Annotated in this window: 159 protein-coding genes and 1 riboswitch; of the genes, 100 read left to right on the top strand and 59 right to left on the bottom strand. The window is 69.2% G+C overall.

The genetic code is table 11. The annotated features are described in order from the left end of the window. Positions 1 to 125: 125 nt before the first annotated feature. Together MOQ72_RS09485 and MOQ72_RS44395 are read right to left on the bottom strand one after the other, a co-directional pair. Complete coding sequence (locus MOQ72_RS09485; protein ID WP_242182069.1) at positions 126 to 341, bottom strand: biotin/lipoyl-binding carrier protein; 216 nt, start codon at positions 339 to 341, stop codon at positions 126 to 128. A gap of 20 nt (positions 342 to 361) precedes the next feature. Further along, positions 362 to 484: a hypothetical protein gene (locus MOQ72_RS44395; protein ID WP_277953780.1), complete on the bottom strand. Its 123-nt coding sequence runs from the start codon at positions 482 to 484 to the stop codon at positions 362 to 364. 185 nt (positions 485 to 669) lie between these two features. On the opposite strand from MOQ72_RS44395, the gene MOQ72_RS09480 reads away from it, so the two are divergent. From MOQ72_RS09480 to MOQ72_RS09470, 3 genes are all read left to right on the top strand, one after another. Beyond that, a complete protein-coding gene (locus tag MOQ72_RS09480; RefSeq protein ID WP_242182067.1) occupies positions 670 to 1,983 on the top strand; it encodes a glycosyltransferase family 87 protein in 1,314 nt (437 codons plus the stop codon). 498 nt (positions 1,984 to 2,481) lie between these two features. Next, positions 2,482 to 7,047, top strand: coding sequence for a glutamate synthase large subunit (gene gltB / locus MOQ72_RS09475; protein WP_242182065.1), 4,566 nt, complete (start codon positions 2,482 to 2,484; stop codon positions 7,045 to 7,047). After that, positions 7,040 to 8,491, top strand: coding sequence for a glutamate synthase subunit beta (locus MOQ72_RS09470; RefSeq protein WP_242182063.1), 1,452 nt, complete (start codon positions 7,040 to 7,042; stop codon positions 8,489 to 8,491). The genes gltB and MOQ72_RS09470 overlap by 8 nt, the downstream gene beginning before the upstream one ends. 90 nt (positions 8,492 to 8,581) lie before the next feature. Here MOQ72_RS09470 and MOQ72_RS09465 read toward each other — a convergent pair whose 3' ends face one another. Further along, entirely contained in the window at positions 8,582 to 10,183 is a 1,602-nt protein-coding gene (locus tag MOQ72_RS09465) for a BCCT family transporter (RefSeq protein ID WP_242182061.1), read from the bottom strand. 278 nt (positions 10,184 to 10,461) lie between these two features. Next, complete coding sequence (locus MOQ72_RS09460) at positions 10,462 to 10,983, bottom strand: winged helix-turn-helix transcriptional regulator (RefSeq protein ID WP_242182059.1); 522 nt, start codon at positions 10,981 to 10,983, stop codon at positions 10,462 to 10,464. 91 nt (positions 10,984 to 11,074) lie between these two features. Between MOQ72_RS09460 and MOQ72_RS09455 the strand changes: the two genes are divergently transcribed. Next, on the top strand, positions 11,075 to 11,713 hold the full coding sequence (locus MOQ72_RS09455; protein WP_242182057.1) for a dihydrofolate reductase family protein: 639 nt from the start codon (positions 11,075 to 11,077) through the stop codon (positions 11,711 to 11,713). A gap of 67 nt (positions 11,714 to 11,780) precedes the next feature. Here MOQ72_RS09455 and MOQ72_RS09450 read toward each other — a convergent pair whose 3' ends face one another. The 5 genes from MOQ72_RS09450 to MOQ72_RS09430 all read right to left on the bottom strand — a co-directional run bounded on the left by MOQ72_RS09450 (position 11,781) and on the right by MOQ72_RS09430 (position 16,383). Then, positions 11,781 to 12,575, bottom strand: coding sequence for an energy-coupling factor ABC transporter ATP-binding protein (locus tag MOQ72_RS09450; RefSeq protein WP_242182055.1), 795 nt, complete (start codon positions 12,573 to 12,575; stop codon positions 11,781 to 11,783). After that, positions 12,572 to 13,426: an energy-coupling factor ABC transporter ATP-binding protein gene (locus MOQ72_RS09445; RefSeq protein WP_242182053.1), complete on the bottom strand. Its 855-nt coding sequence runs from the start codon at positions 13,424 to 13,426 to the stop codon at positions 12,572 to 12,574. The genes MOQ72_RS09450 and MOQ72_RS09445 overlap by 4 nt, the downstream gene beginning before the upstream one ends. Beyond that, complete coding sequence (locus tag MOQ72_RS09440) at positions 13,423 to 14,193, bottom strand: energy-coupling factor transporter transmembrane component T family protein (RefSeq protein ID WP_242182051.1); 771 nt, start codon at positions 14,191 to 14,193, stop codon at positions 13,423 to 13,425. Before MOQ72_RS09440 ends, MOQ72_RS09445 begins: the two co-directional genes overlap by 4 nt. Continuing rightward, the gene (locus MOQ72_RS09435) at positions 14,190 to 15,002 is read right to left on the bottom strand and encodes a hypothetical protein (RefSeq protein WP_242182049.1); all 813 of its coding nucleotides are present in this window, start codon (positions 15,000 to 15,002) and stop codon (positions 14,190 to 14,192) included. Before MOQ72_RS09435 ends, MOQ72_RS09440 begins: the two co-directional genes overlap by 4 nt. A 205-nt stretch (positions 15,003 to 15,207) precedes the next feature. Continuing rightward, entirely contained in the window at positions 15,208 to 16,383 is a 1,176-nt protein-coding gene (locus MOQ72_RS09430) for a lytic transglycosylase domain-containing protein (protein WP_242182047.1), read from the bottom strand. Positions 16,384 to 16,568: 185 nt separating this feature from the next. On the opposite strand from MOQ72_RS09430, the gene MOQ72_RS09425 reads away from it, so the two are divergent. Continuing rightward, positions 16,569 to 17,006 carry a hypothetical protein gene (locus MOQ72_RS09425; protein WP_242182045.1) on the top strand — a complete coding sequence of 146 codons (438 nt, stop codon included), beginning with the start codon at positions 16,569 to 16,571 and terminating at the stop codon, positions 17,004 to 17,006. 114 nt (positions 17,007 to 17,120) lie between these two features. Next, the gene (locus tag MOQ72_RS09420; protein WP_242182043.1) at positions 17,121 to 17,990 is read left to right on the top strand and encodes a LysR family transcriptional regulator; all 870 of its coding nucleotides are present in this window, start codon (positions 17,121 to 17,123) and stop codon (positions 17,988 to 17,990) included. Here the strand turns inward: MOQ72_RS09420 and MOQ72_RS09415 are convergent. Beyond that, complete coding sequence (locus tag MOQ72_RS09415) at positions 17,905 to 18,861, bottom strand: LysR family transcriptional regulator (RefSeq protein ID WP_242182041.1); 957 nt, start codon at positions 18,859 to 18,861, stop codon at positions 17,905 to 17,907. The two genes, MOQ72_RS09420 and MOQ72_RS09415, sit on opposite strands and share 86 nt — an antisense overlap. A gap of 164 nt (positions 18,862 to 19,025) precedes the next feature. On the opposite strand from MOQ72_RS09415, the gene MOQ72_RS09410 reads away from it, so the two are divergent. Genes MOQ72_RS09410 through MOQ72_RS09395 form a run of 4 tightly spaced genes read left to right on the top strand, consistent with a single transcriptional unit; the run spans position 19,026 to position 22,978 of the window. Further along, on the top strand, positions 19,026 to 19,790 hold the full coding sequence (locus MOQ72_RS09410; RefSeq protein ID WP_242182039.1) for a crotonase/enoyl-CoA hydratase family protein: 765 nt from the start codon (positions 19,026 to 19,028) through the stop codon (positions 19,788 to 19,790). Then, complete coding sequence (locus MOQ72_RS09405) at positions 19,787 to 20,449, top strand: PaaI family thioesterase (RefSeq protein ID WP_242182037.1); 663 nt, start codon at positions 19,787 to 19,789, stop codon at positions 20,447 to 20,449. The genes MOQ72_RS09410 and MOQ72_RS09405 overlap by 4 nt, the downstream gene beginning before the upstream one ends. Positions 20,450 to 20,471: 22 nt before the next feature. Then, entirely contained in the window at positions 20,472 to 22,007 is a 1,536-nt protein-coding gene (locus MOQ72_RS09400; protein WP_242182035.1) for an acyl-CoA synthetase, read from the top strand. Positions 22,008 to 22,021: 14 nt separating this feature from the next. Continuing rightward, the gene (locus tag MOQ72_RS09395; RefSeq protein ID WP_242182033.1) at positions 22,022 to 22,978 is read left to right on the top strand and encodes an LLM class F420-dependent oxidoreductase; all 957 of its coding nucleotides are present in this window, start codon (positions 22,022 to 22,024) and stop codon (positions 22,976 to 22,978) included. A 3-nt stretch (positions 22,979 to 22,981) separates the two neighbouring features. On the opposite strand, the gene MOQ72_RS09390 is transcribed toward MOQ72_RS09395, so the two are convergent. Further along, a complete protein-coding gene (locus tag MOQ72_RS09390) occupies positions 22,982 to 23,674 on the bottom strand; it encodes a histidine phosphatase family protein (protein WP_242182031.1) in 693 nt (230 codons plus the stop codon). A 224-nt stretch (positions 23,675 to 23,898) separates the two neighbouring features. On the opposite strand from MOQ72_RS09390, the gene MOQ72_RS09385 reads away from it, so the two are divergent. The 5 genes from MOQ72_RS09385 to MOQ72_RS09365 are packed head-to-tail and all read left to right on the top strand — an operon-like array spanning position 23,899 to position 29,572. Next, positions 23,899 to 24,663: an enoyl-CoA hydratase/isomerase family protein gene (locus MOQ72_RS09385; protein WP_242182029.1), complete on the top strand. Its 765-nt coding sequence runs from the start codon at positions 23,899 to 23,901 to the stop codon at positions 24,661 to 24,663. A 37-nt stretch (positions 24,664 to 24,700) separates the two neighbouring features. After that, positions 24,701 to 25,036 carry an SMP-30/gluconolactonase/LRE family protein gene (locus MOQ72_RS09380; protein ID WP_242182028.1) on the top strand — a complete coding sequence of 112 codons (336 nt, stop codon included), beginning with the start codon at positions 24,701 to 24,703 and terminating at the stop codon, positions 25,034 to 25,036. Positions 25,037 to 25,066: 30 nt separating this feature from the next. Further along, positions 25,067 to 26,740 (top strand): class I adenylate-forming enzyme family protein, encoded by a 1,674-nt coding sequence (locus MOQ72_RS09375; protein ID WP_242182026.1) that lies wholly within the window; start codon positions 25,067 to 25,069, stop codon positions 26,738 to 26,740. Between the two features lies 1 nt (position 26,741). Beyond that, positions 26,742 to 27,773, top strand: a complete 1,032-nt coding sequence (locus tag MOQ72_RS09370) for a phosphotransferase family protein (RefSeq protein ID WP_242182024.1) — start codon at positions 26,742 to 26,744, stop codon at positions 27,771 to 27,773. 14 nt (positions 27,774 to 27,787) lie between these two features. Continuing rightward, positions 27,788 to 29,572, top strand: a complete 1,785-nt coding sequence (locus MOQ72_RS09365; RefSeq protein ID WP_242182022.1) for an acyclic terpene utilization AtuA family protein — start codon at positions 27,788 to 27,790, stop codon at positions 29,570 to 29,572. On the opposite strand, the gene MOQ72_RS09360 is transcribed toward MOQ72_RS09365, so the two are convergent. After that, a complete protein-coding gene (locus tag MOQ72_RS09360; RefSeq protein ID WP_242182020.1) occupies positions 29,536 to 30,153 on the bottom strand; it encodes a TetR/AcrR family transcriptional regulator in 618 nt (205 codons plus the stop codon). The two genes, MOQ72_RS09365 and MOQ72_RS09360, sit on opposite strands and share 37 nt — an antisense overlap. 624 nt (positions 30,154 to 30,777) lie before the next feature. Here MOQ72_RS09360 and MOQ72_RS09355 point away from each other — a divergent pair. The 6 genes from MOQ72_RS09355 (at position 30,778) to MOQ72_RS09330 (ending at position 37,754) form a co-directional block, all read left to right on the top strand. Then, a complete protein-coding gene (locus MOQ72_RS09355) occupies positions 30,778 to 31,491 on the top strand; it encodes an HNH endonuclease signature motif containing protein (RefSeq protein WP_242182018.1) in 714 nt (237 codons plus the stop codon). A 169-nt stretch (positions 31,492 to 31,660) separates the two neighbouring features. Continuing rightward, positions 31,661 to 32,440: an IclR family transcriptional regulator gene (locus MOQ72_RS09350; protein ID WP_242182016.1), complete on the top strand. Its 780-nt coding sequence runs from the start codon at positions 31,661 to 31,663 to the stop codon at positions 32,438 to 32,440. A 24-nt stretch (positions 32,441 to 32,464) separates the two neighbouring features. Next, a complete protein-coding gene (locus tag MOQ72_RS09345; RefSeq protein WP_242182014.1) occupies positions 32,465 to 34,078 on the top strand; it encodes an OPT/YSL family transporter in 1,614 nt (537 codons plus the stop codon). 19 nt (positions 34,079 to 34,097) lie between these two features. Beyond that, on the top strand, positions 34,098 to 35,162 hold the full coding sequence (locus tag MOQ72_RS09340; RefSeq protein WP_242182012.1) for a 2,5-dihydroxypyridine 5,6-dioxygenase NicX family protein: 1,065 nt from the start codon (positions 34,098 to 34,100) through the stop codon (positions 35,160 to 35,162). A 23-nt stretch (positions 35,163 to 35,185) separates the two neighbouring features. After that, complete coding sequence (locus tag MOQ72_RS09335) at positions 35,186 to 36,457, top strand: alpha/beta fold hydrolase (protein WP_242182010.1); 1,272 nt, start codon at positions 35,186 to 35,188, stop codon at positions 36,455 to 36,457. A 61-nt stretch (positions 36,458 to 36,518) separates the two neighbouring features. Next, on the top strand, positions 36,519 to 37,754 hold the full coding sequence (locus tag MOQ72_RS09330; protein ID WP_242182008.1) for a sensor domain-containing diguanylate cyclase: 1,236 nt from the start codon (positions 36,519 to 36,521) through the stop codon (positions 37,752 to 37,754). 8 nt (positions 37,755 to 37,762) lie between these two features. Here MOQ72_RS09330 and MOQ72_RS09325 read toward each other — a convergent pair whose 3' ends face one another. After that, on the bottom strand, positions 37,763 to 39,130 hold the full coding sequence (locus MOQ72_RS09325; protein ID WP_242182006.1) for a dihydrolipoyl dehydrogenase family protein: 1,368 nt from the start codon (positions 39,128 to 39,130) through the stop codon (positions 37,763 to 37,765). 172 nt (positions 39,131 to 39,302) lie between these two features. Here MOQ72_RS09325 and MOQ72_RS09320 point away from each other — a divergent pair, with 172 nt between their 5' ends. From MOQ72_RS09320 to MOQ72_RS09285, 8 genes are all read left to right on the top strand, one after another. Further along, entirely contained in the window at positions 39,303 to 40,892 is a 1,590-nt protein-coding gene (locus MOQ72_RS09320; RefSeq protein ID WP_242182004.1) for an ABC transporter substrate-binding protein, read from the top strand. Further along, positions 40,892 to 41,848, top strand: a complete 957-nt coding sequence (locus tag MOQ72_RS09315) for an ABC transporter permease (RefSeq protein ID WP_242182001.1) — start codon at positions 40,892 to 40,894, stop codon at positions 41,846 to 41,848. Before MOQ72_RS09320 ends, MOQ72_RS09315 begins: the two co-directional genes overlap by 1 nt. Continuing rightward, positions 41,845 to 42,687, top strand: a complete 843-nt coding sequence (locus tag MOQ72_RS09310; protein WP_242181999.1) for an ABC transporter permease — start codon at positions 41,845 to 41,847, stop codon at positions 42,685 to 42,687. The genes MOQ72_RS09315 and MOQ72_RS09310 overlap by 4 nt, the downstream gene beginning before the upstream one ends. Further along, positions 42,684 to 44,411 (top strand): dipeptide ABC transporter ATP-binding protein, encoded by a 1,728-nt coding sequence (locus MOQ72_RS09305; protein ID WP_242181997.1) that lies wholly within the window; start codon positions 42,684 to 42,686, stop codon positions 44,409 to 44,411. The genes MOQ72_RS09310 and MOQ72_RS09305 overlap by 4 nt, the downstream gene beginning before the upstream one ends. After that, positions 44,408 to 46,399, top strand: a complete 1,992-nt coding sequence (locus tag MOQ72_RS09300) for a CocE/NonD family hydrolase (protein ID WP_242181994.1) — start codon at positions 44,408 to 44,410, stop codon at positions 46,397 to 46,399. The genes MOQ72_RS09305 and MOQ72_RS09300 overlap by 4 nt, the downstream gene beginning before the upstream one ends. Next, on the top strand, positions 46,396 to 47,010 hold the full coding sequence (locus MOQ72_RS09295) for a TetR/AcrR family transcriptional regulator (RefSeq protein ID WP_242181992.1): 615 nt from the start codon (positions 46,396 to 46,398) through the stop codon (positions 47,008 to 47,010). The genes MOQ72_RS09300 and MOQ72_RS09295 overlap by 4 nt, the downstream gene beginning before the upstream one ends. 76 nt (positions 47,011 to 47,086) lie before the next feature. Further along, entirely contained in the window at positions 47,087 to 47,590 is a 504-nt protein-coding gene (locus tag MOQ72_RS09290) for a hypothetical protein (protein ID WP_242181990.1), read from the top strand. A 442-nt stretch (positions 47,591 to 48,032) separates the two neighbouring features. Continuing rightward, the gene (locus MOQ72_RS09285; protein ID WP_372495326.1) at positions 48,033 to 48,575 is read left to right on the top strand and encodes a WXG100 family type VII secretion target; all 543 of its coding nucleotides are present in this window, start codon (positions 48,033 to 48,035) and stop codon (positions 48,573 to 48,575) included. 334 nt (positions 48,576 to 48,909) lie between these two features. Here MOQ72_RS09285 and lipP1 read toward each other — a convergent pair whose 3' ends face one another. Then, entirely contained in the window at positions 48,910 to 49,854 is a 945-nt protein-coding gene (gene lipP1, locus MOQ72_RS09280) for a LipP1 family hormone-sensitive lipase (RefSeq protein ID WP_242181986.1), read from the bottom strand. A gap of 303 nt (positions 49,855 to 50,157) precedes the next feature. Between lipP1 and MOQ72_RS09275 the strand changes: the two genes are divergently transcribed. Together MOQ72_RS09275 and MOQ72_RS09270 are read left to right on the top strand one after the other, a co-directional pair. Beyond that, on the top strand, positions 50,158 to 52,035 hold the full coding sequence (locus MOQ72_RS09275) for a 2-oxoacid:acceptor oxidoreductase subunit alpha (protein ID WP_242181984.1): 1,878 nt from the start codon (positions 50,158 to 50,160) through the stop codon (positions 52,033 to 52,035). Next, positions 52,032 to 53,096: a 2-oxoacid:ferredoxin oxidoreductase subunit beta gene (locus MOQ72_RS09270; protein ID WP_242181982.1), complete on the top strand. Its 1,065-nt coding sequence runs from the start codon at positions 52,032 to 52,034 to the stop codon at positions 53,094 to 53,096. The genes MOQ72_RS09275 and MOQ72_RS09270 overlap by 4 nt, the downstream gene beginning before the upstream one ends. A gap of 46 nt (positions 53,097 to 53,142) precedes the next feature. On the opposite strand, the gene MOQ72_RS09265 is transcribed toward MOQ72_RS09270, so the two are convergent. Further along, positions 53,143 to 53,238, bottom strand: a complete 96-nt coding sequence (locus MOQ72_RS09265; protein WP_242181980.1) for an Imm1 family immunity protein — start codon at positions 53,236 to 53,238, stop codon at positions 53,143 to 53,145. A 256-nt stretch (positions 53,239 to 53,494) separates the two neighbouring features. Between MOQ72_RS09265 and MOQ72_RS09260 the strand changes: the two genes are divergently transcribed. The 14 genes from MOQ72_RS09260 (at position 53,495) to MOQ72_RS09195 (ending at position 69,583) form a co-directional block, all read left to right on the top strand. Next, a complete protein-coding gene (locus MOQ72_RS09260; protein ID WP_242181978.1) occupies positions 53,495 to 55,219 on the top strand; it encodes an amidohydrolase in 1,725 nt (574 codons plus the stop codon). A 105-nt stretch (positions 55,220 to 55,324) separates the two neighbouring features. Then, positions 55,325 to 56,065: a polysaccharide deacetylase family protein gene (locus MOQ72_RS09255; RefSeq protein WP_242181976.1), complete on the top strand. Its 741-nt coding sequence runs from the start codon at positions 55,325 to 55,327 to the stop codon at positions 56,063 to 56,065. Between the two features lie 107 nt (positions 56,066 to 56,172). Then, positions 56,173 to 57,519, top strand: coding sequence for a nucleotide sugar dehydrogenase (locus MOQ72_RS09250; protein ID WP_242181974.1), 1,347 nt, complete (start codon positions 56,173 to 56,175; stop codon positions 57,517 to 57,519). A 14-nt stretch (positions 57,520 to 57,533) separates the two neighbouring features. Next, entirely contained in the window at positions 57,534 to 58,841 is a 1,308-nt protein-coding gene (locus MOQ72_RS09245) for a carboxylate--amine ligase (protein WP_242181972.1), read from the top strand. 10 nt (positions 58,842 to 58,851) lie between these two features. Continuing rightward, positions 58,852 to 60,075 carry an NAD(P)-binding domain-containing protein gene (locus MOQ72_RS09240; protein WP_242181970.1) on the top strand — a complete coding sequence of 408 codons (1,224 nt, stop codon included), beginning with the start codon at positions 58,852 to 58,854 and terminating at the stop codon, positions 60,073 to 60,075. Further along, the gene (locus MOQ72_RS09235) at positions 60,072 to 61,595 is read left to right on the top strand and encodes a sugar transferase (protein ID WP_242181968.1); all 1,524 of its coding nucleotides are present in this window, start codon (positions 60,072 to 60,074) and stop codon (positions 61,593 to 61,595) included. The genes MOQ72_RS09240 and MOQ72_RS09235 overlap by 4 nt, the downstream gene beginning before the upstream one ends. Before the next feature lie 47 nt (positions 61,596 to 61,642). Then, the gene (locus tag MOQ72_RS09230) at positions 61,643 to 62,755 is read left to right on the top strand and encodes a glycosyltransferase (protein ID WP_242181966.1); all 1,113 of its coding nucleotides are present in this window, start codon (positions 61,643 to 61,645) and stop codon (positions 62,753 to 62,755) included. Then, positions 62,755 to 63,726: an NAD-dependent epimerase/dehydratase family protein gene (locus tag MOQ72_RS09225; protein WP_242181964.1), complete on the top strand. Its 972-nt coding sequence runs from the start codon at positions 62,755 to 62,757 to the stop codon at positions 63,724 to 63,726. The genes MOQ72_RS09230 and MOQ72_RS09225 overlap by 1 nt, the downstream gene beginning before the upstream one ends. 13 nt (positions 63,727 to 63,739) lie before the next feature. Beyond that, complete coding sequence (locus MOQ72_RS09220) at positions 63,740 to 64,837, top strand: glycosyl hydrolase family 18 protein (protein ID WP_242181962.1); 1,098 nt, start codon at positions 63,740 to 63,742, stop codon at positions 64,835 to 64,837. A gap of 27 nt (positions 64,838 to 64,864) precedes the next feature. Next, on the top strand, positions 64,865 to 66,226 hold the full coding sequence (locus MOQ72_RS09215) for a glycosyltransferase family 2 protein (RefSeq protein ID WP_242181960.1): 1,362 nt from the start codon (positions 64,865 to 64,867) through the stop codon (positions 66,224 to 66,226). 76 nt (positions 66,227 to 66,302) lie between these two features. Next, positions 66,303 to 66,977: a LuxR C-terminal-related transcriptional regulator gene (locus tag MOQ72_RS09210; RefSeq protein WP_242181958.1), complete on the top strand. Its 675-nt coding sequence runs from the start codon at positions 66,303 to 66,305 to the stop codon at positions 66,975 to 66,977. Next, on the top strand, positions 66,974 to 68,092 hold the full coding sequence (locus MOQ72_RS09205) for a glycosyltransferase (protein WP_242181955.1): 1,119 nt from the start codon (positions 66,974 to 66,976) through the stop codon (positions 68,090 to 68,092). The genes MOQ72_RS09210 and MOQ72_RS09205 overlap by 4 nt, the downstream gene beginning before the upstream one ends. Before the next feature lie 246 nt (positions 68,093 to 68,338). Then, complete coding sequence (locus MOQ72_RS09200; RefSeq protein WP_242181953.1) at positions 68,339 to 68,917, top strand: sensor histidine kinase; 579 nt, start codon at positions 68,339 to 68,341, stop codon at positions 68,915 to 68,917. Positions 68,918 to 68,932: 15 nt separating this feature from the next. Further along, the gene (locus tag MOQ72_RS09195; RefSeq protein ID WP_242181951.1) at positions 68,933 to 69,583 is read left to right on the top strand and encodes a response regulator transcription factor; all 651 of its coding nucleotides are present in this window, start codon (positions 68,933 to 68,935) and stop codon (positions 69,581 to 69,583) included. A gap of 56 nt (positions 69,584 to 69,639) precedes the next feature. Here MOQ72_RS09195 and MOQ72_RS09190 read toward each other — a convergent pair whose 3' ends face one another. The 4 genes from MOQ72_RS09190 to MOQ72_RS09175 all read right to left on the bottom strand — a co-directional run bounded on the left by MOQ72_RS09190 (position 69,640) and on the right by MOQ72_RS09175 (position 74,986). Then, the gene (locus MOQ72_RS09190; protein ID WP_242181950.1) at positions 69,640 to 71,184 is read right to left on the bottom strand and encodes an acetolactate synthase large subunit; all 1,545 of its coding nucleotides are present in this window, start codon (positions 71,182 to 71,184) and stop codon (positions 69,640 to 69,642) included. Positions 71,185 to 71,270: 86 nt separating this feature from the next. After that, positions 71,271 to 72,110, bottom strand: a complete 840-nt coding sequence (locus MOQ72_RS09185; RefSeq protein ID WP_242181948.1) for an alpha/beta fold hydrolase — start codon at positions 72,108 to 72,110, stop codon at positions 71,271 to 71,273. 27 nt (positions 72,111 to 72,137) lie between these two features. Beyond that, entirely contained in the window at positions 72,138 to 73,151 is a 1,014-nt protein-coding gene (locus MOQ72_RS09180) for an aldose 1-epimerase family protein (RefSeq protein WP_242181946.1), read from the bottom strand. A gap of 50 nt (positions 73,152 to 73,201) precedes the next feature. Then, positions 73,202 to 74,986, bottom strand: a complete 1,785-nt coding sequence (locus MOQ72_RS09175; RefSeq protein ID WP_242182085.1) for a glycoside hydrolase family 2 protein — start codon at positions 74,984 to 74,986, stop codon at positions 73,202 to 73,204. 223 nt (positions 74,987 to 75,209) lie between these two features. Here MOQ72_RS09175 and MOQ72_RS09170 point away from each other — a divergent pair, with 223 nt between their 5' ends. The 11 genes from MOQ72_RS09170 (at position 75,210) to MOQ72_RS09120 (ending at position 94,344) form a co-directional block, all read left to right on the top strand. Then, the gene (locus tag MOQ72_RS09170; protein ID WP_242181944.1) at positions 75,210 to 76,934 is read left to right on the top strand and encodes an AMP-binding protein; all 1,725 of its coding nucleotides are present in this window, start codon (positions 75,210 to 75,212) and stop codon (positions 76,932 to 76,934) included. 672 nt (positions 76,935 to 77,606) lie between these two features. After that, positions 77,607 to 79,310, top strand: a complete 1,704-nt coding sequence (locus MOQ72_RS09165) for a glycine/sarcosine N-methyltransferase (RefSeq protein WP_242181942.1) — start codon at positions 77,607 to 77,609, stop codon at positions 79,308 to 79,310. Between the two features lie 75 nt (positions 79,311 to 79,385). Then, positions 79,386 to 80,588 (top strand): methionine adenosyltransferase, encoded by a 1,203-nt coding sequence (gene metK, locus MOQ72_RS09160; RefSeq protein WP_308197860.1) that lies wholly within the window; start codon positions 79,386 to 79,388, stop codon positions 80,586 to 80,588. A gap of 137 nt (positions 80,589 to 80,725) precedes the next feature. Beyond that, complete coding sequence (locus tag MOQ72_RS09155) at positions 80,726 to 81,700, top strand: carbohydrate kinase family protein (RefSeq protein WP_242181940.1); 975 nt, start codon at positions 80,726 to 80,728, stop codon at positions 81,698 to 81,700. A 21-nt stretch (positions 81,701 to 81,721) separates the two neighbouring features. Next, positions 81,722 to 85,288, top strand: coding sequence for a methionine synthase (metH, locus tag MOQ72_RS09150; protein WP_242181938.1), 3,567 nt, complete (start codon positions 81,722 to 81,724; stop codon positions 85,286 to 85,288). Positions 85,289 to 85,338: 50 nt separating this feature from the next. Next, positions 85,339 to 86,796, top strand: coding sequence for an adenosylhomocysteinase (gene ahcY / locus MOQ72_RS09145; RefSeq protein WP_242181936.1), 1,458 nt, complete (start codon positions 85,339 to 85,341; stop codon positions 86,794 to 86,796). Between the two features lie 29 nt (positions 86,797 to 86,825). Next, positions 86,826 to 87,719 (top strand): methylenetetrahydrofolate reductase, encoded by an 894-nt coding sequence (locus tag MOQ72_RS09140; RefSeq protein WP_242181934.1) that lies wholly within the window; start codon positions 86,826 to 86,828, stop codon positions 87,717 to 87,719. 680 nt (positions 87,720 to 88,399) lie between these two features. Then, positions 88,400 to 89,743, top strand: a complete 1,344-nt coding sequence (locus MOQ72_RS09135) for a wax ester/triacylglycerol synthase family O-acyltransferase (protein ID WP_242181931.1) — start codon at positions 88,400 to 88,402, stop codon at positions 89,741 to 89,743. 56 nt (positions 89,744 to 89,799) lie between these two features. Further along, positions 89,800 to 91,257: a carboxylesterase/lipase family protein gene (locus MOQ72_RS09130; protein WP_242181929.1), complete on the top strand. Its 1,458-nt coding sequence runs from the start codon at positions 89,800 to 89,802 to the stop codon at positions 91,255 to 91,257. A gap of 91 nt (positions 91,258 to 91,348) precedes the next feature. After that, on the top strand, positions 91,349 to 92,806 hold the full coding sequence (locus tag MOQ72_RS09125) for a carboxylesterase/lipase family protein (protein ID WP_242181927.1): 1,458 nt from the start codon (positions 91,349 to 91,351) through the stop codon (positions 92,804 to 92,806). Between the two features lie 137 nt (positions 92,807 to 92,943). Next, on the top strand, positions 92,944 to 94,344 hold the full coding sequence (locus MOQ72_RS09120; RefSeq protein ID WP_242181925.1) for an FAD-binding oxidoreductase: 1,401 nt from the start codon (positions 92,944 to 92,946) through the stop codon (positions 94,342 to 94,344). 6 nt (positions 94,345 to 94,350) lie between these two features. Here MOQ72_RS09120 and MOQ72_RS09115 read toward each other — a convergent pair whose 3' ends face one another. From MOQ72_RS09115 to MOQ72_RS09095, 5 genes are all read right to left on the bottom strand, one after another. Continuing rightward, the gene (locus tag MOQ72_RS09115; RefSeq protein ID WP_242181923.1) at positions 94,351 to 96,534 is read right to left on the bottom strand and encodes a thiamine pyrophosphate-dependent enzyme; all 2,184 of its coding nucleotides are present in this window, start codon (positions 96,532 to 96,534) and stop codon (positions 94,351 to 94,353) included. A 136-nt stretch (positions 96,535 to 96,670) separates the two neighbouring features. Continuing rightward, positions 96,671 to 97,621: a LysR family transcriptional regulator gene (locus MOQ72_RS09110; protein ID WP_242181921.1), complete on the bottom strand. Its 951-nt coding sequence runs from the start codon at positions 97,619 to 97,621 to the stop codon at positions 96,671 to 96,673. Between the two features lie 10 nt (positions 97,622 to 97,631). After that, on the bottom strand, positions 97,632 to 98,789 hold the full coding sequence (locus MOQ72_RS09105; protein WP_242181919.1) for a Glu/Leu/Phe/Val family dehydrogenase: 1,158 nt from the start codon (positions 98,787 to 98,789) through the stop codon (positions 97,632 to 97,634). A 44-nt stretch (positions 98,790 to 98,833) separates the two neighbouring features. Further along, positions 98,834 to 99,982 (bottom strand): NAD(P)/FAD-dependent oxidoreductase, encoded by a 1,149-nt coding sequence (locus MOQ72_RS09100; RefSeq protein WP_242181917.1) that lies wholly within the window; start codon positions 99,980 to 99,982, stop codon positions 98,834 to 98,836. After that, positions 99,982 to 101,559, bottom strand: a complete 1,578-nt coding sequence (locus MOQ72_RS09095) for an aldehyde dehydrogenase family protein (RefSeq protein ID WP_242181915.1) — start codon at positions 101,557 to 101,559, stop codon at positions 99,982 to 99,984. The genes MOQ72_RS09100 and MOQ72_RS09095 overlap by 1 nt, the downstream gene beginning before the upstream one ends. A gap of 205 nt (positions 101,560 to 101,764) precedes the next feature. Between MOQ72_RS09095 and MOQ72_RS09090 the strand changes: the two genes are divergently transcribed. The 3 genes from MOQ72_RS09090 (at position 101,765) to MOQ72_RS09080 (ending at position 104,342) form a co-directional block, all read left to right on the top strand. Then, positions 101,765 to 102,703, top strand: coding sequence for an ornithine cyclodeaminase family protein (locus MOQ72_RS09090; protein ID WP_242181913.1), 939 nt, complete (start codon positions 101,765 to 101,767; stop codon positions 102,701 to 102,703). 60 nt (positions 102,704 to 102,763) lie between these two features. After that, positions 102,764 to 103,555, top strand: coding sequence for a serine hydrolase (locus MOQ72_RS09085; protein WP_242181911.1), 792 nt, complete (start codon positions 102,764 to 102,766; stop codon positions 103,553 to 103,555). A 163-nt stretch (positions 103,556 to 103,718) separates the two neighbouring features. Continuing rightward, positions 103,719 to 104,342, top strand: coding sequence for a hypothetical protein (locus MOQ72_RS09080; protein WP_242181908.1), 624 nt, complete (start codon positions 103,719 to 103,721; stop codon positions 104,340 to 104,342). Positions 104,343 to 104,405: 63 nt separating this feature from the next. On the opposite strand, the gene MOQ72_RS09075 is transcribed toward MOQ72_RS09080, so the two are convergent. Both MOQ72_RS09075 and MOQ72_RS09070 read right to left on the bottom strand, forming a co-directional pair. Then, complete coding sequence (locus MOQ72_RS09075) at positions 104,406 to 105,419, bottom strand: TRM11 family SAM-dependent methyltransferase (protein ID WP_242181906.1); 1,014 nt, start codon at positions 105,417 to 105,419, stop codon at positions 104,406 to 104,408. Positions 105,420 to 105,698: 279 nt separating this feature from the next. After that, the gene (locus MOQ72_RS09070; RefSeq protein WP_242181904.1) at positions 105,699 to 106,583 is read right to left on the bottom strand and encodes a MurR/RpiR family transcriptional regulator; all 885 of its coding nucleotides are present in this window, start codon (positions 106,581 to 106,583) and stop codon (positions 105,699 to 105,701) included. Positions 106,584 to 106,714: 131 nt separating this feature from the next. Between MOQ72_RS09070 and MOQ72_RS09065 the strand changes: the two genes are divergently transcribed. The 3 genes from MOQ72_RS09065 to MOQ72_RS09055 are packed head-to-tail and all read left to right on the top strand — an operon-like array spanning position 106,715 to position 109,757. Further along, on the top strand, positions 106,715 to 108,094 hold the full coding sequence (locus tag MOQ72_RS09065) for an MFS transporter (RefSeq protein WP_242181902.1): 1,380 nt from the start codon (positions 106,715 to 106,717) through the stop codon (positions 108,092 to 108,094). After that, positions 108,091 to 108,552 carry a GAF domain-containing protein gene (locus MOQ72_RS09060; protein WP_242181900.1) on the top strand — a complete coding sequence of 154 codons (462 nt, stop codon included), beginning with the start codon at positions 108,091 to 108,093 and terminating at the stop codon, positions 108,550 to 108,552. Before MOQ72_RS09065 ends, MOQ72_RS09060 begins: the two co-directional genes overlap by 4 nt. Then, entirely contained in the window at positions 108,549 to 109,757 is a 1,209-nt protein-coding gene (locus MOQ72_RS09055; RefSeq protein WP_242181898.1) for a metal-dependent hydrolase family protein, read from the top strand. Before MOQ72_RS09060 ends, MOQ72_RS09055 begins: the two co-directional genes overlap by 4 nt. Before the next feature lie 10 nt (positions 109,758 to 109,767). Here the strand turns inward: MOQ72_RS09055 and MOQ72_RS09050 are convergent, their stop codons facing one another. The 3 genes from MOQ72_RS09050 to MOQ72_RS09040 all read right to left on the bottom strand — a co-directional run bounded on the left by MOQ72_RS09050 (position 109,768) and on the right by MOQ72_RS09040 (position 114,761). Continuing rightward, entirely contained in the window at positions 109,768 to 111,951 is a 2,184-nt protein-coding gene (locus MOQ72_RS09050; protein WP_242181896.1) for a terpene synthase family protein, read from the bottom strand. A 138-nt stretch (positions 111,952 to 112,089) separates the two neighbouring features. Further along, positions 112,090 to 113,691: an amidohydrolase gene (locus MOQ72_RS09045; RefSeq protein WP_242181894.1), complete on the bottom strand. Its 1,602-nt coding sequence runs from the start codon at positions 113,689 to 113,691 to the stop codon at positions 112,090 to 112,092. Between the two features lie 251 nt (positions 113,692 to 113,942). After that, positions 113,943 to 114,761 (bottom strand): hypothetical protein, encoded by an 819-nt coding sequence (locus tag MOQ72_RS09040; protein WP_242181892.1) that lies wholly within the window; start codon positions 114,759 to 114,761, stop codon positions 113,943 to 113,945. A gap of 456 nt (positions 114,762 to 115,217) precedes the next feature. Here MOQ72_RS09040 and MOQ72_RS09035 point away from each other — a divergent pair, with 456 nt between their 5' ends. From MOQ72_RS09035 to MOQ72_RS09020, 4 genes are all read left to right on the top strand, one after another. Beyond that, the gene (locus MOQ72_RS09035) at positions 115,218 to 116,411 is read left to right on the top strand and encodes a Glu/Leu/Phe/Val family dehydrogenase (protein ID WP_242181890.1); all 1,194 of its coding nucleotides are present in this window, start codon (positions 115,218 to 115,220) and stop codon (positions 116,409 to 116,411) included. Positions 116,412 to 116,675: 264 nt separating this feature from the next. Further along, positions 116,676 to 116,879 carry a cold-shock protein gene (locus MOQ72_RS09030; RefSeq protein ID WP_242181888.1) on the top strand — a complete coding sequence of 68 codons (204 nt, stop codon included), beginning with the start codon at positions 116,676 to 116,678 and terminating at the stop codon, positions 116,877 to 116,879. Positions 116,880 to 117,071: 192 nt separating this feature from the next. After that, complete coding sequence (locus MOQ72_RS09025; protein ID WP_242181886.1) at positions 117,072 to 118,013, top strand: NAD-dependent epimerase/dehydratase family protein; 942 nt, start codon at positions 117,072 to 117,074, stop codon at positions 118,011 to 118,013. Between the two features lie 148 nt (positions 118,014 to 118,161). Further along, complete coding sequence (locus MOQ72_RS09020) at positions 118,162 to 119,553, top strand: FAD-binding oxidoreductase (RefSeq protein WP_242181883.1); 1,392 nt, start codon at positions 118,162 to 118,164, stop codon at positions 119,551 to 119,553. A gap of 46 nt (positions 119,554 to 119,599) precedes the next feature. On the opposite strand, the gene MOQ72_RS09015 is transcribed toward MOQ72_RS09020, so the two are convergent. The 6 genes from MOQ72_RS09015 to MOQ72_RS08990 all read right to left on the bottom strand — a co-directional run bounded on the left by MOQ72_RS09015 (position 119,600) and on the right by MOQ72_RS08990 (position 124,215). Beyond that, on the bottom strand, positions 119,600 to 119,770 hold the full coding sequence (locus tag MOQ72_RS09015) for an Rv3202a family protein (protein WP_242181881.1): 171 nt from the start codon (positions 119,768 to 119,770) through the stop codon (positions 119,600 to 119,602). A 68-nt stretch (positions 119,771 to 119,838) separates the two neighbouring features. Continuing rightward, complete coding sequence (locus MOQ72_RS09010) at positions 119,839 to 120,783, bottom strand: ADP-ribosylglycohydrolase family protein (protein WP_242181879.1); 945 nt, start codon at positions 120,781 to 120,783, stop codon at positions 119,839 to 119,841. Positions 120,784 to 120,947: 164 nt separating this feature from the next. Then, positions 120,948 to 121,388: a thioesterase family protein gene (locus MOQ72_RS09005; RefSeq protein ID WP_242181877.1), complete on the bottom strand. Its 441-nt coding sequence runs from the start codon at positions 121,386 to 121,388 to the stop codon at positions 120,948 to 120,950. Beyond that, positions 121,385 to 122,347, bottom strand: coding sequence for a 3-hydroxyacyl-CoA dehydrogenase NAD-binding domain-containing protein (locus MOQ72_RS09000; RefSeq protein ID WP_242181875.1), 963 nt, complete (start codon positions 122,345 to 122,347; stop codon positions 121,385 to 121,387). The genes MOQ72_RS09005 and MOQ72_RS09000 overlap by 4 nt, the downstream gene beginning before the upstream one ends. 46 nt (positions 122,348 to 122,393) lie before the next feature. After that, on the bottom strand, positions 122,394 to 123,281 hold the full coding sequence (locus MOQ72_RS08995; protein WP_242181873.1) for a beta-keto acid cleavage family enzyme: 888 nt from the start codon (positions 123,279 to 123,281) through the stop codon (positions 122,394 to 122,396). A 73-nt stretch (positions 123,282 to 123,354) separates the two neighbouring features. Next, the gene (locus tag MOQ72_RS08990) at positions 123,355 to 124,215 is read right to left on the bottom strand and encodes a TetR/AcrR family transcriptional regulator (RefSeq protein ID WP_242181871.1); all 861 of its coding nucleotides are present in this window, start codon (positions 124,213 to 124,215) and stop codon (positions 123,355 to 123,357) included. Positions 124,216 to 124,458: 243 nt separating this feature from the next. Here MOQ72_RS08990 and MOQ72_RS08985 point away from each other — a divergent pair, with 243 nt between their 5' ends. Then, positions 124,459 to 125,907 carry an MFS transporter gene (locus MOQ72_RS08985; RefSeq protein WP_242181869.1) on the top strand — a complete coding sequence of 483 codons (1,449 nt, stop codon included), beginning with the start codon at positions 124,459 to 124,461 and terminating at the stop codon, positions 125,905 to 125,907. A gap of 19 nt (positions 125,908 to 125,926) precedes the next feature. Here the strand turns inward: MOQ72_RS08985 and MOQ72_RS08980 are convergent, their stop codons facing one another. Further along, entirely contained in the window at positions 125,927 to 126,115 is a 189-nt protein-coding gene (locus MOQ72_RS08980) for a DUF397 domain-containing protein (RefSeq protein WP_242181867.1), read from the bottom strand. A 95-nt stretch (positions 126,116 to 126,210) separates the two neighbouring features. Here MOQ72_RS08980 and MOQ72_RS08975 point away from each other — a divergent pair, with 95 nt between their 5' ends. Then, positions 126,211 to 126,423 (top strand): hypothetical protein, encoded by a 213-nt coding sequence (locus MOQ72_RS08975; RefSeq protein ID WP_242181865.1) that lies wholly within the window; start codon positions 126,211 to 126,213, stop codon positions 126,421 to 126,423. 62 nt (positions 126,424 to 126,485) lie between these two features. On the opposite strand, the gene MOQ72_RS08970 is transcribed toward MOQ72_RS08975, so the two are convergent. The 3 genes from MOQ72_RS08970 to MOQ72_RS08960 all read right to left on the bottom strand — a co-directional run bounded on the left by MOQ72_RS08970 (position 126,486) and on the right by MOQ72_RS08960 (position 129,505). Beyond that, a complete protein-coding gene (locus MOQ72_RS08970; RefSeq protein ID WP_277953793.1) occupies positions 126,486 to 127,934 on the bottom strand; it encodes an amino acid permease in 1,449 nt (482 codons plus the stop codon). A 168-nt stretch (positions 127,935 to 128,102) separates the two neighbouring features. After that, positions 128,103 to 128,597, bottom strand: a complete 495-nt coding sequence (locus MOQ72_RS08965; protein WP_242181860.1) for a VTT domain-containing protein — start codon at positions 128,595 to 128,597, stop codon at positions 128,103 to 128,105. Positions 128,598 to 128,779: 182 nt separating this feature from the next. Beyond that, positions 128,780 to 129,505, bottom strand: a complete 726-nt coding sequence (locus tag MOQ72_RS08960) for a FadR/GntR family transcriptional regulator (protein ID WP_242181858.1) — start codon at positions 129,503 to 129,505, stop codon at positions 128,780 to 128,782. A 204-nt stretch (positions 129,506 to 129,709) separates the two neighbouring features. On the opposite strand from MOQ72_RS08960, the gene MOQ72_RS08955 reads away from it, so the two are divergent. The 3 genes from MOQ72_RS08955 (at position 129,710) to dhbC (ending at position 133,894) form a co-directional block, all read left to right on the top strand. After that, positions 129,710 to 131,158 carry an acyl-CoA synthetase gene (locus MOQ72_RS08955; protein WP_242182081.1) on the top strand — a complete coding sequence of 483 codons (1,449 nt, stop codon included), beginning with the start codon at positions 129,710 to 129,712 and terminating at the stop codon, positions 131,156 to 131,158. Then, the gene (locus MOQ72_RS08950; protein WP_242181856.1) at positions 131,151 to 132,488 is read left to right on the top strand and encodes a carboxyl transferase domain-containing protein; all 1,338 of its coding nucleotides are present in this window, start codon (positions 131,151 to 131,153) and stop codon (positions 132,486 to 132,488) included. Before MOQ72_RS08955 ends, MOQ72_RS08950 begins: the two co-directional genes overlap by 8 nt. 161 nt (positions 132,489 to 132,649) lie before the next feature. Continuing rightward, on the top strand, positions 132,650 to 133,894 hold the full coding sequence (dhbC, locus tag MOQ72_RS08945; RefSeq protein WP_242181854.1) for an isochorismate synthase DhbC: 1,245 nt from the start codon (positions 132,650 to 132,652) through the stop codon (positions 133,892 to 133,894). An 89-nt stretch (positions 133,895 to 133,983) separates the two neighbouring features. On the opposite strand, the gene MOQ72_RS08940 is transcribed toward dhbC, so the two are convergent. Continuing rightward, complete coding sequence (locus tag MOQ72_RS08940; protein WP_242181852.1) at positions 133,984 to 135,573, bottom strand: beta-N-acetylhexosaminidase; 1,590 nt, start codon at positions 135,571 to 135,573, stop codon at positions 133,984 to 133,986. Positions 135,574 to 135,729: 156 nt separating this feature from the next. Next, the gene (locus tag MOQ72_RS08935; RefSeq protein ID WP_242181851.1) at positions 135,730 to 137,607 is read right to left on the bottom strand and encodes a propionyl-CoA synthetase; all 1,878 of its coding nucleotides are present in this window, start codon (positions 137,605 to 137,607) and stop codon (positions 135,730 to 135,732) included. Positions 137,608 to 137,936: 329 nt separating this feature from the next. Between MOQ72_RS08935 and MOQ72_RS08930 the strand changes: the two genes are divergently transcribed. The 13 genes from MOQ72_RS08930 to MOQ72_RS08870 all read left to right on the top strand — a co-directional run bounded on the left by MOQ72_RS08930 (position 137,937) and on the right by MOQ72_RS08870 (position 149,625). After that, positions 137,937 to 138,191, top strand: a complete 255-nt coding sequence (locus tag MOQ72_RS08930; protein ID WP_242181849.1) for a hypothetical protein — start codon at positions 137,937 to 137,939, stop codon at positions 138,189 to 138,191. 312 nt (positions 138,192 to 138,503) lie between these two features. Further along, a complete protein-coding gene (gene clsA, locus MOQ72_RS08925) occupies positions 138,504 to 139,100 on the top strand; it encodes a cardiolipin synthase ClsA (protein WP_372495333.1) in 597 nt (198 codons plus the stop codon). Between the two features lie 120 nt (positions 139,101 to 139,220). Continuing rightward, positions 139,221 to 139,607 (top strand): glycine cleavage system protein GcvH, encoded by a 387-nt coding sequence (gene gcvH, locus MOQ72_RS08920; RefSeq protein ID WP_242181847.1) that lies wholly within the window; start codon positions 139,221 to 139,223, stop codon positions 139,605 to 139,607. 118 nt (positions 139,608 to 139,725) lie between these two features. Then, positions 139,726 to 140,193, top strand: coding sequence for a glycogen accumulation regulator GarA (gene garA, locus MOQ72_RS08915; protein WP_242181845.1), 468 nt, complete (start codon positions 139,726 to 139,728; stop codon positions 140,191 to 140,193). 391 nt (positions 140,194 to 140,584) lie between these two features. Beyond that, positions 140,585 to 141,061 (top strand): bifunctional nuclease family protein, encoded by a 477-nt coding sequence (locus MOQ72_RS08910; protein WP_029534961.1) that lies wholly within the window; start codon positions 140,585 to 140,587, stop codon positions 141,059 to 141,061. A gap of 258 nt (positions 141,062 to 141,319) precedes the next feature. Next, complete coding sequence (locus MOQ72_RS08905) at positions 141,320 to 141,889, top strand: MerR family transcriptional regulator (RefSeq protein ID WP_308197859.1); 570 nt, start codon at positions 141,320 to 141,322, stop codon at positions 141,887 to 141,889. 79 nt (positions 141,890 to 141,968) lie between these two features. Further along, positions 141,969 to 142,070: riboswitch (glycine riboswitch) on the top strand. A gap of 176 nt (positions 142,071 to 142,246) precedes the next feature. Further along, a complete protein-coding gene (gcvP, locus tag MOQ72_RS08900) occupies positions 142,247 to 145,141 on the top strand; it encodes an aminomethyl-transferring glycine dehydrogenase (RefSeq protein WP_242181843.1) in 2,895 nt (964 codons plus the stop codon). A gap of 155 nt (positions 145,142 to 145,296) precedes the next feature. Continuing rightward, complete coding sequence (locus MOQ72_RS08895) at positions 145,297 to 145,566, top strand: HesB/YadR/YfhF-family protein (RefSeq protein WP_242181841.1); 270 nt, start codon at positions 145,297 to 145,299, stop codon at positions 145,564 to 145,566. 175 nt (positions 145,567 to 145,741) lie between these two features. Then, positions 145,742 to 146,425 carry an energy-coupling factor ABC transporter permease gene (locus MOQ72_RS08890; protein ID WP_242182075.1) on the top strand — a complete coding sequence of 228 codons (684 nt, stop codon included), beginning with the start codon at positions 145,742 to 145,744 and terminating at the stop codon, positions 146,423 to 146,425. Beyond that, on the top strand, positions 146,422 to 146,763 hold the full coding sequence (locus tag MOQ72_RS08885; protein ID WP_242181839.1) for a PDGLE domain-containing protein: 342 nt from the start codon (positions 146,422 to 146,424) through the stop codon (positions 146,761 to 146,763). Before MOQ72_RS08890 ends, MOQ72_RS08885 begins: the two co-directional genes overlap by 4 nt. Before the next feature lie 2 nt (positions 146,764 to 146,765). After that, the gene (gene cbiQ / locus MOQ72_RS08880) at positions 146,766 to 147,533 is read left to right on the top strand and encodes a cobalt ECF transporter T component CbiQ (protein ID WP_242181836.1); all 768 of its coding nucleotides are present in this window, start codon (positions 146,766 to 146,768) and stop codon (positions 147,531 to 147,533) included. Next, entirely contained in the window at positions 147,521 to 148,300 is a 780-nt protein-coding gene (locus MOQ72_RS08875) for an energy-coupling factor ABC transporter ATP-binding protein (RefSeq protein WP_242181834.1), read from the top strand. Before cbiQ ends, MOQ72_RS08875 begins: the two co-directional genes overlap by 13 nt. Positions 148,301 to 148,389: 89 nt before the next feature. Then, the gene (locus tag MOQ72_RS08870) at positions 148,390 to 149,625 is read left to right on the top strand and encodes a Bcr/CflA family multidrug efflux MFS transporter (RefSeq protein ID WP_242181832.1); all 1,236 of its coding nucleotides are present in this window, start codon (positions 148,390 to 148,392) and stop codon (positions 149,623 to 149,625) included. Here MOQ72_RS08870 and MOQ72_RS08865 read toward each other — a convergent pair. After that, a complete protein-coding gene (locus MOQ72_RS08865) occupies positions 149,613 to 150,593 on the bottom strand; it encodes an ArsR/SmtB family transcription factor (protein ID WP_242182073.1) in 981 nt (326 codons plus the stop codon). The genes MOQ72_RS08870 and MOQ72_RS08865 overlap by 13 nt on opposite strands. 104 nt (positions 150,594 to 150,697) lie before the next feature. Here MOQ72_RS08865 and MOQ72_RS08860 point away from each other — a divergent pair, with 104 nt between their 5' ends. Next, positions 150,698 to 151,978, top strand: coding sequence for an MFS transporter (locus MOQ72_RS08860; protein ID WP_242181830.1), 1,281 nt, complete (start codon positions 150,698 to 150,700; stop codon positions 151,976 to 151,978). 16 nt (positions 151,979 to 151,994) lie between these two features. Here MOQ72_RS08860 and MOQ72_RS08855 read toward each other — a convergent pair whose 3' ends face one another. The 5 genes from MOQ72_RS08855 to MOQ72_RS08835 all read right to left on the bottom strand — a co-directional run bounded on the left by MOQ72_RS08855 (position 151,995) and on the right by MOQ72_RS08835 (position 157,585). Further along, positions 151,995 to 152,870, bottom strand: a complete 876-nt coding sequence (locus MOQ72_RS08855; protein ID WP_242181828.1) for a 3-methyladenine DNA glycosylase — start codon at positions 152,868 to 152,870, stop codon at positions 151,995 to 151,997. 21 nt (positions 152,871 to 152,891) lie between these two features. Next, complete coding sequence (locus MOQ72_RS08850; RefSeq protein ID WP_242181826.1) at positions 152,892 to 154,409, bottom strand: protein kinase domain-containing protein; 1,518 nt, start codon at positions 154,407 to 154,409, stop codon at positions 152,892 to 152,894. A 58-nt stretch (positions 154,410 to 154,467) separates the two neighbouring features. Continuing rightward, positions 154,468 to 155,508: a hemolysin family protein gene (locus MOQ72_RS08845; protein WP_242181824.1), complete on the bottom strand. Its 1,041-nt coding sequence runs from the start codon at positions 155,506 to 155,508 to the stop codon at positions 154,468 to 154,470. Then, the gene (locus tag MOQ72_RS08840; RefSeq protein ID WP_242181822.1) at positions 155,505 to 156,842 is read right to left on the bottom strand and encodes a hemolysin family protein; all 1,338 of its coding nucleotides are present in this window, start codon (positions 156,840 to 156,842) and stop codon (positions 155,505 to 155,507) included. The genes MOQ72_RS08845 and MOQ72_RS08840 overlap by 4 nt, the downstream gene beginning before the upstream one ends. A 182-nt stretch (positions 156,843 to 157,024) precedes the next feature. Beyond that, positions 157,025 to 157,585: a TIGR03086 family metal-binding protein gene (locus tag MOQ72_RS08835; protein WP_242181820.1), complete on the bottom strand. Its 561-nt coding sequence runs from the start codon at positions 157,583 to 157,585 to the stop codon at positions 157,025 to 157,027. Between the two features lie 223 nt (positions 157,586 to 157,808). Between MOQ72_RS08835 and MOQ72_RS08830 the strand changes: the two genes are divergently transcribed. Further along, positions 157,809 to 159,284: a peptide MFS transporter gene (locus MOQ72_RS08830; RefSeq protein WP_308197858.1), complete on the top strand. Its 1,476-nt coding sequence runs from the start codon at positions 157,809 to 157,811 to the stop codon at positions 159,282 to 159,284. Positions 159,285 to 159,387: 103 nt separating this feature from the next. On the opposite strand, the gene MOQ72_RS08825 is transcribed toward MOQ72_RS08830, so the two are convergent. The 4 genes from MOQ72_RS08825 to MOQ72_RS08810 all read right to left on the bottom strand — a co-directional run bounded on the left by MOQ72_RS08825 (position 159,388) and on the right by MOQ72_RS08810 (position 165,248). After that, positions 159,388 to 160,893 (bottom strand): alpha/beta hydrolase, encoded by a 1,506-nt coding sequence (locus MOQ72_RS08825; RefSeq protein ID WP_242181818.1) that lies wholly within the window; start codon positions 160,891 to 160,893, stop codon positions 159,388 to 159,390. Between the two features lie 109 nt (positions 160,894 to 161,002). After that, positions 161,003 to 162,382 (bottom strand): pyridoxal phosphate-dependent decarboxylase family protein, encoded by a 1,380-nt coding sequence (locus MOQ72_RS08820; RefSeq protein WP_242181816.1) that lies wholly within the window; start codon positions 162,380 to 162,382, stop codon positions 161,003 to 161,005. Between the two features lie 115 nt (positions 162,383 to 162,497). Beyond that, the gene (locus MOQ72_RS08815) at positions 162,498 to 164,576 is read right to left on the bottom strand and encodes an FUSC family protein (protein WP_242181814.1); all 2,079 of its coding nucleotides are present in this window, start codon (positions 164,574 to 164,576) and stop codon (positions 162,498 to 162,500) included. Between the two features lie 81 nt (positions 164,577 to 164,657). Further along, on the bottom strand, positions 164,658 to 165,248 hold the full coding sequence (locus tag MOQ72_RS08810) for a TetR/AcrR family transcriptional regulator (RefSeq protein WP_242181812.1): 591 nt from the start codon (positions 165,246 to 165,248) through the stop codon (positions 164,658 to 164,660). Between the two features lie 212 nt (positions 165,249 to 165,460). On the opposite strand from MOQ72_RS08810, the gene egtA reads away from it, so the two are divergent. The 4 genes from egtA (at position 165,461) to egtD (ending at position 169,916) form a co-directional block, all read left to right on the top strand. Next, positions 165,461 to 166,690 (top strand): ergothioneine biosynthesis glutamate--cysteine ligase EgtA, encoded by a 1,230-nt coding sequence (gene egtA, locus MOQ72_RS08805; protein WP_277953785.1) that lies wholly within the window; start codon positions 165,461 to 165,463, stop codon positions 166,688 to 166,690. Between the two features lie 15 nt (positions 166,691 to 166,705). Further along, positions 166,706 to 168,043 (top strand): ergothioneine biosynthesis protein EgtB, encoded by a 1,338-nt coding sequence (egtB, locus tag MOQ72_RS08800; RefSeq protein ID WP_242181808.1) that lies wholly within the window; start codon positions 166,706 to 166,708, stop codon positions 168,041 to 168,043. Between the two features lie 3 nt (positions 168,044 to 168,046). After that, positions 168,047 to 168,805 (top strand): ergothioneine biosynthesis protein EgtC, encoded by a 759-nt coding sequence (egtC, locus tag MOQ72_RS08795; RefSeq protein ID WP_242181806.1) that lies wholly within the window; start codon positions 168,047 to 168,049, stop codon positions 168,803 to 168,805. A 145-nt stretch (positions 168,806 to 168,950) separates the two neighbouring features. Continuing rightward, the gene (gene egtD / locus MOQ72_RS08790; RefSeq protein WP_242181804.1) at positions 168,951 to 169,916 is read left to right on the top strand and encodes an L-histidine N(alpha)-methyltransferase; all 966 of its coding nucleotides are present in this window, start codon (positions 168,951 to 168,953) and stop codon (positions 169,914 to 169,916) included. Between the two features lie 310 nt (positions 169,917 to 170,226). Here the strand turns inward: egtD and MOQ72_RS08785 are convergent, their stop codons facing one another. Continuing rightward, positions 170,227 to 170,385: an HC3 family zinc finger protein gene (locus MOQ72_RS08785; protein ID WP_242181802.1), complete on the bottom strand. Its 159-nt coding sequence runs from the start codon at positions 170,383 to 170,385 to the stop codon at positions 170,227 to 170,229. 250 nt (positions 170,386 to 170,635) lie between these two features. Further along, the gene (locus tag MOQ72_RS08780; protein WP_242181800.1) at positions 170,636 to 172,258 is read right to left on the bottom strand and encodes a PucR family transcriptional regulator; all 1,623 of its coding nucleotides are present in this window, start codon (positions 172,256 to 172,258) and stop codon (positions 170,636 to 170,638) included. Between the two features lie 134 nt (positions 172,259 to 172,392). On the opposite strand from MOQ72_RS08780, the gene MOQ72_RS08775 reads away from it, so the two are divergent. From MOQ72_RS08775 to MOQ72_RS08760, 4 genes are all read left to right on the top strand, one after another. Continuing rightward, positions 172,393 to 173,697 carry an aspartate aminotransferase family protein gene (locus MOQ72_RS08775; RefSeq protein ID WP_242181798.1) on the top strand — a complete coding sequence of 435 codons (1,305 nt, stop codon included), beginning with the start codon at positions 172,393 to 172,395 and terminating at the stop codon, positions 173,695 to 173,697. Then, complete coding sequence (locus MOQ72_RS08770; protein WP_242181796.1) at positions 173,694 to 175,187, top strand: CoA-acylating methylmalonate-semialdehyde dehydrogenase; 1,494 nt, start codon at positions 173,694 to 173,696, stop codon at positions 175,185 to 175,187. The genes MOQ72_RS08775 and MOQ72_RS08770 overlap by 4 nt, the downstream gene beginning before the upstream one ends. A 54-nt stretch (positions 175,188 to 175,241) precedes the next feature. Further along, the gene (locus MOQ72_RS08765) at positions 175,242 to 175,766 is read left to right on the top strand and encodes a GNAT family N-acetyltransferase (RefSeq protein WP_242181794.1); all 525 of its coding nucleotides are present in this window, start codon (positions 175,242 to 175,244) and stop codon (positions 175,764 to 175,766) included. An 84-nt stretch (positions 175,767 to 175,850) separates the two neighbouring features. Next, positions 175,851 to 177,167: a PrsW family intramembrane metalloprotease gene (locus MOQ72_RS08760; protein WP_242181793.1), complete on the top strand. Its 1,317-nt coding sequence runs from the start codon at positions 175,851 to 175,853 to the stop codon at positions 177,165 to 177,167. Between the two features lie 37 nt (positions 177,168 to 177,204). Here the strand turns inward: MOQ72_RS08760 and MOQ72_RS08755 are convergent, their stop codons facing one another. After that, the gene (locus MOQ72_RS08755) at positions 177,205 to 178,710 is read right to left on the bottom strand and encodes an ArnT family glycosyltransferase (protein ID WP_242181791.1); all 1,506 of its coding nucleotides are present in this window, start codon (positions 178,708 to 178,710) and stop codon (positions 177,205 to 177,207) included. 180 nt (positions 178,711 to 178,890) lie between these two features. Between MOQ72_RS08755 and MOQ72_RS08750 the strand changes: the two genes are divergently transcribed. The 3 genes from MOQ72_RS08750 to MOQ72_RS08740 all read left to right on the top strand — a co-directional run bounded on the left by MOQ72_RS08750 (position 178,891) and on the right by MOQ72_RS08740 (position 184,109). Continuing rightward, on the top strand, positions 178,891 to 179,310 hold the full coding sequence (locus MOQ72_RS08750) for a CBS domain-containing protein (protein WP_242181789.1): 420 nt from the start codon (positions 178,891 to 178,893) through the stop codon (positions 179,308 to 179,310). Between the two features lie 144 nt (positions 179,311 to 179,454). Continuing rightward, on the top strand, positions 179,455 to 180,111 hold the full coding sequence (locus tag MOQ72_RS08745) for a response regulator (protein WP_242181787.1): 657 nt from the start codon (positions 179,455 to 179,457) through the stop codon (positions 180,109 to 180,111). A gap of 23 nt (positions 180,112 to 180,134) precedes the next feature. After that, positions 180,135 to 184,109, top strand: coding sequence for a HAMP domain-containing protein (locus MOQ72_RS08740; RefSeq protein ID WP_242181785.1), 3,975 nt, complete (start codon positions 180,135 to 180,137; stop codon positions 184,107 to 184,109). A gap of 203 nt (positions 184,110 to 184,312) precedes the next feature. Here the strand turns inward: MOQ72_RS08740 and MOQ72_RS44390 are convergent, their stop codons facing one another. Then, positions 184,313 to 184,438 carry a hypothetical protein gene (locus MOQ72_RS44390; RefSeq protein WP_277953778.1) on the bottom strand — a complete coding sequence of 42 codons (126 nt, stop codon included), beginning with the start codon at positions 184,436 to 184,438 and terminating at the stop codon, positions 184,313 to 184,315. Positions 184,439 to 184,827: 389 nt separating this feature from the next. Here MOQ72_RS44390 and MOQ72_RS08735 point away from each other — a divergent pair, with 389 nt between their 5' ends. From MOQ72_RS08735 to MOQ72_RS08725, 3 genes are read left to right on the top strand one after another with little or no spacing between them, the layout of a single operon-like run. Next, entirely contained in the window at positions 184,828 to 186,021 is a 1,194-nt protein-coding gene (locus MOQ72_RS08735; RefSeq protein ID WP_242181783.1) for a four-carbon acid sugar kinase family protein, read from the top strand. After that, positions 186,018 to 187,010: a 4-hydroxythreonine-4-phosphate dehydrogenase PdxA gene (pdxA, locus tag MOQ72_RS08730; protein ID WP_242181781.1), complete on the top strand. Its 993-nt coding sequence runs from the start codon at positions 186,018 to 186,020 to the stop codon at positions 187,008 to 187,010. Before MOQ72_RS08735 ends, pdxA begins: the two co-directional genes overlap by 4 nt. A 16-nt stretch (positions 187,011 to 187,026) precedes the next feature. After that, positions 187,027 to 187,809 carry a DeoR/GlpR family DNA-binding transcription regulator gene (locus MOQ72_RS08725; protein ID WP_242181779.1) on the top strand — a complete coding sequence of 261 codons (783 nt, stop codon included), beginning with the start codon at positions 187,027 to 187,029 and terminating at the stop codon, positions 187,807 to 187,809. Here the strand turns inward: MOQ72_RS08725 and MOQ72_RS08720 are convergent. Genes MOQ72_RS08720 through MOQ72_RS08705 form a run of 4 tightly spaced genes read right to left on the bottom strand, consistent with a single transcriptional unit; the run spans position 187,780 to position 191,271 of the window. Next, complete coding sequence (locus MOQ72_RS08720) at positions 187,780 to 189,252, bottom strand: OFA family MFS transporter (RefSeq protein ID WP_242181776.1); 1,473 nt, start codon at positions 189,250 to 189,252, stop codon at positions 187,780 to 187,782. The genes MOQ72_RS08725 and MOQ72_RS08720 overlap by 30 nt on opposite strands. Continuing rightward, a complete protein-coding gene (locus tag MOQ72_RS08715) occupies positions 189,249 to 189,446 on the bottom strand; it encodes a hypothetical protein (protein ID WP_242181774.1) in 198 nt (65 codons plus the stop codon). Before MOQ72_RS08715 ends, MOQ72_RS08720 begins: the two co-directional genes overlap by 4 nt. 15 nt (positions 189,447 to 189,461) lie before the next feature. Further along, complete coding sequence (locus tag MOQ72_RS08710; protein WP_242181772.1) at positions 189,462 to 189,863, bottom strand: hypothetical protein; 402 nt, start codon at positions 189,861 to 189,863, stop codon at positions 189,462 to 189,464. 1 nt (position 189,864) lies between these two features. Next, positions 189,865 to 191,271, bottom strand: coding sequence for an Nramp family divalent metal transporter (locus MOQ72_RS08705; protein WP_242181770.1), 1,407 nt, complete (start codon positions 191,269 to 191,271; stop codon positions 189,865 to 189,867). Positions 191,272 to 191,516: the final 245 nt, after the last annotated feature.

The following is a 191,516-nucleotide window of genomic DNA, read 5'->3' as shown; positions in this document are numbered from 1 at the left end:
ATCCCCTGTGGACAGATCACACAACCCATCCTCAAACCCTTGACAACGTCAACCCGAACTGATAAAGAACCCCCCGCCCCCCCCCCCCGGGCCCCCCCCCGGCCCCCCCCCCCCCCACCACGCGGTTACGCGGCTGAGACGACGACGATGAGGTCGCCTTCGGCTACTGTGTCGCCTTCCGCGACGGCAACGCGGGTCACCACTCCGTCGGATTCGCTGAGCACCGGGATCTCCATCTTCATCGATTCGAGGACCGCCAGTTCTTCGTCGGCCCTCACCGTGGCGCCTTCGGTGACCAGCACCTTCCCGACGCTGGCGACCATTTCGGCTCTGATCTCCATGCCCTTGTCCTCCGCGGTGGTCAGCGGGCGATGATCCGGTCGACCACGCCTGCGTCGTAGTTTCCAGAGTCGAATTCGGAGAAATCAAGCACTTCGGAAAAACCGACGCGGGAGGCGCTGCCCTCCGGGGCGCTCACCGCCAAGCGGCGGAGGCTGGGCGAGTTGCTGGCCAGCGCGCTGGATTCACTCGGCGGAACCGCGCCATAACCCGTTGTGCTGCGGCGAGGCGCGTGCCGGGGCCTGCTCCTGGTGGGTTAGAGTCTTTCGGTTCTTCACTGGTGTTTCCCGCGGCCGGGCGAACTCGGCGTGATCGGTCGATCACGTACCGGTGGTTGATGTCGGTCGCCTGATCGAGAGGACCCAGTTGGCCACGGTGCAGTTCGAGTCCGGCCATGCTGTGCTGAACCTCGGCAACCTCCCGGACCGGCTTCGCGGTTTCGTCGTGAACCACTCCCGCGCCATCATCGGGGTCTCGATCCCGCTACTGGTCGCGTCGTTCGTGCTGTTGGTGCTGCTGCGGCGGGCCGGACTGGTGCCCGGCTCCGGCATCGACTACCAGGTGTACCGCTGGGCGGTGCACACCTGGCTCGCCGGTGGCGACATCATGAACACCGCCCCGACCGTCAGCATCGGGCGAGTGCTGCCGTGGGTGTATCCGCCGTTCGCGCTGCTGCCGCTGCTGCCGTTCGCGCTGCTGCCGTTCGTCGCCGGGCTCCTCGCGCTCTACATCGTCGATCTGCTCGCCATCGGCGCGGCCTTGTACCTGGTCACCCGCCACATGTGGCCGGTGGTGGGGAAGCGGGCCGCGCTCGCGGTGGCGATGGCGTTGCTGCCGTGGGCGCTGTTCCTGGAGCCGGTTTACGCCTCGTTCGGGCTCGGGCAGATCAACATCGCGCTGATGGGACTGGCCGTCGTCGACTGCTTGGCGCGCAACCCGCGCTGGCCCCGCGGACTGCTGATCGGCATCGCCGCCGCGATCAAGCTCACCCCAGCGGCATTCCTGCTGTTCTTCTTGTTTCGCGGGGATTTCCGCGCCGCCCGGACCGCGGTGCTGACGGCATTCGGCGGCACCCTGGTCGGCTTCGCGCTGAACTACCAGGCGGCGGTGGAGTACTGGTTCGGCAAGGGCCCGGCGCACGGGGTCAGCGGATCCGCCTTCCACACCAACCAGTCGATCATGGGCGGGCTCGCCCGCCTGGAACTGCCGAGCGCGGCGCAGAACGCGCTTTGGTTGGTGCTTTCGCTGGCTTGCACGGCTGTCGTGGTGTTCGCGATTCGCCGGGTCGAGCCGGTGCTGGCGGTGGCGGCGAACGGCCTGCTGGCGCTGCTGGTGTCGCCGACGTCGTGGTCGGATCACTGGGTGTGGTGCGCACCGGCACTGCTGGTGATGCTCGGATACGCCGTTCGGCTGCGCAGTCCGGGGTGGCTGCTCGTCGCCGGGGTGACGTTGGTGACCGTGCTCGTCGCGTCGTTCCGGATGCTGCCCACCGGCCCGCCGTGGAACCCGCTGCAGCACCTGTTCGGCAATCCCTACCTGTTGCTCGGGTTGGTGCTGCTGGCATTGCTCGGTCGTTTTGCCCGAAATCAACCGCGATCCACTACGCCGGAAGAACCATTGGAACCGGCGGCGCTCCCGCGCTGATCCAGCCGCGTGGATTAGCCGTTGACCCGGGATTTTCGGCGTTGCACCGGCTCGACTTTGGACGGTCGGCGTGATGAACCCATTGGCATTCGGGTGAATTTCGGGTTCGTGTACGCAACGTGTTCCCGCGATCACGAAAACGGTTGGTTCTGAACCGAATCCGAAGCGGTTGAGCAGTGATTTGGCGGTCCGCAAGAAGATCGTGAACAATGCCACTCGCGACGGGTTAACAGTCGCGTATGGACAATGTTGTGGTGCAGAATTCCCCGGACTCACGGGATTGCGACAACGGTGTCTCAATGACTGGGAGCGCCGTCATCTTCGCTTAACTTCGTGTTACTTAACAGTAGCTTTCCTGGCGCTCGCTATGTAGAGTGCCTCAAACTGACCAAGAGTGCAACGGCGCATCCTTTTGTCAGTGCCCCCAAAGGTTCTTGCCGGATCGCAGTGGGTGAGTCATGCCCTGCTGCGGCCCGCGGCCTGACGACGGGAGGTCCGATGCCCCATTCCCACCATGCAAGAAACTCGGCGCAGCGCGGCGCCGCTGCCCAGGGCCTTTACGACCCGGCCTTCGAACACGACGCGTGCGGTGTCGCGTTCGTCGCCGACCTGCGCGGTCGGCGCAGCCACGACCTGGTCGGCAAAGCGCTGACGGCGTTGCGGAACCTGGAGCATCGCGGTGCCAAGGGTGCGGACCCGGAAACCGGGGACGGGGTCGGCCTGCTGACCCAGATCCCGGACGAGTTCTTCCGCGCGGTCGTGGACTTCGACCTGCCCGAACGCGACGGCTATGCGGTGGGCACCGCGTTCCTGCCCGCCGCGGCCGACGACGCGGCGCAGGCCGTGGCGAACATCGAGCGGATCGTGGCCGAGGAAGGTTTGCGGCTGCTGGGCTGGCGCGAACTTCCGGTGCAGCCGAACTGCGCCGGAACAGCGGCGCGCACGACGATGCCGAGCTTCCGCCAGCTTTTCCTCGGTCACGGTGCCGATGGCGCGCACGGCGAGACGGCGCTGGAGTTCGAGCGGCGCGCGTTCTGCGTCCGCAAGCGCGCGGAACACGAAGCCGACGTGTACTTCCCGAGCCTGTCGGCGCGCACCATCGTCTACAAGGGGATGCTGACCGAGGCCCAACTCGCCGCGTTCTACCCCGACCTGACCGACGAGCGCTTCGCCAGCGCGATCGGGCTGGTGCACTCGCGGTTCTCCACCAACACCTTCCCGTCCTGGCCGTTGGCACACCCGTACCGGTTCATCGCGCACAACGGCGAGATCAACACGCTCAAGGGCAACCGCAACTGGATGCGGACCCGCGAAAGCATGCTGGCCACCGACCTGATCCCCGGTGACCTCCAGCGCGTCTACCCGATCGCGACACCGGAGGCCAGCGACTCGGCGACCTTCGACGAGGTGCTGGAACTGCTGCACCTGGGCGGCCGGTCGCTGCCGCACGCGGTGTTGATGATGATCCCGGAGGCGTGGGAGAACCACGACGAGATGGACCCGGCGCGCCGCGCGTTCTACGAGTTCCACAACTACCTGATGGAACCGTGGGACGGCCCGGCGCTGGTGGCGTTCACCGACGGCACCCAGATCGGCGCGGTGCTGGACCGCAACGGGTTGCGACCGGGCCGTTACTGGGTGACCGAAGACGGTCTGGTGGTGCTGGCCAGCGAGGTCGGCGTGCTGGAGGTCGACGCGGACAAGGTGGTCCGCAAGGGCCGGTTGCAGCCCGGCCGGATGTTCCTGGTCGACACCGACAAGGGCCGGATCATCGACGACGACGAGATCAAGGGCGAACTCGCCGCCGAATACCCGTACCAGGAATGGCTGGACGCCGGCGTGCTGCACCTGGCAGACCTGCCGGAGCGCGAACGCGAGCTGCCCTCGCACGACTCGCTGGTGCACCGCCAGCAGGTCTTCGGCTATTCGCAGGAAGAACTGGGCGTGCTGCTCAAGCCGATGGCCACCACCGGCGCCGAGCCGATCGGCTCGATGGGCAACGACGTGCCCTTCGCCGCGTTCTCCGAACGGCCGCGGCAGCTGTTCGACTACTTCACCCAGCTGTTCGCGCAGGTCACCAACCCGCCGCTGGACGCGATCCGGGAAGAACTGGTCACCTCGCTGGGCACCCACGTCGGGCCGGAGCACAACCTGCTCGACCACCACCCGGCCGCCTGCCGCCAGCTGGTGCTGCCGTTCCCGGTGCTGGACAACGACCAGCTCGCCAAGATCGTGCACCTCAACGACGACGGCGACCGGCCGGGCCTCAAGCCCGCGGTGATCCAGTCGACCTACCGGGTGGCCGGTGGCGGGCAGGCGCTGCGCGCCCGGCTCGACGAGATCTGCGACGAGGTCTCCGCGGCGGTCGAAGGCGGGGCGCACGTGCTGGTGCTCTCCGACCGCGCGGCCGACGTCGAGCACGCGCCGATCCCGTCGCTGCTGGCCACCGGTGCCGTGCACCACCACCTGGTGCGGGAGAAGAAGCGCACCCAGGTGGGGTTGATCGTCGAAGCCGGTGACGTCCGCGAAGTGCACCATGTCGCTCTGCTCATCGGTTACGGGGCCGCCGCCGTTAACCCCTACGTGGCGATGGCGACCGTCGAGGACCTGGTGCGCAGCGGCGCCATCGAGGGGGTGGACGAGAAGCAGGCCACCGCCAACCTGATCAAGGCGCTGGGCAAGGGCGTGCGCAAGACGATGTCCAAGATGGGAGTGTCCACTGTGGCCTCCTACACCGGCGCGCAGATCTTCGAGGCGATCGGACTTGGCGACGAAGTCGTCGAGCAGTGCTTCACGGGCACCACTTCGCGGCTCGGCGGCGTCGGATTCGACGTGCTGGCGCAGGAAGTCGCCGCGCGGCACCGCCGCGCCTACCCGTCCGACGGGGTGCAGGCCCCGCACCGGACGTTGCAGGTCGGCGGCGAGTACCAGTGGCGGCGGGAAGGCGAGCCGCACCTGTTCAACCCGAAGACGGTGTTCAAACTCCAGCACTCCACCCGCACCGGACGCTACGAGGTGTTCAAGGAGTACACCCAGGCGGTCGACGACCAGTCGCGGGAGCTGATGACCCTGCGCGGGTTGTTCAAGTTCCGCGAGGGGGTGCGCGAACCGGTACCGATCGACGAGGTCGAGCCGATTTCCGCCATCGTCAAGCGATTCGCCACCGGCGCCATCTCCTACGGGTCGATTTCCCAGGAGATGCACGAGGTGCTGGCCATCGCGATGAACCGGCTGGGCGGCAAGTCCAACACCGGGGAGGGCGGCGAGGACGCCGAGCGGTTCACCCCGGACGCAGGCGGCGATTCGCGGCGTTCGGCGATCAAGCAGGTGGCCAGCGGCCGTTTCGGCGTGACCAGCGAGTACCTGGTCAACTCCGACGACATCCAGATCAAGATGGCGCAGGGCGCCAAGCCCGGCGAGGGCGGTCAGCTGCCGGGGCACAAGGTGTACCCGTGGGTGGCCAAAACCCGGCACTCGACGCCGGGTGTCGGCCTGATTTCCCCACCGCCGCACCACGACATCTACTCGATCGAAGACCTGGCGCAGCTGATCCACGACCTGAAGAACGCCAACCCGCGGGCGCGGATCCACGTCAAGCTGGTGTCCGAGGTCGGGGTCGGCACGGTCGCCGCGGGTGTGTCCAAAGCGCACGCCGACGTGGTGCTGATCTCCGGCCACGACGGCGGCACCGGTGCTTCGCCGCTGTCGTCGATCAAGCACGCCGGTGGTCCGTGGGAGCTCGGATTGGCCGAGACGCAGCAGACGCTGTTGGCCAACGACCTGCGCGACCGGATCGTGGTGCAGACCGACGGCCAGCTCAAGACCGGCCGCGATGTGCTGATCGCGGCGCTGCTGGGTGCGGAGGAGTTCGGCTTCGCTACCGCTCCGCTGGTGGTCTCCGGCTGCATCATGATGCGCGTCTGCCACCTCGACACCTGTCCCGTGGGTGTGGCGACCCAGAACCCGCAGTTGCGTGAGAAGTTCACCGGCAAGGCCGAATACGTGGTGAACTTCTTCGAGTTCGTCGCCCAGGAAGTCCGGGAATACCTGGCAGCACTGGGTTTCCGGTCGATGGCCGAGGCGATCGGGCACGCCGACCTGCTGGACACCTCGGAGGCAGTGCGGCACTGGAAGACCCAGGGCTTGGACCTCGCACCGATCACGCACGTCCCCGAACTGCCCGCGGGCGCGGCGCGGCACCAGACCACCGCGCAGGACCACGGCCTGGAGAAAGCGTTGGACAACACGCTGATCCAGCTGTGCGAAGGTGCGCTGAAGGAAGGCAGCCAGGTGCGGCTGGACATGCCGGTGCGCAACGTCAACCGCACGGTCGGCACCATGCTCGGCTCGGAGCTGACCCGGCGGTGGGGCGGTGAAGGACTGCCGGACGACACGATCGACGTGACGTTCACCGGTTCAGCCGGGCAATCCTTCGGCGCGTTCCTGCCGCGCGGTATCACCCTGCGGCTGCTGGGTGACGCCAACGACTACGCCGGAAAGGGTCTCTCCGGTGGTCGGCTCGTGATGCGCCCGGACGCATCGGCGCCGTTCGCCGCCGAGCAGAACATCATCGCGGGCAACGTGCTGCTCTACGGTGCGACCAGCGGCGAGATGTTCGTCCGCGGCGTGGTCGGCGAGCGGTTCTGCGTGCGCAACTCGGGTGCCGTGGCGGTCGTCGAAGGCGTCGGCGACCACGGTTGCGAATACATGACCGGTGGTCGGGTGGTGATCCTCGGCGGGATCGGGCGCAACTTCGCGGCGGGCATGTCCGGCGGCATCGCCTACCTGCTGGACCTGGACACCAAGCGGATCAACCCCGAGATGGTGGACCTCGACCCGCTCGACGACGCCGACCGGGAGTTCCTGCACGACCGGGTGCGGCGGCACTACGAGCAGACCGAATCGCAGGTGGCGCGCGGGCTGCTGGCCGACTGGGACACCGCGGTCGAGCGCTTCGGCAAGGTCATGCCGAAGGACTTCAAGCGGGTGCTCGCGGCCCGCAGCGCCGCCGAACGCGACGGGCGCGACGTCAACGAGGCGATCATGGAGGCCGCACATGGCTGATCCCAAGGGGTTCATGACGACGCCGCGCGAAGTGCCGCAGCGTCGTCCGGTGGACGTGCGCATCAAGGACTGGCGCGAGGTCTACCTGGAGTTCGAGCAGTCCAAGCTGCAGAAGCAGGCCGGTCGCTGCATGGACTGCGGGATCCCGTTCTGCCACCAGGGTTGCCCGCTGGGCAACCTGATCCCGGAGTGGAACGACCTGGTGTGGCGGGACGACTGGACGGAGGCCGCGCAGCGGCTGCACGCCACGAACAACTTCCCGGAGTTCACCGGGACGTTGTGCCCCGCGCCGTGCGAGACGGCCTGCGTGGTCGGCATCAACGACGACCCGGTCAGCATCAAGCAGGTCGAGATCTCGATCATCGACCGCGCCTGGGACACCGGCTCGGTCCAGCCGCAGCTGCCGCGCACCCGCACGGGCAAGAAGGTCGCGGTGGTCGGCTCCGGGCCCGCCGGACTCGCCGCGGCGCAACAGCTGACCCGCGTGGGCCACAGCGTGGTGGTCTACGAGCGGGCGGACCGCATCGGCGGACTGCTGCGCTACGGCATCCCGGAGTTCAAGATGGAGAAGAGCCGCTTGGACCGGCGGCTGGGGCAGATGCGGGCCGAGGGCACCGAATTCCGCCCCGGCGTGAACGTGGGCGTGGACGTCACGGTGGAGCAGTTGCGCGCCGAGTACGACGCGGTGGTGCTCGCCGGTGGCGCGACGCAGGCCCGCGACCTGCCGGTCCCGGGGCGCGCGTTGGACGGCGTGCACCAGGCGATGGAGTACCTGCCGTGGGCCAACAAGGTGCAGGAGGGCGACCTGGCGCGCTCGCCGATCGACGCCGAGGGCAAGCACGTGGTCGTCATCGGCGGCGGTGACACCGGCGCGGACTGCGTCGGCACCGCGCACCGGCAGGGCGCGGCGTCGGTGACCCAGCTGGAGATCATGCCGATGCCGCCGAAATCGCGCGGCGAGCAGCACCCGTGGCCGACGTACCCGATGATCTACCGGATCTCCTCGGCGCACGAGGAGGGCGGCCAGCGCCTGTACTCGGTGAACACCCAGGAATTCCTGGGTGACGAGTCGGGTCGGCTGCGGGCGCTGCGGTTGGTGGAGGTGCGCCGCACGGACGCCGGATTCGAGCCGGTGGAGGGCACCGAGCAGGAACTGCCAGCGCAGCTGGTACTGCTAGCGATGGGCTTCGTCGGCCCGGAGCGCGCGGGTCTGCTCGACGACCTGGGAGTGGCGCTGGACCAGCGAGGCAACGTGGCCCGCGACGAGCACTTCATGTCCAGTGTGGACGGAGTCTTCGCGGCGGGAGACATGGGCCGAGGCCAATCGCTGATCGTCTGGGCGATAGCCGAAGGCCGCTCAGCAGCAGCGGGAGTAGACCACTACCTAACCAACCGCAACGTCCTCCCCGTCCCAATCCACCCAACCGACCGCCCCATCGCGTAACCACGCCTTTCGAGGTGAGGGGCACCCGTGACCAAGTAACTGGGTCACGGATGCCCCTCACCTCAACACGCGAACAGCGGATTCATCGGGTCAAGGTGAGCCCTGCACGTGGTCTCGGAACGGGCTTCGCTTGGGATCCTCGCACTCCGGGACGCGCTCGTGCAGCGGTTCGGCGAGCGTGACACGGTCGAGCGGCACCTGGCGATCGTCCGCGTACAGCGCGCGGACCAACCCGTAGCACATCACGAGCATCACCACACTGAACGGCAACGCGGTGGTGATCGCGGCAGTCTGCAGGGCCAGGAGCCCACCGGCTCCCGCAAGCAGCAGTACGGCCGCGACGGCTCCCTCCAGCACGGCCCAGAACACACGCTGAATCTTCGGCGAATCGGTGTTGCCTCCCGAGGTCAACAGGTCGATGACCAACGATGCCGAATCCGACGACGTCACGAAGTACAGCGCTACGAGCAGAATCGCGAGTGCGGTCGTAATCGTCGTGAGCGGCAGTTCGCCGAACAGGCCGAACAACGCGATCGCCGGATCCTCGGCCACCTTGGCGGACAGTTCGCCGCCGGTCGCCGCGTCGACCGAGAAGGCGGTGTTCCCGAAGATCGCAAGCCACAAGAACGTGAAAGCCACGGGCACGAGCAGTACGCCGAAGACGAACTCGCGGATCGTTCGGCCACGCGAGATCCGAGCGATGAACATCCCCACGAACGGCGCCCAACTGATCCACCATCCCCAGTAGAAGATGGTCCACGCTGTCTGCCAACCGGTGCGCGCCTCGGCGTCCGTCCACAGCGTCGTCTCCGGCAGCGTCTGGACATAGTTGCCGACCTGCTGGACAAAGCTCGACAACACATCAGTGGTGGGCCCTGCGAACAGCACGAACATCATGAGGACCAAGCCGATGCACAGATTGGTTACCGACAAACGAAGAATGCCCTTGTCGAGTCCGAGCAGCAATGAGCCGATTGCCGCGAGCGTGATTCCCGCGATGAGCAGCAATTGGACAGTCGACGACTGCGGCAGGATATTCAGGCTCGCCAACCCCGCGTTGACTTGCAGGACTCCGAACCCCAGCGAGGTGGCGACGCCGAACATCGTCCCGAAGACGGCGAAGGTGTCGACCGCGTCACCGAATCGGCCATGGATGCGTTCGCCGAGCAGCGGGTACAGCGCGCTGCGGATCGACAATGGGAGCTGATGTCGGTAGGCGAAGTAGGCGAGCGAGAGGCCCACCACGATGTAGATCGCCCAGGCGTGCAGGCCCCAGTGGAAGAACGTGAACCGCATCGCCTCGGTGCGTGCCGCGGCTCCACCTGGCTCCGCCATCGGCGGATCGGCGAAGTGCGACAAGGGCTCAGCGACGGCCCAGAACACCAATCCGATCCCCATGCCCGCAGTGAAAAGCATCGCGAACCACGTCAGGTAGCGGTACTGCGGCCGACTGTCGGGCGGGCCCAGCCGGATTCGGCTGAAGCGGCTCGCGCCGAGCCAGACGACGAATACGAGAAAACCGCCGACCACGAGGATGTAGTACCAGTCCAGGGACGCCGCAATGCTCTCCTGCACCGCTTCGAAGAATCGGTGCAGAGCGTCGGTCGCGGCGATCCCCGCGATCAGGAAGACGAGGATGACCAGAATGGACACCGCGAACACGACCGGTTTCGTCTTGAGTCGAAGCCGCATCGGATGTACTCCAGCTCTGTTCAATGGCCCCGGACCGGTCTGGCAGCGGTGTTTGACCAGAATGGGGCCTGCCTGAGTGCCGTATGCGGTTGTAGTCCTCGGGAGAAGCTCCTCGTTCGAACCACCGACGAAGCTACCAGCGCCTATGGCAAACGGCGACGCAACACGCGGCTGGCCCAACGAAACTCGGATGCCGTGCGCGTGATCAATTCGTCCAGATCGGACGGTGCTGGATGTGGACGTGGAATCCCCGGCAGGGCGTGTGCAAGGTTGGGTTTTCAGGTGAACCGTCTGAAATCGACCGGGTGGGTCTGTGACTGCACAGTTTCCTCGTAGGCATGCCGCAACCGCTCGGATGCGGTGGGGCGTTTCGGGTTGGCGCGCGCGAGGCCGAGGTGGATCTCGCGCAGTTCGTCCATGAATTCGGCCACTAGTTCAGGGGAATCCGCGAGGATGCGGGCGCGGATCGCGAGCTCTGGAGTTGTGGGGCGATGGCGTAGTCCCCACGCGCCGAGGGCGACCATGACCGGGAGGGTCTGGATGCCGGCTTCGGTGAGGGTATAGGTCGCTTTCTGACCGCGGGCGGCGTCGTCGCGGGTCAGCAGGCCGGTATCGACGAGCTTGTGCAGGCGGCTGGACAGGACGTTGGAGGCGATGCCCTCGTCGTTGCGGGTCAGCAGATCGCGGAAGTGGCGACGTCCACCAAAGATCACGTCACGAAGCACGATCAGCGTCCACGGGTCACCGAGGACCTCCACTGCAGCGTTGATCGCGCAACCGGAACGCGGCGCGTCACGCATCCGTGCCTCCTGGCTGATTGCAACTTGCAACTCGCTGATTGTAGAGTCCGAGACCAGTTGCAGACAGCAATCACTTTCTGGAGATGGGTGCATGGCCAAGACCCGAGTACACAACTTCTTCGTCTCCCTCGACGGCTACAGCGCAGGTGAGACGATCACGCTCGACACACCGATCGGGGGCGCCGAGCGGCTGTTCGAACACTTCGACGGGCGAGTCATCATGGGGGTTGACGCCGTCGATGACCCGATCACCCTCGATCGCGCACTCACAAGCACCTGGGGCCAAGGCATCGGAGCCGAAATCATGGGCCGCGGCAAGTTCGGTCCGCAGACCGGCGCGTGGACCGACGACCAATGGCGAGGCTGGTGGGGCGACGAACCGCCCTTCCGCACCCCCGTAGTGGTGCTCACCCACCACCCTCGTGATTCCATCTCCTTCGACAACGGCACCAGCTTCCACTTTCTCGATGCGACTCCCGCGGACGCACTCGAACACGCTCAAGGTCTCGCCCCTGGTCAGGACATTCGTATCGGCGGGGGTCCCTCCACCGTCCGGCAGTTTCTGCAGGCCGACCTCATCGACTTCATGCACCTCGTCACCGTCCCCATCACGCTCGGTGGCGGAGTCTCGATATGGGACGGGCAGGCGGGCGTTCAGGATCGTTTCACCATCGAGTCAACGACCTCAGCAAGCGGCCTGACACACCAATTCTGGAACCGAAGGGTCTGACCCGGTTTGGCTGGTTTCGGGGAGAAGACGCGGGAGTCGTTCGGGGCGGCGGCCGTTGGCGGTGCCCCTAGCCCATTGTGCTTTCGATGAACTGGTCGACCGTGGTGGCTGGAGGGTGGGATAGGGCTTTGGTTAGGCGGAGGATTTGGGGGCTTTCCAGGGCTGCCGCGTTCACCGCTGCGTCTTTGGTGAAGGCTTCGGTGGTTGGGGCGTCGGTGATGATCCGGCCCTGTGCTAGGAAGATGGTTCGGTCGAAGTTCTCCGCGCAGAAGTCCATGTCGTGGGTTATTGCTACCACCGTTTTGCCCTGCTCGTGGAGGTTCGCGATGATGCTCGCTATGTTGCCGACCGCGTTGTGGTCTTGGCCGGTTGTTGGTTCGTCCAGCACTACGATCGGCGTGTCCATCGCCAGGACCGCTGCTAGGGCTACTCTTTTGCGGTCCGAAAGGGACAGTTCGTAGGGGTGCGAGTCGGCGCGGTCAGTGAGGCCGGTGGCTTCCAATGCCCAGGACACCAGTTCCGTGCGGCGGGAGTCGGCGTAGCCGAGGTTTCGCGGGCCGAATTCCACGTCTTGGCGGACCGTTCGGGCGAACAGTTGTTGGTCCGGGTTCTGGAACAGGTAGCCGACCTTGGCCGCCAGTTGCGCGGTGCTGTGGTCCGCCGTGTTCCAGCCGTCCACCGTCACCGTGCCCGAGGTGGGTTTCACGATGCCGTTGAGGTGGCGCACCAGCGTCGTCTTCCCCGCACCGTTCTGACCCGCGATCGCGACCCGCTCACCCGCGTCGATGCGCAGCGATACCCCGTCCAGCGCCGTCACGCCGTTGGGGAAGCGGTAGACCAGGGACTCGATTTCGATGCTCATCCGGCGTCTCCCAGCGATTCGGTGAAACCGGCGACCGCGGCCGGAAGCGTGACCGGCAGGGGCCGTTCGGTCGGCCAGCGCCCGAGTTCCGCGGCGCGGCGCGCCGCATCGGTGAAACGCGTCGTGCCGACACCCCACTCCGGCACCCGTGGATCGGCCAGCACCTGCTCGGGCGGGCCGTCCAGCCGGATCGAACCGTCGATGAGCACCAGCAACCGGTCGGCGTACTCCGCGAGCTGTTCCAGCTTGTGCTCGACCAGCAGCACCGTGATGCCGGTGTCGCGCAGTTCGTCCAGGGCCGTGAACACCAGGCGGCTGCCCGCCGGGTCGAGTTGCGAGGTGGGCTCGTCGAGCACCAGCACCCGCGGCTGCATCACCAACACCGTGGCCAGGGCGACGAGTTGTTGCTGTCCACCGGAGAGCTCGTACGGCGAGCGGTCCGCGAGATGCGTGATCTGCAGCCGCTCCAGCATCCCGTCGATCCGGGTGACCATTTCCGCCCGCGCCACACCGAGGTTCTCCAGCCCGAAGGCCAGTTCCTCCCGGACGGTGTACTTGGCGCCGGAGATCTGGTTGAACGGGTTCTGCAGCACCAGGCCGACCTCGGTGACCACCTCCGCCAGCGGCGTGTCGGCGACCACCCGCCCGGCGGTGGTGACGTTCCCGGTGAACTCGCCGCCCAGCGCGTGCGGGATGAGCCCCGCCGCGGCGTAGGCCAGCGTCGACTTGCCCGCCCCGCTGGGACCGACCAGCCCGCACACCTGGCCTTCCGGGATGGCCACCGCGATGTCTCGCAACACCGGTGCGGTGCTGGTCGGGTAGGCGTAGTTGAACTCGCTGAACTCGATCACGAGAACACTCCCAGCGCGTTGGCGGCGAGCGCGGCGGCCGCGCAGATCCACAACACCCAGCGCCCCACGCGTTGTCCGGTGGTATCCGCGATGACTTCGAAGTTGGTGCGCCGCGTCGGGGCGCCGAAGGCGCGCGCCTCCATCGCGATCGCACGCTCCTCGACGTCGGTGAAAGCTCCCAGCACCAGCGGGCCGACCAGCGGCAACAGCGTTCGCGCGCGGCGCAGCGGGCCGCCGTCGAGGGCCAGGCCGCGAGCCTGCTGCGCTTGCCGAATCAGCTGGGCGCGGGCCCGGAAGGTGGGAATGATCTGCAGCGTCGCCGACACCACGTAACTGATGTTGGGCGGCAGTCCGCGCTGCACCAGTGCCGTCATCAACGTGCCGGGGTGCGTGGTCAGCAACAGGAACAGGAACGCGTCGACGAGCACCAGCAGCCGGAGTCCGGTCTGGGTGGCGAACAGCAGGCCGTCCTGCTGCACCTCAAGCGGGCCGAGCGCGGCGATGACCGGCCCTTCACCGGGGTAGAACAGGCCCTGCGCGAGGAAGATCAGCACCAGGAACGGCAGGAAGAACTTCAGCGTCACCGAGAAGAACCGACCGAGCACCCCGGCCGTAGCGACCACCGCGACTATCAGCACCCACAGCAGCGCGGGGAACCACACCGGGCTGATCGCGAACGCGGCGATGATCACGACCACCGCGAACACCAGCTTGGTGATCGGGTTGAGCCGGTGCACCGCGGATTCGCCGAATTGGTAGAAGGTCATCGCGCCGCTCCCTGCAACACGGCGGTGCGACGCCCGAACACCCCGTGGTTTCGGACGAACGGCGAGCGTTCCCGGAATCTGGCCGGTAGTGCCGCGAGGATCAGGAAGGCGATCGCGAAGGTCACCACCTTGTCCAGCGGGTCGGTGGCCAGCCCGGTCAGCGTGGCGGCGTCCAGCAGGCTGTTGCCGAACGCCTGGAAGGTGGCCTGCAACGCGGTGCGGCCGGGCGATCCGCCGCCGCCGAAGACGAACGCCGCGATCGGCGCGGACAGCACCCCGGCGATCACGCCGGTGATCAGGCCCGCGGGTAGCGCGGTCCAGAGGCGGCGGAAGGCGCCGATGCGGGCGGCCAGCCCGGCCACCACGCCGATCGCCGCGGCGGCGACCGAGAACGGCAGCAGGGGTGGTGAGATGGTCAGGCCCCAGATGATGTTGGACAGCGCCCCGGTCGCCGCGCCCGCGGCCGGTCCGGCGAGCGCGCCGACGATCACGGTGCCGATCGAGTCCAGGTAAACGGGCAGGCCCAGCATGTTGACCAGTTGTCCGATCACCACGTTGATCGCGATCGCCACCGGCAGCATCGCCACCGTGGAGGTGGGCAGCCGGGCGCTGGCCCCCGCGATCACCAGCAGCGAGCCGATCAGGTAACCGCCGAGCGCGATGAGCGCCGCCGAACTGCCGTGTCCGTTCTCGTGCAGGCTCGACGGCCGCTCGATGAGCAGGTAGAGGTACGTCGCCAGGATCACCGCGGTGCCGATGCCGACGTAGGCCCACGGTGGTAGCCGGTGCCCAGAGTGGACGGTGCTCATGGCATTCCCTCCTGCGCCAGCACGATCGGAGCGCGCCGAGTGGTCCTGGCAGGCGGAACGTCACCAGCGACGAAAGGCGGCTGCGCAACCACTGCAAGCGTTTGCAGCAGCCTGCCACAACGCGAACCGCCGGTAAACCCCGAGTGCAGTTCAAGGGCACACCGGGCGTGATCGCGGTAGGTCGGGAATTCCTACGGACCCACTATCACGTGCTGGGCGCGGTGGTCGTGGCTTCGCCGCTCGGCGGTGGTTGCGAGCTGGGCGGCGGCGGTTCCGAACTCGGCGGCGGAGGAGGCACCGAGGACGGCGGCGGTTCCGACGGCGGAGGCGGTGGTGGTGCGGACGTCGGTGGAGGAGGAGGTGGCGGCGGTGGGGTCGTGCCCGGCGGTGGCGGCGGGGGAGGCGGCGCGGTCGTGCCCGGTGGCGGCGAGCCGGGCGGTGGGGCGGCACCGGGTGGTGGGGCGGCACCGGGTGGTGGTGCTCCCGGCGGCGGAAGCGCAGCGGCGGCCAGCATCGGCGCGCCGGGCGGGAGCGGCGTGAGCGCGAGGACGGCGTCCTCCGGTGGGATCGACGTGTCGTTGGGCGTGGGCATGACGCCTCGGGCGTACGCGTCGGCCCAGGCGAGCACGGTGCGCACGTAGGACTCGGAGTGGTTGTAGCGGAACACCGCTGCGGCCAGCTGGGTTCGGTCGCGCAAGTTCCCGTTGCCAGCGCACAGGTATTGCCCGGCGGCTCGCGCCGCGTCGAAGACGTTGTGCGGGTCGCTGATGCCGTCGTCGTTGCCGTCCGCCGCGTGGCCGCGCCAGGTGGACGGGATGAACTGCATCGGGCCGACGGCGCGGTCCCACGTCGTGTCGCCGTCCAACCGGCCGTTGTCGGTGTCGGGAATGGCGGCCACTCCGGGGCCACCTGCCAATTGCGGTCCCAGGATCGGTGACAACGTCCGGCCGTTGGTGTCCACCCGGCCGGAGCGCGCGTGGTTCGACTCGATGCGCCCGATTCCCGCCAGGACCGACCAGTGCACACCGCAGCCCGGATCGGTGCGTGCGAGCGTCCGCTCAGCTCGCTGGTAGGCGGCCAGCGCCGCGCCGGGAATGCCCAGCGGGCCGACCGGTACCTGGTCCGCCGGTTCGGCGTGCGCGGAGAGGTCCTGGTTGGTGCGCACCTCGTCCAGGAACTCCGGGCTCAGCTGCTCGTCGGCGGGCAGTTCGCCGTCGGTGGCCACATCCGGCGGCAGTTCCGGCGCGGCGCGCGCGGGTACCGGGACGGGTTCGTGCCGGACATCGCCGCGCAGCGACAACACCGGCAGCAGCGCGACCAGCAGGCCGGTCGTCACCGCGGTGAACCGTTCGCCGCGGCTGAACTGGCCGTGCGAATCCAACGCCGATCACCTCCAGGGCACGTCGGCGGTTGACCTTGCCTTACCGAACCGGGTTTGTGAACCACCAGAAGCCGTCCGAACGGGGAACACCAAGCGACGAACAGGCTGCGTCGTTCGGCCCGCTGCGGTGCGGACCGATCGGCCGATCGCCGCCTTGAAAGTGCGTGACCGATGCGTTCTGCTAGTTGGCTGACGATCTTCACCAAGGTTGCTGCCGGAGGAGCGTCGACACGCGCATCCGCCCCCGGCGCTGGCTCTTCCAGGACGCGCTGACCGTGGACATCGCTACCGGCGAGGCGCACTACACGCCGCCGCTGCCGGGCAAATCCTTGGCCATCCGGCTCGATGCGGGCCTGGTGCACTCGCCGGACGGCCGCGGCATGGCCTTCGTCGTCTCCGGCTCGGTCTGGGTGTCCGATGTGGACTCCGCAGGTCGGCCGATCGGAACCGCGAAGCGGGTCAGCGAGGAGACCGGGGACTGCCTGCACACCGTGGACGAGCTCATCGGGGAACCGGCGGCGAAGCCCGCCACTGCCCCGACGCACACCTTCCGCACCACCCCGCGGCAGGCCGGATTCTGGTGGCACCGCGAGGACTACCTCACCGGCCACACCTGCTGCTGACATGGCGAAACGAGTTCGGAAGCGTCTTAGCGCCCGTCTTTGTTCTTGTGTCGAGAAGGCTTCTGAGGTTCCGCTACCCGAAACGAGTTCGGAGACGGGTCTTAAGCTGCCGGTGTGGAACTGCACCAGGTGGAGTACTTCCTGGCGGTCGTCGATCACAAGGGCATCAACGCCGCGGCGAGCGCTCTGCGACTGGCGCAGCCCACCGTTTCGCAGGCGATCCGCGTGCTGGAGCGCGAACTCGGCGTCGACCTGTTCCACCGCATCGGGCGCGGCATGGTGCTCACCTCGGCCGGTCAGGCGTTCGTCGGTCCCGCGCGGCAGGTCCTGCGCGACGTCGTCGCCGCCGAGGGCGCGCTGGTCGATTCCGAAGGACTGCCCCGCGGTCGGCTGGACATCCACGTCGCGGCACCGCTGGCGGTGCACCCCGTCGCGCAGTTGGTCGGCCAGTTCCGGAAGCGCTACCCGAACGTCTCGTTGCGGCTGGCCGATCTGCGCGACGAGGAAGCCGGTGCGGCGCTGATCCGCGACGGCCACTGCGAGATCGTGTTCACCAACCTGCCGGTCGCCGGTCCGGAGCTGGAGGTCGAGGAACTCGGCACGCACGACTACTGGCTGGTGTGCCCGCCCGGCACCGATGTCCCGGCGCGCGATCCGCTGCCGTTGACCGAACTGCCGGACCTGCCGCTGGTGATCGTGCCCAAGAGCACTGGCCGCACCGCCATTGAGCGGGCGCTCAGCGCGGCTCGCAAGCACACCACGCCATCGGCGATCGTGCAGCACCGCGAATCGCTGCTGCCGTTCGTGCTGGCGGGTGTCGGCGGCACCATCCTGGCTCGGCCGATGGCCGAGCAGGCCGCCGCACGCGGCGCGGTGGTGCGTGCCATCGACCCGCCGATCAGCCTCGCCTACGGCGTCCTCTACGACCCCGCGCTGCTTTCTCCGGCGGGGCGGGCTTTCCTCCGCTTGGCGCGCACGCGCTGATCCCAGCTACCGCCAGGAACGCCTCGGCCGCTGGCGAGAGCGGGCCGGGCCGGTGCACGAAGCCGACGCGGTGCCAGGTCTCCGGCGCGGTGGCGCGCAGCACCACACCTTCGAGCTCGCGTTCGGCCAGGTGCCGGGGCAGGAACGTCGCGCCCGCACCGTGCGCCACCAGATCCCAGATGGCCTGCCGGTTGGCGCATTCCACCGCCACTGCCTGCACCGCGGTGTCGAGCACCTCGTCGACCAGGGTGCGGGTGGTGGTGCCGGTGAACTCCAGGACCAGCGGGATGTCCGCGACCGCGTCCAGCGGAACCGGGTCGGGCAGCCGCTCGGCCAGGTCCGGCGGCAGCACCAGCACGATCTCCTGGGTGCCGAGCTCGTGCGCGACCAGCGACGAGTTGCGCTGCGCCGAGTTCGGTGAAGCCAGCCGGGTCAGGCCGAGTTCGGCGTGCCCGCGCCGAACCTCGTCGACGACCCGTGGCGGGCCACCGGGGTCGATGATGTTGAGCAGCACGCCGGGATATCGCCGCTGGTACTCGCCAGCCAACTCCGGCAGCGGATGCGCGGCCAGGGTCGCCAGCGCGGCGATGTCCAGCTGCCCGGCGTCCATGGTGCGCACGCCGTGGACGGCGCCGCGCGCCCGGTCGACGTCCAGCAGGATCCGACGCGCCCGTTCGACGAACGCCTCGCCGTCGGGGGTGAGCACCAGGTGACGTCCGGTGCGGTGGAACAACCGCACGCCCAACTGCCGCTCCAGGCTCCGGATCGCCTGCGACAGCGACGGCTGAGCGATGTAGAGGGACTGCGCGGCCTTGGTGACGCTGCCATGATCGACGACGGCAACGAAGTACTCGACCAACCGCAGATCCACTCGCGAAGAATAGAATTTCCGGGCTTGTTCCGCAGGCGGTTATTGGTGGTGGCTATGGGTGCGTGCGGCGCCGCATCGATGTCAGACCGGCCGGTCGGTCTGGACTGCTGGTTACCAGCGAGCAAGACTGAAAGGCGCTCTTGGCCGCAACAGGAGGAGACAGCGTGGGCGACAGCGTCCTGACCGAGATCGACGACGGCGTCGCGGTCATCACGATCGACCGGCCCGAAGCCCGCAACGCGGTGGACCGCACGGTGGCGGAGGGACTGGCTGCCGCGATCGACGAGCTCGAAGAACGCTCCGACGTGGTCATCGGGATCCTCACCGGCGCGGGCAGCACCTTCAGCGCTGGCATGGACCTGAAAGCCTTCGCCCGCGGCGAGCGGCCGTCGATCTCCGGCCGCGGTTTCGGCGGGATCACCGAACGCCCGCCGTCGAAGCCGCTGATCGCCGCCGTCGAGGGTTGGGCGTTGGCCGGGGGCTGCGAGCTGGCGCTCAGCTGCGATCTGATCGTCGCCTCGCGCGCGGCGAAGTTCGGGTTGCCCGAGGTCAAGCGCGGCCTGGTCGCCGCGGCGGGCGGGCTGCTGCGGCTGCCGAAGGCGTTGCCCTACCAGTTGGCCATGCAGGTCGCGCTGACCGGCGACCCGCTGACCGCCGAGGTCGCCCACGCCCACGGGCTGGTGAACGAGCTCACCGAACCCGGCGAGGCGCTGGCCGGGGCGCGGGCGCTGGCCGCTCGGGTTGCCGCCAACGGACCGTTGGCCATCCGCGTCACCAAGCAGATCGTGGCCGGGGCGGTCGGCTGGACCGATGCGGCGGCATTCGCCAAGCAGGCCGAGATCACCGGGCCGGTGTTCAACTCGGCCGATGCCCAGGAAGGCGCGCGGGCGTTCGCCGAGAAGCGCGCGCCGGTTTGGCGGGGCGAGTGAACGCCTTGCCGGATGACGCCGAATCCGATCTGCGGGACCGCCGCCGCGCGGTGCGCGAACTCGGCGCCGCGTTGCGCGAGCTGACCGAGGCTGCGGTGTCGACGGAGGTCGACACGAGCATCCTGGTCGAGGTCGCCGAACAGGTCCGCGACCTGTTGCCAGCGCTGGCCGAAGTGCGCCGCGAGCGCGGCCAACTGGCCACTGTGGACGATGGGCAGCGGCCCCGGCGGATTTACAACCCGGCGGCCGGACCGGGCAACCCGATCGCACCGCCGATGCGGGTGGAGATCGTCGACGGCGTCGCGATCGGCACCTGCGCCCTCGGCCTGACCTACGAGGGCCCGCCCAGCTACGCCCACGGCGGCATCAGCGCGATGCTGCTGGACCAGATCCTCGGCCACGCGCACGCCGCGAACGGAAAACCCGGTATGACGGCGAAACTGGCGCTGCGCTACCGGCGCCCGGTGCCACTGGAGACACCGTTGCGCATCGTCGGCCGGGTGGTGCGGGCCGACGGGCGCTGGACGAACTCGGTGGCCACGATCAGCACCGCGGACGATCCGGACACCGTGCTGGTGGAAGCCGAAGGCGCTTTCGTGGTGCCGACCGCCGAGCAGTCCCAGCGGCTGTTCGGGGAATTGCAGCGCCTCGTGCGTTGACCGCAGGCCGAGGAGGAGCCGCATGTACCCAGGAACGCACGCCGCCGCGCATCCCGACCGGCCAGCGCTGATCATGGCCGGGTCCGGGGATCGGTTGACCTACCGCGAACTCGACGACCGATCGCTGCGGCTGGCGAACCTGCTGCGCCGCGCGGGCCTGGTGGCGGGCGACGTGGTCGCACTGCTCGCCGACAACTCGATGCAAGCCTACGAGGTGTACTGGGCCACGGTGCGTTCCGGGCTGTACGTGTGCGCGGTCAACAACCACCTGCAGGCGGCCGAAATCGCCTACATCATCAACGATTCCGGTGCCAGCGCGCTGGTGGCGTCGGCGAACTTGGGCGAGCTCGCCGAAGACGTCGCGAACCAGATTCCCGGTGTGCGCGTGCGGTTGGCCTACGGCGGCGCGGTGCGCGGCTACGGCGACTACGAGGTGGGGCTGGCGGCAGCGCCCACCGAAGTGCCCGCGGTGCAGCCGCGCGGTGCGGATCTGCTGTACTCGTCCGGAACCACCGGGCGGCCCAAGGGGATCAAGCCCGAACTGCCGGATCGCCAGGTGCACGAACCCGGTGACACGCTGGTCGAAATCCTGCGCACCGTGTTCGGGTTCGGCGAGGACACCGTCTACCTCTCGCCCGCGCCGGTGTACCACGCGGCTCCGCTGCGGTATTGCGCCTCGGTGCAGGCGCTGGGCGGAACCGTGGTGATGATGGAGCGCTTCGACGCCGAGGCGGCGTTGCAGGCGATCGAGCGCTACCGCATCACGCACAGCCAGTGGGTGCCGACGATGTTCGTCCGGATGCTCAAACTCGATCCGTCGATCCGGGACCGCTACGACCTGTCCAGCCACCGGGTCGCGGTGCACGCCGCCGCGCCGTGCCCGGTGGAGGTCAAGCGCTCGATGATCGAGTGGTGGGGGCCGATCCTGCTGGAGTACTACGCGGCCACCGAGGGCATCGGCATGACGATGATCGATTCCGCGAGGTGGCTGGAAAAACCCGGCTCGGTGGGGCGTGCGGTGCTCGGCGAGCCCCGGATCTGCGACGACGCCGGTCAGCTGCGGCCGCCCGGCGAGGTCGGCACCATCTACTTCGAGCGCGACGAGTTCCACTTCGAATACCTGGGTGATCCGGAGAAGACCCGCTCGGTCAAGCACCCCGAGCACGCCAATTGGGCCACCATGGGCGATCTCGGTTACCTCGACGAGGACGGGTTCCTCTTCCTCACCGACCGCGAGGCGTTCACGATCATCTCCGGCGGGGTGAACATCTACCCGCAGGAGGTGGAGAACGTGCTCGCGTTGCACCCGGCGATCTACGACGTGGCGGTGTTCGGAGTGCCCGACGACGAAATGGGGGAAGCGGTCAAAGCAGTGGTGCAACCGGCGCCCGACGCCGTGCCCGGCCCGGCCCTGGAACGGGAGATCCTCGGATACGCGCGGGACCGGGTCGCGCACTACAAGGCGCCGCGCAGCGTGGACTTCGTCGACGAACTGCCGCGCACCCCCACCGGCAAGCTGGTAAAGGGAAAGCTCAAGGCGCGCTACGCGCGTTCCTGACGGAAAGGATTGTCGTGGCACGACGTTGGGGCATCACGGTCCCGTTGCCGGGGCTGCCGCTGGCCGAACAGCGGGAGCTGATCGCCGAACTGCCGGACCTGGGCTACACCGACGTGTGGTCGACGGAGTCGAATGCCACCGATGCGTTCACGCCGTTGGCGCTGGCCAGCGCGTGGGCGCCGCAACTGCGGCTGGGCACCGCGATCGTGCCGGTGTACACCCGCGGCCCGGCGACGCTGGCGATGAGCGCGGCGACGTTGGCGGCGGTGGCACCTGGCCGGTTCGCGCTGGGCATCGGCACGTCGTCGAACGTGATCGTGCAGCGCTGGAACAGCATCCCGTTCGACGAGCCCTACAAGCGGGTGCGGGACACGTTGCGGTTCCTGCGGAAGGCGTTGCGCGGCGAGAAGGTCACCGAAACTTACGACACCTTCCAGGTGCGCGGTTTCACCGCGGGGTTGGTGGCCGACGAGCCACCGCCGCTGCTGCTCGCCGCCCTGCGGCCGGGCATGTTGCGGCTGGCCGGTCGAGAGGCGGACGGGGCGATCATCAACTGGTTGTCCGCCGATGACGTGCGCAAGGTCGTCCCGCACGTGCACGAGGGTGGTGCGGACAAGGAGGTCGTGGCGCGGATCTTCGTCATGCCGGACACCGATCCCGACACGGCGCGGGGCGTGGCCCGGCGGCAGATCGCGGCCTACCTGAACGTGCCGGTGTACCGGGCCTTCCACGAATGGTTGGGCCGCGAGGAACTCAAGCCGATGTGGCAGGCGTGGGAGTCCGGCGAACGCAAGGCCGCGCTGGCGGCGATCCCGGACAGCGTGGTCGACGAGCTGGTCGTGCACGGCCCCGCCGCGTACTGCCGGGAACGCGTGCAGCAGTACGTGGCCAACGGCGTCACCACCCCGGCGATCGCCCTGCTGCCTCAAGGGGATCCGACCGCCGCCGTGCGCGCGCTCGGCCTGGCTTAGTGCTCAGCTCAGCGCCGTGGCGGTTTTGCTCAGGCCGTCGTCGACGTGGGTGGAGTCGTTGAAGCGGCGGACGATCCAGCGCTCATCGGTCACGACGATCTGGGAGATCGAGCCGTTGTTCGCGCCGAGGAAGGCCAGCGGGCGGGAGTCGGTGGCCAGCGCGAACACCTCCCCGATGACACCGCCGTGGGTGAACACCGCGATGCGCTGGTCCGGGTGCGCGGCGGCGAGGCGTTCGATCGCCGTGCGCACCCGGTTGCGCAGCGATTCGGCGGATTCCGCGCCCGGGATGACGTCCCAGCGCTGTTCGGCGTGCATCCGCTGGATCACCGGGTCGCGCTGGGCGACCTTCTGCCGGAACACCCCGCCTTCCCACTCGCCCAGGTGCACTTCCCGCAGGTCGGGCTCGACCCGCGGGGTCACTCCGAGACGTGCGGCCAGCGGTGCGGCGGTCTGCGCGGTCCGTTGCAGCGTGGTCACGTAGATCGCGTCCAGCGGTTCGTCGGCGAGCCGTTCGGCGACCCGCTGGGCGTGTTCCTGGCCCGCTGGCGCCAGTTCCGGGTCACCCTGCCCGTCGACCAGCCGGAAGGGCCGGTCGGGCCGCGCCGGGGCGGATTCGCCGTGCCGGATCAGCAGGATGTCGGTGGCCCCGGCGGGTGCCGAGAACTGGGCCTGCCGGTACTCCACTTCGGACATGCGAGCTCGCTTTCCGGCCGGTGCGCGCCCGGCCGCGCTGATCGGAACTCGTGGCGAGATCCGCCTTTTCCAGCGCGCCGGATGTTCGCCAAGCGCCGGATCGATGCTTGGGAGCTGGCGTCGCCGGATGCTAACTTAACGAACGATACACGGCTGCTGAGGTGTCGCGCACTGGTGCCGAGACGATGGGACGTGTGAGCACAATGGACAGTGGAGTGCTTCTGGTGAGCCAGGACGGTCCCGTGCTGACGGTGACGATCAACCGGCCGCACCGCAAGAACGCCATCGACGGGGCGACCTGGGTGGCGCTGCACGAGTCGCTTGAGCAGGCGGCGGCCGACGACAGCGTGCGGGCGCTGGTGCTCACCGGGGCGGGCGGTGATTTCAGCGCCGGTGCGGACCTGAGCAGCGACCGCGCCGCGCAGCACCCGTTGCGCCGGATGCACGACATCAACGCCATCGCGCTGGCACTGCACGAATTGCCCAAACCGGTCGTCGCGAAGGTGCGAGGGGTGGCCGTCGGCGCGGGCTGGAACCTGGCGCTGGGATGCGATCTGGTGGTGTCGACCCCGGACGCGCGCTTCTCGCAGATATTCGCCAAGCGGGGCCTGTCGCTGGACTTCGGCGGGTCCTGGTTGTTGCCCCGGCTCGTCGGGATGCAGCAGGCCAAGCGGCTGGCGCTGCTCGGCGAGATCATCGGCGCCGAGGAGGCCCTGGGGCTCGGCCTGGTGACCTGGGTGAAGCCCGACCACGAACTGGACGGGTTCGTCACCGACCTCGCCAACCGGCTCGCCCACGGCCCGCCGATCGCGATGGCACAGAGCAAGCAGATGCTGCACGCGGGCGCGCACCAGAGCTTCCGGGAAGCGTTGGAGAACGAGGCGCGTGCCCAAACGATCAACTTCGCCACCGCCGACGGCCCGGCCGCCCGAGAAGCGTTCATGGCCAAGGCAGAACCGAAGTTCACCGGCGAGTGGCTGCCGGGCTGATGCTGGCAGTGCGGTGCGAGGGAGGACCTCATGGGACGTGCTGGGGCCGGGACGGCTGCGCCGGAACGGCCGGGGACCCGCGGGCGCGCACCTGCTGCACGGTTTCGCGGGCTACCAACTGCTCGACTCGCTGGCAGTGGACTCGGCTGGCAACGTGTGCGTGGCGACGCTGGTGACCGGCGCGATCAGCGTGCTGACCCCGGACGGCGAGCTCAAGGACGTGATCGAGCCGCCGAAGCACGACTTCCACGTGACCAACATCTGCTTCGGCGGACCGGATCTGCGCACCGCCCACATCACCTCGTCCGGCTGGGGAATCCTCTACGCCACCGAATGGGACTGCGCGGGCCTGCGGCTGAACTACCGCGCTTGATCGGACACAGTGGACACCGAGGAGGACATCGTGGCGGAGGATCTGCGAGGACGGCTGCTCGCCGAGCTGACCGGTCCGGGCGGTGAGTTCGAGATCGTGCCGCAGGAGGTCGGCGGCATCGCGATGCGGGTGTACGCGAAAGGTCCGGCGACGCTGCGCGATGTGGTGCGGTTCAGCCAGGGCTACGGGGCGCGCGACTTCCTCGTCTACGACGGCTACCGGTGCAGCTATGCGGAGCACTTCCGGCTGGTGGCAGGCCTGGCGCGGTGCCTGCGCGAGGAGTACGGCCTGACCTCCGGCGACCGGGTGGCCATCGTGATGCGCAACTACCCGGAGTGGGTGCCGATCTTCTGGGCGGTCCAGCTGGCCGGGCTGGTCGCGGTGCCGCTCAACGCGTGGTGGACCGATGCGGAACTGCGCTACGGGCTGACCGACTGCGGCGCGGCGCTGGTGTTCGCCGACGCGGAACGTGCCGCGCTGCTGGATCGGGAGGTCCCGATCGTCGAGGTCCGCGGCGGTGCTTCGGTGCCAGGCGTGCGGGCGTGGGCGGAACTGGTGGCAACGCTGCCTGCGGACGCGGAACCACCAGAAGTGGCGATCGATGCGGACGACGACGCCACGATCCTCTACACCTCCGGCACCACCGGCCGTCCCAAGGGCGCGGTCGGCACCCACCGCAACCACTGCACCAACCTGCTCAACACGCTGGTGAACCGACGCATTCAGCGCGCGCTCGCCAACGGCGGCGTGTTCCCGCCGCTGGCCGCCCCGGACGAGCCGCAGCCCGGCGTCCTGCTGACCTTCCCGTTGTTCCACATCGCCGGGCTGACGTCGCTGTACTTCAGCACGCTGGCCGGGGCGAAACTGGCCACCATGTACCGGTGGGACCGGGAGGTCGCCGCGCAGCTGATCAAGGATGAGCGGCTGACCAGCGCGGCTGGGGTTCCGACCGTGATGCGGGATCTCGTCGAGCAGGGCGGCACCGTGGCCCAGTTGGACGGCGTGAGCATGGGCGGCGCACCGATCCCGCCCGACCTGGTGCAGCGCATCGGCGCGTTGGGCACCGGTGTCGCGCCGTCCAACGGCTACGGCCTCACCGAGACCACCTCGGCGGTGGTCGGCAACGCGGGCGCGGACTACCTCGCCCGGCCCAACAGCGTCGGCCGGTGCGCGCCGGGCGCCGACCTGCGGGTGGTGGATCCGGCCAGCCACGAGGACCTGCCCGATGGCGAGATCGGCGAATTGTGGTTCCGCGGCCCGAACATCGTGCGCGGCTACTGGAACGACCCGCAGGCCACCGCGGAATCCTTCACCGACGGCTGGTTCCACACCGGCGACCTGGGATACGTCGAAGACGGCTGGGTGCACGTGGTGGATCGGCTCAAGGACGTGGTGATCCGCGGCGGCGAGAACGTGTACTGCGCCGAAGTCGAGGCAGCGCTGTTCGAGCACCCCGCGGTGGCCGACGTCGCGGTCATCGGCGTGCCCCATCGCACGCTGGGGGAGGAAGTCGTCGCGGTGGTGAACCTGCGCACCCAGGTCGAGTCGGAGGAACTGCGGTCGCACGTCGCGGCACGGTTGGCGGCGTTCAAGGTCCCGGCGCAGGTAGTGGTGCGCGCCGAGCCGCTGCCGCGAACCCCGACCGGGAAGGTCCTCAAACGGCAGCTGCGCGAGCAGATCGGCACGAGCGCGCTGGGAGGTTGAGGTGGAACTGCGTGGCATCGACCCGGACGCGACCGAGCGGTGGCTGGCCGAGAACGTGCCCGGCCTGCGGTCGCCGGTGACGTTCGCATTGCTCTCCGGCGGCCGGTCCAACCTGACCTACCAGGTCACCGACGCCGACGGCCGGGTGCGGGCGCTGCGCCGACCGCCGACCGGCGGGGTGCTCAGCACCGCCCACGACATGAGCCGCGAGTGGCGGTTCATCTCCGCCTTGCACGGCACCGACGTCCCGGTCCCGGAACCGCTCGCGTACTGCGCCGACGCGTCGGTCACCGGTGCGGAGTTCTACGTGATGGGCTTCGTCGACGGCTGGGTGCTTGCGGAGCAGGACTCGGCGCAGCCGCTGTCGCCGCAGGCGCGGCGCCGTGCGGGTCTGGCGACCGTGGAGTGCATGGCGGCGCTGCACGGTGTCGACCCGGATGCGGTTGGGCTGGGCGACATCGCGCGCCGCGACGGCTACCTGGAACGGCAGCTGCGGCGCTGGCAGCGGCAGGTGCACCAGTCCGGCGCACCGGACCTGCCCCTCCTGGACGCCGTGCACGATGCGCTGGTGCGGAACGTGCCCGAACAGGGCAGCGGCATCGTGCACGGCGACTTCCGGCCGGGCAACCTGTCGTTCGCACTGGACGGCACCGTGCTGGCCGTCTTCGACTGGGAACTGGCCACCCTCGGCGATCCGCTCGCCGACCTGGGCTGGTTGCTGGCGACCTGGGAGGAACCCGGCGACGAACTGCCCTCGGTAACGCCCGGACCCACCGCCGAACCGGGCTTTCCCACCCGCACTGAGCTGGTCGACCGCTACGTGGCGCTCTCCGGGCGGGACGTGTCGGATCTGCCGTACTACGTGGCCTTCCAGCGCTGGCGGTCGTGCTGCATCAGTGCCGGGGTGCGGGCCCGGTACCTGGCGGGTGTGATGGGCGACGACGGCTATGTCGCGGAGTCCCGTGCGAAGGACGAGCTGCGCCAGGCCGAGGTGGCTTGGCAAGCGGTGCGGCAGATCGGGCTGGTGCCATGAGGCAGGAGGGACGTATGACTCGGGCGATTCGCATCGGGAGCTTCTCCGGTTACCTGGGTGATCGGCGCCGCGCTCTGGACGCGGCGATGGCCGGTGACCCGTGCGACGTGCTGATCGGCGACTACCTCGCCGAGTTCACCCTGGCCATGCTGGCGGCCCGGCACCGCAGCGACTCGTCGAAGGGCTACGTCGAGTACTTCCTGGACCAGCTGCGCCCGCACCTGGCGGCGCTGGCCGAGCGCGGCACCCGCGTGGTGGTCAACGCCGGGGGTTTCAACCCGGCGGGCCTGGCCGCCGCGGTGCGCGCCGCGGCCACCGAAGCCGGGGTCCGATTGCGGGTGGCGCACGTCGAAGGCGACAACGTGCTGTCCGCATTGGACGATCTGCGGTCCACCGGGCATGACATGCGGAACCTGGACAGCGGTGCCCCGCTGGCGGACTGGGGAGTGCGTCCGATCGCGGCCAACGCCTACCTCGGCGGCTGGGGCATCGCCGCCGCGCTGCGCGAAGGGGCCGACATCGTGGTGTGCGGGCGGGTCACCGACGCATCGTTGACCGTCGGCCCGGCTGCCTGGTGGCACGACTGGCGCAACACCGATTGGCACCAACTGGCCGCCGCTGTGGTGGCCGGGCACATCATCGAGTGCGGCCCGCAGGCGGTCGGCGGGAATTTCTCCGGATTCACCGACGTGCCGGGCATGGTCGCGCCCGGCTTCCCGATCGCCGAGATCGCTTCCGACGGCACGACGGTCATCACCAAGCACGCCCGCGACGGCGGAACGGTCACAGTGGACACCGTGACCGCCCAACTGGTGTACGAGATCCAGGGTCCGCGGTACTTCAACCCGGACGTCACCGCGCACTTGGACGCGGTGCGGTTGCGGCAGATCGGCCCGGACCGGGTGGAGCTGTCCGGCACCACCGGTTCACCACCACCGCCGACCACCAAGGTCGCGGTGTTCGCCCCGATCGGCTACCAGATCGTCTCGACCCTGTACGCCACCGGCCTGGACATCGCCGAGAAGGTCGCGCTGATCCGCGCCCAGGCCGAATCGATGCTCGACGGCGCGGCGGAGCTCGACGTGAGCGCACTCGGCACGGCCGCCGAAGACCCGGAGCGGCAGTGGGACGCCACGGTCCAAGTGCGGATCATGGCCACCGCCGCAGAACGGGAACCGCTGGCGAAACTGGCCGAAGGACTCGGCGAGCTGTTCCTGTCGAGCATTCCCGGCTTCTACACCGACAGCGCCAGCCGCCAGTCCGCGACGCCCAAGGCACGCATCGACTACTGGCCCGCGCTGCTGGCGATGGACGCCGTGCCGCACGAGGCGGTGCTCGACGACGGCACCCGGATCCCGATCGCCCCACCAGCGGTCACCGAAGAACCGAGCCAGCCGACGCACCCCGAGCCGGCGCCGCTTCCGGCAGCCGAAACGCGGCGGATCCCGCTCGGTCGGCTCGCGCACGCGCGCAGTGGCGACAAGGGCGGCAACAGCAACGTGGGGCTGTGGGTCAGCGATCCCCGGGCCTGGCAATGGTTGCGCGGCCTGCTCAGCACCGAGGAACTGCGGCGGCTGATGCCGGAGGCGAAGGACCTCGACATCGTCCGGCACGAGTTCCCCAACCTCCGCGCGGTGCACTTCGTGCTGAGCGGACTGCTCGGCACCGGAGGCTCCAGCAACCTGCGCGTCGACCCGATCGGCAAGGCGGTGGGCGAGTTCTTGCGCGCCCGCCACGTCGAAGTCCCGGTGGAACTGCTGGATCAGGCGCCGACGATGCGCAGCGCGATGTCGACGTAGCGGTCCGCCAGTTCGGCAGGCTCCACATCGCCATCCGGGTCGTACCACTGCGGAATCGCGTTGCACGCGGCCTGGATCGCGCGCCGCGCCTCGGTGGGGTGCGCGCAGTGGAAGACCCCGCGCCGCTCGCCTTCGTCGATGATGTCCTGGAACAGCCGCGTCGCCGACGCGCGCAGCTCGGCCAGCCGCTGCGTGTGCTCGGGCTCCAGATTCCGGATCTCCCGCGCCGCGATGATGCTTTCCACCCGCCGCCGCACCCGGTATTCCACCGTGGCGCGCACGATCGCGCGCAGCCGCTCGACCGGATCGTCGCCACAGGCGTGCAGGGCCGCGTCGCAGGCCCGCACGTAGTCGTTGACGCTGTCCTCCATCAACCCGGCGAACAGCTCCTGCTTGCTGGAATGCCAGTAGTACAGCGCGGACAGGCTCAACCCGGCCCGCTTGGCGATATCCCGGATGGACGCGCCGTGGTAGCCGCGCTCGGCGAAGATCTCGCGGGCCGCGATGGAGAGCGCGTCGCCCCCCTGGCCGCGCGGGATGGCGGAGCCGTTGTGGGACGAGGAATCGGATGCCGCCGTCACATCGTCCAGGATACGGCACCGGGGTCGTGAAATCCGCATGCCGGGGGTGGGGTTTGTGGGGTGGGTTTGATCTTTTGGTGGTTGGTGGTTGGTTTGGGTCTCGTTTTGGCGGGGGGTTCTGTTTTGGTTTGTGGTTGGGGCTTTTGGAGGTTCGGAGTCCTTTGTGGCCATCCGTCGCGAACGGTGGATTGTGCCTGTTTGGCGGTGGATCGCGGGGATGGCCCCGGTGTGGGATCTCCCTGTCGACCGGGTGGGGTGGCGGTTTTTTGGGGGTGGTGGGGCTTTGCGGGGTCGGGTTTTTGGTGGCTCCGTGGGGTTGGCGTCGCTGTGGTGTGGTGTGGTGGTCGCCGGTCGTGGTGGCTTGGGCCTTGGGGTGGGTGTGGGGAGTGTCGCCTGGCGGCGAGGGATTTCTGTGGCTGGTTGGCGGGTGTGGCTGGTTGGTGGGTGTCGCCTGCGGCGTGGTGTGTGTGGGTTTTGGTGTTGTGGCGCAAAGGTTTCCGTGGGTTCTTGTCGGGGTTTTCACCTGATCATGTGACTGTTAAGTGCGTGCGAATGTGTGTTCGAGTGGGGGACAATGGGGGTATGACACCACTGACGAACGCACAGGATGCGGCTGCCGGGGCGATGCCTCCGCAGTTGGTGGTGTCGTGCTCGGATGCCGAGCTCGTCGCTGGGATCGAAGCGGCTGAGCACGCGATGCGGGATCCGCGTAGCGCTGGGCAGCGCAATGCCGATGGGTTCGCGGCCCTGCTTGATCTCGCTTTGGACTCTGACCAGATGCCGCGCGTGGGAGGTCAGCGGCCGCATCTGACGGTCACCATCGACTTCGCCGACCTGCAACGCGGACTCGGCTTCACCACCGACCACGGCATGCCTGGCACCGTGGAATCCACGGAACGGTCTATTACTGCGGAAAATGTGCGTCGCATTGCTTGCGACAGTGAAGTGCTGCCGATGATCCTCGACGGCGACGGACTTCCGCTGGACGTGGGTCGCAGCAAGCGGACCGCTCCCGTCCACCTGCGTGCTGCGTTGTTGCAACGCGACGGCGTGTGCGCCTTTCCCGGCTGCGATCGGCCGCCGGGAACACCCGACGCGCACCACATCCACCACTGGATCGACGGAGGAACCACCGAACTGTCCAACATGGTCATGCTGTGCGGTCATCACCATCGCACGGTTCACAATCAGCGATGGGAGATCGACAGGCGCGATGATCGGCCCGTGTTCATTCCACCGACCACTGTGGACTTTCGACGAACACCGAGACCAGGTGGCAAGGCTCGGCAATTGGATCTTTCGATTACCCGGGCCGTGGCAGGTTTGCGCCCAGGGTAGGGAAGAGCCGTTCCTGGGCGGCGTTGCGTTGCGCGCATACGTGATCGCGCACCGTGGGGGTTCACTTCGTGGGCTGCCTATTGACAAATGTGCTTGTTCGTCGCACGGTTTCGGCGTCGGTGCGCAAATTGATTCGTCGTTGTGGATATCGCAACGCTGGAGGTTGGGGTTGGCGAGTTCGGGATTGCTGCAGACTGCGGATCGGGCTCTGCAGGTGCTGCTAGCCTTCTCCGATCTGCGGCCCGAATGGGGCGTCAGCGAGCTCGCGCGTGAGCTTGGGCTCGACAAGTCCGTCACCCAGCGGCTGTTGGCGACCCTTGCCAATCGCGGCTTCGTTTTCGCCGATCCGGAGACCCGTCGCTACCGGCTCGGCCCCGCGGTCTCGCAGCTCTCCCGCGTTGCCGAACGCAGCGGCGCGTTGAGTCTCATCGCTCGGCCCGTGCTCGCCAAGTTGGCTCGGGAAACCGGCGAGAGCGCCGTGCTCAACATCGCGCACGGCGGCTCCTACCGGACCGTGGCCGCCGTGGACGCGCGTGGGCCGCTGAGCTACTCCGCCATCGTCGGGCACGTCATGCCTGGTCACGCCGGGTGTTCCGGGCATGTCTTGTTCGCTGGCCAGCCGTTTGAGGAGGTTCGCGAATTGTTCGGGCCCGAACCGCTCACCCGGTACACCGCCAACACGCCCACCACCTACGCCGAACTCGAACAGCGGTGGCAGCAGGTTCGGGAAACCGGCATTTCCGTCTCCGTCGGCGAGTTCGACGCCAACGTCGGCGCTGTCGCGGTGCCGCTGGCGCTCTCCGGTGCGACAGTTGCGTCGATGACATTGATCGGCCCAGCCGAGCGCGTCATCAACCGCATCGACGACCTCACCGCACCGCTGCGTACCGCTGGCGCCGAGCTGTCCCGTCGTCTCGCACCTGGCAGCGCCGGGCCGCGCCCCAGCTGACCGATCCCTCCCGAAAGGTTGCTCATGGCCATCAGCGACCCTTTGACCGACGCCGCGCGGGCACATCCCCGTGCCTTCGAACCGACCGTGCTGGTGATCACCGTCGTGCTCTCCGTGGTCGGCGCCATCATCGGCATGCACCTGATCACCACGCTCGGCATCTCCGCCAACACCTCCGTCATCGGCGCGCTCATCGCGATGATCATCGGCCGGGTCAACCTCGCCGCGCTGCGCAAGATGCGCTCCATCCACCGGCAGAACCTGGTGCAGAGCGCCGTGTCCGGCTCCACCTTCGCCGCCGCCAACTCGCTGCTGGCGCCCATCGCGGTGCCCTTCGCGTTCGGTCGGGCCGACCTGGTGTGGCCAGTGTTCGTCGGGGTCGCCATCGGGCTTTTCGCCGACTCCTACGTGTTGTACCGGCTGTTCAACTCCCGACTGCTGCCCGCGCAGGCCGCCTGGCCGCCCGGCATCGCCGCGGCCGACACCATCATCGCCGGTGACAAAGGCGGTCGGCGGGCCGCTGTGCTGGCCGGTGGCGCCGTCGTCGGGATCGTCGGCTCCTTGTTCAAACTTCCCGTTTCGGCCGCCGGGGTGGCTTTCATCGGCAACATCTGGGCGCTCGGCATGTTCGGCGTCGGGCTGATGTTCAGCCAGTACAGCCCGACCTGGTTCAACGTCGACATCGGCGACCTCTACATCCCGCACGGCGTGATGATCGGTGCCGGTCTGGTCGCCCTCGGGCAGGCCGCCTACCTGATGTTCCACCGCAAGAACCGCGACCAGACCCCCACCACCTCGGTCGACCCCAGCGAACTGCCGCAGGTCGATGAGAAGGCGCTGCGCACCGGCGTGCTGCAGGGCTACCTGCTGTTCGTGGTGGGTGCCGCCGCGGTCGCCCTGGTCGGCGGGTTGATCTCCGAACTCTCCCTGCCGATGCTGATCCTCTGGATCCTGGCCGCCGCCCTGGCCGCGATCATCCACGAGATCATCGTCGGGCTGGCCGCGATGCACTCCGGTTGGTTCCCCGCCTTCGCCGTCACCCTCATCTTCCTGGTGCTGGGGCTGATCGTCGGAGTCCCCGCGGTGGCATTGGCGCTGTTCGTCGGATACACCTCGGCGACCGGTCCCGCGTTCGCCGACATGGGCTACGACTTCAAAGCCGGTTGGCTGCTGCGCAAGGAACACCGGCCCTACGACGTCTTCGAGCGCTCCGGCCGGTTCCAGCAGTACCTCGCCTCGCTGGTCGGTTTCGCGGTGGCCACCGTCGCCGTCGCCATCTCCTGGCAGTCCTTCTTCGGCGACGGGCTGCTGCCGCCGGTTGCCAAGGTCTACGCCACCACCATCCACGCCGGACTCACCGAACCGAACGTGCTGATGACGTTGCTGCTGTGGGCCGTTCCCGGAGCGCTGATCCAGCTGTTCGGCGGCTCGAAGCGGCAGATGGGCGTGTTGTTGGCGACCGGTCTGCTGGTCGCCACCCCGCAGGCGTGCTGGCTGGTCTTCGGCGCGCTCGTGGTGCGGATCGTCTACCGCTGGCGGCGTGGTGACCGGGCCGACGAGGACCTCAACCTGGTCGGCGCGGGGCTCATCGCCGGTGACGCGCTCTACGCGACCGGCCGGATCTTCGAGTCCAAGTGAAATCTGCGGAGGAGTTGTCGTGGAAGTTGTGAGCCGAGTCGAGTCCCGGCTGGAGTACCTGTCGTGGGAGGCCGCGATCGGGGCTCGCAAACTCGTTGAACAGATCATGCTGGTCAAGCCCGGCGAGCAGGTGGTGCTCACCGGGGACACATCGACCGACCGGCGCGTCGTGGAACTGACCGCGCAGGCGGTCGCCGCAGCCGGGGCCACGCCGACCGTGATCTGGTACGAGACCCGGCCGAGCTCGGCGATGGAGCCACCCGCGCCAGTTGCCGGTGCGGTCGCCAACGCCGACGTGTGGATCGAGTTCAGCGTCGCCTACATCATGCACAGCGACGCCTTCCGCGCCGCGATCGCGGGCGGCGCCCGCTACACCAACCTGACCGGCATGGACATCCCGATGCTGGTCGACACCGTCGGCCGCCCCGACTTCGACGGTGTGATGCGGCTGGGCCGCGCGCTGGTCGGACTGCTGGAAGCCGCCGACGAGGTGCGCATCACCGCGGCCAACGGCACCGACCTGGTCGGTCGAAACCAGGGCCGTCCGATCAACCTGCGCGGCAAGCCCGCCGAGAAGCCCGGCGAGACCGTGATGCTCTCCGGGCAGATCTCCTGGAACCCCGTCGAGGAGACCCAGCACGGCACGCTGGTCTTCGACGGCGCGCTGTGGCCACCAGCCGAGATCGGGCTGCTGCGTTCTCCGGTGCGCTGCGAGGTGGCGGGCGGGGTGGTCACCGAGATCACCGGCGGTCGGGACGCCGAGGTGTTCCGCAACTGGATGGAGTCCTTCGACGATCCCAATATGTTCCGGTTGGCGCACTGGTCGCTGGGTTTCAACCCCGGTGTGCTCCAACCGACCGGTCGGATCGTCGAGGATGAACGGGTGTTCGGCTGCGTGGAGATCGGCATCGGCACCAAGGGCGCGTGGATCGGCGGTGAACCGTGGGTCGCCGCGGCGCACACCGACGGAAGCGTGCTCGGCCCGTCGATCCACCTCGACGGCCAGGCCATCGAGATCGACGGCCGCTACGTGCACCCGGAACTGGTGCGCATCTGCCGCGAGATCGGCGCCCCCGGTTACTGATAGCCACTTCGAGGAGACGTCGGATGTCCGCTGTCACCTACCGCCGCCCCGGACTGGTCGCTCGGGATCACGTGTTCCGCGTGCCGTTGTGCTACGACGATCCGGCTGCTGGGGAGATCGAGGTCTTCGGGAGGGAGGTGGTGGCACCTGGCAAGCAGGACCAGGCGCTGCCGTGGTTGATCTACTTCCAGGGCGGACCGGGTGGCAAGGCCGAACGCCCGCTGAGCACCAGCGCCTGGCTGGGCCGGGCCCTGCAGGACTACCGGGTGCTGCTGCTGGACCAGCGCGGCACCGGGCGCAGCACCCCGGCCAACCGCCAGACGCTGGCCGGTATGTCGGCTGCCGAACAGGCCGAGCACCTGAGCCTGTTGCGCGCCGATTCGATCGTTCGGGATGCCGAAGTGCTGCGCAAGCAGCTGATCGGTGACGAGCCGTGGTCGGTGTTGGGGCAGAGCTTCGGCGGGTTCTGCGCGCTGACCTACCTGTCGCTGGCGCCGGAGGGACTGCGCCAAGTGGTGATCACCGGGGGGATCCCGACCCTGACCGGTCACGCCGACGACGTCTACCGCGCCGCGTATCCGCGGGTGCTGCGCAAGAACGACGCCTACTTCGCCCGCTACCCGGCGGACGCCGCCATCGCGCGGCGGGTCGTCGAACACCTCGCCGAGCACGAGGTGATCATGCCGACGGGGGAGCGGCTGACCCCGGAGCGCTTCCAGACCCTCGGCATCCAGTTCGGCCAGGGCTCGCAGTTCGACGCGCTGCACTACCTGCTGGAGGAGGCGTTCGCGGGGGAGGCGTTGTCGGACACCTTCCTGCGCGGGGTGGACCGGGTGGTCTCCTTCGCCGAACGTCCGCTGTACGCCGCGCTGCACGAGGCCATCTACTGCCAGGGCACCGCGTCGGAGTGGTCCGCGCAGCGGGTGCGCGCGGAGTTCGACGAGTTCGACTGGAGCCACGCGGACCGGTTCAACTTCACCGGCGAGATGATCTACCCCTGGATGTTCGAACAGGACCCGTCGCTGGTGCCGTTGCGGGAGGCCGCCGACCTGCTGGCCGCCAAGGCGGACTGGCCGCGGCTCTACGACCTGGACCGACTGGCCCGCAACGAGGTGCCGGTCGCCGCGGCGGTCTACCACGACGACATGTTCGTCGACCGCGACCAGGCGTTGGAGTCCGCGCAGCGGGTGCGCAACGTGCGGGTTTGGGTCACCAACGAGTACGAGCACGACGGGGTCAAGGCCGTTCCGGCGGTGCTGGACCGGCTGCTGGCGATGAACCGCGGCGAGGTCTAACGCACGGTTAGGACACCACGCCGCTGCGTGCCGTCCTCCGGCCCGCTATGGTTCGGTTCTCATGTTCCCCTCGGAGCCGAACTTCGCCGCGAGCGTGCCGTGGCAGCGCGTCTTCGACCAGGCAGAAGCTGCGATGGCGATCATCGACATGCAGGGCCGCTACCTGTACGTCAACGCGGCGCTGTGCCGGATGCTCGGCTACCGGCGCGAGGAGCTGGAGGGCCTGGACTACCGGAACGTCACGCACCCCGAGGACGTTGATCCGGAGGGGCCCGCGGAGTCGCCGGAAGCGCTGGAGAAGCGCTACATCCGCTCTGACGGCAGTGTCATCTGGGCGCTTGTGGTGCGGTCGTTCATCCGGGACGAAGACGGCGGGGCGCTCTACTACCTGTCCCAGATCCAGGACATCACCCGACGTCGCGAGGCCGAACTGCTGTGGCAGCGCAGCTTCGCCAACGCGCCGATCGGCATGGCGGTGCTGGACCTCAAGGGCGCGTGGACCGCGGTCAACGACACGCTCTGCAACATGCTCGGTTACAGCCGCGAAGAGATGCTCTCGATGTCGTTCTCCGACATCACCTACGAGGACGACGAAGAGCAGGGCATGGCCGCGCTCGCCGACCTCGTCTCGGGCGAGGTGGACAGCGCGAGCGTGGAGAAGCGCTACCGGCACCGGGAAGGTCATCCGATCTGGATGCTGATCCGGGCGACCACGGTGCCGGGCGCCGACGGCACCCCCGCGTACGTGGTCAGCCAGTACGAGGACATCGGCGAGCAGCGCCTGGTGGACGCCCACCTCGCGCACCTGGCGCTGCACGATCCGCTGACCGGGCTGGCGAACCGGGCGCTGCTCGCCGACCGGCTCGACCACGGGCTGCAGCAGCTCGCTCGCGGCGATGGCGTGCTGGCCGTGGTGCTCGCCGACCTGGACCAGCTCAAACCGGTCAACGACCGCTTCGGGCACGCGCTGGGAGACCAGCTGCTCATCGCCACCGCGCGCGAGTTGCAGTTGGCGGTGCGGGCCGGTGACACCGTCGCCCGCATCGGCGGCGACGAGTTCGTGGTGGTCAGCCTGCTGCGGGACGAGGCGGCGGCGCAGGCGCTGCGCGAGCGCGTCGAGCGGCACCTGAACGCCGAGGTGGTGGTCAACGGCATCCGGATCCGGTTGTGCGCCAGCGTCGGCCACGCCGCGACCGCCGATCCGGCGCTCGCCCCGGACATGTTGCTGCACGCCGCGGACCGGGACATGTACGTGAGCAAGCGGCGGCGCCGGGAGGCGCGCGGCGGGAGCCGCTGACCGCCGGGTCAGACGTCGAGTTCGGCCAGTGCCGCCTCGATCGCCCGGTGGAACGTCGGGTAGGCGTAGATCATTTCGCGCAGCCGCTGCACCGGGACCTCGGCGTGCACCGCTACCACGAGCGCGCCGATGATCTCGCCGCCTGCGGGTGCGACGACGGTGGCGCCGACCAGCACGCCGCGGTCGGCGTCGGCGACGAGCTTGATGATCCCCTCGTTGCCGACCTTGTGGATGAATCCGCGCGAGGACGCCGGGATCTGGGTGATCCCGGTGCGCACCGGGATGCCCTGCTCCCGAGCGCGGGATTCGGTCAGCCCCACGCTGGCGACCTCGGGGTCGGTGAAGGTCACCGCGGGCATCGCCCGGTAGTCGGCGACTTCGTCGCCGTTGCCGAGGATGTCGGCCGCGGCGATGCGAGCCTGGTACATCGACGTGTGCGTGAAGGCCCCGCGACCGGTGACGTCACCGAGCACCCAAAGCCCCTCGGCGGCGCGCATTCGCCCGTCGACCTGGATGGTCCGGGCGGTTTCGTCCAGTCCGAAGGTCGCCACGCCCAGCGAGCTCACGTCGGTGCGTCGACCCGCCGCGACCAGCAGCCGTTCGGCGGTCAGCACCTCGCCGGTGTCGAAGCGCAGGTGGAACTGGTCGTCGTACTTGATGTGGTCGATGCCGCAGGAGGTGTGGATGCGGATGCCGTCGGCGCGCAGCGCTTCGGTCGCCACCTCGCACGCCTCCGGCTCGGCCGTCGGCAGCAGCCGGGACTGCGATTCCAACAACGTCACCGCGGTGCCGAAGCGGGCGAAGACCTGTGCGAACTCCACCCCGACCGGCCCGGCACCGAGCACCAGCAGGGACTTCGGCGCCTCCCGCGCCCGCACCGCGTCGCGGTTGGTCCAGTACGGACTGTCCGCGAGGCCGTCGATCGCCGGAACCACCGGATCGCTACCGGGGTTGAGCACGATGCCGCGTCGGGCGCGGAACACCTGGTCGCCGACGGTGACTTCGCCGGGCGCGGTGATCCGGCCGAACCCGCGCACCAGCCGACCGCCGAGGTCTTCGAAGCGCCGCACCGCGGCCTCGTCGTTCCAGTCGGCGGTGGCCTCATCCCGGACCCGGTCCGCCACCGGCGCCCAGTCCGGCTCAACAGTGGACCGTCCGGCGAGCTGGGGCACCCGCCGGGCCTCGGCGAGGGCGTCGGAGGCCCGGACCATCATCTTGGTCGGAATGCAGGCGAAGTACGGGCATTCACCGCCGACCAGTCGCGCTTCCACCCCGACCACCGCCAGGCCCGCTTTCGCGAGTTCTCCGGCCAAGGATTCGCCGCCCGGTCCCATCCCGATGACCACCACGTCGACGTCTTCGGCCACCGCACTCACCCCATTCCGTCCTCGGTGCCGCCTCCCAGCGCAACACCGAGTCGTGGGGTGCGCCACCCCGGCGGCTGACCACGGCAACCTATCGGAAGGTTGGATTTTGCGCGGGCAAGCACTATCGTACGTCAACCAACTGAGTTGGACAGTTGTACGATTAATGCTTGGTGGCGAGTAGGTGGACGAACAGCAGCAGGCCCGTGGTGCGGGCCGGATGCGCAGACGAACCCTGTTGGGCGCCGGTCTGGGACTGATGGGCACCGCCGTGCTGGCGGGCGGGTGCGGTGGTGCGGGTGCGGCGCCGCTGCCCACCGCGGCGGCGACCGGTGTGCCACGACCCGGCGGCGTGCTGCGCATCGCGCGGCCGCCCGCGTCGCAGGCCGAGACCCTCGATCCGGCCAGTTCCCTGTCGGCCTACGAGTACCTGGGGGCGTTGTACAACCGGGTTGTCCGGATAGATCGGGACGGCGAGGTCGCGCCGGACCTGGCGGAATCGTGGGAATCCGATCCGCTCGGCATGCGGTGGCGGTTCCGGTTGCGCCGGGACGTGCACTTCCACGACGGAAAACCGTTCACCGCCGCCGACGTCGTCTACACCGTGCGGCGCATCCTCGACCCGGCGCTGTCCTCGCCGCAGGAAGGCGTGCTCTCGCCGCTGCTCGATCCGGCCGGGATCAGCGCACCTGACGAGCACACCGTGGAATTCGCGTTGAAGTCGCCGAACGCGGAGTTCCCCAGCCTGCTCACCGCATACCAGTGCTACGTGGTCCCGGACGGCAGCGGTGCGACCATCGCGCAGACCGGGATCGGCACCGGCCCGTTCCGGCTCGAATCGTTCACCGCTGCTGGCCGCGGGCGAGTGGTGGCCAACCCGGACCACTTCGCCGGTGTGCCGGTGCTGTCGGCCATCGAGTACTTCTCCATCGCTGACACGCAGGCCAGGGCGAACGCGCTGCTGGCGGGACAGGTCCACCTGCTGTCGCAGACGAACCTGGACTTCGCCACCGCGCGGGTGATCAACTCCGCGCCCCGCACCACGATCGCCCGAGCCCCGAACTCCCAGTGGTACGGGTTGCCGATGCTGTGCACCGCACCGCCGTTCACCGATCCGTTGGTGCGCAAGGCGTTCAAGCTCGCTTACGACCAGCAGTCGGTGTTCGACGTGGCGATCCAGCGCGCGGGTGCGCTGGGCAACGACAACCCGGTTCCCCCGGACAATCCGATGTGGACGGACTACCGGGTGCAGCACGATCCGGACCGGGCGCGGGCGCTGCTCAAGCAGGCCGGTCAGGAGAACCTCGCACTGGACGTGTACACCTCCAGCTACGACCCGGTGTTCACCCCGATGGCCCTGGCCTTCGCCGATTCCGCCGCCCAGGCGGGTATTCGGCTCCGGGTGCGCACGGCGTCAGCGGACTCGTACTACTCGCAGATCTGGATGCGGCAGCCGCTGTGCGCCACCTACTGGTACACCGGCCGGCCGATCGACCAACTGCTCAACCAGATCTTCCGGGGTGGCTCGTCCTACAACGAAACTGGCTGGGCCGATCCCGCCTTCGACGCGATGCTCGACGCCGCCCGCCGCGAGATGGACCCGGCACGGCGCCGGGTGCATTACCAGGACGCGCAGCGCTACGTGGTGGACAACAGCGGCTCGATCACCCCGATGTTCGCCGATCGCTTGGTCGGGATCTCCCGCGAGGTGCTGAACTACTCGGAATACGGCTTCGAGTTCGACTACCTGCACATCGGACTCCGGGAGTCGTGATGTTGAAATTCGTGTTGCAGCGGCTGGCATCGGCGGTGCTGACCATCGTGCTGTCGTCGCTGCTGGTGTTCTTCGCGGTCCAGGCGCTGCCGGGCGATGTCGCGACCCAGGTCCTCGGCCGGGACGCCACTCCGGAGGCCGTCGCGGCGATGCGCGAGCAGCTGCACCTGGACGTACCGGCCTGGCAGCGGTACCTGTCCTGGGTCGGCTCCGCGCTGCACGGCGACTTCGGCACTTCGCTGGTCTCCGGTGATCCGGTGGCGGCTGATCTCGGGTTGCACCTGCGGAACACGCTGCTGATCGCGGTGGTGACCATCGTCGTGGCGATCACGGTGTCGCTGGCGCTGGGCGTCATCGCCGGGCTGTACCGCGACCGGTGGCCGGACCTGGCGATCTCCTGGCTGAGCCTGATCGGGATGAGCATCCCGGAGTTCGTCGTGGCCACGCTGCTGGTGCTGGTGTTCTCGGTGACCGTGCCGCTGCTACCGGCGGTGGTGCTCGACGGTCCGAATGCGACAGTCGCCGACCTGCTGCCCGCGATCTGGTTGCCCGCCGCCGCGTTGGGCGTGGTGATGGCCGCCTACATCGTGCGGATGGCGCGCACCAGCGTGATCGACGTGATGGCCACGGAGTTCGTCACCACCGCCACGCTCAAGGGGCTGGGGCGTTGGCGGGTGGTCACCCGGCACGCCCTGCCCAGCGCGTTGCTGCCGACGTTGAACGTGATCGCGATGAACATCGCCTGGCTGGTCGGCGGTGTGGTGGTGGTCGAGAACGTCTTCAACTACCCGGGCGCCGGGAAGTTGATGCTGGAGTCGGTCTACGACCGGGATCTGCCGATGCTGCAAGCGATCGCGCTGCTCGGCGCGTGCATTTACGTGGTGTGCAACCTCGCCGCCGACCTGGCGGCGATGGCGTTGAACCCGAAGTTGCGTACCGGGGGAGGGAAGGCGTGAGCGCATTGCGAACCCGGCTGCCGCTGTCGACGTCCGCGCGCATCGGCCTGGTGATCGTGGGAGTGCACATCCTGCTGGCGCTGCTGGCTCCGCTCATCTCGCCGTACTCGCCGGTGGCCAACGATCCGGCGCAGGCGTTGCTGGGTGGGAGTTGGCAGCACTGGGCGGGCACCGACCAGTACGGGCGGGATGTGCTTTCCCGTGTCCTGCACGGCGGTCAGTACGCGCTGACGGTGTCGTTCCTCGCGACGCTGTGCACGGTCGGGCTCGGCACGCTGATCGGCACGTTCGTGGCGCTGCGCGGCGGATGGCTGGACAACGTGGTGATGCGGGTGCTGGACGCGGTGCTTTCGGTGCCGCCGATCCTGGCGCTGCTGGTGATCGTCACCGTGTTCGGCACCGGTTCGGGGGTGATCGTGCTGGCGGTCACCGTCGTCTACACCCCGGCGGTGGTCCGGGTGGTTCGCGCCGCGGCGCAAGGCGTTGTGCCCGCCGACTACGTCACGGCGGCGCGCGCCCGCGGCGAGCGTGCGCTGCCGATCCTGGTGCGGGAGATCTTCCCGAACATCGTCGACGTGGTGTTCGTGGAGTTCGCGATGCGGGCTTCGTGGGCGGTGCTGCTGATCAGTTCGCTGTCCTTCCTCGGATTCGGGGTGAACCCACCGGCGCCGGACTGGGGGCTGATGGTGGCGGAGAACCGAACCGCGATCACCGTGGTGCCGCTGGCCAGCCTCGCGCCGATCATCGCGTTGGCGACCCTGGTGGTGGGCCTGAACCTGGCCGCCGACGGGTTGTCGAAGGCGTGGGGCGTGGACCGCATTCGGAAAGGAACCGCATGAGCCTCGTCGACGTGCGCGACCTCTCGGTCGCCTACCGCGCTGGCCGCCGTGACGTGACCGTGGTGCGGGACGTGTCGCTGCGGGTCGAGGCCGGGCAGACGCTGGCCCTGGTGGGCGAGTCGGGAAGTGGCAAGTCCACCATCGCCGGGACCTTGCTCGGTCACCTGCGGCACGGCTCCCGGCGGACCGCGGGGCAGGTCCGGATCGCGGACCAGGACGTCTTCTCGTTGTCCGGCAAACAACTCCGGGCCCTGCGCGGCGGGACCGTGGCGATGGTCGCGCAGAACGCGGGCTCGGCGCTGACGCCCTCGATGCGCATCGGAGGGCAGCTGGACGAAGCGCTGCGCGTACACCAGCTCGACGGCGGAGCACGTCGTGGGAGGGTTGTCGAGCTGCTCGAACAGGTGCGGCTGCCGGAGCCCGACCAGCTGGCGAGGCGCTATCCGCACCAGCTGTCCGGTGGCCAGCAGCAGCGGGTGGTGATCGCGATGGCGATCGCGGCCCGCCCGCGGGTGCTGGTGCTCGACGAACCGACCACCGGGCTGGACGTGATCACCCAGCGCGGCATCCTCGACCTGCTGGCCACCTTGGCCGACGAACTGTCGTTGGCGACGGTGCTGGTCAGCCACGACCTCGGTGTCGTGGCGGCGATGGCCGACCACGTGCACGTGCTGCGCGATGGCCGGACCGTGGAATCCGCCCCTGCTGAGCGGCTTTTCGCGGCGCCCGCCGAGCCCTACACCCGGCAGCTGCTGGCCAGCGTGCCGCGCATCTCCGACGGCGGACTCGTCGAGATCGACGCTGACGGCTCGCGGCGCACCAGAGCGCGCACTGCGGTGCCGGATGCCGATCCTGTGGTGGATCTCGACCAGATCCGCGTCGGCTACGGCAGCCGGACCGCGGTCGATGACGTGTCGTTGCAGCTGCGGCGCGGGGAAGTCCTGGCGCTGGTCGGCGAGTCGGGCAGCGGCAAGTCCACGCTCGCGGCGTCGCTGGCCGGTTTGCGGCCCCCGACTGCGGGACGGTTGCGCTACCTCGGTGAAACACCGGGAGACCTGCGGGTTCCAGCCGAAAAACGCCCGCGCGACCTGCGTCGCAAGGTGCAACTGGTGTTCCAGAACGCCGACACGGCGCTCAACCCCCGGCGCAGCGTGCGGGATTCGGTGCGCCGACCGCTGCGCCTGTTCGGCATCGTGCCGCCAGCGTTGCGCGCCAAGCGCACCGAAGAACTCATCGAGTCGGTGCGACTGGACGCCGCGCTGGCGGAGCGCTTGCCCGCGCAACTGTCCGGTGGGCAGCGGCAACGCATCGGCATCGCGCGAGCCCTGGCCGGGGAGCCGGAGGTGATCATCGCCGACGAGATCACCACCGCCCTGGACGTGTCCGTGCAGGCGCAGGTGCTCAACCTGCTCGACGACCTGCGCCGCGAACACCGGCTCGCCTGCCTGTTCATCAGCCACGACCTGGCCGTCGTGCGTGGCATCGCCGACCGGGTCGTGGTGCTGTACCAGGGAAAGGTGGTCGAGCAGGGCAGCACCGAGGCGGTGTTCGCCGGGCCCAACCACCCCTACACGCGCCAACTGCTCGACGCCGCGCTGGAACCAGACCCGCAGGCCACCGGGAGCGCCGGAACGGCCCCGGCCTGGGAACACGACGACCACGACGAGACCTGGATCGACGCCGGGGACGGGCACCTGATCCGGCGCTGGAAGGAGATCGGGTGAGGTACCGGGAGCGCTTCGACCGGGAAGTGCTGGTCGAGGAGTGCTGGATCCCGACGCGAGACGGCACCCGGCTGCACGCGCGGATCTGGCGGCCCGCAGACGCCGTGCCGGTGCCCGCGCTGCTGGAATACCTGCCGTACCGCAAGGGCGACTGGACCGCGCCGCGCGACGCGCAGCGACACCCGTACTACGCCGGGCACGGCTACGCATCGGTGCGGGTCGACCTGCGCGGCAGCGGCAATTCCGAGGGCGTCATGCTCGACGAGTACACCGCGACCGAGCTGGCCGACGGCGTCGACGTCATCGAGTGGCTGGCGGATCAGCCTTGGTGCACCGGGAAGGTCGGCATGTTCGGCATCTCCTGGGGCGGCTTCAACGCGTTGCAGATCGCGGCACTGCGCCCGGAGCCGCTGAAGGCGATCGTCACGGTGTGCTCGACCGACGACCGCTACGACAACGACGTGCACTACACCGGCGGCGCGGTCCTCGGCATCGACATGGCCGCGTGGGCGGGCACGATGCTGGCCTTCACCGCACGCCCACCGGACCCGTCGGTGGTCGGCGACGAATGGCTGAAGATGTGGCGCGAACGCCTCGACGCCGCCGAGCCGTTCCTGCACACCTGGCTGGCGCACCAGGAACGCGACAACTACTGGCGGCACGGCAGCATTTGCGAGGACTACGCCGCCGTGCAAGCGGCAGTGCTGGCTGTTGGCGGCTGGGCGGATCCCTACCGCGACACGGTTTTCCGGCTCGCCGAACACCTTCGCGCACCGGTGCGCGGCATCGTCGGCCCGTGGTCGCACCAGTACCCGGACCGCGGCCTACCACCGGGACCGTCGATCGGCTTCCTGCAGGAAACCCTGCGCTGGTGGGACCACTGGCTCAAGGACGCCGACACCGGTGTCCTGGACGACCCACTGCTGCGCACCTGGATCCCGGAACCGGTCGCGCCGAGCACCTGCTACTCCGAGCGGCCCGGCCGCTGGGTCGGTGACGACGCCTGGCCGTCGCCGTCGGTGCAGGAGATCCGCTACGGCTTCGACGCGGAACTCTCGGGTTCGGCGGTAGTCGTTGCCAGCCCCGAGCACACCGGCATCGACGCGGGCCGGTACTTCCCGTTCGGCAACCGCAGCGACCTGCCGCCGGACCAGCGCGAGGAGGATGGCCGCTCGGTCTGCTTCGACTCGGCGCCGTTGGCCGAACGCGTCGAAATCCTCGGCCGGACGCGGGTGTCGCTGCGGATGGACTGCGACGTCGAGCGCGCCAACATCACCGTGCGGCTGTGCGACGTGGCACCGGATGGTTCGTCGATGCTCGTCACCCGCGGCGTGCTCAACCTGTTGGCCCGCAACGGCCGCGAGCGCGCCGACCCCTGGCGACCGGGCGAGCCGGAGACGGTGACCATCGACCTCTCGGCAATCGGCCACGCTTTCCCGCCAGGACACCGGATCCGGGTCGCGGTGTCGACGGCGTACTTCCCGTGGGTGTGGCCGCACGGTGCGCGCGCCACCGTCGAACTGGACCCGGCCGCGAGTGCGCTGGTGCTACCGGTGCGCGCGGCGGACTCCGACGGCTCGATCTCGTTCGAAGAACCGGAACAGGCGCCGCCGCTGGCAGTGCGGACCGGGGCCGCACCGGATCGGCCCGAGCGGGTGGTGCGCCGGGATGTCGCCAACCGCGAGTGGATCCTGGAAGTCGACCCCAACTACGGCGGCTCGCGAACCTTCCCCGACGGGCTCACCTACACCGAGCAGGCCACCGAGACCTACCGGATCCGCGAGGACGACCCGCTTTCCGCGACCGCGACATCACAGTGGACAATCAGCCTGCGGCGGGCCGATTGGCTGGCGGAGGTCAACACCACGACCGAACTGCGCGCGACCCGAGAGGAGTTCATAGTGGACAGTCGCCTGGACGCCGCCGCCGACGGGGAAACCGTGGTGTCGCGCCACTGGCGGCAGCGGATCCCGCGGAGTTCGGCATGACCGGCCGACGTGCCGTGCCCGCCGAGCAGCGCAGCAGGCATCCCACCGAGGTGCGCCGCCGCCAGGTGGTGCGCGCCGCGCTCGAACTCATCTCCGAACGGGGCATCACCGGGGTCAGCGCCCGAGACATAGCCAGGCACGCGGGCATTTCGCCGGGCACCATCACGTACCACTTCTCCGGGGTGCACGAGATCTTCGCCGAAGCGATAACACTGGAGATCGAGGAGTACTACACGCCGCTGATGGCTGAATTGCGCACCCTGGACCCGCGCGAGGCGCTGCGCGGAGTGATCGACGCGCAGTTCACCGCCGAAACGAAGCGGCACTGGCGCCTGTGGTTCGAGTACTGGCTAACGGGCCTGCACAACGAAGACTTCGTCGACCGCCAAGCCAACCGCTACGCGGCCTGGCACGAGCAGATCCGCGACATCATCGCCGCAGGCCAGGACAGCGGAGCGTTCACCGGTGCTGACGCGGATGAGGTAGCGGTGCGCTTCGTAGCCCTCGCCGACGGTCTAGCCCTGCAGTGGCTACGCGGCGTCCCGCCGCTAACGGGTGCCCAAGCCCGCGACCACCTGCACCGCTTCATAACCGACGAACTGGGCGCGTGATCAGGCCGATTGCGGCCGTTCGCCATGCATCGGCTGTTACAGTGCTCCGCGTTGTCGGGACCGGGGAGTAGCAACGATGGGCCTGTTTGACTGGATGTCCGGGACGAAACACCCGCCTGGTGGGGTCGCACCTCGGTCTGCCGAAGACGTTCGCGCGGCTCTTCTGGCCGTGAACGGCCCGGACAGGCCGTTCGTGGTGCGTGATGGTCAGGCGGACGGGGTGGATCTGGTCGCCGAATGGAAGATCGCCGATGCTCAGTGGTTCGGCTACTTCGGCAACGTAACCACGGTCAACAGAACGCTGATGCGGCTCAATCCGGGGAAGAACGAGGTTCGCGCTGTCGATCAAGAATGGTCGGTCACGTGGATCGGTGATTCGCCGAGACTGACGCTGGCGTCGGAGTTCAGCCGAGGCCAGATCAACAAAAAGTCATTTGTGACATCTCTCAGTAGAGACGAGCACGGCAACGTCGTTAAGACGACTCGCACATTCTCCACCAACGACTTGAAGCCTCCTCTTCGCGATGCTGTCACGGGCTCGGGATGGGTCTGGCGTGGTTTGCTGATCGGCAAGCTCTGAGTTGTTGAGGCTGCTTGACCAGCGATCTCGGTTGATCCGAAAGACACATTCAGTCGTAGGCCAGCGTTTGCTTGGTGGACGCTGAAACCACCTGTGCTGTATAGAAATGCAGGAAAGGCGGAAATATGGGGGATGGATTCAACACCGATCCGGCAATACTTCGAGACGCAGGTTCTCGCATTGTTAACGCGATCGGGGAAATGAAGGGGGGCGATCTGGCGAGCCTCGGCGGCAGATCCGATGCGTGCGGGCATGATGGCGTATCCCGAGCACTCACCGATTTCTGCTCGGCCGTAGAGCTTTCCGCTCAAGTTCTGGTGCAGACAAGCGAGGCAGCAAGTAGCGCACTACATGACACAGCTCGGTCCTACGTCGGTCGCGACCAAGAGGCACAGGCCGCCATTCAGCAGATCGCCAACGAGTTCACTTCTGGGGGCCGGTGATGGTTGAGCTGGGGCAGACCACTGACCCGAAGGCTCTGATTCCTGGGGATCCAGACACGGTTGAAGACATGGCGGCCAAGATCCGTGCGCAGAGCGAGAAGTTCAACGCAGTCGGTGAGGATCTCAAGCATGTCGATGTCGTCGGTTGGTCGGGTGCGGCGAGTGAAGCGTTCATGGACCTCTTCTCGAAAGAGCCGCCGAAGTGGCTGAAATCCAGCGACGCCCTTGACTCAGCAGCGAAGGCACTGATCGAGCACGCGGGAACGCTGCGCTGGGCTCAGGAGCAAGCCACCGAAGCCATTGCCCTGTGGCAAGAGGGCGAGGAAGCTACCGCGAAGGCCAAAGACCAGCAAAATGCTGCTGTCGCCCAGGCAAACGCGCAGAACCGAGCCAACGTCGCCGACGGGCACTCTAACGTCGTCGCTGTCGAACCGTTTTCAGACCCTGGTGAGCCGAATCGATCACTCGACTTCACCAGGCGGGCACAACCGTTTCCTTGTCCCAACGAACCGAATTCGGGTCTAACGAAGCCCCCGGTTTGACCCAGGTCCTGAGGGTTACTACGTGGATTCAAGAGAATCTCACTGAGCTGATCCAGTGTCAGGTGTACCTGTCCATGTCGGACAAAGATCGACCTAGCGAGCGGGCGGTCATCAGGCTGAGTCTCACTGCTACGGAAGATCAGTTCAGCGATGTCGTGGGCGACTTCCAAGAGTTCGTCGCCTCGGTCCAACCCGAAAATCCCGGCGCTAACCCAGGCGCATAACGCTTGTAGACTGTCACTAAATTAAAGCGATCGGCGGGTCTTTGTCGATGAAGGCGCCCTTCACCGCTCAACTGAACGGAGCGTCACTCGCGCTGCTGTGCAAAGCGAGTTCAAGGATGGGCTTTGAGCGCTTCGCGTAGCACCTTGTGGACTTCGGCCATCGCTTCTGCGGCGACCGGGATCTCGTCGGCGCCTCCGGCGAAACCGTGGAACAGGCCCGGACAGTGCTGGACGGTCGTCGGCACGCCCGCTTCCTGAAGCCTTTCGGCGTAGCGCTGTCCTTCGGTTCGCAGCGGGTCGCGTCCGACGGTGAGGACGTGCGCTGGGGGCAGTCCGGCTAGGTCTTCGGCTCGCAGCGGCGAGGCGTATGGCTGGTTCCGGTCGGCGACGTCCGGTACGTACTGGTCCCAGAACCACACCATGTGGCCTTTGGTCAGCAGGCAGTCCGGTGCGCTGTCCAGATAGGACTCATTGGTGAAGTCGTGGTCGGTGACCGGGTAGATCAGCAGTTGGAAGGTCAGCTGCGGGCCACCGCGCTCGGCAGCCAGCAGCGCCGTCACCGCGGCGAGGTTGCCGCCCGCGCTGTCCCCGGCGACCGCGAGGCGGGTCGGGTCGCCGCCGAGTTCGGCGGCGTGTTCGGCGGCCCAGCGCGTCGCGGCGTAGCAGTCCTCGGCCGCCGCCGGGTAGCGGTGCTCCGGGGCGAGCCGGTAGTGCACTGCGATGACTATCGCGCCGGAGCCGTTGGCCAGGGCGCGGGCGGTGCCGTCGTGGCTCTCCAGGTCGCCGAGCACCCAGCCGCCGCCGTGGAAGAACACGACCACCGGAAGTGGGTCGCCGTCGACGCTGGGCCAGTAGATGCGCACCGGGATCTCGACACCCGGCGGGCCGGGGATGCGTCGATCCGCCACCTTCGCCACCGGCGGGCGGGGCCGGTCGGCCGCTCCATCGGCCATCAGTGTCCTGGCCTCGGCCGCGTCGGTGACCGCGCCGCCGAGGTCGGGGAAGTGCTCCTGCATCAGTGCGACAAACGGCTCGGCGTCCGGATGCAACGGCATTGTTTCCTCCAGCGCGACTAGATCGTCGCAGTGATGTAAACCGACGAGGTCGCGTGAAGGTATCGGCCGTTCCGGCGAACGTGCTCCCGCATCATGGGAAGTGATCAGTCGTGTTGCAGATCACAAGAATTCGCGGTACGGGGGACCGGTAGATCCACCGCACGAGCCTGGCCTCGGCACGACCGGTGTGCGCCAACGTGCGGAGGTCAGCGGAGCAAGGCCCACTTCTGATCGGAATAGAAGACGGACCTGTATCGTTTGCCACAGAGTTGCGTTGCCTGCAGGTGAAAGGGAACGGGTCGATTGAGTACGACGAACGGGCACCGGTCGGACGGAACCCGGAAGCTGAACCGGGTGGTCATCCGGTTCGCCGGTGACTCCGGCGACGGTATGCAGCTGACCGGGGACCGGTTCACCTCGGAGGCGGCGGCCTTCGGCAACGACCTGGCGACGCTGCCGAACTTCCCCGCCGAGATCCGGGCCCCCGCCGGGACCCTGCCCGGCGTATCCAGCTTTCAGTTGCACTTCGCCGACTACGACATCCTCACCCCTGGCGACCGGCCGGACGTGCTGGTGGCGATGAACCCGGCCGCGCTGAAAGCCAACATCGGCGACCTGCCGCACGGCGGAATCCTGATCGTCAACACCGACGAGTTCACCAAGCGCAACCTGTCGAAGGTCGGTTACGACAGCAACCCGCTGGACGGCGACGAGTTGGCGCGCTACTCGGTGCACCACGTCGCGATGGCCACCCTGACCCAGGGCGCGCTCGAAGGCACCGGGTTGGGCAAGAAGGACGCCGAGCGCTGCAAGAACATGTTCGCCCTCGGCCTGCTGTCCTGGATGTACCACCGGCCGACCGAAGGCACCGAACGGTTCCTGCGCGAGAAGTTCGCCAAGAAGCCGCAGATCGCCGAAGCGAACCTGCTGGCGTTCCGGGCGGGCTGGAACTACGGCGAGACCACCGAGTCGTTCGCGGTCACCTACGAGGTCGCGCCCGCCAAGCTGCCCGCCGGGACCTACCGGCAGATCACCGGCAACACCGCGCTGGCCTACGGCATCGTGGCGGCGGGGCAGCGCAGCGGACTGCCGGTGTTCCTCGGCACCTACCCGATCACGCCCGCTTCGGACGTGCTGCACGAGCTGGCCAAGCACAAGAACTTCGGCGTCACGACCTTCCAGGCGGAGGACGAGATCGCCGGTGTGGGCGCCGCCCTGGGCGCTTCCTTCGGCGGATCGCTGGGCGTGACCACCACGTCCGGGCCGGGGCTGGCCCTGAAGTCGGAAACGATCGGACTGGGCGTGACGCTGGAACTGCCGCTGCTGGTCTGCGACATCCAGCGCGGCGGACCGTCCACCGGCCTGCCGACCAAGACCGAGCAGGCGGACCTGCTGCAGGCGCTCTACGGCCGCAACGGTGAGTCGCCGGTGCCGGTGATCGCCCCGTGCTCGCCAGCGGATTGCTTCGACGCCGTGCTGGAGGCCGCGCGGATCGCGCTGACCTACCGGACGCCGGTGGTGCTGCTCTCCGACGGCGCGATCGCCAACGGCTCCGAGCCGTGGCTCATCCCGGACGTCGACCAGCTGCCGGACCTGCGGGTCCAGTTCGCCACCGAGCCCAACGCCCTGGACGGTTCCGGGGAGTTCTGGCCGTACGTCCGCGATCCGGAAACGCTGGCCCGCGAGTGGGCGGTACCGGGCACGCCGGGCCTCGAACACCGGGTCGGCGGCCTGGAGAAAGCCGACGGCAAGGGCAACATCTCCTACGACCCGGACAACCACGACAAGATGGTCCGGCTGCGCCAGGCCAAGATCGACGGCGTCCGGGTACCGGACATCACCGTCGACGACCCCGACGGCGACGCCCGCGTGCTGGTGCTCGGCTGGGGTTCGTCGTTCGGGCCGATCGGCGCGGCCTGCCGCCGGGTACGCGGCAACGGCATGTCGATCGCGCAGGCCCACCTGCGCAACCTCAACCCGATGCCGGGCAACTTGGGGGATGTGCTGCGCAGCTACGACAAGGTCATCGTCCCGGAGATGAACCTCGGCCAGCTGGCGATGCTGCTGCGGGCCCGCTACCTGGTCGACGTGCAGTCCTACACGAAGGTCGCGGGACTTCCGTTCCAAGCCGAGGAGCTGCAGAACGTGCTCACCGATGTTGTGCAGGGGGTGTCCGCGTGACCGCAACGGAGCTGGGAATGCCGGTGCTCGGCGGGTTGGCCGGGGTGCCGGTCACCGACGAGCCGCAGAAGGCCAAGGACTTCAAGTCCGACCAAGAGGTCCGCTGGTGCCCGGGGTGCGGCGACTACGTCGTGCTCAACGCGGTGCAGAGCTTCCTGCCGTCGCTGGGGCTCAAGCGGGAGAACATCGTGTTCATCTCGGGCATCGGGTGCTCGTCCCGGTTCCCGTACTACATGAACACCTACGGGATGCACTCCATCCACGGCCGGGCGCCGGCGATCGCCACCGGCCTGGCCACCTCCCGGCCGGACCTGTCGGTGTGGGTGGTCACCGGTGACGGCGACGCGCTGTCCATCGGCGGCAACCACCTCATCCACGCCCTGCGCCGCAACGTGAACCTGAAGATCCTGCTGTTCAACAACCGGATCTACGGCCTGACCAAGGGCCAGTACTCGCCGACCAGCGAGGTCGGCAAGGTCACCAAGTCGACCCCGGTCGGTTCGCTCGACCACCCGTTCAACCCGGTGTCGCTGGCCCTGGGCGCGGAGGCGTCGTTCGTGGCGCGGGTGATCGACTCGGACCGCGCGAGCGTGACCGAGACGCTGCAGGCGGCAGCGCAGCACCGGGGCAGCGCGCTGGTGGAGATCTACCAGAACTGCCCGATCTTCAACGACGGGGCCTTCGACGTCCTCAAGGACAACGAGGAGAAGCAGCGCCGGATCGTCCCGCTGAAGCACGGCGAACCGGTCGTGTTCGGCCCGGAGGATGAGCGCTACGGCGTGGTGCCGAACGGCGACGGCGGCTTCCGGATCTCGAAGCTGTCCGAAGTGGACGAGAGCGACGTGGTGGTGCACGACATCACCAGGGACGACCCGTCCTACGCCTTCGCTCTGTCCCGCCTGGGAGGCCAGGACCTGAGCCCGGCGGTGACGGGCATCTTCCGAGCCGCCCAGCGGCCGACCTACGACGACCTGGCCCGAGCCCAGGTCGACGGAGCGAAGCAAGCGAAGGCTGCGAACCTCCAGTCCCTCCTCACGGGCAACGACACCTGGACGATCTGACGGTTAGCAACACATGAAGCCCCGCCGTGGTTCTCGCGGTGGGGCTTCAGTAGTACTGACCGGGCTGCCACTCGATGTAGGTGGGCCGGGCACCAGTCCGGCAGAATTCCGCGACAGCGGCACGAACCTGGCCAAGCGGCAACAGAAGGCGTGTTGCTCAGCGCCAGCCGGTTGTGTTTCGCCCGTGAGTCTTTCCTGGGTCGTGAGTGCGTGATCGGGCTCCAACCCGCTTTCGCACTCACGACCCTCTTGGGGACCACCGGGGCTGGTGCTGTGCGTAAGCAGGGCTCGGGCTCGGCGGTTGCGGTGCGCTCCGGTGGTTCATTGACTGGTCAATGACTTTGGCCTTACCTTCAGCTGGGAGTTGATCACGCGAGCGCGACCAATGGAGGTCGGCCATGTGCCAGGCGTGCTGTCAGCGTTCCCCGCAGCCCCGGATCTCGCGGGCGCAGTTCCTCAAGCTCGTCGGACTGGCCACTGCGGGGGCCGCGGTCTCCGCCGGTTGCGCGAGCGGTGATCCCGGCGCTGGTCCGCGGACCGGGCGGACGTTGATCGACAACGTGCGCGGGTTCACCCTGACCGCCAGTGGGCCGTACGAGTTCAGCAGCCTGTTGATCGAAGCCGATGGTCGCGTCGGCGGGCTGGACGTCGGCACCGCCGGTGGCGCCGAACGCATCGACGGGCGCGGGCGCGTGCTCATCCCCGGACTGCACGATGCGCATGGGCACTTCGGGCAGTTCGGGGCCAACATCTCGCAGCTCAACCTGGCCGGGACGAAGTCGTTGGCGGAGGCGATGCGAGCGCTGCGCACGTTCGCGGAGCAGCGCCCGGATCGGCCTTGGATCCAGGGGCGCGGCTGGAACGACGTGATCTGGGGGCTCGGCCGGTTGCCGTCCGCGGCGGACCTGGACGCGGTGGTACCCGACCGGCCGGTGTGGCTGGTCCGCGTCGACGGGCACGCCGGGGTGGCGAACTCGGCCGCGCTGCGGCAGGTCGGCGTCAACCGGGACACGCCGACCCCGCCGGGCGGTGAGATCGTGCGCGGGCCGGACGGTGCGCCCAGCGGTGCGTTCGTCGATGCCGCGCAGGACCTCGTCGAGCGGCACCTGCCGAAGCCGACCGTTGACGACATCAAGCAGAACTTCCTCGCCGCGCAACGCAAACTCAACGAGGTCGGGCTCACCTCGGTCAGCGACGCTGGCACCAGCGCGGCCGAACTCGCGGTGCTGCACCAACTGGCCAACGCTGGTGAGCTGACCATCCGCGTCAATTCGTTCCTGAGCTACGACGCGTATCGCGAGCTCGGCGTGCAGGCGCGCGGTGATTCGTTCGTCAACGACATGCTGCGGGTGCGCACCGTGAAGCTCTACATCGACGGCGCGCTCGGCAGCCACGGCGCGGCGATGTTGCAGCCCTACGACGACGATCCGGGCAACTCAGGGCTGCCGCAGATGGATTCCGCCGAGCTGAAGAATCGCGTCACGCAGGTGATGCGGGACGGTTTCCAGGTCGCCACGCACGCCATCGGCGACGCCGGCAACCGGATGGTGCTCGACGCCTACGCGGCGGCCAGCGCCGAGGTCGGCAGCCAGCTGCGGAATCGCATCGAGCACGCGCAAGTCCTGGCGGTGGAGGACATCTCCCGACTCCGGACGAACGGCATCATCGCTTCGATGCAACCGGTGCACGCCACCGACGACATGAACATGGCCGAGACGCGTGTCGGGCACCGGCGGATCGCGGGCGCCTACGCGTGGCGGACCATGCTCGACCAGGGCATCACCATCGCCTCCGGCTCGGACTTCCCGGTGTCGTCGGAAAACCCGTTCGACGGCCTGCACGCCGCGATCACCCGCACCGACCGCGAGGGCCAGCCGGTCGGCGGGTGGTATCCGGAGCAGGCGATGCGCCCGGTGGAGGCGGTGCGCTCGTTCACCCTCGACGCCGCGTTCGCCGCGCACCAGGAACGGGTGCTGGGCAGCCTGGAACCGGGGAAGTGGGCGGACTTCGTCATCCTCGACCAGGACCCGCTGGAGCCGCCGCCCGGCCGGGCCCGCTGGCAGACCGGGACGCTGCAGACCTGGGTGGCCGGTCGCCGGGTGGGTGAGTACGGGGCGTTGTGAGGTTCGTGCTCATTGGGTAGGTCGATTACCGCACCGGAGTGATCCCGATACGGCGCTGGTTGCTTAGCGTTTGCGTGATCTGCTGCCTAGGAAAGCGGCGATGTCATGACGCAGACCGTGAGCAAGTGGACGTCGCAGGACACCGCGCGTCCGTTCCCGTACGTGTTGATGTATCACTCGGTCGCCGTATACGGCCACGATCCGTACCTGGTGACCGTCGACCCGCGCCGCTTCGACCGGCAGTTGGGCTGGCTGCGCCGCAACGGGCTGCGCGGGGTGTCCATGCGGGAGCTGATGCAGGCGCGCCGGATGGGTGACAGCCGCGGGTTGGTCGGGTTGACCTTCGACGACGGCTACGCCGACTTCGCCCACAACGTGCAGCCCGCGCTGGTGCGCCACGGGTGCACCGCGACGGTCTTCGTAATCGCCGGGCGGTTGGGCGGGCGCAACGTCTGGGATCCAGCCGGGCCGCGCAAGCAGCTGATGACCGCCCAGCAGATCCGCGACATGGCCGAGGCCGGTGTGGAGATCGGCTCGCACGGACTGCTGCACCAGCACATGTCCGAACTGGACGATGGTGAACTGCTCGCCGAGGTGGCCGAGAGCCGCGAGCTGCTGCGCGCGATCTCCGGGCAGGACGTGGGTGGGTTCTGCTACCCGTACGGGGACGTCGACGTGCGGGTGATGAACACCGTGGCGGCCGCCGGGTACGACTACGCGTGCGCCATCTGGCGGTCGTCGTTCTCCGGCTGGCACGCCCTGCCGCGCACCTATGTGGGTGATCGGGACGGATCGTTGCGGCTGCTGGCCAAGCGGGTTCGGCACGAGTTGACCAACAAGCGCTGAGCGTTCCTCAAGTTTCGGTAATCGCGCTCCCCCCGCTGTGGGAGTACTGGCCGGTAGTTCCGATGCGACGGTTTCCTCCAGCAGCACGGCGAACTGGGGGAGGGACCGTGAGCGAACACCCGCTGGCCTTGGCGATCAACGGTCGGGAACGACTGCTGGTCGATCGACTGGTCGCATTCGAACCGACCGCGCCCGAACGCACCGAATCGGTGGTCGTCGTCGGGCTCGGCTACGTCGGATTGCCCACCGCCTGCGCGTTGCAGTCGCCGACCGCGCAGGTCACCGGCTTCGACATCAGCGAGGACCGGTTGCGGGCGATCAAGACCGGCGATGTGGATCTGCCCGAGATCGAGCGGCGGCGGATGTCGGCCGCGCTGGCCGCTGGCAACCTGCGGCTGTCCAGCGACCCGTCGGTGCTCTCCGGCGCCGACGTGGTGATCATGTGCGTGCCGACGCCGGTGGACGCCGAGCACCAGCCGGACCTGGCCGCCTTGCGGGCCGCGTGCGAGACCGTCGTGTCATTCGCGCACCGCGGCCAGGTGATCATCCTGACCTCGACCACGTTCGTCGGCACCACCCGGCAGCTGCTGGTCGAACCGCTGCGCGACCGGGGCCTGGAAGTGGGCACCGACGTGCAGGTGGCGTTCAGCCCGGAGCGCATCGACCCCGGCAATTTCGACCACGTGCAACGGGAAACCCCGCGCGTCGTCGGCGGCGTCACCCAGCGGTGCGCCGAGCGGGCCGGTGCGGTCATCCGGCGGATGACCGACTCGGTGTACCTGGTGAGCTCGCCGGAGGCCGCGGAGCTGACCAAGCTCTACGAGAACATCTTCCGGGCGGTGAACCTGGCGCTGGCCAACGAGATCGCCGACGCGTGCGCGGTGCTGGGCCTGGATCCGATCGAAGTGACCATCGCGGCCGGGACCAAGCCGTACGGGTTCCTGGGCAGCTTCCCCGGTCCCGGTGTCGGCGGGCACTGCATCCCGTGCGATCCGCACTACCTGCTGTGGCAGCTGGGCAGCCACGGCCTGGCGGTTCCGGTGATCGAGCAGGCGATGCGTTCGATCGACCAGCGGCCCGGCCGAGTGGTGCAGCGGGTGGTGGAGATGCTCGGCGAAGCGGGCATCGACCACTCCGGGGCCCGAGTGGTGGTCGCCGGGGTCAGCTACAAGGCGGGCGTGCAGGACCTGCGGGAATCGCCTGCGCTGCCGATCCTGGCGGGGCTGCGGCGGCTGGGCATCGACGCGCACTACCACGACCCGCTGCTGCCGGAGATCACCCTGCCCGACGGCGCCCGGATGACCGGTGAGATCGCGCCCCGCGGCCGGGACTGGGACGTCGCGGTGATCCACACCGTGCATCCGGGCATCGACTACAGCTGGGCGCGGGACTGCCCGCGGGTGCTCGACGCGACCTACCAGTTCGACGCCGTACCGCACCGGTGCGTGCTGTGAAGGGGTTGTCGCTGATGGTCCCGTTCGACACGACCACCCCAGCGGTGGTGTTCAAGCTCGACCCGAACGTCATGCACCACGGCGGGCTCGGGGTGATCCGCAGTCTCGGCCGGGTCGGAGTGCCGGTGTACGCGGTGCAGGAGGATTCGCTCGCTCCGGCGGCGCACTCCCGCTACCTGCGCGGTCGGTGGCTGTGGAGCCCGGATCCGGCGGACCGCGAGGCGATCCTTTACGGGCTGGCGCAGCTGGCCGAACGGATCGGGCGGACGTCGGTGCTGATCCCGACCGACGACGCCGCCGCGATCTTCCTCGCCGAGCACGGTGATCCGCTGCGGTCGTGGTTCGAGTTCCCGCAACCGCCCCGAGATCTGCCGCGCCAGGTGGCCGGGAAGTACTCGATGTACGAACTGTGCCGCCGGTTGGGCGTGCCGTGCGCCGAAGCGACTCTGACCGGCACATGGGACCAGGCGCTGGATTTCGCGGCCAAGGTGGGCTTTCCGCTGGTGGCCAAGCTCGCCGCGCCGTGGCGGGCGGATGCGGTCGAGGTGCGCAGCACCACGATCGTCGGCGACACCGAGGAGTTGGCCGAGCTCTACGAGCTTTGCGGCGATGAGGCCGTGGGCGGGCTGATGCTGCAGGAGTTCATCCCCGGCGGGCCTGGCCACGACTGGTTCTTCCACGGCTACTGCGACAGCGATTCGGTGTGCCGCCCGGCCTTCACCGGCGTCAAGGAGCGCTCCTACCCGGCGCACGCCGGGTTGACCAGCCTGGGTCGTTGCGCGCACAACGACGAGCTGCTGCGTTCGGCGACCACGCTGCTGGAAAAGCTGGCCTTCAGCGGCATCGTCGATCTGGACTTCCGGTGGGACGCCCGCGACGAGCGCTACAAGCTGCTGGACTTCAACCCGCGGCTGGGCGCCCAGTTCCGGCTGTTCCACGACAGCGCGGGCATGGACGTCGCACTCGCGTCCTACCTGGACCTCACGGGTCAGCAGATCCGGACCGGGGAGCTGCCGGTGGGGCGGCGGTTCCTGGTGGAGAACTACGACCCGATCGCCGCGCTGCGGTACTGGCGGCGCGGTGAGCTCGGGTTGCGGGCCTGGGCGAAGTCGGTGCGAGGTGCGCACGAGACCGCCTGGTTCGCCCGCGACGACCTGCTGCCGTTCGCGCTGATGTGCACCTGGATGGTCTACCGGGCGGTGACCCGGCCCTGGCGGCGCCGCACCCGCCACCGGGATTTGACCGAACCCCAGTACGTCCCGGGCCGCAACTACGACCCGGACAACACGACGACCAGACGCCGCTGGCAGCGGCTGTACTAGGAGAGGACCGATGAACGATCTTGTCGATGTCGCCATCGTCGGGGCCGGGCCGTACGGGCTGTCGCTGGCCGCGCACCTTCGCCGGGCCAACGTGTCCTACCGGCAGTTCGGGCTGCCGATGAACCTGTGGCGCGCCCACATGCCGCGTGGCATGTACCTGAAGTCGCAGGGCTTCGCCTCGAACCTCGCCGATCCGGACGGCACGCACACGCTGCGCAACTTCTGCCTGGAGACCGGACGCCACTACGCCGACTACGGCGTGCCGGTGTCGCTGGCCGACTTCGTGGACTACGGCGAGTGGTTCCAACAGGGCCGCGGTTTGGAGGTGGAGGAGCAACTGGTCGTCGACATCGACCAGCGGCCGGGCCGGTTCGACCTGACGTTGTCCGACGGGCAACGGGTCGAGGCCAGCCAGGTGGTGGTCGCGGTCGGCGTCGAGTACTTCGCCCGGATTCCGGAAGCGCTCGCGGACCTGCCCACCGACCTCTGCACGCACAGTTCGGTGCACGACGACCTGAGCCGTTTCGACGGCCAGGACGTCATCGTGCTGGGTCATGGTCAGTCGGCGTTGGAGACCGCCGCGCTGCTGCACGAGAACGGGGCCAACGCGAGGCTGGTGGCACGTGCGCCCAGCCTGGTGTGGAACGGCAAACCGCTGCTCCCGGATCGTCCGCTGCGGCAACGGATGCGCGAGCCGGAGGCCGGGTTGGGTTCGGGCCTTTCCACGTGGTTCTACTCCGAGCAGCCGAAGTTGTTCCGGCACCTGCCGAGGGCGACGCGGGTGCACCGGGCGCGCACCGCGCTCGGCCCGGCCGGGGGTTGGTGGCTGCGGGAGCGGGTGGAAGGTCGCTTCCCGGTGCACGTCGGACACCGGCTGGACTGGGCCAAACCCACCGGTGACCAGGTGCGGCTGGGTGTGCGGGTTGGCGGCGAGATCCGCGAGTTCACCGCGGACCACGTGGTCAGCGCCACAGGCTACCCTCCCGACCTCACCCGGCTGCCGATGCTGTCCGGCCGGTTGCGCCGCGCGATCCGCACGATCGCCGGAACTCCGCGCGTCGGCCGGGATTTCGAGTCCTCGGTGCCGGGCCTGTACTTCGCCGGGCCGCTGGTGGCGCCCAGCCACGGACCGGTCATGCGGTTCGTCTACGGCGCGGACTACGCGGTGCGGATGATGACCGGCCGGATCGTCGCGACCACGGCGAGACCGGTCGTCGTCGGGGGTATCGGATGAGCGTGACCGACCCCGAGGTGGCGCCGCCGTGGCCGCTCGCGGCGGGCGGCCGGGAAGCGCAGCGGATCCGGCGAGGGGCCGCGGGCTGGTGGCTTCCGGCGGTCGACATCGCCGTCTTGGCGGTGCTGGTTCCCGGCGCGACCTGGCTGCTCGACGCGGGGTACGCGCTGGCAGTGCTCGCGGTGTTGGCCGCGCAGGGCCAGCACCGGCTGCGGATCTGCCTGCGGGTGTCGGACCAGTTGCCGCAACTGGCGATCGCGTCCGGTGTGCCGCTTCTCGCGCTCCTTCCGTGGCTGTCCGGCGGGAATCTGCTCCTGCTGGGTGGTTCGGGATTCGTCGGTTTGGTGCTCGCCCGCGGCGGTCTCTACGCAGCGCTGCGCGCCGCCTACCGGCGCGGACTGCTGAACGAGCCGACGCTGCTGGTCGGATCCGGTTCGCTGGCCGAGGAAATCGCCGAAGTGCTCGCCGAGCACCCGGAGTTCGGGTTGCGGCGCAGCGGTTTCCTGGACCGACCGGACGATCTGGCGTCGGTCATCGCCGCGCACCGCATCACGCGAGTGCTCATCTGCACCGGGGGCGTCAGCGATGCGAATCTGGTGACCGTGATCCGCGCTTGTCGACCGCTGGCCGCGGACGTGTGCGTGGTGCCCCGGTTGCGCGAGCTGGGCATGGCCCTGCCGCGAGCCAGCCTGGACGAGATCTGGGGCGTGCCCCTGATCCCGTTGCGCCGCTTCGGGCACAGCAGGGCGGGCGAGCTGGTCAAGCGGATCTCCGATGTTGTCCTAAGTGGACTCCTGCTGGTCGTGCTGGGCCCGTTGCTGCTCGTGCTGGCCGCGGCGGTCGGGTTGAGCGGTCAACGGGTGTTCTTCCGCCAGCTGCGGGTGACTCGGTCCGGGCGCACCAGCGAGGTCGTCAAACTGCGCACCGTCAACGGCGACATCGGGCACCGCTGGGCGGTGACCGCCGACCAGTGCAGCACGCTCGGGCGCTGGCTGCGCAACACCCACCTCGACGAACTGCCGCAGCTGATCAACGTGCTGCGCGGCGAGATGTCGCTGGTGGGGCCGCGCCCGGAGCGGCCGTACTACGCGGTGCGCTTCGGCCGGGAGATCCCGCGCTACGCCGACCGGCACCGGATGCCCGGTGGCATGACCGGCTGGGCGCAGGTGCACGGCTTGCACGGCGACACGTCCATTCCGGACCGGGCGCGGTTCGACAACCAGTACGTCGAGTACTGGTCGCCGTGGTTGGACGCGGTGATCGCGGCTCGGACGGTCGCGATCGTGATCCGGGCAGCGGCGCTGACCGGACTCAGTGTCTGTTCTTGGTCTTTGAAGCGGCGCCAGCCGCTTAGCCCACGTACGCCACTGGCACCGCCGCGGGTTCTCAGACCGTGCCCACTGGCGTTCTCTGCGAGGACTGCCACGACGCGGTGTATCGGCATACATGATGTCGGGGATCCCGGAGTCGAGACGGCGTCTGAGGTTCCGCTACCCGCACCGCAAAGCAAAACGAGTTGAAAGACGGCCCTTCTTCGACAGCAACGCTTTTGGGCAGGGGGAAGACGATGAAGGTTCTGCACGTGATCACCGGGCTGGGCGTCGGCGGTGCTGAGCTGCAGCTGCGGTCGATTCTGCAGCACACCAGGCACGACGCCGACGTGGTATCGCTGTACAACCCCGGCGACGTGGCCGGGATGATCACCTCCGACGGGGTGCGGGTGCGCGATCTGGGCATGACCCGCAACACCCAGATGGGCGCCGTGCTGCGGCTGCGCGAGGTGATCCGGGGCGGCCGGTACGACGTGGTGCACACCCACCTCTACCGGGCCTGCGTGTACGGACGGGTGGCGGCCCGGCTGGCCGGGACCAAGGTGGTGGTCGCCACCGAGCACTCCATCGGTGAGACGCACCTGGAACGCCGCCGCATGACGCTCGGGGTGCGGGCGCTCTACCTGGGCACCGACCTGTGCTCGGACGCCACGATCGCGGTGTCGGACACCGTCGCCGATCGGTTGCGCAAGTGGGGCATGCCCGCTCGCAAGATCACCGTCATCCCCAACGGCGTCGACTTCGGCCGGGTCGCGTTCGATCCCGGCGAGCGCGTGCGGGTGCGCCGCGAGCAGGGGATCAGCGACGACGCCTACGTGGTGGGAGTGCTCGGACGGCTGGACCCGAACAAGCGGTTCAACCTGGTGATCGACGCGATGGTGCCGCTGCTGGGCCAGCAGACCAAGCTGCTGATCGTCGGCGATGGCCCGGACCGGGCGCGGCTGGAGGCCCTGGCGCAGGCGCACGGCGTCAGCGAGCACGTGATCTTCGCCGGGCAGCGGCACGACGTCGCCGCGATGCTGTCCGCGCTGGACCTGTTCATCGCCTCCTCCGAGCAGGAGACCTTCGGCCTGTCGGTGCTGGAAGCGATGGCCAACGGCATCCCGGTGCTCTACACCACCTGCCCGGCGCTGGTCGGCATCAACACCGACCGGGCTCGCCAGGTGCCCGGCAACGCCGAGCGGATGCGCGCCGAGATCGCCGCCGAGATCATGGCCGCCCGGCCGCGCGCCGACGAACCGGCGATCCGCGCGAGGTACGGCATCGACGCCGTTACCGACCGCATCGACGACTTGTACGCGACGCTGTGGCAGCGCCGGGGCGGCGCCCTGCCGGTGGGGAGGCCGTGATGCGCGCATTGGTCACCGGCGCCGCCGGTTTCATCGGATCGCACCTGGTCGAACGACTGCTCGCGGATGGCCACCAGGTGATCGGGCTGGACGACCTGAGCACCGGGCGGACCGCGAACCTGCCCGTCGGAGACCCGAACCTGCGGCTGGTGCCGGGCACCATCCTGGACGGCTCCCTGGTGGACGACGTGATGGCCGACGTGGACGTGGTGTTCCACCTGGCCGCCGCGGTCGGCGCGTTCGTCATCCAGGAACGCACCCTGCAAGGGCTGCTGACCAACGTGCACGGCACCGAGAACGTGCTGGACGCCGCGCTGCGGCACGGCGCACGGGTGCTGGTCGCCTCCACCAGCGAGATCTACGGCAAGAACAACAAGGTCGGGCTCGCCGAGGGCGACGACCGGATCATCGGCTCGCCGCTTAAGTCCCGCTGGACCTACTCCGAGGCCAAGGCCATCGACGAGAGCCTGACCTACTCCTACGTGCGGGAGTTGGGCCTGCAAGCGGTGATCGTGCGGCTGTTCAACACTGTCGGGCCACGGCAGAGCGGCCGGTACGGCATGGTCATCCCGCGGCTGGTCGCCCAGGCGTTGCAGGGACGGCCGCTGACGATCTTCGGCACCGGCAAGCAGATCCGCTGCTTCTGCCACGTCGCCGACGTGGTGCCCGCGCTGGTGCGGTTGGTGCGGCTGGACCGCGCGCAGGGCATGGCCGTCAACCTCGGCAATACCGAGCAGGTGTCCATCGAGGACCTGGCCGCGCGGATCATCGCGATGACCGGATCGGCCAGCACCACCATCCAGGTGCCCTACGAAGAGGCGTACGGGCCGGGCTACGAGGACATGCAGCGGCGCGTACCGGACTGCGCCCGCGCGCGCGAGCTGATCGACTTCCGGCCGCGGCACTCGCTGGAGGACATCATCCGCGCCGTGATCGACGAGCAGGTGCAGGCCGAGACCGCTACGGCGTGATGGCGGAGGCGAAATGCGGCAGAACAAACCGCTGCGGCGGATCGGCGGGTCGATCTGGTTGCTGGCGTTGATCACAATCTCGGTACTGGTGGTGGTGTGGATGGTGACGCCCCGACCCACCGGGCCCCCGCCGCCCGGCTCGCTGGCGGTCGCGTCCTTGCCGTTCTGGAACCTGGGCAACGGCACCAAGGTGGTGGTGCAGAACCAGGACACGGTCAACGAGGTGTCGCCCTGGATCTACGGGCTCGACGCGGAGGGCAGGCTGGCCAAGCAGTACCCGCCTGAGCAGACCGCGGAGGTCCAGAAGCAGCTCGCGCAGCTGCGCGAGGCCGACATCCCGATCGTGCCGTCGCTGGCGAACATCACCGACGGCTACTGGGCCTACGAGCCGGTCGCCAAGGTGCTGCACGACCCGGCGCGGATGCACCGCCACGTCGCCGATATCGTCGAACTGGTCAAGCGCGAGGACTACGCGGGCATCGACATCGACTACGAGAACCTGCGCGCGGGCGACCGGCAGGCGTTCACCGCCTTCGTCACCGAACTAGGCCGGGCCATGGACGCCGAGGGCAAAACCCTTTCGGTGGCGGTGTTTGCGAAGGACTCGGACGCCGGTTACGACGAGCGCAACGTGGCGCAGGACTACGCCGCGATCGGCCGGGCCGTCGACCAGGTCCGGCTGATGGGCTACGACTACGCGTGGAGCACTTCGCCACCGGGTTCGGTCGCACCGATCAGCTGGGTGCGGGACGTGCTCCGCTACGCCAAGACGCAGATCCCGCCGGATCGCATCGTGCTGGGGGTGCCGCTCTACGGCTACGACTGGGTGGACGGCCACGGCACCGCCGTGACCTGGTTGCAGGCGTTCCGGCTGGCCACCGAACACCGGGCGAAGGTCAACTACGACGCGCCCACCCAGTCGCCGTGGTTCCGGTACACCGACGCGCAGGGGCGCGAGCACGAGGTGTGGTTCGAAAACGCCCCGAGTTCCAAAGCGAAGTTCGAGGCCGCCCGCGGCTCCGGCATCCGCGGCGTCTACCTGTGGATGTTCGGCTACGAGGACACCGACACGTGGCGCGAGCTGCGCGGCAGCCTCCAGATCGACAGCTGATCGGATCGGCGGGCCTGGGAGGGCGGGATGATTCCTTGGTGGCTGCTGGCCATCGCGGTGTTCGGCGCCAACTTCGCGCTGTGGGGGTTGATCGGGCTGATGCGGCTGCTCGACACCTCGACGCGGCGCTGGCGGCATCGCGGGGGCAAGCCCAGAGCGCCGATCGCGGTGGGGCGCCATCGGTTCCCCGACCTCGGCGACCGGTCAACCGACGTGGACGTCGCGGACGTGGCGGTGCTGATGGCCGCGCACAACGAGGAACCGGTCATCGTCGACAGCATCCAGGCGATCACCGCCCTCGTGCCGGTGGAGAACGTGCACGTGGTCTCCGACGGCTCGACCGACCGCACCGTGGAACTGGCCCGCGAGTGCGGTGTGCACGTGATCAGCACGGTCCGCAATGTCGGGAAGGCGGGTGCGCTGCAGGAGGCATTCCGCCGGTTCGAGCTGGTCGACCGGTTCGAGGTGGTGATGCTGCTGGACGCGGACACGCAAGTCGAGCCGGGCTACTTCCAGGCGGCGCTGCCGCTGTTCGAGGATCCCGAGGTCGTGGCGGTGGCGGGCTGCGTCAAGACGTCGTGGCGGGGGCGGGCGCTGGGGCCGATCGGCAAGCTGGTCGCGTTCCACCGGCAGCGCATCTACACGATGACCCAGTACCTGCTGAAGTTCGGCCAGACCTGGCGGCGGGTCAACGCCACCCACATCGTGCCCGGCTTCGCCAGCATGTACCGCGCCGCGGTGCTGCCCTACATCGAGGTCAACCCGCCAGGGCTGGTCATCGAGGACTTCAACATGACCTTCGAGGTCTACCAGAAACGGCTCGGCAAGGTCGGTTTCACCCCATCAGCCGTCGCCACCACCCAGGATCCGGGCAACTTCAAGGATTACGCGAAGCAGTGCAAGCGCTGGGCGCTGGGTCTGTGGCAGACGGTTCGGCGGCACCCGCCGAGGGCGGACCTGTTCACCGCCATGCTGGCGTTGCTGCTGTTGGAGATGCTGACCAGCAGCGTCATGCTGATCTTGGTGCCGTTCGTGGCGATCGTGCTCGCGGTACCCATCTTCTTCGCGGAAGTGCTCGCGGTGCCGGTGCTGCACGACGTGCACGCGTTCGTCGCCGGGTTCGCGTCCCTGCCGTCCCTGCTGTACGGCGTGGTGCTCCCGGACCTGGCGCTGACCTGCGTCGTCACGCTGTTGCAGCGGCAGCCGCGGTTCCTGTTGTTCGGCGCCTTCTTCCTGGTGTTGCGGATAGTGGACGCGGTGATCGCGCTGTACGCGATCCCAGGTGCTTGGTTGTCCAGATCCTCCGGCCGGTGGAGCAGCCCGAACCGGCGCGCGGTCGATCCGGCGACCCGGCCCGTTCCGCCAACGCCGGACGCCACCACGGGCTGATGTCGTGCAAGCGCGGTTTTCGGTTCTCCTACAACTGGAGGAGGACCAGTTGCGCCGCTCGGTCCATGCTGGGCCGGTGAACTTGGTACGGGTGCTCATGGTGGACGACCACCTCATGCTTGCCGAGGCGCTCAGCGCCCGGCTGGCGGAGGTGTCGGAGCTGTGGGTCGTGGGGCACTGCGCCACCAGCGACCCGCGACTGTCCGAGGTGGTGCAGCGATCCCGACCCGACGTGATCGCGCTCGACGTGGAACCGGCCGGAACCGCCACCGGGCGCCTGGTGCGCCAGTTGCGGGAGACGCTGCCGAGCGCGGAGATCGTGGTGCTGACCGGGATTCGCGACGTCCGGCAGGCCGTCGATGCCGCGCGGGAGGGTGCGGCGGCCTGGGTGCGCAAGGAGAGCAGCGTCGAGGAACTCACCGCTGTGCTGCACGGCGTCAGCCGTGGGCACAACTGGTATCCGCCCGATCTGCTCGGGCCGGTGCTGCGCGAGCTGCGAGAGGACGCCGCGCGGGCCGGACAGCGCAACGGACCGCTGGACGTGCTCAGCGACCGCGAGCGGGACGTGCTCTCCGGCATGGTCGCTGGCAAGCGGGGTGCCCAGATAGCCGAGGAACTGCTGATCTCGCCCGAAACCGTCCGCACCCACACCCGCAGCATCCTGGCCAAGCTCCAGGTGCACAGCCAGCTGGAGGCGGTCAGCGTGGCCTGCGCCGCCGGGCTGAGCGTTGACGCGGACGCCGACCGGTGAGCGCTGGACGGCTGCGGGTGGCCACGGTGATCACCCGCCTGGAAGGCGGCGCCGGGGTCCTGGCGCTGCGCGGCGCGAAGGCGCTGGACCCGGCCGATCACCAGGTCACGCTGATCACCGGCTCCGGCCGGTTGCTTGCCGCGGCCCAGGCCGCTGGTCTGGAGACCATCGTCGAACCCGCGCTGCGCGCGCCCATCTCGCCGGGCCACGACCTGCTCGCCCTGCACCGGTTGACGGCGTTGCTGGGGCGTTTCGACGTCGTGCACACGCACTGCTCGAAAGCTGGTGCGGTGGGCCGGATCGCCGCCCGCCGCAGCGGGGTCGGCCGCATCGTGCACACCTACCACGGGTTTCCGTTCCACGAGTTCCAGTCCCCGCTGCGGCGGCGTGCTTACCTCGCGATCGAGCGCGGGCTCGGGCGGATCACGGACCTGGCGCTGTGCGTGGGCACCGGCGTCGCGGTCGAGGCGCTGCGCCGCGGGCTGCTCGCCCCGGACCGCATCCGCACCATCGGCGCGGCCGTCGACCACGACGTGCCGACGCGCACCGAACAGGCCAGGCGGTACGCCCGGCGGAAGCTGGGGCTGGCGCCGACGGACGTGGTGGTCGGCTCGGTGGGGCGGCTGACCTACCAGAAGGCCCCGGAGGACTTCGTCGCCGCGCTGCGCGCGTTGGGCCGCCCCGGCGTGGTCGGGGTGTGGATCGGCGGGGGAGAGCTGTCCGAGCGGATGCGCGCGCAGGCCGCCGCGAGCGGGGTTCGTGTGGTGCTGGCCGGGGAGCGCGACGACGTCGCGGAGCTGCTGCCCGCGTTCGACGTGTTCGCGCTGCCCAGCCGGTACGAGGGACTGCCGCTGGCGATCGTCGAGGCGATGGTGTGCGGCGTGCCGGTGGTGGCCACTGCCGTCAACGCGGTCAGCGATGTGGTGTCGCCGGGCGAGACCGGGCTGCTGGTGCCGCCCCGGCGGCCTGACCTGCTGGCCGCCGCGGTGGCGTGCCTGCTGGATTCGCCCGTCCTCGCCGCTCGCCTGGCGAGGACGGCCCGCGAGCGGGTGGACGGCCGTTACCGGATCTCGGCGTTGGCCGACGCACTTGTCGGAGCGTATCGATCCAGGTGACGGAAAGTAGTGATGTTACCGCAACAACAGTAGTCGGCCGTGCCTGGCGTCCGATCGCCCATTGCACGTGGAGTAATCACGGCCTCCTTCGAGTAGCCGCTGCAACACCGCCCATGCGGCATCCGATTTGCCGGGTAGCACAGACTGCCGCGGGGGAGAGGAGTCGCTGTGCACACGATTACCGATTCGGCTCGGACGGTTGGCCGTCCGAAATCGCGAAGTTCCAATTCGCGAGGTGGCGCTGAGTTGCGCAGCCTGTTGCACGATCTCGGGCACGGTCTGGCGACGCTGTCCTATCTCGCGGACGGGCTGCGCGCCGACCCGTCGCTGCCCGGGAACGCGGCGCATCGGCTGCAGCTGATGGAACTGGAGCTGGACCGGTTGTTGGAGCTGGTCGACCTGCGGGTGGACCAGCCCGGTGCCGACGTCTTCGCGCTGCGCGAGCTGCTGACCCAGCTCGTCGCGGTCAAGTCGCTGTCCGGACCGGCCGAGGTGCGGCTGCGGCCCGGCGGCGACGTGACGATGTGCACCGACCAGACGCTGCTGTGGCGGATGGTGTCCAACCTGCTGGACAACGCGGTGCGCGCCGCCGGTCGCGGTGGCCGGGTCGCGGTCGCGGTGCGCCGCGGCGAGTCGGGCGGGGTGGGCATCGAGATCACCGACGACGGGCCGGGTTTCGGCAACGGACCGCGCGGCTCGTCCTCGCTCGGACTGGGCATCGTGATGGCCCTGTCCCAGCGCTGCGGAGCTGAACTGCGGATCGACCCGGCGCCGGTCCGGGGCACCCGCGCGAGGTTGCTGTTCCCACCGGGCTGCGTGGGCTGAGGGGGCAACGACAACATGGTGAACCTGGTACTCGGCGACGATCACGCGATCTTCGTCGATGCGCTCGCCGCCACGCTGCCGCAGCACGGCCACCGCATCGTCGGCACCGCCGACAACACCGCTGGTGTGGTCGCGACCGTCCGCGAGCACAAACCGGACATCTGCCTGCTGGATCGCTACTTCGCCGACGGCGACGGACTCGACGTGATCGGCGAGATCCTCAGCGCGGGCGGGCGCACGAAGGTCCTCGTGCTCACCGCCGACGGAGACGTGCAGGGCATGCGCGACGCCCTGGGCAAAGGGGCGGCGGGGTACGTGAACAAGATGTGCGGATTGGCGGTGCTGGCCGGGGCGCTGCGCGGCGTGGTGGACGGCGAAGTCGTCGTCGAGTTGGCCGCGTCGCGGACGCCGAGGTTGGCCGGTACCACCGACGCCCGCCGACTCGCATCGCACCTGACCGCAAGGGAACGGCAGTGCCTGCGGATGCTCGTCGAGGGTGCGCACACCACCGCGATGGCCAAGCGGCTCGGCGTGGCACCGACCACGGTGCGCACGCACGTGCAGTCCGTGCTGACCAAGCTCGGGGTGCATTCCCGGCTGGCGGCGGCGTCGTTCGCGATGCGGCACGGCTTGCTCGACGACGAGCGGATGCCCGTCGCGGGCTGAGACTGGGGGTCCGTGAGTCCCTTTGGGCGGACCGCCCAAAGGGACTCACGGCAGTTTCACAGCACGGCTTCGACCAGGTGCGGGCCCGGTTCGGCGTGCGCCGCGCGCAGCGCGTCCAGCAGTTCGGCACCGGTGCTGGCGCGGCTGCTGGGCACGCCGAAGCCGCGCGCGACCGCAGTCCAGTCCACAGTGGGCTCGGCGAGGCTGGTCATGCTCATCGCCGCCGCGCCGGGCTGGTCGATGCCCGCCCGCCGCAACTCCGCCTGCAGGATCCCGTAGCGCGAGTTCGCGCAGATAACCGTTGTGACGTCGAGACTTTCGCGGGCTTGTGTCCACAGTGCCTGGACCGTGTAGGCGGCACTGCCATCGGCCTGGAGGTTGATCACCGACCGATCCGGGCAGGCGATGGCGGCGCCGGTGGCCACCGGCATGCCCATGCCGATCGCGCCGCCGGTGTTGGTCAGCTCGGCGTGCGGTGGCGCGGCGGCGGCGATGGCCGGGTACGCCGCGCCCGACGACACCCCTTCGTTGACCAGGATCGCGTGCTCGGGCTGGGTGAGCACGATCGCCGCCGCGATGCCCGCCGCGGTCAGCGGGCCTTCCGGCGTCGGCACCTGGGGCCGCTCGGCGTGCGGCAGTTCGGCCGCCGCGCTGCCGGTCGCCTCCGCCAGCGCGTGCAGCGCGTCGATGGCGTCCTGGTCGGCGTCGGCCAGCGTGTGCACCTTGATGTTGTTGGGCACCGGGAAGCTGGGCATGCCCCGGTAGCCGAAGAACGCCACCGGCGTCCGGGCGCCGACCAGCACCAGGTGCGAGTAGCCGTCGAGGGCCTTGAGCACGTCTTCCGGGAAGTACGGCAGCGACCGCACCAGTGGGATCTCCGGCCCGCGCTCGATGCGCGCGGGGGAGCGCTCGACGAACACCTCGCCGCCGACGGTGGCCGCGATGCGAGCGGCGGTGCGGATGCCGTCGGGCGCCGCCGCGTGTCCGCCCAGCAGCAGTGCAGGTCGGCCGCGCCCACCGGAGAGCAGCTTCGCGATTGTCGAAACCTGCTGGTCGTCCACGGTCGGCCGGGTCGGTGGGACCGGGACTTCGGCGGGCTCGCCGCCCTGGCTCCACATGTGGTCGGCGGCGGCGATCAGCGTGGCTGGCAGCCGCTGCCGCAGCGTCGCCTGGTACGCCTCGACGAACTCGGCCGCGGCGTTGACCGGTGAGCTGGTGCGGCCCACCCAGCCGGAAACCGGGCGGGCCAGCGACTCGATGTCGCTGTTCAACGGGGCGTCGGCGGGCTGGTGCCAGGTGGCGTGCTCGCCGATGACGTTGATCATCGGGCTGCGGGCGCGGCGCGCGTTGTGCAGGTTCGCGATGCCGTTGGCCAGCCCCGGCCCGAGGTGCAGCAGGGTCATCGCGGGGATCCCGGTCATCCGCGCGTAGCCGTCGGCGGCGCCGGTCACCACGCCCTCGGACAGCGCCAGCACCGCCCGCACGCCTTCGACCTGGTCGAAGGCTTCGACGAGCGGGATCTCGGTGGTACCGGGATTGGCGAAGCACACCTGGACGCCAGCCGCGGTCGCCGTGGCCAGCAGGCTCTCCGAACCCTTCACGTGCCACTCCTAAGCAATCTCGCTTGATCCGCCGAGCAGATCATCCTCGTCGTCGATGATCCGGCCAAGACCCTCGACGCGCCCGCTCACACCTGGTGGGCGACCAGGTGTTCGAGGAGCAGGCGGGTGAGGGTCTCCGGGGCTTCTTCGGGGATCCAGTGCGAGACGTCGGCCAGCATCTCGAACCGGTACGGGCCGGTGACGTGCTCGGCGGTCGCCAGCGCGGCGGTCGAGCCGATCGCGACGTCCTCGGTGCTCCACACGTACAGCGTCGGCACGGTGATCGGCCCGATCCGGCTGCCGCCGAACCGCATCGCGCGGTACCAGTTCAACGCGGCGGTCAAGGCGCCCGGCTCGGTCAACCGCTGCACGTAGTCGTCGACGTGGTGCTGCGGCACGCCGGGGTAGTAGATCTGGCGCAGCTTCTTCGCGTTGTCCGCCAACAGGGTCTTCTCGGCGCCGGAGGAGCGGAAGACCTGCATGTAGGCCGACCGCTGGTGCTGGTCCTCGTCGTTTCGCATCGCGTCGCCGAACGGGTCGAGGTGCGGCACCGACACCGCTGTGAGGGTGCGGACCCGGTCCGGGTGCGCGGCCGCCGTCGCCCAGCCGACCGCGGCGCCCCAGTCGTGGCCGACCAGGTCGAAGCGCGACCAGCCGAAGTGCTCGGCGATGGCCAGCACGTCACCGACCAGCTCTGCCATCCGGTAGTCGGTCACCTGTTCGGGTCGCACGCCGGGCGAGTAGCCGCGCTGGTCCGGCGCGACCGCGAAGCACTCGGCGCCGCCGAGCACCGACAGCTGCTCGCTCCACTGCACGGCGGCTTCCGGAAATCCGTGCAGCAGCAGCACCGGACGGCCGTCCTCCGGACCGGCGGTCAGCGCATCGAACTTCCCTGCGGGCGTCGGGATCTGGATGTACTCGGCCACCCGGCCACTGTACTGGCGACCCGCCGATCAGTTCGAGATCCGGTAGCCCCAGCTGCCGCGGTGCTCCTCGCCCGGTCGCAGGGTGATCAGCCCGTCGCCGGTGACGAACGCGTTCGGTGCGCAGGTCATCGGCTCCACGGTGATCCCGGCGCGCGGCGGGCGGTCGGTCGACGGGCTGTCGTCGGTGTAGACCTGCAGGTAGCGGTGTGTCTGGTCGACCCACAGCTCGGCGCGCACGCCGTCCGGGCGGTTGAAGCGCACCACCGCGGTGCCGTCGGGTTCGCGGCGCAGGTCGGTGAACGCGGTGTCCATTTCGGTCGATCCGATGCGGTGCGACGACCGGAAGTCGTACTGGGTGCCCTCGACCGATTCTTTGCCGGTCGGGATCAACCGGTCGTTGACCAGGTAGTAGGTGCTCGCGGGCAGTTCGAAGGCGATGTCGTCGATGCGGTTGCCGCCCGCGGCGAGGTAGGTGTGGTTGGCGGTGCCGAACGGCGCGTTGGTGCGGCCGACGTTCGTCGCGCTCAGCGTGCTGCGTACCCCGCTGGCGTCGACCGCGTATTCGATCTGGAACGCTAGCTGGAACGGGTAGCCGTAGTGCGGGTGCAGCAGGTAGTCCAGGACCACCTTGTCGGGGCGGTGCTGCACCGGTTGCCACTCCACGAAGTTCATCAGCCCGTGCAGCGCGGCGTCGCGCTCCGGTTCGTTGATCGGGACCTGTAGCTCCTCGCCGCCGAAGGTGTAGCGACCGTGGTCGATCCGGTTCGGCCACGGCAGGATCGTCTTGCCTCGGTAACCCTCGCCGACGTCGTCGGCGGAATGCGTCAGCAGCAGTTCCTTGCCGTCGACCTGCCAGGACAGCAGCGTCGCCGCCACTCCGGCGACCACCGCCCGCTGTCGACCCGAACGGATCTCGTACAGCCGACCGTTCGCCGTCTGCGGGCCACTGGGCGGCTGCGCGGCGGCCTGGCCGGTGAGCGCCGCAGCGGTGGTCGCGCCAGCTGCGGTGGCGAGCGCGGTTCGCCTGGTAATGCGTCGCATCTTGCACCTCCTCGTTGAGGCCCCGTCGTCGTGATCGCGCTCCACTGTGGTCAGGGCGTGCCCGCGTCGATCACCGCTTCGTTGTGCGCGCGCACGACGTCCGGGTTTGGTTTGAGTACCCGGCGGTCGTAGCTGAAGAACCCGTTGACTTCGTTCTCCACGTCCGTGGTCTGCGTGTAGATCGCCGCGGACAGCCCGTTGGTCTCGACGATCCGGGCCAGTTCGCGGCTGACCTCGGCGTAGCGGTCGGTCAGCTCGGCGCGGCTGTCGGTCATCTCGTAGGCACCCGGCTCGCCCGGCCACAGGTGGCCTTCCTCGACCAGCCCCAGCCCGCCGTACTCACCGTCCACCGACGCCCGCGACCCGCGCACCTCCGGGGCACCGGGGCCGACGTAGGTGTGGTCGTCGTAGATGTCCCCGGCCCCGCTGTCGGGCAGCGAGTAGCAGCAGTTCACCCCGCTGTTCGCGTCGACCAGCCGGGTCGGGTCGGTGCGCTGGACCAGTTCGGCGATCTCCGCGGTCTCGAACTCGCCCCAGCCCTCGTTGAACGGCACCCAGGCGACGATCGAGGTGACGCTGCGCAGCTGGTCGATCATCGCGGTCAGCTCGTCGCGGAAGTGCGCGCGGGCTTCCTCGCTCGGCGGCGGGTTGCTGCCCGGCGGGTCGGCGAGGTCGATCGGCAGCGACGGCATGTCCTGCCACACCAGCAGCCCGAGCCGGTCCGCCCAGTAGTACCAGCGGGCCGGTTCCACCTTGACGTGCTTGCGGACCATGTTGAAGCCGAGTTCCTTGGTGGCCGCCAGGTCGAAGCGCAGCGCCTCGTCGGTGGGCGCGGTGTAGATGCCATCCGGCCAGTAGCCCTGGTCCAGCGGACCGTGCTGGAACAGGATCCGCCCGTTGAGCGCCATCCGCGGGCGCCCCTGCGAGTCGTCGACCAGCTCGACGGTCCGCAGCCCCGCGTAACTGCCGACCACGTCCACCGCTCGGCCGTTCGAGTCGACCAGCCGCACCACGATGTCGTAGAGGTAGGGATCGTCGGGGGTCCACCAGTGCGGGTCGTCCACCGCCAGCCGCAGCGGCTGGTCGGCGGGGCCGCTGGCGCGCGAGACCTCGCGCCCGTCGGCGTCGAGGACGATTGCTTCGACCCGCTCCCCAGCGCGTGCCGAAGTGCGCGCGGTCAGGTCGAAACCGCGCAGATCGGGGGTGATGTCGAGCTTGGCGATGTGCGTGTCGGGGACCGGTTCGAGCCAGACCGTCTGCCAGATGCCGGACGCGCCGGTGTAGAGGATGCCGCCGGGCTCGTTGCGCTGCTTGCCGACCGGATACGGGTTGGCGTCGTTGCGGTCCTCGACGGCGACGACGATTTCCTGCTCGGTGCCCGGCCGGAGCGCGTCGGTGATGTCGGCGCTGAACGCGCTGTAGCCGCCCTCGTGCACCGCCACGGTCCGGCCGTTGACCAGTACTTCCGCCTTCTGATCCACCGCGCCGAAGTGCAGCAGCACCCGTTGTCCCGTCCAATCCGGCGGCAGCTCGAAGCTCCGCCGGTACCGCATGTGGTCGTCGTGGCGCTGGATGCCGGACAGCCCGGACTCCGGTGGGTAGGGCACCAGGATCTGCTCGCCGGTCTCCTCCGGCGGCGTGGATCCCCCGCCGTAGGCCCACAATCCGTTCAGGTTCAACCACTGCTGGCGGGTCAGCTGCGGGCGCGGGTATTCGGGGTGGGCGTTGTCCGGGCCGACCTCGTCCGTCCACGGCGTGGACAGCGGCGGTGGCTTCGGGCGCCAGGGGTCGGCGGCCGCGGCGGCGACCGCGGGAGCCCCGGAGGCGGTGGCCATCAGCGTGGTGAGCAGCAGGGCGCGCAGCAGCACGATTGCCTCCAGACCGACAAGCGGCACCATTATTCGACAACAATGACCATGAACGCACGCACAGTCAACGCGGCCGAAAGAGCGCCCGCAAATCGGAGCAAGCAGCGTGGATCCGCCGGGCCGCATGACGTTACGTTGTTGGCCCGCTTCAGCAATCCGGCAATGTTGCCGAGTCCAGGAGGGTGTGGACGTGACCAGCAATCCCCCTGCCCAGCACGGCGTCGCGACCGAGCAGTTCCAGTCCGCCCGCGACTTCCTGCTGCGACACCGCGAAGACTACGACACCGCGCGCCACGAGTTCAGCTGGCCGCAGCCGACCGAGTTCAACTGGGCGCTGGACTGGTTCGACACCATCGGCGAGCGCCGGGACGGCCTCGCGCTGTGGATCGTCGACGCCGACGGGACCGAGCGCCAGGTGACCTTCCGCGGCATGACGCGGCGATCCAACCAGGTGGCCAACTGGCTGCGGGGGCTCGGCGTGTCCCGCGGTGACCGACTCGTGCTGATGCTCGGCAACCAGGTCGAACTGTGGGAGACGATCCTGGCCGCGATGAAGCTCGGTGCGGTGATCATCCCCGCGACGCCGCTGCTGGGACCGGCCGACCTGCGCGACCGCATCGACCGCGGCCGAGCCCGCCACGTCGTCACCACTTCGGCCGACGCGGCCAAGTTCGCCGACGGGCCCGGTGACTACACCAGGATCGCGGTCGGCGAACCGGTGCCCGGCTGGCATTCCTATGCGGACAGCACAGATTCCGAAGTGGATTTCGCGTCGGATGGCCCCACTCGCGCCGAAGATCCGATGCTGCTCTACTTCACCTCCGGCACCACGGCACAACCGAAACTGGTCGAGCACACCCACGCGTCCTATCCGATCGGTCACTTGTCCACGATGTACTGGATCGGGTTGGAGCCGGGCGACGTGCACCTGAACATCTCCTCGCCGGGGTGGGCGAAACACGCCTGGAGCAACGTTTTCGCGCCGTGGAACGCCGAGGCGACGGTGTTCATCTACAACTACACCCGCTTCGACGCGGCCGGGTTGCTGGCGCAGATTCAGCGCTGCGGCATCACCAGCTTCTGCGCGCCACCAACGGTTTGGCGGATGCTCATCCAGACCGACCTGAGCGCGCTGACCACACCGCCGTCCAAAGTGGTCGGTGCGGGCGAGCCGCTGAACCCGGAGATCATCGAGCAGGTTCGGCGGGCCTGGTCGGTGACCATCCGCGACGGCTTCGGCCAGACCGAGACCAGCGTGCAGGTCGCCAACACCCCCGGCCAACCGGTCCGGCCCGGCTCGATGGGCCGCCCGCTGCCCGGCTTCGAGGTGACCCTGCTCGATCCGGTCACCGGTGAGCCCGCCGAGGAGGGCGAGATCTGCCTGGCGCTGCAACCGCGGCCGGTGGGGCTGATGACGGGCTACGCCGACGACCCCGACCGCACCGCCGAGGTCACCCGCGGCGGCCACTACCACACCGGCGACGTCGGAGCGCGCGACGCGGACGGGTACATCACGTACGTCGGTCGCACCGATGACGTGTTCAAGGCATCCGACTACCGGATCTCGCCGTTCGAACTGGAGAGCGTGCTGCTGGAGCACGAGGCGGTCGCCGAGGCGGCGGTGGTGCCCTCCCCGGACCCGATCCGGCTCGCGGTGCCGAAGGCGTACGTGGTGCTCGCCGGGCAGCACGAGCCGACGCCGGAGACGGCGCTGTCGATCCTGCGCTTCGCCCGCGAGCACCTCGCCCCGTACAAGCGGGTGCGGCGGCTGGAGTTCTTCGAGCTGCCGAAGACCATCTCGGGCAAGATCCGCCGGGTGGAGCTGCGCGGCCGGGAGAAAGAGCTGCACGACGGCGGCACCATAGCGCCGCCCGGTGAATTCCGGGAAGAGGACTTCCCCGAGTTGAAAGGCTGAACGTACCCGAATGTCCAGTGGCACGTGCTCCCGGCGCGTGCCACACTTTCCCGTGGGCTGCTGGGAACGTGGTGCGAGCCTGATCAGGGGGGAGGCGCATCGCGACGACGAGCATCGTAACATCCGTGCTCCGCGTGGCGATGGAACGACTGAAAAGAGAAAAAGTCAACCGCCGCGATGCCTAGTTTTCAAATTTTTGTCGGCGAACGCGGTTGTACTTTTTGTAGTTGTTGTGGTAAGTAGTGCGCGCGATATTATACACAGGTTGATGACGTTCTGCACTTGCGCGATCGTTACCTGTGCAGAAAATGCGCCGAATCGGCGCTGGTGGCAGCGCATTTATTCACCCAGGGTGACAATGCGAATCACGCAATCATCGTATTCTGGTGATTAGTGTCACACGTTTGTACGCTTGCATCGCGATCTCCTTCGCCTAGTTTGGTTAATCGACGCAGGAATAAGCGTCGGGCTGGTCGGCAAAGGTGCCGACTGGCGGGCGATCGGCGTAGGTGTTGCGGCCTTGAGCGTTTCTCGGCTGCCCACGCCGATCCAGGCGTTGCCTTTTTTCGCAGTGGCGACCCGGCACGGGCACGGACGAGCTCGGGGCACGGACTTTTCGCGTACCCGGGTGCTGCGGTGGCGCATGACCAACGCGAGTGGTGGGAGTGAAGAATGGCCAAGAGCGTGGACGATCTTGCTTCAGGCGAACGCCCCGGGTCTCCGGATACCGCTGATCTGGTGGCCCGCGAGGAGCAGGTGTTCGGCGAGAACCCGTTGGACGTGCGCGAATCGGACCATTACACCTACGAGTACGTCGGTGGTTTCGTCGAAAAATGGGACGAACTGATCGACTGGAAGAAGCGGTACCAGAGCGAGGGTTCGTTCTTCATCGATCAGCTCAAGGCACGCGACGTCCGCTCGGTGCTGGACGTGGCCACCGGCACCGGCTTCCACTCGGTGCGGCTGCTGGAGGAGGGCTTCGAGGCCGTCAGCGCCGACGGTAGCCCGCAGATGCTGGCCAAGGCGTTCAGCAACGGCCTCACCTACGGCGGGCACATTTTGCGCGTGGTGCACGCCGACTGGCGCTGGCTGAATCGTGATGTCCACGGCGAATACGACGCGATCATCTGCCTGGGCAACTCCTTCACCCACCTGTTCTCCGAACGCGATCGGCGCAAGGCGCTGGCCGAGTTCTACGCGATGCTCAAGCACGACGGTGTATTGATCATCGACCAGCGGAATTACGACGCCATTCTGGACAACGGGTTCTCCTCGAAGCACACGTATTACTACGCCGGTGAGGACGTCTCCGCGGAGCCGGATTACATCGACGAGGGCCTGGCCCGGTTCAAGTATACTTTCCCGGACCGATCTGAATTCTTCCTGAACATGTATCCGCTGCGGAAGAACTACGTGCGGCGGCTGATGCGCGAGGTCGGTTTCCAGCGGATCGACACCTACGGTGACTTCCAGGAGACCTACCACGACGACGAACCGGACTTCTTCATTCACGTCGCCGAGAAGAAGTACCGCCCGGACGAAGAACTGTCCGATGTGTACTCCACCGCGGTGCACACCGCGCGGGACTACTACAACTCCGAGGACGCGGACAACTTCTACTACCACGTCTGGGGCGGCAACGACATTCACATCGGCCTTTACCAGACCCCGGACGAGGACATCGACACCGCCTCGCGCCGCACCGTGGCGCGGATGGCCGAGAAGGTCGAAATCACCCCGGACACCCGCATCCTGGACATCGGTTCCGGCTACGGCGGCGCGGCCCGCCACCTCGCCAAGACCTACGGCTGCAAGGTGGCCTGCCTGAACCTCAGCGAGGTCGAGAACGCCCGCAACGTCGAGTTCAACCGGGCCGCCGGGCTGGACGAGCTCATCGAGGTCAAGGACGGTTCCTTCGAGGACATCCCGTTCCAGGACAATGCTTTCGACATCGTCTGGTCGCAGGACGCGATCCTGCACAGCGGCGACCGGGAGCGGGTCCTGGAGGAGGTGACCCGGGTGCTCAAGGGCGGAGGTTCCTTCATCTTCACCGATCCGATGGCCGCCGACAGCGCCCGGTTGAAGGACCTGGGCCCGATCCTGGCCCGGCTCAACCTGGACACCATGGGCTCGCCCGGCTTCTACCGCCGCGAGCTGGCCCGGCTCGGCCTGCAGAACTTCGAGTTCGAGGACTTGACCGAGTACCTGCCGACGCACTACGCGCGGGTGCTGGAGGTGCTGGAGAGCCGGGAGGCGGAGCTGGCGGACCGGATCAGCGACGAGTACCGGACGAAGATGAAGACCGGGCTGCAGAACTGGGTCGCCGGTGGCAAGGCGGGCAACTTGGCCTGGGGGATCATCCACGCTCGGGCCTGAGACCCCGGGACAAGAAAACGCCAACTACCGTACGCAAAGATCGAAGCCGCATCAGCTGTGAGGTGAGGAGCAGTCGTGAGTGAGATCAACCGCAGGTTGTTCACCAGCGAGTCGGTGACCGAGGGACACCCGGACAAGATCTGCGATGCGATCAGCGACGCTGTGCTGGACGCGTTGTTGGCTCAGGACCCGCGCTCGCGGGTGGCGGTGGAGACCATGGTCACCACCGGTCAGGTGCACGTAGCCGGTGAAGTGACCACGGCCGCCTACGCGGACATCCCGACCATCGTGCGGGAGAAGATCCTGGAGATCGGGTACGACTCCTCGGCCAAGGGCTTCGACGGTGCCTCCTGCGGCGTGAACGTGGCGATCGGGTCGCAGTCGCCGGACATCGCGCAGGGTGTGAACACTGCCCACGAGTCGCGCGTGGAGGGCGACAGCGACGAGATCGCCCAGCAGGGCGCTGGCGACCAGGGCCTGATGTTCGGCTACGCCTGCACCGACACCGACGAGCTGATGCCGCTGCCGATCGCGCTGGCGCACCGGCTCGCCCGGCGGCTGACCAAGGTCCGCAAGGACGGCGTGCTGCCGTACCTGCGGCCGGACGGCAAGACCCAGGTCACCATCGAGTACGCGGGCGACCAGCCGGTTCGGCTGGACACCGTGGTGCTGTCCACCCAGCACGCCGCGGACATCGACCTGGAGGGCATGCTCACCGGCGACATCAAGGCCCAGGTCATCGACCCGGAGCTGGAGCGGGTCGGGCTGGACGCCACCGACCTGCGGCTGCTGGTCAACCCGACCGGCCGGTTCGTGGTCGGCGGCCCGATGGGCGACGCGGGGTTGACCGGGCGGAAGATCATCGTGGACACCTACGGCGGCATGGCCCGTCATGGCGGTGGCGCGTTCTCCGGCAAGGACCCGTCGAAGGTGGACCGCTCGGCGGCGTACGCGACGCGGTGGGTCGCCAAGAACGCGGTGGCCGCTGGCCTGGCCAGCCGCATCGAGGTGCAGGTGGCGTACGCGATCGGCAAGGCGGCTCCGGTGGGTCTGTTCGTGGAGACCTTCGGCACCGAGAACGTCGACCCGGTCAAGATCCAGGCGGCGATCAACGAGGTCTTCGACCTGCGCCCCGCGGCCATCGTGCGTGACCTGGACCTCTTGCGGCCGATCTACGCCCAGACCGCGGCGTACGGTCATTTCGGGCGCGGCGATGTCGACCTGCCGTGGGAGCGCACCGACCGGGCCGAGGCGCTGAAGAGCGCAGCGGGCATCTGACGTCGATCGACGAGGCTGTCGCGCAATACTGCGGGGCGTGGTGGACCGCGCCCCGCAGTCGGCGTGGCGGCCCAGGTCCAGTAGAGCTTCGAGGTCGGCGCCGTCGCGGCGGCCGACCCTGGTGAAGGAGTGTTGCAGTGCGGATTGCGGTGACCGGTTCGATCGCCACCGACCATCTGATGTCCTACCCCGGTAGGTTCACCGACCAGCTCGTGGCTGATCGTCTCCAGCAGGTGTCGCTGTCGTTCCTGGTCGACGAGTTGGAGGTGCGGCGCGGCGGGATCGCGGCGAACATCACCTTCGGTCTCGGCCAGCTGGGCGTGGGTTCGGCCCTCGTCGGTGCGGTGGGCCGCGACTTCGACGAGTACCGCGCGTGGCTGGAACGGCACGGCGTGGACACCGGCTCGGTGCACGTCTCCGAGACCAAGCACACCGCGCGGTTCCTGTGCACCACCGACACCGACCTCAACCAGATTGCCTCGTTCTACGCGGGCGCGATGGCCGAGGCGCGGGAGATCGAGCTCAAGCCGGTCGCCGACCGGCTCGGCGGCCTGGACGTGGTGGTGATCTCCGCCAACGACCCGGACGCGATGCTGCGGCACACCCAGGAGTCCCTGGACCGCGGCTACCCGTTCCTCGCCGACCCCGGCCAGCAGCTGGCCCGGATGGAGGGCGAGGCGATCCGCAGGCTGGTCGAGGGCGCCGAATACCTGTTCACCAACGAGTACGAGCACGGTCTGCTGCTGCAGAGCACCGGCTGGACGCACGCCGAGGTGCTGGAGCGGGTCGGTATCTGGGTGACCTCGCTGGGTCCCAAGGGCGTCCAGGTGGAGTCCCGGACGGAGCCGACCGTGCAGGTCGCGCCGCCGAAGGAGAAGCAGAAGGGCGACCCGACCGGAGTCGGTGACGCGCTGCGCGCCGGGTTCCTGGCCGGTTTGACCCACGACCTGGGGTTGGAGCGGTCGCTGCAACTTGGCTGCACGTTGGCGACGGTGTCGCTGGAGACCGACGGGCCGCAGGAGTACCAGGTCGAGCGGGACTCGTTCGTCGCCCGAATCGCCGAGGCATACGGTGACACCGCTGCGGCAGAGGTCGAGCCGAAGCTTCGCTGAGGATGGGGGAGTAGCACGGGCATGGCAGAGCGGCAGCACGATCCGAGCGGGTTCCTGGCCGCCGTCGGGGAGCGGGTCCTCGTCGCCGACGGTGGCATGGGCACCGCATTGCAGGGCTTCGACCTGACGTTGGACGACTTCGCCAACCTGGAGGGCTGCAACGAGATCCTGAACGTGACCCGGCCCGATGTGGTGTCCTCGATCTACCGGGGCTACCTGGCGGCGGGATCGGATGCGATCGAGACCAACACCTTCGGCGCGAACCTCGCCAACCTCGGCGAGTACGACATCCCGGAGCGGATCCGGGAGCTGGCCGAAGCCGGTTCGGTGCTGGCCAGGCAGGCCGCCGACGAGTACTCGACCCCGGACCGGCCGCGGTTCGTGCTGGGCTCCGTCGGGCCGGGCACCAAGCTGCCGACGCTGGGCCACGCGCCTTACACCACGCTGCGCGATGCCTACGTCGAGCAGGTGCTCGGCATGCTCGACGGCGGCATCGACGTGGTGCTGGTGGAGACCTCGCAGGACCTGTTGCAGACCAAGGCCGCGATCGTGGCTGCGAAGCGGGCGATGGCCCAGGCCGGGCGGCAGGTGCCGATCATCGCGCAGGTCACCGTGGAGACCACCGGGACGATGCTGGTCGGCTCGGAGATCGGTGCCGCGCTGACCGCGCTGGAGCCGCTGGGCATCGACCTGATCGGGATGAACTGTGCGACCGGTCCGGCCGAGATGAGCGAGCACCTGCGGGTGCTGGCGCAGAACTCGCGGGTGCCGATCTCGGTGATGCCCAACGCCGGTCTGCCGCAATTGGGCCCCAACGGTGCGGTGTACCCGCTGCGGCCGGACGAGTTGGCCGAGGCGCTGGCCGGGTTCGTCAACGACTTCGGCGCCCGGCTGGTCGGCGGCTGCTGCGGCACCACCACCGAGCACGTGCGCGCGGTGGTCGAGGCGGTCGGCGCGTTGACGCCCGCGCCGCGCGTCCCGGACTACGTGCCGTCGGTGGCGTCGATGTACCAGGCGGTGCCGTTCGAGCAGGACGCCTCGATCCTCAACATCGGTGAGCGGACCAACGCCAACGGTTCCAAGGCGTTCCGCGAGGCGATGCTGGAGGGCCACTACGACGACTGCATCGAGATCGCCAAGGCCCAGACCCGCGAGGGCGCGCACATGCTGGACCTGTGCGTGGACTACGTCGGTCGGGACGGCGCGGCGGACATGCGGGAGCTGGCCGGTCGGTTGGCGACCTCCTCCACGCTGCCGATCATGGTCGACTCCACCGAGCCGGAGGTGATCCAGACGGGTCTGGAGCACCTCGGTGGCCGCTGCGCGGTGAACTCGGTGAACTACGAGGACGGCGACGGCCCGGACTCGCGGTTCCAGCGGGTGATGCGCCTGGTCGCCGAGCACGGCGCGGCGGTGGTGGCGCTGTGCATCGACGAGGAGGGCCAAGCCCGCACCAAGGAGTGGAAGCTGCGGGTCGCCGAGCGGCTGATCGCCGACATCACCGGCAACTGGGGGCTGGGCGAATCCGACATCATCATCGACTGCCTGGTGTTCCCGATCTCCACCGGTCAGGAGGAGGTCCGCAAGGACGGCATCGAAACCATCGAGGCGATCCGGGAGCTCAAGCGCCGCCATCCCGAGGTGCAGACCACGCTGGGTCTGTCCAATGTGTCCTTCGGGTTGAACGCGGCGGCGCGCCAGGTGCTCAACTCGGTGTTCCTCAACGAGTGCCGGGAAGCCGGGCTGGACACCGCGATCCTCAACGCGTCGAAGATCCTGCCGATGAGCAAGATTCCCGACGAGCAGCGGCAGGTCGCCCTCGATCTGGTCTACGACCGGCGTCGCGAGGACTACGATCCGTTGCAGAAGTTGATGGAGCTCTTCGAGGGCCAGACCGCGAAGTCCAGCAGCGCTTCGCGGGCCGAGGAGTTGGCGAAGCTGCCGCTGTTCGAGCGCCTGGAGCGGCGAATCGTGGATGGCGAGCGCAACGGCCTGGAAGCGGACCTGGACGCGGCGATGGCCGAGAAGCCGCCGTTGGGGATCATCAACGAGAACCTGTTGGCGGGTATGAAGGTCGTCGGCGAGTTGTTCGGCTCCGGGCAGATGCAGTTGCCGTTCGTGCTGCAGTCCGCCGAGGTGATGAAGGCTGCCGTCGCCTACCTGGAACCGCACATGGAGAAGGACGATTCCGGCGGCAAGGGCAAGCTGCTGCTGGCCACCGTCAAGGGCGATGTGCACGACATCGGCAAGAACCTGGTCGACATCATCGTGTCCAACAACGGCTACGACGTGGTCAACATCGGCATCAAGCAGCCGATCAACGCCATCCTGGAAGCCGCCGAGGAGCACCGGGTCGATGCCATCGGCATGTCCGGGCTGCTGGTGAAGTCCACTGTGATCATGAAGGACAACCTGGCGGAGATGAACGCCAGGGGCGTCGCCGAGAGGTACCCGGTGCTGCTCGGCGGTGCGGCGCTGACCCGGTCCTATGTGGAGCACGACCTCGACGAGCTCTACCAGGGGGACGTGCGTTACGCCAAGGACGCCTTCGAGGGCCTGCACCTGATGGACCGGCTGATGTCGGTCAAGCGCGGTGACAGCCCCGCGGAAGACGCGGCGGAGGAAGCGAAGAAGGCCGAGCGCAAGGCACGCCGCGAACGGTCGCTGCGCATCGCCGAGAAGCGCAAGGCCGAGCAGGGCGCGGAACCCGAATACGACGACACCACGCGGTCCGATGTGGACGCCGATGCGCCGGTGCCCACACCGCCGTTCTGGGGTTCGCGGGTGATCAAGGGCATCGCGGTCGCCGACTACCTGGCGCTGCTGGACGAGCGGGCCACCTTCTTCGGGCAGTGGGGCCTGCGCGGCGCGAAGAAGGGCGAGGGACCGTCCTACGAGGAGCTCGTCGAGTCAGAGGGCCGACCGCGGCTGCGGCACTGGATCGACGAGCTGTCCACCGCGGGCATCCTGCAGCACGCGGCCGTGGTCTACGGCTACTTCCCGTGCGTGTCCGAGGGCAACCACGTCGTGGTGCTGGACAAGGACGAGCCGGATGCCCCGGAACTGCACCGCTTCTTCTTCCCGCGGCAGAAGCGCGACCGACGGCTGTGCCTGGCCGACTTCTTCCGCAGCCGGGAGCAGGCCGAGCAGACCGGTCAGGTGGACGTGCTGCCGATGCAGCTGGTCACCATGGGCCAGCCGATCGCCGACTACGCCAACGACCTGTTCGCCCGCAACGCCTACCGGGATTACCTGGAGGTGCACGGCATGGGCGTGCAGCTCACCGAAGCGCTGGCCGAGTACTGGCACCGGCGCGTCCGGCGGGAACTGCGGTGGGCCTCCGGCGGCTCGGTGGCCCAGGACGACCCGGCCGACGTGCAGGAGTTCTTCAAGCTCGGCTACCGCGGCGCGCGGTACTCCTTCGGCTACGGCGCCTGCCCGGACATCGAGGACCGGGCCAAGATCGTCGACCTGCTGGAGTCCGAGCGCATCGGCGTGGTGCTCTCCGAGGAGTTCCAGCTGCACCCCGAGCAGTCCACCGACGCGATCATCGCCCACCACCCCGAGGCGAAGTACTTCAACACCTGATACCGCTGGTCCGACACCCGTAACCAGATGGGGAAACTAGAAAGGAAACCATGAGCGCGAAGCTGCAGCAGGCAGGCGGCCTGGAGTTCGCCGTCAAGGACTTGGCGCTGGCCGAGGCCGGGCGGCACCAGATCCGGCTGGCCGAGCACGAGATGCCGGGTCTGATGGCCACTCGCAAGGAGTACGCGGCCGCGCAGCCGTTGAAGGGTGCGCGGATCGCCGGTTCGCTGCACATGACCGTGCAGACGGCGGTGCTCATCGAGACCCTGGTCGCGCTGGGCGCTGAGGTCCGCTGGGTGTCCTGCAACATCTTCTCCACCCAGGACGAGGCCGCGGCGGCCGTCGTGATCGGCCCGAACGGCACTCCGGAAAAGCCCGAGGGCGTCTCGGTGTTCGCCTGGAAGGGCGAGACGCTGGAGGACTACTGGTGGTGCACCGACCAGCTGTTCCGGTTCGGTGACCAGGGCCCGAACATGATCCTCGACGACGGTGGCGACGCCACCCTGCTGGTGCACAAGGGTGCGGAGTTCGAGGCCGCCGGTGCGGTGCCGCAGGCCAGCGCCGACGACCCGGAGGAGTACAAGGTGATCCTGGCGACGCTGCGCGACAGCATCGCCGCCGACGGCAAGCGGTTCACCAAGATCGCGGGCGAGATCAAGGGCGTCACCGAGGAGACCACCACCGGCGTGCACCGGCTCTACGAGCTGGCCAAGACCGGTGACCTGCTGTTCCCGGCGATCAACGTCAACGATTCGGTCACCAAGTCCAAGTTCGACAACAAGTACGGCTGCCGCCACTCGCTGGTCGACGGCATCAATCGCGCCACCGACGTGCTCATCGGCGGCAAGGTCGCGGTGGTCTGCGGCTACGGCGACGTGGGCAAGGGCTGCGCCGAGTCGCTGCGCGGACAGGGCGCTCGGGTGATCGTCACCGAGATCGACCCGATCTGCGCCCTGCAGGCGGCGATGGACGGCTACCAGGTCGCCGTGCTGGACGACGTGGTGGAGACCGCGGACATCTTCGTGACCACGACCGGCAACTTCAACATCATCACCGCCGAGCACATGGCGAAGATGAAGCACCAGGCGATCGTGGGCAACATCGGCCACTTCGACAACGAGATCGACATGGCCGGTCTGGAGAAGGTGCCGGGCGTCCGCAAGCAGGAGATCAAGCCGCAGGTCCACGAGTACGTCTTCGCCGACGGGCACTCGATCATCGTGCTGTCCGAGGGGCGGCTGCTCAACCTGGGCAACGCAACCGGGCACCCGAGCTTCGTGATGTCGAACTCCTTCACCAACCAGACGATCGCGCAGATCGAGCTGTTCACCAAGCCGGGTGAGTACGACAAGCAGGTCTACGTGCTGCCCAAGCACCTCGACGAGAAGGTCGCGAGGCTGCACCTGGACGCGCTGGGCGTCAAACTCACCAAGCTGACGAAGGAGCAGGCCGCCTACATCGGCGTTGACGTGGACGGCCCCTACAAGCCAGACCACTACCGGTACTGATCGATTTCTCGTTGAGAAGGAGACCAGGCATGACTCGGGTCATCGACCGGCTGCGCCCCGGACAGACGGTGTTCTCGGTGGAGTTCTTCCCGCCGAAGTCCGACGAAGAGGAACGCCAGCTGTGGCGGGCCATCCGGGAGCTGGAGCCGCTGGACCCGGCCTACGTGTCGGTGACCTACGGCGCGGGCGGGTCCAGCCGAGACCGCACGGTGCGCACCACCGGTCGGATCGCCAGCGACACCACCCTGGTGCCGGTGGCGCATCTGACCGGGGTGAACCACTCGATCGCCGAACTGCGGCACGTCATCGGTTCGTACGCGGCCGAAGGCATCCGCAACGTGCTGGCGATCCGCGGAGATCCGCCGGGCGACCCGATGGGCGAGTGGATTCCTCATCCGGAGGGCATCACCTACGCCGAGGAACTGGTCCGGCTGGTGCGCGAGTGCGGTGACTTCAGCGTGGGCGTCGCGGCGTTCCCGCACATGCACCCGCGTTCGCCGGACCTGGAGTCCGACATCCGGCACATGGTCAACAAGCTGCGGGCCGGGGCGGACTTCTCGGTGGCGCAGATGTTCCTGCAGCCGGAGTACTTCCTGCGGCTGCGGGACCGGCTGGCGCAGCGGGGCTGCCACCAGCCGCTGCTGCCGGGGATCATGCCGATCACCACGCCGCGGGTGCTGGGCATGACCACGCAGCTGAGCAACATGACGATTCCGGATGAGGTGTCGGCGGTGCTGGATCCGCTGCGCGAGGACGCGGCCGGGTTCCGGGCGGCCGGGCTGGAGCTCACCACCCGGCTCTGCGAGAAGCTGATCGCCGAAGGCGTACCGGCGCTGCACTTCTACAGCCTCAACCGGGCCAAGGCGACCCGCGAGGTGGTGGCCAACCTCGGGTTGGCCGATGGCGTCCTGAAGGCCGCCTGACGTCGGGACCGAAACCCCGCCGCCCCCAGCGATGGCCTGGGGCGGCGGGGTTTCGCGTACCGGGGTTGGCCGACCCTCGCCGGGTTCGGCATTCCGAGTGAGGTTGGTCACGCACCGAGGCTCCGGGTTCCGGTCCGGCTTGTGCGCGGTGTCATCGATCCGCTCACCGGGAACGCGCCGTTCGGTCGCGTTGCATGCTTGTGGGTGAGGCGGGCGCGGCGAATTGGCACCCACCGCAGTGATCAATGTCCGCTCCGGGGCCCGGCTGGGTTGCGTGCGCCGGTACTCGATGTTCCACTTTTTCGCTAGGGCCGACGCGCGCTCCAAGTGTTCCCCGAAGTTCATTTCGGACTATTGTCGCGTCTCCAGGTGCGACGGTGCACTGGATCAAACCGGCCCGGAAAAATGCGCCGTCGAGTGCCGCCCCGCGACCGGAAGGACCACGTCAGTGCTGTTGCCGCCAGCGTTGCCCAGACTCGCAGACCCGCCAGTGGAAAACGAATTCCTTTCCACCTCCGCCGGGCGATCATTCGAGCCGCTCGGTGATCAGCTCACCGCCTGGATCTGCCGATCGCTAGGGGTTTCGGAATCGGAAACCGCTTCGTAACCCGGCTGACCAAAATTGCGAATTACCTAATTGTTCCGGCAACATTCCCGAATTCGTGCGGTGAGGTGCGGCGATGGCGACGACATGCGAGGTCAGCGCGCTCGACTGGGCGTTCCTGTGCCTGGAGCAGGACACCGCGCCGATGCACGTCGGTGCGGTAGCGGTGTTCCACCCGACGGAGCCGGTGGATCCGGTCCGGCTGGCGGGACTGCTGGCGGAGCGGGCCCAGCGCATCGCCAGGTTGCGGCTGCGGCTCGCCCAGTCGTGGCTGCCTGGCCAGGCCCATTGGGCGGAAGCGCCGGACTTCGACGCCGCGCGGCACGTGCACCGCCACCAGGTGCCCTCACCAGGCGGTCGCGAAGAGCTGGCCGCGCTGGTCGCGGAGTTGCTCGCGGACCCGCTGGACCGGCGTCGGCCGCTCTGGGAACTGCACCTGATCACCGGGCTGGACGGGGATCGGTTCGCGGTGCTGGTGAAGTTCCACCACGCGTTGGCCGACGGCCGGGACGCCGTCGAGATCGGTCTGGGCCTGCTCGACGGTTTCGCGCCGGGTCCCGCCGCCGAGGCGCGGCCGGAGGTGCCGCGCAACCCGCTCGGCGGTGCGCTGGAGATGTTCCGGAGTCCGCAGCAGTTGGTCGACACGGTGCGCGGGACGCTGTCCAAATCTGGTGAGTCGCTGGTCATCGCTTCGTCGGTGCTGCGCAACATGCGGGTGCCGATGCCGGATTCCCCGCTGCGCGCCGCGTCCTCGATGGCGCGGCGGGTGGCGTTGATCCCGATCGATCTCGCCGATCTGCGCCGGATCCGCGCCCGCCATGGCGGCACCACCAACGACGTGATGCTCGCGGTGCTCGCCGGGGCGTTGCGCCGCTGGCTGAGCGCCCGCGGACATCCCGTCGAGGACTTGCCGGCGCGGGCGCTGATCCCGGTGTGCCGCCGCCGCGGCGGCAACGGCACGCGCGGGAACAACCAGCTGTCGGGTTATCTGTGCGATCTGCCGGTGGGTGAGCCGGATCCGGTCGCGCGGTTGCGCGCGATCCGGGCGTCGATGGGCTGCAACAAGAGCGCGGGTCCGCTGCGCGGTCCCGGTGCTTTCCCGGTGCTGGCCGGTCGGGTGCCGCAGATCGTGCACCAGGTGGCCACCCCGCTGGCCGGTCAGGGCGCGGCGCTGCTGTTCGACACGGTGATCACGAACGTGCCGCTGCCAGCCTTCCCAGCAGCGCTGGCCGGGGCGGAGTTGGCCGAGGTCTACCCGGTGGCCCCGTTGGCGGTAGGGCACGCGTTGGCCGTCGCCGTGTCGCAGTTCCGCGACACCGTGCACGTCGGCGTGCAGGCCAACCGTGCCGCGCTACCGGACTTGGAGAAGCTCAGCGAGGCGCTGCCGCTGGCGGTCGCCGAACTCGACGACCGGTCGTGAACATGCCCGACCGATTACGCCCGACACGGCCGCGGTTTTGGTGGTTGTATGGCGGCATGGATCTAGTGGTGCGGACCGAGTACGGCGCGGTGCGGGGCGCCGCCGATGGTGAAGTGAGCGTTTTCAAGGGAATTCCGTACGCGGCGCCGTTGGACGGCCCGCGCCGGTTCCAGGCGCCGGTGGCACCGCAGCGGTGGGAGGGCGTGCGGGACGCGTCGGCGTTCAGCGCGTCGGTGCCGCAGCCCGCGATGGGGCTGGGCCTGCCGAGCTTGTGGCAGCCCGGCGACAGCACCGACTGCCTCAGCGTCAACGTGTGGACTCCGGACCGCGGCGGCGGACTGCCGGTAATGGTCTGGATCCACGGCGGCGCGTTCATGGCTGGCGGCAGCGACAGCCCGGCCTACGACGGATCGCTGCTGGCGAGTTCCGGCGTGGTCGTGGTGACGGTGAACTACCGGGTCGGCTACGAGGGTTTCGGCTGGGTGTCCGACGCACCGGCCAACCGCGGCATCCTGGACCAGTTGGCCGCGCTGCGGTGGGTGCGCGACAACATCACCTCGTTCGGCGGCGATCCGGACAACGTGACGATCTTCGGCGAGTCGGCCGGTGGCACCTCGGTGGGCGTGCTGGTCGGCGGCTCGGCCCGAGCTGGGTTGTTCCGCCGCGGCATCGCGCAGAGCATCGGTTCGCTGTTCTGCGACGAGGACGAGGCTCGCAAGATCGGCGATCTGATCACCGGCCAACTCGGCGCTCCGACCACCGCCGAAGGATTGGGCGCGCTGCCGCCGGAGGTGTTCCACGGCGCGCAGGTGTCCGCGATGGTGGAGATCGGTCAGAACCGCTCGGCGTGGACCAACTCCACACCGTACGGGGTGGTCCTCGACGGCGACGTGCTCGCCGACCTGCCGTGGGTGGCGCTGCGTTCCGGTGCCGGTCGCGGCGTGGATCTGATCAGCGGTTTCAACACCGACGAGGGCAAGCTGTTCACCGCGGACCTCCCGGCGGAGCAGCGGGACCCCGCCGAGATGGCGCGCGGGCTGCGGTTGGAGCCGTCGGTGCTCGACGAATACCGCACCCGGTACTCGGGCATCTCCGACGCGGATCTGCACACCCTGCTGCTGACCGACCAGTTGTTCCGGATTCCCGCGGCGTGGTGCGCCGAGGGCCACGCCGAAGCCGGTGGCCGCAGCTACCTGTACGAGTTCGCCTGGCCGAGCCCGGCACGTGACGGCGCGCTGGGAGCCTGCCACGGGTTGGATGTGCCGTTCACCTTCGGTGTGGCCGAGAGCGAGCTCACCCAGCCGATGTTCGGCGCCGAGGTGCCACCGGACTTCGCGGTCCTGTCGGCGGAACTGCGCAAGGCGTGGACCTCCTTCGCCGCCACCGGCGATCCGGGCTGGCCCGCTTACACCGCCGCTGAGCGCCGGACGCGGGTGTGGAACGTGCCTGCCACGGTCGTCGCGGACACGATCAAGCCATCCCGCGAGATTTGGCAGCGCTACCTCCCGGCGTGACGGATCGAGGACCGGCGAAGCGCTCATCCGCGCGTTCCCAACATCGGGAAGCAACCCGACAAATCGCCCGCCAGCATGGTTGTATGGCGGCATGGATCTTTTGGTGCGGACTGGTAACGGCGCGGTGCGTGGCACCACCAGCGGTGGTGTCTTCGTGTTCAAGGGGATTCCGTATGCCGCGCCGTTGGACGGGCCTCGTCGGTTCCAGGCGCCGGTGGCCCCGGATTCTTGGGACGGGGTGCGGGACGCCTCGGCTTCCAGCGCGTCGGTGCCGCAACCCGCGATGGTGCCGGGCATCCCGTCGCCGTGGCAGCCCGGTGACAGCACCGACTGCCTCAGCGTCAACGTGTCGACGCCGGATCTCGGCGGCGGGCTGCCGGTGATGGTCTGGATCCACGGTGGCACGTACCTGGGTGGGACCAGCGACAGCCCGACCTTCGACGGGTCGCTGCTGGCGAGTTCCGGCGTGGTGCTCGTGACGGTGAACTACCGGGTCGGCTACGAGGGTTTCGGCTGGGTTTCGGACGCTCCGGCGAATCGCGGCGTCCTGGACCAGCTCGCCGCGTTGCGCTGGGTGCGCGACAACATCAGCGCGTTCGGCGGTGACCCGGACAACGTGACGATCTTCGGCGAGTCGTCCGGGGCGACCTCAGTGGTGACGCTGGTCGGCGGATCCGCCCGGCAGGGCCTGTTTCGGCGTGGCATCGCGCAGAGCGTCGGTTCGCTGTTCTGCGACGAGGACGAAGCCCGCAAGCTCGGTGAGCTGATCACTGGCCAACTGGGCGTTGCCGCGACGGCCGAGGCGCTCGGGACGCTGCCGTCCGAAGCGGTACACGCGGCGCAACTGGCTGTGATGGCGGAGATGAGCCAGAACCGCTCGGCGTGGACGAATCCCACGCCGTACGCGGTGGTCCTCGACGGAGAGGTGCTCGACGACCTGCCGTGGGCCGCGCTGCGCAGCGGCATGGGCCGAGGGGTGGATCTCATCAGCGGGTTCAACGCCGACGAGTGTCGACTGTGGACATTGGACTTGCCCGTGGGGGTCCTTGATCCGGCCGCGCTCGCGCGGGACCTGCGACTGGCGGCGTCGGTGGTGGACGACTACCGGTCCGGATACTCGGGAATCGCGGACGCGGATCTGTACACGCTGATGCTCAGCGATCAGCTGTTCCGGATGCCGTCGCTGTGGTGCGCCGAAGGGCATGCCACCGGGGGCGGTCGCAGCTATGCCTACGAGTTCACCTGGCCGAGCCCGGTGCGCGATGGCGCTTTCGGGGCCTGCCACGGGTTGGACGTGCCGTTCACCTTCGGCGTCGCCGAAAGCGGGGTCGGCCAACCGATGTTCGGCGACGAGGTTCCGCCCGACTTCGAGCGCCTGTCGAGCGAGCTGCGCGAGGCGTGGGTGGCTTTCGCCGCAACCGGTGATCCGGGTTGGCCCGCCTATTCGATGGCCGACCGCCAAACCCGGATCTGGAACGTCCCGCCCACGGTGGCCGCCGATCCGATCAAGGCTTCCCGCGAGATCTGGGAACACCACTTCCCGGCGTAGCACCCCCGGAACTCGCGTCCTGCCGTTTGGTTAACGTGGGGGGCGGAGCGGACGGAGGCGTCATGAGCGAAAATTGCTGTTCCCTCGCTCATGAAAGCCGACCGGGTGCGGGTGTCCCGCAAGACACGGAGGGCGACATGTCGGGCATGGCGGAACGAGCACTCGCGGCGCTGCGGGCGGAACTGCCGGGGCCGGTGCTGCTCACCGATCCCGACTCGGTCGCCCGCTTCGCCCACGACGACGCCGAATGGGCGCCCTACGGCAAACCGCTCGCGGTGGTGCGCCCGGCCAGCACCGATGAGGTCGTCGCCGCGGTGCGGATCTGCGCCGAACTCGGGGTGCCCGTTGTTCCGCGCGGCGCGGGGACCGGCTTGTCCGGTGGCGCGAACGCGATCGACGGCTGCGTGCTGATCTCCTTCGAGGCGATGAACCAGATCCTCGAGATCAATCCGCGTGAGCAGTTGGCCGTGGTGCAGCCGGGCGTGGTCAACGACGATCTGCGCGCCGCCTGCCGCGAGCAGGGTGCCTGGTACCCACCGGACCCGGCCAGCTCGCCGTGGTCGACCATCGGCGGCAACGTCGCCACCAACGCCGGTGGCGTGTGCTGCGTGAAGTACGGCGTGACCCGTGACTACGTGCTCGGCGTGCAGGCCGTCGTCGGTAGCGGCGAGGTCGTGCGGCTGGGGCGGCGCACCGCGAAGGGAGTCGCTGGCTACGACCTGTGCGGGCTGTTCGTCGGCTCCGAGGGCACGCTGGGCGTGATCACCGAGGTCACCGTCAAGCTGCTGCCCGGACTGCGCGCCCCGGAACGCACCGTGGTCGGTTACTTCGACACCCTCGTAGCCGCCGGGGAAGCGGTGGCCGCTGTCGCCGCGGCCGGGGTGGTGCCGTCGGCCCTGGAACTGCTCGACCGGCACTGCCTGGAGGCGGTCGACGAGTGGAAGAACATGGGCCTCAGCGCCGAGGCGAACGTGTTGCTGCTCGGCAGGTCGGACACACCGGGCGCGGCGGGGGAGCAGGAAGTCGACACGCTGGTGCGCTGCTTCGACGAAGCAGGCGCGACCTGGAGCGCCCGCTCCACCGACGAGCACGAGGCCGACGCGCTGTTCGCGGCGCGTCGGCTGGCCTATCCCGCGCTGGAACGGCTTGGACCGGTGCTCACCGAAGACGTCTGCGTGCCGCGCGCGAAGGTGCCGGAGATGCTGGGCCGCATCGAGGCCGCGGCGCAGCGCCACAACACCCAGATCGCCAACATCGCGCATGCCGGAGACGGCAACCTGCACCCGCTGATCATCACCCCACCCGGCGACGAGGAAGCCAGGTCGCGAGCGGAGCGCGCCTTCGACGACATCGTCGGCGACGCCATCGCCTTGGGCGGCACGGTGACCGGCGAGCACGGCGTTGGCTTGCTCAAGCGCAAGGGCCTGCACGCCGAGCTGAGCCAGGCCGTGATCGGCATGCACCACGCGGTCAAGAACGCCCTCGACCCGGCGGGAATCTTCAACCCGGGCAAGGTCTTCGGCGACCCGGACAGCTGAGCCGCGTCACCGCTTCGCCAGGTCCAGAGCAGCGGTTTCGATGGTGTCCTCGTCGAGCAGTACGTGGTACGCGGCCGCGCCGAGCGGGATGAAGCTGTCCTCGCTGGTCACTCGGGCGATCGCGCCGTCGAAGCCGCTGTCGATCAACGCCGTCACCACCGGTTCGGAAACGCCTCCGCTGCGGCGGGTTTCGTCCACCACCAGCACCCTGCCGGTCGCCTTGGCCGCAGCGAGCAGATCCTCCACCGGCAGCGGCGCCAGCCACCGCAGGTCCAGCACTCGCGCCGTGACGCCGCGCTCGCGCAGCCGCCGGGCGACGCGCAGGCTCATCGGCACGCCGTTGCCGAAGCTGACCAGCGTCAGGTCGGTGCCGTCGCCGTACTCGCGGGCCCGGCCGACCGGCACGTGGTGTTCGCCCGGTGCCGGATACCGCGCCAGCCACTCGTCGTCGCCAGATTCGTGCAGGTCACGGGTGTGGTAGAGGGCGATCGGCTCCAGGAACACGCACAGCCGACCGTCCTCGTGCGCGGCGGCCACGCAGGTCCGCAGCATCGCGGCGGCGTCGTCCGGTCGGGACGGGGAAGCGACCACGACGCCAGGCAGGTCGCGCAGTGCGGCGACGCTGTTGTCGTTGTGGAAGTGCCCGCCGAAACCCTTCTGGTAGCCGTAACCGGCGATGCGCACGACCATCGGATTCCGGTACTGGCCGTTGGAGAAGAAGCTCAACGTGCTGCCTTCGCCGCGCAGCTGGTCGGCGGCGTTGTGCACGTAGGCGAGGTACTGGATCTCGGGAATCGGCAGCAGCCCGGCAAGCCCGGCTCCGAGCGCGGTGCCCAGGATGCTCTGCTCGTCCAGCAGCGTGTCGAAGACCCTCGTGCCGCCGAAGGACTTGCGCAGTCCTCGCGTCACCCCGTACACCCCGCCCTTGCGGGCGACGTCCTCGCCGAAAACCACCACGCGGGCGTCGCGGGCGAGTTCCTCGGCCAGCGAGCGGTTGATCGCCTGCGCCAAGGTAAGCGGACCGGCGTTTTCCGGGAGCTGGTCGCCGAAGAACTCCCAGCGGTGCGGCGGAAGTTCGCGGGCTCGGCGGGCGAGGGCATCCGGCCGGTCCTGGCAGATCGAGGCCATCACCTCGGCGGCGCTGTCCAGCTTGCGCCGGTCCAACGCCTCATCGGCGATGCGCGCGACCTCGGTGCGCTTGTCCTCGTAACGCGCGAGCACCTCGTCTGGACCCAGGATTCCGTTGTCCACCAGTGCTTTCGCCGTCGCCAACAGCGGATCGCGCCGGTAGTCCGAGATGATCTCGGCGCGGGACCGGTAACCCGACTCCACGTCCGATCCGGCATGTCCCATCAGCCGCACCGTGCGAAGGTGCAGGAACGCCGGGGCGCGGTGCTCGCGAACCCAGTCGGCCGCCTCGCGGGCGACCGCCAAGCAGCGCACCGGGTCGGCGCCGTCCGCGGCGAAGTACCGCAGCCCGCTGCGGTTGCCGTAGTTGGACTCGATCCAGCCCTGCGGGGTGCGCACGCTGATCCCGATCCCGTTGTCCTCGCACACCAGCAGCAACGGCATCGGCAGGCCCTGGAAAGCGCAGTGCAGCGCCGAATTGATGGCACCCGTCGCGGTCGAGTGGTTCGCCGAAGCGTCGCCGAAGCTGCACACCACGACCGCATCCGCTGGCCAAGGGGTCGGCACCCCGAGCTTGGCGGCCCGCCCCAACGAGAACGCCAAGCCGACCGCACGCGGCAGGTGCGAGGCGATGGTCGAGGTCTGCGGGATGACGGCCAGCTCGGCGTTGCCGAACACCTTGTGCCGTCCGGCGGAGATCGGTTCGTCGGCCGATGCGACGACGCCCAGCAGCACGTCGCGGAGCGGATGCTGGCCCGGCACCTGCCGGGCGCGGTGCAGGTAGAAACCGCCGGAGCGGTAGTGCAGCAGCGCGGGATCCGTCGGCCGCAGCGCGGCGGCGACCGCGGCATTGGACTCGTGCCCGGACGAGCCGATGCTGTAGTAGCCGAGGCCGCGCGAACCGAGCTGCCGCGCCTGGAAATCCAGGTGCCTGCTACCGGCCTGCGAGTCGAACAACGCCAGCAACTCCGCGGCGAGATCCGACGCGGCGGGTGGCACCGCAGGCCACGCGGCGACCTCGTTCCGGAAGAACTCGTCGACCGGCTCGGCCTTGTCGCTCATGGCTGGTCCGCCTCTCCGCGATTCACAGTGGTGGTTGCGTCTCGCCCGATCTCTCGTTGCGTGGTTTCTGGTGGCTGGTTCGCGTCACGGTCCCCTGGGGTGCGGTTGAGGAGGGCTGACGTTGACACAGGGCTACTCATGACGCCTCCGTGTTTTGCGGGACACCCGCCTCCGGTTCCGCATGCCAGTCGTTGGCAACCGAAGCGCACGACTTCGCCAGGCACTCCAGCGCGATCGGCAGCAGCGGATTGGTGTTCTGCTTGCGGTACAGGGCTTTCACCCGGCGGTGCGGTTGCCAGCCAGCGATGCGGGCGATGCGCACGTGCTCGTCCGGGATCGCAAGGCCGGGCAGCACCGCCACCCCGAGGTCGCGGGCTACCAGGTCTCGGATCACGGAATAATCGTTGCTGCGGAACGTGATCCGCGGCACGAAACCAGCCGCGGCGGCCAGCCGGACCAGCGAGCGGGCGCCCGCGGTGTCCTGCCGGGTGCAGATCCAGGCGTCGTCCGCGAGCTCGCGTAACTCCACCTCCTGGGCACCGGCCAGCTGGTGCGTTTCGGGCAGCGCCAACCGCAGCGGCTCGGCCATCAGCTCTTCCACGCACAGCTCGATCGGCCACTGCCGGGGATCGAGGTCGTACTCGAAGACCACTGCCGCGTCCAGGACCCCGTCCAGCACGCCACTGAGCACCTCGTCCGGTTCGCCCTCGTCGAGCTGCACCTCGGCGTTCGGCCGCTGGGCGACCACGGCGGCCAACACGTCCGGCAGCACGCGGGCGTTGGCGGTGGCGAAGCTGGCCAGCCGGAGGCTGCCCTCTTCACCGGCCACCATCGCCCGAACCTCGCGCTCCAACGCGTCCAGGGCGCCGAGCGCATCGCGGCTGCGGTCGGCGAGCCGCAGCGCCAAAGCGGTGCTGCGGGCGCTGCGCGCGGAGCGTTCGAACAGCGTCGCCCCGATCGCCCGTTCCAGCAGCACCATCTGCTGCGACACGGCCGAGGCGGTGTAGCCGAGTGCCCGCCCGGCCTCGGCGAACGAGCCGGTGCGGACGCATTCCTGCAGAGTTCTCAAGTGGATCGGGTTGAGCACGCCTGACCCCCTATGCGGTTATGGGTTGGGGCAGTCTGCCCCGCAGTTCCATCGCAGTGCGCACGCGCTGCTTGGCGAGGTCCAGCGCCGCCTCGTGGGGCAGCACGCTGTTGGCCCGCGCGGTGTCCAGGACCAGCACCGTGTTGTCGCGGGTCCGCTCTGCGACCGTTCGCAGGATCGTCGTCGGTTCCGGGCGGAACGCGGAATGCCGCGCGTCCATCGCGAAACCGGCCGCGATCGCCCCACCGGCGTTGGCGATGAAGTCAGGCACCACGGTGATCTCGCGCGCCGCCAACAACTGGCGTGCCTTGGGCGTGGTGGGCAGGTTCGCGCCTTCCACGACCAGTCCGGCCCGGATCCCCGCCGCGACGCCCTCGTCGACGACGTCCTGCCCGGCGGCCGGGATCAGCACATCGCAGGCCACCACGAGCTCTTCGCCGCGCGGAATCTGCTGCGCCGCCGATGCTTTGGCCACGCACGCGTCACCGAACTCGGCGCGCGCATCCAGCCACTGCGGCACGTCGAGCCCGTCCGGATCGTGCACCGAACCGTCGATTGTGGACAGCGCGACGAGCTGGGCGCCGAGTTCGTGCAGCCGCTTCGCCGCGGCCGCCCCGACTGCCCCGAAGCCCTGCACCGCCACCCGCGCACCGGCGGTGCTGCGCCCCTGGAGCGCGAGCGCCGCGTCCACCGCCTCGGCGACGCCGTGCCCGGTGACGCCGAGCTGGTCGTAGGGCACGCCGCCCAGCGATTCCGGTACCCCGACCGCCGCGCCCCGGTCACCGAGCTCGTCCTGGATGATCGCCGCGTCGTGCTCGGTCATCCCCATGTCCAGCCCGGCGACGTAGCTGGCGGGGATCTGGTCGGCCAACCGGCGCGCGAAAGCCCGCACGATCCGCTCCTTGTCCGGCGCGTTCGGGTCGGCGGAGATGCCCGCCTTCGCACCGCCGTGGAACAGGTCGACCGCGGCCCACTTCCAGGTCATCACCCGCGCCAGCCGGGCGATCTCGGCGATCGTGACGGTCGGGCTCATCCGCACGCCGCCCTTGCCGGTGCCGCGGGCGGTGTTGTCGACGACCAGCACACCCCGCATCCCGGTGCGCGCGTCCGAGACGCACACGACCTTCTCCGGGCCCCACTCGTCGATCTCCTGCAACAGATCACGCACGGTTCGCGCTCCTTCATCGGCTGCACCGCAGCCCGGTCGGGGATTCAGACGCGGTTGTGCTCGGGGCGGGTCGCGGTGGCCCCGGCGAAGCGGCGGGCGTCGAGACCGGAGACGTCCACGACCGGCGGGCGGCCGAGCACGAGGTCGCGCAGCACCTCGCCGATGGCCGGGCCCTGCAAGAAGCCGTGGCCGGAAAACCCGGTGGCGTACAGGAACCGGCTCGGCCCCTCCGCCTCGCCGACGAGGGCGTTGTGGTCGGGGGTGACCTCGTAGAGCCCGGCCCAGCCGTGCGCCACACCGATGTCGGCCAGCCGCGGCGCGCGCCGCGCCACGGCATCGGTGAGCCGCCCGAGCCAGCGGTCGTCGGTGCCCAGCCGGAAGCCGTACTCCTCGTCGGGATCGGACATCCCGATGAGCAGGCCGGGACCTTCGTCGTGGAAGTAGAAGCTGGTGGCGAAGTCGATGGTGAAGGGCATCCGGGGCGGCAGGTCCGGCACCGGTTCGGTGACCAGGATCTGCCGCCGTAATGGGCGGACCGGCAGCTCGACCCCGACGAACTGGGCGACCGCCGCCGACCAGGCGCCCGCCGCGCAGACCACAGTGGACGTTTCGACGCTGCCGAAGTTGGTGTGCACCGCGGTGATCTGGCCGTCGGAGACCTCGATCCCGGTGACCGGGCAGTGCCGCCGCAGCAGCGTGCCGTACCGCCGGGCCGCCTGCGCGTAACCCTGCACGACCGCTTCCGGCGTGCAGTGGCCGTCGGTGGGGGAGAAGGCGGCGGCCAGCAGTCCGTCGGGCACGACGTACGGCGAGAGCTCGCACGCTTGCGCGACGGTCAACATCCGGCTCGGCACGCCGAGGGAGTTCTGCAGCCGCACGCTGTTCTCGAACGCCGCGACGTCCTCGGGATCGGACAGCAGGAACAGGTAACCGAATTGCTTGAGGTCGATCTCGCCACCGGGTCGCTGCGCGAAGTTCTCGAACGCGCGCAGGCTGCGCTGTCCGAGTTCGATGTTGACCGGGTCGGAGAACTGCGCCCGCACCCCGCCAGCTGCCTTGCTGGTGCTGCCCGAGCCGAGCTCGTCGCGTTCCAGCAGCAGCACGTCAACCCCGGCTTCGGCGAGGTGGAAGGCGGTGCTGACGCCCACCACCCCACCGCCGATCACCACGACCTCGGCACGGCTGGGCAGCATCAATTGGCACCGCCGAGCTCGGGCGGCAGGCGGAAGTCCAGCTCCGGTTCGACGGTGTCGACATCCATCTGGGCCTTCTGCAGCTTGCCGGAGAAGTCCCAGTTCAACGACTGCCACCGGGTGAACTGGTCGAGCACCCAGATACCGGACTGGCGGCTGCCGTTGCCGGACTTGCCGTTGCCGCCGAAGGGCAGGTGCGCCTCCGCGCCGGAGGTGGAGTTGTTCACGCTGACCATGCCCGCGCCGATGCCCTGCCGGAACCGGAAGGCGGTGGCCGGGTCGGTCGTGTAGATCGCCGCGGACAGCCCGTAGCCCGGCGCGTTGGCCAGCTCGATGGCCTCGTCCAGGGTGTCGTAGGTGGCCACCCCGACGATCGGGCCGAAGGTCTCGTTGCGGAACGCGTGGTCGTCCCGGCGCAACCCGTCCAGCAGCACCGGGTGGTAGTACAGCCCGATCGACGGATCGCCGTGGAAACCCTTGCGCGGCGCGGACTCGGTGATCCGCCCGACCGATTCCGAACCCAGCACGACGTGGTGCCCGCCGATGGTGTCCAGGATGGACTCGAAGTTGTCGGCGAACTTCTGGTCCAGCATCGGGCCGTAGAGCACGTCACCGGTCGGGTCGCCGATGGCCGCGGCGCGCAGCGCGGCGTCCAGGCGCCGGACGAACTCGTCGTGCACGTCGCGGTGCACGATCAGGTTGCCCAGCGAGGTGCAGCGCTGCCCGGCCGTGCCCCACCCGGAGAACAGCGCGCCCTCCACCGCCAGATCCAGCTCCGCATCCGGCGCGACGACCATCGGGTTCTTGCCGCCCAGCTCCAGGCACGGGCTCTGCAGGTACCGGCCGCACAGTTCGCCGACCCGCGCACCGACCGCGCTGGACCCGGTGAAGCCGACCTTGTTCACGGTGCCCGCCGCCAGCGCGGACTCCAAGCCCTTGAAGGTGGCCTCGCCGTCGGCGAAGACCAGGTTCAGCACCCCTTCGGGCACCCCGGCGCGCCAGGCCAGCTCGGCCAACGCCCGCGCCGCGCCCGCGGCGTACTCGGCGGGCTTCCAGACCACGGCGTTGCCGCACAGCAGCGCGGGCACCAGGTACCAGGAGGGCACCGCGACCGGGAAGTTGCCCGCGGTGATCACCACCGCGACGCCGACCGGCACGCGGAAGGTGAACAGCTGCTTGTCCGGCATCTCCGAGGGCACCGTCTGCCCGTAGAGCCGACGGCCCTCGCCGAGGAAGAAGTCGCAGGTGTCGATGATCTCCTGCACCTCGCCGAGCGCCTCGGCGTACGGTTTGCCGATCTCGCGGGTCACCAGTCTGGCCAGCGACTGCTTGTTGGCCTCGACCAACCGGCCCAACCCGGCCACCACCCGCCCGCGCACCGGCGCGGGCACCTGCGCCCACTCGCGCTGCGCCCGCTGCGCCTGCTCGGTCGCGGCCAGCAGGGTCTCCGGGGAGCCGAGGGCGACCTCGGCGACCACGTCCTCCAGGTTCGCCGGGTTGCGCGAGAGGTACTCGCCTCCGCCGTCGACCCGGACCGGGGCGTCCGGACCGATCACGGAGCTCAACGTCGACCGCACCGAGATGCACCTCTTCTCGCTCGTCGGAGTACTCGTGCGCGGATGTGCCGCGGGCCACCTCCGCCGCCGGGATCACCGTAAGTCTTCGCAGGCGCGTTCGCGGAGAATCAGAAGAGTGATTTCTGTTCTCCCTGAGCGACAGCAGCCCTGATGCTCAAGATCGCCGCCTACCCGGCTCACCGGGCGGTGTGACAACGTGCAGCGCATGAACGTGTGGAGCGATGCCGACGTGGCCGCGGCACTGGACCTGGACACCGCGATCGCCTCGCAGCGGCTGGCGTTCGAATCGCTGGGGCGTGGCGTTGCCCAGCTCGCCGACAAGGTGGCGATCCGCACCGGAGCGGACACCACGCTGTGCTACCTCAGCCGCCTGTCGCCGCGCCACGGAGCGGTCAGCAAACTCGTCGCGGTCCACCCTGGCAACCTCGACCGAGGCCAACCGGCGGTCTCGGCGACAGTGCTGGTTCTCGACGCGGTGACCGGACAACCCACGGCGGTGCTGGCGGCCACCGCGCTTACCGAGATCCGCACGGCCGCTGGCAGCGCAGTCGCCGCTGATGCACTCGCGGTACCAGGTGCCGACGAACTCGCGGTGCTCGGATCCGGGGTCCAGGCGCGTGCGCACGTGCGCGCGATCGCGCGCGTGCGGGAGCTGCGCGAAGTGCGGATCTACAGCCGCGACGCGGCGCGCCGCGAAACCGCCGCAGCGGAGCTGGCGGCCGAGCTGGGCCTGTCGGTGCGAGCCGTGGCGAGCCCCGAAGCAGCGGTGCGCGAAGTGCCGCTGATCGCGGCGTGCACGCTCAGCGTGGCGCCAGTCGTGCCGACCGCCGCGGTAGCGGCGGGAGCGACGGTGATCAGCGTTGGGAGCTTCGAGCACCACCGGTGCGAGGTGGACGCGGAGCTGATCAGGCGCGCCGGAGCGGTCGTCGTCGACGAAGTCGACACGGCCGCGACGCACGCGGGGCCGATCGCGCAGGCGTTGGAGCGCAGCGACATAGCGCGCGAGCAGCTGCGAGCGCTGGGCGCGATCCTGGTCGGTGCCGAGCCGGGGCGCGTCAGCGCCGGGGAGGTCATCTTCTACAACAGCGTCGGACTCGGTGTCCAGGACGCCGCCGCTGCCCACGCGGTCCTGGGCACCCTATGACCGACTAATTTGGTCGCGGTGCCCTGCACCAGGCAAGACGCATGTGGATAGGAGGCGGCGGTGGGGTTCGCGCAGCGGTTGCGTGCGGAATTGGCGTGGGACGGGTTCCCCGGACGCGTCGGGTTCGCGGCTTGGGATCTCGACGAGCGGGAGCCCGTGCTGGTCGATGCCGAGCGGGTGCTGCACGCCGCGAGCACGATCAAGGTGCTGATCATGATCACCGCGCTGCGAGCGGTGCACGCCGGTCGGGTCGGGTTGGACACCGAGGTCGAGCTGCCCGCCGAACGTGCCGGTGGTTTCGGGGTGCTGCGGCAACTCCCCAGCATCTCCCGGATCTCGCTGCGCGACCTGATCACGTTGATGATCGTGATCAGCGACAACGCGGCCACCAACGCGGTGATCGAGGTCGTCGGCTTCGAGGCGATTCGGGATTGTGCCGCCGACCTGGGGTGCACGGCGACCCGCGTCGTGCGGCGGCTGATGGACGTCAACGCCCCCGGCCGCAACGAAACCACCGCGCTGGACCAGGCGCGGGTGCTCGACGCGCTGGCCAGGGGAGTGGCGTTGCCGCCGGACCTCACCGAACACGCGCTGGATGTCCTCTCCCGACAGCAGGTCCGCGACCGGTTGCCCGCGCTCTTGCCGGACGGGGTGCAGTGCTGGAACAAGACAGGCGAACTGCTCGGGTCGCGCCACGACGTGGGACTGATCGGCACTGACCGGCCGCGAGCGGTGGTGGCGGTGCTGGTCGACGAGCTCACCGACGAACGCTCCAGCACCGACCACCGCGGCGGACCCGCGATCGACCGGATCGCCGCCCTCGGGTTGGCCGTCCACCGCGCGCTTCGATGAGCGTTCGAATCACTCGAATGCGTGTTCTAAAACCTGCTCTGAACTGCTAGAATTCTGGTGTCGGGCAGGGGGTTTGGGCGCATTTGGACCACTGTGGACTGTCGAGGCTCGGAGCGGTTCGCGGTGGCGCTGAATGCTGCCCTTGACCACGGGAGGGGCACTCGTGGACGGCGTGCAGATCAGTCTCGGTTCGTTCCTGGACTACATGCGCAGCACACCGCGCGGTTGCGCGGGCATCGTCCGGGACCAGCGGGAGATCTACCTCGACGAGAACAGCATGGCGTGGGCGTTCTACGGGCCGTTCCGGGCGGCGCTGCGCCGGGCGGTGAGCTCGTCGGACGCGGTGGAGATCATCGCGTCGGCGGTGCGGCAGGCGCGGCCGGTCCAACTGCCGCACTTCCAGGAGTTGCAGGCGGGATTCGAGCGCTGGTGGGGGCGGGTCGCGGCCACCGGGGTACCGATGTTCTCGGGGCGCTGGAACATCGGCGGGCTCGCGGTCACCATCTCCGAACGCAGCTCGCTGGCGTTGCGGTATCCGGACGGTCGCAGCGAGGTGGTGCTGCCGTACCTGAAGGAACCGGAACTCGGCGCGGATACCGCGAACCTGGCTTTGCGGATCCTGGAGCGCGCGATACCTGCACTGCGTCCCGGTGCGACACCGATGGTGCTCGACGTCCGGCGCGGCAAACCGCTGCGGCTGCGCAAGAACGTCAACCGAGCCGAACTCGACGCACTGCTGGCCGCCGAGGCAGCCAAGTACCTCGTCCACTGGACAGCCGTGGCCTGAAGGTGAGGGCTGGGTGAAGGGCGCCTTCCACAAAAGGGCACATTGGTGAGCGGCGCCCTTCTTTCAGCGGAGCACGCGTTCGAGGCGGGTCATCAAGGGATGGCGGCCGAACAGGCTCAGCTGTTGCACGTGGGTGGGTATCAGGCCGTTGTCCAGGGCGTAACTCAGACTTCGGGCATCGGGAACCAGCACGACCGCGCGTCCATCATCAGCGAGCACTCGGGCGAGCTCGCACCACCACTGCTCGGGATCAGACGCCAGAAATCCGCCCGCCCGTACCTGGCTTCCCCACGGCGGATTGCACAGGACGCGATCGATGCTCCGGTCCGCGACGGGAAGAGCGGCGGCATCAGCACGTTCGATTCGCAGTGGAGCCGTTCCGATGCTGTTGATCTTGGCCGCCCGGCGCGGGCGGGAGGCCAGATCGAATCCGATCAGCGTCATCCCCGGCACTGCGTGGTGTGCCTCGATGAGCAGAGTTCCGGCACCGCAGCAGGGATCCAGGACCGTCTGGCCGGGATGCAGGTCGGCCAACAGTGCCATGGCCGCGGCGACAGGCGGGTGAAGCGTCCCAGGGATCGTGGCCGTCTTGTACTCGCGACGATGCGCGGGGAACTCGCCCAACCGCAGGAGCAGGGTGGCGTTCGTGCCGTCCAAGGTCAGTCGCCATCCGCAGTAGCCGGGCGGCGGCGCGGTGCCACCTCGGCGCGAGTGGTAGGGCACGCGGAGGCGGTTGGCCAGGGCCGGGCCGATCGTGTCTTCGATGTCGTAGCGGTTGTAGGTGCGTCGCCCCAAGTAGGACGCCGAGATTTCGATTCCGGCGAAGTCGTGCGGGCCGCCGCGGATGCGGCGTTCGTGCTGGAGCGAGTCGAGGTCCAAGGTGTGCACCAGTTCGGTCAGGCTGGCCAGATCGCGTTTGTGCGGGCCGATGTCGTCTCGGCGCCCGGCGAGCAGGAAGACGTCGTCGGCCGTGCGCGGACGCGCCCCGCGTGCTCCTTCCCAGGTTTGGAAGATGACTTCGCGATGCGCGATCGAAGTGATGGAAGCTGATTCGCTCAGCAGGATTTCGGTGCTCATGGCGGCTTCGAGTCCGCGAACGCACCGCGCCACCAGGCGCGCCGCTGTCACAGGACAGCAGCGGAGCCCGGACGCAGGTGCAGAGCAAACGCGCGCGATGTGCGCATGATGGCGTTCTCTCCCACGTCACAACTCGGGACGGTGGAGAACCGCCCCGCATCGTCGGCGCCGGGAACAACCGCGTCGAGCCGACGGGGAGATCAGCGTAGGAAGAAGAACGTCACGGCGATCAAATTACCAGAGGGGCGCAGGCGCGTCCGCCGCCCATCGGTACGCACGCTAATTCGCGCGTCGGGGCTGGCGGTGCAGCAGACCGAAACGGGCCCATTCGGTTTCGGCGGCTTCGATGGAGCGCCTGGTCCGCTCGGGATCCACTGTGGACAGCTGGGCGGCGATGGCTTGGGCGAGTGCGAGTCCCGGCGCGAGGGAGGGGAAGAACGCCACTCCTTCGGCTGGGATCAGCACGACCTGCTCGGCGGCTGCGGCAAGTGCTGGGCTCGCCGCGTCGGTGAGCGCGAAGACGCGGGCGCCACGGCGCCTGGCTTCTTCGGCGGCGGTCACCGTGCTCTGGTACAGCCGCCAGAAGCTGATCGCCACCAGTACGTCGCTCGGCTCGATCTGGGAGACCGCGTTGGCCAGGTCGGCGCCGCTGCGCACCACCGTGGCGTCGTACCCCGCCAGCCGCACGTTGTGCCCCAGTGCCGAGCCGACCGCGACGTAGCTGCCGTTGGCAACGATCAGCACGTGTCGGGCCCGCGCGATCGCCTCCGCGATGGTCCGGATGACCTGCTCGTCCAGCCGCCGGTTGAGCACCGCCATCGATTCCAGGTCCCGGCGCAGCGATGCGCTGCCCAACTCGCCCTCGGTGCGCTGGGCCGCGGCGACCTCCGGCGCGCTCAGCGATGAGAGGTAGCGCGCCCGGAATTCCTGTTGCAGGTCCGACCAGCCGCTGAAACCCAGGGCCTGGGCGGTTCGGCTCACCGTCGCGACGTTGACCCCGGCCAGTTCGGCGGCCTCGGCGGCGGAGCTGTAGGACACCCGTCGAGGTTGCGTCAGCAGCACCTGCAGCACCGCCGCGCCTTTGGTGCGCAATCCGCGTCCGGGCACGCGACCGCGCAGCCACGCCTCGAAGCCGTCGGATTCCCCGGCGGTGTTGTCGGTCATCGCGTTCCTCTCGTCGTGCCGCGGACACACACTGTAACGAGCCTAAAACGCAACAGATATTGCATATTGCGATAACTGCACTATATGTTGCCAGTCACTTCTTCCGGTGCTGAAACCCAGCTGGAGGCGCCTTGACTCTGCTCGCTCGGTTGGACCGGCTTCCGCTGAGCCGACCGCACTACTTGTTGTTGCTGCTGGGCGGGCTCGGCTACACCTTCGACGGGATGGACTCCGCCGTGGTGGCCTTCATGCTGCCGAGCGTGCAGGACGAATGGGGGCTGACCAACGCGCAACTCGGCCTCATCGGCTCGTCCACCCCGTTCGGGTTCCTGTTCGGCGCCACCTGCGCGGGGTTGCTGGGCGACCGCATCGGCCGCCGCAAGGTGATGATGTGGGCGCTGGCCGTGTACGCGCTGTTCTCGGTCATCGGTGCGCTGTCCCCGAACTACGAGATCTTCCTCGGCGCACGGGCCTTGGCCGGATTCGGCGCCGGTGCGGAGAGCGCGATCATCGCCCCGTTCCTGTCGGAGTTCGTCCCGGCTGCCCGGCGCGGCTGGTTCGTCGGCGCGCTGGCGGGCTTCTTCTCCTTCGGCTTCGTCGCCGCCGCGCTGCTGGGCCGATTCGTCGTGGAGCCGGTGCCGGAGGGCTGGCGCTGGGCCCAGGTGATCACCGCGGCGCCGATCGTGTTGCTGCTGTGGTGGCGGCGCTCGTTGCCGGAATCGCCGCGTTACCTGCTGGCCAACGGCAAGACCGCGGAAGCCGAACGAGTGGTGGTCGACCTCGAACGCAGGGTGCAGGCCGCGACCGGGGCGCCGCTGCCGCCGGTGCCCGAGGCGGCGGTGGACCGGCCCGCCGAGGCCCGCAAGGTCGGCCTGCTCACCGCGCTGAGGTACCTGTGGAGCGGCCGGATGGCGCGGCGCACCGCGATCACCTGGCTGATCTGGTTCGTGATCACCTTCTCCTACTACGGCTTCTTCACCTGGATCCCGACACTGCTGGTGCAGCAGGGAATCACGGTCACCAAGAGCTTCGAGTTCTCGATCATCATCTACCTGGCGCAGGTGCCGGGTTACTTCTCCGGGGCCTGGCTGGGCGAGCTGCTGGACCGCAAGAACACCATCGCGCTGTACCTGGCCGGTTCCGCGGCCAGTGCGTTCTGGATGAGCCAGATGACTGATCCGGTGATGATCATCACCTCGGCCGCGGTGCTGTCGTTCTTCCTCAACGGCACCTACGCGGGCGTGTACTCCTACACCCCGGAGGTGTTCCCGACCTGGATCCGCGCGACAGGCACCGGGCTGTCCAGCGCGTTCGGCCGCGTCGGCAGCATCATCGCACCCTCGGTGATCGGGATGTCCGCCGCGTCGCTGGGCTTCGCGGGCGTGTTCGGCATGACGACCGCGGTGCTGGCCGTCGGGGTCGTGTGCACCTTGTTGTTCGGGCTGTCCACCGCAGGCCGCTCCTTGGAAGACCTCACCGAAGCCGACGCGCGGAAGGCGACCGCCCGATGAACCTGTCCGCTGTGGAAGACCAAGTCCGGCGGGAGCTCGGGGTCCGGCTGTTCACCGTGCTGGCCTGGCTGCCCAGCCGCCGCGTGCTGCACCGGGCGCACACCAGCCACCCCGAGCAATACCCGGTGGGCGGCGAGAAATCCGTCGAGGTCGCCACCGAGTGGCTGGACCGCTGCATCCGAGGGCAGCAGCCGTTCTTCGGGCCGGACGCCGAATCGGTCCGCGAGGTCTTCGCCGACCACGCGCTGATCGCGGAGCTCGGCTGCGGGTCGGTGATCAACGTGCCGGTCGTCGCCGACGACGGCACCACGCTCGGCGTCCTCGCCCTGCTCGATGCCGAGCACGCCTACGGCCCGGCGCAGGTCGACCGGGCCACCGAACTGGCGTCGCTGGCCGTTCCCGCGCTGGCCGAACTCGTCCAGCGCCTCGACGAACCCCAGGAGGAACCGAACCCGTGACCGCCCTGCTGCTGCGTTCCGGCAACCTGCTCGACGTCGAATCCGGCGAGTACGCCGAAGGCGACGTGCTGTGCGTGGATGGCCGGATCGCTGAGATCGGCCCCGGTGTGACCGCTCCCGAAGGGGCCCAGACCGTGCAGCTGTCCGGCGCGACCGTGCTGCCCGGACTGATCGACGCCCACGTGCACGTCACGGCCGCCACCGCCGACCTCGGTGCACTGCCGTCGTGGTCGCCGTCCTACGCCACCGCGCACGCCGCGCGGATCATGGGGCAGATGCTCGACCGGGGATTCACCACGGTCCGGGACGCCTCGGGAGCGGACTTCGGCTTGGCGGACGCGCAGGCCGAAGGACTGATCCGGGGGCCGCGGCTGGCGTTCTGCGGCAAAGCGCTGAGCCAGACCGGTGGACACGGTGACAGCCGCCCGCGGGGCACCCGAGTGCACGACGGCCACCAGTGCTGCGCCGGACTCGGCCGGATCGCCGACGGCGTGGACGCGGTCCGGGCCGCCGCGCGCGACGAACTGCGCAAAGGTGCGCACCACATCAAGGTGATGGCCAGCGGCGGGGTCGCTTCGCCGACCGACCGCATCGACTCCACGCAGTACTCGATGGACGAACTGCGGGCCATCGTGGCAGAAGCCGAGGCCGCCAACCGCTACGTCGCCGCGCACGCCTACACCGCGCGCTCGGTGAGCCGGGCGTTGCGGGCAGGCATCCGGTCGATCGAGCACGGCAACCTCATCGATGAGTCCAATGTGGCCGAGTTCGTCGAGCACGACGCCTTCCTGGTGCCGACGCTGGTGACCTACTGGGCGCTGAAGACCGAGGGCCGCGAGTTCGGGCTCCCGGAGGACAGCTGGCGCAAGGTGGACGAGGTGCTCGGCGCCGGACTGGCGGCCCTGGAGATGGCGCACCGAGGCGGCGTCAAGATCGCCTACGGCACGGATCTGCTCGGTGGCATGCACCGGCACCAGAACGAGGAGTTCCGCATCCGCGGCGACGTCCAGCAGCCGTTGGACGTCATCCGCTCGGCGACCAGCACCGCCGCCGATCTGCTCGGCATGACCGGCGAGATCGGCACGCTGCGGGTGGGCGCGCTGGCCGACCTGGTGGTCCTCGATGCCGACCCGCTGGCCGACATCGCCGCGCTGGCCGACCCGAAGCACCTCCGCCACGTCGTCCAGCACGGTGCCCTGGTGTGAGGGCTGCGGATCAGCCGAGCACCGGATCCCAGGCGGCCAGCCGGGACGCCGAGGTACCCAGCCCGGTCGCACCGATCGGGACGTTGTAGCGCAGTTCGGAATCGAAGTACCGGCGACATTCCCGGTGCCAGTTCAGGATTCCGGCCATCCAGTCCCGCAGCTCGGTGGCGTAGCGGATGAGGGTGGCCTGGGCTTCGGAGTCCAGGTCGTACTCCTCGAACAGGGTCGGTAGTTCGATGTCGACGGTGTGCTGGAACTGCCGCAGCCGCGCGGCCATCAGGTCGTGCACGACGTCGAAGGCCCGGTCCAGGTCGCAGTCCAGGAAGTTCCGCACCACCAGCACGGCGTTGTGCACCTCGCCCTCGTACTGGATCTCCTTGCGGTACGAGAAGACGTCGTTGACCAGTATCGCGAAGTCGATCGCCGAGTTCTCCACGTTCTGGATCGTCCGGGTCCGGTAGATCTCCGGCGGCACGGTCTGACCGTGCGAGAACCGGGACAGGCTCAGGGTCATGTCCGATCCGAACGTCCGGCGCCGCATCTCGATGTAGTCGATCGGATCGGGAATGCGGTTCTGGTGCTGGTTGTCCAGCTCCCACAGCCAGCTGTCGAGCATCCGACCCACGGCCCGCCGGAAGCCCCGCCGACCCGCCGGGTCCATCGCGGCCGTGGTGCGCTGCCAAAGGTCGGCCAGACCGCGTTCCAGCACGTTGGCCGGGACGACGGTGCTGGCCCCCTCCAGCGGCATGAGCAGTTTCAGGCGCGCGTTGAGCGCCTTGGCGCCTGCCATGTCGCGGCTGTGGCCGAAGATCTGCGGGTAGTAGTCGTCGGCGTAGGTTCCCCAGGTCAGCCAGGCCGAGGACAGGTCGAGCTCTTCGACGGTGGCGTCCGGATCCAATCCGGCGGAGCAGTGCGGGAGGTCGTAGGCGCGCAACATCTGCTCGTCCCAGACCTGCGGCACGTCCTCGAACATGCCCATCGAGCGGGCCCAGTCGACGACGTGTTCGCGGGCGACGTCGAGGTGCGGGCACAGCGAGACGTCGTAGGGGAAGTGGATCTCCCGCTGCGGGATCGGGCCGACCTCTTGGAAAGGTGCCCATGTGAAGCTGCGAAGTCGTTGCGGCGCGGTGGAAATCAGCGACCGCACGATGTTGGCGGCGGAAGTGCCCAGGCCGGTCGGGCCGCCCAGCACCGTCGTGGCGCCGTCCGGGTACCGGCCGGACTGCACGTGCCATTGGTGGCCACCGGCCTGCCAGTCCTGCAGTCCCTTGACGTAGCCGAGCACCGCCATCCGGCCCGCCGGGTCGACGCGGCGCTCGTCGAGCAGTTGCGGCACCTCGGTCAGCGCGGTGTGCTCGAACTGGTGCAGCCGGGAGGTCAGCAGGTCGTTGACCGCATCGGCGGCTTCCTGGGTGCTGCACCCGAGGAACTCCTCGAAGACCAGCACGCCGTTGCTGAGCTCGCCTTCGTCCTGCACTTCGCGCTGGTAGGAGAACAGGTCGTTGCGCAGGTGCACGCCGTCGGCGAAGGTGTCGCGCAGCACCTCCATCGGCCGGGTCGCGGCGATCTCGGCGGGCACTTCCGCGCCGACCGCGTGCTCCACCAGGTTCGCCGACCACGGCGCGCCGCCGACCTTGCGGCGCATCTCGACGTACTCGATGGGGTTGGCCAGCCGGTTCTCGGTGATGTTGGCCAATTCCCACAGCGATTCGTCCAGCAGGTGCTCGGTGTTGTCCGCGAACCGGCGTCGCCAGTCGAGGCTCATGGTGGGCACGGTGCGCGCCCACAGGTCGGCCAGACCGCGTTCCACCGGATTGGTCGGCTCCGCGGTGACCTCACCGTCGACCGGCATGAACGCCGGGAGCCGGTCGAGGTACTCCCGCGCCCCCTGGGGATCCGGATTCCGCTTGTACAGCTCGACGAAGTGGTCGTCGAAGTAGAACACCCACACGTACCAGTCCGTGATCAGGTCGAGTTCCGGCCCGGCCGCGTCGGGATGCGTGTAGGCGCACAGCAGCGCGTAGTCGTGCCGGTCGAAATCGGCTTCGGACCAGATCGCCTTGCCCTCCTGCGGCACGTCGATCATGTCCATCCGGTTGGCCCACGCCTTGCTGTGCTCGCGGGCCCGCTCCAGGTTGGGGTTCAGCCGCGCCGGGTAGGGCAGGTAGAACTCCGGCAGTCGAAAGGGCTGCATGCGCCTGACCTCTCTGCGATGGTCACCGACGCTGGGCACGAAACCAGGCGCGGCCAGCCCGGCCAATGCTTCCGGCGGTGGTTCCACACGATCGAGAACCGGCGTCGCCCGACCAGCCCAGCGCGGTGCTGCGGTCGGTCACGCCTTCCGTTCGTGCACGATCACGCCGTCGACCATCGTCAGATCCACTTGGCATTGCCCGATTTCCGCTGGTGGCAGCGAGAACGGGTCGCGGTCGAGCACGACCAGGTCCGCCGCCTTGCCCACCTCGACGGTGCCGGTGTCGCCATCGACGTGGTTCACCCAGGCGCTGCCCGCGGTGTAGGCGGCGAGCGCGTCGACGAGGTCCAGCGCTTGTTCCGGCAGGAACGGCACGTCGTCGGTGCCGGGTTCGCGCCGGTTGACCGCGACGTGCACGGCCTGCATCGGATCGGCTTCGGACACCGGCCAATCGCTGCCCGCCGCGAGCACCGCGCCCGCCGCGTGCAGCGACCGGAACGGGTATTGCCAGCCCGCCCGCCGGTGTCCCAGCCGGGGCACGGTCAGTTCGGTCATCGCCGCGTCGTTGACCGCCCAGCGGGGCTGGATCGTCGCGGCGACCCCGAGTTCGTGGAACCGCGGGATGTCGCTGGGCTGCACCACTTGCACGTGGGCGATCTGGTGGCGCAGCTCCCGGTGTTCGGGGTGCGCCGCGAGCGCGTCCAGCACGTCGCGCACCGCCCGGTCGCCGATGGCGTGGAAGTGCAGCTGGAAACCGTTCGCGGCCAGTTCCGGCACCACGTCGGCGAGCACCTGGGGATCCACAAAGGACATACCGCTGCCGTGGCTGCCGAGGTAGGGCAGCAGCAGTGCGGCGGTGAAGTTCTCGCACACGCCGTCCTGCATGATCTTCACCGCGTCGGCGCGGAACCGCCGCCCGCGGGCGCGCTCGCGGCGTTGGCGCAGTTCCTCGATCTGCTCCCGGCCGCGGTCGCGGTCCCACCACAGCGCGCCGCGGACCTTGCCGGTCAGCAATCCCTGCCCGTCGGCCGCCAGGTAGGTCTCCAGCATGTCGGCGTAACCGAGGTACGGGCCGATGATCGCGTCGTGCCAGGACGTCACCCCGCGTGCCTGCAGGTGGCGTTGCCCGGCCAACAGCCCGGCGAGGTATTCCGACTCGCTGGACGGCGGCAGCGCGTGCTCGACGAGGCGGGTGGCGCCTTCGTGCAAGGTCCCGGAGGGGTGGCCGTCGGCGTCGCGTTCGATGCGCCCGTCCGGCGGATCGGGGGTGTCGCGGTCGATTCCGGCCAACCGCAGCGCCGCGGAGTTCACCCAAGCACCGTGGTGGTCGCGGTTGAGCAGGTACGCCGGTCGAGCACCGGTGACCGCGTCCAGCGCTGTGCGGCTCGGCGTGCCGCGCGGGAACTGCCCCATGTCCCAGCCGCCGCCCAGCACCCAACCCGCATCCGGTTGGTATGCCCGGATTTGCCGCAGGCAGTCCGCGGCGTCCTGGCATTCGGTGAGGTCGCAACGCAGCTGCTCGATGCCGCCGTAGACCGGGTGCACGTGCGCGTCGTGGAAACCGGGCAGCAGCAACCGGCCGTCCAGATCGATCACTTCGGTGTTCGACGTGCGCTGCGCGCGCACCGCCGCGTGGCCGACGGCGACGATCCGGCCGTCGCGCACCGCCACGGCATCGGTGAACGATCGGGCGGCGTCCATTGTGGCCACCGGTCCACCCACGAAGGCGACCTCGCGCATACCTCGGATTGTCGCAGGACCGGACCGGGGCGGATGGTTCCTCGGGTCTGTTTTGTAAGCGGCGTAGCCGCTTGCGGTGTGGGACTCAGCTGGCACCGCCGCGGGTTCTCAGCAGTCGCCTCGGGAGGACAGCCACGACAGCGCAGTGAAACTGCGAATTGGAAGTACATGATGTCGGGGATCCCGGAGTCGAGGCGGCTGCTGAGGTTCCGCAACCCGCACCGCCACGCAAACCACTACTGAAACAGTCTCTAGCGCTGTTCGCCGGTGATTACCGCGACTGCTTGCTCGCGGAGGGGTTCCTCGACGTCGGGGACCTGGAAGCCCCGGCTGCGGATGTGCGCCACCAGGTCCGCCTCCGGTGCCACACCGTGCTGGCGCAGGTAGTAGCCGACCGCACCGGGCCAGATCCAGCTGCCGTCGGTGTGGAAGGTCATCGGCACCGCCGGGCTGCGGTTCGGGTCGAGCCGGTCGGTGTCGTAGCTCCGCGCGGCCAACACGATCGGGGCCCGCTCCAGGTAGTCGACCACCTGGTCGCGCTCGGCCGGGCTGATCTCCGGCCGCTCGGTGATCGGACGCCCGCCGTCGTCGAAGACCTCGGCGGTGCGCAGCCTCCCCGCACCGGTGCTCCGCGGGGTCAGCCAGTCCGGCGTGACCGCGGCGGGGCGCGGAAAGCGGCGCAGTTCTTCGGCGGAAGCTTCGGGCGGTGGCGCGGTGCGCCAGTTGGGTTCGAAATCGCCGTTGAAGTCGACGGTGTAGCTGCCGGGCCGCTGCAGCCGGTACAGCGCGCTCACCCAGGTGCCGCGATCCGGCTGGTACATGCCGTGCCGCAGCCGCACGAACAACTCCCCGACCCCGGCGGGCACGGCGAGCGGGATGGCGGTGCCGTTGGGCGCGATCAGCTGCGCCACCAGTTCGTGGTGGGTGCCCAGCTCGCGGTACTCGACCGTCGCCTCCTGCCAACCAGGGGGCAAGGCGCGCACGATGGTCCGGCCGATCTCCTGGATCAGCTGTTGCTGCGCGGCCTCGTCCAACGATCCCGGTTGGCCGTGGGGTCCCGGTTGGCTCATGCGTGCATCCTCCCAGTCACGCGAAGCCCTTGGGAGCGGTTTCACCCAAGTCCCGGCATGCTTCGCGCGACGCTGTCCCGACGTTGTGCCGGGAAGCTTAAGACCCCATCGGAGTGACAGTTGCGGCATGGCCGATTGCGCTCCGCACACGACAAAATCCCAGGTAACCGGGTGACACGTACCCGTTCCGACGATGTAACTGAGTAAGACGAGATGATTGTTGACAATCCGACGAGCCCGCGTTTAATTTCGAGCCATTCGGGCCGGACGCCGGAGGTGGGCCATGCGAACCGAGTTCTTCCGCAATCCGCGTCCGGCCCGATGGTTGTCTTCTTCCTCGCTCTGGCTGCGACATCACTGAGTCGACATCACTGAGTCGCCGAACCATTGATCACTGGTGAACTCCGGGCCCGTGCGCCCGGTGTCAGGTACGCGTTCTGGAAGGAGGTCTGGCCCGTGGCGCTCGTCGACCGCGACCCGCTGATGAGGGTGATCTGGACGGATTCGGTGACCGGCCGCACCGGTTACCTGGTCGTGCACAGCCTGGTGTCCGGGCTCGCCACCGGCGGAACCCGGATGCGTGCCGGTTGCACGCTGTCGGAAGTGACGGAACTGGCCCGCGGCATGGCCCGCAAGACCGCTGTGTTCGATCTGCCGGTCGGCGGCGCGAAGGGCGGCATCGACTGCGATCCGAAGGATCCGGACGCCAGCGGCGTGCTGCGCCGCTTCGTGCAGGCGATGCGGCCGTGGCTGGACGCGCACTGGGTGACGGCTGAGGACCTCGGGGTGCCGCAGCACCTGATCGACGAGGTGTTCGCCGAACTCGGCCTGCACCAGTCCTACCACGCCGCGATCCGCCGGGCGCCGGACCCGGAGCGCACGCTGCGCCGCGTCCGCGCTGGGCTCAACGCCCCGGTGCCAGGCGGCCTGCTGCTCGGCGACGTGGTCGGCGGATACGGCGTCGCGCAGAGCTGCCTGGGTGTCGTGCACGCTCGGGGTTGGCCGCCGGAGGCGACCACGGTCGCCGTGCAGGGCGTCGGCACGATGGGCGGCGGCGCGGCCTACTACCTCCACGAGGCGGGGCTGAAAGTGGTCGCGCTGGCCGATGCGGCGGGCACCCTGTGGCACCCGGACGGGCTGGACGTTCCGGCGTTGTTGGAGACCCGCGACCGCTTCGGCGAGATCGACCGCGCGCAGGTGCCCGCGGAGGTGCGGCAGTTGCCGCGCGAGGCGGTCCTGGGCGCCGAGGTGGACGTGCTGATCCCGGCCGCGGTGTCGTACGCCATCGGCGCACCGCAGGTCCCGGCGGTCGCCGCGAAGGTGATCATCGAGGCGGCCAACACGCCGGTCACCGCCGACGCCGAGGAAATGCTGGCGACGCGCGGCATCCCGGTGATCCCGGACTTCGTGGCCAACGCCGGAGCGGCGGCCTGGGCCTGGTGGCTGCTGCTCGGCAGGGTCGACGCCGACCCGGTGCGCTCGTTCCAGGTGTTGCGGGAGGAGATGCTGGCCAAGATCCCGCCGCTGCTGGCGGCGTGGGACGCCGAGGGCTGCACGCCGAGGGCCGCGGCGCTGCGGCTCGCCGAGCACCGCAGCGAGCAGAACCGCGCCGCCGAAGCCAGCGGTGAAGGGCTGCTCAGCATCCCGTGAAGCGGCTCGTCGATCCACTGTGGCGGTTGGTCGGACACCGTGCTGACATGCGGCGATCGATGTGTGACAACCCGCAGTCGGAGTGCTAGCGTTGCATCGGTTGCAGTTTTGGTCCCAGCAGTACTGGAAAGTGCCTGCCAGAACGCAGGCACTTTTTTTGTGCCGTGGTGCTCCGGCTCCGCGTTGGTACGAGGGGTGATCAGCTCGGCGACCGAGGGTCTGCGCAGTGTTGACCCTGGCCAGCAGAATCAGGAGAAACAGGGAATGGCTACCGGTACGGTCAAGTGGTTCAACGCGGAGAAGGGGTACGGGTTCATCACCCCCGACGGCGGTGGCGCTGACGTCTTCGCCCACTACTCCGCGATCGACTCCTCCGGTTTCCGCACGCTGGAGGAGAACCAGCGGGTGGAGTTCGAGATCGCCCAGGGCCCGAAGGGTCCGCAGGCCGCGGGCATCCGCACCATCTGATCCAAAGGTCGTGCCTGTCAGGCATGACGAAAGCATCGGGGTGAGCTCTGATGCCGCTCCGGTGGGCGGCAGATCGGGCCGTCTGCGGTGCCGGTCTGCCGCCGAGGAGGGCCACCGTTTCACCCGTTTCGGGGTATGTCGCCAGGGTAGGCTTCGGGCTCGCTGACTTTTGAAACCCGGTGCGAGGTCGAAGTGCCCCTGCGTGTGGTTGTCGCCGGTGCTACCGGCGTGGTCGGGAGAACACTGCTGCCGCTGCTGCGAGAACGCGGTCATCACGTGACCGCACTTGTCCGGAGCGCGGATCGGCTGGACGGCACGGTACCGGTCGATGATATCGCCGTGGCGGACCTGCTGGACCCGGCGGGGTTGCACCGCGAGTTGCGCCGCGTCGGTCCGGACGTGGTGATCGATCAGACCTCCGGCTTCGGGAAAGCTGACCAGGACGAGCGCCTGCGCCGCACCGCGGAGTTGCGTGCCCGCGGTGCCGCGAACCTCGTGGACGCCGCTGTGCTGGTGGGCGCGCGGCGCATCATCGGGCAGAGCATGACCGCCGCCTACCGTCCGCACGGGCACGACGTGCTGGACGAAGATTCTCCACTGTGGACGGACGCGCCGGGCTGCTGGGGCGCCGTGGTCCGGGCCTTGGCGGCGATGGAGGAAGCGGTGCTCACCTGCCCGGAGATCGAGGGCGTGGCGCTGCGCTACGGCGCGCTGTACGGCCCCAGCACCCATTACGCGCCGGGTGGGGTGATCCACGAGCGGGTCCGCGGCAGCGCGCTGCCGCTGGTCCACGACGGGGTCGGCCTGACGTCGTTCACCCATGTCGACGACGCCGCCGGGGCAGTGCTGGAACTGCTCACCGGCGGCGAGCCGGGCACCTACAACGTGGTCGACAACGAGCCAGCCGAGACAGCCGAATGGCTGCCCGCCTACGCGCGGATGGCCGGTGGCCCGGCCCCGGTGTCGCTGACCATGGACCAGGCCAAGGCGCAGTTGGACTGGCTGACCGTGCACCAGTTGACCGAACAGCGCGGCGCGACGAACTTCCGGCTGCGCGAAACACTGGGTTGGCGGCCGATGTGGCCGAGTTGGCGCGAGGGGTTCGCCGCGCTGTTCGGCCTGTGGCCGGGCTGAGGTTCGGCTCACCATGATCGTTCCAGGGTTCGCGTGACCGCTGCGCCAACCTGGTCTTCGACATCGGGGGGCTGGGAGATCAGGGGTGGCACGGGTTAGGTTCGCGAGGTACGACCATGCCCACCGAGGTTGGAGAAGAGCGCGACCGATGACCGCCACTGACGTGCACCCGCTGCGGGAGCTGTTGCCGGAAGGCAGCGTGTTCGACGACGTCGACGTGCTGGAGGCCCACCGCCGGGACCGGGCCACCTTCTGCCCGGCCGGGAAGCCTGCGGCGCTGGTCCGCGCCCGGTCCACCGCGGACGTCGCGACGACCCTGGAGTGGGCGCACGAGAACCGGGTTCCGGTGGTGCCGCAGGGAGCCCGCTCCGGGTTGTCCGGGGCGGCCAACGCGATCGACGGCTGCATCCTGCTGTCGATGGAGAAGATGAACCGCATCCTCGACATCGACGTCGACGAGCAGATCGCGGTCGTGCAGCCCGGCGTGGTCAACGGCGTGCTCGCGACGAAGGTCGGCGAGCACGGGCTGTTCTACCCACCCGACCCCGGCTCGCGCAGCATCTCGACGATCGGCGGCAACGTGGCCACCAACGCGGGCGGCATGTGCTGCGTGAAGTACGGCGTCACCGGCGACTTCGTGCGCGGTCTGGAGGTGGTGCTCGCCGACGGCCGGGTGATGCGCACCGGGCGTCGCACCGCCAAGGGTGTGGCTGGCTACGACCTCACGCGGTTGATCGTCGGCTCTGAAGGCACCCTCGGGGTGGTCACCGAGATCACCGTCGCGCTGCGACCGGCCACGGCGCAGCCGCTGACCGCCGTCGCGTTCTTCCCGGCGGTCGTCGACGCGGCCCGCACCGTGGCCGGGTACCTGGGGGAGGGACACCGGCCGTCGGTGCTGGAGTTCATGGACCAGCCGACCGTCAACGCGGTCCAGCGGATCGCCGACCTCGGCTTCCCCGAGGGCATGTCAGGCATGCTGCTCGTGCAGTCCGACCGCGGCGAATCGGCGCCGGGCGACCTGGCGGCCTTCGAGCGGGTGGCCCGGTCCTTCGGCGCCTCCGAGGTGGTGGTCGCCGACGACCCGGCCGAAGGCGAGTTGCTGATGCAGGCCCGGCGACTGGTCGGCGACGCGCACGAAAACCTCGGCGTATCGCTGCTGGTCGACGACGTGTGCGTGCCGCGACGGCATCTGGTGGACCTGGTCGAAGGGCTCGGCCGGATCGCCGAGCAGCACGGCGTGCAGGTGCTGTGCGCCGGGCACGCGGGGGACGGCAACATGCATCCGGTGGTGGCCTTCGATGCCAGCGACGCGGACGAAACGGCCCGCGCGCAGCGGGCGTTCGACGCGATCATGGCGCTCGGCCTGGAACTGGGCGGCACCATCACCGGCGAACACGGCGTCGGCCACCTCAAACGGCAGTGGCTGGGCAAGGAACTCGACGAAGCGGGCCTGTGGACCCAGCACGCGATCAAGAACGCCCTGGATCCGCACAACATCCTGAATCCCGGCCGAGTCCTCCCCGAGCGAGACGGCGTCTGAGGTTCCGCCACCGGCCCGCCACGCAAAACGAGCCGACCACAGTTTTTTAGTCGTAGTCGTAGGAGTCGTCTACTGGGACGGGGCGGTGTTGGTCGGCGAGGTCGGCCGGGTCGGCGTCGAGCGGCACCTCGACCGGCTCCGGCTCTTCCTCGTCGAGCACTTCCTCGGCCTGGCGGGCCTGCTCGGCGGCGTCGGCTTCCGGGGTTTCGGCGTTCATCTGTCCTCCAGTCGGTAGCTGGGCGGAGCAACCGCGAGGGTAACGAGCCCGGCCTCGTGGCGCGCGGCTCACGGCGACAAGCTGGCCAGCCGGTCGCCCAAGTCGTGCAGCCGGGTGAGCCCTTCGACGCGGCGCAGCCACGACTGCGGCCAACCGGCGGCGCCGCGCAGCGCTCCGGCCAGCGCCGCCGCCATGCTTGCGATGGTGTCCGTGTCGCCACCGGCCCGGATGCACTGCCGCACGACGTCGACCGGGTGCTCGGCGTGGGCGAGGAAGGCCCACAGCGCCAGCGGCACCGAATGCGTCGCCCGCACGTCGTTGCCCAGTGCTTCGGCGGCGCGGTGCGGGTCTCGGTGCCCGAGTTGCGCGGCCACGGCCTGCAGCCGCCGCACCCACTCCGGTTCGTGGATGGTGTGGGCCAGCCGGGACAGGAACGACTCGGCGTCGAGCGGCCCGCAGGTGTGCAGCGCCAGGTAGACACTGCACGCCTGCACGGCGGCGCCCTCCTGGCCATCCGGGTGCGCGTGAGTCACCGACGCGGTGCGGCGACCCAGTTCGGCGGCGTGGTGGGCGCTTTGCGCGGCCAGTGCCACCGGCGCGCAACGCATCGCCCCGCCGTTGCCGAAGGAGCCCTGCCCGCGGAACAGCGAAACAGCCGCGTCCCGCCACGGCATCCCCGAGTCGAGCTCTTCGAACAGGCAGGCTGCTGAGGTGGCGAACCCGCGCCACGGCTCGCGGTTCCAGGCGCACGTCAGCGCGGCGGCCAGTTCTCCCTCGTCGAGCAGGTGCCCGCCGAGGCGGGCCCGCTCCAGCAGGTGTTCGGCGACGGCGATGGTCAGCGCGGTGTCATCGGTGTAGCGCAATTGGTGCTGGGAGCGCTCGAACTCCCGGAGGGCCAGCTCGCTGACCGATGGTCTGCCTTCGAACTCGGCACCCATCGCGTCGCCGAGCCCGACTCCCGTGAACAACCCGCGGGCGCGATCGTGCGCTGGCGGGGAACCGGTGGAGTTCACCCGCGACCTCCCGAGGACACCGGTGGTTGAGCTCCACGGTACGCCCGCGGCACGCGGATGGAGCCGATCGACTTCGGTCCACCGGTGACCACAACCGGACAACCTCAGCCCCGCAGTCGCTTTCGAACCGGGCGGTTGGTCGACCGGACCGGCAGGTCGTGAGATCAGCCGATGGCGCTGCCCGCGTACTCCGGCGGCGGCTCGACCAGTGCGGCGAAGCGGTCGGCTACCACGTCCGGGAACGGCGTGGTGCTGCCCTGGGCGCCGTCGACGTGGAGCGCCATGATCTCCTCGGTCGCCACCAGCGCATCTGCCACGGTCATCTCGTGGCAGATGCGCACCTTCTTCGCGCCAGCACCCACCACGCGACTGGTCACCACCAGCTCCGCGTCGGGTTTGACCTCCCGCAGGTAGCGCACGTGGGCCTCCACTGTGTACAGCGAGCATCCGGTGGCGGTGCGGTAGCCCGCGTCGAGGCCAACTTGATCCATCACCGCGTCAGTGGCGAAACCGAACACGAGCACGTAGTAAGCCTCGCTGAGGTGACCGTTGTAGTCGATCCACTCCGCACGGACCCGTTGCCGGAACTCCCGCAGCCCAGTCACGACTTGCCCTTGCGCACGCCGTCGATCGCGCGCATCACCGCGATCACCGCGCGGTCGCGCTCGGCCACCAGCTCGGCGATGCTGCGGCCGTTCGCGGCCTGTTCGCAGCCTTCGATCATGGCGTCGCGCAGCTCGTCGGTGAGCTCCGGGGCCTCCAACCGCGTCCACGGAGACTTCAGCGACGGGCCGAAGTGGTCCAGCATGTGCGCCATGCCGCCCTCACCACCGGCGAGGTGGAAGGTCAGGCACGGCCCGAGCAGCGGCCAGCGCAGGCCAGGACCATCGGTGATCGATGCGTCGATCTGCGCTGGCGTGGCCTCGCCGTTGGCCACCATGTGCAGCGCCTCGCGCCAGATCGCCTCCTGCAGCCGGTTGGCGATGAAACCCGGCACCTCGCGGTCCATGGTGATCACCGATTTGCCCGCGACTTCGAAGAACTCCGCGGCCCACTCGACCGCCCACCGCTCGGTCCGCTCGCCGCCGACCACCTCGACCAGCGGGATGAGGTAAGGCGGGTTGAACGGGTGCCCCACCACGAGCCGCTGCGGCGTCGCGCACTCCACCTGCATCTCGGTCATGCCGTAGCCCGAAGTGGACGACGACACCACCACGCCCGCCGGTGTCGCGGCGTCGATGCGGGCCAGCAGATCCCGCTTGAGCACCAGGTCTTCCGGCGCGCTCTCCTGCACGAACTCGGCAGCGGCGACCGCGTCCTCCAGCGTCGCGCCGATGTCGAGGTTGTCGCGGGAGGCGCCATCGGCCAGCCCGAGTTCGGTGAGGGCGGGCCATGCCGCGTCGACCAGCCGGGCCAGCTTGGTCTCGAAGTCCGGCGCCGGGTCCCACGCGGTCACCTGGTAACCGCGGGCGAGGAAGTGCGCGACCCAACCGCCACCGATGACACCGGCACCGACGCAGGCCACCCGCCGAACGGCGGTCGGGGACGGGGTGTTCTCGCTCAACTCAAGGATTCCCTTCGGGTCAACGCATGTTCAACACGAACCGGGTTCAACGCCGGGTCTTGAGCCCGAGTTGTTCGCGGGCTTCGTCCGGGGTGGCGACCTTGCCGCCCATCGACTCCACGATCGTCACCGCGCGCTCGACGAGCTGGCCGTTGGTGGCCTTGACCCCCTTGCTCAGGTAGAGGTTGTCCTCCAGGCCGACGCGGACGTGACCGCCCAGCGCCGCGGTCAGGCCGACCCAGCGCAGCTGGTCGCGGCCGATGGCGAAGCTGGCCCAGTTCGCGCCGTCGGGCAGCATGTGCACCATCGCTTGCAGCAGACCGGGATTCGGCGGCGCGCCCCACGGAATACCGCTGCACAGCTGGAACAGCGGTGGGGCGTCGATCAGCCCCTCCTCGATCAGCTTGGTGGCGAACCACAGGTTGCCGGTGTCGAAGATCTCCAGCTCCGGCTTGACGCCCAGCTCCTGGATCCGCTTGGCCCCGGCGCGCAGCATGTCCGGGGTGGAGATGTAGAGCTGGCTGCCCTCGCCGAAGTTCAGCGAACCGCAGTCCAGCGTGCAGATGTCCGGCAGCAGCTCCTCGACGTGCGGCAGCCGGTCCAGGCCGTTGACCAGGTCGGTGCCGTCCACCGGCTTGAGCGGGTCCTCCTGGTCGATGACCAGGTCACCGCCCATCCCGGCGGTCAGGTTGATGACCACGTCGATGCCGGTCTCCTTGATCCGCTCCACCACCTCGCGGTACAGCGACACCTCGCGGGAGCCCTGACCGGTATCCACGTTGCGGACGTGGATGTGCACCACGGCCGCACCGGCCTCGGCGGCCTGCACCGCGGATTCGGCGATCTGCGCCGGGGTGACCGGGACGAACTCGCTCTTGCCGGTGGTGTCACCGGCGCCGGTGAGCGCGGCGGTGATGATCACTGGGTTGTTCATCGGGCTCTCCCTTCGTGGGGACGACTTTTCGGCCCGGTGCGCGCCACCGCGCCCAGGTGTTTGTTGTCGGCGGTCAGTGCCGGACGATCTCGCGGTCCACGAACTCGCGCAGCACGCGCCGCATCCGCGCCACCGATCGGCCGGGCCGCCCGGCGAGCACCTGGATGCCCAGGCCGTCGATCAGCGCGGTCAGCGTCACGGTGAGCTCCTCGGCGTCGGTGTCGGTGAACGCGCCCTGCTGCTGGCCCTGCCGGATGGTGCGGGCGATGGTGTCGTGCCAGCGGGCGTAGGAATCGCTGTGCAGGACCTGCAGATCCGGGTTGAGCGCGCTCTCGTTCCACACCTGCAACCAGATCGACCACTCCAGGCGCAGCAGTCCCGGCGTGGGCAGTTGGAGTTCGACCAGCCGCAGCAGGCGCTCGTGGGCGTCCTCGATGCTGTGCAGTTCGGCGACCTGCCGGTCGAAGGCCAGCCGCACCGAGTACCGCAGGGTTTCGGTGAGCAGGTCGTCGCGGCCGGGGAAGTAGTAGTGGATCGTCGCCGCGCTGGTGCCGCAGACCTCGGCGACGTCGGCGATCCGCACCGAGTGGTAGCCGCGCTCGGCGACCAGTTTCCAGGCGGCATCGAGGATCTGCTGGTAGCGGCCTGCTTCGCGGGCATCGCCGGGGCCGCGCCCGGACCGCGCGCTGCGCTGCGGTGCGGCGGCCACCGTCTCGATGTCGTCGCCGCCGTTGATCAGCCAGTTCACCGTGACGTTGGTGAGTTCGGCGATCCGGGTGAGTTCGATCGGGGTGAACCGCCTGGTCCCGGTCAGCGATTTGGACAGCTTGGTCGGGTCCAGCCCGATCAGGTCGGCGAAGGCGCGCTGGCTGCCCGGGTACTTGCGCAACACGTCGCGCACCCGCTGACGCACCGCCGCCGTGGTGTCCTGCACGGGACGGAACGCTAACAGTCCGTTGCGAGAATCGCAACGATCACGGCTTGTTGCGATTCCACGAGTCCCTTCCAACTGACAGTGTCTCGTGGAATATGCCTAGACAGCAAGGTGAATTCGAGGCGCGTCGGGCGATTGGGTCGGAGTCGACTGCGATTGATAAGTCAGTCGGTCGCAATACTGGACAGTCGATGTGGCGCAGCGGATAGTGCGAGCCTAGAACGAACGTGCTGAGCTGAACCGGTGAATCAGACCGAGCCAGCAGCGCGGTCCGCGGCAGAGCAGGAGAGCGCCCGGCGCTGGCGGGTGTTGACCGTCTGCCTGGTCGCCGGGTTCATGACCCTGCTCGACGTGAGCATCGTCAACGTCGCGCTGCCGTCGATCCAGCAGGGCCTGGACGCGCCAGCGGCGGCGCTGTCGTGGGTGGTCTCCGGCTACGCGCTGACCTTCGGCCTGGTGCTGGTACCCGCCGGTCGGCTCGGCGATGATCGCGGCCGCAGCCGGATGTTCCTGCTGGCGCTGCTGGCCTTCACGCTGGCCAGCGCGCTGGCCGGGTTCGCGATGACCCCGCTGTGGCTGGTCGTGGCGCGGCTGCTGCAAGGCGTGGCCGGAGGTCTGCTCAACCCGCAGGTGCTGGGGCTGATGCAACAGCTGTTCCACGGCTCCGAGCGAGGCAGGGCGTTCGGCCTCTTCGGCGCGGTGGTGGGCATCTCCACCGCGATCGGCCCGCTGCTCGGCGGCCTGATCATCCAGCTCGCCGGACAGGAGCACGGCTGGCGCTGGGTGTTCTTCGTGAACCTGCCCATCGGCGTCGCGGCGGTGCTCTACGGACTGCGGGTGTTACCACGCGACAGAGTTCGTGACAAGGCCACCAGTCTTGATCTCGTGGGCGTGCTGCTGCTCGGCGGCGGACTGCTGTGCCTGTTGCTGCCGCTGATCGAGCAGGAGGGCGGCCAGGGCACCCCGTGGTACCTGCTGATCATCGCGGTGGTGCTGCTGGTGCTGTTCGTGGTCTGGGAGTACTGGTACCGCGCCCAGGGCCACGCCCCGCTGGTGAACCTGCGGCTGCTGAAGATCCGCAGCTACTCGTTCGGCGCGACCCTGGGCCTGCTGTACTTCGCCGGGTTCACCAGCATCTTCTTCGTGCTGGCGGTGTACTTGCAGCGCGGTCTGGGGTATTCGGCGCTGGCGGCGGGGCTGGCGTTGACGCCGTTCGCGGTCGGCTCGGCGGTGGCGTCGGCCCTCGGCGGGCGGATTGTGCACCGGATGGGCCGCCGGTTGGTGATCATCGGGTTGGCCGCGGCACTGCTCGGGTTGCTGGCCACCGACCTGCTGCTGGCCACGCATCCCGGCCCGGACGCGGGGCTGGTGATCGCGTTGCCGCTGCTGATCGCCGGGATCGGCAGCGGTCTGGTGATCTCGCCGAACCAGACGGTGACCCTCAGCGAGATCGACAGCGCGCACGGCGGCACGGCGGCTGGGGTCCAGCAGACCGGCCAGCGGATCGGCTCCGCGCTGGGCACGGCGGCGGCGTCGGGACTGTTCTTCGGCACGCTGGCCACCGGAGGTTTCGACGAGGCGATCTCCAACGGCCTGATCGTCTCGGTCGGCTTCGTCGCGGCAGCGCTCGTCGTCGCCGTCGGAGAAGTCCTGCTGGTCAGGCGTGCGGTGCCCGCCGCCGGCGATATGTGATTCCGCTGGGCTGCGAACGTCATGCTTTCAAGGAGGTCAGGAAGGAGTTCCAAGCGGTGGAGTGGAAGCTCAGCAAGCCGTCGTCGGGTGCCTTGGAGTCCCGTACCCAGACGGAATTGTCGAGCATCCGGACCTCGACGCAGTTGTCGCTTGCTGCGGTGCTCCGTGAGCTCTTGAACCACCCGGTGTCCCGCGCAAGCCCCGGCATGATCAGTCATCCTTCCTGATCCGGTGACCGTCGCGCTTAGGGGTGGTCTGGTTCCGCGCAGTCACCCTAGTCGTCCATTGAGGAAGGTCGGGAGCATGGCCTTGTTTCAGTACTCCGGGATATCCGTGGAGTCGTGCGTCGAGATGGAGGACGAGGCTCCGATGCGCTACGAGATCGATCGGCTCAACGGCCTCGTCGTCCTCCACTGTGGACAGCACGGCGAGTACATCCTCACGATCGGCCGCGAAAACCTAGCCGCCCTCGTAGCGCTCGGCACCGAGGCGATCCAGCAACTCGCCACCACCTGAACCGCGCAGCCCGAACGGAGTGAGGGGCACCCGTGACCAAGTAACTGGGTCACGGGTGCCCCTCACTCCTCGCTCGAAGAGGTGGTGTCGGCGGTCGGGTTGGCGAGCCTCGCGTGGCGGCGGCCGTAGAGGAAGTAGATCGCCAGGCCCACGACCAACCACGCCGCGAAGCGCAGCCAGGTGATGATGTCCAGGTTGGACATCAGGTAGAGGCAGGACAGCGCCGTGATGATCGGTAGCACCGGGGACAGCGGCATCTTGAACGGTCGGTCCAGGTCCGGTTTGGTGCGGCGCAGCACCGGCACCGCGATGGCGACGATGACGAAGCCGGACAGCGCCCCGATGCTGACCATGTCGGCCAGTTCGGAGATCGGGATGAACCCGGCCAGCAGCATGATCACCACCGCGCCGCCGATGGTCATCCGGTGCGGCGTGCCCCACTTCGGGTGCACCTGGGAGAGCTTGGGCGGCAGCAGGCCGTCCCGGCTCATCGCGAACCCGATCCGGCCGATGGTGACCAGCTCGACCATCATCACCGAGGTCAGCCCGGTCACCGCACCGAGCGCGATCAGCGCTGCCACCCACGGCTGCCCGACGGACTGGAACGCCGCCGCCAGCGGGGCGCCCTCGTCGATCTGCCGGTAGTCGACCATCGCGCTGAGCACGGCCGCGACCGCGACGTACAGCAGGGTGCACACGATCAGGCTGCCGAGCAGCCCGACCGGCAGGTCGCGCTTGGGACGCTTGGTCTCCTCGCCGAGGTTGGCCAGCGCCTCGAAGCCCGTGTAGGCGAAGAACACGATCGCCGCCGCGGTGAACATGCCGCCGATGCCGTACACCGACTGCTCCATGCCCAGCGCCGCCTGCACCAGTGGCTGCTCCAGCACGTTCGCGGTCGCCGGGGCGGGCTGCGCGGGCGGGATGAACGGGTCGAGGTTGGCGCCGTTGACGAAGAACAGACCGGCGACGATCACCAGCACGCACACCGCGACCTTGACCACGACCAGCGCGTTGGTCACCCAGGACGACTCGCGGATACCGACCACCGCGATGATGGTGAGCACCGCGATGATCAGGATCGCGCCGACGTTGACCGCCGCGTCCTCGCCGAACCACGCCTCCGGCAGCCCGAGCAGGTTCGCGACGTAGCCCGACCAGCTGCGCGAGACCACCGCGGCGCCGAGCGCGAACTCCAGCAGCAGGTCCCAACCGATGATCCAGGCGAAGATCTCGCCCAGCGTCGCGTACCCGTAGGTGTAGGCGCTGCCCGCGGTCGGCACCGCCGAGGCGAGCTCCGCGTAGCACAGCGCGGCCAGCGCCGCGACGATGCCGCCGACGACGAACGACAGCACGACCGCGGGACCGGCGTGCTCCTTGGCTTCGATCCCGGCCAGCGTGAACACGCCGGTGCCGATGATGATGCCGATACCGAAGCCGACCAGGTCCCGTCCGGTGAGCCGACGGATCAGTCCGCTGCGCGCGCCGCGGGTCAGCACGTCCTCGACAGGCATCGTTCGCAATACACTCACGGACTCGCACCGTAGAAGACGTACCGCCGGAGTCCTAATCGGCCTCGCGGTGTGTGATCGTTTCGGTACGTTCGCACCCCGGTGCGTGGTCGGGCGCCACCGGTGTGCGCGGTCGTGAGTGCGTGGCCGGGTTGGAGCCCGGTTGAGCACTCACGACCCGAGCGCGGCGGGGAGCCAGTGCAGCAGTTCAGGAGCACCGGCGACGATCAGGAAGTGCAGTCCGCGCCCGACGAGGCTGGCGGCCAGGAAGCCCAGCAGCGGGATGCCCGCCGCGCCGGAGAGGAAGCACATCAGGCTGTAGGGCGGAATGCCGGGCACGGCGGTCAGGCACAGCACGCCGAGGCCCCACCACGGGCGTTCCTCGGTCCGCCGGTGGAACTTCTCGAACCAGGCGGCCCACCTGCCCCGCCGCTTGGCCTCGATCCGCTTGCGCAGCCGTTCCCCGAGCGCGAAGCCGCCTTTCCCCGCGAAGTAGAACAGGGTCTTACCGGCCACCTGGCCCAACGCGGCGGCCAACCCGACCGCCCACCAACTGATCCCGTCCACAGTTGACACGATGCCCAGCAGGTACAGCTCGATGTTGACCAGCGGGAAGATGCTGCCGAGCGCGGCGGTGCCCGCGGTGGCCAGCAACCACCCGATCACCGGAGCGCCCGCACGACGGCACGTCCGCGCGGCGAACTCGGGTGGTCGATCACGTCACATGCTCCACAGCTGCTGAAACAGGGCCGACCGAGCCTACCGAGCCCCCACCGCCAACACCCGTCCGGGCACATTTTTCGAGGTGAAGGGCACCTTTGACCGGCTTACTCGGTCAAAGGTGCCCTTCACTCGTCGCTTGATCGGGTGGGTTCGGCGTCGGGGTCCCAGGACAGCAGTCGGACTCGGCTGACGGTCCGCAGGTGCCGGCGCATCGCGGTGACCGCCGCGCGCGGGTTGCCCGCCCGGATCGCCTCGGCGATGCGTTCGTGCTGGGCCAGCGACTTTCCTGGCCGGTCCGGCTGGCGCAGCGACTCCTGGCGGCTCTCGGCGATCTCCGCGGCGATGGTGCGCATGAATTCGGCCAGCAGCGGGTTGTGCGCGGCCGCGGTGATCGCGGCGTGGAACCGCCGGTCGCCCTCGCTGCCGAGTTCACCGTCGGCGATCTCGCGGCGCATGTCCGCCAACGCCGCATCGACCTCGGCGAGGTCGGCCTCGGTGCGGCGCTGCGCGGCCAGTTCGGCGAGCTTGGTCTCCAACGCCTCCCGCGCCTCCAGCACGTCCGGCAGGCGTCGCTTGCGCGCCACCAGTTCATCGACCGGCTCGACGTCCAGCGACGCGCGGCGCAGGTAGGTGCCGCCGCCATGCCGGACCTCGACGAGACCCTGCACCTCAAGCACCACGATCGCCTGCTTCACCGACGCGCGGCTCACACCGAGCCGCTCGGCGAGCTCCCGCTCCGGTGGCAGCCGGTCGCCGACGCGCAGTCCGGAATCCGCCACGTGCTCGCGCAACCGCTGCACGACCTGCTCGTACAGCCGAGGGCGGGCGAGTGGGCGCAGGGCTTCGGACACCGGGTTCCTCCAGACCGGAAATCGCGTGGTGGCCAGGCTAACACCGGCCCGATGGCTGAGTGGATGAGCCAATTCCGGCACATTCCCTTGACGTGGCCACGATGCCGGAGCAAAAGTGGTCGAGCCAGTGGACCACTGCCGGACTCGGGCCTCGCCGGGCACCGGAGGTCCGCGGGCGTGACATTGCAGAGCGTGGAGGTGGTCATGGCCAGCGCGGCGCAGGTGCTGTTCCCCAAATTGCGGAAGCCCGACGACAAGGAGGCGCTGCGCTTCGGTGCGCGCACGCTGGACTACCGGGAGCTCGCGGCGGTGGCCGCCGGGATCGCCGAGCGCGTCGCCATGGCGAAGCGGATCGCGGTGTGGGCGACCGCGACGCCGGAAACCTGCGCGGCCGTCATCGGCGGGCTGAGCGCGGGCATCGCGGTGGTCCCGATCAATCCGAAGGTGGGGGAGCGGGAACTGGCGCACATCCTCAGCGACAGCGCGCCCGAGCTCCTGCTGGCGCCGCCCGGTTTCCAGCCGCCGGAAGGGCTCGGCGACGTGCCGGTGGAGGAGGTGGATCTGAGCGTCCGGGGCGGCGAACTGCCGCCGGAGGCCGCCGAGGAGGACCCGGCGCTGATCGTCTACACCTCGGGCACCACCGGGCCGCCGAAGGGCGTGGTGCTGCCGCGCCGCGCGGTCCGCGCCAACCTCGACGCGCTGGCCGAGGCGTGGGAGTGGACCGAACGCGACGTCCTGGTGCACGCCCTGCCGCTGTTCCACGTGCACGGCCTGATCCTCGGCACGCTCGGTCCGGTAAGGCTGGGCGGCACGGTGCACCACCTGGGCAAGTTCTCCTCCGCGGCGGTGGCCGAGGAGCTCGCCGGGCCCGCGACGATGATGTTCGGCGTGCCGACCATGTACCACCGGCTGGCCGAGGACGCCGAGCGCGATCCGCAGATCGGGCGGGCGGTCGGCAAGGCGCGGCTGCTGGTTTCCGGTTCGGCGGCGCTGCCCGCGGTGGAGCACGAGCGGATCGAGCGGCTGACCGGCCAGCGGGTCGTCGAGCGCTACGGCATGAGCGAGACGATCATGAACACCGGGGTGCGCGCCGACGGCGACCGCCGCCCCGGCTACGTGGGACGCCCGTTCGCCGGGGTGGAGCTCAAGCTGGTCGACGAGCAGGGCGGCGAGATCACCGCCAGCGACGACGAAACCGTCGGCGAGATCCTGGTGCGCGGCTCGAACCTGTTCAGCGGCTACCTCAACCGGCCGGACGCCACCTCGGCGGCGTTCGTGGACGGCTGGTTCCGCACCGGAGACATGGCGACGCGCTCGCCGGACGCCTACATCCGGATCGTCGGCCGCAAGGCCACCGACATCATCAAGAGCGGCGGATACAAGATCGGCGCGGGCGAGATCGAGAACTGCCTGCTGGAGCACCCGGCGGTCGCCGAGGTCGCGGTCACCGGCGAACCAGACGCCGACCTGGGGGAACGCATCGTCGCCTGGATCGTGCGCGCGCCCGGCCAGCAGGTCGCCGAGCAGGAACTGATCGACCACGTGGCCCGGCTGCTCACCCCGCACAAGCGGCCGCGAGTGGTGCGGTACCTGGATGCCTTGCCGCGCAACGAGATGGGCAAGGTGCAGAAGAAGGCGCTGGGGCATGGCTGAGCACACCGCGGCTCGCGTGCTGGTCGAGTCGGTCAGCCAGGGGTTCGAGGAGTTCGAGCCCCCGGCTGACCGGTCGGTCCCGGACGGTCCGTTGGGCTGGCCCGGTTACGACGACCAGCGTGCCCGCGTCACCGCCCGGACCGGCGCGGCGGAATCCGTGCTCTGCGGGCGGGGCTGGGTCGGCTCGCGGCAGGCGGTGTTCATCGCGTTCGAATTCGGCTTCCTCGGTGGCTCGATCGGTACCGCGGCCGGAGCGCGCGTGGTGGCCGCCTTCGAACAGGCCAGGCAACAGCGGCTACCGGTGATCTCGCTGGTGGCCTCCGGCGGCAGCCGGATGCAGGAGGGCATCTGCGCCCTGCGTCAACTGCAGGAGATCTCACGCGCCGCGCTGTTGACCCGCCAGGCCCGGATCCCGCACGTCACGGTGCTGCGCGATCCGACCACCGGTGGCATGTGGGCGGCGCTGGCGGCGGCGGCCGACGTGGTGCTGGCAGCGCCCGGCGCGGCCGTCGCCTTCGGCGGCAGCCGGGTGCGCCGCCCGATCGACACCGGCGAGGCGTTCACCGCCGAGGGCAAACTCGCCGACGGTCAGGTGGACCGGATCGTCGACGACGCCGAACTGCCAGATGTGCTCGCGGATCTGGTGGCGCTGCTGCATCCGCAACGGCTCGTCCGGCCGCCGGAGCCCGCCCCGGTCCCGGCCGCGCTAACCAGCGGTGATCTGCCCGCTACCGGGTGGCACGCGGTGCAGCGGGCCCGCGCGGCGGACCGCCCGCGGGCGCGGGCCTACCTGGACGCCTACTTCACCAACCGGTTCGAGATCAGCGGCGACCGCGCGGGTGGCCGGGACGCCGGGATGATCTGCGGAATCGGTGATCACCGCGGACGCACCATCGCCTTCGCCGCCCAGACCGGAACGGCGAACACCCCGGCCGGATTCCGCACCGCCGCCCGGCTGATCCGGCTCGCCGACCAACTCGGCATCCCGGTGCTGACCCTGGTGGACACACCGGGCGCGGCCAACGACGCGGCGGCCGAGCGCGGCGGCATCGGACCGGCCATCGCGGAGTCGTTCACCGCGGTCGCCGACGCGCGGGTGCCGATCACCACCCTGGTCATCGGCGAGGGCGGCTCGGGCGGTGCGCTGGCGCTGGCCGCCCCGGAGCGGACCTGGATCACCTCGGATGCGTATTTCGCCGTGATAGCACCAGAATCCAGCGCCGCGATCCTCAAGCGCGCCCCGGCGGAGGTGCCGGAACTCGCCGGGCTCCTGCGACTGCGCCCCCAAGACCTGGTCGACCTCGGCTTCGTCCAAGGCATCGCACGCTAGTCCTGCGGTGCGGTGATCGATGCCACCCCGTTCGAGGGGCGATCCGAACGCGTCCGTGTTCTAGACTCGACTCACCCGACAAAGGTTAGGCTTGCCTGGGTTGGCAGAAGGATGCGATGCACGTTGCGCGCCCGACCCGCCGCGAACCTGGAAAGGTTGCCATGACCACCATCGACAGCGAAATCGACAGCATCGGCGTCGTCGCCGACGATGCGGCGACCCGGTTGCTGGCTGCCTACGAGGTGGGGTCGTCGTTCCTCTTCTCCGCGCCGAACGGTGTGCTGCTGGCCCGCGGGGTGGCCGCGACCGTCCCGAAGGTGCAGTGCGCCCGCGAGGAACTGCCCCGACGGGTGGCGGATTTCCTCGCCAGCGCAACGGAATTCGGTCGACGCAATCCGCTGGTCGTGGGCGCCGTGCCCTTCGGTGAGAGCCTGCCCGCGCATTTGGTGCTGCCCGAGGAAGTGGTGCGGGCGACGCCGTTGAACGTCGTGGTGCCGCAGGCGCCGCGCCGTGCGACCCGCGACTGTCACGTCCGCCCGGTGCCCGCGCCCGCCGAGTACGAGCGCAGCGTGAGTCGGGTGCTGCGGCGGGTGACCGATGGCGAGCTGAGCAAGGTGGTCCTAGCGCGCTCGCTGGAGTTGACCACCGCAGCACCGATCGACGTCCGCGACGTGCTGTGCAACCTCGCGCTGGCCGACCCGGCCAGCTGCACCTTCGCGGTGGATCTGCCGCAACGCGGCGAAGACGGCACCCGCGACAGCTTCGGCCCGCAACCGCCGCTGCGGCGCACCTTCCTCGGAGCCAGCCCGGAACTGCTGGTGTCGCGGCACGGCCCGCGGGTTCGGTCCAACCCGATGGCCGGTTCCCGGCCGCGCAGCGCGGACCCGGTCGAAGACCAGCGCCTCGCCACCGAACTGTCCACTTCGGACAAGGATCATCGCGAGCACGCCGCCGTCGTCGACGCGGTGGTGCAGGCACTGCGTCCGTTCTGCCGCAACCTGGACGTGTTCGGGCCGACGGTGGTCAGCACCGCCGCCATGTGGCACCTGGCCACCGAGATCACCGGTGCGCTCCGCGAGCCGGCGACCTCTTCGTTGGAATTGGCCGACGCGCTGCACCCCACCCCGGCGGTGTGCGGCACTCCGCCGCAGCGGGCCCGCGAGGTCATCGCCGAGACCGAGCCGTTCGAGCGCGGCTACTACGCGGGCATGGTGGGCTGGTGCGACGCCGCCGGTGACGGCGAATGGGTGGTCGCGATCCGGTGTGCCGACATCGAGGCCGACGTGCTGCGGTTGTACGCGGGCGCGGGCATCGTCGCGGGCTCGGATCCGGCCGACGAATTGGCCGAGACCTCCGCGAAGTTCCGCACCGCGCTGTCCGCGATGGGCCTGGACCAGGCCGTCTGAAGTCGCGCGCCACCACGGCGGAGTGATGAGTGAAGGGCACCTTTGACCGGAGTATGTCGGTGAAAGGTGCCCTTCACCCGTTCAACAACTCACTTCGCCCAGGGGATTTGGGTGGATGCGTAGAAGTCGATGCCGGAGGCCGTCAGGCGGGGACCGTGAGTGGCCAGGCGTTGGCGGAAGGATTCCCAGTTCTGGGCACCCTTCGGCGACCAGCCGAGTTCGGCGATGGCCGGTAGCCGGGGGAAGGCCATGAACTCGATGTGTTCGGAGTTCTCCAGGGTTTCCGACCACAGCGGGGCTTCCACGCCGAGCACCGATTCCTCCGGCACGCCCTGCAGGTAGCTGCCCGGATCCCAGCCGTAGGCGTCGGCGACCTCGATGAACCCGGCCCACTGCAGGCCCAGCGGGGTGCTCTCGTTGTACTTCATGTCCAAATAGGACTTGTTCGCCGGGGAGGCCAGGATCTTGTTGCCGCGGGCGACCGCGTCGGTGAGCAGCGGGTCGGCGTTCGTGGTGCCCCAGAACTGCACCACCGCGTCGCCCTGCGGCTGTGCTTTGCCGTACTCGTGCCAGCCGACCACGGTCTTGCCGTACTTGCTGACCAGCGGCAGCACCTGCGCGATGAACTTCTTGTAGTCCTCCTCGGGCGTCGAATGCGCCTCGTCGCCACCGATGTGCAGGTACGGGCCGGGGGTCAGCGCCGCGAGTTCGCGGATGACGTCCTCGACGAACCGGTAGGTGATGTCCTTGTCCACGCACAACGAGCTGAACCCGACGTCGATGCCGGTGTACAGCGGCGGCGCGACGCCGTCGCAGTTGAGCTCCGCGTAGGACGCCAGCGCCGCGTTGGTGTGTCCGGGCATGTCGATCTCCGGCACGATCACGATGTGTCGGGACGCGGCGTAGTTGACGATGTCGGTGTAGTCCTGCTGCGTGTAGTAGCCGCCCGGACCGCCACCGACCTCGGTGCTGCCGCCGTACTCGGCCAGCCGCGGCCAGCTGTTGATCTGGATCCGCCAGCCCTGGTCATCGGACAGGTGCAGGTGCAGGCGGTTGATCTTGTAGCGGGCGATCTGGTCGATGTAGCTCTTGACCTGTGCCACGTCGAAGAAGTGCCGCGCCACGTCGAGCATCGCGGCGCGGTGCTCGAACCGCGGCTTGTCGACGATCGAACCGCCGGGCATGGTCCAGGGGCCGGGCTGCGCGGTCGGGCTCTCGATCGCCGCGGGCAGCAGCTGGCGAAGCGTCTGCACGCCGTTGAACAGCCCCTCGGTGCTGGTCGCGTGCACGCTGACGTTGTCGTCGGCCACCTGCAGCCGGTACCCGGCGGGGCCGAGGTCGGGGGCGCCATCGAGTGCTAGTGCGATGTCGCCGGTGCCCAGCGCGCCGCGGTTGACCGGCACCGGGTAACCGGTGGACGGGCGCAGGATCCCGGCCAGGTACTCGCCGACCTCGGCGGCCTCGCCGGTGGCCTGGATCGAGGTCTGCTGGGTCAGTTCGAAGGTGGTCGCCGGGTCCGGCTGCACCGATTCGGGGGCGGGGATGATGTTGTCCATTGCGGAGTTCTCCACGGCTGGTGCGCCACCGGCGGGAACCACGATCCCGGCGGTGAGCAGGGCACCGGCCACGACGGCCAGCGCGGCATTGCGCACCGTCGATCGGGGCGGTCTTGGGGTCATGTGTCTCGCTCCATGATCGGGCAACGGTGCCCCTAAAGGTATAGACCAAACCCAGTGCGGGAAGCCTCCAACTGGATGTATCGGGCACGTCCAACGGCCGCTCGGCCGCACCGCGACCGGGTCAGCACGGCCCCGACCGGCAGCGCGGCTGACGGCTCACTTGCCCCGCAACGCCGGGCGGAGCCGCTCCAGCACCGCTGGATCCTCGATGGTCGAGGGCACCTTGGTGTCCCCGGTGTCGGCGATCTCGCGCATCGACTTGCGCAGGATCTTGCCCGAACGGGTCTTGGGCAGCCCGTCGACCACCGCGACCTCCCGGAAGGCCGCCACCGGTCCGATCTGCTCGCGCACCGCCGCGACCAGTTCGTCCCGCAACGCCTCCTCGGTGATGTCCACACCGGACTTCAGCACCACGAACCCGCGCGGCACCTGGCCCTTCAACGAGTCGTGCACGCCGATCACGGCGCACTCCGCGACCGCCGGATGCGCGGCCAGCACCGCCTCCATCGACCCGGTCGACAACCGGTGTCCGGCGACGTTGATCACGTCGTCGGTGCGACCCATCACGAACACGTACCCGTCGGCGTCGACGTAGCCGTTGTCGCCGGTGAGGTAGTAGCCGGGGTAGCGCGACAGGTACGACTCGCGGAACCGCTCGTCGTCGCCCCACAGCGTCGGCAGGGTGCCCGGCGGCAGCGGGAGCTTGAGGCAGAGCGCGCCATCGGTCTCCGGCGGCAGCGGTTGTCCGGCCTGGTCCAGCGCCACGACGTGGTAGCCGGGCACCGGCACGGTCGGCGACCCGGCCTTGACCGGCATCGGCTCCAGCCCGCGCAGGTTCGAGCAGATCGGCCAGCCGGTCTCGGTCTGCCACCAGTGGTCGATCACCGGGACGCCCAGCTGCCGCGACGCCCAGTGGTAGGTCTCCGGGTCCAGCCGTTCACCGGCCAGGAACAGGGTCCGCAGGCTCGTGGTGTCGTAGGCAGCCAGCAGTTCGGCGTCCGGGTCCATCCGCTTGATCGCGCGGAACGCGGTCGGCGCGGTGAACAGCGCCTTGACGCGGTGATCGGCGATGACCCGCCAGAACGCGCCCGCATCCGGGGTGCCGACCGGCTTGCCCTCGTAGACCACAGTGGTCGCACCGGTCAGCAGCGGTGCGTAGACGATGTAGGAGTGGCCGACGACCCAACCCACGTCGGAGGCGGTCCAGAAGACGTCCCCCGGTCCGATGTCGTAGATGTTGGCCATCGACCAGCGCAGCGCGACCGCGTGTCCGCCGTTGTCGCGCACCACGCCCTTCGGGCGCCCGGTGGTGCCCGAGGTGTAGAGCACGTACAGCGGATCGGTGGCCGCGACCGGCACGCAGTCGGCCGGTTCGGCCTGCGCCAGCGCGTCGTTCCAGTCCACATCGCGCGGTCCGAGCTCGGCGCGGGCCTGCTCGCGCTGGAACACGATCACCCGCCGCGGCTGGTGTTCGGCCAGCCGCAGCGCCTCGTCGACGATCGGCTTGTACTCGACGATCCGGTTCGGCTCCAGGCCGCACGACGCCGCGACGATCAACGACGGCCGGGCGTCGTCGATGCGCGCCGCCAGCTCCTTCGGCGCGAAGCCGCCGAAGACCACCGAGTGCACCGCTCCGATGCGCGCGCAGGCCAGCATCGCCACGACCGCCTCGGGGATCATCGGGAGGTAGATCACCACGCGATCGCCCGGCCCGGCGCCCTGGGCCCGCAACGCCCCGGCGAACAGCGAGACCCGGTCCAACAGCTCCCGGTAGGTCCAGCGCAGCACGGCGCCGGTCATCGCCGAGTCCCAGATCAGCGCGGGCTGCTCGCCGCGACCGTCCAGAACATGCCGGTCCAGCGCGTTGAAACAGGTGTTGAGCACTCCGTCGGGGAACCACCGGAAGAATGGATCCGCGGTGTCGTCCAGGGCCCGCGACGGCGCCTGCTCCCATTCGATCGCCGCCGCCGCGTCGAGCCAGAAACCCTCCGGGTCGGCCAAACTCCGCCGGTATGCCTCGGCATAGGCACCCATGACCACATCCCTCTCGCGCGCGCCGATGTCGTCTGGTGTCCTACCGCACAACCCCCGCCGACGCCAAGATCGCCACTGACGGCGCGCGAAACACGTTTGTCACACCGGAAACACCGATGATCGGACGAACGGTAGTTGATCTTCGGCGGCGCTGGGCGCCGGACCGATACCCGCTCGCAGTTCGGCGACGCAACGTGTCCGTTTGGCGCTGCGGGGCGAAGTCAGCGCGACAGAGCGTGCTCGACCGCAGACAATCAAGCCCGGAGTCGAGTATCGGGCTAACACCAGGACGCATTGCGCCGACAACGAAAACGGAGGTGCTACGAACGATGAGCACGGAACCGGCCCTGCCGCCCAGGGCATCCGCCGCCCAGGTTTCCGCCGAAGAGGTCGATCCCAGCGGAACCCGGACGACCGCCGAACTGCCCACCGCGCCGTGCAGCGTGGTGTGGAGCGGTGGCCATTCGTACGTGCTCGAAGGCTCCGCGGGGGCTCGTTGGGCGGGTGTGGACGATCGCGGCCGGGCCCGGTTCCTCACCGACGCGGACCTCCGCCGCCGCGGCTGGAGCCGCACGCGGGCCTAGCCCGCGGTTCGTGGCGGCACGGCTCCCACCCACCCGCAACCGGCCCGATCGACCGACTCCGCGGGAGCCCAGCCGCCAGGTGTGTTGTGCGAGGAATGTGAGACCCTGATCCAGTAGGGATGCACCGGGTGTGCGCCCGAAGCGGGGTAAGCACGCACAACCATTCAGGGGAGGCTCGTGGTGCAGGACGCTGAGCGCACCACGGACGACACCACGAGCGGGGACCGCGAAGTGAATCCCGGCCCCGCGGGCGAGGACCCCGCGCAGCGCCCCGAACCACCGGACTCGGCTCCCGATCCCGGCCTGGCCCGGATCCGGGAGGCCGCCGCCGGGGTGTGGGCCGATCCATGGTGGACACTGCCGAACCTGCTCAGCGTGATCCGGTTGGCCGGGGTGCCGGTGTTCCTCTGGCTGCTGCTCGGCCCGCAGGCGGACCTGCTCGCCCTGCTGGTCCTCGTGTTCAGCGGCATCACCGACTGGCTCGACGGCAAACTCGCCCGCTGGCTCAACCAGTACAGCCGCATCGGCGAACTGCTCGACCCCGCCGCCGACCGCCTCTACATCGTCGCCACGCTGGTCGCCTTCGTGCTGCGCGACGTGGTGCCCTGGTGGGTCGCCGCCGCACTGGTGATCCGCGACGTGGTGCTGACCCTGTGCCTGCCCGTGCTGCGCTGGCACGGCTACGAACCGCCCGACGTGCACTACCTGGGCAAGGCCGCGACCTTCTGCCTGATGTACGCGTTCCCGCTGTTGTTGCTGGTGCAGGAGGACTTCCCGCTGTCCGACATCGCGCGCCCGATCGCCTACGCGTTCACCTGCTGGGGCGGTGCGCTGTACCTGTGGGCGGGCATCCTCTACCTCGGGCAGGTCGTCGCGGCGGTGCGCCGGGCCCGGTCAAAATCGATCTAGGCCACCTCCGGGGGTCGCCTTGCGGCCCGGCCAGCACGGCAAATACGCTCGCCGGACCGATCACGCGAACCATCGCGGCCGGTGATCCACAGCACCAGCGGAGCAGGAAGGCGGGACCACGTGACGGCCCCGGATGAGATCAAGTACACCGAAGAGCACGAGTGGGTTCTGCGCACCGCGCAGGACACGGTGCGCATCGGGATCACCGACTACGCCCAGCAGCAGCTGGGCGACGTGGTGTTCGTGCAGCTCCCCGAAGTCGGCCAGCAGGTCGCCGCGGGCGACGCGCTGGGCGAGGTGGAGTCGACCAAGAGCGTCTCGGACATCTACGCACCGGTCACCGGTGAGGTGCTGGCCCGCAACGAGCAGTTGGCGGATCAGCCGGAGCTGGTCAATTCGGCGCCGCTGGGCGACGGCTGGATGGTCGAGCTCAAGCTCGCCGACCCGGCCCAGTTGGCCGGGCTGCTCGACGCCGCGGGCTACCAGAAGCTGATCGACCAGGCATGATCGTCAAGCCGTCGGGGGCAGCGGAGAAGATGTCGGGAGTCGCGCGCCCCGTGCCTGTCGCAGCACGGTACGTTGGGCACATACTTGGCACGATCTATCCGCGTAGAGGAGAGCTCAGGTGAGCCAAAACAGCGGCTTCGGCGAGGTCCCGCCGGAGCAGTCACCGGAGACCACCTCGGTCTTCAGGCCCTTCCTCTCGGAGCCGGAAAGCACCGAGAGTGCGCCCCCGGAGCCTGCCCCCACCTCCGGGGTCGATGCGCTGCCAGCCGGGTCCGCCCTGCTGGTGGTCAAGCGTGGCCCGAACGCGGGTTCGCGATTCCTGCTGGACCGGGAGACCACCAGCGCCGGACGTCATCCGGACAGCGACATCTTCCTCGACGACGTCACGGTTTCCCGTCGGCACGCCGAGTTCCGACGCGAGGGCAACGATTTCGTGGTCGTCGACGTCGGAAGCCTCAACGGTACCTACGTGAACCGGGAACCGGTGGACACCTCGGTGCTGGCCAACGGTGACGAGGTGCAGATCGGGAAGTTCCGGCTGGTGTTCCTGACCGGCCCGATCGACGGGGGACAGGGCGGCCGCTGACGGCCCCGGCATTTCGACTTTGCGACCCGCCAGCGGGGCGACGCCGAAGCGGTGTCGCCCCGCTGGCGCGTCATGGCACTGCGCGGCCCAGGACGAGATGTCCTCGTGCGGGGAATTTCCCGGCGTCGCAACCGGTTTCTACGGCAATGCGGCTTTTTGCCCCGGTCCGGCGGGCAGGTGGGCGGTGTATCGTGCTGGGTAATGCTCGATGAAGAGCTCAGCCAGCGGTTCGGGCCAGATGCACCGGCAGGAAAGGCCGTGAGAGCGGTGGTCGACCAGACCGCCAAAGGGATGGGCGTGTCCGCCGTATCGCGGGTAGCGTCGGAGGCGTCGGTGCGCGATCCTCGACGGGGATGTCACGCTTCGGCGCGCTGGAGGAGGCGATGTGACGATGAGCAGCGAGATGCGCGTCGTCGGCGTGCGAGTGGAACTACCAGCAAACCAGCCGATCCTGTTGTTGCGCGAGGCGCACGGCGAGCGTTACCTGCCGATCTGGATCGGCTCGGTCGAGGCGACGGCCATCGCACTTGAGCAGCAAGGTGTGCGGCCGCAAAGACCACTTACCCACGACCTGCTCAAGGACGTCATCGGCGCCCTCGGGCGCGACCTGGAACAGGTGCGGATCACCGACCTGCAGGACGGCACCTTCTTCGCCGAGCTGGTGTTCGACGGGGACGTGCGGGTTTCGGCACGGCCGAGCGACTCGGTGGCGCTGGCGCTGCGCATCGGGGTGCCGATCCACGCCGACGAATCGGTGCTGGACGAAGCGGGGCTGATCATCCCGGACGAGCAGGAGGACGAGGTCGAGAAGTTCCGCGAGTTCCTGGACTCGGTGTCGCCGGAGGACTTCCGCGGCGCGGACACCTGACCCGCCGATCGGCCCGACGAGAGCATCCCGGCCCCTGCCCGCGCACCGCGGGCAGGGGCCGGGTCGTCCGGGCGCGTCGCGTTGACCTCCCCGCGGGGCAGGCATACCGTCGAGATACGCGAATTGCCCCGGTGTGATTCAGCCGGTGATTCGGCCGACGCGTTCGGTCGGTGGGCGGTGTTCGCGGCCCTGGATCGGGATGATTCGGGCGCTGGTGATCGTCGTCGTCGGCTTCGTGCCGGACGAGGGGAGGCAGGCGTGGTCGAGGAAGCGCCCAACCGAGATGCTGCGGAGCAGGGCGAACTGTTCCCCGACGCCTCGCTGCCGGACGAGCTGGTCGGCTACCGGGGCCCCGCTGCTTGCCAGATCGCCGGTATCACCTACCGCCAGTTGGACTACTGGGCGCGCACCAAGCTGGTCGGCCCGTCCATCCGCGGCGCGGCCGGTTCCGGTTCGCAGCGGTTGTACTCGTTCAAGGACATCCTGGTGCTCAAGGTGGTCAAGCGGCTGCTGGACACCGGGGTGTCGCTGCACAACATCCGGGTCGCGGTGGAGCACCTGCGCAACCGGGGCGTGCAGGACCTGGCCCGGCTGACGCTGTTCAGCGACGGGACGACGGTCTACGAGTGCACCTCTGCCGAGGAGGTGGTCGACCTGTTGCAGGGTGGCCAGGGGGTGTTCGGCATCGCCGTCAGCGGCGCGATGCGCGAGATCAGCGGCACGATCCACGAGTTCCCGGCAGAGCGGGCCGACGGTGGCGAGCTCGCGGCGCCGGTGGACGACGAGTTGTCCCGGCGGCGGCGCGATCGGCAGGCCGAAACCGGGTGAGCCCCGGCCAGCCGTTGTGCGGCTGGCGACATCGGCAGTCCGCAGCGGCCGCCTGATCCGGTAGGCTGCGGCACATCGCCGACCCCGTGCGGGAGAGTCCGGTCCGGCTTCGGTCGTGGCTGGCGCCGAAGGAGCAACTCTCCCCGACAACCTCTCAGGCCACCTGGACCGCACGGGCGAGATGCCTCTGGAAAGAGGCTGCACCACAGCCGTGGTGCAGCCCGCCGACGGTGCAAGCCCGGTGTTCCGGGTGAAGCTCTCAGGCGTTCGCTGCGCGGACAGTGACAGAGGGGGAGAGCAGGGCAGTTCCGGCTGCGCTGCCACCCTTTGCCCGCCGCGACGATTGAGGTTTTGGCGATGACCGACGTGACCCACGACCGCATTCCACTGGCCGCGCTGGAGCACGGTACGCCGTTCGCCGACCGGCACGTCGGGCCGATGCCCGCCGAGTTGGCGCACATGCTCGACGTGATCGGGGTCGGTTCGCTGGAAGAGCTGGGGCTGGGCGCCGTACCGGAGACGATCCGGGAGGGTGATCTGAGCCTGGCGCTGCCCGAACCGGCCACCGAGTCGGCGGCGCTGGCGGAGCTGCGCGAGCTGGCGCGCCGCTGCCACCCGCACACCGAGATGATCGGGCTGGGCTACTACGCCACGATCACCCCGCCGGTGATCCTGCGCAACGTGCTGGAAAGCCCCGCCTGGTACACCGCGTACACCCCGTACCAGCCGGAGATCTCGCAGGGTCGGCTCGAAGCGCTGCTGAACTTCCAGACCATGGTCGCCGACCTGGCCGGGGTGCCGGTGGCCAACGCCTCGATGCTCGACGAGGCCACCGCGGCGGCCGAGGGCATGACGCTGGTGCGCCGCGCGGGCCGGGCGAAGTCGCCGCGGTTCGTGGTGGACGCCGACACGCTGCCGCAGACCATCGCGGTGCTCCAGACCCGCGCGCAGCCGCTGGACATCGAGCTCGTCGTGGCGGACCTGTCCGCGGGTGCGCGGGCCTTGCCGGAGGGCGAATTCTTCGGCGCGCTGCTGGCCTATCCGGGTGCCTCCGGTGCCGTGCGCGACCACGAGGAGATCATCGCCGAGGTGCACCGGCGCGGCGCGAAGGTCGTCGTCGCGGCCGATCTGCTGGCGTTGACGCTGTTGCGCTCGCCCGGCGAGATCGGCGCGGACGTGGTGGTCGGCAACACCCAGCGCTTCGGGGTGCCGATGGGTTTCGGCGGTCCGCACGCCGGATTCATGGCCGTGGCCAAGGGCCTTGAGCGGCAGCTGCCCGGTCGGCTGGTCGGGGTGAGCGTCGACGCCGACGGCAACCAGGCGTACCGGCTGGCGTTGCAAACCCGCGAACAGCACATCCGGCGCGAGAAGGCCACCAGCAACATCTGCACCGCGCAGGTGTTGCTGGCAGTCGTGGCGTCGATGTACGCCGTGTACCACGGCCCGGCCGGACTGCGTTCGATCGCGACCCGGGCGCACCGGATGGCGGCCGTGCTCGCCGAGCAACTGCGCCGCAGCGGGATCGAGGTGCTGCACCGGGAATTCTTCGACACGATCGTCGCGAAGGTGCCGGGCAGGGCGGACGAGATCGTCGCGGCGGCCCGCCAGGGCGGCATCAACCTCCGTCGGGTGGACGCCGACCACGTCGGCATCTCCTGCGACGAGACCACCACGCGGGCCCACCTGGCGGCGGTGTGGCAGGCGTTCCGCATCACCGGTGTGCACGTCGACGAACTGGACACCGAGACCCCGGACGCGCTGCCGACGGCGTTGGAGCGCACCTCGGAGTTCCTGACCCACCCGGTGTTCCACACCCACCGCTCCGAGACCGCGCTGCTGCGCTACCTGCGGCAGCTGTCCGACAAGGACATCGCGTTGGACCGCAGCATGATCCCGCTGGGTTCGTGCACCATGAAGCTCAACGCGACAGCCGAGATGGAACCGATCACCTGGCCGGAATTCGGTTCGCTGCACCCGTTCGCACCCGCCCAGGACGCCGCGGGGCTGCTGTCGATCGTCCAGGACCTGGAGGACTGGCTGGCCGAGATCACCGGTTACGACGCGGTGAGCCTGCAGCCCAACGCCGGTAGCCAGGGCGAGTTCGCCGGTCTGCTGGCGATCCGCGCCTACCACCACAGCCGGGGTGCCGCCGATCGGGACGTTTGCCTGATCCCGGCCAGCGCGCACGGCACCAACGCCGCCAGCGCGGTGATGGCCGGGATGCGGGTGGTCGTGGTGCGCTGCGACGACGACGGCAACATCGAGATGGCCCACCTGCGCGAACTGGTCACCGAGCACGCCGCCGACCTCGCCGCGATCATGATCACCTACCCGTCGACGCACGGCGTCTACGAGGACACCGTGCGGGACGTGTGCGGGTTGGTGCACGACGCCGGTGGTCAGGTCTACGTCGACGGCGCGAACCTCAACGCGCTGATCGGCCTGGCCCGGATGGGCAAGTTCGGTGCTGACGTCTCGCACCTGAACCTGCACAAGACGTTCTGCATCCCGCACGGTGGCGGTGGTCCCGGTGTCGGCCCGATCGGGGTGCGCGAGCACCTGGCGCCGTTCCTGCCGAACCACCCGATGCAGCCCGCGGCCGGTCCGACGACCGGGGTGGGTCCGATCAGCGCGGCACCGTGGGGCAGTGCCTCGATCCTGCCGATCTCGTGGGCCTACGTGCGGATGATGGGTGCCGACGGCCTGCGCCGCGCGACTCTGACCGCGGTGGCCGCCGCCAACTACGTGGCCCGCCGCCTGGGCAGCTACTTCCCGGTGCTCTACACCGGCAAGGGCGGTTTCGTGGCGCACGAGTGCATCCTCGACCTGCGGCCGATCAGCAAGTCCAGCGGCATCACCGCCGACGACGTCGCCAAGCGGCTGGCCGACTACGGCATCCACGCGCCGACGATGTCGTTCCCGGTGGCTGGCACCCTGATGGTCGAGCCGACGGAGAGCGAGAACCTGGCGGAGCTGGACCGCTTCTGCGAGGCGATGATCGCCATTCGGGCGGAGATCGACAAGGTCGTCGCCGGGCAGTGGCCCGCCGACGACAACCCGCTGGTGGGTGCGCCGCACACGGCGGCCTGCCTGGCCAAGGACTGGGACCACGCCTACTCGCGCGAGGAGGCGGCCTACCCGCTGGGCACCGATGTGGTGAAGGTGTGGCCGCCGGTTCGTCGCATCGACGGCGCCCGCGGCGACCGCAACCTCGTCTGCTCCTGCCCGCCGCTGACCGCCTACCAAGGCTGATCAACCCCGCAGTGCTCCCGGTTGCCGTGGCGGCCGGGGGCACTGCGGCCGCTGGGGTGGGTGCGACACGCCGAGCCGGGTTCGGTTTGCGGACCCGGCGACCCGGATGACACGGTGGCCCCTTCATCTGACGGCTCCGAGAGGAGTGGAGCACCATGCTCACCATCAGCGAGAGCGCCGCCGAGGTCATCAAGCTCGTCCTCGTCGGCGGCGACTCTCCAGAAGGTTCCGGCCTGCGCATCGCGCCAGCCGGAGAAGGTCTGCAGGCGTCGATCGCCGACCAGCCCCAGGACGGCGATGAGGTGATCGAGGAATCCGGGGTTCGAGTGTTCCTCGAATCGCAAGTAGCGACATTGCTCGGCGACAAGGTGCTGGACGCCGAGCGGGATGCGAACGGGGAGCTGGCCCTCGCCGTCCGCGACTGACTCGACGACTCGACCGTCGGCCCGGGTGTTTTGCCCGGGTCGACGGTTTTTTCGGCCGAAATTGCGATCAAGATCTCTTGCCAGCTACTGGTGATAACGCCAGATCGGCAATTACCCTCGATGCGCAGCTGTCCCGGGCAGGAGGGAACGCGTCGTGCCGACTACCACGCTCGCCATGCACATGAGCGATGGACTGCTCAATGCGCCGACCGCAGTGCTGTTCGCCGTCGTGGCCGTCGCCGGGCTGTCGGTCGCGCTGACTCGGGCGCGGGCGGACCTCGACGACCGCACCGCGCCGATGGCCGGTCTGGTCGCCGCGTTCGTCTTCGCCGCGCAGATGATCAACTTTCCGGTGCTGCCCGGCGTCAGCGGGCACCTGCTCGGCGGTGCCCTGGCGGCGATCCTGGCCGGGCCGTGGGTGGGCGCGCTGTGCGTGGCGATCGTGCTGGTGGTGCAGGCGCTGCTGTTCGCCGACGGCGGGTTGACCATGCTCGGCGCGAACATCACCAACATGGCGCTGATCGGCACGGCCGTCGGATATCTCGTCGCGCTCGGGCTGCGGCGGTTCGCGCTGCGCAGCAGGGGCGCGCTGGTGGTGACGGCATTCGTCGCGGCCTGGGTGAACACCGTTGCCGCCTCCGGCGGGTTCGTCCTCGAATACGCCCTCGGCGGCGCCGCCGGTTACGGGACCGGGACCGCCGCGTTCGCGGTGGTCGGGGTGCACTGCCTGATCGGCCTGGGCGAGGGCGTGATCACGGCCGCGACGGTGGGTGCGGTCGCCGCCGCCCGGCCGGATCTGATCCACCTGCTGCGCACCGGTAAACGGAGCGCGTCGACGATTGAGGAGACCGCGCGATGACTACGCCACGTTGGCGTTTCCTGTTGGTGTTCGGCTTTGTCATCCTGGCCATCGCGGGTGGGGTGGCCTACTTCGCGGACTCCGATCCGGACGGTCTGGACGCGGTCACCCAGCGTGGCTGCACCGTGGTCGAGACCCAGCAGGGCGAGCGGTTGGACGGCCGTTGCATCGCGCAGCACGCCACGGACCACGCCTTCTCCAGCGGCCCGCTGGCCGATTACGCCATCGGCGGGGACGACCGCTGGACCGGGGTCGCTGGGGTGATCGGCGCCGTGGTCACCCTCGCGGCGGCCGGTGGCCTGTTCTGGGGATTGCGCCGCCGAACTGGGGGTAACTAGTCGTGGGCGCAGGTCACGCCAGCGCGTTGCACCTGCCCGGCGATTCGTCCCTGCACCGCCTGCCGCCCGAGGTCAAGATCGTGGCAGCCTTCCTGGTGGTGCTGTGCGTGGTGGCGACGCCGCGCGAGGTCTTCTGGGCGTTCGGTGGATATGCCGTGCTGCTGCTCGGCCTCGCGCTGGCAGCCCGGATCCCGCCCCGCTGGCTGGCCAGCCGCCTGCTCATCGAGGTGCCGTTCGTGGTGTTGGCCCTGGTGCTGCCGTTCACCGCAGGCGGCGCGACCACCGAGGTGGCCGGATTCGCGTTGTCCACCGAGGGGCTGCTGGCGGGCTGGAACATCCTCGTCAAGGGCACCCTGGGCTTGGCCGCGTCGCTGCTGCTGGCGGCCACGACCGCACCTCGGGAGATCGTGGTCGGCCTGCAACGCCTGCGCACCCCTCGGCTGTTGATCACGATCATCACGCTGATGCTGCGCTACGCCGAGGTGATCGTGGCCGAGGCGAAGCGGATGCGGGTCGCACGCATCTGCCGCGGTCACGATCCGCGGTTCCTGTGGCAGATCGGTGCGACGGCACGCGGGGTCGGGAGTCTGTTCATCCGCTCCTATGAGCGAGGCGAGCGGGTGCACCTGGCGATGGTGTCGCGGGGCTGGAGCGGTGCGATGCCCGAGCTCGGGGAGTCGCGCCGAACATCGTCGGCGGTGTGGTGGCTGGGCATGCTGCCACCGGCGCTCGCCGCTGTCGTCCTGGGAGCCGCACTGTGGATCGCCTGAGCGAATCGCTGCCCGAGCGCACCGCCCTGCCGGAGTCCGTCCCGGCATTGGCGGTGTCCGGGCTGGCCTTCCACTACCCGGACGGTCACCGCGCGCTGCAAGGGGTGGATCTGCGCGTCGAGCGCGGGGAACGCGTTGCCGTGCTCGGCCCGAACGGTGCGGGCAAGACCACCATGACGCTGCACCTCAACGGCGTGCTGCGGGCCAGCTCGGGGCGCATCGAGATCGGCGGGCTGCCGGTGGATTCGCGGACTCTGAAGGAAATCCGCCGCCGCGTCGGGCTGGTGTTCCAGGACCCGGACGACCAGCTGTTCATGCCGACGGTGCGGGAGGACGTCGCGTTCGGCCCGGCGAATTTCGGCGTGCGCGGGGCTGAGTTGGAAGAACGGGTCCAGTCGGCGCTCGACGCGGTCGGCATGGCCGAGCACGCGCACCGTTCGCCGCTGCACCTCTCCGGTGGCCAGCGCAAGCGCATTGCGCTGGCCACGGTGCTGGCCTGCCAGCCGGAGCTCCTGGTGCTCGACGAGCCGTCGTCGAACCTCGAACCGGTGGCCCGCAGAGAACTGGCCGAGGTGTTGTTGGCCTGGGGCGGCACCATGCTGATGGTCACCCACGACCTGCCGTACGCGTTGCAGCTGTGCCCGCGCAGCGTGCTGATCGACAACGGCGCGGTGGTCGCCGACGGCCCAACCGCCGAAATCCTCGCCGACAGCGAACTGCTGGCCGCGCACCGGCTCGAACTCCCTTACGGCTTCCGGATTCCTTGATCGCGCGAGGTCATCGGCCGCTTGCGCGGGACCTGGCGCGGTCGTGGAGTTACGGTGCCAACCGGTCTCGGACAAGTCAGGGGTGGGCGATGGCGGACCAATCGCGCAGGGCGAAGTACGTGCTGATCCTCGGTTCGCTGTCCGCGTTCGGGCCGCTGTCGATCGACATGTACTTGCCCGCGTTCCCGACGATCGCGGCGGAGTTGCGGACCGGGCCGTCGCAGGTCCAGCTGTCGCTGACGGCCTGCACGATCGGGCTCGCGCTCGGCCAACTGGTCGCCGGGCCGCTGTCGGACACCTTCGGGCGGCGTCGGCCGCTGCTGGTCGGCCTGGTCGTGTTCACCGTCGGGTCGCTGCTGTGCGCGCTCGCTCCGTCGGCGTACGCGTTGGTGGGGTTGCGGTTGGTGCAGGGCTTAGGCGGGGCGGCTGGCATCGTCATCGCCCGTGCCGTGGTGCGCGACCTGTACTCGGGCATCGCCTTGGCCAAGTTCTTCTCACTGCTCATGCTGGTCAACGGGCTGGCGCCGATCCTCGCCCCGCTGGTCGGCGGGCAGATGCTCCGGGTGACTTCGTGGCGCGGGGTGTTCGCGGTGCTCGGGGCGATCGGTGTGGTGTTGCTGGTGACGGCGGCGTTCGGTGTGCGGGAAACGCTGCCGCGTGAGTCGCGGCGGCCCGGCAGCCTCGGCAACACGCTGCGGACCTTCGGCGGTCTGCTAAGCGATCGGGCGTTCCTCGGGTTCTCGCTGTCGGCGGCGTTGGCGTTCGCCTCGATGTTCGCCTACATCGCCGGTTCGTCGTTCGTGCTGCAGAACGTCTACGGCATGTCGCCGCAGCTGTTCAGCGTGGTGTTCGGGGTGAACTCGCTGGGCATCGTTCTCGTCGGGCAGCTCAACGGTCGGCTGGTCGCCCGCTTCGACCCGCGTCGGCTGCTGCCCGTCGGACTCGGCATCAACGCGGTGGGCGGCGTCGCGGTGGCCGTCGCCGCGGTGACCGGAGTCGGCTTGGTGGGCCTGCTGCCCGCGCTGTTCCTGGTGGCATCGAGCGTCGGCATGGTGTTCCCGAACGCCACCGCCTTGGCGTTGTCCGGGCTCCCGGAGACAGCCGGAAGCGCCTCGGCGCTGCTGGGCGTCCTGCAGTTCCTGACTGGCGGCCTGGCCGCGCCGCTGGTCGGCGCGGCGGGCCCGGACACCGCGCTGCCGATGGGTGCGGTGATGGGAACCCTGTCGCTCGCCGCGGTCGTGGTGTTCGTCCTGCTGGCCCGCCGCGCCCAGCCCAAGACAGCGGAAGTCGACGAGCACGCGGAACCGAACACCTACCAGCGGTGATCAGTCGCACTGGCGAGCAACGCCTCGGCCAGCGCGGTTCGGCTGTAGAGCACGTAACGCCCTTCCCTGCGAACTGAGACGAGTCCGGCCTCGCGGAGGGCGATCAGGTGTTGCGAAGCGTTCCCGGCGGACATTCGGGTCCGGCGGGACAGCTCCGTGGTCGACCTGGGCGAGGGCAACTCGGTCAGCAGCAGGGCCCTGGACTTCCCGATGACCGCCGCCAGCGCATCGGGGACGGTGCGCTGCTCGGGTGCCCACAGGGCGGCGACGCCGCGCGACGGGCAACGCAGCGCTGCGGGCCACAGCGGCTCCAACTTGGAGAAGACCGTGGGCCAGACGAAGGTCGACGGCACCAGCACGAGACCGCGACCGTCGAGTGCGCGGGTTCCGGACAAGTAACGGTGCGCCACCCGCAGGCCGTCGTCGCGCCACCGGACCTTCGGACTGAGCCCGTTGAGCAGTCGGTCGGTGCCACCCTCGACCAGCAGCGCGCCGCGGTGCCGGGCGTCCTGCTCCAGCAGGTCGAGCATCGACGGCCACCAGGGCTCGATGGCCAGCTGCCAGTAGCTCTCGATCGCCTGGGCCAGCCGGTGCAGTTCCCGGTCCGGGTCGGCGTGCAACCGGCGAACCGGGCCGGATGCGGGCCGACCGGCGTCCTCGATCATCGCCCGGACCGAATCCGACGGCACCGCCCGGAGGTCCTCGAGTTCCGCGGCCAACGTCGGCCGCTGCGTGGACGGCGTCGGGGCGAGGAAACCGGGCAGGTACTTGGTCGGGGTCGGCACCAGGTCGAACAGCAGTGAGAAGTCGGCAGTGCCGCGCTGCAACCGCGGACCGACCTCAGCCAGCCACGACTGGTGCAACGGGTGCCGCGCGGGCTCTTTCAGGACGCGCACGCTGGCCGCTACTTCCCACAACGGCGAGAACGCGAAACGGATGCGGGCCAGATCACTGGCGGACATCGTCATCTTGAGCACCCGATGTCTCCCTTCGCCCCGGACGCACGCCTCCGGTGGATTCGGCCCAGTCTAAATTCCTGGTCACCGGGCTGGGCGGGAACAACGGTAGGCGGGTGATCCACGACCAAATCACCGCGACCACCGATTCTGCCGGGCTGCCGAGGGAGTTCCGGCTGCTGTTCGCCGCGGTCGGCGGAAGCGATCTCGGCACCCAAGTCACCTTCATCGCGCTGCCGCTGACCGCTGTCCTGGTGCTACACGCGGGCCCGGCGCAGGTCGGTGCGATCGGCGCGCTCAGCGCGGTCGCCTTCCTGGTGGTCGGGCTGCCGGTCGGTGCTTGGGTGGACCGGCTGCCCCGCCGTGCGGTGATGATCATCGCGGACTTGGTCCGCGCCGTCTTGTTCGGTTCGATCCCCATCGCCTGGCTGCTGGGCGCGCTGACGATGCCGCAGTTGTACGTGGTCGCGCTGTTAGGCGGAATAGCAACTGTGTTCTCCGAGGTAGCCGCGCAGAGCTTGCTGCCAGTGGTCGTCGGCCGAGCGCAGCTGGTGCGCGCCAATGCACGCCTGACGGGGATGCGCGGGGTCAACCAGATCGTGGGCCGAAGTATCGGCGGATTGCTGGTGTCCGTGCTCACCGCGCCGATCACGATCGCGGTCGACGCGATCAGCTACGCGTGCTCGGCGATCCTTCTCGGGCGGATCCGCGCAGTGCCGCCGACCGCGACGCGGCGATCGTCGCGGGTGTGGATGGATGTCCGCGAAGGACTGCGCCACGTGCTCGGAAATCAGCTGCTGCGCCCACTGGCGCTCGACGGTGCGCTGACGAACTTCGCGACGACGCTGACCCTCACGGTGCTCCCGCTGGTCTTCATTCGCGAACTCCGGCTCAGCGAGTGGGTCCTGGGCCTGTTCCTGGCCATCGGCGGTTGCGGTTCGCTGGTCGGCGCGACCGGTGCGCGCGCACTCGGCGAGCGGTTCGGCCACGGCCGCGTGCTCTGGATGACTGGGGCCGCAGCCGGTTGCGCGGGATGTTTCGTGCCGTTGCTCGGTGGCGGTTCCTGGTTGTGGTTGGCGGCGGCGGCATGGTTGTCGATCACCATCAAGTTCGGCATCGGCAACGTGCTCGCGGTGAGCCTGCGGCAGTCGGTCACGCCCGACCACCTCATGGGCCGGATGAACGCGACGTTCCGATTCCTGTTGACCGGCGCCGTCGCCGTCGCATCCGTGCTGGCCGGGGTGCTCGGCGAACTCGCGAGCCTCCACGCGGTGCTGCTGATTTCAGCGGCCACCCTCGCGGCGAGTTGGCTCGTCGTGTTCCGCTCGCCACTGCGATACCTGCGGAAGCTGCCCCGAGAAGACGCGGAAGCCGCTACCAAACCCCAAGCCCGGTAACCACTCGCGGCCTCGATCACACCGGTTGGCGCGCCCAGGCGAGGATTTCGCGGCAGGTGTCGATCAGGCGTTGCCGCAGCACACCTGCTTCGGCGGCGAAGTCGCGCTGTTGGCGGACGTACTCCGCTCGACCTTCCGGGGTTTCGATCGCAACCGGCTCGTAACCCAGGTCGCGCAGGTCGTAGGGGCTGGCGCGCATGTCGAGCTCGCGGATCCGCACCGCCAGCTCGAAGCAGTCGGCGACCAGTTCAGCGGGTACGAACGGATCCAATTTGTAGGCCCACTTGAACACGTCCATGCCCGCGTGCAGGCAGCCGGGCTGTTCCAGCCGCACCTGGTCGGCGCGTTCGGGTTGCACAGCGTTGAGCGGACGGGCTTGCGGGGTGAAGAACCGGAACGCGTCGTAGTGCGTGCAGCTGATCGGCAGCGACTCGACGACCTCGTCGGTGCCCGCGTGCCCGAGCCGCAGCGGCCAGCCGGTGTGCCGGACGTCCGTCGGCCGGGTGCGGTAGAGCATCGCCCATTCGTGCAGCCCGAAGCAGCCCAGCCTGGCCTTGCGGGACGCCGTGGCGGTGAGCAGGCCAAGCACGAATTCGGTGCTGCTGCGGCGTTTCTCGGTCAGCGCGGCCGGGTCGAGCGCGACGCCGTCCGGTGTGTCGACGAATCCGCGCCGGTGCCGGAACTCCTGCCCGCCCGCCAATGCCACGCCGATGCCCGGCTGCCAGCGTTCCAGCCGAGCGGGACGGAAGGAGTAGTAGGTCCAGAGGAAGTCCAGCACCGGGTGCTTGCGGTGTTGGTGCTGACGTTGTCTATGCGGCTGCGTCCAGCGTGAAACCCGCGCCCGGTGGGCCGCCTGTCGCGTCCGCCAGTCCTGTTCCGCCAGCACAATCATCGCTGGGCAGGGTAGTCGAGGTCAGTGGTGGAACTGGAGCCAGTCGAGGTTCATGAAGTCCTCGGCCTGGTCCGCGGCGAAGGTGAGGTAGACGTCGTGCTTGCCGCTCAGCGGGCGTTGCAGATCGACCGGGACTGTCTTCCACGTTTGGCCGCCGACCGTGGACGTCACGTTGATCTTGCCAACCACCTCGCCGGTCGGGTCGTCCAACCGGATCTCGATCTTGGCCCGCACCCCGTCGTCGACCCAGGTCCGCAGCCGCGCGGAAACCTGCCTCGCCGGGGTGGCACCGAAATCGACGTTGGCGATGCGAACCCCGTCGCCGTTGTCGATCGGACCGATGAAGCTGCCCGTTTCGTCCTGACCGGCGGTGACGTCGCCGGTCTGCGTCGCGAAGGACTCCGCCTGCAGCGGGTTGTAGGCACTCTGCTCGGCATCCGTTGCCGGACTCGCATCGGCGCTCGGTGTTGACTGCGCCGTCGTGCTGTTCGCGGGTCGTTCGGCGATTCCGGCGAAGAATCCAGCGGTTGCCGCGGCTGCCGCGAGCAGCACTGCCAGACCGCCCAGCACGATCACGGCTCGGCCAGCCCTTCGCCGGGTGACCGGTGTCGTCACCGCACCGGCACTGGTCAGTGGCATGGCGACATGGGTCAGAGAGCGAGGTGGCGGATCGGCGTCGAGCAGCGGCTCGAACGGGGTTTCGCCGGCGTCGCGGAGCAGGTCCTGAACGCGGCGGCGCACTTCGAGCAGCGACATCCGGTGCGTTGGATCTTTGCGCATCAGGCCGCTGATGACCTCGCCGATCGGCCCGGTCTGGCGGTGCTGCGGGACCGGGCCGTGCACGATCGAGCTGATGGTGATCAGAGGGTCGCCGGAGCTGTCGTAGGGCAGTCGGCCCTCGGCCGCGGCGAACACCGTCGCACCGAGGCTCCACAGGTCGGCGGTCTCGTCCGCCGAACGGCCGACCGCGGTCTCCGGTGCCACGAAGGCGGGCGTGCCGACCAACACCCCGGTGCGGGTGAGCGTCGATTCCGCGACGCTGCGGGCGATGCCGAAGTCGGCGAGCTTGACCTGCCGGTGCCGTCCGAGCAGGACGTTGCCGGGCTTGACGTCGCGGTGCACGATGCCCACCCGGTGCGCGGCCTGCAACGCCGCGGCCACGCCGTCGACGAGCACCGCGAGCTGGTGCGGGCGCAGTGCCCCGTGCCAGTTGAGCAACTTCGACAGGCTTTGGGCCCGCACCAGCTCCATCACGACGAACGGCAGGTCGCCCTCGCGTGCGACGTCGTAGAGAGTGACGGCGTTGGGGTGGTTGAGGACCGCCATCGCGCGTGCCTCTCGCAGGGCGCGTTCGCGGAGTTCGGCTGCCTCGTCCTCGGGAATGCCGGGAGACAGCCGGATCTCCTTGACCGCGACGTCGCGCTGCAGCAGTACATCGGTGCCGGACCAGACGGAACCCATCGCACCTCGACCGATGGTGCTCTCCAACCGGTACCGACCGCCGATCACGCGGGAGCCGACCTCTTCGGAGCGAGGCACGAGTCGATCATCTCGCACCCTTTCACCCTAAAGGGTGAGGACGGTGACGCGTGGGCGTTCAGCGCACGTGAGTGCCGTCCCGCACGGTTCCGACGTACTCCTCGACGAGGTCTTCGAGCGTGACCACGCCGACGGCGGCGCCGGAGGTGTCCACCGCCGCCGCCAGGTGGCTGCCCTCGCGCCGCAACGATGCCATGGCCTCGTCCAGCCGGGCGCCCACCGGCACCGTCGGCAGCCGACGCACCCGCGCGGCCGCGATCGGGGTGGACGGGTCGTGCCCGGCCTGGTCTAGCACGTCCTTGATGTGCAGGTAGCCGAGCAGCGCGCCGTCGTCGCCGCGCACCGGGAACCGGGAGAACCCGGTGTCGGCCACCACGCGCTCCACGTCGCCCAGGGTGGGGCTGCCGGGCAGGGTGGTCAGCTCCGGCAGCGGGACGAGCACGTCGCCGACCGTGTGCTCCACCGACGACAACGTCTGGGCGAGCCTGCGGTGCTCGGACTGCTCCAGCAGACCTTCCCGCCGGGACTCGACCAGCAGCTCGGCCAGTTCGGCGGAGGTGTAGGCGGTTTCCAACTCCTCCTTGGGTTGCACGCGCAGCAGCCGCAGCACCGCGTTGGCCAGCATGTTGAACAAAGCGATCAGCGGCCGGGCCAGCTTGACGAAGCCGACCAGCGCGGGCACCAGCCACAGGGCGAGCCGTTCCGGTTCGGCGATGGCCAGGTTCTTCGGCACCATCTCGCCGACGAGCACGTGCAGCACCACGACCAGCGCGAGCGCGATCGCGAACGCCACGGCGTGCATCACCGGTTCGGGGGTGCCCAGGGCGGCGAACGGCACCTCCAGCTGGTGCGCCACGGCCGGTTCGCCGAGGCGGCCCAGCCCCAGCGAGCACAGCGTGATGCCGAGCTGGGCACTGGTGAGCATCAGCGAGCCCTCCTGGCTGGCCCTGATCACCGTTTTCGCCCGACCGACGCCCTGCGCGAGCAGTGCTTCCAGCCGGTCACGGCGGGACGACAGCAGGGAAAACTCCGCACCCACGAAGAACGCGTTGAGCAGCAGCAGCACAACGCCGAGCAGCATGGCGAAGCCGTCGCTCATCGGGTCACCTCCACCGCTTCGGCGTGCGCCCGCTGGTGGCTCAGCCGCAGCTCGGCGATGCGGTGGCGGTCCATCCGCGTCACGGTCAGCAGCCAGTCGTCCAGGGTGAGCCGTTCGCCGACCTCCGGGATGCGGCCGAGCTGGGCCAGCACGAAACCGGCGACCGTCTCGTAGTCGCCGTCTGGTGCGGCGAACCCGGTGGCCTCGGCCAGCTCGTCCGGGCGCAGCAACCCGGAGATGATCCAGGTGTCCTCGCCCAGGCGGCGCACCGCGGCGATTTCGCGGCGGTCGTGCTCGTCGCGGACGTCACCGATGATCTCCTCGACGACGTCCTCCAACGTCACGATGCCCGCGGTCCCGCCGTACTCGTCGACGACCAACGCCAGCTGCAGTCCGGAGCCGCGCAGCTTCTCCAACAGCGCGTCACCGTCCAGCGTCTCCGGCACCGTCGGCACCGGTCTGGCCAGCGAGCCGACCCGAGTGGATTCGCGGTGCGCGGCCGGAATGCCGAACGCCTGCTTGACGTGCACGACGCCGTGCACGTCGTCGAGGTCGCCACCGTGCACCGGGAAACGCGAGAACCCCGTGCGGCGGGCGATGTCGAGCAGGTCCATCACATCCGCTTCGGCGGGCAGCGACTCCACCTGCACGCGCGGGGTCATCAGCTCCTCGGCGGTGCGGTCGCCGAAGCGCAGCGACCGGTCCATCAACTGCGCGGTGGCCTCGTCCAACGTCCCGTGCTCGGCGCTGGAACGCACGATCGAACCCAACTCGTCGGGCGAGCGCGCCGAACGCAGCTCCTCCTGCGGCTCCACGCCGAAGCGGCGCACCACCCAGTTGGCGCTGTTGTTCATCGCATCGATCAACCAGCGGAAAACCCGGGAGAACCCGGCGTGGTAGCCGGAGACCGCACGGGCGGTCGGCAGCGGCCGGGAGATGGCCAGGTTCTTCGGCACCATCTCGCCGAAGACCATCGACAGCGTGGTGGCCAGCAGGATCGCCAGCGTCAACGACACCGCCTCGGCGGCATCCTCGGGCAGGCCAACCGCGGTGAGCACCGGCTCGATGAGATCACCGATCAGCGGCTCCGCCACGTAACCGGTGACCAGCGTGGTGAGCGTGATCGCGACCTGGGCGCCGGAGAGCTGGAACGACAGCGTCCGGTGCGCCCGCTGCACGGCCTTCGCGCGCCGGTCACCGGCGGTGCTGGCATGCGCGTCGACGGTGCTGCGTTCCAACGATGTCAGGGAGAACTCCGCGGCGACCGCTAGACCGGTGCCCAGCGTGAGAACTCCGACGAAGAGCAGACCGAGGATCGCCAGCAGGACTTCCATCACCGGCCACCCCGCCCCGCGGTGCCGGTCATGAGTTGCGGAAAGCCGGGACTATGTCCCGGCTCGGTACTGCCTTCAGGTGATTGTGCCGCAGGCACTGAAGTTGTCACTCCTCGACGGAAAAACGAAAAATACCCCACCACTATATCCCCGCCACCGGTGTGCCAGCGGCGACGACATCATCACGATCGGCCGAGCAGAGCCAATAGCTTGGTCTGTTCGTCGGCATCGGCTGCCACCGGCCGCTGCGGGGCGAAGATCCCCAAGCCCTGCCAGGCAGGCACCTGCGGGGCGAACACCGTGTGCACCGCGGTGACCAGCGCCGGGTCCAGCCGGTCGTCGGCGCCGATGCCGCGGGCCAGGTCCCACGCGTGCACCGCCAGGTCCAAGGTCATCTGCCAGCCGTAGTCCTCGGCCGGGATCACGCCGCCGGTGACGTTCACCTCACCGCTGGTCGCCCCCGGCTTGTCCCACGCCTGCCGGGCGGCCGCGGCGGCTTCGCCCCAGGCGACGACCGGGTCGGCACCGAGCAGATCACCGTCGAAGCGGTCGCCGACCTCGTCCAGGGTGGCGCCGTCGAGCAGCCACGGCGCCCACAGCTGCTCGGACACCAGGTGGTTGAGCAGATCTCGGACCCGCCACTCGGTGCACGGGGTGGGGTTGTCCCACTGGTCGGTACCGATGCGGCGCACCCGGTCGTCGAACTCGGTCATGGCCCTGCGGTGCGCGTCCAACAGCTGCATGATTCCTCCTGATGTCCATTGTGATTGCAGTCACGGATTCGCGAGTGGCGGCACCGGATTCCCGGATCACGCGTCCAGTGTGGCCGGTTTGGGACGGATGCGTCGCACGCTGCGCGGCGGGTTCGTGCCCCGGTGGTCTAAGCCACTTCGGCGAGACGTAACCTGCCGCAGGTTTGTTGCGAGCGGCTACCGCCGCCTTTGACACGTACGAGAGGACGTGATCGTGAGTACACCCACGGTTGCGGACGCACCGCAGAAGGGGTTCTTCGGACATCCCCGCGGTTTGTTGACGCTGTTCTTCACCGAGATGTGGGAGCGGTTCTCCTACTACGGCATGCGCGCGATCCTCGGGTACTACCTGTACTTCGCGGTCGCCGAAGGCGGCTTGGGCATCCCCGAGTCGACGGCGCTGTCCGTGGTCGGCGTCTACGGGGCCTCCGTCTACATGACCGGCATTCTCGGCGGCTGGTTGGCCGACCGGGTCATCGGCGCCCAGTGGGCGGTGTTCTACGGCGGCTGCGTCATCATGCTCGGCCACATCAGCCTGGCCCTGCCCGGTGGCATCAGCACCGTGGTCCTCGGCCTGGTGCTGCTGGTGATCGGCACCGGCCTGCTGAAGCCGAACATCTCCGGCATGCTCGGCAGCCTCTACGGCGAGCACGACACGCGCCGGGACGCCGGGTTCTCGATCTTCTACATGGGCATCAACCTCGGTGCGTTCTTCGCGCCGTTCGTGGTCGGCACGCTCGGCGAGAAGGTCAACTGGCACCTCGGGTTCGGGGCCGCCGCCGTGGGCATGGCGGCGGGCCTGGTCCAGTACGTGCTCGGGCGCAAGAACCTCGGCTCGGCCGGGCTCAAGCCGGTCAACCCGCTGCCCGCCGGGCACCAGGGCCGGGTGCTGGGTCGCGCGGCGGGGCTCGCCGTGTTGTTCGTGGTGGTGCTGGTCGTTCTGTCGGTCAGCGGCGTGCTGGGCCTGGACGGGTTGGTCAACGTGATCAGCGTGATCTCGGCGGTGCTGCCGATCGTCTACTTCGTGGTGATGCTCGCCAGCAAGCAGATCACCAAGATCGAGCGGGACCGGCTGATCGCCTACATCCCGCTGTTCCTGGCGACCGCGCTGTTCTTCCTGCTGTTCGAGCAGCAGCCGAACACGCTGGCCAACCTCGCCGAAGCGGACACCGACCTGGACATCTTCGGCTTCGTGATCCCGGCGTCGTGGTTCCAGTCCATCAACCCGCTGGCGATCATCGTGCTGGCGCCGGTGATGGCTTGGCTGTGGATGAAGCTGGGCGAGCGGCAGCCGTCCACCCCGCAGAAGTTCGTCGGCGGGTTGTTCTTCGTCGGTGTCGCGTTCCTGTGGGTTGTGCTGTCGAAGGTCCTGGTCGGCACCGGTCACCACCTGCCGGTCATGCTGGCCCTGGTGTTCGTGATCATGACCGTGGGTGAGCTGATGCTCTCACCGGTCGGCCTGTCGGCGAGCACCAAGCTGGCGCCGAAGGTCTTCGCCTCGCAGACGATGGGCCTGTACTTCCTGGCCCCGGCGATGGGCCAGGGCCTCGGTGCGCAGGTGGTGAAGCTGTACTCGGTGGACAACCAGGAGATCTACTTCGGCATCGTCGGCGCGGCCACGATCGGCTGCGCGGTACTCCTGCTGATCGCCTCCAAGAGCATCAAGCGCTACATGCACGGCGTGCTCTAACACGGCAACGCCGTTCGAGCGACGAGTGAAGGGCACCTCCTACCAACTTACTCGGTAAGAGGTGCCCTTCACCCATGACCCGATCGTGAACCTGGGGTGTTGGTCAGGGGGTGCCTTGGGGGTTGTGGGGTTTGGTGGGGTCTGGGACGGGGTGGCCCGGGATGCTGGTGTCCGCGGGCGGGATCGTGCCGTGGACCAGGTACTCGGTGCCGATCCGGTCCGCCGCGGGGTTCCCGGCCAGCGCGAACACCCCGTGCTTGCCCGCGTTCTGCTCGGTGACCAGCACCGACGTCGGCAGCGACCGGTGCATCTCCAGCGCGCCCTGGTACGGGGTCGCCGCATCGTGCACCGAGTTGAACATCAACACCGGTGGCAGACCGGCGCCGGTGATCTTCGTCGGTTGCTGCCGCGGGCCTGGCCAGACCCGGCAGGGCGCCACGGTCCAGCTGTTGGACCAGGCGGACAGCGGGTAGTTCGTGGCCAGTGCCTGGGAGTCGCGTTCCCAATCCTCGCGGCGGCTCGGCCAGGGAGCGTCCGCGCACTCCACGGCGTTGTACACGGCGTTGGTGTTCTCGTCCGCCGCGTCCTTGACCGACACCTGGTCGATGAGTCCGCTGTCGTCGTTGTTGTTGTGGAAGTCGGACAGCGCCCCGGCCAGCGGAATCCAGTCGTCCTCGCCGTAGAGGGCGTTGAAGGTGGTCTCGGAGAACTCCGCCGGGCCGAGCGGGCCGCGCGGGGCTTTCCGCAAGTCGGCCTGGATGCCGTCCCACACCGCCCGCACCTGGTTGCGGTCGGTGCCGAGGTGGAAGACCCGGTCGTACTGGGCGATCCAATCGAAGTACTGGTCCAGCCGCTGCTGCGCGGACACGTCCTGACCGAGGGTGTCGCGGTACCAGATCCCGGAGGTGTCCGGGTTGACCGAACTGTCCAGGATCATCCGGTCCACGCGGTCCGGGAACAGCTGCCCGTACACCGCGCCCAGGTAGGTGCCGTAGGAGTAGCCGAGATAGTTGATCTTCTGCTCGCCGAGCGCTTGCCGGATGCTGTCCATGTCCCGGGCGTTGGTCGGCGTGTTCAGGAACGGCAGGTACTTCCCGGCCCGCTGCTGGCAGCCGTCGGCGTACTGCTGGGCGCGCTGCCAGTTCTGCTCGCGGGTCTGCGGCGCGTCCGGGTCGGGCAGCGGGCTCTTCCAGTAGGTCGCCGGATCGACGCAGCTGATCGGGGTGCTGTGCGCGGTGTTGCGGGTGTCGAACCCGATCACGTCGTAGGAGTCCAGCACCTGGGCGGGCAGCTGGCCGATGAGGTCACCGGCGAAGCTGATCCCGGCGCCACCCGGACCACCTGGGTTGACCAGCAGCGAACCGCGCCGTTCGGTGGGCTTGCGGGCGGGCAGCTTGGAGATCATCAGTTGCAGCTTCTCGCCGTGGGGCGCGCGGTAGTCCAGCGGTACGTCGAGCTTGGCGCACTGCATTTTCGGGTAGGGGTGGCTGATGTCCGCTGGGCACGGTCCGAAATGCAGACCGGGTGCGGCTTGGGCGGTCGCTCCGGTGACCGCGGTGCTGACGAGCACCACGGCCCCGGCGAGACCGAATGCGATAGAGCGTTTCACGGGGCCTCCTCGCCAGGGTGGATCGGGTTGTCCGCAGCGTAATTGCTCGACCACAGTCCACCCAGCGCTGAAAAAACCGTATCCAGCAGTGGATCTGTGCCGGTTCTTTTCACAGCGACCGCAAAATGTCCACAATGCGCATGGTGTCCGAATTAGTGGTGCGCCAGTTGCTGAATGCGGCGCGCAGTCCGGGTGTTCCCTTGTAGACGGTTGGCGTTAGGAACGATTCGCCGGATTCGGAAATTGCGCGGGCGAGCGCGTCGATTCGTGCCGCGCTGGGATCCTCGGCGAGGGTGAAGCAGACGACGTTGAGGCGCACCGGGGCCAGCAGCCGCAGGCGCGGCAGTTCGGCGATCCGGTCACCGAGTTCGCAGGCCAGCGCGATGTCGCGCTCGACGATCTCGCGATGCCCCTGCCGCCCGTAGGCGGCGAGCGTGAACCAGGCCGGGAGGGCCCGCAGCCGACGGGAACTCTCCGGTGTGAGGTGCACGAAGTCCGGATTGTCGGTGGGCAGGCCCAGGTATGCGGCGGCGTTCTGGAAGATGCGCACCTGCAGGTCCCGGCGGCGGGTGAACTGGACGGCGCTGTCGTAGGGCACGTTCAGCCACTTGTGCAGGTCGACGCACACCGAGTCGGCTTCGTCGATTCCGGCGACGAGGTCGGCGTGCTGCGGGGACAACGCCGCAAATCCCCCGAAGGCAGCGTCCACATGCAGCCAGAACGGATATCGCTTGCGCAGCGCCGAGATCGCCCGCAGATCGTCGAAGTCCACGGTGTTCACGGTGCCCGCGTTGGCCACCACGATGGCGGGCCGACCGTCCAGCGCGGCGAGTTCCGCCGCGAGCCGATCGACGTCGACCGCCTCCCGCCCGGCCATCGTGGCCAACTCGCGAACACAACCGCGGCCCAGGCCGAGCATCGCGAGTGCCTTGTAGACACTCGAGTGCGGACTGCCGGAAAGCACCGGCAGGTTCCCCAGCGCCGCGACGCCGTCCTGCGCCACCGAAACGCCGAGCCGCTCACCGACCCACTCGCGGGCGATGGCCAGGCCGACGAGGTTGGACATCGTCGCGCCGGTGACGAACGCGCCGTCGTGCGCCGCGCTCAGCCCGAAAAGCTCGCGCAACCAGCCGACCGCCTCGCGTTCCAGATCCGGTGCCGCCGAGTCGGTGCTGACCACCACGTTCTGGTCGAACGCGCTGGTCAGCCAGTCGCCAGCGACGGAAGCCGGAGTCGCGCCGCCGGTGACGAACCCGAGGTACCGAGGTCCTGCACTGCCCGAGAAGCCCGGCGCCCAACGTTCCCGGAACTGGTTGAGCGCACCGTCGGCTCCCGCTCCGCGATCCGGGAGTGGGGCAGGTGCCCGGTGTTCGGGCGCGACCGCGGCGGGCCGGTCCGCGATCCCGGCCAGCACTTCGACCGCAAATCGCCGAGCGTCGTCGAGCAACTCGGGCAGTCGGGCGAGATCGGCGGCGAGATTCGGGTCCAACGCGGGCACCTCGGAGTTCGATGTGGTCGGTTCAGCATCGCGAAGGTAATCATCCGGTGGCCCCGGTGTCGCGGTCCAATTCGGATCTCCTGGCCTGCGCGCCGGACCAGGAAGGTCAACCGACGGGCTGTTTTTCGGGTGCTGCCGCGCCGAGTTCGCGGGCCAGGTCTTCGACGACTTGCTTGGTGCGGTCCAGCCAGCGGATGCTGCGGTGCAGCGAGGTCGGGCCGTCGGGCAGCGATTCGGCGATGTCGTGCAACGCGTCAGCCGTGCGCTGCGCCGAGGTGATCGCGGCGTCGAAGCTCACCTGGGCCTCGTCGGTCATCGACTCCACCGCATCGGCCAGCGCCCACAGCAGTTCGGCCAACCGGTTCCGGGTGTCGTCGTCGACCATGTCCACAGTGGCCGACAGCGCCACCGCCAGATTGCGCACGTAGTAGGCGGTGCCGCTGAGCATCGCCACCGACCGGTGGACCTGGCTGCGTCGGGACCGCAACCGGTAGTTGGTCAGCGGCTTGGCGCTGTTGATCACCTGCTGCAGCCCGTCGTCGAGGGCGCGCATCGACTCCTGCGCTCCGGTGACCGTGCCGTGCTCGCTGATCTCGGTGCCCGTGCCGCGCAGGAAGTCCCGCAGCGACAACAGGAACTCCTGGATGTTGGTGCGCACCAAGTGCCGGGTGCGGGTGGGCAGCACGAACACCGCGGCCACTACGCCAGCCGCCGCGCCTATCGCGGTCTCCCACAAGCGGGTTTCCAGCACTGAGACGTTGAAGGTGCCCAGGATGCCGTAAAGCACGCCGAGCAGCGTGGTGATGAAGAACGTCATCATCGCGTACGAGTAACCGGTGAAGTAGAAGCCCAGGAACACGCAGGCCAGGATCATCGCGATCTCGGCAGGTTCGTTGCCGGAGATCTGCGCGGCGACCAGGATGCCCGCCACCACGCCGAGCATGGTGCCCGCGGTGCGCTGCCACGCCCGGACCAGCAGTTCGCCGCGGCTGTTGGTGCTGATGAACACGACGAACGCGGTGATCACCGCCCAGTACCAGCGGTTCGGCGAGGCCAGCTGACCGAAGATGATCGCCAGTGCTGCCGCGCAGGTGACCTGGATGGCCATCCGCACCTCGGGACGCCGCAGCCCGGTCTCGGCTTCGGGTGCGGCTTCGGCACGCGGTTCTGGGGGCATCGCGGTCGGGTGCGTGCCGAGTTCGCCGGTCGCGTTGGCCAGATCCGCCAGTCCGGCACCCAGCCGCCGGACCGCCATCGCGATCTGCACCGAACCCTGCTGCTCGATCCGTTCCGCGACCAGCCGGGTTGCCTCCCGGACTTCCTGCGGATCCGTTTGCAGCACCGCGAGAAGGGCGCTGATCGCCCGCGGCACGGTGTCGCCGCCGCTGGGGTGGTCGACCAGTCGCATCAGCGGGGTGAGCAGGTTCTCGGCGGCGAGTTCGACGTCCAGGATGTGGTGCCGCAGCAGCTCGCGGCCCGCCTCGTCGAGGGTGCTGAGCTGGCCGACGGTGTTCTCCAGCATCAGCGACGTCTCGTTGAGCCGGACCGACCGGTTGTGCAGCGCTCGGCGGCGCTGCGCCGAATCAGGGTGCTCGGCGACGTCCCGCACGGCGTGCAGCAGCCCGTGCACCTGGGCGCGCAGCGTGCGGCGGCCCCGTTCGAGCACACCTTCGGGATCGTCGCGCAGCACCAGGAACCGCATCACGAACGCTGCCAGCGCCCCGGTCACCACGGCCGCGACCAGCGCGGGCAGCTGCGGTAGCTGCGGGCGCAGGAACATCGCGAAGAAGTACCCCATGAACGCGACCATGCCCAGCGGGAAGTACCGCGGACCGAAGCGGCGGATGTAGGTGGCGGTGAAGATCACCGCGAGGAACAGCGCGCTGTGCACCAGCGGCCACGACGCGGTGAGGATCGACAGCAGCAGCGCGAACGTGGTCGGCAACGGCATCAGCAGGTTGGTGATCTGCTGCTGCCGCCGGTCCCGGTCGTTGATGCCGAGCGAGGAGTTGATCGCCACCACGGCACCGATCAGCGCCAGTGGCAGGGACTGCCCCCACCACGACAGCACCGGCAGCATGATCGCGAGGGTGAGGGCGACCGCGAGCGTCACGCGCGTGGCGGTGCGCAGTCGGCGCAGCGCCGGATCAGAGGCGAGGAAGCGGTTCCACCACTCGCTCCACATGGCGCCCCGAGGCTCCTTCGTGCTCGTCCGTTTGCGGTAGTGAGATTACGCCGAGTACCGCAGTGGTGTGCGCACCGGGGATCATTGGCGGTGGCGGCGGACGCTCTCCTCGACCACGTTCAGCACCGCGCTGAGGTGTTCGGCGGGCAGGCCCATCGCGAGGTGCGACACGAGACCTTCCAGCACCAGTTCGAGGTATGCGGTCAGCACGTCCACGGAGACGTCGTCGCGGAGGTTGCCCGCGTCGCGCTGCCACTGCAGGCGGGCGCGGGTGGCGGCGGTCAGCTGTTCGGAGCGTTGCGCCCAACGCTGCCGGAACTCGTGGTCGGTGCGCAGCCGCCGGGACACCTCCAGCCGGGTGCCGAGCCAGTCGGCGCCGGGGGTGTGGCTGCGGCCGTCGCCGGGGTGTTCAAGCAGGTTGCGCATTACCTGCACGAGACCCTGCTCGGCCACCACGTCGGCCATCCGGGTCGCGTCGTCCTCGGCCAGTGCGAGGAACAGCGATTCCTTGTCCTTGAAGTGGTGGAAGATCGCACCGCGGGAGAGTCCGGTCGCTTCTTCCAGCCGTCGCACGGTCGCGCCTTCGTAGCCGAAGCGCGCGAAGCAAGACCGGGAACCGTCGAGGATCTGACGGCGCCGGGCGTCGAGGTGGTCCTGGCTGACCCGAGGCATCTCCCGATCGTCCCAGGCGGGTCCGACTCAATGCAATCCGTACGTACGTTTTGCTGGCCACGTCCCTACCGCGGGGTGAACCGCGGTACCGCAACGAAATGAGTTTGATAACAGTAAACCTCGTAGCAACTCGGGGGATCAAGAACAAGGGTCGCGACCGTCGGGGGCCCGAGGTAGCGTCGAAACTCGGCCAATAACAGGCGGTGATCCTTTTGCCCGTATCGACCGATCCTGCAGCCGCTGATTTTCCGACTTCTCGGGTCCGCACCCGGGCGGAGGCTGAGGCTTACGTCGCGTCGGTGTGCTTCAAGCACGGCCCACCGAGGTTGCTCGGCATCGAACTCGAATGGACCGTGCACCACTTCGACGACCCTGCTCGGCCGTTGGATGCCGCGACGTTGATCGCGGCGCTCGGCCCGCACGCACCACGCTCCCTGGTCCCGGACAGCCCGCACCGCCGATTGCCCAACGGCTCGGTGCTCACCGTCGAACCCGGCGGCCAGGTCGAGGTCTCCAGTCTTCCCACCACTTCCATGCGATCGCTGTTCAGCGTCGTCGCCGCCGATGCCGAGTACGTCGAGCGCCGGTTGCGCACCGCCGGGCTGGTGCTCGGCGACCAGGGCACCGATCCGTGGCGATACCCGAGGCGAATCCTGCGGGTGCCGCGCTACGCCGCGATGGAGACCGCCTTCGACCGCATCGGTCTGGACGGGCGGTTGATGATGTGCAGCACCGCTGGGGTCCAGGTCTGCCTCGACGCGGGTCAACCGCACCGCGTCGCCGCGCGCTGGGCGGCGCTGCACGCGCTGGGGCCGGTGATGTTGGCGATGTTCGCGAACTCGCCGCAGCTGTTCGGCGAACGCACCGGCTGGGTGTCCACCCGCACCCGCGCGCTGCTGCGCACCGATCCGCCGCGCACCCGGCCCGGCCCGATCACGGCCGATCCCGCCGGGGGCTGGGCCAAGCGGGTGCTCGACACCTCGCTGGTGTGCCTGCGCCGCGACGGCGAGGACTGGACCGCGCCCAGCGGCGTCAGCTTCGCCGAGTGGATCCACGGCGCGCTGCCGGAACCGCCCACCCGCGACGACCTCGACTACCACCTGACCACGGTGTTCCCGCCGGTGCGGCCCCGTGGCTACCTGGAGGTCCGCTACCTCGACGCGCAGCCCGGCCAGGACTGGATGCTGCCAGCCGGGGCGCTGATCGCACTGTTCCGCGACGAGTCCACTGTGGATGAAGTATTGGCGGTGACGGCCCCGGCGAACGGCCGCTGGGTGCACGCCGCGCGGCACGGACTGCTCGACCGGGCATTGGCGCGCAGCGCCCGCGACGTGTTCGACCTGGCGTGCCGACACCTGGCGGAACCGGACAGCCCGGCAGGGCTGTCGGACCGACTGGCGGAATTCGTGGCCCGGCGGCTCGCCGCGGTCAGCGACCGCTGAAAACCGGAGGTAGTGGTGGAAAACACCCAGAACCTGGCAGATTTGGGCATCGAGGAACTGCGCGCGCACGTGGCCGCCGAGCTGGCGCGCACCCGGCAGCGCAGCGCCGAGCTGACCGATTCCGTCGATGACGAAGACCTCGTGAAGCAGCATTCGCCGCTGATGTCGCCGCTGGTGTGGGACTTGGCCCACGTCGGCAGCCAGGAGGAGCTCTGGCTGGTGCGCGATGTCGGTGGGGCGCCGGCGATCCGCCCGGACATCGACGACCTCTACGACGCCTTCCAGCACGCCCGCGCCGATCGCCCGCAGTTGCCGCTGCTGGGCCCGGCCGAGGCCCGCGAGTACGTCGGTACGGTGCGCTCGAAGGTCTTCGACCTGCTCGACCGCACTCAGCTGGAAGGGCGGCGACTGGTCGAGCAGGCGTTCGCCTTCGGCATGATCGTGCAGCACGAGCAGCAGCACGACGAGACGATGCTGGCCACCCACCAGTTGCGCGACGGGCCGCCCGCGCTGGCCGCCGAACCGCCACCATCCAATGTGGACATCCTGCCGCCCGAAGTCTTCGTCCCCGGTGGGACGTTCACGATGGGGACCTCCACCGAACCCTGGGCGTTGGACAACGAACGACCGGCCCACGAGGTGCACGTCGACGACTTCTTCATCGACAGCACCCCGGTCACCAACGGTGCGTACCAGGAGTTCATCGACGCGGGCGGCTACCACGACCCACGCTGGTGGAGCGAGGCAGGTTGGGCCTACCGGCAGCGGGTCGACCTGCGGGCGCCGCGGTTCTGGCGACGGGACGGCGACCGGTGGCTGCGCCGCCGGTTCGGCCACGTCGAGCCGGTGCCGGAGCGCGAACCGGTGGTGCACGTGAGCTTCCACGAGGCCGAGGCTTACGCGGCGTGGGCGGGCAAGCGGTTGCCCACCGAGCAGGAGTGGGAGAAGGCCGCGCGGTTCGATCCGGGCAGCGGTCGGTCGCGGCGGTATCCGTGGGGCGACGACGATCCACGGCCCGAACACGCCAACCTCGGCCAACGGCACCTGCAACCGGCACCCGCCGGGGCCTACCCGGACGGAGCCGCGCCGTGCGGCGCGCGGCAGCTCATCGGTGACGTGTGGGAGTGGACCGCCACGGATTTCCTGCCGTATCCGGGATTTTCCGCCTTCCCGTACCGGGAGTACTCCGAGGTGTTCTTCGGGCCGGACTACAAGGTGTTGCGCGGTGGCTCGTTCGGCACCGACGCGGCAGCCTGCCGCGGCACCTTCCGCAACTGGGACTACCCGATCCGGCGGCAGATCTTCGCCGGGTTCCGCTGCGCCCGGACGCCACGACACGAGGAGCGCGACTGACACATGTGTCGGCACGTGGGATATCTGGGGCCCGTGGTCTCGTTGGCCGAACTGCTGCTGGAACCGGCGCATTCGCTGCTGGAGCAATCGTGGGCGCCCGAGGACATGCGCGGCGCGGGCACGATCAACGCCGACGGCTTCGGGGTCGGCTGGTACCGGTCCGACGGCTCCGGCCCGGCCAGGTACCGGGCGGCGGTTCCGATGTGGACGGACGGATCGTTCCAGCAGACCGCCGAAGACCTGCACAGCGGCGCGGTGGTCGCGGCGGTGCGCTCGGCGACCGTCGGCATGCCGGTGGTGTCGGACGCGTGCGCTCCGTTCACCGACGGCACCTGGCTGTTCAGCCACAATGGCCGGATCACCGGCTGGCCCGATTCGGTGGCGAAACTCGCCGCCCGGCTGGACGTCGTCGATCTGCTGACCTTGCCCGCCCCGACCGATTCGGCCCTGCTGTGGGCGCTGCTGCGCCAGCGGTTGGCTGCGGGCGCCGATCCGGGTGCGGTGGTGCGGGAGTTGGTGGACGAAGTGCTCGCCGCCGCGCCCGAATCGCGGATGAACCTGCTGCTCACCGATGGCGCTCGGCTGATCGCCACCACCTGGACGCATTCCCTCTGGGTGCGCCACGGGGACGCCTCGGTGACGGTGGCCTCCGAGCGGTTCGGCGCTGCGGACGGGTGGGTGGAAATCCCGGACCGCTGCCTACTGGTCGCGGACCCGGAAGCCGTGCAGGTGACGTCATTGCCGGGAGTGGACCAACCGTGAGTAGCCCTGTGTCAACGTCAGTGCTCCGCAACCGCACCTCAGGGGACCGTGACGAAAACCAGCCACAAGAAACCACGAAACGCGAGATTCGTATGGACGCAACCACCACTGTGAATCGCGGAGAGGCGGGACTGGAGGCGGAACAGTGCCGGAACTGATCATCCGATTCACCGAGGCCGACGCGGCCCGCGAGTTGCGCGCCGATGTCCGCGCGGGCTTGACCGACAGTCCGAAGTGGTTGTCGCCCAAGTGGTTCTACGACGCGGTCGGCAGCGACCTGTTCGAGCAGATCACCGCCCTGCCGGAGTACTACCAGACCCGCGCCGAGCAGCAGATCCTGTCCCAGCGCGCGCTGGAGATCGCCGAGGTCACCGGCGCGGCCACCCTGGTCGAGCTCGGATCCGGATCGTCGGAGAAGACCCGGCTGCTGCTCGACGCGTTGCGAAAGCACCAGACGCTGCAACGATTCGTGCCGCTGGACGTGTCGGGCGCCGCGCTGCGCGCGGCGGTGGAGGCGATCGCGCTCGACTACCCGGAACTGCGGGTCAGCGGCGTAGTCGACGACTTCACCAGCGGACTGAGCGCCCTGCACGCGGGCACCGGGCGGCTGGTCGCGTTTCTCGGTGGCACGATCGGAAACCTGCTGCCCGCCGAGCGCGCGGAGTTCTTCGCGGCGGTGCGGGCGGCCTTGCAGCCGGGCGAGTGGTTGCTGCTGGGCACCGATCTGGTCAAAGACCGGCAACGGCTGGTCCGCGCCTACGACGACGCGCAGGGCGTGACAGCGGAGTTCAACCGGAACGTCCTGCGGGTGCTCAACCGCGAGCTCGGTGCCGACTTCGTTCCCGAGCAGTTCCAGCACGTGGCGTTGTGGAACGCCGAGCAGGAGTGGATCGAGATGCGGCTGCGGGCCGCGAGACCGATGCGGGTCCAGCTGGCGGAGCTGGCGCTGACCGTCGAGTTCGCCGCGGGCGAGGAGATCCGCACCGAGATCTCGGCGAAGTTCCGGCGCGAGCGGGTTCGCGACGAGCTCTCGGCGGCGGGCTTCGAGCTGCACCGTTGGTGGCTCGACGACGCGGGCGACTTCGCGCTGTCCCTCGCCGCGGCTCGTTGACGCGGCCCGATCGAGTCGATCGGCGAACAACGAACCGCACCCGTCCGGGCATCGGGCGGGTGCGGTTGGTCTTTCGGGGCTCTCATCCCGGGTTGGCCAGTGGTTGTGCGGTTCCCGGGCAGCTCAGGCAACGCACGCACGGCATGCCCGCTGGTTTGGTGGATACCTCCGCCAGGTCAGCGGGGATTTCCAGGCCGCAGAACGTCAGCCAGTACTCCGGGACGCCGCTGTCCGGGACGGCCGCGAGGTGCGCTTGGCGGCGGGATTCGGCCTACCACGCCGAAGGCGAAGCGCACCGCGACAGCGCCGTTCACGACGTGATCCCGTTGAGCCGCTTGGCCGCCCGCAGGCAATCCGCGCAGGTGGGCCACAACCAGCTCAGCTCGGTTCGTTCCGCCGCTGGCACGGTCTGCTCGCAAAGCGTGTCGATGAGCTCGCCGTCTCGATGGCACTGCCCGTGGTGCAGCATTCCGGCTCGAAAACCGGGTGGTTGCGCGGGAAACCAACCTGCGCGCGCAACACATAGGCCAGCCGCGCACCGACAGCCACTGGGGGGAGGTGCCGTCAGTACGCGGCCAGCGGCCCCAGGCTACACCCGCCGCCCCGCCGCGTTTTGGTGGCTCGTCGAGCGAAGTGGACCGAGCGGATCCGACCTGGTGTTGACCGGGAAGGCCCTGGCACAGGCCGGAATTCGGCGACGATCAGGGCGTCCTTGGGGGTCAGGTTCGGCTCTCCAGGTCCCAGGCCAGCAGTGCGACGTGCAGTGATACCAGGGATTCCGGGGTGTCCAGGGAGACTCCGAGCAACTGCTCGATGCGGGACAGCTGGGCGTAGTACGCGGTGCGGGAGAGATGTGCCGCCGTTGCCGCCGCCGACTTGTTGCCGCCGTGTTGGCAAAGCGAACGCAGGGCGTCCAACAGCCGTTCGTTCGACAGGATCGGGCCCAGCTCGCGTTCCGCGAACGCGGTCAGACGTTCGTCGCCGCGCAGCAGGTGCAGGAGACCGCGCAGCCGCACATCGTCGAGCCGGTGGAACTCGCGGGTGCCGTCGGCGACGTGCAGGGCCGCTTCCGCGACCTGCGCGGCTTCGGCGAGCGTCCGGCGCGCTCCGGAAATCGAGCCGACGGTGCTGCCGACCGCGACCACCACCGGCAGCGAATGCGCCCCAGCGGACCGGCGGACATCCGCCGCCAAGCGGGTCAGGACGGTATCGGCGTCAGCGGCGCGCAGCACCACCAAGGCGCGCACGGTGAGGTCGTCGACCACTCCGACCAGCACCGGCAGCTTCGCCTTGCGCGCTGCCAGTGCGGTCGCCTCGGCGAGATCTCGCAGCACCTGCTGGGTTTCCAGCGCCGGAGCGAGCGTCGTCGTGGTGCTTGGACGGACCGCGATCCCCACCAACGGGCCGTCGAGCGGCACTCCGACACCCGCGGCGCGCGCCGCGAGATCCGCGGTGTCGGTATCGCCCGCGAGCAGCTCGGTGATCAGGGTTCGGTGGGTCTGGCGTTCCAGGCTTTCCCGGTCGCGGTTCACCAGCCGGTTCACCGCGAGCGCCGACGCCGCCCGCTCGGCCACCACGACGTGCCGGTGCGGCGGCTGCGGGCAGAGCACCACCAGCCGCCCCCAGTCGTCACCGCGCGCCCCGACCACGGTGGTCAACCACTGCTGGTCCGGGTCGTAGCAGGTGCGGCCGGACTGCACCACCGAGCGGGAGCGCTCCGACCACTCCGAGAACAGCGCCACCGGGTCCTGCCCCGCCGCGTCGTAGGCCAGCATCTGGTGCGCGAGGGTCTCCAGAACGACCGGATGGCCGACGATCCGCGCGGCTTCGCGCAGCACCGACGCCGGTTCGGCACCGGAGGTGGTCAGCGCGGTGAAGGTGTCGTGGATGGCATGCGTGGCGCGCAGTTCGGCCAGTTGGGCATCGCGGATCCGGGCGATCACCGCCTCGGTGACGGCGACGAACTTCGTCTCCTCCGCCAGCGTCACCAGCGGCAGATCGTGCCGGTGCGCGGCATCCACCAACGCGGTGGGAACGCGGTCGCGCCACCGGCGCACCAGCTCCACGACCACCCCGCAAACCCCGACCGCGGCCAGTTCCTCGACGTAGCGGACCAGCTCCGCGGGCTCGTCCGGCAGCGCGATGCCGGTGGTCAGCACCAACTCGCCGCCGCTGAGCAGCGGCGCGATGTCCGCGATCTCGGCGACGTGCACCCAGCGCACCCGCCGGTCCAGGCCGGACGCCCCGGCGATCACCCGCGGTTTGCCGCGCCGCAGCACCGGCAGGTCGAGCACCTCGGACACGGTCGGCAGCGCCAGCACATCCGGCGAGATCGGCTTCATCGGACCCCTTCCTGGTGCACACACCGTAATGCGCCACCGGCCATTTCCGCACATGTTGTCCGTGGTGGCCGCCGAGGTCGGCCGGGAACACTGACGTCCGCAGCACGCGGACGGCCCATTCGCTAGGGGAACTGATGACGGAATCTGATCTGTTGGCCCGGCACCGCGCCGCCATGCCCAGCTGGCTGGCCCTGTACTACGACGAGCCCATCGAGGTCGTCAGCGGTTCGGGGCGGCACGTCACCGACGCGGCGGGCAACACCTACCTGGACTTCTTCGCCGGGATCCTGACCAACGCCATCGGTTACGACGTCGCCGAGATCAGCGACGCGATCCGCCGCCAGGTCGACACCGGCATCTTGCACACCTCCACGCTGTACCTGATCCGCCAGCAGGTGGAGCTGGCCGAGCGGATCGGCGAGCTGTCCGGGCTGGCCAACCCCAAGGTGTTCTTCACCAACTCCGGTACCGAGGCCAACGAGACCGCGCTGCTGCTGGCCACCCAGTACCGGCGCAGCAACCAGGTCCTCGCGCTGCGCAACTCCTACCACGGGCGGGCCTTCGGCACCCTCGGCGTGACCGGCAATCGCGGCTGGTCGGCCAGTTCGCTGTCCCCGGTCAAGGTCAGCTACGTGCACGGCGGCTACCGCTACCGCAGCCCGTTCCGGGACTACTCCGACGCGGACTACATCGCGGCCTGCGTGGACGATCTGCGCGAGGTCATCGAGACCACTACGGCCGGGGACGTGGCCTGCCTGATCGCCGAGCCGATCCAGGGCGTCGGCGGCTTCGCCACGCCGCCCGACGGGCTCTTCGGCGCCTTCGCCGAAGTGCTGGACGAGTACGGCATCCTGCTGATCTCCGACGAGGTGCAGACCGGTTGGGGGCGCACCGGCGAGCACTTCTGGGGCATCCAGGCGCACGGCGTGACCCCGGCGGCGATGACTTTCGCCAAGGGCCTCGGCAACGGGGTGGCCATCGGCGGGCTGGTCGCCGAGGCCGAGCTGATGGACTGCCTGACCGCGAACTCGATCTCCACCTTCGGCGGCAACCCGATCTCCACCAGCGCGGCTTCGGCCGCTCTGGACTACCTGCTGGACCACGACCTGCAGGGCAACGCCGCCAAGCTGGGCTCCCGGCTGCTGGACGGGCTGCGCGAGCTCGCCGAGCGGTGCCCGCTGATCGGCGACGTCCGAGGCAAGGGCCTGATGATCGGCGTCGAGCTGGTCGAACCCGGCTCCCGGCGGGCCGCGGCGGCGTCGGCCACGCGGGTGATGGAACTGGCCAAGCAGCGCGGAATGTTGATAGGCAAGGGCGGGCTGCACGGGAACGTCCTGCGCCTGGCGCCGCCGATGACGCTGACCGAGGAGGAAGCGGCGCAGGCGCTGCAGATCCTCACCGAAACCATCTCGCTGGCCGAGCAGGAGCTCCACCCATGACAGAACTGATCAGGCACTGGATCGCGGGCAAGTTCGACGACGCGACCCCGCAGCGCACCGGCGAGGTGTTCGACCCCGCCACCGGAAAGGCGACCAAGCATGTCGCGTTCGCCTCGGAGTCCGATGTGGACGCTGTGGTGGTGCGGGCGGCCGAAGCGCTCAAGACCTGGCGGCACACCTCGCTGGCCCGGCGGTCGAACGTCCTGTTCGCCTTCCGGGAGCTGCTCAACCAGCGCAAGTCCGAGCTGGCCGAGATCATCACCGCCGAGCACGGCAAGGTGGTCTCCGACGCCGCTGGTGAGGTGCAGCGCGGCCTGGAGAACGTCGAATACGCCTGCGGCATCCCGAACCTGCTCAAAGGCGGCTTCTCGCAGAACGCCTCGACCAGCGTCGACGTGCACTCGGTTCGGCAGCCGGTCGGTGTCGTCGGGGTGATCTCGCCGTTCAACTTCCCGGCCATGGTGCCGCTGTGGTTCGTGCCGGGCGCCATCGCCTGCGGCAACACCGTGGTCCTCAAGCCCAGCGAGAAGGATCCGTCGGCGGCGAACTTCATCGCGCAGCTGTGGCAGGAGGCCGGGCTGCCCGACGGCGTGTTCAACGTGGTGCACGGCGACAAGGTCGCGGTCGACGCGCTGCTGGCGCACCCGACGGTGAAGGCGGTGTCGTTCGTCGGCTCCACGCCCGTGGCGCGTTACGTCTACGAGACCGGCACCAGCAACGGCAAGCGGGTGCAGGCGCTCGGCGGGGCGAAGAACCACATGGTGGTGCTGCCGGATGCCGACCTCGACCTGGCCGCCGACGCCGCGGTGTCCGCCGGTTTCGGCTCGGCCGGGGAGCGGTGCATGGCGATCTCCGCGGTCGTCGCGGTCGATCCGGTCGGTGACGAGCTGGTCGCCAAGATCGCCGACCGGATGGCGAAGCTCAGCGTCGGCGACGGCCGCCGCAACTGCGACATGGGACCGCTGGTCACCGCCGCGCACCGGGACCGGGTGACGTCCTACGTGGCTGCCGGGGTCTCCGCCGGAGCGGAGCTCGTGGTGGACGGGCGCGGGGTGCGCGTCGACGGTGCGTCCGACGGGTTCTGGCTCGGGCCAACGCTGTTCGACCGCGTCCGCACCGACATGTCCATCTACACCGACGAGATCTTCGGGCCGGTGCTGTCGGTGCTGCGGGTGCCCGACTACGAGGCCGCGATCGGGGTGCTCAACAACAACCCGTACGGCAACGGCACGGCGATCTTCACCGAGAACGGCGGCGCGGCGCGGCAGTACTGCGAAGAGGTCGAAGTCGGCATGGTCGGGGTGAACGTGCCCATCCCGGTGCCGGTGTCGTACTACTCCTTCGGCGGTTGGAAGGACTCGCTGTTCGGCGACGCGCACGCCTACGGCCCGGACGGCATCCAGTTCTACACCCGCACCAAGGTCGTCACGACGCGCTGGCCGGATCCCTCCCACGGCGGCGTCAACCTCGGCTTCCCGCAGAACCGCTGACGGCAACCGAGCCTGCACGAAGGGTCACTGCGCGGCTCTCTAGGCTCTCCGGGCGTGGGAGAGCTGGAACTGCGACCCGTCCAGGAAGACGACCTGGTCGCACTGGAGCGGTTGATCAACGATCCGGTGTCCGCTGCGCCGTACAACTGGTGGGGCTGGCGGAAACCGGGCCTGATGGCCAAGCGGTGGGAGGAGACCGGACTGCTGGGTGACGAGCAGGGCGTCCTGCTGGCCGTCACCCAGCAGGAACTGGTCGGTTTCGTGTCCTGGCACCGGGTGGCGACCGGTCCGACGTCGCACTGCTGGGAGATCGGCGTCAACCTCCAGCCGGATTCGCGCGGTCGGGGGCACGGCACCGAAGCCCAGCGGTTGCTGGTGCGGTACCTGTTCGCCAACACCCAGGTCAACCGGATCGAGGCGGGCACCGAGCTGACCAACGTCGCCGAGCAGCGCTCGCTGGAGAAGGCCGGGTTCACCCGCGAAGGGGTGCTGCGCGGCTACGGTTTCCGCGACGGCCGGTGGCGGGACTGCGTGCTGTACAGCATCTTGCGCGCCGAGGTAGATCTGGATTCGCGGTGATCCGGGTCTCCTCCGGCGGGATCGCACCACCAGTTGGCCGGGTTCGCCGGTGGTGGCAGGGGGCGATCTCCTACGCTCGCAGGCATGCCCGCGCTCAGTCCTAGGTCGGTTCTGGAAGGTCGCAGCTCCAATCGTGCGCCGATACCGCTGATCATCGGTTTGGTGGTGTCCGGCTGCTGTCTGCTGCTGGCGCTGACGTTCTACCTGATGCAGGGCGGGCCGGTCGACGTGGTGATCGGTACGGCGCTGGCGCTGCCGACCGCGATCGTGCTCATCGCGCTGATCCTGTTGATCGACCGGTTGGAACCCGAGCCGCAGCTGAACCTGTGGCTGGCGTTCGGGTGGGGCGCCGGGGTGGCGATCATCGGTGCGCTGATCGTGAACACCGGTAGCGAGATCCTGATGGCACCGGCACTGGGCGCGGAGTTGGCCTCGGCGGTCACCGTGTCGATCGTGGCGCCGGTCGTCGAGGAGAGCTTCAAAGGCGCGCTGCTGCTGTACCTGCTGTGGGTCCGGCGGCACGAGATCGACGGGCCGACGGACGGGATCGTCTACGCCGCGATGTGCGGGCTGGGTTTCGCGCTGGTCGAGAACGTCCTGTACTACATGCAGGGGTTGGGTGCCGAGACCGGGGAGATCTGGGCGACGGTGCTCATCCGCGGCGTGGTCGCGCCGCTGGGCCACCCGCTGTACACCGCGATGACCGGGCTCGGCGTCGCCTACGCCGCCACGCACCGCGGCGTTGGTCGGTTCTTCGCCGTGGTCGGTGGTTGGTGCGGCGCGGTGTTCCTGCACGCGCTGTGGAACGGCAGCCTGACGCTGGCAGGTTTCGCGGGCCTGGTGGTGGCGTACCTGGTGCAGTTCTTGGTGCTCATCGGGCTGATCGTGCTCCTGGTGCTGGACCGCAAGCGGCTGGTCCACCTGATCCGCAGGTACCTGCCCGCCTACATCCCCAGCGGCCTGGTGCAACCGAACGACGTGCGGATGCTCGGCAGCCTGTCCGGACGTCGGCAAGCCCGGCATTGGGCGCGCACGCAGGCGGGCACGACCGGCGCGCGTGCGATGGGCGACTACCAGCTGGCGGCTACCGAACTGGCACTGCTGCACGCGCACGCCGAGAACGCGACGATCCCGCCGCAGAAGTTCTTCGCGCGGCGGGAGGCGATCCTGGGGTTGATGCGGACCGCGCGGGATGCGTTCTTCCGGCGGATGCCGCAGGCACCGCCGCCGCCGTGGGCGCGCCAGGAGCGGTCCGGCTTCTTCGCCCCGCCAGTGCGGTTGACGGCGGCGCAGCTGCCGACCTACCAACCGCGCCCGCCGGGCCCGCCGCCGGGACACCGGCCGCCGCAGCCACCGGGGCCGCACGGCCCGCGTCCCGGCGGGCCTTGGCCGCCCAGGTGAGCATCGGTGCCCGTGGCACAGGGGCGGGGACGCCCGATCAGATGGTGCGGATTCGTGGCCACAGGCTCGACCACTGCTGCTTCGGGCCCTGGTAGAGGGTGAGCGTGTTGCCCTGGGCCACGTTCACCAAGCCCGTCTCGACCGTCGCGAGCTCGCGCTGCTGGCCGAAATAGCGCGCGAGCGGTTGCTGGTTGCCGACGTACAGCACGGTGTCGGCCGTTTCCGGTGGCGCGCCGAAGAACCAGTAACCGCGGTGCGGGCTGTAGGCGCGGGGCAGGCCGACCTTTCGGTCGTAGACGTCGAGCGCCCCGGCCAGGTAGTAGTTCTCGGCGATGAGCACCGTGTGGCGTTGCTGGTCGGGTGGTAACGCCCGGTATGCGCGGGCGACCGTGTCCGCGAGCGTGGGCCAGCCCGTTTCGTAGAGGCGCGGATAGCTCGGGAATTCGGGGTGGCGGGCCAGGAAATCCAGCGGGTAGATCGGCAGGACCGCCAGCGGCAGGACCGCGGAGAGCAGGTAAGCGGGCCAGTGCAGCTTTCCGGTCCTGTGCTGCAAGCCGACGGCAGCCGCCGCGAACAGCAGCCCGTACAGCCCGGCGACGTAGTTCGGACGGCCACCGGCGAGCAGGAAGCACAGGAACACCATGATCGTGGTCCAGCCGAGGAACCGGAACGGTTTCAGCGCGGGAGCGCGCAGGAGTTGGGCCAGGCCGTAGCAGCAGAACACCGCGCCTACCGCGATGCCCGCGTAGAACAGGGCGGTGGGCAGCAGGAACAGCCTGTCGTTCTCGTTGTTCACCGCCGTGCTCATGTCCAATGCGGGCCAGCCGTTGGTGGCTTGCCACCACAGCGTCGGGATCGCCGTCACCGACGGGATCGCTGCCGCCACCCACAGCAGCGGTCTGCCGAAGATGCTTCTCGGGCCGACGATCGCGATGCTCAGCAGCAGCGCCGCGATCAAGGCGACCACCTGGAATTTCGTTTGCAGCGCCAGGGTTGCCACCAGGCCGACGTGGACCAGCAGTCGGTCTCGGCGGATTCCCCGGTCGGTCAGCCTGGTCCAGCGGGCCAGCAGCCAGAGCATCGTGGTCCACTGCAGCGGTTCCATCGTGGCGGCGGTCAGCCAGTGGCCGTTCAGCAACAGCCACGGAGACAGCGAATATGCCGCTGCGGCCAGGGTTTGGGCTCTTGCGCCCCCGCCCAGTTCTCGGGTCAGCAAGGCCGTGACGATTACGCCCAGTGCTGTTACCAGTGCTGAAGGTAATCGAAAGACCAACAGCGAGCCGGGGAACGCCCTGTCCAGGAAAGCGGCCAGCAGCGGGACCAGTGGTTGCTGGTCCATGTATCCCCAGGCCGGGTAGAACTTCCCGGCTGCCAGGAAGTAGAGCTCGTCCGTGACGTAGTCGTAACGCGCCGCCAGGACCAGCAGGAGTGCCGCGACGAGTGCGGCGATGGCCAGGACTTGGGCGCGGGCGAACGCTGGCAGGGGCCGGGGGAGGCGTTCGGTGATCTCGGCTTCGGGGAAGGTGTTGATTCTGGTGAACATCTGCTTCCCCTGGGCGGTGCTCGATCTCGGGGCAGTTTATCCGCCTGGGCGTGGTCCGGAGCGGTTTTCGGCGAATCGCCCCGGCTGATCGGCTCGATCGTCCACAGCGGTTTCGCCGCCGGGTGCTGCGGGTAGTGCCAGGGCAGCTAGGACCCAGGACCGCAGTCGAAAGGAACAGCCATGACTACGGCGCGCGACATCATGCATTCCGGGGCTCAGTGCATCGGCGAGGACGAGAGCCTGTACAAGGCGGCGCAGATGATGCGCGATCTCAAGGTCGGATCCCTGCCGATCTGCGGTCGGGACGACCGGCTGCACGGCATCATCACCGACCGGGACATCGTGCTGCGCTGCTGCGCGGAAGGCCGCAACCCGGCCGAGATGAAGGCCGGTGAACTGGCCCAGGGCACCCCGCACTGGGTGGATGCCACGTCCGACATCGGCCAGGTGCTGTCGATGATGGAGCAGTACCAGATCCGGCGGGTACCGGTGATCGCCGAGCACCGGCTGGTCGGCATGATCAGTGAGGCCGATCTGGCCCGGCACCTCACCGATGACCAGTTGGCGCACTTCGTGGAGAGTGTCTACGCGAGCAAGTGAGCAGCCGTGTCCAGCGCCCGGCGACCGGCCGGGCGCGGATGGTCGCCGCCCTTCGAGCAACTCCGAGCAGCGTTCGGGTGACAGGGTATTTATCCTGGTCAGTGCCCTCCTGACGAGTCGGGGCGAAGGGGGCGGAGAATTCAGATGACGACACGCGTGTTCGTGGTCGATGACCACGATGTGATTCGGCGGGGTATCGCCGCCCTGGTGGCGGCCGAATCGGACCTCGAACTGGTCGGCGAAGCCGCCACGGTCGCGGAAGCGCTGGCCTGGGTCCCCAAGGCCCAGCCGCAGGTCGCCGTGCTGGACGTGCGGTTGCCGGACGGCAACGGCGTCGAGCTGTGCCGTGAACTGCAGTCGCAGTTGCCCGACCTGCGTTGCCTGATGCTGACCTCCTACGACGACCACGACGCCCTGATGGACGCGATCATGGCCGGTGCCGCCGGATTCGTGCTCAAGGGCGTGGTCAGCGAGGAACTGGTCACCGCGATCCGCACCGCCGGGGCTGGCCAGTCGTTGCTGAGCCCGAAGAAGACCGAGGCGATGCTGTCCTGGCTGCGCAAGGAGCAGCAGCAGGCCGATCCGCTGCGCGAGCTGACCGCGCGGGAGCGGCAGGTGTTGGAACTGATCGGCGAGGGACTCACCAACCGGGAGATCGCCAAGCGCATGTACCTCGCCGAGAAAACCATCAAGAACTACGTGTCCCAGATGCTGGCGAAGCTGGCGATGCGGCACCGCAGCGAGGCCGCCGTGCTGGCCACCGAGCTGCGGTTGGACCGCGATTCGCGCAACAAGCGCTGAGCGGGGTGCGGCGGGAGGCCCTCATGTCGTCACAGCCCCCGGACGTTTCGTCCGCGGAGTTCGATGGTGCTGCGCCGATGTCCGATGACGCGCTGCTGGCCCGTCTGGTGATGGGGCTGCGGGAGCTGCGCGACGGCAACTTCCGCCGTCGCCTGACCTTCTCCGGCAGCGGGATGGCGTCCGAGGTCGCCACGGTGTTCAACGAACTCGCCGAGCGCAACCAGTACCTGGTCGGCGAGTTGCAGCGGGTCAGCGCCGCGGCGGATCGGGGCGAGTGGCCGATCGCCCCGATCGACTTCAACGGCGGCTCGCAGGGCGGCTGGACGGTCGCGGCCAACTCGGTGAACGGGATGGTTCGCACCCTGTTGGAGCCGATGGCCGAGCTCAACCGGGTGCTGGGGGCGCTGACCCGCGGCGACCTGTCGCAGCGGATGCCGCGCCGCGCCGCCGACATGGCGCTGCCCGGCGAGCTGGCCGGGTTGTGTACGGCGGTCAACGACATGCTGGACCAGCTGTCGCTGTTCACCCAGGAGATCACCAGGGTGGCGCGGGAGATCGGCACCGAAGGCAAGCTCGGCGGCCAGGCGCAGGTGCCGGGCCTGGTGGGCACCTGGCGGGACCTGGCCGACGCGGTCAACGGGATGGCCGCCGATCTGACCGGCCAGCTCCGCGACATCTCGCACGTCGCGAAGGCGGTCGCCGCCGGTGATCTGACCCGCAAGATCACCGTCGAGGTCTCCGGCGAGATGCGCGAGCTCAAGGTCACCATCAACACGATGGTCGACCAGCTGTCGGCGTTCGCCGACGAGGTGACCAGGGTGGCGCGTGAGGTGGCCAGCGAGGGGCGGCTGGGCGGTCAGGCCGAGGTGCCCGGCGCGGCTGGCACCTGGCGCGGGCTGATCGACTCGGTCAACTTCATGGCCAACAACCTGACCGTGCAGGTGCGCAACATCGCCCAGGTGGCTACCGCGGTGGCCCGCGGCGACCTGTCGCAGAAGATCGACGTGGACGCCCGCGGCGAGATCCTGCAGCTGAAGAACACCCTGAACACGATGGTCGACCAGCTATCGGCGTTCGCCGACGAGGTGACGAGGGTGGCCCGCGAGGTCGGCACCGAGGGCAAGCTCGGTGGCCAGGCACGGGTGCACGGCGTGGCCGGTACCTGGAAGGACCTTACCGACAACGTCAACATCATGGCCGACAACCTGACCAACCAGGTGCGCAGCATCGCGCAGGTGGCCACCGCGGTGGCCGGTGGGGACCTGTCGAAGAAGATCACGGTGGAGGCCAAGGGCGAGGTCGCCGCGCTGGCCGAGACGATCAACGGGATGGTCGAGACGCTGCGCGCGTTCGCCGAGCAGGTCACGCTGGTGGCCCGCGAGGTCGGCACCGAGGGCATCCTCGGCGGCCAGGCACGGGTGCCCAACGTCGCGGGCACCTGGAAGGACCTGACCGACAACGTCAACATCATGGCCCGCAACCTGACCAACCAGGTGCGCAACATCGCCCAGGTGACCACCGCGGTGGCCCGCGGCGACCTCTCCAAGAAGATCGACGTGGACGCCCGCGGCGAGATCCTGGAGCTCAAGACCACCATCAACACGATGGTCGACCAGCTGTCCGCGTTCGCCGCGGAGGTGACCAGGGTGGCCCGCGAGGTCGGCACCGAGGGCAAGCTCGGCGGCCAGGCCGAGGTCGCCGACGTCTCCGGCACCTGGCGGCGGCTGACCGAGAGCGTCAACCGGTTGGCCAGCAACCTGACCACCCAGGTGCGCGCCATCGCGCAGGTGGCTACCGCGGTCACCGAGGGCGACCTGACCCGGCAGATCACCGTGGACGCCTCCGGCGAGGTCGCCGAGCTCAAGGACAACATCAACGCGATGATCAGCAACCTCAAGGAGACCACCAATGACAACCAGGAACAGGACTGGTTGAAGACCAACCTCGCGCGGATTTCGGCGCTGATGCAGGGGCAGCACGACCTGGACGCGCTCGCGCAGCTGATCATGACCGAGCTGGCCCCGCTGGTGTCGGCCCAGTGCGGCGCGTTCTTCCTGGCCCGCCAGGGCGAGGACGGCCGGGTGATCCTGGAGCGCACCGCCGGGTACGGCCGTCCCAGCGCTCGCGACGACGTCCCGCCGCTGCGCTTCGAGCTGGGCGAGTCGCTGGTCGGGCAGGTCGCGGCGGACCGCAAGTCGATCCTGGTCACCGACGTGCCGCCGGAGTACGTCCGGATCAGTTCTGGGCTCGGTGACACGGCGCCGACGAACGTGGCGATCGTGCCGGTGCTGTTCGAGGGCGAGGTGCTCGCGGTGATCGAACTGGCCTCGATCCACGCCTTCACCCTGGTGCACCTGGACCTGTTGGAACGGCTGAAGGAGACCATCGGCGTCGACGTCAACACCATCGTGGTGAACTCGCGCACCGAGGCGCTGCTGGCCGAATCCCAGCATCTGGCCAAGGAACTGCAAGCGCGTTCCGAGCAGCTCCAGCAGCAGCAGAACGAACTGCAGCGCTCCAACACCGAACTGGAGGAGAAGGCGGCGCTGCTGGCCAGCCGCAACCGGGACATCGAGCTGAAGAACATCGAGATCGAACAGGCCCGGCAGGAGTTGGAGGAGCGGGCCCGGCAGCTGTCCCAGGCGTCGGCCTACAAGTCGGAGTTCCTGGCCAACATGTCGCACGAACTGCGCACCCCGCTCAACAGCGTGCTGATCCTGGCCAAGTTGCTGGCCGACAACATGGACGGCAACCTCACCTCGCAGCAGGTGGACCTGGCCAAGACCGTGCACCAGGCGGGCACCGACCTGCTCCAGCTGATCAACGACGTGCTGGATCTGTCCAAAGTGGAGGCCGGGCAGATGCACCTGCTCCCGGAGGACGTCGAACTGGCCGACCTCGCCGCGCACGTGGAGTCGCTGTACCGGCCGCTGGCGGCGGACAAGGGCCTGGATTTCTCGGTGGTCGTGGCACCGTCGGTGCCGCCGAGCCTGCGCACCGACCGCAACCGGCTGGAGCAGATCGTGCGCAACCTGCTGTCCAACGCGGTGAAGTTCACCGACAAGGGCGGCGTCGAGCTGCGGATCCGCCCGGCCCAGCCCACCGAGGTGCACACCCAGGCGCTGCGCCGCGCCGGCCAACGGCTGGCGTTCTCGGTGCGCGACACCGGCATCGGCATCCCGGCCGACAAGCTCAACCTGATCTTCGAGGCATTCCAGCAGGTGGACGGCACCACGGTCCGCAAGTACGGCGGGACCGGTCTGGGGCTGTCCATCAGCCGCGAGCTGACCACCCTGCTCGGCGGCGAACTCCAGGTGCACAGCGAGCCCGGCCAGGGCAGCACCTTCGTGCTGTACCTGCCGGTCCAGCCACCGGTGGCGGCCAAACCCGCCGTGCCCAAGCCCGCGGTGAGCGCCGAGCCGGTGCCCGAATCGCCGGAGCGCCCGATGCGCAGCTACGTGCCGAGCTCGGCGGAGAGCAGTCTGGACGTGGCCGTCGAAGGCATCGATCCGCCGCTGCGGTCCACCGAGCTGATCCGCCAGGAGGGCCACCAGCACATGCTGCGCAGCGGTGAGCCGGAGGAGCATGCGTCCCTGCAGTTCAACGGGGAGAAGGTGCTGCTCGTCGATGACGACTACCGCAGCGTGCAGGCGATGAGCGCGCTGCTGGAGCAGCACGGCCTGCAGGTCGTGCACGCGGACAACCCGCTGGCCGGGCTGAACGCCATGCAGCAGCACGGGGACATCGTGATCGTGCTGATGGACGTGATGATGCCGGAGATGGACGGCAACGCCACGATCCGGATCATCCGGGAGATGCCGCGCTACCAGGACCTGACGATCATCGCGATCACCGCCAAGGCGATGAAGGGCGACCGCGAGCAGAGCATCGAGGCCGGGGCCACCGAATGCCTGAGCAAACCGGTCGACGTCAACGTGCTGCTGGAACTGCTCGCCGAACACCTACCAGCCGGACGCGCCGCGGAACCGGACGAGTAGGAGATTGATTCCTGAAGTGGTTTGCGTGGCGGTGCGGGTGGCGGAACCTCAGAGGCTTTCTCGCTGTGGGATCCCCGACATCATGAATGCCAATTCACCACGTCGGGGCTGTCCTCGCGAGAAAACCTCTGAGAACCCGCGGCGGTGCCAGCTGAGTCCCACACCGCAAGCGGCTACGCCGCTTACAGAACAGAGGCCAGCGGTCAATCGACCTGTTCGGGTTCCTCGATGGTCGGCATCTCGGCGAGCTGCTCGCGGAGCTTCTGCGCCCACGCGAGGTCGCGCGCGAAGGTCGCGTCGAAGTGGTCGACGCCGTGTGGTTCAGCCATGGCGGTTCCCAACGTCAATAGCTCGCGGGCTGTTGACGACCACGATAACCGCGGGTGGAAGGCCCTTCGGTAGGGCAGTCCCGCCATTTGGGCAACGATCGTGGCTGCCGTGACGGGTGTGCCCGGAGAGGCGGTTTAGCGCTCGGGAGTGCCAGCGAAAAGCAGCTGAAAATCACAAATCCGAGCCCTTCGGCCCTGTTGCGGCGACTCGTCTCGTGGCGTGCAACAGGTACGCCTTGCGATCGAGTGGGTGGTGCCTTTGCGCGTTGTGCTCACTGCTACCTAGAACATTGCGTGATTCGCGCAGCTGTAACTATGGTGTAACCGGCGCTGCGCTGGTGCGCGGGGAGCGGCTGGATGACTGCTGGCGAGCGGAAGAGCAGGTGATCATGGGATCGCGAGTCTTGGTCGTGGCCGATGACCTCAGCGGTGCCGGTGATTCCGGTGTTCCCTTCGCGTTGCGCGAAATGCGCACCTTGTTGGCGTTGGACGACGCCGGGGACGCCGAGGTGTTCGTCGTGGACACCGACAGCCGACACCTCGAAGCCGCTGAGGCCGCCGAGCGGGTAGCGGCCGCGCTGCGCGGTCACGCCGCCGGTCGGGTGGTGTTCAAGAAGATCGATTCCACGCTGCGCGGGAACCTCGCCACCGAGATCGGCGCGGTCGTCGAGCACGCCGAGGGAGCCGGGGTGCTGTTGTGCCCGGCTTCCCCGGCCACCGGGCGCACGGTGCTCGGCGGGGTCGTGCACATCGACGGGATTCCGTTGCACCACACCGATTCCTGGGCTGCGGAAGCGGCCGATCCGCCGGTGGACGTCGCCTCGGCGCTCAAGCCGCTGTCGGTGCGGCACGTGGCACTCGCTTCGATCCGCGGGAATCCCGTGGCGCTGCGGGTCAAACTCGCCGAACTGCTCGCCGAATCCGATGTCGTGGTCTGCGATGCGGTGGCCGAAAGCGACCTGCGGGCCGTGGCGTCGGCCGGGATGGCCGCCCAGCGGCAGCCGTACTGGGTGGGCTCGGCGGGCCTGGCCGACGCGTTGGCCGAGCAGCTGCGGCCGGGCCGGGAGGTCGAACCGCCGCCTCCGGTCGGCGGCAACGCGCTCGCGGTGGTCGGCAGCGCCAGCGGGGTTTCCCGCGAACAGGCCGAATTCCTGGCCGAACGGTTCGCGCACACCCGGCGATTATCGGTGCGCAACTTGCTCGACGCGGACGCCGCCGCGCTGGCGCGGATGTCCGAGCAGCTTCGCGACGAATTGGCGACCGGCGATGTGGTCGTCACGCTGGACGGTCCGATCGAGGTGACAGCGGCCCGTCGGCTCAACGCCGCGTTGGCCGAGATCTGCGCGCCAGCGACGCGCGACGCGGGGCTGCTGGTGCTCACCGGCGGCGAGACCGCCCGCGCGGTGCTGAGCCGCCGCGGCGTCACCGGCCTGCGGTTGCTCAACGAGCTCGAACCAGGTGTGGTGCTCGCGCGCACCGAGCCGCAGCCCGGTTACGTCATCACCAAAGCTGGCGGCTTCGGCACGCCGGAAACACTGCACCGAGCCGTCACCGCGGTTCGTTCGGGAAAGGGACTCAGATGAACGTGCCCACCATTGCGGTCACGATGGGCGATGCGGCTGGCGTCGGACCCGAGGTGGTCGTGCGCGCGCTCGTGGAACCGGAGGTGCGCGCGCTGGCCCGCTGCGTCGTGATCGGCGACGCCGCGCGGCTGGCGAAGGCGGCCGAGATCTGCGGGGTCGACGTGCGGTTCAAGGCCGTCGGCTCGCCCGCGCAGGCGACGGGCGAGCCGGGCGTGATCGAGGTGCTCGACGTGGGCGGGATTCCCGGTGATCTGCCTTTCGGCGAACTCTCCGAGTTGGCTGGTGAGGGCGCCTACCAGTACGTCGCGAAGGCTGCCGAGCTGGCCATGGCCGGTGCTGTGCAGGCGATCTGCACAGCACCGCTGAACAAGGCGGCGCTGCACGCCGCCGGGCACCGCTATCCCGGCCACACCGAGCTGCTGGCCGAGCTGTGCGGGGTGCCCGAAGTGTCGATGATGCTGTCCACCGGCAAGGTGCGGGTCATCCACGTGACCACCCACATCGGACTGGTCGACGCCATCGAGCGCATCGACCCCGGTCTGGTGGAGCGCACCGTCCGGCGCGGCCACCGCACGATGGTCGATTCCGGCATCGCCGAACCGAAGATCGCGGTGTGCGGCATCAACCCGCACGCCGGGGAGAACGGGCTGTTCGGCCGCGGAGAGGAGGAAGAGAAGATCGTGCCCGCGCTGGCGGCCTGTCGCGCCGACGGCATCGACGCGCAGGGGCCGCTGCCCGCCGACACGGTGTTCTTCCGCGCCGGGCGGGGCGATTTCGACCTGGTGGTGGCGATGTACCACGACCAGGGCCACGGGCCGGTGAAGATCCTGGGCCTGGAGGCCGGGGTGAACATCACGGTGGGGCTGCCGGTGATCCGCACTTCGGTGGACCACGGCACCGCCTTCGACATCGCCGGAACCGGCCGGGCCGAGGCGGGCAGCATGGTCGAGGCGCTGCGCCAGGCCGCCGCGCTGGCCCGGCGGCCGTGACTGGGAGGATTGCCGGGTGAGCACGGACTTCGGCCCCCGGATGTCCGCGGGCCAGCGGCGCGCGTTGATCGAGCGGCTGGTCACCGAGCAGGGCGCGGTGCAGGTGGAAGAACTCGCGGAGTCGCTGGCGGTCACCCAGTCCACCATCCGCCGCGACCTGTCGCTGCTGACCGAGCAGGGCAAGCTCGCCCGCACCTACGGCGGCGCGATGCCCGCGACGGCCACTGAACCGTCGCTCGGGCAGCGCACCGCGCTGGCCACTGCGGAGAAGGACCGCATCGCGCGGTGGGCCGCCGAACGGATCGGCGCGGCGGAGACGGTGTTGCTGGACGCCGGGACGACCACCGGCCGACTGGCCCACCACTTGCGCGAACGCGCCGGGCTTACGGTGATAACCAACGGGATCACCACGCTGACCGAACTGGCCGACGCCGACGCGGTGCAGGTGATCGCGCTGGCCGGGGAGATGCGGCACATCAGCCAGGGGTTCGTCGGGCCGCTGGCCGAACTGACGCTGACCCGGCTGACCGCCGACAAGGTCTTCCTCGGTGCGGACGGCCTGGACGCGCGGCTGGGGATCTGCGAGGCGAGCCTGCTGCAGACCCGCCTGAAGGAGCAGATGATGGCGCGCGCCCGCGAGGTCTACGTGCTGGCCGACAGCAGCAAGCTCGGCGCGACCCCGTTCAACGCCTGGGCTCCGTTGCCCGCGGCCTGGACCCTGGTGACCGACCGCAACGCGTCCGCCGAAGTGCTGGCCCCGTTCCGGGCGCTACCCGGAGCCGAGATCGTTGCGGTGTGAGAGCGGACCTGAGTCGTGGGGGGGGGGGGGCGGGGGGGGCGGGGGGGGGGGGGGGGCCCCCCCCCCCCCCCGCCCCCCCCCCCCCCCCCCCCCCCCCCCCCCCCCCCCCCCCCCCCACGCCGATGACGGCAGCGTCTTCGGCAGGCCGGGGCGGCGCAACGATCCACATAGGACGGCCGATACCAGCGACAGCGCGGCTGCGGCGAGCAGGGCGGCGGGGAAGCCCCACTGCGTGGTGGCCAGCGCGGCCAAGCCGATGCCGACCACCCCGCTGACCGCCTTGGCGCTGTAGATCAGGCCGTGCACCTCGGCGCTGCGCTGTTCGCCGAAGAATTCGCGCGCCAGCGCCGCGAACAGCGGGTAGAACGCACCACCGCCGATTCCGGCCACCGTGGCACCGATGACCATCAGCGCCGTCGATTGCTGCACGACCGCGCCCAGCAGCAGGATCTGGCCGATCGCCTGGATCGTGACCACCCAGCGCAGCGTGCGGCGGCACCCGATCCGACCGGCGACCGGGATCGCCAGGGCTCGACCGGCACCGTTGGTCGCCACGAACGCCGCTGCGGCCAACGCCGGTGCCAGCGTTGCCGCGAACAGCACCAGGAAGGCGGCGTTGAACAGCGAAACCGTTGCGGCGCAGAACAAGCACGCCGACATCACCGGCAGCACCGAGGTGCGCAGCGCTTCGCGGGCCGAGTACTGCCGCACCGCGGGCGGACTCGCTCGGCCGGGACCGGTCAGCGCCCACTGCCGGGGATCGACGTGCGCTGGCCACCAGTCACGCGGTGGGTCGGCCAGCAGCAACCCGCAGCCCAGCACCGCGACGAACAGCACGAGAGCGAAAACGTCCAGCGCCGCGGTCACGTTCTGCGGTCTGAGCACCAATGCGACGACGAACGGGGTCGAACCGTAGGCGAACGCGCCGGTGACGAAACCGACCCGCGCCGCGGCCCGTTCGGGGAACCACTTGCCCGCCGTCGAAGTGCACGCGGCGTAGACCAGACCGGCGCCGGTACCGCCGATCATCGAATACCCCACGAGCAGTCCGAGCAGGGTATTCGCGTGTGCCAAGCTGAGAATCCCGGCCGCGCACATGAATGCGCCCGCGACCAGCACCGTTCGGGGTCCGACGCGGTTGCGTTGGCGCAAGTGCGCGACCGGGAAGCCTGCCCCAGCTTGGAAAACCGCCCATCCGGCCAGCGCCCAGAACAGGCTGCCGGTGCTGTGCCCGGTGGCGGCCAGCGCGGGCACCGCCGCGCCATAGGCGTACTGCATGGTGCCGACGACGAGCATCGGCAACCAGCACAGCCGCAGCATCGTTTCGCGGGAGCGCCCGATGAGGTCCTGCGGCTGCTCGCCGACCCGGTACCGGCGGCCGTGGTGGTCGCGGACCTCCAGGTTCGGCGTGTGCAGGCCGATCATCGGCCACTGCCCGGTCATGTCCGGCTTCCCGTGCGGGATGGGATGCCGGGCGGGGTGGCGTCGGGCGCGAACGCGACGTCCAGCACGTTGTCGGTGTTGGAGCCGTCGTCGCTCGCGCCCGCGCAGCAGCGGATGCCGAGGAGCTCATCGGCGCGGCGCACCGCACCTCCGCTGACCAGGAAACCGGCCGCCAGGTCGAATTCGATGGTCACTCGGCCCACAAGGCATCACCCGCTTCGCCACATCCGCTCTTGCACCCACACGAAGCCGATCGCGAACCCGACGCTGACCAACCCCTGGAAGGCCAGGAATGCCAGCAGGTCCGGCGGCAACGCGAACTGCTCGCTGAGCACCAGGCGGGTAGCCACCTCCTGGAACAGCCGTGCGATCGGGAACGCGATCAGCCAGTAGAGCGCCACGGGCGCGAAGGCGCCGCTACGCAGCACCCCTCGCGCCCGCAGCACACTGCAGCCCGCACCCAGCACGACCAATGGCAGGCCGAGCGTGACCGCGGTGACCACGGCCCAGCTCGGCGGCATACCGCTGACCATCGCCAGCCCGCCTGCGAACAGGCCAGCGACGGTCCCGATTACCAATCCCGGCGTGGTGATCTGGCTGGTGAGTTTCATGTCAACTCACGACCACTCCGTAGGCGAAGAGGCAGTAGAACAGCATCCCGAGGTAGAACACCGCACCGAAACCGATGATCAGGTTGATCAGCAGGTTCGGACGGATCGGCTTGGGCAACAGGATGTTGTTCACCAGGAGCAGCACGATGCAGTAGGCACCCATCGCGAACGCGGACAGGAAGGAGAGCGTGTCCAGGATCGAGGCGGGGCCATCGGCCGGACCGAACAGCAGGATCAGGATGCCCAGGATGATCAGGCCCCAGAGGAACCCGGCATACAGGTGGGACAACCGGAACCGCCGTGCACCCGGCACGAAGTGGTACGTCATATCGGCCTGACCGCGGGAGAACGAGTCGAACAGGCCGAGTGTTGCGTTGAGACCGATCAGCGCGACGAACAGGAGGAACACCGAACCGAGCACCGGTGCGCCCGCCGAGCCGAAAGCATCGGCCATCGCGTTCAGCGACGCATCTTGGTCACCGGCCGCGATCAGTTCCTTCACGTTGGGGTTCTCACGTGCCGCGGACTGAGCGAGGACGGTGAACGAGATGGTCACCAACATGGTGATGCCCCAGAAGAGCAGCAACGCGTCGAAGGTGACCCAGCGCCGCCAGCCCTTCCACTTGCGCAACTCGTCGGGATCATCGGTGTCGAACATGAACCCGCGAGAGGGCATCGCCTCTTCTTCCTTGGCGCTGCGCAGGCCGCGGATCCGGGGGATGTGCGCGCCCATGCCCGCGCCCTTGTCCCGCAGGTGCAGCGTGTACCACATCTGCTGCATACCCGACGGACCGGCGAAGGCGATGGCCCCGACCACGACCGGGAACCACTGCGCCGACATCGCGTCGGCCGGGAAGTAGCCGAAGTGGAACATCCCGGTGAGGGTGCTGGTCAGGTCGGAGAGGTTCCCGACCATCGCGGCGACCACCGCGGTGCCCACCACCAGGATGCCGATCGTCAACGACAGCACTTTTTCGAGTACGTCGTAGATCACCTTGGCCAGTGTGAACACCACGCCCACCAGCAGCATGCCGATGACCGCCGATGCCTGCCACGGGATTCCGGTGACCTGCTCCAGCGCTGCCGCACCCGCTGACAGGTGGCCAGGCCAGATGTAGACGGCGATCGCTGTGATGAAGAAGAACCACATTATCGGTTTCGCGATTCGGGCCGCGCCGGAGAAGATGCTCTCACCGGTTGCCATCGCGTAGCGGGCCATCTCCAGCATCACGACGGCCTGCAGGGTAACGCCGATGAAGAACAGCCAGCGGATCTCCGGCCCGAACAGCAGCACTAATCGAGGCCACAGGTAGGACTCGCCCATGCCGACCCCGAGTGCGACCAAGAACACCGTGGGGCCGAGAAAGTGCACAGAAGGTGGTGATTCGGGCAGTTTGCGGATCGGCATCGGTTCCAGCCGACCCGCTTTCCACACCCGAGTATCAGTTGTTATCTCAGGTTCTGCATCTCTCCCAGGCGCTTTTTCAGCGTCCACATCGGACCTCCTTGTCCCACGTACGGATTCGCTGTGCTTTGTTGTGCTCCGAACTGGCCCCGGGGGGGGGGGGGGGGGGGGGGGGGGGCCCCCCCGGCGGCGGGGGGGGGGGGGCCCCCCGCCCCCCCCCCCCCCCCCCCCGGGGGGGCGCGCCCCCC

The organism is Saccharopolyspora soli (genome assembly GCF_022678645.1).
GTDB lineage: Bacteria > Actinomycetota > Actinomycetes > Mycobacteriales > Pseudonocardiaceae > Saccharopolyspora > Saccharopolyspora soli.
Note: the sequence above shows the minus strand (reverse complement) of the source record. Positions and strands in the feature narration are given on the sequence as shown.

What these genes read in the sequence shown, in the direction of transcription:
- MOQ72_RS09315 (WP_242182001.1), top strand. Translation starts at nt 40,892, where the DNA reads ATGTTGAAATTCGTGTTGCAGCGGCTGGCATCGGCGGTGCTGACCATC.
- MOQ72_RS09285 (WP_372495326.1), top strand. Translation starts at nt 48,033, where the DNA reads ATGGTTGAGCTGGGGCAGACCACTGACCCGAAGGCTCTGATTCCTGGG.
- MOQ72_RS09335 (WP_242182010.1), top strand. Translation starts at nt 35,186, where the DNA reads ATGTCCGCTGTCACCTACCGCCGCCCCGGACTGGTCGCTCGGGATCAC.
- MOQ72_RS44390 (WP_277953778.1), bottom strand. Translation starts at nt 184,438, where the DNA reads ATGGCTGAACCACACGGCGTCGACCACTTCGACGCGACCTTCGCGCGC.
- MOQ72_RS09015 (WP_242181881.1), bottom strand. Translation starts at nt 119,770, where the DNA reads ATGAACGCCGAAACCCCGGAAGCCGACGCCGCCGAGCAGGCCCGCCAG.
- MOQ72_RS08970 (WP_277953793.1), bottom strand. Translation starts at nt 127,934, where the DNA reads ATGCCTGTCGAGGACGTGCTGACCCGCGGCGCGCGCAGCGGACTGATC.
- MOQ72_RS09130 (WP_242181929.1), top strand. Translation starts at nt 89,800, where the DNA reads ATGGATCTAGTGGTGCGGACCGAGTACGGCGCGGTGCGGGGCGCCGCC.
- MOQ72_RS09465 (WP_242182061.1), bottom strand. Translation starts at nt 10,183, where the DNA reads ATGCGGCTTCGACTCAAGACGAAACCGGTCGTGTTCGCGGTGTCCATT.
- MOQ72_RS08885 (WP_242181839.1), top strand. Translation starts at nt 146,422, where the DNA reads ATGACTACGCCACGTTGGCGTTTCCTGTTGGTGTTCGGCTTTGTCATC.
- gltB (WP_242182065.1), top strand. Translation starts at nt 2,482, where the DNA reads ATGCCCCATTCCCACCATGCAAGAAACTCGGCGCAGCGCGGCGCCGCT.
- MOQ72_RS09090 (WP_242181913.1), top strand. Translation starts at nt 101,765, where the DNA reads ATGAACGTGTGGAGCGATGCCGACGTGGCCGCGGCACTGGACCTGGAC.
- MOQ72_RS09215 (WP_242181960.1), top strand. Translation starts at nt 64,865, where the DNA reads ATGATTCCTTGGTGGCTGCTGGCCATCGCGGTGTTCGGCGCCAACTTC.
- MOQ72_RS08720 (WP_242181776.1), bottom strand. Translation starts at nt 189,252, where the DNA reads ATGACCGGGCAGTGGCCGATGATCGGCCTGCACACGCCGAACCTGGAG.
- MOQ72_RS08910 (WP_029534961.1), top strand. Translation starts at nt 140,585, where the DNA reads ATGAGCAGCGAGATGCGCGTCGTCGGCGTGCGAGTGGAACTACCAGCA.
- MOQ72_RS08810 (WP_242181812.1), bottom strand. Translation starts at nt 165,248, where the DNA reads ATGCCTCGGGTCAGCCAGGACCACCTCGACGCCCGGCGCCGTCAGATC.
- MOQ72_RS08785 (WP_242181802.1), bottom strand. Translation starts at nt 170,385, where the DNA reads ATGCTGCACCACGGGCAGTGCCATCGAGACGGCGAGCTCATCGACACG.
- MOQ72_RS08890 (WP_242182075.1), top strand. Translation starts at nt 145,742, where the DNA reads ATGCACATGAGCGATGGACTGCTCAATGCGCCGACCGCAGTGCTGTTC.
- MOQ72_RS08735 (WP_242181783.1), top strand. Translation starts at nt 184,828, where the DNA reads ATGGGATCGCGAGTCTTGGTCGTGGCCGATGACCTCAGCGGTGCCGGT.
- MOQ72_RS08865 (WP_242182073.1), bottom strand. Translation starts at nt 150,593, where the DNA reads ATGACGATGTCCGCCAGTGATCTGGCCCGCATCCGTTTCGCGTTCTCG.
- MOQ72_RS08980 (WP_242181867.1), bottom strand. Translation starts at nt 126,115, where the DNA reads ATGCCGGGGCTTGCGCGGGACACCGGGTGGTTCAAGAGCTCACGGAGC.
- metH (WP_242181938.1), top strand. Translation starts at nt 81,722, where the DNA reads ATGGCAGAGCGGCAGCACGATCCGAGCGGGTTCCTGGCCGCCGTCGGG.
- lipP1 (WP_242181986.1), bottom strand. Translation starts at nt 49,854, where the DNA reads ATGCCGTTGCATCCGGACGCCGAGCCGTTTGTCGCACTGATGCAGGAG.
- MOQ72_RS08840 (WP_242181822.1), bottom strand. Translation starts at nt 156,842, where the DNA reads ATGGAAGTCCTGCTGGCGATCCTCGGTCTGCTCTTCGTCGGAGTTCTC.
- MOQ72_RS09295 (WP_242181992.1), top strand. Translation starts at nt 46,396, where the DNA reads ATGACCGGCCGACGTGCCGTGCCCGCCGAGCAGCGCAGCAGGCATCCC.
- MOQ72_RS09045 (WP_242181894.1), bottom strand. Translation starts at nt 113,691, where the DNA reads ATGCGCGAGGTCGCCTTCGTGGGTGGACCGGTGGCCACAATGGACGCC.
- MOQ72_RS08780 (WP_242181800.1), bottom strand. Translation starts at nt 172,258, where the DNA reads ATGAAGCCGATCTCGCCGGATGTGCTGGCGCTGCCGACCGTGTCCGAG.
- MOQ72_RS09260 (WP_242181978.1), top strand. Translation starts at nt 53,495, where the DNA reads ATGTGCCAGGCGTGCTGTCAGCGTTCCCCGCAGCCCCGGATCTCGCGG.
- dhbC (WP_242181854.1), top strand. Translation starts at nt 132,650, where the DNA reads ATGACCACCATCGACAGCGAAATCGACAGCATCGGCGTCGTCGCCGAC.
- MOQ72_RS09485 (WP_242182069.1), bottom strand. Translation starts at nt 341, where the DNA reads ATGGAGATCAGAGCCGAAATGGTCGCCAGCGTCGGGAAGGTGCTGGTC.
- MOQ72_RS08815 (WP_242181814.1), bottom strand. Translation starts at nt 164,576, where the DNA reads ATGTGGAGCGAGTGGTGGAACCGCTTCCTCGCCTCTGATCCGGCGCTG.
- MOQ72_RS09115 (WP_242181923.1), bottom strand. Translation starts at nt 96,534, where the DNA reads ATGAGCGACAAGGCCGAGCCGGTCGACGAGTTCTTCCGGAACGAGGTC.
- MOQ72_RS08955 (WP_242182081.1), top strand. Translation starts at nt 129,710, where the DNA reads ATGGCCAGCGCGGCGCAGGTGCTGTTCCCCAAATTGCGGAAGCCCGAC.
- MOQ72_RS09060 (WP_242181900.1), top strand. Translation starts at nt 108,091, where the DNA reads ATGAACCTGTCCGCTGTGGAAGACCAAGTCCGGCGGGAGCTCGGGGTC.
- gcvP (WP_242181843.1), top strand. Translation starts at nt 142,247, where the DNA reads ATGACCGACGTGACCCACGACCGCATTCCACTGGCCGCGCTGGAGCAC.
- ahcY (WP_242181936.1), top strand. Translation starts at nt 85,339, where the DNA reads ATGAGCGCGAAGCTGCAGCAGGCAGGCGGCCTGGAGTTCGCCGTCAAG.
- MOQ72_RS09195 (WP_242181951.1), top strand. Translation starts at nt 68,933, where the DNA reads ATGGTGAACCTGGTACTCGGCGACGATCACGCGATCTTCGTCGATGCG.
- MOQ72_RS09140 (WP_242181934.1), top strand. Translation starts at nt 86,826, where the DNA reads ATGACTCGGGTCATCGACCGGCTGCGCCCCGGACAGACGGTGTTCTCG.
- MOQ72_RS09455 (WP_242182057.1), top strand. Translation starts at nt 11,075, where the DNA reads ATGGCCAAGACCCGAGTACACAACTTCTTCGTCTCCCTCGACGGCTAC.
- pdxA (WP_242181781.1), top strand. Translation starts at nt 186,018, where the DNA reads ATGAACGTGCCCACCATTGCGGTCACGATGGGCGATGCGGCTGGCGTC.
- MOQ72_RS09100 (WP_242181917.1), bottom strand. Translation starts at nt 99,982, where the DNA reads ATGCTGCCCAGCCGTGCCGAGGTCGTGGTGATCGGCGGTGGGGTGGTG.
- MOQ72_RS08745 (WP_242181787.1), top strand. Translation starts at nt 179,455, where the DNA reads ATGACGACACGCGTGTTCGTGGTCGATGACCACGATGTGATTCGGCGG.
- MOQ72_RS09355 (WP_242182018.1), top strand. Translation starts at nt 30,778, where the DNA reads ATGCCTCCGCAGTTGGTGGTGTCGTGCTCGGATGCCGAGCTCGTCGCT.
- MOQ72_RS08750 (WP_242181789.1), top strand. Translation starts at nt 178,891, where the DNA reads ATGACTACGGCGCGCGACATCATGCATTCCGGGGCTCAGTGCATCGGC.
- MOQ72_RS09175 (WP_242182085.1), bottom strand. Translation starts at nt 74,986, where the DNA reads ATGGCCACCGCCTCCGGGGCTCCCGCGGTCGCCGCCGCGGCCGCCGAC.
- MOQ72_RS09120 (WP_242181925.1), top strand. Translation starts at nt 92,944, where the DNA reads ATGTCGGGCATGGCGGAACGAGCACTCGCGGCGCTGCGGGCGGAACTG.
- MOQ72_RS09230 (WP_242181966.1), top strand. Translation starts at nt 61,643, where the DNA reads ATGAAGGTTCTGCACGTGATCACCGGGCTGGGCGTCGGCGGTGCTGAG.
- MOQ72_RS09165 (WP_242181942.1), top strand. Translation starts at nt 77,607, where the DNA reads ATGGCCAAGAGCGTGGACGATCTTGCTTCAGGCGAACGCCCCGGGTCT.
- MOQ72_RS09440 (WP_242182051.1), bottom strand. Translation starts at nt 14,193, where the DNA reads ATGACCTTCTACCAATTCGGCGAATCCGCGGTGCACCGGCTCAACCCG.
- MOQ72_RS09470 (WP_242182063.1), top strand. Translation starts at nt 7,040, where the DNA reads ATGGCTGATCCCAAGGGGTTCATGACGACGCCGCGCGAAGTGCCGCAG.
- MOQ72_RS09245 (WP_242181972.1), top strand. Translation starts at nt 57,534, where the DNA reads ATGGTCCCGTTCGACACGACCACCCCAGCGGTGGTGTTCAAGCTCGAC.
- MOQ72_RS08755 (WP_242181791.1), bottom strand. Translation starts at nt 178,710, where the DNA reads ATGTTCACCAGAATCAACACCTTCCCCGAAGCCGAGATCACCGAACGC.
- MOQ72_RS08845 (WP_242181824.1), bottom strand. Translation starts at nt 155,508, where the DNA reads ATGAGCGACGGCTTCGCCATGCTGCTCGGCGTTGTGCTGCTGCTGCTC.
- MOQ72_RS09235 (WP_242181968.1), top strand. Translation starts at nt 60,072, where the DNA reads ATGAGCGTGACCGACCCCGAGGTGGCGCCGCCGTGGCCGCTCGCGGCG.
- MOQ72_RS08705 (WP_242181770.1), bottom strand. Translation starts at nt 191,271, where the DNA reads ATGCCGATCCGCAAACTGCCCGAATCACCACCTTCTGTGCACTTTCTC.
- MOQ72_RS08710 (WP_242181772.1), bottom strand. Translation starts at nt 189,863, where the DNA reads ATGAAACTCACCAGCCAGATCACCACGCCGGGATTGGTAATCGGGACC.
- MOQ72_RS09305 (WP_242181997.1), top strand. Translation starts at nt 42,684, where the DNA reads ATGAGCCTCGTCGACGTGCGCGACCTCTCGGTCGCCTACCGCGCTGGC.
- MOQ72_RS08950 (WP_242181856.1), top strand. Translation starts at nt 131,151, where the DNA reads ATGGCTGAGCACACCGCGGCTCGCGTGCTGGTCGAGTCGGTCAGCCAG.
- MOQ72_RS09225 (WP_242181964.1), top strand. Translation starts at nt 62,755, where the DNA reads ATGCGCGCATTGGTCACCGGCGCCGCCGGTTTCATCGGATCGCACCTG.
- MOQ72_RS09460 (WP_242182059.1), bottom strand. Translation starts at nt 10,983, where the DNA reads ATGCGTGACGCGCCGCGTTCCGGTTGCGCGATCAACGCTGCAGTGGAG.
- MOQ72_RS09040 (WP_242181892.1), bottom strand. Translation starts at nt 114,761, where the DNA reads ATGAGCCAACCGGGACCCCACGGCCAACCGGGATCGTTGGACGAGGCC.
- MOQ72_RS09290 (WP_242181990.1), top strand. Translation starts at nt 47,087, where the DNA reads ATGGGCCTGTTTGACTGGATGTCCGGGACGAAACACCCGCCTGGTGGG.
- egtC (WP_242181806.1), top strand. Translation starts at nt 168,047, where the DNA reads ATGTGTCGGCACGTGGGATATCTGGGGCCCGTGGTCTCGTTGGCCGAA.
- MOQ72_RS09330 (WP_242182008.1), top strand. Translation starts at nt 36,519, where the DNA reads ATGTTCCCCTCGGAGCCGAACTTCGCCGCGAGCGTGCCGTGGCAGCGC.
- MOQ72_RS09050 (WP_242181896.1), bottom strand. Translation starts at nt 111,951, where the DNA reads ATGCAGCCCTTTCGACTGCCGGAGTTCTACCTGCCCTACCCGGCGCGG.
- MOQ72_RS08895 (WP_242181841.1), top strand. Translation starts at nt 145,297, where the DNA reads ATGCTCACCATCAGCGAGAGCGCCGCCGAGGTCATCAAGCTCGTCCTC.
- MOQ72_RS08940 (WP_242181852.1), bottom strand. Translation starts at nt 135,573, where the DNA reads ATGACCCCAAGACCGCCCCGATCGACGGTGCGCAATGCCGCGCTGGCC.
- MOQ72_RS09390 (WP_242182031.1), bottom strand. Translation starts at nt 23,674, where the DNA reads ATGTCCGAAGTGGAGTACCGGCAGGCCCAGTTCTCGGCACCCGCCGGG.
- MOQ72_RS09075 (WP_242181906.1), bottom strand. Translation starts at nt 105,419, where the DNA reads ATGAGCACCGAAATCCTGCTGAGCGAATCAGCTTCCATCACTTCGATC.
- MOQ72_RS08975 (WP_242181865.1), top strand. Translation starts at nt 126,211, where the DNA reads ATGGCCTTGTTTCAGTACTCCGGGATATCCGTGGAGTCGTGCGTCGAG.
- MOQ72_RS08835 (WP_242181820.1), bottom strand. Translation starts at nt 157,585, where the DNA reads ATGCAGCTGTTGGACGCGCACCGCAGGGCCATGACCGAGTTCGACGAC.
- MOQ72_RS09400 (WP_242182035.1), top strand. Translation starts at nt 20,472, where the DNA reads ATGTACCCAGGAACGCACGCCGCCGCGCATCCCGACCGGCCAGCGCTG.
- MOQ72_RS08930 (WP_242181849.1), top strand. Translation starts at nt 137,937, where the DNA reads ATGAGCACGGAACCGGCCCTGCCGCCCAGGGCATCCGCCGCCCAGGTT.
- MOQ72_RS09135 (WP_242181931.1), top strand. Translation starts at nt 88,400, where the DNA reads ATGGCGACGACATGCGAGGTCAGCGCGCTCGACTGGGCGTTCCTGTGC.
- MOQ72_RS09345 (WP_242182014.1), top strand. Translation starts at nt 32,465, where the DNA reads ATGGCCATCAGCGACCCTTTGACCGACGCCGCGCGGGCACATCCCCGT.
- MOQ72_RS09255 (WP_242181976.1), top strand. Translation starts at nt 55,325, where the DNA reads ATGACGCAGACCGTGAGCAAGTGGACGTCGCAGGACACCGCGCGTCCG.
- MOQ72_RS08870 (WP_242181832.1), top strand. Translation starts at nt 148,390, where the DNA reads ATGGCGGACCAATCGCGCAGGGCGAAGTACGTGCTGATCCTCGGTTCG.
- MOQ72_RS09180 (WP_242181946.1), bottom strand. Translation starts at nt 73,151, where the DNA reads ATGCGACGCATTACCAGGCGAACCGCGCTCGCCACCGCAGCTGGCGCG.
- MOQ72_RS09365 (WP_242182022.1), top strand. Translation starts at nt 27,788, where the DNA reads ATGACTCGGGCGATTCGCATCGGGAGCTTCTCCGGTTACCTGGGTGAT.
- MOQ72_RS09435 (WP_242182049.1), bottom strand. Translation starts at nt 15,002, where the DNA reads ATGAGCACCGTCCACTCTGGGCACCGGCTACCACCGTGGGCCTACGTC.
- MOQ72_RS08935 (WP_242181851.1), bottom strand. Translation starts at nt 137,607, where the DNA reads ATGGGTGCCTATGCCGAGGCATACCGGCGGAGTTTGGCCGACCCGGAG.
- MOQ72_RS08760 (WP_242181793.1), top strand. Translation starts at nt 175,851, where the DNA reads ATGCCCGCGCTCAGTCCTAGGTCGGTTCTGGAAGGTCGCAGCTCCAAT.
- MOQ72_RS09240 (WP_242181970.1), top strand. Translation starts at nt 58,852, where the DNA reads ATGAACGATCTTGTCGATGTCGCCATCGTCGGGGCCGGGCCGTACGGG.
- MOQ72_RS08855 (WP_242181828.1), bottom strand. Translation starts at nt 152,870, where the DNA reads ATGATTGTGCTGGCGGAACAGGACTGGCGGACGCGACAGGCGGCCCAC.
- MOQ72_RS08775 (WP_242181798.1), top strand. Translation starts at nt 172,393, where the DNA reads ATGACGGAATCTGATCTGTTGGCCCGGCACCGCGCCGCCATGCCCAGC.
- MOQ72_RS08770 (WP_242181796.1), top strand. Translation starts at nt 173,694, where the DNA reads ATGACAGAACTGATCAGGCACTGGATCGCGGGCAAGTTCGACGACGCG.
- MOQ72_RS09030 (WP_242181888.1), top strand. Translation starts at nt 116,676, where the DNA reads ATGGCTACCGGTACGGTCAAGTGGTTCAACGCGGAGAAGGGGTACGGG.
- MOQ72_RS09125 (WP_242181927.1), top strand. Translation starts at nt 91,349, where the DNA reads ATGGATCTTTTGGTGCGGACTGGTAACGGCGCGGTGCGTGGCACCACC.
- MOQ72_RS08740 (WP_242181785.1), top strand. Translation starts at nt 180,135, where the DNA reads ATGTCGTCACAGCCCCCGGACGTTTCGTCCGCGGAGTTCGATGGTGCT.
- MOQ72_RS09450 (WP_242182055.1), bottom strand. Translation starts at nt 12,575, where the DNA reads ATGAGCATCGAAATCGAGTCCCTGGTCTACCGCTTCCCCAACGGCGTG.
- MOQ72_RS09020 (WP_242181883.1), top strand. Translation starts at nt 118,162, where the DNA reads ATGACCGCCACTGACGTGCACCCGCTGCGGGAGCTGTTGCCGGAAGGC.
- MOQ72_RS09220 (WP_242181962.1), top strand. Translation starts at nt 63,740, where the DNA reads ATGCGGCAGAACAAACCGCTGCGGCGGATCGGCGGGTCGATCTGGTTG.
- MOQ72_RS08995 (WP_242181873.1), bottom strand. Translation starts at nt 123,281, where the DNA reads ATGAACAACCCAGTGATCATCACCGCCGCGCTCACCGGCGCCGGTGAC.
- MOQ72_RS09070 (WP_242181904.1), bottom strand. Translation starts at nt 106,583, where the DNA reads ATGACCGACAACACCGCCGGGGAATCCGACGGCTTCGAGGCGTGGCTG.